The following is a 226,064-nucleotide window of genomic DNA, read 5'->3' on the forward strand; positions in this document are numbered from 1 at the left end:
CCGATGCTCGCAAAAGGGGCACGAGGCGCGCGCGGGGATGCGCGCGCGAGACACATACGGAAGCTCGTATCCGTCCGTCTCGAAAGGCCACGCCATGCCCTCCGTCTCCGCTCACGTCGCCGCCACCCTCGCCAGCCACGTCCAGCACGTCTTCGGGGTGATGGGCAACGGCAACGCCTACGTGCTCGACGCGCTCGAGCGGCAGGCGGTGGTCCCGTACACGGCCATGCGCCACGAGGGTGGAGCCGTGGTCGCGGCCGACGCCTTCCATCGCGCCTCGGGCGGGCTCGCCGCTGCGACGGCCACCTACGGCGCCGGTTTCACGAACACATTGACGGCGCTGGCCGAGGCGGTGCAGGCGCGCATCCCCCTCATCCTGCTCGTGGGCGACGAGCCCACGTCGGGGCCGCGGCCGTGGGGCGTCGACCAGATCGCGCTGGCGTCCGCCGTGGGGGCGCGCACGTACACGGTGGGCAGGACGGACGCGGCGGCCACGACGATGATCGCCGTCGAACACGCCCTCACCTATCGTGTGCCGACCGTGCTGGCGATCCCCTACGATATCGCCACGCGCGAGGCCGGACCCATCCCGCCCGCCCCGCAGCCCGTCCTCCCCTCGGCCCTCCGCCCGACCGGCCCGTTCGCGGCCGCGACGGTTTCGGCGGTCGCGGCCGCACTCGCACAGGCGCAGCGCCCCGTGCTCCTCGCCGGACGCGGCGCGTGGATCGCCGGGGCCGGCGACGCCCTCGGCGACCTGGCCGAGGCGACCGGCGCTGCCACGGCGACCACCGCGCTCGGCCGCGGTGTGTTCCCCGACGAGCGATACGACCTCGGGGTGACGGGAGGATTCGGCGCGGAGGGCGCCATGGCGGCGATCAGGGAGGCCGACACGGCCGTCGTCTTCGGGGCCTCCCTCAACCAGTTCACGATGCGGTTCGGCGACCTGTTCGCACCGGGCACGCACGTCGTGCAGGTGGACGTCGCGGCAGCCGCCACCCACCCGCACGTGGGCGTCTACGTCCGCGGCGACGCGCGCATCGTGGCGGAGGCGCTGGTCGCCGAGCTCCGCGACCGCGGCGCCCGCGCCTCGGGCTGGCGGGAGACCCTCGACCTGCCCGCTCTCCGCGAGCGCGAGCACGGATCCGCCGACGGCCTCGCCCCCGACGGCCTCCTCGACCCCCGGGCGGCCGCTGCCCGCATCGGCGAGCTGCTGCCGGAGGACCGTGTCGTGGTCTCCGACGGCGGCCACTTCATCGGCTGGGCGAACATGTACTGGCCGGTCGCCTCCCCCGACCGGATGATGATGGTCGGCACGGCGTACCAGTCGATCGGCCTGGGCTTCCCGAGCGTGGCCGGCGCGGCGGTCGCGCACCCCGCGTCGACGGTCGTGCTGACCACCGGCGACGGCGGCGGCCTGATGGCGCTGGCCGATCTGGAGTCGGCCGTTCGCGTCGCAGGCGGGCACGCCGTCGCCGTGGTGTGGAACGACGCGGCTTACGGTGCTGAAGTGCACGTGTATGGCCGCAAAGGCCTCGCGGAGGCTCCCATGCTCATCCCCACCGTCGACTTCGCCGGTCTCGCCCGTGCCGTCGGCGCCGAGGCGGCGGTCGTCCGCTCGCTCGACGACCTCGCCGTCCTCGCCGACTGGGTCGCACGGCCCGCGGACGAGCGGCCCTTCCTGCTCCTCGACCTGCGCGTCTCCCCCACCGTGGTCGCTCCCTACCAGGAGGAGATCGTCCGCATCAACGGCTAGCGGGCGCCGTAGATCGCGGAGCGCGCCTGCTCTGCCTCGTGGTCGGGACCCAGCGGGATGCCTGTGCGGTCGCGCAGCAGGAGGGTCGCGATCAGCCCGATGACCGTCATCCCGGCCAGGTACAGCGTCACCGAGAACGTCGACCCGGTCGCCTGCACGAGAGCGGTGGCGATGGTGGGCGCGAATGCTCCGCCGAGGATGGCTCCGATCGCGTACGAGATCGACACCCCGGAGAAGCGCACCGACGCGGGGAAGAGCTCCGCGTAGTACGCCGCCTGCGGCCCGTAGGTGAAGCCGAGGCCGACGGTCAGCACGGCGACGCCGAGGAACAGCAGCCAGATGTTGCCGGTGTTCACCAGCGGGAACAGCGAGAAGACGCCGACGAGCTGCAGGATCCACCCGGCGATGTAGGTCGTGCGGCGGCCGATCGCGTCGCTCAGCCGACCCGCGTACCAGGTCGACAGCAGCCAGGTGACCGCCGAACCGGCGACCGCCCAGAGCACGGGGCCGCGGTCGAGCGCCAGCGGGCCGTCCGGGTTCGTGGCGTAGTTCTGGATGTAGCCGCCCGTGGTCATGTACCCGACCGCGTTGTTGCCCGCGAAGATCAGCGCAGCGATCACGACGAGGAGCGCGTGCCTGCGGAACAGCTGCACGATCGGGGTGCGGGTCCGCTCCTTGCGCTCCGCGATCTCGAGGAAGACGGGGCTCTCCTCGACGCGGCGGCGCACGTAGTAGCCGATCAGGATGAGCACGATCGACAGCAGGAACGGCACCCGCCAGCCCCAGACGAGGAAGGCGTCCCCGGGGGCGATCACCGCTATCAGGGCCATCGTGCCCGACGCCAGGAGCAGCCCCAGCGGCACTCCGATCTGCGGCGAGGCGCCGAACAGGCCGCGGCGGGCGGTCGGCGCGTGCTCCACGGCCATCAGCACCGCGCCTCCCCACTCGCCGCCGGCCGAGATGCCCTGCACGATGCGCAGCAGCACGAGCAGGATCGGCGCGGCGATGCCGATGGCCGCGTAAGTGGGAAGGAGCCCGACGAGCGCCGTCGCCGCACCCATGAGGATGAGCGTGACCATGAGCACGAGCCGACGGCCGTACTTGTCGCCCAGGTGCCCGGCGACGAACGCCCCGAGCGGCCGGAAGAGGAAGCTGACGCCCACGGTGAGGAACGACAGGATGGTCGCGAACTGCGGGCCGGCCGGTTCGAAGAACAGCTGGCCGAACACCAGGGCCGCCGCCGACGCGTAGATGAAGAAGTCGTACCACTCGACGGTCGTGCCCACAACGGTCGCGAACACCACCCTCCGCCGGTCCGTTCTGGCCGCGAAGCTCCCGGTCGGCGTGAACGCGGCGGACGGGGGCGGGGCCGGCTGGTTCGAGGACGGCTGTGTGCTCATTCGGGGTTACTCCTTCGATCGACGTCGTCGTCAGTGCCGAGCAGCGGGGCTCGGGAGGGATGCGGATAGTATATGATACGATTTCGGATATTTCGACCCCTCGCCTGAGCCGGATATGATCGCCTTTCGATGGCGACCGACGAACGAACGCAGAGCAAGTCCCGCGCCGCCTACGACTGGGTCAAGGCGAGGATCGCGCGGCGCGAGTACACGCCCGGCTACCGGCTCGTCCTCGGCGCGATCGCGGCGGAGCTCGACATGAGCGTGGTCCCGGTGCGCGAAGCACTGCGCCAGCTGGAGGCGGAGGGCCTCGTCACCTTCGAGCGCAACGTCGGCGCGCGGGTCGCGATGGTCGACGAGTCGCAGTACGCGTTCAGCATGCAGACGCTCGCCGTCCTCGAGGGCGTGGCGACCGCCCTCGCTTCCCGGTCGCTGACCTCCGGCGACCTGCGTCGTGCCCGCGACATCAACGACCGCATGGTCGCAAGCCTCGACCACTTCGACCCGGGCGCGTTCACCGCCCTCAACCACGAGTTCCACGCGACCCTGTACGCCCCGTGCCCGAACGGCCGGCTTCTCGATCTCGTGGAGGCCGAGTGGGGACGACTGGGCAACCTCCGCAACTCCACGTTCGCCTTCGTCCCGGGGCGCGCACAGGAGTCGGTGCGCGAGCACGAGACCATCGTCGCACTCATCGAGGCCGGGGCGCCGGTCGACGAGATCGAATCCGCCGCACGCCGCCACCGCGCGACCACCCTCGACGCGTACCTCGCCCACGAGCACGCCGCGCGCTGACGCGCCGCGCCGCCCGGCGGCGCCCCGCCCAGACGGCCCGAAGTACGCACGAAAGCGTCGAGGCGGCCGATTCTCGGCCGCCTCGACGCCCGCGACGGATCAGTCCCAGCCAGCGGCCGCGCCGCGCATGCCGCTCGGGCCGGCGTCGAGACCGGCGCCATGACCGGCGCCGGTCTCGCCGTTCATCACCGCCCACGTTCCGAACGCGACGAGCGCCAGACCGACGAGCACGAGGATGACGACGATCAGGGCGGTGGCACGCCTGTGACTCACGGACCCTCCCCCGGGTGGACGACTCAGTCCACCATACGGGGATAACGGTACGTTTCAGAATCGAGGGGTCGTCAGACGGCCGCCGACTGCCGGACCGCCAGGATCGGCGCGAAGAATGCGGCGAGCTCGTCGACGCCCGTCAGGGGCAGCACGTGTGCCACGTACTGATCCGGGCGCACGACGACGATCGCGCCGCCTCGGTCGATCCCGCGCTCCTCGAACACGTCGGCGGCGGGGTCGGCCGCGTACACCTTCTCCTGGTCGATCAGGCCGAACGGCCCCACGCGCGGCCGGAACATCGCGGGCACGGCATTCAGATCGACCTCGGTGTGCGGCTGCTGATAGACGACCTTCACGTCGAAATGGGCGTCCCGATCGGCGCCATCGGGCGTCGAGACGACGACCGGTGAGGCGGGGTCGCCCTCGAGCCAGGCGGCGAGGTCGGCGACGGGCGACGGCTCCCCCGCACGGGCCGCGTCCGCGAACACGTAGATGCGCCAGCGCCCGTCCGCCTTCGCGTGGTGCCCGAGGTGGACCGGGTTTCCGTCGCAGACGCGCGTCGCGATGGGCGACTTGAACCGCTTGCCCAGCGGGAATCCGGAGGCCAGCTCCTGGTGGGCGGCCTCCCCGATGAGAAGGCTCGGCGGGTACTGCGTCATGAACCCGGCCGGGAACTCGGCCGTGCGCACGTAGAAGTCCTCGAGCTCGGTGGGGTCGCCGAGCTCCTCGGGCTTCGCCGCCATGAGGGACGACCATTCGCGGTCGAAGTCGATGAGGTTCTGGGCGATCACCTGCCGCTCGGCCGAGTAGGTCGCGAGCAGACTCTCCGGACTGCGGCCGTCGAGGACGTGCCCGAGCTTCCAGCCGAGGTTGAAGCCGTCCTGCATCGAGACGTTCATCCCCTGGCCCGCCTTCGCGCTGTGGGTGTGGCAGGCGTCCCCGGCGATGAACACCCGGGGGACGCGCGAGCCGCGCTGCGCGGGAAGCACGTCGTCGAACCGGTCGGTGAGGCGGTGGCCGACCTCGTAGACGCTGTGCCAGGCGACGTTCTTCACGTCGAGCACGTACGGGTGGAGGATCTCGTTCGCGCGCGCGATGATCTGGTCGATCGTCGTCGCCCGCACGGCACCGTTGTCCCCCTCCTGCACCTCCCCCAGATCCACGTACATCCGGAACAAATGGCCGCCCTCACGCGGGATTAGGAGGATATTGCCGCCCTCCGACTGGATGGAGCACTTCGTGCGGATGTCCGGGAAATCGGTGACCGCGAGCACATCCATGACGCCCCAGGCGTGGTTCGCCTGGTCGCCCGCGAGCGTGCACCCGATGGACTCGCGCACCCTGCTCCGCGCACCGTCCGCACCCAGGACGTATTTGGCCCGAACGATCCGCTCCGCACCCGCCTGCTCGCCCGCCATGTGCACGAGGCGCACGGTCACGGGATGCTCGCCCTCCTCGGCCACCGTGAGCCCCACGAACTCGTAGCCGTAGTCGGGGCGCATGCGCGTGGGGGCGTCGGCCATGAACTCGGCGAAGTAGTCGAGCACGCGCGCCTGGTTGACGATCAGGTGCGGCCATTCGCTGATGCCTGTCGGGTCGTCGACGGCACGGGCGGCGCGATGGATGCGCGAGGGGTCCTCCGGGTCCGGCTTCCAGAACGCCATCTCGGTGATCCGGTACGCCTCGCCGATGATGCGCTCCGCGAAGCCGAAGGCGTCGAAGGTCTCCACGCTGCGTGCCTGGATGCCGTCGGCCTGACCGATCGCCAGCCGTCCCGGCCGCCGTTCGACGATGCGCGTCGTGACACTCGGGAACTGCGACAGCTGCGCAGCGGCGATCATGCCGGCGGGTCCGGACCCGACGATGAGCACGTCGACTTCGTCGGGCAGTTCGTCGGGACGATCGATGCCGGCGCCTGCGACGGGCTGCACACGGGGATCTCCGGACACGTAGCCGTGGTGGTGGAACTGCACGGGCATTCCTCACTTCGCTGTGGGGCTTGTTCGATTATCGAACAGCGGGTTCTGATATCGCACACCGATCATAGGCATGCGACAGCAGCGCGACAAGAGCGCCGCACGAACCCGAGGAGGCGGGGAGGGAGGGAGGGAGGAGACGAACGGAGCCGGCTGCGGGACTCGAACCCGCGACCGCTCGCTTACAAGGCGAGTGCTCTACCAACTGAGCTAAGCCGGCGACGACGGCTGGCCCGTCGCCCACCATCCTACGGGATGGGGTGGAACCGTTCCGAGAGGATCAGCCCGCGGCCGGTGTCGTCGTCGGCGTCGGCGTGGCGGTCGAGGAGTACTCGTCGCCCTGGGCCTGCAGGATGAACGCCTTGAAGTCGTCCGCGTCGGTGAGGGAGCCGGTGTACGGCTTGCCGTTGACGAGGACGAGGAGCGCGTTCGTCATCTTCTTGACATCGGAGTCGGGCAGCGGTCCGCTGAGGGCACGGTCGCTCGCCGACGTGACCCAGGACTTGAACCGGCCGTCGTCGATGCAGGAGTCGATGCTCGAGATGCTCGTGGCGCCCGCCGCGGCGACGCGCTTCTTGAGCTCCTGGTCGCTGAGACCGGGGCTGCCCTCCTTGGGCTGCTTCTCGAACAGCGACGCGTTGAACTTCCAGTATGCCGCCGGCGAATAGTTGGCCACGCAGGCGGCGGCGTTCGCGGCCCGGAGCGAGTACTTCGTCCCGGCGGAGTGGCTGGTGTAGATGGCGACCGGGTGCATCTCGACGATCACCGCACCGTCCTTCACGAGCGGCTCGAGCTGCTCGAGGTTGGTGCGCTGGAAGTCTCCGCAGAGGTCGCAGAGATAGTCGGCGTAGATACGGATGTCGACGGCGGCGGCATTGGGGTCCGGCGTGGTCGCGATGGGCTTCGAGTCGGCCGCGAGGGCCGGAGTCGTGGCGACCTTCAGGCCTGCGCCGATCACGACGCCGTCGCTGGCCATGTTCTTCGGGCCGGGGACCGTCGGGCGGATGGCGCCGACGATGACGACGGCGACGATGGCGACGACGGCCAGAACGCCGACCGCGATCCCACCGCCGATCAGCGCGCGGTTGCGGCGGTCCTTGCGCTGCTGAGATGTGCGGAGCTGGCGGGCTTTCTCCCGCGCGACTGCACGGACGTCGCCGTTCTCGTCGGGGTCGGTCATGGGGGAATCACACTCTCGGGGTCGATCGGGGCTGCGCAGGGGGACGCAGCGGCGGCGTCGCGCACCGGGGAACGCACGCAACCGGTCGATCGTATTCACCCAGTCTGGGAATAGACCAGACGGTCGCTGGACGCGCGGAGCACGACGGCGGCGCCTCGAACCGGGAGCGGTCGTCGACACCCTCGCCGATGCCATATTATGGGGGATTGCGGCGCTGATGCCCTACGGACGTCGACGCCACGTTCATCCATCACAACGGATCGTCCGGCACGTACCTGCCGGTGAAGGAGAAGAAGAGAAAATGGCGACTGTCACCTATGACAAGGCGACCCGGCTCTACCCGGGTTCCAACCGTCCCGCCGTGGACGCGCTCGACCTCGACATCGCGGACGGCGAGTTCCTCGTCCTCGTCGGCCCCTCGGGTTGCGGCAAGTCGACCTCCCTCCGCATGCTCGCGGGTCTGGAAGAGGTCAACGACGGCAACATCTTCATCGGCGAGCGCAACGTCACCGACGTCCCGCCGAAGGACCGCGACATCGCGATGGTGTTCCAGAACTACGCGCTCTACCCGCACATGACGGTCGCCGAGAACATGGGCTTCGCGCTCAAGATCGCCGGTGTCGGCAAGGAGGAGCGCGCCAGCCGGGTCCTCGAAGCCGCCAAGCTGCTCGACCTGGAGCCGTACCTCGGCCGCAAGCCGAAGGCGCTCTCCGGTGGTCAGCGTCAGCGCGTCGCCATGGGCCGCGCGATCGTCCGCTCCCCCCAGGTGTTCCTCATGGACGAGCCGCTGTCGAACCTCGACGCCAAGCTCCGCGTCCAGACCCGCACGCAGATCGCGTCGCTGACCCGCCGCCTGGGTGTCACGACCGTCTACGTCACCCACGACCAGACCGAGGCCCTGACCATGGGCGACCGCATCGCGGTCCTCAAGGACGGCGTCCTGCAGCAGGTCGGCACCCCGCGCGACCTGTACGCGCAGCCGAAGAACGTCTTCGTCGCCGGCTTCATCGGCAGCCCGGCCATGAACCTGTTCTCGGCCGACGTGACCGACGGCGGCATCAAGTTCGGCAACGCGATCGTCCCGGTCGAGCGGGACATCCTCGCGGCAGCCGGCTCCGCCGTCACCATCGGCGTCCGCCCGGAGGACGTCGTCGTGTCGTCCACCGAGGGCAGCGGCCTCAAGGTGACGGTCGACCTCGTCGAGGAGCTCGGCGCCGACGGCTACCTGTACGGCCACTCGGAGGTCGACGGCAAGCGCACCGACATCGTCGGTCGCGTCGACGGCCGCGTTCACCCGAACGCCGGCGACACCGTGTACATCACCCCGAAGCCGGGTCACGTGCACGCGTTCCACGCCGAGTCGGGCGAGCGCCTCGGCGGCGCCGTCGTCGACTGAGGTCGCGCACTAGGCTCCTCAGAAGGAATCACACTCTGCCGCAGTCCGGTTCCCGGGCTGCGGCAGAGTGCTTTCCCCGTCAGCACCGAACCCGGAAGGCATCCTCATGGCCGGCTCCGTCAACATCACCGCGGCGACCGTCGACCCCGCGCTGCTCGACCTCCCCTGGAACGTCCCGCTCGACCAGTGGTCCGCCGAGCACATCGCGCTCCTGCCGAAAGGCATCAGCCGGCACCTGGTCCGATTCGCGAACCTCTCCGGGTACGTCATCGCCATCAAGGAGACGACGGCCGAGATGGCACAGCGCGAATACGACATGCTGCGCACGCTGCAGCGCCTCGACGTGCCCTGCGTCGACCCGGTCGCCGTCATCAAGAACCGCACGGACGACGACGGCAACGAGCTGAACGCCGCCCTGGTCACCCGCCACCTCAAGTTCTCGCTCCCCTACCGCGCGCTGTTCTCGCAGACTCTGCGGCCCGACACAGCGACCCGTCTTGTCGACGCGCTCGCGGTGCTCCTGGTCCGGCTGCACATCGTCGGCTTCTTCTGGGGCGATGTCTCGCTCTCCAACACGCTCTTCCGCCGCGATGCCGGCGCGTTCGCCGCCTACCTGGTGGATGCCGAGACGGGGCAGCTCTACGACGGGCTCTCCAACGGCCAGCGCGAGAACGACCTGGAGATCGCGCGCGTGAACATCGCCGGCGAGCTGATGGACCTCGAGGCCGGCGGCCGGATCGACGAGGACCTCGACCCGATCAAGGTGTCCAACGGCATCGTCGCCGCGTACCGTTCGCTCTGGAAGGAGCTGACGGGCAGCGAGTCCTTCTCGTCGTCCGAGCGCTGGCGCATCAGCCAGCGCGTCGAGCGCCTCAACGAGCTGGGCTTCGACATCGAGGAGCTGGCGATCAAGACCTCCGACGAGGGCACGACCGTCCGCATCCAGCCGAAGGTCGTCGACGCCGGGCACCACCAGCGGCGCCTGTTGCGGCTCACCGGTCTCGACACCGGCGAGAACCAGGCGCGCCGCCTGCTCAACGACCTCGACTCCTATGCCGCGACACTCGGCAAGGAGGGGCTGGACGAGGAAGCCATGGCCCACGAGTGGCTCATGCGTGTGTTCGAGCCCGTGATCCGCGCCATCCCGGCCGACCTCAAGGGCAAGCTCGAGCCGGCGGAGGTGTTCCACCAGTTGCTGGAGCACCGCTGGTTCATGTCGCAGCACGAGGGTCGCGACGTGCCGCTCGCCGAGGCCCTCACCTCGTACATCAACGACGTGCTCCGCCATCGCCGGGACGAGGCCACGGTGATCGCCCCAGCGACCGACACGATGAGCATCCCGACCATCCGTCGCGCCGCCGGCCTGGACGATGACGACGACGACGCGGACGACTGGCGCTCGAAGGTCTGAGGCTCGGTGACGGAGGAGATTCGTCACGAAACGTCGCCCGCGTCCTCCGCTACCCGCGGTCCGGGCCCTCATCCCGACTCGCGCACCCGCAGCACGGCGTCGAGTCCGCGCCGGACGGTCTCGGCCGGGCGGTCGTCGTCCATCAGCTCGAGCAGCAGTTCGCCGCACGCTCGGCCGAAGGCGCGCGGCTGGAGGTCGACCGAGGTGATGGGCGGGGTGTGGAACTCCATGATCAGGCTGTCCACGCCCGAGACCAGCTTGATGTCGGCTCCCGGGCGCAGCCCGAGTGTGCGCAGGAGACCGGCGACGCGCACCGCCACCCCGTCGGCGCCGACCAGGACGGCGTCGACGCCCTCCGGGCCGGTCCACTCGGCGAGGCGACGCGCCAGGGTCGCGTTCTCCTCGTGGATGGTGGTCAGCAGCACCCGCGGCTCCAGGCGGCGCTCGGCGCACCACGCGCGATAGGCGCCCTCGAGCTCCTGCGCCCAGGCGGAGACCTGCTCGACCAGCAGCAGGCCAGGCCGGGCCGCGCCGTGGGCGACGAACCGATCGAGCACGTCGCGGGTCGTGCGGGTGTTGGGCGACTCGACGATGCCCCACGGGTCGGGGAAGCCGGGAGGGGGCGCGTCCCCCGTGACGACGGGGAGCTCCTGCCCGAGGATCATCGCGGCGCCCTCGTCGTCGGAGTGCGGTTCGATCAGGATGAAGCCGTCCACGGGAGGGAAGGACTCGATACGGGGGCTCGTCGGGGTGCTCGGGACGATGAGGAGGGACAGGTCGGCCTCGTGCAGGCGCTCGGTCAGGCCGAGGGTCGTCTCCGTGTAGTAGCCGAAGTGCACGGCCGACTCCGGCAGGTAGAGGCCGACGGCTCCGGCACGCGACTGCCGCAGCGCGCGGCCCAGCCGGTTGATGCGGTAGCCGGACTCCTTCGCGATGGCGAGGACGCGCGCCCTGGTCTCCTCCGAGACGCCCTTCTTTCCGTTCAGAGCGAGCGAGACGGCGGCTGCTGAGATGCCGGCGCGCTCGGCGATGTCGGCCAGCGTCGTGCTCGCCATCGAACGCTCCTCTCCGCACCGGACGGCCCGCCGCGACGGGCTCGGGAGCCTCGATTGCATCGCGGCTCCCTCGCATTGTATAGTCCCAGATTAATCGATCAAGTTCTTAATCGATTCAGTTCGGATTTCCCGGACGTTTCCTCCTTCGCCGCGCGGGTGCGGCGACGAAGAGATGGGTGGCACGTGGCAGTGGAGCTCGACCTCGCGTTCGTCGACGGCATGGTCTTCGACGGCGTCTCGGACGCACCCCGGCGCCTCGACGTCGGTGTGGTCGGCGGACGCATCGCCGTGCTCGGGGACGACGTCGCCGCGGGCATCGCCGCGGGCACGCGGGTCGTCGACCTCACCGGACGCCTCCTGCTCCCCGGCCTCATCGACTCCCACGTGCACCCGGTCGAGGCGGGTGTCGAGCGTCTCCACTGCGACCTCTCCTCCGGCTGGACGCGAGAGGACTACCTGCGCATCATCGCCGAGTACGCGGCGGCGAACCCCGAGCGCGGCTGGATCGTCGGCGGAGGCTGGCAGCAGGCCGCCTTCGCGGGCGGAGCGCCGCTCGCCGCCGACCTCGACGCGCTGGGCACGGGACGGCCGATGGTCATCTCCAACCGGGACCACCACAGCGCGTGGGTCAACTCGGAGGCCCTCCGTCGCGCCGGGATCGACCGCCACACCCCCGACCCCGTCGACGGGCGCATCGAGCGCGACGCCGCCGGCGAGCCGACCGGAACGCTCCACGAGGGCGCACGGATGCTCGTGCTGCGTCTCGCGCCCGCTGCCACCTCCGACGAGCAGTACGACGGGCTCCTGGAAGCCCAGCGCTACCTGCACTCGTTCGGGATCACCGGCTGGCAGGACGCACTCATCGGCGACTACGGCAACCACTCCGCGGGCATCGTGGACGCGTACCAGCGTGCGATGGACGAGGACCGGCTGAAGGCGCGCGTGAACGGCGCCATCTGGTGGGAACGCGAGCGCGGCCCGGAGCAGATCGCCCGCATCCTGGGCCTGCGGGAGCGCTTCCAGGACGAGCGGTTCCGCGTCACGACGGTGAAGGTCATGCAGGACGGCATCGTGGAGAACCGGACAGCCGCGATGATCGAGCCCTACGTGCACCAGTGCGGCCCCGGCGAGACCCACGACGACGGCCTCTCGTTCGTGGACCCGGCGCTGCTGGCCGACTACGTCTCGCGCCTCGACGCGCTCGGCCTGCAGGTGCACTTCCATGCCATCGGCGACCGCGGCGTTCGCGAGTCCCTGGATGCCGTGGCCGCCGCCCGCGCCGCGAACGGCGACAGCGGCCTCCTGCACCACATCGCACACCTGCAGGTCGTCCATCCGGACGACCACGCACGGTTCGCCTCCCTCGGCGTCGCCGCCAACATCCAGCCGCTGTGGGCCTGCTACGACCCGCAGATGGTCGAGCTGAACGTCCCGTTGCTCGGAGCCGAGCGCACCACCACCCAGTACCCGTTCGGCTCCCTGCTCGGGGCCGGCGCGCACCTCTGCGCCGGCTCGGACTGGCCGGTCACGAGTCCGGACCCCTGGCTCGGCATCCATGTGGCGGTCAACCGCCGTCTGCCGGCCTGGCACCCCGATCACAACGCCGAGGCGTTCCTCCCGAGCGAGAGCCTGCCTCTGGCCGACGCCCTGCGCGCCTACACCAGCGGCGCCGCACGCATCAACGGCCGCGACGACTCCACCGGGTCGATCGCGGTGGGCTACTGGGCCGACCTGGCCGTCGTCGACCGCGATCCGTTCGCCCACCCCGCGGATACGATCGCCGACACCCGCACCATCGAGACCTTCGTCGCCGGGGAGTCCGTGTACGCGGCCCTCCCTGTCGCGAGCTGACGGTCCCGCCCCGCACAGCACACCCCCAAGGAGACAGCACCATGAGAAATCGCACCCTCACCGTCCTCGCCATGGCCGCCGTCGCCGCCGTGCTCACCGGCTGCTCCAGCGGCGCCGCGGGCAGCGCGGACCGGCAGACCGCACTGAAGGACCTCACGATCGAGAAGCTCGACGCGGCCGCCGCGCTGCTCCCGGCCGACATCCAGAAGGCCGGGAAGCTCGTCGTCGGCGTCGACCCGACCTACGCCCCCAATGAGTTCAAAGACAAGGACGGCGCACCCATCGGCTGGGAGATCGACCTCATCGACGCCGTCGCGGCGAAGCTCGGAGTGAAGACCGACTACCGCGTCGCGAAGTTCGACAACATCGTCCCGAGCATCCTCGGTGAGAAGTACGACATGGGCCTCGGCGGCTACTACGACACCAAGAAGCGCGAGGAGACGCTCGACATGGTGGACTTCTTCACCGCGGGAAACCAGTTCGCCTCCCCCGCGGACAAGCCCATCACGGACGAGCTCGACGTGTGCGGCCTGAAGGTCGCCGTGCAGAACGGCGGATCGGCTCCGCTGGTCTACCTGCCCGAGATCGACAAGAAGTGCGAAGCCGCCGGCAAGGAGAAGGTCACACAGCTCGGGTACGACACGCAGGACGACGCCACCGCCGCGGTGACGTTGGGCCGCGCGGACGCCATGGTCGCCGACTCCCCCGTGATCGGCTACGCGGCCAAGCTCAGCAAGGGCAAGCTCGTCACCTCGCCGATCTACGACTCCCTCCTCTCCGGCACGCCGGTCAAGAAGGACCGCGGGCAGTTCGCGGACGCCATCCTCGCCGCGCTGCAGGACCTCCAGAAGGACGGCAGCTACACGAAGATCCTCACCTTCTGGGGCGTCGAGAACGGCGCGCTCGACACGATGCAGATCAATGGCGCGACCGAATAGCGCCCCGGAGGTCGGCACCGCCCCGCGCGGTGCCGGCCGTCGGCGCTCCACCGAACCGGGCCTCCACCCGGTGACCGGCGCCCCGGCCATCCGCTCGACACCCGTCCGGCACCCGTGGCGTGCCGTGGCCGCGGTCGTCATCCTCCTCGCGATCGTGCTGTTCGTGATCGACGCCGGCCGTCGCGAGGCCTACGACTGGCCGGCCTTCGCCGAGTACCTGTTCGACCCGCGCATCGTGCAGGCCGCGGGCGTGACCCTGCTGCTCACGGTGCTCTCCATGGTGATCGCGGTGCTGCTCGGTGTGCTGCTTGCCGTGATGCGGCAGAGTCCGAACTACATCGTGCGCTGGGCGTCCGGCATCTTCATCTGGATCTTCCGCGGCACGCCGGTGTACGTCCAGCTGGTCTTCTGGGGCCTCCTCTCGACCATCTACAAGACCATCGAGATCGGCATCCCGTTCCAGCAGCCGTGGCTCGTGTTCGAGAGCATCGACCTGTTCGACGTGTTCTGGATCGCCGTCTTCGGACTCGCCCTCAACGAGGCGGCCTACATGGCCGAGATCGTGCGCGCCGGCCTGCTGTCGGTCGACACCGGGCAGAAGGAGGCGTCGACCGCGCTCGGCCTCACGCGGGCGCAGACGATGCGGAAGATCGTCCTCCCCCAGGCGATGCGCGTCATCATCCCGCCGACCGGCAACGAGGTCATCTCGATGCTGAAGACCACGTCGCTCGTCACGGCCGTTCCCTTCAGCCTCGACCTCTACACCCGCTCGCGCGACATCTCGGCCGAGACGCTCAACCCCATCCCCCTGCTGCTGGTCGCTTCGGTCTGGTACCTCGCGTTCACATCGATCATGATGGTCGGCCAGCTCTTCCTCGAACGGCGATTCGCGCGCGGCTTCGACCAGCGCGGCGGCGGCCACGTGCCGGAGCCGATGCCCGATACCGAGGCCGTCAGTGCGACGGCGCCGGGAGGCACGGCGGCGATCGACACCGCCCCGGCCGACCCGACCCACACGGAAGGAGCGGGCAGATGAGCGGCACCGCGACCGGCGCGCTCCCGATGGTGCGCGCAGAGGAGGTCCACAAGGCCTACGGCGACCACCATGTCCTCCGCGGCGTCTCTCTGGACGTGCATCAGGGCGAGGTCGTGTGCGTGATCGGCCCGTCCGGCTCCGGCAAGTCCACCTTCCTGCGCTGCATCAACCACCTCGAGGGCATCGACGGCGGGCGCATCCTCGTCGACGGCTCGCTCATCGGGTACCGGCAGGTGGGCGACCGCCTGCACGATCTCACGCCCACCCAGGCGGCGGCGCAGCGCCGGGACATCGGGATGGTGTTCCAGCGGTTCAACCTGTTCCCGCATCTCTCGGTGCTGGAGAACATCACGACCGCTCCGATCATGGTCGGCGGCCAGAAGCCCGCGCAGGCCGCCGCGCGCGCCCGCGAGCTCCTCGACCGCGTCGGGCTCGGTGCCAAAGCCAACGCCTACCCCGGCCAGCTGTCGGGCGGTCAGCAGCAGCGCGTGGCCATCGCTCGCGCCCTGGCGATGGACCCGAAGCTGATGCTCTTCGACGAGCCCACCTCGGCGCTCGACCCCGAGCTCGTCGGCGAGGTGCTCGACGTGATGAAGGGCCTGGCGCAGTCCGGCATGACGATGGTCGTCGTCACCCACGAGATCGGCTTCGCGCGCGAGGTCGGCGACACCCTCGTCTTCATGGACGGCGGCGTGGTCGTCGAGTCGGGCGACCCCCGCGCCATGATCGCCGACCCCCGACACCAGCGCACCCGCACGTTCCTCTCCCACGTGCTCTGACCGCCCGCGACACGAAACCGCCGCGGCCGCAGGTTCCCTGCGGCCGCGGCGGTTCTCGGCGTCGTCGTCGCGGACGCGGCTACGCGGTGGAGCCGGAGGACTCGGCGCGGAGCTTGGCGATCTCGTACAGGGTGACGCTGACGGCGATGCCGGCGTTCAGCGACTCGGTCGCCGCGCTGATCGGGATGGAGACGACCGCATCGCAGGTCTCGGTGACGAGACGCGAGAGTCCCTTGCCTTCGCTGCCGACCACGATCACGACGGGACGGTCGGCGAACGTGAGCCCGGGGAGCGACACATCGCCGCCGCCATCGAGTCCGAGGACGAACACGCCCGCCTGCTTGAACGCCTTGAGCGTCTGAGTCAGGTTGGCCGCCATCGCGACCGGGGTGCGCGCCGCGGCACCGGCCGAGGTCTTCCACGCCGAGGCCGTCATGCCGACCGAGCGGCGCTGCGGGATGATGACGCCCTGGCCGCCGAACGCGGCGGTCGAGCGGATGATCGCGCCCAGGTTGCGCGGGTCGGTGATGCCGTCGAGCGCGACGAAGAGCGGGGTCTCGTTCTTGCGGATCGTGAGATCGAGCAGCTCCCCCGGGTGTGCGTACTCGTACGGCGGAACCTTGAGCGCCACGCCCTGGTGCACGGCGTCACGGCCCGCGAGCCGGTCCAGCTCGGGGCGCATGATCTCGAGCACCGGGATGGCGCGGCCGGTGGCGATCGAGAGGATCTCCTTCATCCGGTCGTCCATCTCCACGCGCGCGGCGATGTAGAGCGTCGTGGCCGGGATGCGCGCGCGCAGTGCCTCGAGGACCGAGTTGCGGCCGGTCACGATCTCGCTCTCGTCTCCGCTCTTCGCCCGGCGGGAGGCTCCCGAAGCGCCACGCGGGGCGGCGTCGCGCCCGCCGCGGCCCGCCTGCTTCGCGGCCGCGCGCTCGCGCAGCACCTTGTTCTTGTGCGCGACGTGGTACTCGCGGTCCTCGGCCTTCGGCGTCGGCCCCTTGCCTTCGAGCGCGCGGCGCCCGTTGCCGCCGCTGCCGACCTGGGCGCCCTTGCGCCCCTTCCTCACGGCGCCGCCGCGCGGCTTGCCACCCGAACTCTTCATGCTTCGATGCTCCAATGCGACCCCGTCGGGGTGTCTTCGATGGTGATGCCCGCGCCGATCAGTTCGTCGCGGATGCGGTCGGCGGCCGTGAAGTCGCGGGCCTGCCGGGCGGCCTGTCGGTCGTCGAGCAGTCGGGAGACCAGCTGGCCGAGCGCCGCGTCGGCGGCGGACGATCCGGCACGGCTCCACTGCGGGGACAGCGGGTTGATGCCCAGCACCTCGGTCATCGCGAGGGCCTGGCCGCGCGCGATGGCGGCGGCCTCCAAGTCTTCCGCATCCAGCGCCGCGTTTCCTGAACGCACGGTGTCGTGCAGCACGGCGAGCGCCTGCGGCACGGCGAGGTCGTCGTCCATCGCCTCCGCGAAGGCGTCGGGGACGACCTCCGCGCCCGTGCCGGCGAAACGGGTGCCGGTGAGCCGTCGGTCGACGCGCTCGAAGAACCCGGCGATGCGATCGAGGGCCGCCTCCGCCTCGGCGAGGGAGCCGTCGTGGAAGTCGATGGTCGAGCGGTAGTGCGCCGAGCCGAGGTAGTAGCGGACGACGAGCGGACGCGCGGCGGCGAGCAGGTCGGCCGCGTAGACCGAGTTGCCGAGCGATTTGCTCATCTTCTGTCCGTTGACGTGCACGAGCCCGTTGTGCACCCAGTAGTTCGCGAAGGCATCCCCGGCCGCCGTCGACTGCGCGAGCTCGTTCTCGTGATGCGGGAAGCGGAGGTCGAGGCCGCCGCCGTGGATGTCGAACTGCGGCCCGAGATAGCGGCGCGACATCGCGGAGCACTCGATGTGCCAGCCGGGCCTTCCCTCTCCCCAGGGGGACGGGAACGACGCGGACTCGGGCTCGTCGGCCTTGCGGCCCTTCCAGAGGGCGAAGTCGCGCGGGTCGCGCTTGTCGCGCGGGTCGGCGTCGGCCGCCGCCTCCATGTTGTCGATGCTCTGCCGTGTCAGCTCGCCGTAGGCGGGCCAGCTCTTCACGTCGAAGTACACGTCGCCCGAGCCGTCTGCGGCCGGGTAGGCGTGCCCGTTGTCGATCAGGCGCTCGATGATCCGCTGCATCTGCGGGATGCTGGCCGTCGCCCGCGGCTCGTAGGTCGGCGGCTGCACGCCGAGCGCGGTGTACCCCGCGGTGAACTCCAGCTCGAACCGGTAGGCGAGCGCCCACCACTCCTCGCTGCTGCCCTCGGCGCGGGCGGCCTCCGCGTTCAGGAGGATCTTGTCGTCGATGTCGGTGACGTTGCGCACCAGCGTGACGTCGAGCCCGCGGTAGGTGAACCAGCGACGGAGCTGGTCGTAGACGAGGGCGGAGCGCAGGTGTCCGATGTGCGGCGACGACTGGACGGTCGGTCCGCACACGTACATCCCCACGGCGCCGGGGCGGAGGGGGACGAAGTCGCGCAGGGCGCCGGCCTTCGTGTCGTAGAGTCGCAGAGTCACGGCATACAGCCTACGGGCCGCGCGCTGCCGGCGCTCAGCGCGGCAGCAACAACGCCGTGGCGAGCGCGGCGACGCCCTCCCCTCGGCCGGTGAAGCCGAGGCCGTCCGTGGTGGTCGCCGAGAGCGAGACCGGGGCGCCGAGCACGGCGGCCAGGGCCTCCTGGGCCTCCGCCCGACGGGGTGAGAACGTCGGCCTGTTGCCGACGATCTGAGCGGTCACGTTGCCGATCCGGTAGCCCGCCTCTTCGACCAGGCGGCGCGCTTCGGCGAGGAAGACGACGCCGCGGGCGTCCGCGAGCCGGGGGTCGTCGGTGCCGAAGACGGTGCCGATGTCGCCGAGCGCGGCCGCCGAGAGCAGGGCGTCGACGATGGCGTGCGCGACCGCGTCCCCGTCGCTGTGCCCGGCGAGCCCGTCCTCCCCCGGCCAGTGCAGGCCTGCAAGCCAGAGCTCGGCGGCGGGATCGAACCCGTGCGTGTCGCTTCCGAAGCCGATCCGCGGCGTGGGGGGCTCGGCCCGGCCTCCGTTCAGGAGTTCCTCGGCCCGCCGCAGGTCCCACGGCGTCGTGATCTTGAAGGCGTGCGCGTCGCCGGGGACGACCGACACGGGATGCCCTCCTGCGGCGACCAGGCCGGCGTCATCGGTCTCGTCGCTCGTCGCCGCAGCGTAGGCGGCGAGCAGCTGGTCGCGCGGGAACCCCTGCGGGGTCTGGATGGCGGAGAGCGCCGACCGGTCGACCGTCTCGTGCACCTCCCCGTCGGGAGAAACGCGCTTGATCGTGTCGCTCACCGGCAGGCCCGGGATGATGCCGTGACCGGCGTGCCGGACAGCGGCGACCACGGCGTCGAACAGCGAGGGCGGGGTCAACGCGCGGGCGGCGTCGTGCACGAGCACGACCTCGACGTCGGGGGCCAGCGCCGCCAGCCCGGCGGCCACCGACCGCTGGCGCGTCTCCCCTCCGGCGACCACCGCCGACGGGGCGAGGGAGCCGAGCGCGCCGGCGACGATCGTCCGCGCCTCCTCCAGCCGCTCGGACGGGGCGACGACGATCGTCTGCGCCGGCTCGGCCATCCCGCGTACGGAGCCCAGCGAGCGCTCGAGCAGGGTACGGCCGCCGAGGGCGACGAACGCCTTCGGAAGTCCGGCGCCCAGACGGGTGCCGCTCCCGGCGGCGACGACGACGACGGCCACGCGCGGGGCCGGGATGCTGCTGTCCACCCCACGAGACTAGTCCGCCCCCGCCGCCCGGCGCGGAGGCCGGGCGGCAGGGGCGGCGGTCAGACCTCCCGACGCCGGCGTGCGCGCAGCAGCAGTGCGGCGGCGCCTCCCACGATCAGCAGGAGGGCGAGCGCGCCACCCGCGAGCGGGAGGCCGCTGCCGGTGTCGGCCAGGCCGGAGACCGGGCCGGCGCCCGCTCCCCCGGGCGCTCCGCCGACCGCCGCGACCGTGACGCCGATGCTCCAGAGCTCGCCGGCCGGGGTGCGTACGACGAGGCGGTGGGCCCCGGCGGTCGCGTCGACGGGGACGGTCCCCTGCAGTGTGATCGCCGACCCGTCGCCGATCGCCTGGGCGATCGTGACCGGCGTCGAGTGGAACTCGAGCGCGTAGTCCGTGCCGACGACGGTCGGGGCGACCGTGACGGTCACCGCGTCTCCCGGCGTCAGCACGGCACCCTCCGCGATCGGTCGTCCCGCGGCGTCGACCACGCCTGTGACGGCCGGAGCCGGTTCGGGGGCCTTCGCGCCGACCACGACCGTGTTGGAGACCGCCGCGGCAGAGGTGTAGCCCTCCGCCGTGGCGCTCACCGACACGCTGAGCGGCAGCCCTTCGTCGGCGGCCTGCGGCGTGTAGGAGGCGTCGGCTGCGTCCGTCACGACGGCGACGCCGTCGACGAGCCAGGTGTACCGCAGGGCCGCGTCCGCCGGGTCCACCGTGGCCGATGCCGCCACCGGCTCGGCGACGCGAGCACCGCCCAGGTCGGCGACCGTGAGGGCGATTTCGCGGGCGAGGGCGACCGTGTAGGTCTCCGTCGCCGTGCCGTCCTCGCTCGTCACGACCACGGTTCCGACGTGACCGTTTCCGGCCGAGGGCTGAGTGATGGCGACCCCGGCCTTCCCGTCCACCGCGACCGCCGCGAGCTCCGGCACGGCCGCGCCACGGGTCGGGACGGAGTACTCGGTGGTCCCGGTCGCGAAGCCGGCCACCGGCTCACCGCCGACGGTGAGCGCCGCGAGGCTCGCGACCGCTCCCGCACCGGCGGTGCGCGCGTAGATCTGCACTTCGGCGATCGTCAGGTGCGTGTTCGCGTACGCGGTCATGACCACGCGCACCTTCGAGGTGCTGACCCCGCCGATGGGCACATCGACGATCGGCGCGCTGCCGTCCGTCGGGACGGCGACGACAGTGGGCGAATCGGGCGCGTCGATCCACGTGCCGGACGCGTCCGCGTACTGCACGGTCAGCCGACTCGGCCAGCTGGTGGTCGAGCCGTCTTTGTAGGCGTAGATCGTCACGTGGTTCACCGTCTGCGTGCCGCCGAGGTCGTAGGTCAGCGTGCTGGAGGTCGGCTTGTTCGTCGACACCCAGTTCGACCACCCCTTGTCGGTCGTGACGCCGTTCCGGGTGTTGTCGGCGGAGTAGCCGCTCTCGGTCGAGGTCGCCGTGGCCTTCACCGCCGTGTCCGTCGCGACGTTCCGCTCCGACGGGGTGGTGACGATCAGGGACAGCGTCGCCGGGAGGGAGGCCGCGGCCGGATCGTTCGACACGGCGGTGCCGCGCACCGTGACCACGCCGGGGTTCGCCAGCGCGGCGTCGGTGACGGCGGTCCAGTCCCAGGTCACGGCGGCGTCGTGGGTCGCACCGCTCGTGCCCACGTGGGCGGGGACGGTGGCGGGGGCCGCGGCGCGCACCGAGGCGGCGGAGACGCCCGCGAAGGTCGTCAGCGAGACCGGATCGGTGCGGCTGTAGCCTCCGACGTCCACCGTCGCGACGGCGGAGTCGAAGGCGTGCCCGAACAGATCCGTGCCGGAGCCGCGGAGGGTGACCGTTCCCGGCACGCTCCAGTCGGCACCCGCGGTGTCCCAGGTCACCGCCACCGGCGAGCCCGCGCCGGACCGGTAGACCGGCACGACGGTGGCGGGCAGCGAGGGAGCGCTTCCGGCGAGGGTCGCGATCGCGACGGGCTGGATCGACACGAGCTGCGTGTCCTGGATGGTCCACAGCTGGTTGGCGCCGGTGTTCGAGCCGTACACGCCGACCGACGCGTTCTCGGCCGTCGACTGGCCGCCCACGTCGAGCACCGAGCCGGCGGCCACGCTCAGGAGGCTGTAGCGGGCGCCGTCGACCGTCGAGAGCATCCATTGCGCCGACGGGTCGGAGGCGGCGGCCCCGTCCGCGAGGGACCGCACCGCTGTGCCTGCGGAGGTCGCCGTCAGGTAGCGGCCGGAGCCGTCCTGCAGCGTGTAGCGCTCGATGTTCGCAGCGCCCGAGGTGAGCTTGCGGACCGTCCAGGCCTGCGTGGAGGCCGCAGCCGTGGTCGTCGCCGACGAGGTGATCGTCGCCGCGCCGGTCGCGCTCCCGGTCAGGTTCTTGCCGCTCTGCACGCCGCGCAGCTGGTACGTGTGGCCGTCCTGGAGCGGGACGGCGGTCTCGGCGACACCGTGCACGCCGGTCACGACGAGCGTCGTGACCGACTTCGCCGGTACGGTCACGCGCGCGGTCTTGGCCGCCGCATCCACGGGGAGGGCGGCCTTCTGCACCAGGGCGTTGGCCGTCGGGTCGCTCGCGGGCGACTCGGTGGTGACGATCGGGGTGACCGTCGCTCCGGCGTCGATCGCCCCGAACTTCGACAGGTCGATGGTGAGGTCCTCCGGCGCGGTGCCCGCGTTCGTGTGCACCAGCGTGACCGTGCCGCCGTCGGCGGCGAGGGCCGCGGTGGTCGCCGCGTTCGTCGACGGGATGATGTGGTCGCCCGGGCGGATGTAGTGCGTGAAGTTGCGCACCGTGTTGTACTTCGCGTTGGTCACGACCCTGCACGACGGGTCGGCGTCACCGTCCGCCAGGCGCCGCACGGAATTCCCGTCGGCGTTGCAGTCGAAGTCGATGTCGATGCTGCCCCAGTTGAGCTTCTCGACCTTCTGCATGTTGTAGTAGTCCTCGACCGGCTGCCAGAAGATCCACGCGCTCGGCTCGAGCTCGCGCAGGTCGTCCGTGATGCGCGTGGCCATGCCGATGCCGTTGTTGATGTTCGTCTGGTTGTTGACGCCCGTGCCGTCCCAGTCGCCCTCGACCTCGCTCATCCAGAGGTCCTTGCCGTTGGCCTTCGCGACGTCGCGCACCTGGGTGCGACCGCTCGTGCCGTAGGTGTGCACGTTGAGCTGGTCGACGGCGGCCTTCGCCTGCTGCGACCAGCCGTTCCAGTCGGTCATGAAGATCGACGGGTTGGTCTCGTCCATCGCGGAGATGTGCGCGCCGGTCGTGGTTCCGGGCTGCGCGAGCTCGCTCTGCAGCGCCTTGATCACCGTGTCCTGCAACGCGGGACCCATGTGCGCGCCCTCCTGACCGCCCTTCTTGGGCCAGCCGGTGCTGGAGTCGATGTTCGTTCCCCAGTAGTTCGTGTTGGGCTCGTTGAACGGGTCGATGCTGTCGAAGGTGATCCCGCTGGTCTGCTCGATGTGCTGGACGACGGTCTTCAGGTAGGTGACGTAGTCCGCGATGCTCGAGGTCTTCAGCTGGTCGCTGGAGGCGGTGAAGTTGCCTGAGACGTACCCGCTGTTGGTCATGAAGTAGGGCGGGGAGTTGCTGAACGCCTCCCACTTCGTGATCTTCTCCTTCAGCGCGTCGACCCACCAGCGCTGGGTGGCGTCCGCCGAGAAGTCGTAGGAGGCCGGGTCGTCCGCATCCCACGCCGCCGCGAGCCGGTCGCGGTCCGCGTAGGTGCTCGTGATCGCGCCTTGGGCGTCGGTCGCCGTGATGTCGGGATTCCACCAGCCGTCGACGGCGCCGCCGGCCCGCAGGTACGGCGGCACGTCGGTGGCGTTGCCGCCGCCGATGTTGTAGCGGGCGATGTTGAGGTTGAGGCCGTCGCTGCCGAAGACCTTGTCGAACAGGTCCTGGCGCACTGCCTCGGGGTATCCGCCGGTCGCGTTCGCGAACCAGGCGAGGCTCGTGCCCCATCCTTCGAACGCGGCGTTCTGGTAGGCGGGGTTCGGGGTGATGGTGACCGCGGAAGCGGTGGCTGCTGCGGCGGTTTCCTGGCTGCCGGGGATGCTCGTGATGCTTCCGGCCGCGGCGAGGGAGCCGACGGCGAAAGAGGCGAGCAGCAGCCGTCGAAGACGTGACGACACTGTCAGGTGACCTTTCGATTCTGGTGATGTTGACGTCAACATGTTTACGTCAACATTGCAGAGTCTGGCCTAACCCTCCCGCGGAAGTCAACGGCTGCCCGCCTCGTGTTACGGCCGGGCCGCCCTCGAACGCGAAGTGGATCCGAGCCCGCCGCCGCGCATACCGGGGAACGTATACGGCCCCGTGACCGGAGGGTCACGGGGCCGTAGCGGAATGCAGAGTGGGCTGCTAAGAGGCGAGCACCTCGTCGAGGAGGCTCGACGCCTTCTCGTCGTCGGTCTTCTCCGCCAGCGCCAGTTCGGAGATGAGGATCTGCCGCGCCTTGGCGAGCATGCGCTTCTCGCCCGCGGACAGCCCGCGATCCTGATCGCGACGCCACAGGTCGCGGACGACCTCGGAGACCTTGATGACGTCGCCGGACGCCAGCTTCTCCAGGTTGGCCTTGTACCGGCGCGACCAGTTGGTGGGCTCCTCCGTGAACGGGGCTCGGAGCACCTCGAAGACGCGGTCCAGACCCTCCTTGCCGATGACGTCGCGCACTCCCACGAGGTCGACGTTCTCGGCGGGGACCTCGATGGTCAGGTCGCCCTGCGTCACGTTGAGCTTGAGGTACAGCTTCTCTTCACCCTTGATGATTCTTTTCTTGACCTCGGTGATCGTTGCAGCACCGTGATGGGGGTAAACGACGGTTTCGCCAACCTCGAAAAGCATAGATATGTTGTCCCTTCAGCAAAGAATAGGATACCACACGAGGCACATGCTAAGGTTCGCCCTCGCACCTGCGGACGGCCCCGAGAGGCCCTCGCGCATAGGCTAAACTCGACTCGAATCTCCGCTTCCTGACAGGGCTGCACCGCGCCGTCGAGCGGAACGATCGGGAGGGTCATCCAGTGAAAGCTCGAGTCGCGGCGTCCGTCGTCCTCGCCCTGACGGTTGCGTTCGGCACCGCGGGATGCGGGCTCATCGCCCCGCAGGCCACCACGAAGCACTACGACGCGAGCGACGGCGTCAGCGGCAACGTCGGCACCGTCGACGTGCGCAACGCGATCATCGTCACGGACGCCTCCGGCGGCACCGTGGGCAGCCTCGTGGTGACGCTCGTCAACACCGGCTCGACCGCCCAGCGCGTGGCCGTCACGGCCGGCGACAAGAGCAGCGACCCCGCCTACGTCACGGTCGACGCCGGCCAGACCAAGAAGATCGGCACCGACCCGGAGTCCACGTCGGGCAACGTCTTCTTCACCCCGTTCTCCGCGCTGCCGGGCAGCCTCTACCCCGTCTACTTCCAGTACGGCGACCAGACCGGCGTGCAGCTGCAGGTCCCCGTGCTCGACGGCGGCCTGGCCGAGTACAAGGACCTCGTGCCGCCGACGGCGCTCCCGACCCCGACGCACACCGCGACGGCGACGAGCACCCCGGAGCCGACGGAGACCGCCGCTCCGTAATCCGCGCGCCGCATACGACGAAGCCGCCCCTCGAGAACGAGGAGCGGCTTCGTCGTATGCGGTCGAACGCGGGTCAGGCGTTGAAGCGGTAGCCGAGTCCCCGCACGGTCACCAGCATCTGCGGCTCGGACGGGCTCTCCTCGATCCGCGAGCGGATGCGCTTGATGTGCACATCGAGCGTCTTCGTGTCGCCGAAGTAGTCGCTCCCCCACACCCGGTCGATCAGCTGGCCGCGCGTGAGCACGCGGCCGGCGTTGCGCAGCAGCAGTTCGAGCAGCTCGAATTCCTTCAGCGGCATGGAGATCTCCGAGCCGTTCACGGCCACGGTGTGGCGGTCCACGTCCATCCGCACCGTGCCGGCTTCGAGGATGCCGTCGTCCTCGACCTCCTCGGCCTCGACCCGCCGGCGCAGCACGGCGCGGATCCGCGCCAGAAGCTCCCGGGAGGAGTACGGCTTGGTCACGTAGTCGTCCGCGCCGAGTTCGAGGCCGACCACGATGTCCACCTCGGAGTCCTTGGCGGTCAGCATGATGATCGGCACGGTCGAACGCGACCGGATCTCGCGGCACACCTCGGTGCCGGGGATGCCCGGCAGCATGAGGTCGAGCAGCACCAGATCGGCGCCCTCCTTGTCGAACTCGGCGAGCGCGGTCGGGCCGTCCTCGGCCACGGTCACCTCATAGCCCTCGCGGCCGAGCAGGTACGCGAGCGGCTCGCTGAGCGCGCCCTCATCCTCGACGAGCAGGATGGATGTCACAGGTTCTCTCCTATCGGGGGACGGACGGTGGAGGCTTCGGGCAGCCGGATCGTGAAGGTGGAGCCGCGCCCCGGCTGCGACCAGACGCGCACCTCGCCGCCGTGGTTCTGCACGGCGTGCTTGACGATGGACAGCCCGAGCCCCGTCCCGCCGGTGTTGCGCGAGCGCGCCTGATCGACGCGGAAGAAGCGTTCGAAGACGCGATCCAGGTCTTCCTCGGGGATTCCCTCGCCCTGGTCGGTGACCGCGATCTCGACGACGCCGTCGAGCGTGCGGACGCCGATCCCGATGCGGGAGTCGTCCGGCGAGTACTGGATGGCGTTCGAGATGAGGTTGTCGACGGCGGTGACCAGGAGGCTCTCGTTGCCGAGCACCTCCGCCGTCTTCTCACCGCGCATGGCGATCTCGATGCCGCGGGCCTCGGCGGCCACCCGGTTCTGGTCGATGGCGGCCTTCACGATCTTCGCGGCCGACAGCGTGCGCGCGTCTCCGAGCGCATCGGTGGCCTGGAGGCGGCTGAGCTCGATGATGTCGCGGGTGATCCGGGCGAGACGCTCGGCCTCGTCGCTCAGCCGCGCCGCGAACCGGCGCACCTGCACCGGGTCGTCCGACGCGTCGTCGAGCGCCTCGGCGAGCAGGCCCACCGCCCCGATCGGCGTCTTCAGCTCGTGACTGATGTTCGCCACGAAGTCCCGTCGGACCGAGTCCAGGCGGTACGACTCCGTGCGGTCCTCCGCCAGCAGCAGGATGTACCGCGAGCCCAGACGGGCCACGCGGACGCTCAGGTGGATGTTCGCGTCGCCGAACGGTCCACGTGCGAGTTCGCAGTCCTCGGTCACCGGCTCGCCCGACCGGCGGACCCGGTTCACGAGTTCGACCAGGTGCGGGTGGACGAGCGCGCCGCCCCAGACCAGACCGATCGCGTGCGCGCCCGGCGAGGCCTTGATCACGTTGTTCGACGGGTCGAGCACGACACCGGCGGACTCCATCGCGTCGAGCACCTGATCGACGCCGTCGGGGACCGCCGGGTTGACGACGGCCGCGGCGTGATCGCCGCGCCGCGCCGCGATGTGCAGGATCCACACGAATCCGGCGCCGACGGCGAGGCCCAGGCCCAGCGAGAGCAGCACCAACCAGGCGGAGTCCATGCCGCAAGCGTATGGGATCGTGGAACGCGCCGGAGGTCGCTCGCCCCGTTCCGCCGCGTGTTTTCGCGGGTATGTTGGACGATGTTCAGCCTCAGGGCACCGATTGTTAACCTGATGCGGCGAACATGCTGAACGGGGTCAGACGACCCCGACATCCCGCGTGCCCGCGCACGCCAGGAAGGATCCCACCCCATGCGCGAAGTGTTCCAGCAGGAGCTGGCCGAAGTCCAGGACCGACTGGTCGAGATCGCCGAACTCGTCGTCCGCTCCATCCAGCACGCGACGCGGGCGTTCAACGAGTCGGACGTGTCGCTGGCGGAGGACGTCATCGAGAACGACCACCGCATCGACGAGCTCACCGTCATCCTCGACGAGCTCTCCATCCAGATCCTCGCCCGCCAGCAGCCGGTAGCCCGCGACCTGCGCATCGTGGTGAGCGCGCTGCGCATCAGCGCCTCCCTGGAGCGGATGGGCGACATGGCCGAGCACATCGCCCAGCTCGCCCGCTACCGCTTCCCGGACAAGGTGGTGCCGAAGGGCCTCCGCTCGACCTTCGCCGAGATGGGCCGTCTCGACGTCGCCATCGCCGAGAAGCTCGCCGAACTGCTCCGCACCCAGGACATCCGCCTCGCGGACGAGATCCGCAACGACGACGACGATGTCGACGAGCTGCACGCCAGCGTGTTCGACAAGGTCCTCGGCGAGACCTGGAAGGGCCAGGCCGTCGACACCGTCGACGCCACCCTCGCCTCGCGCTACCACGAGCGGTTCGCCGACCACGCGGTGTCGATCGCCAAGAAGGTGCAGTACCTCGCGACCGGCGACTGGGCCCCGGAGCTCGCCTCCTGAGCCCCGCTCGCACGCAAAAGAAAACCGCCGAGCGGGCGAATACTCTGCCCGCTCGGCGGTTTTTCGCGTACTTCGTGCCGTCTCGCGGCTACTTCTTGCCCTGGGCGGCGACGGCGGCGGCACCGGCGGCGGCGGCCTCGGGGTCGAGGTAGTACGCGGGCTCCGTCGGGCGGAAGTCGGCGTCGAGCGTGTAGACGAGCGGGATGCCGGTCGGGATGTTGAGCTCCGCGATGTCGTCGTCCGAGATGCCGTCGAGGTGCTTCACCAGCGCGCGCAGCGAGTTGCCGTGCGCCGTGACGAGCACCGTCTTCCCCTCGGCCAGGCTGACCGTGATGTCGGACTCCCAGTAAGGCAGCATGCGGTCGATGACGTCCTTGAGGCACTCGGTGCGCGGCAGGTCGTCGCCGAGGCCGGCGTAACGCGGATCGTGCGCCTGAGAGAACTCGCTGTCGTCGTCCAGCGGCGGCGGCGGCACGTCGAACGAACGGCGCCAGAGCTGGAACTGCTCCGGACCGAATTTCTCGAGCGTCTCCGCCTTGTCGAGGCCCTGCAGGGCGCCGTAGTGTCGCTCGTTCAGACGCCACGTGCGCTTCACGTCGATCCACAGCCGGTCGGAGACGTCGAGCGCGTAGTTCGCGGTCTGGATCGCGCGCGTGAGGACGGACGTGTAGAGGATGTCGGGCTGGAGGCCGGACTCGGCGAGCAGCTCGCCGGCGCGCTTGGCCTCGGTGACGCCCTGCTCGCTGAGCCGGACGTCGACCCAGCCGGTGAACAGATTCTTCTGGTTCCACTCGCTGTTGCCGTGGCGGAGGAGGATCAAAGTGTAGGGGGCGGACATGGTCCTAATCTACCGTCCGGGAGCCCGGCGCCGCAGGCCCGGTCGCCCGGGCGGCCGACCATGCCCGGCTGCGGCAGACTGTGCCCGGCTGCGGCAGACTGGGGTGATGGCTTCCGGTGCGATCGGCACGGTGACCCGTGGCACGACCAACACCAACCGGCTCCGTCGCGTCGACCGTTGGGTCACCGCCCAGCCGGTGCTCCGCCGCACCCGCGACCCGCTCGTGGTCGACCTCGGCTACGGCGCCAGCGGGGTCACCGCGCTCGAGCTGCACCAGCGCCTCGCGAAGGCGCGGCCGGACGTCGAGGTCGTCGGCCTCGAGATCGAGCCAGGGAGAGTGCGGACCGCCGACGAGCAGCTGGCGGCCGTGCGCGCGGGGCGCACCGGCTTCGATCCGGCCGCGCGCATCCGGTTCGCGCTGGGCGGCTTCGAGGTGCCGCTGCCGGAAGGCCGGAAGGCGGCCGTGATCCGCGCGTTCAACGTCCTGCGGCAGTACGACGAGTCCGAGGTCGCGGGCGCGTGGGAGCGCATGCTCGCCCGCCTCCAGCCCGGCGGCCTCCTCGTCGAGGGGACCTGCGACGAGATCGGCCGCATCGCGAGCTGGGTCGCGCTCGACCCGACCGGACCGCTGTCGCTCACGGTGTCACTGCGGCTGCATGGGCTCGATGCCCCCTCGATCGTCGCCGAGCGCCTGCCGAAGGCGCTCATCCACCGCAACGTGCCGGGCGAGCGCGTGCACACGTTCCTCACGGAGCTCGACCGGCTGTGGCGCATCCACTCGCCTCTCGCGGCCTACGGCCCCTCGCAGCGCTGGATCGCCGTGGCGCAGGGGATGCGCGACGCCGGCTGGCCCGTGCTCGGCGGTCGCACCCGCTGGCGCCTCGGCGAGCTCACTGTCGCCTGGCCCGCTGTCTCCCCCGCCTGAGCCGTGCCCACATTCGTGACGAATGCGGCGAAAGCGCGCGCTCGTCGCGACATTCGTGACGAATGTCGGACGCGTCAGGTGCGCGGGCGGCGGGTGACGGCGCCGAGGCGCGGGAGGTGCGGGACCTGCGCTTCCGCGCCGGCCCCGGGCGGGACGACGACCTCCTGCGAGGCGGCGAGCGAGGTGCCGTCCGCGTCGACCGTGAGCGTTCCAGCGGAGTCCGTGCCGCGCTTGACCACGGCGAGCGCGATCGGCCCGAGTTCGTAGTGGAGGGCGGCGGAGGTGACGGTGCCGACCTCCTTGTCGCCGAACGACACGGCCGCGCCGCGTGCGGCGTGGACGCCCTCGGACCCGTCGAGGTGCAGCATCACGAGACGGCGCGGAGGATGCCCCAGGTTGTGGACCTTGGCCACCGTCTCCTGCCCGCGGTAGCAGCCCTTGTCGAGATGGACGGCGCTGCGCAGCCAGTCGAGCTCGTGCGGGATGGTGCGCTCGTCGACCTCGGTCGCGAATCGCGGCCGCCACGCGGCGATGCGGAGCGCGTCGGCGGCGGAGGCGCCCGCCACGGTGAGCTCCCCGTTCTCGACGCGCGACACGATGGAGCCGAGGGCGTCCCTCGGGACGAGCCGCTCGCTCCACGTCCACCCTGCGCCCGGGTGCTCGCCCTGCGCGTACTGGTGACCTCCGACGGCGACAGCGCGCCACGGGTCGTGCCAGATCAGCGGGACGCCGTTCGGTGCGGCGACCGGGAGGGGCGGGTCGCCGAGGGTCCCGATGGTCGCGAAATCGTCGCTGCGGTCCGCGAGCTCCACGCGCAGCATGAAGCGCATGCGGTCGAGCCAGGACAGCAGACCGTCCGCCTCGGGGCGGTCGACCAGCAGCCACAGCGTCTCGCCGTCCTCGACGAGGCGTACGGCGTGCTCCACACGTCCTGTGACGTCGAGCAGCAGGGTCTCGGACGACTCGCCGGGCTGCAGCCGGGTGAGCGCCTGGCTGGTCAGGGAGTTCAGCCAGCTCAGCCGGTCGGGACCGGTGATCGTGAGCACGGCGCGGTCGGAGAGGTCGACGATGGCGCGGCCCTCGGCCAGCGCGCGCTGCTCCCTCAGCGGGTTGCCATAGTGCGCGGCGACGCCGGGCTCGGCGGGAGCACCCGCGACGGACCCCGCATCGACGGCGCCGGGGAGCCGCAGGAACGGCGAGACCGTCATCACTCCACCTTGGCGAGGCGGGCGGAGGCATGCGTGCGCAGCTCCTGCCCGAGGGCGGCGATGTCCCACGCCCAGAGGAGGTGGTTTTCGACCAGGCCGTAGAGGCGGGTCGCCGCGGTGTACTCCTTGGCGCCGGCGGTGCGCAGGACGGCGTCGGTCGCCAAATCGATGCGCGGGCCGTTCACCTGCCCGAGGTACAGCTCGCTCACACCGTCCGGGTGGATGACGGAGACGTCGATGTCGAAGGCCCCGTTGGAGTTGCGGAGGGTCTCGACGGACTGCGCGGTGTTGAACGGCCGTGGACCGCTGCCCGGCAGCATCGCCGGCCCCTGGTCGCCCTCGATCAGCTTGCGGCTGAGACGCCAGTATCCGGTCTCGGCCGCAAGCGGGGTCTTCTCCTCGTCGAGGATCCATGTGGTCGAGGAGTAGTTGAGATAGGCCTGGTCGTCGTGACTGAAGCTGACGCGCTGGCCGAACTCGAGCTCGGTGTGCTCGTCCTCGATGGCGTAGTCGAGCACTCCGGTGCCCTCCCAGACGCCGATGAGCCACGAGAGCGGGACGAGCTCGGAGGGGAGGTCGGTCGGGATCTCGATCATGGCGTGACCGCTCCCCCGTCTAGCGCTGGCCGCGGAAGAGGTTGTAGACGACGACCCCGGACACGCCGAGGATCGCGAGGGTGGCCAGGCCCAGCAGGCCGACGAAGAAGAGTTCGAGAGCGACGAGCATGAGAAGAGTCTATGTCAGCTCGCGGCGGGAAGGAGGGCCAGGATCGCCCCCGTGACGCCCAGGATGAGGAAGCTGCCCGTCAAGGTGGCCGCGAGACGGTTCACGAAGCCGTCTTTCCGCTGCGTCGCGAGCTGGGCTGCGAAGGCCAGGAGCACGCTCACGCCCAGCGCTAGCGACAGCCAGGAGCCGTACCCGGAGCGCGGGGAGAGGAAGCCGATGAGGAGCGCGAGCACGACCGAGACGGCCCACACCGCGCCGATGCTGCCGTAGAGCGCCGGCTTCGGCAGGGGCGGCACGGGATCGGCGGCGGCCGCCGGACCCTGCGGATGCGGCCCGGGACCGGGCAGATCGGGGCCGGGTGCGCCGTGCGCGATGTCGCTCATGCTCCCATTGTGCCCCGGCGGCGGCGCCCGCGGACGGCCAACGCACGCATTTCGGGTAGCATTGCGGCACCGAGAGGGTGGAGGACCTGGGTGGCGCAGCTGTTGATCCTCACCTCTGCGCCCGACGCGGAGGTGCTCCCGTCGCTCGCCCTCCTCAGCCACCGCACCCGCCAGATCCCGGCCGAGCCGGCGGCGCTGGTGAACGCGCCGAGCTGCGATCTGATCTTCGTGGACGCCCGCCGCGACCTGGCCAGTGCTAAGTCGCTGTGCAAGATCCTGACGACGACCGGTGTGACCGTGCCGCTTCTGCTCGTCCTCACCGAAGGCGGCCTCACCGCCGTGAGCGCCGACTGGGGGGCGAGCGACGTCGTGCTCGACACCGCGGGGCCCGCCGAGATCGACGCGCGCATCCGGCTCGCGATCGGCCGGCAGACGCAGGAGCACTCCCAGAGCAAGATCCAGGCGTCCGGCATCACCATCGACGAGGCCAGCTACTCGGCCAAGGCGCACGGACGCCAGCTCGACCTCACGTTCAAGGAGTTCGAGCTCCTGCGCTTCTTCGCCACGCATCCCTCGCGCGTGTTCACCCGCGAGCAGCTTCTGAGCGAGGTGTGGGGCTACGACTACTTCGGCGGCACGCGCACGGTCGACGTCCACGTGCGGCGCCTGCGGGCGAAGCTCGGCGATCTGGAGTCGCTCATCGGCACGGTGCGCAATGTCGGTTACCGCTTCAACGTGTACGACGACGACAACGACCGCATCCCGTCCGGCACGCACAGCTGAGCTGTGGACGGCTCGTTCGTCCACCGTTAACGGCAGTCCGTCCCGCTCTCCGTGGTCGAGTGCCAAGATGGGGGGATGGACGCGGACGACATCCTTCTCGACAGCGGGCTGACCGGAAGCCTGGGCAGCGACTTCGACGACGACTTCGCGCCGTTCATCTACGAACCCGACCCCGACCTCCCGGGCGACCGCTACCTCGATCGAGAGCTCAGCTGGCTCGCCTTCAACCAGCGCGTGCTCGAACTCGCGGAGGACCCGCTGCTCCCGGTGCTCGAGCGCGCCAACTTCCTGGCGATCTTCGCGAGCAATCTCGACGAGTTCTTCATGGTGCGCGTCGCCGGCCTCAAGCGCCGGATCGCGACCGGTCTCGCGGTGCCGACCAACGTCGGCCGCGCGCCGCAGGACGTCCTGGCCGACATCTCCCTGAAGGCGCACGAACTGCAGGAGCGGCACGCGCGCGCCTACAACGAGCTCGTGGAGCCCGCGCTCGACGCGGCGGGCATCTCCGTCGCCACCTGGGACCAGCTCGACGAGGCCGACAAGGTGCAGATGAGGGAGGTGTTCTCGCAGCAGATCTTCCCCGTGCTGATGCCGCTCGCCGTGGACCCGGCGCATCCGTTCCCCTACATCTCCGGCCTCTCGCTCAACCTCTCGGTGCGCGTGCGCAACTCGCGCACGGGCAAGGAGCAGTTCGCCCGCCTCAAGGTGCCGCAGATGCTGCCGCGCTTCGTACGCATCGATCAGCGCGAGGGCCTCGGCGAGGTGCGCTTCATCCCGCTCGAAGACCTCATCGCCAACCACCTCGGCGACCTCTTCCCCGGCATGGAGATCCTCGACCACCACGTCTTCCGGGTCACCCGCAACGAGGACGTCGAGATCGACGAGGACGAGACGGAGAACCTCATCCAGGCGCTCGAGCGCGAACTGCTGCGCCGGCGGTTCGGGCCGCCGATCCGCCTCGAGGTCACGGACGACATGGACGACGTGACGCTCGGACTGCTCGTGCGCGAGCTCGACGTCACCGAGCAGGAGGTCTACCGCCTCCCCGCGCCGCTCGACCTCGGCGGCCTCTTCGACCTGGCCCGCATCGACCGGCCCGACCTGCACTACCCGAACCACGTGCCCACCACCGCGGCACAGCTCATGCCGAGCGAGCCGAACGCCAAGCCGAACATCTTCGCCGCGGTGTCGCGGCAGGACATCCTGCTGCACCACCCGTACGAGTCGTTCGCGACCAGCGTGCAGGCGTTCCTGGAGCAGGCCGCGGCGGACCCGCACGTGCTCGCCATCAAGCAGACCCTCTACCGCACGTCGGGCGACAGCCCGATCGTGGAGGCGCTCATCGACGCCGCTGAGGCCGGCAAGCAGGTGCTCGCACTCGTCGAGATCAAGGCCCGCTTCGACGAGCAGAACAACATCTCCTGGGCCCGCAAGCTCGAGAAGGCGGGGGTTCACGTCGTCTACGGCCTCGTCGGGCTCAAGACGCACTGCAAGCTCGCGCTCGTGATCCGTGAGGAGAAGGGCGTCCTCAAGCACTACAGCCACATCGGGACGGGCAACTACAACCCGAAGACCTCCCGCATCTACGAGGATCTCGGACTGCTGACGGCCGACGATCAGGTCGGCAAAGACCTGACCCGCCTCTTCAACGAGCTCTCGGGCTACGCGATCGAGAAGAAGTTCAAGCGCCTGCTGGTCGCCCCGCTGCACCTGCGCAAGGGGCTGCTCAAACGCATCGACACCGAGCGGGCGAACGCGGCCGCGGGCAAACCGTCCGGCATCCGCATCAAGCTCAACTCCATCGTCGACGAGGCCATCATCGACGCTCTCTACCGCGCCAGCCAGGCGGGCGTCCCGATCGACCTGTGGGTGCGCGGCATCTGCGGGCTCGTCCCCGGGCGCGAGGGGCTCTCCGAGAACATCCGTGTGCGCTCGGTGCTCGGCCGGTACCTGGAGCACTCGCGCGTCTTCTCGTTCGTCAACGGCGGCGACCCACAGGTCTACATCGGCAGCGCCGACATGATGCACCGCAACCTCGACCGCCGCGTCGAGGCCCTGGTGCGACTCACCTCCCCGGAGCACCTCGCCGAGCTCGACGAGCTGTTCGACCTCGCGTTCGACGACCGCACCGCGTCCTGGTCGCTCGCGGAGGACGGTGTCTGGACCCGCCATCACCTCGACCCGGAAGGCAAACCGCTCATCGACCTGCAGAACAAGCTCATGCAGCAGATCAGCCACCGGCCCCGCAGCCAGCGCACGGGAACCAGGCGGTGAGCCAGGCCATCTACGCCGCGGGCGCCCTCTGCTGGCGTGTCGTGGACGACAAGATCGTCGTGCTCGTCGTGCACCGCACCAAGTACGGTGACGTCACCATCCCCAAGGGCAAGGTCGATCCCGGAGAGACGCTCCCCCAGACGGCGGTGCGCGAGATCCATGAGGAGACCGGTCTGAAGGTCGCCCTCGGCCTGCCGCTGGGCGTCTCGTCGTACCCGCTCAGCAGCGGCCGCGAGAAGATCGTCCACTACTGGGCGGCGGAGGTCTCCCCCCGCGCGATCGAGCAGTCGACCTTCGTGCCGAACGGCGAGATCGCGGCCGTCGAGTGGGTGACCGTCAAGAAGGCCCGCGGCTACCTGACGTACGAGCGTGACGTCGAGATCCTGGATGCCTTCGAGGGCTTCGTCAAGCAGGGCATCACCTCGACGTTCTCGCTGATCGCGCTGCGCCACGGCAAAGCCGAGCCCCGCGGAGGCTGGGACGGCTCCGACGCCTCCCGGCCGCTCACCGACCGCGGCGTGAAGCAGGCCGCCGGCGACGTCCCCACCCTGCTCGCGTGGCGCCCCAAGCGCATCGTGACGAGCGACGCCGTGCGCTGCGTCGCCACCGTCGCGCCGCTCGCCGCCGCCACCGGCATCCAGCCGCAGCGCACCCACGCCATCAGCCAGGACGCCTACGAGGAGGGCCGCGGCGACGTCCGCGGCGTGATCGGCAAGCGCGTACGCGCCGGCAAGACCGCCGTGCTCTGCAGCCACGGTCCCGTGCTGCCCGAGATCCTGCGCGAGATCGCGCTGGCGACGGGGACCATGCCGGGCGGCTACCTCACCGACGCGGCCGACCTCGACACCGGCGGCTTCTCGGTCGTGCACCTCTCTGCGACCAACCCCGCCTCCGGGATCATCTCGATCGAGACCTACGCGCCCGCGGTGGCGTGACGGCGCTCCTCTCGGTGTCGCAGGTCCGTGAGAGCGTGACGCGGTGACCTCCCCCGATCCTGCTCCGCGCCCGGCTTGGCGGGAGGCGCTCGCCCACCTGTCGCGCCCGGTCACGGAGGATGCCGTGGGCACCGCGAGAGCCGCACTCCACTTCGAGGCGCGGCAGCTGGTCCGGCGCCCCACCGATCGCTGGCAGCGCCCGACCTCGCGCACGATCCCCGCCGAGCCGGGCACGGACGCTCCCGTCGTGCTGGCCGTGCGCCCCGCGGTGCTCGGGCCGTCCGGGCGCTGGAAGACCTCCGGGATCAGTTGGAGCACCGTCCAGCACCACGTGCACCGGCTGTCGCTCTCGCGCGCGCAGATCCGGTGGTTCCACCAGGTGTCGGCGCTGCAGCGCTCGACCCCCGTCGTGCTCGGCGACGACCCCGACCGCATCATCCTCGACGACTACGAGAGCCCCCTGCTGTGGGAACTGCTCGCCGGGGCGGGTGCCGCCGGTATCGAGCTCGTCACCGGCACGGCGGCCGGGACCGTGCACCTCGGCCGAGCGGCCGAGGTGCTGCTCGACGCCCGCACGGACTCCGACGGGTTGACGCTGGAGACCGTCGTGCTCTTCGACGGCGAGCGCCGCCCTCCGGAGTCGGTCGGCCGCATCGGCGACCACGGCCTGTACACGGTGCACTGGTCGCCGGCGCCCCGGATCCTGCTCGCCCCGACCGCCACGCCGCTGACGCCCGAACAGCGGTCGGTCCTGGAGCATCCACTCCCTCCCGTGCCCGCCGCCGATGTCCGCGAGTTCCTCCACGAGGCCTACCCCTCGCTGAGGCAGGCGATCTCCGTCGTGAGCGGCGACGAGAGCGTGGATTTCCCGCGGATCGCACCGCCCGTGCTGTCCCTCGTGGTCGAGCACCGGCCGAGCGCCTCCGTCGAGCTGCACTGGGAGTGGCTCTACCAGGTCGGCCCGACCCGCACGCGACGCGCGACGGACCTCGAGCCGAAACCGGGCGAGTTCAGCGACCAGGACGCCGAGGCGCAACGCCTGGCACTGCTCGGCCGAGACCCGCTCCCGGGCGGTCTCGTCGCCGGCGTGCCCACCGTGCTCCGCGGCGTGGACGCGCTGGAGTTCGTGGTGGAGACGCTCCCCCTGCTGGCGGGCCGCGGCGATCTCCGCATCCGAGAGGTGGGCACGCGCCCGGCCTTCCGGGCGATCACCGACACCCCGGAGCTGACGATCACCGCCGTGCCCGGCGACGGATCCGACTGGTTCGACCTGGGCGTCCTCGTGCGCGTCGACGGCCGCGACATCCCGTTCACCCCGCTCTTCGCCGCCCTGACGCGCGGGGCGAAGAAGCTGCTGCTCATCGATCGCACCTACCTGCCCCTCGACCAGCCGGTGTTCGACCGGCTGCGCGAGATCATCCAGGACGCCTCGACCTTCCCCGAATGGGAGGCCGGCGTCCTGCGGCTCAACCGTTACCAGGCCGCGGTCTGGGACGAGCTCGACGAACTCGCGGACCACACCGAGCTGGACGATGCCTGGCGCGAGACCGTCGGCGGCCTGCTCGCCCTGACCCGCGGCGGCGACCCGATGGGCGACGCGCCGCCGCACGCGGCCTCCACCACTGCCACGCTGCGGCCGTACCAGGAGCACGGCCGCCGCTGGCTGCACTTCCTCTGGCGGCACGGCCTGGGCGGCGTGCTCGCCGACGACATGGGCCTGGGCAAGACCGTGCAGACGTTGAGCCTCATCGCTGACGCGAAGGCGGCCCGCGACGACTCCGACTCCGCTCTTCCCTTCCTCGTGGTGGCGCCCGCCTCCGTGGTGTCGAACTGGGCCGCCGAAGCCGCGCGGTTCACCCCCGGGCTGACGGTCGTGGTGCTCGACGCGGGGGTCCGGAGCGCGGCCCGCTTGCGGGACGCCGTCGCCGGCGCCGACCTCGTCGTCACCTCCTACGCCCTCTTCCGCCTCGACGCCGACCACTTCGCGACGCTGGACTGGGCGGGCCTGGTGCTCGACGAGGCACAGGTCGTCAAGAACAGGCAGTCGCAGGTGCACCGCCGCGCGCGCGACTTCCCCGCACCCTTCAAGCTGGCCATCACCGGCACTCCGCTCGAGAACGATCTCCTGGAACTGTGGGCGCTCTTCGCGATCGTCGCTCCGGGGCTGCTGCCGCCCGCCCACCGGTTCACGCAGCACTTCGCACGGCCGATCGCCGCCGGGGAGGATGTCGCGGGCGTCCGGCTCGAGACGTTGCGCCGCCGCATCCGCCCGCTGCTCCTCCGCCGGACGAAGGAGCAGGTCGCCCCCGAGCTGCCCCCGCGCCAGGATCAGGTCCTGACCGTCGAGCTCTCGCCCAGCCACCGGCGCGTGTACGACGCCTATCTGCAGCGCGAGCGTCAGAAGGTCCTGGCCCTGGTCGACGACCTCGACCGCCAACGGTTCAACGTGCTCCGGTCACTGACCCTGCTGCGGCGGCTCAGCCTCGACGCCGCGCTGATCGACACCTCCGACGACCCGCACGGCGAGTTCGACGGCATCCCGTCGAGCAAACTGGACGCGTTGCTGGAGCAGCTCGCCGACGTGATCGCCGAGGGGCATCGCGCCCTGGTCTTCAGCCAGTTCACCGGCTACCTCGCCAAAGCGGCCGCCCGGCTGACCGCCGCCGGCATCCCCCACGCGATGCTCGACGGGACGACGCGCCGGCGAGCCGAGGTCATCGACGGCTTCCGCACCGGATCCGTCCCCGTCTTCCTCATCAGCCTCCGCGCGGGAGGCGTCGGCCTCAACCTGACCGAGGCCGACTACGTCTTCCTCCTCGATCCGTGGTGGAACCCCGCGGTCGAGCAGCAGGCCGTCGACCGCGCCCACCGCATCGGCCAGACCGCGCCGGTGATGGTCTACCGGCTCGTCTCCGCCGGCACTATCGAGGAGAAGGTGATGGCGCTCAAAGCCGAGAAGGCACGGCTGTTCGACGCGGTGCTCGACGGCGGGGCCGGTTTCGACGCGGCCCTGACCGCGGACGACATCCGCGGACTCCTCGCCTGACCGTCGCGCGCACGACCCAAGACAACACCCCTCGTTCACCTTCCGTTTACCACTGCGGGGGACGCTGGTCAGACACCGGCGTTAGCGTCTCACGCGGGTCGCACCGGCCCCGTCCTGTTGTTACTGATCCCCGGAAGGGACAACTGTGAAACTGAAGCGTCTTGGCGCTCCTCTGGCCGTCCTGGCCGCTGCCGCCATCTCTCTGACCGCGTGCGCGTCGAACGAGGGCAGCACCCCGTCGACCACGTCGGCCGCTCCGTCGAACCTCTCCGGCACGCTGAACGGCATCGGTTCGTCCGCCCAGGGCGCTGCTCAGACCGTCTGGGCCGCCGGCTTCCAGCAGGCCAACCCCAAGGTCACCGTCAACTACGACCCGCAGGGCTCCGGCGCGGGCCGCAAGTCCTTCATCTCGGGCGCCGCCGACTTCGCCGGCTCCGACGCCGCGCTGAAGGCCGAGGAGCTCTCCGGCACCTTCGCCGGCTGCGCCGCGGGCACCAAGGGCATCGACCTCCCCGTCTACATCTCTCCGATCGCGATCGCGTACAACGTCGACGGCGTGAAGGACCTCAAGCTGGACGCCGACACCATCGCCGGCATCTTCTCGGGCAAGATCACCACCTGGGACGACGCGAAGATCAAGGACCAGAACTCGGGCGCCTCGCTCCCGTCCGCTCCGATCACCGTCGTGCACCGCTCCGACGACTCGGGCACCACGCAGAACTTCACCGAGTACCTCGCGGCGAACGCGGCCGACGTCTGGACCGCTCCGGCGTCGCAGACGTTCCCCTTCCAGGTCGGTGACGCCGCCAAGGGCACCTCCGGTGTCGCGGACGCCACCAAGAACGCCAAGAACTCGATCACCTACATCGACGAGTCGGGCTCGGCCGGTCTCTCCATCGCGCAGCTGAAGGTCGGCGACACCTACACGAAGCTCAGCGCCGACGGTGCTGCCGCTGTCGTGGCCGCCTCCCCGATCGCCGACGGCCGCGAGGCCAACGACCTGGCCATCGCGATCGACCGCAAGGCCGACAAGAAGGGCGACTGGCCCCTCGTGCTCGTCTCCTACATCATCGCGTGCCAGCAGTACAGCGACTCCGCCAAGGCGGACCTCGTCAAGGGCTACGTCGACTACATCGTCAGCGACGCCGCCCAGAAGGCCGCTGCCGAGCAGGCCGGCTCCGCCCCGCTCGCGTCCGACCTCGCCGCCAAGGTGAGCAAGGCCGTCGCGACCATCAAGTAACACACCGGCCGCTCGGCCCGGGCCGCACACGCGGCCCGGGTCGAGCGGTACGTCTCCCTCACCCGCAGCCCCGCGGGACCCCCGATGAGAGAAAGCCAGGAATGACCGCCGGAACCGCAGGAGCAATCAGGCCCAAGGCAAAGGTCCGCCTCGGCGACCGCGTCTTCTCCACGAGCACCATCGTCGCGGGATCGCTCATCCTCGCCACGCTCGCCGCTGTGGCGCTCTTCCTCGTCATCCAGAGCATCCCGGCCCTCTTCGCCGGCGCCGGCGAGCTCCCCAACAACGCCTCGAACTTCTGGGCGTGGGTCTGGCCGCTCGTCTTCGGCACCATCTGGGCCGCCGTGATCGCGCTGCTCATCGCCACGCCGCTGTCGATCGGCATCGCCCTCTTCATCTCGCACTACGCGCCCCGCCGCGTCGCGCAGACCCTGGGCTACATCATCGACTTGCTCGCCGCGGTGCCGTCTGTCGTCTTCGGTCTCTGGGGCATCGCGACGCTGGCCTCCTTCGTCCAGCCCTTCTACGCCTGGCTGGGCGACAACCTCGGCTGGATCCCCTTCTTCGCCCCGCCGGTCTCCGGAACGGGCCGCACCATCCTCACAGCCGCCCTGGTGCTCGCCGTCATGGTCATCCCGATCATGACCGCCATCTGCCGCGAGATCTTCCTGCAGACCCCGCGCCTGCACGAGGAGGCGGCCCTCGCTCTCGGCGCGACCAAGTGGGAGATGGTCCGCATGGCCGTCCTGCCCTTCGCCCGCAGCGGCATCATCTCGGCGATCATGCTCGGGCTGGGACGCGCGCTCGGCGAGACCCTCGCGATCGCGATGGTGCTCTCGCCCGCCCTGGTCGTGAAGTTCGCGGTGCTGCAGGCGCAGAGCCCGAACACGATCGCCGCGAACATCGCGCTGCAGTTCCCCGAGGCCACCGGCGTCGGCGTGAACGCGCTCGTCGCGTCCGGTCTGGTCCTCTTCGTCGTGACGCTTCTGATCAACATGCTCGCCCGCTACATCGTCAACCGCCGCAAGGCCTTCTCGGGAGCGAACTGATGGCCGCCACCACCGTCACCGCCGCAGGTCCCCGCCCGCTGGCCAACAGCTACACGGCCGGCAAGCTGCCCGGCTGGGCCCCCTGGACGATGCTCGTCGGCTCCTGGGCCGTCTTCATCGCCGTCTTCGCCATCCTCGCCGCGAGCGGCGCGGCGAAGGACTTCAACATCGTCGGCGCCATCTTCTTCGGCACGGTGCTGTTCGACGTCGCGATCTACCTCACGTCGCTCTTGGTCGAAGGCAACCGCAAGGCGAAGGACCGCCTGGTCACCTCGCTCGTGGCCACGGCCTTCATCATCGCGCTGCTCCCCCTGATCTCGCTCGGCTGGACCGTGATCGCGCAGGGGCTCGCCCGGTTCGACATCCAGTTCTTCTCGGAGTCGATGCGCAACGTCATCGGCGCCGGGGGCGGCGCACTGCACGCGATCGTCGGCACGCTGCTCATCACGGCGATGGCCGCGCTCATCTCGGTGCCCATCGGCCTCCTCACCTCGATCTACCTGGTCGAGTACGGCCGGGGGATGCTCGCCCGCGGGATCACCTTCTTCGTCGACGTGATGACCGGCATCCCGTCGATCGTGGCCGGCCTGTTCGCGTACGCCCTCTTCGCGCTGATCTTCGGTCCGGCTGTGCGCAACGGCTTCATGGGGTCGATCGCCCTCTCGGTGCTGATGATCCCCGTGGTCGTCCGCTCGAGCGAGGAGATCCTGCGGATCGTGCCGAACGAGCTGCGCGAGGCCTCGCTCGCCCTGGGCGTGCCGAAGTGGCTCACCGTGCTCAAGGTGGTGCTGCCGACCTCCCTCGCCGGGCTGGTGACGGGCGTCATGCTCGCCATCGCCCGCGTCATCGGCGAGACGGCGCCGCTGCTGATCGTCGCCGGCTTCACGACCAGCATGAACTACGACCTCTTCAGCGACCGGATGATGACCCTTCCGGTGTTCGTCTACACCCAGTACACCCAGGCGGCGGGCCTGCACGCGCAGGACTCGATCGACCGGGCCTGGACGGGCGCCCTCGCCCTCATCATCATCGTGATGCTGCTGAACCTCGTCGGCCGCATCATCGCCAAGGTCTTCGCCCCCAAGTACGGCCGCTGATCCGGTCACCCGAGACAAGGAATCCACACGTGTCCAAGCGCATCGAAGTCAACGACCTCAACGTCTACTACGGCAAGTTCCACGCCGTGGAGGATGTCTCCCTCACGATCGAGCCCCGCACGGTGACGGCCTTCATCGGCCCGTCCGGCTGCGGCAAGTCGACCTTCCTCCGCACGCTCAACCGCATGCACGAGGTCATCCCCGGCGCGTACGTGGAAGGGGACGTGCTGATCGACGGCAACAACCTCTACGGCGCGGGCGTCGATCCCGTGCTGGTCCGCCGCCAGGTGGGCATGGTGTTCCAGCGTCCGAACCCGTTCCCGACCATGAGCATCCGCGAGAACGTGCTCGCCGGCGTCAAGCTGAACAACCGACGTATGTCGAAGTCGGAGGCGGACGACCTGGTGGAGAAGTCACTGCAGGGCGCGAACCTGTGGAACGAGGTCAAGGACCGCCTCAACCTCCCGGGCTCGGGCCTCTCGGGCGGTCAGCAGCAGCGTCTCTGCATCGCCCGCGCGATCGCGGTCTCTCCCGACGTGCTCCTGATGGACGAGCCCTGCTCGGCCCTCGACCCGATCTCGACGCTCGCCATCGAGGACCTCATCGAGGAGCTCAAGAACGAGTACACGATCGTGATCGTGACCCACAACATGCAGCAGGCCTCGCGCGTCTCCGACCGCACCGCGTTCTTCAACATCGCGGGCACCGGCAAGCCCGGCAAGCTCATCGAATACAACGACACCAACCAGATCTTCTCGAACCCCACCGTCCAGGCCACCGAGGACTACGTCTCCGGCCGGTTCGGTTGAGCTGAGCTTCGCGCGCCCCAACGGCCGCGAGTACGCAGAAAGTGCGCCGATTCACAACGAATCGGCGCACTTTCTGCATACTCGGCGGGTGCCCCGGTCAGGAGGGGATGGCGACGATGGGGGTGGTGGTGGGGCGCGGCGAGCCTCCGCTCGGCTCGACCGTGACTCCGACGGTGTCGCCGGCGCGCATCGTCCCGGCCAGGACCTTCCACGTCGAGCCCGCGGCGGCCGCGTCCATGGTGCCGGCCGGCGTCGCCTCGCCGTCGCGGATGTACCAGAGCTCGTAGGTCTTGTCCTTCGGCAGGCTCGGCAGGTCGTTCGCGATGAGGGCGGAGGTGCCGAGCTTCGCGGACCACACCAGGGTCGCCGTCCCTCCCCCGGTCACCGCAGCCGTCGCCCGCTGGGCGTCGGGAGCCGCGTTGATGGACGCGAGGGCGGAGGCCTGCTGCTGCTGGGTGGAGTCGGTGCCGGAGAGGACGCCGCCGACGACCGTTCCGCCGACGAACAGCACGACGGCGGCCGCTGCGGCGGCGGCGATGGCCATCGGCCGCGAGAACCAGCGGCGCTGGGCGGCACGCTCGGCGGGGCCGGGGATTGCGGGGGCAGCGGCTGCGGGAGACGCGGTGGCGACGGGCGCAGGTGCGACGGACGGGGGCGCAGGTGCGACGGACACGGGCGCGACGGGCGCCTGCGGCGCAGCCGTGGCATCGTTCGTCTCGGCGGGCAGCTGCGGCGTCGTCTGGAGGGCGGCGAACAGCGCCGTCTTCAATTCCGGTCGCGGAGTGACGGGCTCGGCAGCGAGGCCGAGCTGTGCCGCGACGTCTTCGAAGTCGCGGGCCTCCTGCTCGTTCTCGGCGCCCAGTTCGGTGCCGAGACGTGCGGGGGTGCGGCGGGTCTCGTCGGTCATCGTGTCACCCCCAGTTCCTCTCGCAGCCGTATCATCGCATCCCGTAGCCGTGTCTTCGCTGTGCCGAGAGGGATCCCCAGCTCGGCGGCGACCTCGCTCTGGCTGAGGCCCCCGTAGTAGGCGAGTGTGATCGCCGCGCGTTGCGCTTCGCTCAGCGTCGCCAAGGCCACCTCCACTCGTTCGTGCTCCACTCGGATCTCGACCGTCTCTGCCACCTGGTCGTACGCCGTGGGGAGGTCGCGGATACCCACGGCGGTGTCGCGGTCGCGGGACGCCTGGGACGCCCGGATCCGGTCGATCGCTCGACGATGGGCCATGGTCATGATCCACGTCATCGCTCGACCTTTGTTCGGATCGAAACGCGAAGCGGATTGCCACGCCTCGAGGAACACCTCCTGGGCGACCTCCTCCGACTGTGCGGCGTCGATCAGGACGCGGCGGATGAGGCCGAGTACGCGTGGAGCGGTCTGATCGTAGAAGGCGGAGAACGCCTGCTGATCGCCCGTCGCGGTCCGGACAACGAGCGCATCGAGGTCCGAGGCTACGGCGTCGTCCACGTCGTCTCCGCTCTGTCGCTGCCGGTCGGGGCATCACGCTTCATCGAGGCACAAAAAAACCGGGCCGCAGAACGCCTCTCGGCGCGAGGCCGCTCGGAGCGGCAAGTTTTGGAGCCCGGGGTTACTGCGGCCCGGCTCCATCAATAGTACACATCCCCCGCCGGACGTCGACGGCGTGCCGTTCGCCGCCCGAGAACGGGGAATCCGCTGAGAGCCCGATCCCGCGCGCGTCAGTCGAGGGAGTCCGACCGCCAGAGGCGCGCGCACGCCGTGAGCTCCTCCGCCGTCGTCGTGAAGCGGAGGGCGCGCGTGGTGAGCTCGGCGGCGCGTTCCGTGTCGAGGACGACATCCCGGTCGTCCGCGACCGCCGCGGCTCCGGCAGCGACCACCCGGCAGAACGCGGCGGCACGGTCGAGCGCGCCGGCGAAGTCGCCCTCGAACAGCCCGCGCAGGATGCGGTCGGCGAGGTCCGTGATCTCCGCCGGGCCTGCCGGCGTCGGCGCTCCCGCCACCACGGGGTCGATCGAGGTGAGCACCTCGGTGCCGCGCTGGTAGAGCAGGGCCGTCCCGTCCGCGTCCTGCCGGATCAGCAGCCGCAGCAGGTAGATTCGCCACAGCGCCCCCGGCAGGCTCTTCGCGTTCGACCGCGACCAGAGCTCGGCGAGCGCGTCGATCCCGTGCGCGTCGGTGTACGCGACCAACCGGTCGACGATCTCCGGATCCGGATTCTCGCGCACCCGCGCGAGCAGCGCCCGCGCCGTCTCGTGGGCGACCCGGCTGATCTGCGCCGGATCCTCCCCGCCCAGGAACGCCTCGAACATCCCACCGGGGAAGGTCACCGGCTTGTGGTGTCGTTCAGCCATTGCCCCATTCTCCCCCTGGTACGAGCCGAGAACGATCCACGGTAGATTAGTCAGCGATCGGGCCTGTAGCTCAGTTGGCAGAGCATCGGACTTTTAATCCGCGGGTCGTGGGTTCGAGCCCCACCGGGCCCACAGTTTCCGCGGGTCCCGCTCGCTCTGGTGCGCGAAATCCATCACAAACCCATCGGATTCAGTAGTCGTGTGCGGCAGCGATGACGTCGACCGCGCGCAGGTCGACCTCGCCCCCGCACACCTCGAGCGTCTCCGTCACGATCGCCCACAAACGAAGGGCGCCCGCATCCCCACCACGCGCGAGGTGGTAGACGATGCGGGCGTACGGTTCAGCCGGCGCCGACTCTTCGAGGAGTGGCATGGCGGCGTCCTGGAGGGCTCTACGACGCGACTTCCGCTCCTGGCTGCGCCGGTTGTAGGCCTGCTGCCGTTCACGCTTCTGCGCCTGTGTGAGCCTCGTCATCGTCCCCTCGCATGAACCTGTCGATCTCATCGCGAGAGTACCTCACACTGCGACCGATCCGGACGAACGCGGGGCCCTTACCGAGGACCCGCCAGTTGGCGAGCGTTTGAACGGCGAACCCTGTTTCGTTCGCAACTTTTGTTGCCGTCATCCATTCCATGATGGCCAGGCTAGAGTCCGCACCATGGACCGCGAACGCGTAGCGGTCAAGGAGGGGGTGGGTGGGCGAGGGGTTCCCCCTGGGGTGGTGCAGGATCGTCGCATGAGCTATTCGATTGAGCAGCTGCGTGCGTTGAGTGATGATGAGTTGGTGGCCGCCCACGACGAGCTGGCTGTGTTCACTCAGGTGGGCACGCAGTACTACGTGGACGAGTTGAATCGGCGTGAGCAGGAGCGGTCCATTGCGGCGTCTGAAGCGTTGGCGCGTTCGAGCCATCGGTTGTCTGTGACGAACACGTGGTTGGCTGGTCTCGCTTTGGTGGTGGCAGTCGTCGCGTTGTTCGTTCGTTAGCGGGGCATGCGGCTGCCGTCTGGTCCTGCGATGGGCTTGCCGTCGGTTCTCTCGAGGATAACGTGGCAGTGGGTGCAGTAGACCCATCCGCGGCTGTCGCGTTCGCTGGCGAGGTGGTGGCCCCGATGCTCGCACTCTGACTCGAGGCGATCGGCCCGCTCTCGCATGGCCATGAGGTGGCTGATCGTCTCCTCGTCCTTGATGAGGTAGCCACCGTCGCGTCGCTCCCAGAGCCCCACCGTCTCGAGCTCGACCGCCGAGATCGTTGTCTCGGCGGAGATGGCGTTCAGGTAGTCGTCGCTTATGAACCCGGGAGTGCCGTCCTCGAAGCTATTGATGATCGAGTGCGAGTGCAGCATGAAGGCAGCGGGACTGAGCACGCCGAGTCCCTCCACATCGATGAATCGTTCGCTGTCATCGTCGTCGCTCATGCGACCAAGATAGCGCCGACCTCTCCCAGTCCGGTGACGCTCAGCGCTTCTTGGTGGTGTTGAGCATGTAGTCCTCGGCGAGGTCGAGGGCATATCCGAGGTGGCGTGTGGCTTGCTCGAGCATCATGCCGAGAGCCGTGACGTTGACCGTCACCAAGACGTGATCTTCGTTCTCCGTGCGTTGTAGCGCCCCGGCTGCGAAGTTCGGGTTGGAGTGAGCGATCCCCGAACATGCTCGCCATGCGTCTACACCGCGGAGGTTTGAGCGCTTGCTTCCAGGGATCTTGTCGTCGACGGCGGAGATGATGTCGGTGAGGTGGGCGAACGGGGCTTCAAGGTCGAGACTCTTCAGGCCAGGCCGAGACTGGGTGATCTCCGTGAGGATGCGTCGCAGCTCTGCGGTGATCGCATCCGTGGGGGTGTCGTACCTTTTCGTGTAGACAGCCACCCGTTGGCGGTTGTCCCAGGTGAGTCGAATGGACTTGCGGACCCTCGCGTCGATCGTTCCGGGGATCATGATCCACGAGGCAAGCGCTGAGGCTTCAATCGCAACTCGGATCAGGGAGAACCCGGCGAGCGGACGGGGCCCGGTCGTCTCGATGGACTGAGCGAGCATCGTGAGGTGGTCGTGCGCGCTGTGAAGCAGGTGGGTGATCTGTTGCGAAGGCGGATCGATCCACTTCACCTTGTCATCGCCCTGTACTCGGCTATCCTCCATCGGCCGGAGCGTCCCTATGCGCGTCTCCACCTCCTGAACCCAGGACGGAAGTCGTGTGAGGAGACCAGTTGCGAAGGCTACGAGTACTGGGTCGTTGAGTATCGCGTCTTCGGGTGAAGTCTGCGTCATACCGTCAGGGTATCTGCGGCTCGGGCTCAGGAGGGCGCCGAGTGATCGACTGGTGCCAGGTCAATAAGACCGGGGTGTAGCGGTGCGTCTTCGTCGCGGCGTGCTCGGCGTGCAGCCGCAGATGCGGTGCCTCCCTCCGAGGAGGACTTCCGTTGGTGGTGCCACTCGCACAGTGCTCGGAGGTTCGACGGTCGAGTCAGCCTGCGGCCGAGCCTGCGAACATCTGCTTGGCGCCCCAGTAGATGCGCCCCGGCAAGCCGGCTGCCCCCGAGTTGTTCTGCACCTGAATCGTCATCTGCGTTGTGGATACCGCCGTGACGACACCCGTGAACCGGCCGCTCGACGTCGTGACGTCAGGGATGGGAGCTTGAGTGAACCGATTGGTGGGGAAGGTGACCGTTACATTCGCGGTAGCCTGTGGTGCAACTCCGGTGGTGGCGAGCGCGTCCGTGAATCCGGCCGCCTCCGCGAACGGGAATGCGACCTGCCAGCCAGTGCCGACGTACTTGTAGAAGTCGAGGCCGATCTGCGCCAGCTGCCCCAGAAGGGGCGGCGTCCAGTTGTTCATCTCCGTCGCGTTGTTGAAGGGCACCACCCCGCCGGCGGCGGCCGTGTACGGGGCAACCCACGTGACGCTCGGCGCACCGCTGCCGGACTTCGGTACGTTGATCTGGGCGATCACGAACGCGCGCGCGACCGGCGGAGTCGGAGCGACCCCGGAACCGGCCACACCCGCGAGGTACTTCCTGGTGACCGCGGGCGTGGTCGAACTGTCGCCCTCAGCCGGGTCGTCGATCTGCACGTAGAGGATGTCCGTTCGCGCACTCGATCCGTCCGCCGGGGTCATGGCACCCGTGGCGGCCGCGCTGAACGCGAACTCGTACCCTCCGGCCTCCGCAGCAGCCTCGACATCAGCCATGCCCGCGAAGGGCTGGCACGTCCACGTCGTCGACGATGCCGTGACGGTGGAGCTCGGGGTGCCCGGTCGCACACCTGTACGCACTCCGAGCGGCCGCGACGCCGCCCCCATGGCCTGATGCACGCCCCGCAGCTGCCGCTCCGCGCGCCCGTCATAAGTGGGTGAACCGCCAACTGCGTTCACCGGTCCAAAGAGATCAACCATGGTCAGTTCCTACCTTTCAGATTCACGGTCGTCGTCCGTATCGACGGCGACCTTTGATACTCAGTCGTCCGACATGCTTTCCAGCAGTGTCAGAAGCAACAGGAGCGCGCCGAGCGGGCCGAAGAACCCGAGCCCGGGGATCTTGATGCCACGGGCGATCGATATGCCCTTCCGCTTGACCGCCCGGCCGTCCTTCGCGGCCTTCTCGCCCGCTTTCGCGAGCCGCTCGAAATACACCTGCCGCTTCTGGTCCCACTTCAACAGCGGCCCGCTCCAGTTGTTCACTGCCCTACCTCGTTCACGTACCGGTGCGCGAGCCGCTGCAACGCCACCAGGGCCACCGCCAACTCGAGCGCGTCAGGCACCTCCGCTCGCTGCAGACGATCCGTCAGGAGCTGCAGCGCCCGCTTCGGCTTGCCCGCCACCGGCAACAGCTCTGCGAGCACCGCATCCGCCGACCTGACCAGCTCCACCGGATAGTGCAGCGCCGTCACCATCCTGCGCTCGTACTCCTCGTGCGGAGTCGGCCGTGTGATGCGATGCACGTGCGTCCGACCGGACTCGTCCGTCCAGCTGACATCACGGCCCGTCTCGTCGTCCATCGTCAGTCTTCCGTCTCGTTGTCGAGCTCGGTGAAGGCCTTGTGCTGCGCCAGCCGCTCGATCCAGTCGGGCCGGCCGCAAGCGCGCGGAAGCTCGAGCGTGGCCAGGTCCGCCACTAGATCCTCGTCCAATCGCGAATCCACACGCGCCACCGCGTCCGGGACGACTCGGATCGAAACGCGACCAACGCTATTGCCACCAGGGCACTTCGCCACGCGAACTTCCTTCGATCACGGTGGGGGTGGATCTCGCCCTTCGAGACCCCCACCAGGAGGACAGTTCGCGCTTTCGGGGAACGCAACTGATTGCTTCTATTCTCTCGCAGTTGCGGCCGATTGGGAGCCTGCGGCACCGGCGCGGCGACGCTCCGCCCACGCCTCCCGCCGACACTCGTCCGAGCAGTAGACCTGGCCGGCCCGCGAGGGCTCGAACGACCACGAGCAGCCTACGCAATCTCGCTCAGCACGGGGATCGGCGTCCACCGAGCCGTACCGGTCACGCAGGTAGCGGTGGCGGCCACAGAGCGCGCCGTGGCGGCCGTCAAGCTCGCCCCGGCATCCGTCGACCGAGCACGAGCGCTCCTGACTGGCGTCCATCAAATCGCCTCCAATAACGCGAACCTGGAGCACCAGATCCGCGGAAACACTGGGATCGAAGGGCATCACGCCCGCTGTGAAAAAACCCTGAGACTTGTGCGCACCGCGAGCAGCAGAACGCTAAGCGGTCCAGGAGGTGATGGGGGCGGGGGAGGTTCCCCCACCCCCATCGGGTGGTCATTCGCTGGTGATGCCGTGGAACGCTCGCGCGGCGGCGAGTTCTTCATCGGTGGCGAACTGAGGGTCGAGGGAGTCACGGGCACTTGGTGGTGCTGCCAGGACCTGGCGTGCTTCGGTGATTCGTGCTGCTCGCTCTTCCTCTTCGTGGATGAGGCGCTGGGCTTCGTGTCTGCCCATCATCGGTGGCTCCTGCTGAGCGCGTCGGCAACTGGGTCCGTCCCTGGCCTGTAGGTGTGGGTGCCTGATGGTGGGGCCGGCGGTGAAGCGATGGCCTCGGCGCGGAGGGCGTCGGCGCGTGCTTGCTGGCGCCGGGCCACGTCCTGCGGCGTGTCTCCGCGCTCTGCGTTGATGGGCTGGAGCCTGGCGACTGCGGCAGCTCGGAGCTGCGCAATGGTGCCGGTCATCAGCTCTGTCCCTTCATGCGGTCGTACGCACCAGCACCGAATGCCTGGTCGTATCGAGTGCGGTCGACGTTCGTCTGGATCTCCTCCGGAGTCTTGTCGTTCGCGCCGGGATCTGTTCCAGTCCAGGGCTTCTGAATGGTCTTCTTCGCCCGGGCCTGATTGCCCGAGATGCTATTGCTCTTCTTGCTCACCATCGTTGTTCACCTCCTCTTCCTCGTTGGGGTCAGTGAGGGCGGCGGCCGACATGCGGAGATGCCGGTCCTCGATCGCTTCCCGGAGCCGCTGTCGCTCCTCGCGCCAGTCCGCAGGGGCTGGACGGTTGAGACGTTCCTTCTGCTGTCGGTTGCGCTTCAGGATCTGGGCGCGGAGTTCGTTCGCGTTCGGAGAGTCAGCCACGGCTGCGTCCTCTCTGGGTGAGTCCCTGCACGACCGCCTCGTCTCGGCGCTGCTCCCACAGGTCGTCGATGCTCTTGCGATGGTCGCGGAGCTGGCTCTGGTTGAGGGGTATCCAGACCTCGACGTGATGGTCAGCGATCCAACGCAGGAGCTCGAGCGGTCGGTCCTCGATCGGTGCCAAGGGATTGTGCTGACCTTCCAGCGTGCCGAAGGTGTTACCCGAACGATCCTGGATCGTGAGGGACACCGACAGCCAGAACTTCGGCCACGCGGCCTCATACCCGCGGATGATGTGCGACAGCATCCACGGTTTCGGCAGGGACGGTCCGGTCTCTGCCAGCTGGTGCTGACCGACGAAGCTGGACCGCACGAGACTCTCGATCTCTGCGAAGGTGCGGGACAGCTCGGTAAGCCGAGTGAACGGCTGGAGGAGCTCCGGACGCACCACGATCTGGTCGACCGTCGCGCCGCCACGCAGCGGTCCATCGCACAACTGTCGGGCTTCGGCGACGACCGACTGGAGCCGTTCGTCGACCGCCTCGATGATCGCCGGAAGATGCTCGTTCAACCACACGCCCGCTCGTGACCGCGACCGCTCCAACGCCGTCTTCATCAGCCCATCCACGAGCTTCTGCAGCCGTGCTTCATCCTCCGCCTCGACAATCCTTCGAGCGACGTCCAAGACGCTCTCGCCGGCCAGCACCATCTCGACCCCCTGGTCGGAGTAGTAGCCGCCCACCTCGGACGTGGCGGGCGAGCTGAGCTGAGCCGATTCCTCGATGCGCTGCATCTCCGCCACCAGCGCGTCATACCCATCGAAAGTGGGTAGAAGGGGCGCGACCAATGGGTGGTCGGCGAGGCCTGCGTAGGTGCCCCCGAAGATCGGGGGCGTCGTTTCTGTAGTTGTGGTCATTCTGATTCCTTCCCGGGTGCGGGCTCTCCGCCACCCAAGGTCTTGTCGATCGACTCGAGCGAAGCGTCGAGGTCGTCAGCGACCCGGTTCAGCACGCGGCGGAAGAGCTTCCACTCACGTTCGTGCTTCCGGGCCAGGTCACGCCACTTCTGCACCTCGGCACGCAACTGGGCGTTCTCCTCGGCCAAGTCATCCCCCATGCCGGCGCTCCTCGCGCGTGTACTGGAGTCGCCTCGGGTGTCTCCACTCCATCCGTGGTTGCGTCACCCAGGAGACCGAGCCTCCATCTCGTCCACTCCCACTCCAGGGCCAGCGGCGCCGGGAGGCGGCGCAATAGCAACCACCCACCCAAAGCGAGGTCCGAACGCCCAACCGCCTCGAGAACTGCCAGCCTCGCTGCCGGCCGGCTGCCCTTGACCGTCGAGGATGATCACTCTCAGCGAGCGGAGCGAGCGGCCAGCGCCCGGGAGGGCGCGCATAGCCACGGAAGAGCGGCAAACGTGAGGTGCTTTTAACTTCGTGACCGGCTGGCGGGCAGGTTGGCTCCTCCCAACCTGCCCCGTGAAACGGGCAGGTTTCAAGCAACGAACCTGCCCGGCTCCCGGGCAGGTTGCTCGGGGATGTCGCACACCCGATACCGGGTCGAGCGACCGGGCCTACCCGGCTCGTGCTCGACGATGGCCCCGACCGCGAGGAGACGCGCGAGCGCCCCTTGGATCGTCGATCGGGCGATGCCGAGATCTCGGACAAGTAGCAGCTGCGACGGCCACGCGATCCCCGTGTGCTTGTCGGCTCGATCAATGAGCGCGATGAGCACGAGCCCCTCGTGTGCGGTGACTCCGAGAGCCTTGAAGCCACCTCGGACCAACCAGCGGGTCGTAATTCGAGCCACACCGTCTACTCCTCCGGGAGATGCTCGTAAATCCACTCGCAAGACACGCAGAGCTTCCGCGCCTTGCCGTCCCCGCCGTCGGCGGAGCCCGGGTCGACATCGTCGAGGGTCTCTCCACAGAGCGCGCGTGCCGAGGTGTGTCGAATCCTCGCCAGCTCGATGCGCGCCTTGAGGATGTAGTGGAGCTCATTGGGCTCCTCCTCGGGGTCGGTCCCGGTCACTTCCGTCACGGGTCGGTCCTCAACTAGGCTTTGCACGATGAAGTTCCTTCCCAGGGATCATTCGGCCGCCGGCTCAACCCCGGCGGCCTTCTTCTTTGCTTCGGCTGCCACCCACGCGATGTGACGCCGCAATTGCTGATCTGCGGCCGCCGTGAGCAGCGGAAGGGCGGCCAGTAAGCGCTCGGGCGCCGTCTCCGGCCCGATCGCGAGCGCACGGCTCGGGTAGATCTCTCCGTCAAGCTCGAGCGTCAAGCGCGCCTCTCCGGCTCCCGGACCCGCCATGCTCACTTGTCCTCCTGGACCGTGCCGTGCTCGTTCGCGGCCAGCCACTCCCGGATGCCCTCGCGGGGGTACCGAACCGCCGAGCCGCCGACGCGGACCCACGGTGGTCCCATCCGCTTCTGCCTCCATCGCGCGAGCGTCGCGACCGAGACGTCCAAGAACGCGGTCAGGACCGTGACGGTGGCGAGAGCCGGAAGGTCATCTACCGAGTCGTACTGCCGTACCGCAGTCTCCATAGCAACTCCTCTGTGTCTACGTAACACCAATCATTTGATTTCGTGTCTCCACGGACAGTATCAGGTGTTTCTTGGGAACACAAGAAGTGGCAGAATGTGTCAAGTGATCGAACTCGACTTCAACGGCATCGGCCAGCGCATCGCTTCATTTCGGAAGGAGCACGGAATGAGCGCCGAAAAATTGGCCGAGGTGTCCGGCGCTGGGCTGACGCGTTCCGTGGTGGCCAACATTGAGTCGGGGCGTCGCGGAGATATCCCCCTGAGCCAGCTCCTCGCAATCGCGTGGGCCTTGGGCGTGCCCCCGGCCGTTCTGATCTTCGACACAAGCCGGCCGCGCGACACGATCGAGACCACCGGCGGCGATCGGAGCATCGCGGAGTTGCTCGACTGGATGTCAGGATGGCCCGCACGAGGTCCGATGAACTCGCAGACGACCAAATCCACCGCCGCTTCATCGCGCCGGCTCCTGGGCATTCGCAACTACGACCGCACCGCGCGGATGCTGTCGGACCTCCTGCGAGCGAAGGAAGCCGTGACGAGCGACCCTTCCTTGGATACGGCAACGAAGGGCCAGCGCCTACACGAGCTCAACCTGCAGCTCGAGATGGTTGGCGATCAATTCGAGAGCGCCCGTCAGGCGATGTTGAGCGAGGGGGTGGACATCGATGGGTCGGCCTCCGCTTCCAATCAATAGCTACGGCGCGATCAGCACCACCGAGCTGGGGCCCGGGCGTTGGCGAGCTCGCACCCGCTACCGATTCGATGACGGCAAACTTCGGCTCGTGGAGCGAAGCGGGTCGACTCGCACGAAAGCGGAGAACACGCTCAAGGAAGCCCTGGTCAACATCCCAACGCCCACCTCCGCGAGCATCACCGGCGACACGCACCTGGAAGACTTGGCGAAGAAGTTCATCGACACCAAGCGGTCCGCGAACCTCGCACCCAGATCTCTCGACTCCTACCAATGGGCGATCACCGCCGCGATCGTCCCCGAAATCGGCGCTCTGCGCGTGCGAGAGGCCAGCACCGAACGTCTGGACCGGTTCCTCGTGAAAGTGGCTGAGGCCCGCGGCAAAGGGGCAGCGAAGACCTGCAGGAGCGTACTCAGCGGCATGATGGGGCTCGCCGTCCGCTCTGGCGCAGGGAAGATCAACCCCGTCCGCGAGGTCAGCTCGATCAGCCGGAAGAACGAGGGCGCCAAGCTGATCCCGATCAATGCGATGCCCGAGATCCTGGCAGCGGTCGCCGCCGATGAGGAGTTGCGGCGCCTCGACCTGGTGGACCTCGTGGAGCTCTGGGCGGGCACCGGCTTACGGATCTCCGAGTCACTTGCGCTCGAGTGGCCCGACGTCGACATCGAGGCAGGCACGCTCTCGGTGCGCGCGAATGTGGTCCGCGTGAAGGGCCAGGGACTTCTCCGCCAACCTCACACTAAGACGGACGCCGGCGAGCGCACGATCATCGTGCCGGCTCGTGTCGTCAACATGCTGCTCCAGCGGCGAGTCAGTTCGTCGACGGATCTGGTGTTCCCGTCGATGTTTGGCAAGCTCCGCGACCCCAACAACACGCTGGCCGACTGGCGCGAGCACCGCGACGCAGTGGGCGCCGCGGGCAGCACGCCGCACAGCTTCCGGAAGTACGTGGCGACCGTCCTTGACAAGGCCGGCCTCAGCGCGCGCGAGATCGCCGAGTATCTCGGCCACAAGCGGCCGTCGCTGACCCAGGACATTTACATGAGCCGGAAGGTGGGCGGTAGCGACGCTGCGGCGGCCCTGTCGATGGCGCTCGCCTGACCCATCACTTACCCATCACTTTCGCTGAGATTCGGGCAGATCGGGTGATATCAGGATCATCCCTACTTCCGCGCGAGGACAGCGATGTGAGGTCGGCTGCGCTCTGCCGATATCGACGTTCAGAAAATCCGCGGGTCGTGGGTTCGAGCCCCACCGGGCCCACCTCTCTTCCCCGCAATCCCTCGCGACGTTCGTGCCGAATCGTGAGTCCCGGGCGTTCTTTCGCGACATTCGTGCCGATTCCGCACTCACGCTCCCGGTGCTGAAGGCGGGATTCGTGGATGGACGGGGACGGTATGTTAAGGATAGGCTAACCTCACTTAGGTAACCCTAAGTTTCACCAGCCCGGCCGCTCGGCCGCCTCCCGAAGCGAGAGCCCTCTATCCTCATGTCACGATCCATCCGCCTGTGGAGCGCCGCCGTCGCGGCGTTCGGAATCGCTGCCGTCGGCACGTTCGCCGGCACCCCCAGCGCGGCGACGGCCGCCGCCGACCCCGGCGCCTACACCCTCGAGTCCACGGTGGCCGTCGGCGCCACGACGCGCAGTCTCGCGGTCGACGACGAGCGCGGCCGTGTGTATGTGCCCGTCTCGAGCGACCCGGGCGCCGTCACCTGGCTCGACACCGCGACGCGGACGCCCAGTCCCGACGCGTATCCGCTCGGCACCGCCGCGCCCGAGAACGTCGTGCTCAGCGCCGACCGCTCGACGCTCTTCGTCCTGCACTACGGGAAGGGCGTCCTCTCGGTGGTCGACACGGCGACGGGCACCGTCACCCGCACGGTCACGGGCCTGCCCACCTACGCGGGCGGGCTGGTGCAGGACACCGACAGCGGGATGCTCTATGTGCTCGACGACGGTCTCACGCCGGTCGACCCCGTCACCGGCACCGTCGGCTCGGAGATACCGATCTCCACGCAGGCCTACCCGCTGCTGAAGGACGCGGTGTACGACTCGACGAACCGCATGATCTGGATCGCGGAGGGCCGCGCGAAGGTCGTGACCGGCTTCAGCACGGTGTCGGGTCGCTGGATCGACAGTCTGAACATCCCGATCAGCTCGTTCGCCTACGACGGCACGGCGCTCGGCGGGCGCCCGGCGCGCCTCGCCGTGGACGAGCAGCTCGCGAAGCTCTACGTCGTCGTCCAGTCCACCCTCGCCGACAGCTGGGACGAGGACCGCGTCGTCGCGATCGACACCACCACCACGAAGCGACTCGGCTCGCCGATCGTCGTCGGCGAGACGGCCCGGGCGATCGAGGTGAATCCGGCCACCCACGAGGTCTACACGCTCAACGGGTTCTCGAACTCGCTCTCGGTGATCAGCCCGGATACCTGGTCCGTGTCGCACACGCTCGACTTCACCGCGCTCGGCGTCACCGCGGGCACCGGTGCCGGGAACGCGGACGTCTGGGCGCTGGGAGTGAGCGGCGACGGCGCGACGCTCTATGCCACCCACCCGTACGGACAGGCGCGGATGAGCGTGATCTCGCGCTCGGGCGCCGCCCCGGCGATCACCGCGCAGCCCGTGACGCCCGGACAGGACGACACGACACCGCCCGAGACCCCGGAGAACGAGCCGTGGGCGGGGCCCGCCGCCGGGTCGGCGTCGACCTCCCCGGCGGGAGCCGCGACCGTCGCGAACGCCCGCCTGAGCTGGTCGTTCAACGAGTATGCGAAGGCCTGGACGCGGGAGGCGCTCGGATCCGTCGAGCTGGCCGGCGACGACTTCGTGTTCACCGGAGGGACCGGGTGGACGGACCCCGCGACCGGAGCCACCTCGATCGCGTGGACCGACGGCTTCCGATTCCGCCACTACGCAGCGCTCGCCCCCGAGGTCGTCTCGACGCTCGGAAACCCGATCCTGACGGTCGCTGCCGACGGGTCCGGCAGCCTCAGCATGGACGTGGCGTGGTCGGTCGCTGCCGACACGACGAGCGACGGCTACCGCCGCGTGGTGGTGGCGACCTTCGGCGCAACCGCGGCGCAGCGCGCGGGAGACGACGTGACACTGACCGCGACGCCCGACTACGCGGGACGCACCTACGGCGCCAGCGCCTCGTCGTACCCGGCCGAGTTCATCGACTGGTTCGACCCCTCGATGCGATCGTGGTGGTACTCCACCGGAGCGAGCATGGACGCCAAGAAGGCGCCGAACCCGTTCGGCGTCTCCTTCACCGCGGCCGTGGCCAGCCAGCCGGGCACCGGAGGAGGCGACGACGGCAGCGCGCCGGGAACGGGAGACCCGACAGGATCGGGAACCTCCGGGAGCGGCACGACGGGCGCGTCGACCGTGTCGGGATCGGCGGACGCGCTCGCACGCACCGGGTCGGACCTGGCCCTGCCGTTCGTCGGCGCCGGTGCGCTCCTCCTGAGCGGAATCACCGTCACGACCGTCGGCCTGCTCCGCCGACGGCAGCGCACAGCGGCCTCGGACGGCTCGCGGACCAGCTGAGCGACACCTCAGCGCAGGAGGGGCGGCCCGGCATGCACCAGCACGCCGGGCCGCCCGTTCGTCATCGCTAGGCGACGCCGGTGACGCGCCCGCGCTCGACGAGGTAGCCCACCGCCACGGCTCCCGCGATGCAGAGCATGAGGGGCGCGAGGAGCTGGAGGCCCTGGTTCGTGAACTCCATCACGAGCACCAGCGCGGTGAACGGCGCCCGCATGGTCACCGCGAGGAAGGCCGCCGCGCCGATCAGGGCGAAACCCGCCAGGGGGGCGCCGGGCCACGCGAGATTCCAAACCGCTCCGATCGTGAGCCCCAGACCGGCCCCGATGGCGAGCGACGGCGTCAGCGTCCCGCCCGCCGCGCCGGCGCCGATCGTTCCGACGGTCGCCGCCGTCTTGACGACGGTGGTCGCGAAGATGAGCAGCACGGGAAGCGTCGCCGTGAAAGCCAGCTGGCCGAGCGAGCGCCCGTTGCCCAGGACGGCGGGCAGCCACAGCGAGACCACGCCGACCGCAGCGAACACGAGCGGCATCACGATCAGGATGCCCCAGGACGTCGGGCGGTGCCGCTGCGCGAACCCGGCGAGCTTCACGAAGCCGACCGCCGCGAAGCCGAGCACGGGACCGGCCAGCACCGACCAGGCCACGATCGTCGGCGTGAGCGGCACCTGTTCCACCGCGTAGAGCGGATTCGCCGGCACCACGACGCGCGCGACCAGCGCCGCGATCGCCGACGTCGCGAGCGCCGGCAGCACCGTGGCGAAGCTCACCTCGGCGAGGAGGATCTCGACGGCGAAGACGGCCCCGCCGAGCGGCACGTTGTAGACGGCGGCGAGGCCGGCGCCGGCGCCGCACGCCACGAGGATGCGGCGCTCCCGGGCCGAGACCCCCGCGCGCTCCGCGAGCCAGCCGGCCCAGAGCGCCGCCACCTCGCGCGGTGCCACCTCCCGGCCGATCGAGGCACCGAGCCCGACGATGACGATCTGCAGGCCCGCGTTGATCAGCGTCACGACGACGGGCATGCGCCGGCCCCCGACCGACGCCTCCACGGAGACGACCGCGTGGTCGGGGCGCCGGCTCCCCCACCGGCGCAGCAGCCACCAGCCGACACCGCCGATGACACCCGCCACGACCAGGGCGACGACGCGGCTGACCGGCGGCGCCTCGAGCAGCCCTTCCAGGAACGAGCCTTCCGAGTACCCGAAGGCGAGGTGCTGGATGCCGTGCAGCGCGAGGTAGACCAGGCCGCCGCCGATGCCCCCACCGACTCCGACGAGCGCGGTGACGACGACGAGGCGGATCAGCCAGGACGGGGTGCCGGGACGGCGCGCTGCTGCGGCGGGATGCACCGCACCAGCGTATCCGAGCGGGTCAGGCTCCCGGGACGAGGGCTCCCACGGTGAGCAGCGACATCGAGTTCGACTGGCAGGCCGTCACGTCGGCGTCCTTCACGAACAGCGATGCGGTGGATCCCGGCGGGTAGACGCGGAATCCATCGGCCTGCTTGGGGTTGCAGTCGGAAGCGGAGTAGTTGAGCGCCTGCACGATCTTGAGCGGCGCCTGCGCGGTTCCTCCCGGCTGCAGCGTCACGGTCGGGTGGGGCGTGCTCCGGTCGAAGTCCGCTGCGGCGCCGAGCTGGGTGCCGTTGCCGTCGCCCACGAAGGACACGCCGGGCCAGCCCTGCAGCGCGCACTCGGTGGCGCCGTTGTTGGTGAGCACGAGCGTCACCTCCACGCTGCCCGCCGCTCCTCCTCCCCCGGGCTGGATGCTGCCCGAGAGGGACGCCGTGTCGCACTGCCCGTCGACGGGTGCGGACGTGCTGGTGCCGGTGGGGCGCGGGGTGGAGGTACCCGTCGGCGTGGACGTCGACGTCGACGCCGCCGGTGTCGACGTGGGAGACGCCGCGGGCGAGCAGCCGGCGATCGTGAGGACGAGCGCTCCGGCGGCCAGCGCGGCGGCGGCCAGGCGGGAGGCGGGACGGGACGAGTCGATCCGGTAACGGGCCATGCGCCCATCCCACCAGCAGTGGCGGCGCTCGGCCGGACAGCACGCCGTGCAGGCCGGGATTCGCGGGTTCGATGCCTGCTCGCCCCTGCGCCGTGGAGGTGCACCCTGGCAGGATGGACCCATGAAAGCGACGATGTCCTGGCTCATCCGCTACTGGGCGGTCGTCGTCCCGATCATCGGCGTGGTGGTGCTCGCCCTGTTCTGGACCGTGGAGCTGCAGCCGTGGGCGGTCGTCCTCATCGCCTTCGTGCTGGGCGGCACGGTCCTCGCCGCGGTGCAGCACGCGGAGGTGGTGGCCCACCGCGTGGGCGAGCCGTTCGGCTCCTTGGTGCTGGCGGTCGCCGTGACCGTGATCGAGGTCGCGTTGATCGTCACCCTGATGACGACCGGCAAAGACTCGGAGTCCCTCGCCCGCGACACCGTCTTCTCGGCCGTGATGATCACGATGAACGGCATCGTGGGCCTCTCGCTGCTGCTCAGCTCGAGCCGCGGCACGATGTCCTCGTTCAACGCCAAGGGCAGCAGCGCGGCGCTCGCCACCGTCACCGCCATGGCGACGCTGACGATGGTGGTGCCGACCTTCACCGAGACCCCCGGTCCGCAGTTCTCACCCAGCCAGCTCGTGTTCGCGGCGCTCGCCTCCATCGCCCTCTACGGCATGTTCGTCTTCACCCAGACCTTCGCGCATCGCGACTTCTTCCTGCCGGTCACTCACACGGACGACGGGACCGACGACGAGGACAGCCACGCTGAGCCCCCTTCCACCCGGACCGCGCTGATCAGCGTCGCGCTGCTCCTGGTCGCCCTGGTCGCGGTGGTCGGGCTCGCCAAGCTCGAGTCGACGCCGATCGAACGCGCCGTGACCGGGATCGGCCTGCCGCAGTCGTTCGTGGGTGTCATCATCGCGCTCCTGGTGCTGCTCCCGGAGGGCATCGCCGCCGCCAAGGCCGCACAGCGCAACCGCATGCAGACCAGCCTCAACCTGGCGCTCGGCTCCGCCATCGCGAGCATCGGACTCACGATCCCCGCGATCGCAGTCGCTTCGATCTGGCTGCCCGGCGCGCTGCATCTCGGGCTCGGTGCCAGTCAGATCGTGCTGCTGGCTCTGACGGTCGCGGTGAGCATCCTCACACTCATGCCCGGCCGCGCGGTCCGGATGCAGGGCGGCATCCACCTGATCCTGTTCGCGGCCTTCATCTTCCTGTCGATCGCGCCGTAGCCCGACCGCGCGGGATCACGCGCGGGCCGTGCTCCCCACCGCGGCGTCGAAGAGCTGCTCCGCCGCCCGGCGGGCGGCGAGCGGGGTTCCACCGCAGAGTGCGGCGCTCGCGGAGGCGCCGTCGAAGAGCAGCGTGAGCTGGACGGCGAGCAGGTGCGGATCCGCGGCGCCCGCCGCCTCGGCCTGCCGCTGGAAGAAGTCCGTGAGCCGGCCCTTGAAGTGGCGCGCCACGTGGGCGGCCGGGTGCTCGCGATCGCGGAGCTCGGTGGCCACGTTGACGAACGGGCAGCCGTAGAAATCGCTGGAGCGCGCGGCTTCGTGCAGGGCGTCGAAGACGTGGAGGACGCGGTCGCGCGGGGAGCGCCTGTCGTCCTCCGTGAAGTAGCCGGCGACCACCCGCGGACCGTACTCCTGCAGCATCTCGGCGACGATCGCGTCCTTGCCGTCGAAGTGCTGGTAGATCGAGCGCTTGGAGACCGCGGCCTCCTGCGCGATGCGGTCCACTCCGACGGCGCCGACTCCCTCGCCGATGAACAGGCGGGCGGCGGCGGCGAGCACCCGCTCGCGCGGCTTGGGCCGGGGCGCGGGCGGCGTGACGGGCGCGGCATCGGCTGTGGAGGTCATCCAGCGATTCTAGAGGCCCGCTTGCGCAAAGTAAACCGATCTGTTTACATAGCCGAGTACACCGATCAGTTTACTTTTGGAGGACCGACTCATGACCGACCTGAACGGACGCATCGCCCTCGTCACGGGCGCCAACCGCGGACTCGGCGCCGCCTTCGTCACCGGTCTGCTCGACCGCGGGGCCGCGAAGGTCTACGCTGCCGCCCGCCGGCCCGAGACCGTGGCCGTCCGCGACCCGCGCGTCGTCCCGCTCGCCCTCGATGTGACCGACCCGGAGAGCATCCGCCGCGCCGCCGAAACCGCATCCGACATCAGCGTGCTCGTCAACAACGCCGGCATCGCCGTCAACCAGTCGCTCGTCTCGGGCGACCTGCAGGAGATCCGCCGCGAGTTCGACACGAACTTCTGGGGTCCGGTGCTCGTCACCCGCGCGCTCGCGCCGGCGATCGAGCGCAACGGCGGCGGCGCGATCGTGAACATGCACTCCGCGCTCAGCTGGCTGGCGCTCGGCTCCTACAGCGCGACCAAGGCGGCCCTGTGGTCCGCCAGCAACTCGGCGCGCGTCGAGCTGGCACCCGCGGGCATCCAGGTCGTCGGGGTGCACGTCGGCTACGTCGACACCGAGATGGCGGCGGGGGCGGAGGGCGTGAAGGTACCGCCGACGCAGGTCGTCGACGAGGCGCTCGAGGCCGTGCTGGCCGGAGAGGCGGAGGCGATCGTCGGCGATGTCGCCCGGCACGTGAAGTCCAAGCTCCACGAGGACGTGCGCGCGCTCTACCCCCAGCTGGCCAGATAGGACGACCCGGCGAAGCCCTCCGGCCGGATCCCCCAGCGCACCGTCCACTCCTCGCCCGGCTCGAGCCAGCGCAGACCCTCTCCCGAGTTCAGCGCATTCGCGGGCGCGGTCATCGGCTCCACGGCGAGCGCCACGTCGCCCGGCTCCTTCGTGGCGAACGAACGGTGGGTGAAGACCTGCACGTAGGCGAACGCGGGATCGCTCCAGAGCACGACCCGGCGGCCGTCGTCGGCGGCGAGGGCGTGCTCCGGCCGCTCGGCGAGGCCGCCGAACCCGTCGTTGACGTCGAGGTCGCTCACGCGCACGCCGGCGGAGAGGTCGAAACGGGTTCCGGCCACCGGGGCCGTCCCCGTCACGTTCAGGCGGTCGTCGGTCTCGTAGCGTGTGGCGGCCGCGACGGTGATCGTGAGCTGGTCGGCGGGCACGTCTCCGATGCGCAGGTTGGGGGTGTGCGCCGATCGCGACCGGCGCACGCCGCTCACCGGCGTTCGCGATGGTGTGGGTGACGGTGAGGCCTTCCGTGTCGAGTTCGTGCTCGACCACGGTGTCGAGCAGGAACGGGTACCCGGCCTGCGGGTAGATCGTCGCCGCCTGCGTGACGGAGGAATCGGTGCGGGCGACCAGGGTGTAGGGCGAGAAGCGCAGGAGGCCGTGACTCGCGTTGCCGAGCGCGGGCTCCGTGAGCGCGAGCTGCTGAGCCGTTCCGTCGAGCTCCCAGCGGCCGTCCTTCACACGATTGGGCCACGGCACGAGGACGATCCCGTCGGCGGACGGCGGCGTCGCCCCCTCCGCGAACGGCTCCGTCAGGTCGACGCCCGCATAGCGGAGGGTGCGGATGCCCGCCGCGACCTGTGTGATGGTCGCGGTGAGATCGCCGAACTCGAGGTCGTACTGATCGCCGGTGGGTGCTCGCATGGGCTCAGCCTAGGCCCGCGGCGACGGTCACGGGCAGCCCGGCCCCGCGCAGGGCGGCGAGCTGAGGGGAGAACGCCGAGGCGCCGGTGATGAGGGCGGCGACCTCGTCGACCCCCGCGATGCGTCCGAGGTGCGTCCGGCCGAGCTTGGAGCCGTCCGCGACCACGACCGCCCGCTCTGCGGTGGTCACCATCGCCCGCTTGAGGTCGGCCTCCGGCAGGTTCACGTTGGTGATCCCGCCGCTCGGGTGGACTCCGGTGCAGCCGATGAACGCGAGGTCCGCGTGCACACGCTCGAGCAGGCTGGAGGCGAGCGGTTCGACGAGCGAGTGCTGCAGCGGCCGCAGGGTGCCGCCGGTGACGACGACCTGGAAGCGCGGGATGGCGCGCTCCAGCTCGAGCGCGATCGTCAGGCCGTTGGTGATCACGGTCACGTCGGTCAGTTCCTCCCGGTCGACGAGGGCGCGCGCGATGGCCGCGGTGGTCGTGCCGACGTCGAGGAGCACACTGCTGCCGGACGTCACGAGCGACGCCGCAGCGAGGCCGATCGCGCGCTTCTCGTCGGCGGAGGCTTCCAGAGCCTCCTCGAAGCTCGCTTCGCGCATCCCGGCGCCGCGCAGCACCGCGCCACCGTGGACTCGCCGGATGCTCTGCTGCTCGTCCAGAGCGTCGAGGTCGCTGCGCACCGTGACGTCGGAGACCTGGAACGCCTCGCTCAGCTCGCTGACCCTCACGAAGCCGGCACGTCCGATCAGGTCGAGCATCCGCTCACGGCGGAGGGCGGCGGGCAGCGGGTCGCGCGGCGATTCGCTCATACGCCTTATGCTGTTCTGCTTGCGTTTGGTTGTCAATACGAAAGCTAATCGGTACATTTGCTTTCGGAATCGAAAGGCTGGCATGGCTTCCATCACCAAGCGCCCGCACGTCCTCTCCGACGGCCGGGACCTCATCTACTACGACGACGCGGACTCGACACTGGCTCCCGACCGCGCGCCCGACCTGCGCGAGCCCGCACCCCGTCCCGCGACGGCGACGATGCGCCAGGATCCGCTCACCGGCGAGTGGGTGTCGATCGCGGCCGCCCGCCAGAACCGCGTCATGCTGCCGCCGGCCGAGCTCGACCCGCTCGCTCCGGCCACCCCGAGCAACCCGTCGGAGATCCCGAGCGTCTACGACGTCGCCGTCTTCGAGAACAAGTCGCCGTCCTTCGGTCCGCTGCTGGAGGACGCCGACGCCCCGCTCGGTCTCGACGACCTGGCCGAGGTCGGTCTCGGCCGCACGCGCACCTCCGTCGGCCGCTGCGAGGTCGTCTGCTTCAGCCCGGCGACCAGCGGCTCGTTCGGGAGTCTCACGCCGTCCCGCGCCCGCACCGTTATCGAGGCCTGGGCCGACCGCACCGCGGTGCTGTCCGCGCTGCCGGGCGTCCGCCAGGTGTTCCCCTTCGAGAACCGCGGGGAGGCGATCGGCGTCACCCTGCACCACCCGCACGGGCAGATCTACTCGTACCCGTACATCACCCCGCGGACGAGCGCGCTGATCCGCTCGCTCGACGCGTACGGCCCCACGCTCTTCGCCGACATCCTCGAACGCGAGCGCGCCTCCGAGCGGGTCGTGCTCGCCGGGGAGCACTGGACGGCGTTCGTGCCGTTCGCCGCCCGCTGGCCCGTCGAGATCCACGTGCTCCCCCACCGCCACGTCGCGGATTTCGCGGAGACGAACGACGCCGAGCGCGACGAACTGGCGACGCTCTACCTGCGCGTGCTGCGCGGCGTCGACGCTCTCTACGACTCCCCCACGCCGTACATCGCGGCCTGGCACCAGGCTCCGGTCGACGTGCGTCGCGACGAGATCCGTCTCATGCTGCAGATCACCTCGCCCCGCCGTGCCGCGGATAAGCTGAAGTTCCTGGCCGGCTCCGAAGCCGCGATGGGCGCCTGGATCGGCGACGTCCCGCCGGAGAAGGCCGCCGAGGCCCTCCGCGACGCCGTCGCGCGGGCCGACCGAGAGAACCCGGTCGGCGAGCTGCCCTCCGGCATCTCCGGCCTGGTCACCGTCACCCCCGCCACCACCTCCGACCGAAAGGCCGACCGATGACCGATCTGCGCTCCGGCGTCCGCGACGACTTCGCCGAGGTGTTCGGCCGTCGGCCCGACGGCGTGTGGTCCTCCCCCGGCCGGGTGAACCTCATCGGCGAGCACACCGACTACAACGACGGCTTCGTGCTCCCGTTCGCGATCAACCGGCGCACCGTCGCCGCGCTCGGACTCCGGGAGGACCGCACCGTGCGCGTCGGCAGCACCTTCGCCGACGAGCTGGTCGAGATCGACCTCGACGCGCTCACGCCCGACGCCCTCGCGGGCTGGTCCGCCTACCCGCTCGGCGTCACCTGGGCGCTCGGCGAGTTCGGCGCCGACCTGGCCGCCGTGCCCGGCTTCGACCTGCTGATCGACTCCAACGTCCCTGTCGGCGCCGGGCTGTCGTCGTCGGCCGCCATCGAGGGCGCCGTCGCACTCGCGCTCAACGACGTCTGGCGGCTCGGCCTCGACCGCAAGACCCTCGCCCGCGTCGGGCAGCGTTCCGAGAACGTGGCCGTGGGCGCCCCGACCGGGATCATGGACCAGTCCGCCTCCCTGCTCGGCGAGCCCGACTCGGCCGTGTTCCTCGATTGCCGCACCCTCCACTCGGAGATCGTCCCGCTGGGTCTTGCCGAGGCCGGACTCGAGATCGTCGTCATCGACACCCAGGTGGAGCACGCCCACGCGACCGGTGGCTACGCCGAGCGCCGGGCCTCCTGCGAGGCCGGTGCGGCCGCGCTCGGAGTCCCCTCGCTACGCGACGTCTCGGTCGCGGACCTCGATCGGGCGCGCGCGATCCTCGACGACGTGACCTTCCGCCGTGTCCGCCACGTCGTCACCGAGGACCAGCGGGTGCTCGACACCGTCCGGACCCTGCGCGAGCAGGGGCCCACCGCCATCGGCGACCTGCTCGACGCCTCCCACGCCTCGATGCGCGACGACTTCGAGATCTCCGTCCCCGAGCTCGACCTCGCGGTCGAGACGGCGCAGGCGAACGGCGCGATCGGCGCGCGCATGACAGGCGGCGGCTTCGGCGGCTCCGCCATCGCGCTGGTCCCGGCAGACACCGTCAGCCGGGTCCTGGTCGCGCTCGACGGTGCGTTCGCCGAGCACGGCTTCGGCCAGCCGAACCTCTTCACCGTCGTCCCGTCGGAGGGCTCGCGTCGCGAGAGCTGACGGCCGGCCTCACCCGGCGTTAACCTCCCGGCAACCGGCCGGGAGGAACATGGACCGGATGACGGATCCCGAGATCACCTGGCTCGACGCCGACACGGTGCAGCTGCGACAGCCCAAGTCGTCGCACTGGGAGGCGCCGTTCCTGTTCCTGCTGTTCGGGCGCCGTCGCGCGCTCCTGCTGGACACCGGCGCGACCGGCGACGAGACGGTGTTCCCGCTGCGCACGACGATCGACCGGCTCACCGACACCTGGCTGCGCCGCAACCCCGCCGTGTTCCTGCGGCCGTATCCGCTCGTCGTCGCCCACACGCACGCCCACCGGGATCACATCGCCGGAGACCTGCTGCTCGCCGCACGGCCCGCGACGACCGTCGTCGGCACGACGCCGGCGCAGGTCATCTCCTTCTTCGGCTTCCGCGCCTGGCCGGACGAGATCGTCGAATACGACCTCGGCCAGCGCCCGATCGACGTCATCGGCGGCCCCGGCCACGAACCGTCCGCCGTCGTGTTCTTCGACCGTCGGACCGGGATCCTGCTCACCGGCGACACGGTGCTTCCCGCGCACCTCTACATCCACGATCCCGGGCAGTACCGGGCCACCATCGACCGCCTGATCCGGTTCCGCGACGCGGCGCCGGTGCGCGTGCGCGAGCTGAGAGGCGCCCACATCGAGATGTCGCGCGAGCCGGGCGTCGTCTACCCGCCCGGGACCATCGATCAGCCCGACGAACCGCCCCTGGAGCTCCCGCCGCGCATCCTGAACCGGGTGCGGGATGCGCTCGACGAACTGCCGGGCTCCCCCGACGGGCGCGTCGTGCGCAAGCGCTTCATCGTGGTCGACGAGAGCAGGGAGCGGCCCGCCGAGGCTGGCTAAGCTGACGGGATGACCATCGTCACCCTGTCCGACGGCTCGACCCCCCGCGTCGCTGCGGACGCCTTCGTCGCCTCCGGCGCCGTCCTCGCGGGGCGCGTTCGACTGCTGTCCGGCTCGAGCGTCTGGTACAACGCCGTGCTGCGCGCCGAGGCGGAGGACATCACGCTCGGCGAACGCAGCAACATCCAGGACAACGTCTCCTGCCATGTGGACGCGGGCTTCCCGTTGACGATCGGCGCGGACGTCTCCGTCGGCCACAACGCGGTGCTGCACGGCTGCACGGTCGAGGACGGCGCCCTGATCGGGATGCACGCCACCGTGCTCAACGGCGCGGTGATCGGCGCCGGATCCCTCGTGGCGGCGGGCGCGGTGGTGCTGGAAGGCACGATCGTCCCGCCCGGATCGCTCGTCGCCGGCGTGCCCGGCAAGGTGCGCCGTGCGCTCACGGACGAGGAACGCGCCGGTCTCCGCGCGAACGCGTCGTCCTACCTGCGACTGCGGGACGCGCATCCCTCTCATCCCACCGCCGACCACTGATCGAGGTTCACGTCGTTGCGCCCATTCCGGCGTTTTGACCGCAACGACGTGAACTTCAGCGAGGGGTGGGGTCAGGAGGTGGGGGGCTCCACCGGGCCCGGGTCGCCGTTCGTGATGCGCACGAGCTCGGCGAACGTCGTCGGGAACACGGTGTGCGGGTGGCCTGCGGCCGCCCAGACCTCCTGGTAGCCCGCGAGCTCGGTATCCACGACCGTGCGCAGCGGCGCGGGATGCCCGACCGGCGCGACTCCACCGATCGTCTGGCCGGTCGCCGCCTTGACGGTCTCGGGGCCGGCGCGGCGGATGCGACCACCCAGCCGCTCGCCGAGGAATGCTGTGTCGACGCGGTGGGCGCCGGAGGTCATCACGAGCAACGGCTCGCCGTCGATCGTGAAGACCAGCGAGTTCGCGATCGCGCCGACCTCGACGCCCAGTTCCGCGGCCGCGGACACGGCTGTCGGCGTCGCCGCCTCGAACCAGCGCACCCGCGGCTCCACGCCGGCGGCGAGCAGCGCTGCCTCCACCTTCTCGACGGCCGGGTGCGTGCGGTCGGCGCCCTCCGCGCTCATGCCAGGGACCGCTCCGCCGACTCGACCACGTTCTGCAGCAGCAGCGCACGCGTCATCGGGCCGACCCCGCCGGGGTTCGGCGAGACCCACGCGGCGACCTCGGCCACATCGGCGGCCACGTCACCGGCGACGACGCTCTTGCCGGTGACCGGGTCCTCCACGCGGCTCACTCCGACGTCGAGGACGATCGCGCCGGGCTTGACGTTCTCCGCCGAGACCAGGCCGGCGACGCCCGCCGCGGCGACGATCACGTCGGCGCGCTTCAGGTGCTCGTCCAGGTCGACGGTCCCGGTGTGGGTGAGCGTCACCGTCGCGTTGTACTCGCGACGGGTCAGCAGCGAGCCGATGGGGCGCCCGACGGTGACACCGCGGCCCACGACGACGACGTGCTTGCCGCTCAGCTCGATGCCGTGGCGCTCCATCAGCTCGATGACGCCCCGCGGGGTGCACGGCAGGGGTGTGGTGATCGGCCGGTTGACGTTGAGCACCAGGCGGCCGAGATTGGTCGGGTGCAGGCCGTCCGCGTCCTTGGCGGGGTCGACCAGCTCGAGGATCGCATCGGTGTCGAGGTGCGCGGGCAGCGGAAGCTGGACGATGAACCCGGTGCAGTCGGGGTCGGCGTTCAGTTCTTCGATCACGGCCTCCAGCTCGGCCTGGGAGATGTCGGCCGGGAGGTCGCGGCGGATGGAGGCGATTCCCACCTCCGCGCAGTCGCGGTGCTTGCCCGCCACGTACCACTGCGAACCCGGGTCGTCGCCGACCAGGATGGTGCCGAGCCCGGGCACCACGCCCTGCTCGCGCAGCCGCGCCACGCGCTCCGTCAGCTCGCTCTTGATCGAGGCCGCCGTCGCCTTGCCGTCCAGAATCTTCGCGCTCATGTTCCCTGCTCCTTCACGATCGGCCGTCGAGTACGCGGATCGTCCGCGTACTCGACGGTCTCCCGCCGACTTTGTGTGTACTCGAGTGGTGGGGCCGGGTCAGATGGAGGACGGAAGCTCGACCGGGAAGGCGTCCTGTCCGGAGGGGGTCAGGCCCGGGTAGAGCGGGAAGGCCGCGGTGAGGGCGTCGACGCGCGAGCGCAGCGCCGCGGTGTCGGCACCCGGCACGAGCGCGGCGGCGATGATGTCGGCGACCTCGGTGAACTCGGTGTCGCCGAAGCCGCGGGTCGCGAGCGCCGGGGTGCCGATGCGGAGGCCGGAGGTGACCATCGGCGGGCGCGGGTCGAACGGGACCGCGTTCCGGTTCACCGTGATGCCGACCTCGTGCAGCACGTCCTCCGCCTGCTGGCCGTCGAGCTCCGAGGTGCGGAGGTCGGCGAGCACCAGGTGCACGTCGGTACCGCCCGTGAGCACGTCGACGCCGGCCGCGCGGGAGTCGTCGGCGGTGAGGCGGGAGGCGAGGATCTGGGCGCCGCGGATGGTGCGCGCCTGGCGGTCCTTGAACTCCTCGGTCGCGGCCAGCTTGAACGCCGTCGCCTTGGCGGCGATGACGTGCATGAGCGGGCCGCCCTGCTGGCCGGGGAACACGTTGGAGTTGAGCTTCTTGGCGAGCTCGGTGTCGCGGCTCACGATGAAACCGGAGCGCGGGCCGCCGATGGTCTTGTGCACCGTGGAGCTGACGACATCCGCATAGGGCACGGGCGACGGGTGCAGACCCGCGGCGACGAGTCCGGCGAAATGCGCCATGTCCACCCAGAGCTTGGCGCCCACCTCGTCGGCGATGTCACGGAAGGCCGCGAAGTCGAGGTGCCGGGGGTAGGCCGACCAGCCTGCGATGATGACCTGCGGCTTGTGCTCGCGCGCCTTGTCGCGCACGACGTCCATGTCGACCAGGAAGGACTCCGGGTCGACGCCGTACGAGACGGCGTTGTAGAGCTTGCCGGAGAAGTTGAGCTTCATGCCGTGCGTGAGGTGGCCGCCGTGCGACAGCTCGAGACCCAGGATGGTGTCGCCGGGGGTCGCGATCGCGGAGAGGACCGCGGCGTTGGCGGAGGCGCCGGAATGCGGCTGGACGTTCGCGTACTCGGCACCGAACAGGCTCTTCGCCCGGTCGATCGCCAGCTGCTCTGCGATGTCGACGTACTCGCAGCCGCCGTAGTAGCGGCGGCCCGGGTAGCCCTCGGCGTACTTGTTGGTCAGCACGGAGCCGACGGACTCGAGCACGGCGCGCGGGACGAAGTTCTCGGAGGCGATCATCTCGAGGTAGTCGCGCTGGCGGCCGAGCTCGAGCTGCAGCACCTCCGCGATCTCGGGGTCGACCTCCGCGAGGGGGGCGGTGAAGGTCGAGGGCAGGGTGTCGGTCACAACGGGCTCCTTCGGACAGGGATGGACATTCGTACGTATCGACCCAGGCGCGCGGCCGAATCCACCCATGCTTTCGAGGTACCGTCGTCGCTCCCCGATGGTGACCATCTGAGCGCCAGTCGCGACGTGGGCAAGCATAGCAAAGGCGGGTGCGTGCCGTGCCCTTGCCCCTGGGTCAGGAGGGCTGCGATACTCGCTGGTGGCCGCCCGGCGGGGTGGACGGAGGCGGCCGACACCCGAGCAGTCCCCAGCCGCGTTAGGAGCCTCCGTGGTCGTACCCCGCCCTGTCGAGCTCGAGAGCACGACCGATGCGCCTTTCGTCCTCGGGCCCACCGCCCGGATCAGCGTCGCCGGGGCGGGAGCGGAGAGCGTTGCCGCCCTGCTGCGCGACGCGCTCCGCAGCGACTGCCGCCGCGAACTCGTCGTCGTGATCGAGCCGCCGGAGTACGGCGACATCGCCATCGTCGTCGCCGACCACGAAGGTCCGGAGGGGCACCGCGAGGAAGGGTACTCGCTCGACGTCGCCGCCGAGGGCGTGCGCATCGGCGCAGCGACCGCGGCCGGCGCGTTCCACGGCGTGCAGACCCTGCGCCAGCTCGTTCCGGCGTCGTGCTCCGACGATCCCCTGACGATCGACGCTGTGCGGGTGCGGGACTACCCGCGCTACGCCTACCGCGGCGCGATGCTCGATGTGGCCAGGCACTTCTTCCCGGTGCGCGACGTCGAACGGTTCATCGACGCGATCGCCCTCCTGAAGGTCAACCACCTCCACCTGCACCTCACGGACGACCAGGGCTGGCGGCTGGAGATCCTGTCGCGTCCCGAGCTCACGCGCATCGGCGGGTCGACGGCGGTGGGCGGAGGCGCGGGCGGCTTCTACACGCAGGACGAGTACCGCGGCCTGGTCGCCTATGCCGCCGAGCGGCACATCGCGATCGTGCCCGAGATCGACATGCCCGGCCACACCAACGCGGCGCTGGCCTCGTATCCCGAGCTGAACCCGGACGGCGACGCGCCCGACCTCTACACCGGCACGACGGTCGGCTTCAGCACTCTGCTCACGGGTGACGAGGCGACCGAGCGGTTCCTCGCCGACGTCATCGGGGAGGTCGCCGCGCTCACACCCGGGCGGCTGCTCCACATCGGCGGCGACGAGTGCCTCAGCACCTCGCGGGGGGACTTCGTGCGCTTCATCGAGCACGCCGCGGCGCTCGTCGCGGCCGCGGGCAAGACGCCGGTCGGCTGGCACGAAATGGGCGCGTGCGACGCGCTGCCCGCGGGGACGGTCGGCCAGTACTGGGACTTCCGCACGCCCCGCGGGAACGCGGCGGAGGACATCCTGTCGTTCGTCCGACAGGGCGGCGCGGCGATCATGTCGCCGGCCGACGTCGCCTACCTCGACATCGTGTACGCGGAGGGTGATGCGATCGGTCAGGACTGGGCCGACGGTCCGACCAGCCTGTCCGCAGCGCTGCAGTGGGACCCGGCGCGTATCGTGCCGGGACTCGGGGACGCCCACATCCTGGGCGTCGAGGCGCCGCTGTGGACCGAGACGGTCGAGACGATCGAGCAGGCCGAGGAGATGACCTTCCCGCGGCTGGCCGCCGTCGCCGAGATCGGCTGGTCCCCGGCCCCCGCCGACACCGAGCAGGTGGAGGCCGCGCGCGACTTCCCCGCGTTCGCCCGGCGGCTCGCGGCGGTGGCGGAGCACTGGGATGCCTCCGGCACCTCGTACCGTCGCGTCGCCGAGGTGCCGTGGCCGGAGGGCGCTCGCCCCTGATCCCGCGCCGGGCTCCGCAGCAGCCGTCGCGGGCTCGGGACCGAGGAAGCCAGGGGTAGCCGCGGAGGATCAGGGATAGCCGAGGAACCAGAGCAGGATCAACGCCACCGGCTGCAGGGCCACGCCGACCGCGAGCGCGATCGTCCGCGCCCGGGGGCTGTGGGTCAGGCCGCGCGCCCCGCCGAGCGGAGCGAGCGGCAGCAGGAGCCGGAAGAGGCTCTGCTGCGGCAGGAACACCGCCACCAGGTAGAGGCCGTAGCTCGCGGCGTAGGCGACGACCTCTGTGCCGAGCGCGCGCACGCCGCGGCGGGTCAGCACCCACACGAACCCGGCGAGAGCGGCGATCACCAGCAGCACACCTGCCACGCCCGCGTACTTCCAGGTGAACAGGAACCACGGCGTCAAGGGCACGAAGGAGACGTGCCCGATGAATCCCGTCCACCAGGAGAGCTCGGTCGAGACGTACGCGTCGGGCGCCCCCGTCGCTGCGGACGCGATGAGGGGCCAGGCCAGCCCGGCCGACGCGGTGACGGCGCCGGCGACCAGCACGGCGATGCGTTCGCGCCGGGGGAACTCCTCCCGTCCCCGTCGGTCCGCGAGCAGACGCACCACGAACACGACGGCCAGCGCCAGCGGGATGGCCAGCGCGCCCGGCTTGGCGAAGGCCGCAGCGACCGTGAGCGGGACCACGAGCCAGTACCGGCGGCGGATCATGGCCAGGAGCCCACCGAACATGAGCAGGAAGAACATGCTCTCCGCGTAGGTGATCTGCAACACGAACGAGAGCGGCCCGAAGCAGAAGAAGATCGTCGCCCACAGCGCGGACACCGTGCCGCCGCGCGCCAGTACGACGCGATACAGCACGAGGGCGGCGCCGGCGCCGCAGAGCACCGCGATCAGCACGCCCGCCGGGGCGAACGACAGCCCGGTCATCGCCATGAGGGCGCGCACCACGAGCGGGTAGAGCGGGAGGAACGCCCACGCGTTCTGCTCGACCTCGCCCGATCCGTCGACAGGCAGGGTGGTGGGATAGCCGCCGGTCGCGATCCGCTGGTAGAACGAGCCGTCCCACGAGCTGGAGAAGGTGAAGAACGTCGGGTCGTGCCGCGAGCTGGCGAAATGCCAGCCGCCGACGGTCGCCGCGACGTAGAGGGAGAGCATGAAGACGGTGGTCAGCAGCCGCGACGACGCGTAGACGATGAGGATCGCGCCCCACCACGGCAGGTCGCGGCCGAACAGGCGCACCCGTCCCCCGCGTGTGCGCGTACCGGCTCCCGGCCCGGGCGCTGTGCTCGTGATTCCCGCTGACATGCTCAGGGGGATGGTACTCCGGCGCACCGTGAGTGGCGACCGGGATGGGATCCTGTACATGTGAACGTACTCACCGATCCGTCTCCGGCCTCGCGTCACCCCGCCCTCCTCGGCCCCGGCCTCCCCGTCCTCGCGATCGACGTGGGAGGGACGGACATGAAGGCCGCCCTCGTCGACGCGGACGGCCGGATCGTCGAGATCCTGCGTCGGCCCACGCCGCACGAGGGCGCACGCACCGGGGAGGCCGTGGTGGAGGCGGTCGTCGCGATCGCCGGCGAGCTCCGGCTCGCCCACCCCGGGCTCGCACCGGCGGCCCTCGGGCTGCTGGTGCCCGGGCACGTCGACGACGCGCGCGGCGTGGGCGTCTTCGCCGAGAATCTGGGCTGGACCGAGTTCCCCTTCCGCGCGGCGGCCTCGCAGGCCCTGGGCATCCCGGTGTCGTTCAGCCATGACGTGCGCGGCGCCGGCGAGGCCGAGCAGCGCCTCGGAGCGGCGGCCCCGTATCGCGATGTCGTGGTGATGGCCATCGGCACCGGCATCGCCGGCGCGCTCTTCCTCGACGGCCGGCTGATCACCGGCGGTGGGCTGGTCGGCGAGATGGGGCATTCGAAGGTCGCCGACGGCCCGGTCTGCGCCTGCGGCGGCATCGGCTGCCTGGAGGCGGTGGCGTCGGCGGCCGCGATCGCCCGCCGGTACAACGCGGCGACCGGTGCGTCCGTGCCCGGAGCCCGCGAGGTGCTGGAGCGCGCCCGTGCCGGCGACCAGCACGCCGTCGCCGTCTGGGAGAGCGCCCTCGACGCCCTCGCGCTCGACCTCTCGCACACCGTCGCCCTGCTCTCCCCGGAAGCGGTCGTCATCGGCGGAGGCCTCTCCCAGGCCGGCGATGCACTGTTCGGCCCGCTCGCCGACCGGCTCGACCGCATCCTCACCTTCCAGCGGCGCCCTGTGCTGCTGCGCGCCAGCATCGGCGAGAACGCCGGTGTGATCGGGGCTGCGCTGCGCGCACGCGACCTGCTCGACGGCCCGGTACCGCGCCCGGAACGGTGAGCGCAGGGCGAGCGACGGTATCGTCGGTGCAATGACCGCGCACGTGATCCATTCCGCCCGCCTCGTCAGCGAGGGCCGCGTCGTCCACAACGGGTGGGTGCGCTTCGCGGGCGGCACCATCGTCGCGACCGGCGCGGGCGACGACTGGCGCGCGGCCGTCGCGGGCGAGGAGGCGGTCGTCACGGACGCCGACGGGGCCTGGGTCACACCCGGGTTCGTCGACATCCACGGGCACGGCGGCGCCACCGCCAGCTTCGACGACGGCCCCGAGAGCATCCGCCGCGCGCTCGACCTGCACGAGCGCCACGGAACGACACGCGCCGTCGTCTCCCTCGTGACGGCGCCCGTCTCGAATCTCGCCCGGAGCCTCCGGGAGATCGCGGCGCTGACCCGGTCGGACGCGCGGGTGCTCGGCTCCCACCTCGAAGGCCCGTTCCTCGATGTCGGCCACAAGGGCGCGCACGAGCCGAGTCTGCTGCGGGCGGCGACATCGTCCGACATCGACCTGCTGCTCGACGCCGCCGATGGCACCCTGCGCCAGATCACCCTCGCCCCGGAGCTGCCGGGCGGGCTGGACGCGGTCCGGGCCTTCCGCGCCGCAGGCACGGCCGTCGCCGTCGGGCACACGGCCGCCGACTACGCGCAGACCCTCGCCGCCTTCGAGGCCGGCGCGAGCATCCTCACCCACGCGTACAACGGGATGGACGGCGTGCATCACCGGGCACCGGGCCCGGTGGCGGCCGCGACCCGCACACCCGGCGTGACCCTCGAGGTCATCAACGACGGCGTGCACGTGCACCCCGAGGTCGTCCGCATGCTGTTCGCCGCCGCTCCCGGGCGCGTGGCGCTCATCACGGATGCGATGGCGGCCGCGGGCGCGGACGACGGCGACTACCTGCTCGGCTCGCTGGCGGTCGAGGTGCGCGACGGCGTCGCCCGGCTGGCGGAGGGCGGATCCATCGCCGGGTCGACTCTGACGCTCGACGACGCGCTGCGCCGCGCCGTCCTGGAGGTCGGCATCCCGGTCGAGGAAGCGGTGCTCGCGCTGACGCAGACCCCGGCGACGGCGATCGGCCGCGGTGACGACATGGGCCGCCTCGCCCCCGGATACGCCGCGGACGCCGTGGTGCTCGACGACGACTTCCGGGTGCTGCAGGTCTTCGCGGAGGGCGCGCCGGTCGCGCGCTGACGGTGACCCGGGGCCGGACCCTGTTTCCGGGTCCGGCCCTCGAGGCTCCCCTTCGTCGAGGGCGATCGGCGTTCGGGTCGCCGGTCATCCTCGAGCTCGTGCCGGTTCGGGTCCGGCACGTGCGGTGGTCTTTCCGCCCCCTGTGCGGTGGCCACGTCTGAAGAGACCGGGTCTTCCGCATTCCATGACGCCGGTTCCCGAAGTTTTTTCCAGAGATCCCACGGTCTGGATCGCACAGCCACTTCGCGGCCAGGATGCGCGACAATCGTGGGATGCGCGCCGTCCACGATCTCTCCGACCTCGAGCTCGTCGAGGCGACCCGTGGCGGCGACCGTGAGGCGTTCGCCGAACTCTGGCGACGCCACGCGCGGGCGGGTCTCACCGTCGCGCGGGCGCACAGCGACCTCGACGCCGACGACCTGGTGGCCGAGGCGTACGCCAAGATCTACCAGGCCATCGCCAACGGCCACGGCCCGACCTCCGGCTTCCGGGCCTACCTGTTCACGACCGTGCGCAGTGTGGCCGCCACCTGGGGGCGCCGCGCGCGCGAGACGCCCATCGATGACGCCGAGACCATCGAGGACCCGGCGTCGACCGAGGCCGCCGGGCTCGAAGCCCTCGACCGCTCCCTCACGGCGACCGCCTTCCGCACCCTCCCCACGCGCTGGCAGGAGGTGCTCTGGTACGGCGAGGTCGAGGGCATGAAGCCCGCCGAGATCGCCCCGCTGCTCGGGATGTCGGCGAACGCCGTCGCCGCTCTCGCCTACCGTGCCCGCGAGGGTCTCCGGCAGGCCTGGATCCAGGCGCACATCGCCGCAGTGCCGGAGGGGTCGGAGTGCCGGTGGACGACCGAGCGGCTGGGCGCGTACGCCCGGCACGGTCTCGGCAAGCGGGAGACCGCCAAGGTCGAGGCGCACCTGATCGACTGCGCGCGCTGCACGATCGTCGCTGCGGAGGCCAAGGATGTCGGATCCCGGATCGCCCTCGTTCTGCTCCCGCTCGTAGCGGGCGTCGGGGGCGCGACCGCGTATACGGCGTGGATGCAGACAGGAGCGCACACCGCGTCGTACGCGCTCGGCGCCGCCGGGGCCGCGATGCCGGCGGCCGCCACGGGCGGGACAGGATCGGCTCTCGCGCGCGGGCGCAGGCGCAGCGGGAGGCTCGGCCGCGGGTGCCGCGGGCGGCTCGTCGACGTCGGCCGGGGTGCCGCCGGCGCCGGCGCCGTGACCATTACGTCGTTCGCCGTCGGCGGGGTGCTCGTAGCGGCCGCCGTGGCTGCGGCCGCCGTTCTCGGCCCGTCGCTCTTCGCCCCCACGCCCGCCCCCACCAGCGCCGCGGTCGCCGGGCCCGCACAGCCCACCGCCCCGGCGCCCGCCGACGGTTCTGCGACGGCCGCGCCGACCGATCCTGCACCGGCCGCCCCCGCGCCGACCAGCCCCGCGCCGGTCGCCCCGTCCCCCGCCCTTCCAGCCCCGATCGACGCGCCGTCCACCCCCGCCGCTCCGCCTGCGCCCGCGCTGCCGGGAGGCGCGACGCCGACCACCCCCACCACACCGACCACCCCGACCGATCCCTCGGGGACCCGGCCGCAACCCCCGGCCCTGTCGAGCGCCTTCCCCGCGGACGGCTTCACGACCAACGCGCTCGCCATGGACGCCACCGGCACCGCCTCTCCGGACGCCGCAGTGACGGCGACTGCGGCTCCCGGCGGTGGCACGGGCATCCGCTCGGCGGCGGCCGCGGCGGCCACGCTGGGCAGCACCACCGCGGGCGCCGACGGCTCCTGGGGGCTCGGTCTGGATCTGGCCGGACTCGCCGACGGCACGTGGACGCTGTCGTTCACCCAGACGACCGCGGCCGGCACCTCCGACGCCGTGGCGCGCTCGATCGTCATCGATCGCACCGCGCTGCCGCCGACGATCGCGACCGTCGACACCGGGACCGGGGCGATCGCCGGCTACGCCGCGCCCATCGTCTCCGGCACGGCCGAGCCCGGTGCTTCGGTCGAGGTCTCCGACGGCGGAACGGTGCTCACCACGGTGACCGCGGCGGCCGACGGCTCGTGGACGACCGGGGAGCTGACTCACGTCGGGCAGGAGTTCGCGATCACCGCCCGCCAGACCGACGTGCTGGGCAATGTCTCCGCGTGGTCTGGTCCTACCACGGGGAGCGTTCTGGCGCCGTCGATCACGGCCACCGTCACTCAGTTCGACGTCGCGATGACCGCGTACGGCCGCCCGGACACCGGGCTTCTGCTGTATGTGAACGGCTCCCCCGCCGGGCTGACCCTGCGGACGGCGGCGGACGGAACCGCGGCGCAGACCTACGAGTGGGTCGGCCCTCCCGGCACGTACCGGCTCGGGTTCGGCTACGACTTCGGCGACCGGCACGGGATCGTGATGGACGCCCCGGTCACGTTCCCGGGGCTGCCGTAGCCATCGACAGCCGGTGTCGGCTCAGCCGGCCGCACTCGCCCGAGCGCCCATCCGCCCCACGATCAGCACCAGCACGAGCGACACCGCCAGCAGCACGATGTAGAGCACGGGCAGGAGCAGAAGACCGCCCGCATCGAAGACGAGCGAGCCGAGCAGCGCTCCGCCGCCGATCCCGATGTTGAACGACGTCGTGTAGAGCGCGCTGGCCGTGTCGCGGAACGCGGCGGACGAGGTGTGGAGCAGGCGTGTCTGGAGCAGCGGCGGCAGAGCGCCGAACGCCAGGCCCCACGCGATGAACGAGGCGAGGCCGAGCACCGGCTGCGCGGCGAAGACGGCGAGACCGGCGACCGCCGCACCCGTCACGACGAGCGCGAGGACCAGCCCGAGCTGCGGACGCGGCCCGAGCACCGAGCCGGCCAGCACGAGCCCTACCGCGCCGGCGATGCCGTAGACGAACAGGAGGGCGCCGACATCACCGGCGGCCACTCCCATCGGCCCAGTCAGGAACGGGACGACGAAGGTGTAGAACGAGTAGTGACCGACCATCGTGGCCGCGACGATCAGGCACACCATGACGACCGCGGAGATGGTGCGGTCGCGGGGGCGCGGCACGCTTCGGTCGCGCCGTCCCGCGGGGCTGTCGTCGTCGCGCTCGACCGCCGGGAGGAGCCGCCAGACGAGCACGGCCCCGACGAACATCAGCCCCGCGAGGACCCCGAACGAGAGCCGCCAGCCGAACACATGCCCGGCGAAGGTGGCCAGCGGCACCCCGAACACGAACGCGAGGGTGCCTCCGCCGAGGGTGATGGAGACGGCGCGGCCGATCTGCTCCGTGGGGACCAGGTGCCCGGCGTACGCCCCGACGATCGACCAGAACATCCCGTGGGCGACGCCGCCGACGATGCGCGAGACGACGACCCAGGCGTAATCGGGCGACACAGCGGTGAGCAGGTTCGAGAGCCCGAGCACCACCAGGACGCCCACGATCATCCCGTGCCGCGGCCACCGTTTGGTGAGCGCGGTGAGCGGAGTGCTCGTGATGACGACGGTGAAGGCGAAGACCGTGACCAGGAGTCCGATCTGCGCCTCGCTCACCCCGAGCGCGGCGCTCATGTCGGGCAGGAGCCCGGTCGGGATCATCTCGCTCGTGATCGAGAGGAACACGGCGGCGGCGAGCGCGAGCAGGCCCACCCAGGGGAACTTCGGAACGGTTGCCAATGGCGACGTTGAAGAGGCAGTCATGACGGTGCTGTCCAACGAACGGCGTTCCCCGCCCATTCCGGCCGGTCAACTGGCGGGAGGAGTCCTCCGAGGAAGGAGGGGCGGGTCGACTACGCGCCCATGTGCGCGCCCAGGGCCGTGCGGGAACCGCCGACCAGGGACGAGTCTACCGGAGGCCGGCGAGGATGGCGGTGGTCGTCTCGATCTCGATGAGCGGTGCGTAGAGCGCCATCGCGTCGAGCGCGCGGCGGTGGTCGGCCTCGGTCAGGCCGGCGCACGCGTCGGCAGCGACGCGCACGTGCACGCCGGCGTCGGAGGCGGGAAGCGCGGTCGACAGCACGCAGCAGTCGGTGGAGACGCCGGCCAGGACGATCTCGTCCGCTCCCCGGAGCGCCTCCCGGAGGGAGGGACCCCACTTGCCGAAGGTCGTCTCGGTGACGACCGGATGCCCGGTGTCGCGGAAGGCGGGGACGAGGTCGTAGAGCGGGTCGTCGGGCGGCACGAGCGCGAACGGCCACTCCTCGTAGTAGCGCACCCATGCCCCGCGCGGCGCCCGGGGCGCGGTGAACCGGGTGAAGACGACACGATCGCCGAACGCCGGCAGGAGCCGCGCGACGCCGGTCTCGGCCTCGGCGAACCCCGGCGTGAACCAGCCGCTCGCCGGATCGCCGAACACCTGCTGCATATCGACGACGACCAGGACGGGCGCACTCACCGCTCCTCCTGGCGCCGGATCGAGGCGCGCGAGAAGAGCGCCGTGCCGACGAAGCCGATCACGAGCGCGACGAGCACGCCGAGGTTGGCGTAGGCCCAGTCGCCCTTCGTTCCTCCGAGCCCGAGCGGGCCGAGGAGGTAGCCCTGCCAGCCGAGCCAGGACGCCGCGGTGTTCGTCACAAGGCCCCAGCCGATCGCGGTGCCGACCACGATGAGCGCGATGGGCAGCCACCGCACCGACCCGTAGCGACCGCGCGGGTCGTAGAGCTCCGCCTCCGCGTAGTCCTTCCTGCGCAGGGCGATGTCGGCGACGAAGATGCCGCACCACGCGGCGATCGGCACCCCGAGGGTGATCAGGAAGCCCTGGAACGGTCCGAGGAAATCACCCGCGAAGAAGACCACGTAGATCGCACCGGCGGTCATGATGACGCCGTCGATCCCGGCCGCGATGTAACGCGGCACGCGCACACCCACGCTGAGGAGCGCCAGGCCGGACGAGTAGATGTCGAGGACCGCGCCGCCGACGAGCCCCAGCACGGCGACGATCACGAAGGGGACCAGGAACCAGGTCGGCAGCAGGGAGGCCAGTGCCCCGATCGGATCGGCCGCGATCTTCTCCGACAGCGACGGCGACGACCCTGCGAGCAGGATCCCGAACACCAGCAGGACGACGGGCGCCAGGGACGACCCGAACGTCGTCCAGCCGACGACGCCACCGCTGCGGGTGCCGCGTGGCAGGTACCGCGAGTAGTCCGCGGCCGCGTTCACCCAGCCGAGCCCGAAGCCGGTGAGCATGAAGACGAACCCGCCGATCACATGCGGCGCATCGCCCGCCGGGAGCGCACCGACCGCGCCGAGGTCGATGTGGCCGAGCACCAGGGCGATGTAGAGCAGGGTGAGCACACCGGTCACGACCGTGATGATCATCTGCATGCGCATGATCAGGTGGAAGCCGATCACGCCGCCGACCACGACGAGCGCGACCACGACGACGAGGGCCACGATCTTCGTGACGACCCCGCCCTCCCAGCCGAGCTGCTCGAACACGGTGGCCGTCGCCAGGACCGCCAGCGCGGTGAGGACCGTCTCCCACCCGACGGTCAGCAGCCAGGAGAGCAGGGAGGGGACGCGGTTGCCGTTCACGCCGAACACCGCGCGGCTGAGCACCATGGTCGGGGCCGAGCCGCGCTTGCCTGCGAGCGCGATCACGCCGCAGAGCAGGAACGACGCGACGATCCCCACCACGCCGACGAGGGTGGCCTGCCAGAACGAGATCCCGAAGCCGAGCAGGAACGAGCCGTAGCTGAGTCCGAAGACCGACACATTGGCGCCGAACCACGGCCAGAACAGGCTGCTCGCGCGCCCCTTCCGCTCGCTCTCGTCGATGGTGTTGAGGCCGTTGAGCTCGACGCCGAAGGCCGAGCCGGGCGCGGGCAGGGAGGCGGGCGCCCGGTCGGGCGCGTCCTCGCCGGTGCTGGTCATGCACCGATCCAAGTGCACGCGCCGTCGCCCGTCAACAGCCGAGGACGGCGCGGAACCTCCTCGACGGAGCGATATCCTGAGCCGATGACCGCGAGCGCGACCTCCCCCACCCCCGCTTCCCCCGGCCACGCCAACCACTGGGTGCTGACGTTCAGCTGCGCCGACCAGCCCGGGATCGTGCACGCGGTGAGCGGGGCCATCGTGGCCGCGCGCGGCAACATCACCGAGAGCCAGCAGTTCGCGAGCCTCGACACCGGGCGCTTCTTCATGCGCCTGCAGGTGGAGTCGGGCGCGAGCCGCGCGGAGTTCGAGAGCGCGCTCGCACCGGTCGTGGAGCGGTTCGGGATGACGCACCGCGTCGACTTCGTCGGTCGCCCGCTGCGCACCCTGGTGCTCGTGTCGACGGCCGCCCACTGCCTCAACGACCTCCTCTTCCGCCAGCGCGCCGGCCAGCTGCCTGTCGAGATCCCGCTCGTGCTGTCCAACCACGGCACGTTGCGCGACCTCGCCGGGTTCTACGGCGTGCCGTTCGAATCGCAGCCCGTGACGGACGCGGAGTCGAAGGCCGCCTTCGAGGAGCGCGTGCTGGCCGCGGTCGAGGAGCACGACATCGAGCTGGTCGTGCTCGCCCGCTACATGCAGATCCTGTCGCCGGAGCTGTGCGAGAAGCTCGCCGGACGCGCGATCAACATCCACCACTCCTTCCTCCCGGGGTTCAAGGGCGCCAATCCGTACCGGCAGGCGCACGCCCGCGGCGTGAAGCTGATCGGCGCGACGGCCCACTTCGTGACGAGCGACCTCGACGAGGGGCCGATCATCGAGCAGAACGTCGTTCGGGTGGATCACGCGCAGACGGTGCAGCAGCTCGTGGCGATCGGTCAGGACGAGGAGAGCCGCACCCTCACCCAGGCCGTGAAGTGGTTCGCGGAGGACCGCGTGCTGCTCGACGGCGCACGCACCATCATCTTCCGCTGACGCCCGCGCCCGCCCAGCAGGAGGCGGCCGGTAGACTGGGCCGGTGACTCCCGTGCAAGACCAGCAGGCCCGCCTCCGCATCGGACCGAACGACATCCTCCGGTTCGTGCTCGAGCTGTTCGCCGTGGTCTCGCTCGGAATCTGGGGATTCGTCGCCTGGCCCCTGCCGTGGAACGTCGTGTTCGGCATCGCGACGCCGGCCGTCGCCCTCCTGCTCTGGGCGCTGTTCCGCTCCCCCAAGGCCGTCCTGCACGTCGACGCCCTCGTGAAGGCCCTGGTCGAAGTGCTCGTCATGGGCGCCGCGGCGTTCGCGTGGTGGGATCTCGGACAGCCGATCGTCGCCCTCGTGTTCGCGGTGATCGCGACGGTCAGCGGCGTGATCAACGGGCGGCGCGAGTTCGCATGACCCGGCTCGTCGTCCACGACGCCCGCAAAGTGGATGCGGACGGGCTGGTCGACGAGTTCTGGCTGATCGCCGAGCGCGGCACGATCGTCGCCACCGGCTCCGGCACGGGCTGGCACGAGGCTGCCCGCTCGCCCGGCGCGACCGTGATCGACGCGGGCGGGCACTGGCTCACCCCCGGCTTCGTCGACCTGCACTGCCACGGCGGAGGCGGCCATCCGTATGACGACGGGCCGGAGGAGATGATCGCCGCTCTGGCGACGCATCGCGCGCACGGCACGACGCGCTCCCTCGTCTCGCACGTCGCGAATCCCCTCGCCTCTCTGCGCGAGAGCCTTGCCATCGTCGCCGACCTGGCGGCCTCCGACCCGCTCGTGCTCGGCTCGCACCTCGAAGGCCCGTTCCTGGCCGTCGAGCGGCGGGGCGCCCACGACGCGGACTTCCTGCGAGAGCCGGGGCCCGCCACGGTGGAGGAGCTGATCGGCGCCGCGCGCGGCACACTCCGCACGGCCACCATCGCCCCCGAGCTGCCCAATGCCCTGGAGGCGATCGGCGTGCTCATCGAGGCCGGCGTGGTCGTCGGCGTGGGGCACACCGCGGCCGACTACGACCAGGCGTCCCGCGCCTTCGAGGTCGGCGCGCGCCTCCTGACGCACGCCTTCAACGCCATGAACGGCATCCACCACCGCGCGCCCGGCCCGGTCATGGCGGCGATCGACAACCCCGAGGTCACGCTCGAGCTGATCCTCGACGGGCTCCACGTGCACCCATCGGTCGCGCGCTTGCTCTTCACGGCCGCGCCGGGGCGCGTCGCCCTGGTGACGGACGCCATGGCGGCCGCGGGCGCGAACGACGGCGACTACCGTCTCGGCGGTCTGAACGTCACCGTCAGGGACGGCCTCGCCGTGCTGTCGGGCACCTCGACGATCGCAGGCTCAACCCTCACCCAGGACGCCGCCCTGCGCGTCGCCGTCGGACCGGTCGGCCTCGACCCGGTGCACGCCGTCACGGCGCTGACGCTCACTCCCGCACGCCTCCTGGGGGAGGACCACCGTTTCGGCCGCCTCCACCCGGGCTACGCCGCGGACGCCGTGCTGCTCGACCACGAATGGCACGTGCGCTCGGTGGTCGCCGACGGGCGCGTCCTGCGCTGACGCGGCCGTCCCGCCCCGCAATCGGCCGGCGCGGCCCCGTAACTCCGGCGTTCGCTGATCCCGCGGCCGAAAACACCGTCCACACGGCGAGGCCACCCGCGTGTCGTGGCCGACTTCCGGAGTTGCCCGGCCACGCCCAAAACACCGGAACTCCGGAGGTCAGTCGCGACACGCTGGGCGATCCACCGTTCGAACGGAGGTTCGCCCCGTGCCGGGCCCGATCACCGGAGTTCCGGGGAGCGCGGACGCGTCCTACAGCTTCTGCCAGGCGGGCTTGTTCGCATAGGCGTAGCGGTAATAGTCGAGGTTTCGCAGCTGCGAGGCGGCGGCTTCGTCGACGAGCACCGTCACGTGCGGGTGGAGCTGGATGGCCGAGCCCGGATTGGCGGCCGACACCGGACCCTCCACCGCACCCGCGAGCGCCTCGGCCTTGCCCTCGCCGAACGCGAGCAGCAGCAGGTGGCGCGCCTTGAGGATGGTCGAGAGGCCCTGGGTGATGCAGTGCATGGGGACGTCGGCCTCGGAGTCGAAGAAGCGGGCGTTGTCCTTGCGGGTCTGCTCGGTCAAGGTCTTGACGCGGGTGATCGACGCGAACGACGAGCCGGGCTCGTTGAAGCCGATGTGACCGTCGGTTCCGATGCCGAGGATCTGCACGTCGACGCCGCCGGACTCGGCGATCGCCTTCTCGTAGTCGAGGCCCGCGTGCTCGATGGTCTCCCGTGCACCGTTGGGCACGTGGATGAGCGACGGGGTCAGCCCGAGGGGCTCGACGACCTCGCGGTGGATGACCGAACGGTACGACTCGGGGTGCCCGGCGGGCAGCCCGACGTACTCGTCGAGCGCGTACCCGCGCACGTGCGAGACGTCGACGCCGCGCTCGGCGACCAGGGATGCCAGCGCCCGGTACACGGGCAGCGGGGTCGACCCGGTCGCGAGCCCGAGCACCGCGTCCGGCTTGCCGGAGATCAGCTCCACGATGCTCTCCGCGGCCAGGGCGCCCGCGGCGGCCTGATCCTTCACGACGACGACTTCAGCCACTTGTTCCTCCTACGATCGCGGCCCCGAGGGCGGCGACTGGTGATCCTGCGGGAACGAGGCGCGCGCGCTGCGGCAGCGCCAGCGAGGCGAGGAACGGCGATGTCCGTCCCCAGCGCTCGAGCACCTCGTGGACATCGCCGAGCAGCGGGTCGCCCAGGTGACTCAGGCCGCCACCGATCACCACGGTGTCGACGTCGACGGTCAGCACCAGGACGCGCACTGCGGCAGCGATGCCCTCGGCCAGCCTATCCTTGATCGCCTGCGCCTCGCGGTCGCCGTCGGCCGCCGCGGCGAACAACGCGCGTGCGGGGATGGGGTCGTCGGTGCGCCACTGGCGTGCGATCGCGGATCCGCTCGCGACCGTCTCGAGGCAGCCGCGCTGCCCGCACGCGCACACGGCGCCGGCCGGGTCGACGGGCAGGTGACCGATCTCGCCGGCGATACCCGTCGCTCCCCGCCACAGGCGGCCGTCCACCACGATGCCCGCCGCCATCCCGGTGCCGAGGTTGAGGTAGGCCATGGTGCCGTCGAGACCGAGCACATCGTAGGCGCCGAGAGAGGCCGCCTTCACGTCGTTCTCGATCCGCACGCCGACGCCGAGCCGGTCGGCCAGGGCGCCGCCGAGGGGCAGACGGTCGACCCCGAGGTTGACAGCGTGCGCGACCTCGCCGGAGGCGGTGTCGACCAGTCCGGGGATGCCGATGCCGATGGAGGCGAAGCCCCGCACGTCGATGCCGGTCAACTCGCCGATGCGCGCGACCGCGGTCACAGCGGTCTCGACGACCGCGGCGTGCCCGAAGCCGGTCGCGAGGCGGATGCGCTGCGCGAGCGCGCCGCTCTCGTCGACGGCGACCGCGTCGGTCTTGGTGCCGCCGATGTCGATGCCCAGCCTCATGAGCCGGGTCCGAGCAGGTCGAGCAGCGCCCGGCCCAGCAGGCGGGACCCGCCGTAGGTGGCGATGTCGGCATAGCGGCGGTCATCCGCCGGCCAGCCCATGTCGACCACGAGCACGTCGGCGTCGGAGGCACGCAGGCGGTCGATCGCCGCGCGGGCGAAGGCGTGACGGTGGTTGTCCTTGCCGATCACGACGATCGCTCCGGCGGGCGGCATCGACGGGGCGGGATCGCCCTCCGCCAGCACGACGGTCGGACGGGAGGAGAACGCGACGGATGCGCTTGCGTCCGGTTCGGCCGCCGCTTCGGCGAACGGTCCCCACGGAGCCGTCCCGACCGCGATGTTGGCGACGGTCTCCAGCCTCACCACCGTGTAGTCGTAGTGTCCGGCTTCCCGCCACCGCCGAGCGCCGTCCGTCAGGTCGAACGCCGCGACGACCGCCGCGACCTCCGCGGAGTCGAGGTCGGCGGGGTCGACCACCGAGCCGGCGCCGGACACGGCCTCCCCGTCCTCCGCGCGCAGGTCGGTCGCGAGGCGGAGCACACGCCCCGCCGCCTGCGCGACGCGGTCGGCGGAGAGCCGGCCCTGGCCGATCGCGGCGGCGACGGCCCGCTCGATGGCGGCGAGCTGCTCGTCCGTGTTCTCCGTGCCCAGGCACAGGAGGTCGCAGCCCGCGGCGAGCGCCAGCACCGCCGCCTCCGGAATGCCCCGCTCTCCGCTCGCGCCGTGCATGTCGAGGGCGTCGGTCACGACCACACCGTCGAAGCCCAGCTCACCGCGCAGCAGCCCGTCGACGACAGGGGTGCTGAACGTCGCGGGCTGGGCCGCGTCGAGCTGCGGGAGGAGGATGTGGGACGTCATGACCGTGCGGGTCCCCGCCTCGACGGCCGCGCGGAACGGCACCAGCTCGCGGTCGCGGAGCTCGGCGGCGGAGCGGTCGACGACCGGCAGCTCGAGGTGCGAGTCCTGGTCCGTGTCCCCGTGTCCCGGGAAGTGCTTCGCGCACGCCGCGACGCCGGCGGCCTGGAGGCCGCGCACCCAGGCCGCGCCGTGCTCGGCGACCACCGTGGGGGATGTGCCGAAGCTGCGGACGCCGATGACGGGGTTGTCCGGGTTGGAGTTGATGTCGACGTCGGGGGCGAAGTCGAGGTTCACGCCGACGGCGCGCAGTTCGGCTCCGACCCGCCGGGCGACCTCCTCGGTGCGGCCGGTGTCGGCGAGGCGGCCGAGGACAGCGTTGCCCGGGTAGGGCGACCCGGTCGCGTAGTGCAGCCGGGTGACGTCTCCACCCTCCTCGTCGATCGCGACGATCGCGTCGGGATTGGCCGCGTAGATCGCATCCGTGAGGGCGCGCAGCTGGGCGGCCGAGACGATGTTCGGGCCGAAGAGGCACACGCCGCCGAGGCCGTCGCGCAGCCGCCGTTCCAGCCAGTCCGGCAGCGTCGTGCCGACGAATCCGGGGAGGAGGGTGGCGGCGATGCGGTGCGCGAGGGCGGGGTCGAGGAGGCGGGGTTCGGCGGCGGCCGTGCCGGTCACCCCTTCACCGCCCCGCTGACGAGCCCGCTGGTCATCCGGCCCTGCACGATCAGGAAGAAGATGATGACGGGGACCGCCACCAGGGTGGACGCGGCCATGACCTGGCCCCAGTCGGTCGCGCGCGAGGCGGACTGCTGGATGAAGCCGCGCAGCCACAGCGGGAGCGTCTGGCTGCTGTTCTCCTGCAGGATGACCAGCGCGACGGTGAACTCGTTCCAGGCCTGCAGGAACGCGTACACGCCCGAGGCGACGAGGCCCGGCGCCAGCAGCGGGAAGGTGATGCGCAGAAAGGCCTGCGTGCGGCTCAGGCCGTCCACCATCGCCGCTTCCTCCAGGTCGGCGGGGATGCCCGCGACGAAGCCGCGCAGCATCCAGATCGTGAACGGCACGACCGCCGCGATGTAGAGGATGCTGACGCCGATGACGGAGTTGAGCAGGCCGAGGCTGCCCATCAGCTTGTACTGCGCGATGAAGAGACCCTCCGCGGGGAGCATCTGGATCAGCAGCACGGCCAGCACGAACGACGTGCGCCCGCGGAACCGGAAGCGGCTGATCGCCAGCGCCGCGAGGAACGCGAACGCCAGGCACACCACCACCGTGATGAGCGCGATGGTCAGGCTCATCCCGAGGGCGGGGAAGAACGTGCCCCCGGCGATCACGGCGGTGAAGTTGTCGAACGAGCCGCCGAACGGCAGCCAGGTCGGCGTGGTGTTCTGCAGCACGACGTTCGGCAGCAGTGACGAGTTGACCATCCAGTAGACCGGGAAGACCCAGATCAGGGCGATCACGACGGCGACGACGCCGAGCACGACGCGGCCCGGCCGCACCTTCTGGCGCAGCCTGCGGGCGGGCGCCGTCTGGGCGGCGGTGGCGGATGCGGTGGATGCGGTCGACGCGGTGGTCACGACTCGTCCTCCTTGATCAGCGAGCGGACGTAGAACCAGCTCAGGGCGACGGTCAGGATGAGCACGAACACCGAGACGGCGCTCGCCATCGCGAAGTCGCTCGACCCGACGCCGAGCTGGTAGATGTAGGTGCCGAGCAGGTTGGTCTCGCTCGCGATGGAGCCCTTGTCCTGCAGCAGCTTGATCTGGGTGAAGACGCGCAGATCCCAGATGATCTGGAGCAGCAGCACGATGCCGAGCACCGGGCGGATCATCGGCAGGATGATGTAGCGCAGGCGCTGGAAGCCCTTCGCGCCGTCCATCTGGGCGGCCTCGAGCACCTCGCTCGAGACCTGAGTGAGTCCGGCGTAGACCGAGAAGGCGACGAACGGGACGCTCATCCACACCACGATGACCATCGCGACGAAGAAGAACGAGAGCGGGTTCTGCAGCCAGTTGTGGCCCTGGAAGTCCAGGCCCCACGAGCTGAGGACGGTGTTGATGAGGCCGCGACGCCAGTCGAACAGCCAGTTCCAGACGGTCATCGCGGCCACGACGGGCATCGCCCAGGCCAGCAGCAGCGCGATCTGGAGGATGACGCGGACGACCGCGTGCACGCCGGTCATGATCAGGGCAAGGCCGACCCCGATCACCACGGTGACCGCGGCGGTGACCAGGCAGAACGCGATCGACCGGGCGACCACGATCCACATGTACGGATCGGAGAACAGGGTCACGTAGTTGTCGAACCACACGAACGGCGCGGGCTGACCGAACTGCTGCGCGAGGCCGAAGTGCTGCATCGAGGTGATGAGCTGCCACACGATCGGGTAGCCGAGGGCGAGCAGCAGGATGGCGATGGCGGGCAGGATCAGCACGTACGGGGCGAGCTGCCGCTTGCGGGGGCGGGCGGCCGGCTTCGGCGAGTGCGCCGGGCGGGCCGGACGGCCGGTCGCCGCAGGGGCCTCCTGAGTGGTGGTCACGTCGGTCCTCCTTCCGAGAATTCTGGGGGCAGGAGCGAGGGCGCGGAAGAGGCTCTTCCGCGCCCTCGCCCTCCGGGTGTCGCTACATGGTGCGAGAGCGGACGATCAGCCGTTCTTCTCGTTGAGGAGAGCGTCGATCTTGGTGTCGTACTCCTGCGCCAGAGCCTTCAGATCGGACGCGTCGCGGATCTTGGAGAAGAACTCCTCCATCACGTTGGCCGCTTCGACCTTGGCCCAGCCCGGCGCCGCCGGGGTGAGCTTGGAGTTGGACGCGGACGCGATCAGCGCCTTCGCGAACTGGTCGTCGCCGAGCGAGGAGGTGTACTCCGAGTTCGCCGGGCCGAGGCCGTTCTTGCCGAGCATCTCCTGGTACTCCTTCGAGAAGATGATCTTGAGGAGCGTCTTGGACAGGCCCGGGTTCTTCGTCTTGGCCGAGATGCCGATGTTCGAGCCGCCCGCGAAGACCGGGGCGGGCTTGCCGTCGTTGCCCGGCAGGACGTAGGTGCCGAAGGTGTCGTCGTTCCAGGTGCGGACGGCCTTGCCGTCCTTCTGAGAGAGGTCGCCGATCGACCAGTGGGCCCATCCCGGCGCCATGATGGTCGCCGCGGCGAGCGACGTGTCGCCCGTCTTGTTGCCGTCCGCGTCGACCGTCTGGTCGCTGTCGTTGAGGTAGATGTACTGGTTCGAGTCCTTGGCATCGTTCGGCGCCTTGGACGCGTTCTTGTAGAGGTCCTGGAGCTGCTGCAGTCCCGTGAGGGAGTCGGCGGAGTCGAGGGTGGCCACCCACTTGTCGCCGTCCTTCTTGGCGATGTCCCCGCCGTTGGCGAAGATCCAGGAGATGCCGTCGCGCCAGTCCTGACCGCCGAGGAAGAAGCCGGAGACGTTCGGGATCCCCTTCGGGTTCTTCGCCGTGATGTCGGCGACCGTGGTGTTGAACTGGTCCAGCGTGGTCGGAACGGTGGCGCCCGCCGCCGCGTAGACGTCCTTGCGGTAGAACATGTAGCGCGAACCGAAGTAGTACGGCAGCGTGTAGTTCTTGCCGTCGACCTTTCCGGCGTCGACGAAGGACTGCAGCAGGTTGTCGCCGCCGAGGTCCTTGTACATGTCGGAGATGTCGAGGAACGCGCCCACATTGGTGAACGTCGGCGACTGGGTGTTGCCCATCTCGGTGACGTCCGGCGTGTTGTTGGCGTCGGGGAGGGCCGTGGTGAGCTTGGTGACGATGTCGCCCCAGTCCTGCTGCTCGATCTTGAGGGTCGCCCCGGTCTCCTTGTTGAACTCCGTCTTCAGGTAGTTCCGCAGCTCATCCGGGGTGTCGGAGCCGACGAGCCACAGGGTGACCGTCTTGCCCTTCCCGTCGGTGCTGGGAGCGGACGATCCGCCGGAGGCGCATCCCGCGAGCACGAGAGCGGAAGCCGTAGCCACTGCGGCGAGGCCGACGAGCTTTCTCTTCATTGCTGTTCCTTTCGTAATGATCGGGCTTTCTCTGGTGGTCGATGTGTGCGGTTGCCACACCGTGGTGCAGGGGTCGGTGGTTCCGAAGTGCTGTGTTACGAGACCCCGAGCCGTCCGGAGAGGACGAGTACGGCCGCGCCGCGCAGGACGATGTCCTGCCCCTGCGTGGTCATCCGGAGCGCGAGGTCGGCGTGGTTCTCGGCCATCGTCCGGCTCCGGAGCGTGTGGATGGTCGCCTCGGCGAGGGGGCCATCGAGAAGGTCGGTCGGGCCGCTGAGCACGATCTCCGACAGGTTGAGGGCGCCCACGACGGGGGCGAGGGCGATGCCGAGACGCTGCCCGGCTTCCCGGAGGGCGGGCGTGACGTCGGCGCCGGCGGCCCGCGCCTCGGCGATGCCTCGACGCAGCCGGGGCACGCTGAGCCAGTGCTCGAGCACCTGGTCGCGGTTGTAGGTCGCCTCGAGCCCGAGATCGGTGCCGACCATGACCTGCCCGATCTCGCCCGCTGCGAAGTGGCTGCCGTAGACGAGCGCGCCGGCGACGATCAGCCCGGCGCCGATGCCGTGCCCGACGCGGATGAGCATCAGGTCGCCCGCCGCTCCCCCGTAGCTGTGCTCGGCGAGCACGGCGGCGTTGGCGTCGTTGGCGACGATGACCGGCAGCCCGGTGGCGAGCTGCAGCTCGTCCTGGAGCCGCAGGCCGTGCCACCCCAGGTTGGGCGCGGTGAGGATGGTGCCGGCCAGGTCCACGACGCCGGGCGAGCCGACACCGATGCCGAGCACCGGCGCGGTCGCGAGGGCGACGAGGTCGGCGACGAGGCGGCGCACCTTGTCCGCGGCCGCCTCCCCTGTCGCGCCGTCGAGGGGGAGGTCGGCCGTGGCGAGGATGGCGCCGTCGAGGTCCATGACCGCGCCGCGGAAGCGGTCGTGGTCGCTCAGATCGACGCCGACGATCTGGTGGGCGGCGCGGTCGATGTCGAGCAGCACGGCCGGCTTTCCGGGGCGTGCCGACTCGCGCTGGCCGAGCTCGACGACCAGGCCCTCGGCGATCAGCTCGGCGACGAGGTCGGAGACCGTCACGCGGGTGAGACCGGTCTCGCGCGCGAGGTCGGCCCGGCTCTGCTCTCCCGACCGGTAGAGGGTCTGCAGGACGAGCGACCGGTTGTGGCTGCGCGCGTGCTCTGGAAGCACCTTGGCCCGGGGGCGGAGCGCCCGGCCGGGAGTGAGGCCGGCGAGACCCGCGAGCGCACTGTCGGCCGGCGCCGTGGCGGCGTCCGAACCCTGCGTCCTCGTCGTGGTCATGTTTGTTAGTAAAGCTTACGAACAAAAGAAACGCAAGCGTGGAGACGGGGAATCTCCGGCGGACGGAAGGCGAGGGGGGGTCGGCCGCCGCAGTGGACGGCCGACCCCCTCCGACACTCACCGGGGGGATCGGGATGTCAGAACGCCCAGTCCTCGTCTTCCGTCTCGACCGCCGTGCCGATCACGTACGACGACCCGGAGCCGGAGAAGAAGTCGTGGTTCTCGTCCGCGTTGGGCGACAGCGCCGACAGGATGGCGGGATTCACGGCGGTCGCCGCGGCCGGGAAGAGCGCCTCGTAGCCGAGGTTCATCAGGGCTTTGTTGGCGTTGTAGGCGAGGAACCGGGTCACGTCCTCCGTGAGGCCGACGCCGTCGTAGAGATCGGCGGTGTACTCCAGCTCGTTCTCGTAGAGGTCCTGCAGCAGCGCGTAGGTGTAGTCCTTCACCTCGTGCCGTCTGCGCTCCCCCGCCTGCTCCAGCCCCCGCTGGAACTTGTAGCCGATGTAGTAGCCGTGCACGGCCTCGTCGCGGATGATCAGCCGGATGAGGTCCGCCGTGTTCGTCAGAGTCGCCCGGCTCGACCAGTACATCGGCAGGTAGAAGCCGGAGTAGAACAGGAACGACTCCAGCAGCGTCGAGGCGACCTTGCGCTGCAGCGGGTCGTCGCCGGTGTAGTAGTCGAGCACGATGCGCGCCTTCTTCTGCAGGGCGGCGTTGCCGGTCGACCACTCGAACGCCGCGTCGATCTCCGGGGTGGAGGCCAGGGTCGAGAAGATCGACGAGTAGCTCTTGGCGTGCACCGACTCCATGAACGCGATGTTGGTGTACACCGCCTCCTCGTGCGGGGTCAGCGCGTCGGGGATCAGCGAGACCGCGCCGACCGTGCCCTGGATGGTGTCGAGCAGGGTCAGCCCGGTGAAGACGCGCATCGTGAGCGTCTGCTGCTCCGGCGTGAGCTTCGCCCAGGACTGCACGTCGCCCGAGAGCGGCACCTTCTCGGGCAGCCAGAAGTTCGCGGTGAGGCGGTTCCACACCTCGACGTCCTTCTCGTCCTCGATCCTGTTCCAGTTGATGGCATCGACGCGCCGGATCAGCGCGACCTTCTCTGACATGGCTCTCCTCAGTGGTTCGTGTGTGTGGTGCGGGGTGGGCCGGGCGTCACAGCATGCAGCTGACGCATCCCTCGACCTCGGTGCCCTCCAGCGCGAGCTGGCGGATGCGCACGTAGTAGATCGACTTCACACCCGACCGCCAGGCGTGGATCTGGGCGCGGTTGATGTCGCGCGTCGTGGCGGTGTCCGGGAAGAACAGGGTCAGCGAGAGCCCCTGGTCGACGTGCTGCGTGGCGGCGGCGTAGGTGTCGATGATCTTCTCCGGGCCGATCTCGTACGCGTCACGGTAGTACTCGAGGTTGTCGTTCGTGAGGAACGGCGCCGGGTAGTAGACGCGGCCGATCCTCCCCTCCTTGCGGATCTCGATCTTCGACGCGATGGGGTGGATGGACGAGGTCGCGTTGTTGATGTACGAGATGGACCCGGTCGGCGGCACGGCCTGGAGGTTCTGGTTGTAGAGCCCGTGCTCCCGCACCTCCGCGCGCAGGTTCTCCCAGTCGGCGGTGGTCGGGATGGCAATGCCCGCCTCGGCGAAGAGCGCGCGGACACGCTCGGTCGCGGGTTCCCACACGCGCTCGGTGTATTTCTCGAAGAACGCTCCCGACGCGTAGGCCGAGTCGGCGAACCCGCGGAACGTCTCGCCGCGTTCGATCGCGAGACGGTTCGAGGCGCGCAGGGCGTGGAACAGCACGGTCAGGAAGTACATGTTCGTGAAGTCGATGCCCTCCTCGCTGCCGTAGTGGATCCGCTCGCGCGCCAGATACCCGTGCAGGTTCATCTGCCCGAGGCCGATCGCGTGGGCGCCGGCGTTGCCGCGCTCGACCGACGGGACGGCCGACAGTCTGCTCTGGTCGGACACGGCGGAGAGGGCACGCACGGCCGTCTCGATCGTCCGCCCGAAGTCCGGCGAATCCATCGCCATCGCGATGTTGAGTGAGCCGAGGTTGCACGAGATGTCCGTGCCGACGTGCTCGTACGAGAGGTCGTCCGCGTAAGTGCTCGGGCTGTTGACCTGCAGGATCTCGGAGCACAGGTTCGACATGTTGATGCGTCCGGCGATCGGGTTGGCCCTGTTCACCGTGTCCTCGAACACGATGTACGGGTAGCCGGACTCGAACTGGATCTCGGCCAGCGTCTGGAAGAACGCCCGGGCATCGATCGTGGTCTTCCGGATGCGCGGGTCGGCGACCAGCTCGTCGTACTTCTCGCTGATCGCGATGTCGCCGAACGGCACCCCGAGGACGCGCTCGACATCGTAGGGACTGAACAGGTGCATCGGGCGGTTGTCGCGGGCGAGCTCGAACGTGATGTCGGGCACGACGACGCCGAGCGAGAGCGTCTTGATGCGGATCTTCTCGTCCGCGTTCTCGCGCTTGGTGTCCAGGAAGCGCAGGATGTCGGGATGGTGCGCACTGAGGTACACCGCTCCCGCGCCCTGGCGTGCACCGAGCTGATTGGCGTAGCTGAAGGAGTCTTCGAGGAGCTTCATCACCGGGATCACCCCGGACGACTGGTCCCTGACGTGCTTGATCGGTGCGCCGGCCTCCCGGAGGTTCGACAGCAGCAACGCCACCCCGCCCCCGCGCTTGGAGAGCTGCAGGGCGGACGTGATGCCGCGACCGATGGACTCCATGTTGTCCTCCATGCGCAGCAGGAAGCACGACACGAGTTCGCCGCGCTGCGCCTTGCCCGCGTTGAGGAAGGTGGGTGTCGCGGGCTGGAAACGGCCCGACATCAGTTCGTCGACGATGCGGCCGGCGAACCCTTCGTCGCCCTCGGCCAGAGTGAGGGCGACCATGACCACGCGATCCTCGAAGCGCTCCAGATAGGTCGAGCCGTCGAAGCTCGTGAGCGCGTAGGACGTGTGGAACTTGAACGCGCCGAGGAAGGTCGGGAACCGGAAGCCGTACGCCTCGGCCCGCGCGGTCAGCCGCTCGACCGCCGCCACCGGGTACCGGCCGAGCACCTCCCGGTCGTAGTAGTCGTTGTCGACGAGATAGGCCAGGCGCTCGGCGACCGAGCCGAAGCGCCGGCTGTTGGGCAGGACGTGCTGGCGGTAGTAGGCCCGCGCCGCGTCGTGGTCCCGCTCGAGCTGGATGCGCCCCTCCGCGTCGTAGAGGTTCAGCATGGCGTTGAGCGCGTGGTAGTCGAGCGCCGTCTCGGTGTCGAGGTCGGCGGGGCCGGCGGGGCCGGCGGTCAGTGTCGCCACAGGGATTCCAATCCGTTCTGCACCGCGGAGACGTCCTCGGGGGTGCCGAAGAGTTCGAAGCGGTAGTGATGGGGCACGCCGCACTTCGCCGCGACGATGTCGCCGGCGATCCCGTAGGCGGGGCCGAAGTTGGTGTTGCCGGCGCCGATCACGCCGCGCAGAAGGCTGCGGTTGCCGTCGTCGTTGAGGAAGCGGATGACCTGCTTCGGCACCGCCGCTCGGTCCTCCCCGCCTCCGTACGTGGGCAGCACGAGCACGTACGGCTCGGTCGCCCGCAGCGCCGGCTCGTGCGCCCGCAGCGGGATGCGCGCGGCCGCGATACCGAGCTTCTGCACGAACCGATGCGTGTTCCCGGACACGGACGAGAAATAGACGAGGCGGGTCACGGCCGCGGTCACTTCCCGAGTTTCGTCGCGACCCGTCCGATCAGGTCGGGCCGGAACCCCGACCAGTGCTCGCCGTCGGCGACGACGACCGGCGCCTGGGCGTAGCCGAGCGCGCGCACCGCCTCGAGGGCGGCGGCATCGGTGGTGACGTCGACCACCCGGTAGTCGAGTCCCTTCCGATCGAGGGCCGTGTACGTGGCCGTGCACTGCACGCACGCGGGCTTGCTGTAGACGACGATGCTCATGTCTCCTGCGCCTTTCATGTCGAGGGGATGCCGGAGCGTTAACACTACATATAGTGGCGACACGACACGCCGTACACTAGATGATGTGGTTATTTCCGGCGTTTCGGCGCGCGGAGCGCTGATGCGACCACGACGCGGCGACCGCCGAAGACGCAGAGAGGCCCGGCGGACCGAAGTCCGCCGGGCCTCTCCCGGTGCGCTGGCGAGCGCTACGCGCCCATGCGCGCCTGGAGGTTGTCGCTGATCGCCGCGAGGAACTCCTCCGTGGTCAGGTACGGCTGCTCCGGGCCGACCAGGAGCGCGAGGTCCTTGGTCATCTTGCCCTCCTCGACGGTCTTCACGACGACGTCCTCGACGGTGTGCGTGAAGTCGATGAGCTCCTGGTTGCCGTCGAGCTTGCCGCGGTGCGCGAGGCCGCGCGTCCAGGCGAAGATCGAGGCGATCGGGTTGGTGGAGGTCGGCTTGCCCTGCTGGTGCTGGCGGTAGTGGCGCGTCACGGTGCCGTGCGCGGCCTCCGCCTCGACGACCTTGCCGTCCGGCGTGGTCAGCACGGAGGTCATGAGTCCCAGCGAGCCGAAGCCCTGCGCGACGGTGTCGGACTGCACGTCGCCGTCGTAGTTCTTGCACGCCCAGACGTAGCCGCCCTCCCACTTGAGGCTGGAGGCGACCATGTCGTCGATGAGGCGGTGCTCGTAGGTGAGGCCGGCCGCGTCGAACTTCGCCTTGTACTCGGTGTCGAAGACCTCCTGGAACAGGTCCTTGAAGCGGCCGTCGTAGGCCTTCAGGATCGTGTTCTTGGTCGAGAGGTACACCGGGTAGTTGCGGTCGAGCCCGTAGTTGAACGACGCGCGCGCGAAGTCGCGGATGGACTCGTCCTGGTTGTACATCGCGAGCGCGACGCCGGCGCCCGGGGCCTGGTAGACCTCGAAGCTCTGGGCCTCGCCACCGTCGTTCGGCTGGAAGCTGAGGGTCAGCGTGCCCGGGCCGTCGAAGGTGAAGTCGGTGGCGCGGTACTGGTCGCCGAACGCGTGACGGCCGATGATGATCGGCTTGTTCCAGCCGGGCACGAGGCGGGGGATGTTCGAGATGATGATCGGCTCGCGGAAGACCACGCCGCCGAGGATGTTGCGGATGGTGCCGTTCGGGCTCCGCCACATCTTCTTGAGGCCGAACTCCTCGACGCGCGCCTCGTCGGGCGTGATCGTGGCGCACTTGACGCCGACGCCGTGCTTCTGGATGGCGTGCGCCGCGTCGATCGTGATCTGGTCGTCGGTCTCGTCGCGCTTCTGGATGCCGAGGTCGTAGTACTCGAGGTCCACGTCGAGGTACGGGTGGATGAGCGAGTCCTTGATCGCCTGCCAGATGATGCGGGTCATCTCGTCGCCGTCGAGTTCGACGACCGTTCCTTCAACCTTGATCTTGTCCACTGGTTCTCCTGCTTCTCTGCCGTTTTCAGCCGCAGACAGCTTACCTGAGCCGCGCAACTATCTTGACATCGAGACAAATTGCCGTCCGGCCTCCGGCGGCGGGACGCGACTATGCCAGTGTCGCCCGGGCACGTTACCCTTTCGTTATGGCTGAGTTGAGACTGGAAGAGTTGAGCGCGCGGACCGTGGTCGCGGCGAACGCGCTCACGTTGAAGCCGGGCCAGGAGCAGTTCATCGCTCCGGTCTCCTACTCGGCCGCGGCCGCCGTCGCCGACCCCACCACCTCCTGGCAGCGCGTCGTGCTCGACGGCGACGAGGTCGTCGGCTTCATCATGGGCGACTTCAATGCCGAGGCGGAGCACGAGGAGTTCAGGGCGATCCTCTGGCGCATCAACGTGGACGCCGACGACCAGGGCCGCGGCATCGGCACGTTCGCCGTCCGCGCCCTCGCCGACGAGGCGCGCCGCCGCGGCCACGACCGTCTCTACGTCATCTGGGAATCGGGCGAGCTCGGCCCGGAGCAGTTCTTCCTGCGCAGCGGCTTCTCCCCCGTCGGCGAGACGCAGTACGGCGAGACCATCGGTGCCCTCGACCTCTGACGGGGGCTCCGACTCGTTCGTCGAACGGGTCCTCACGGTGGTGGAGTCCATCCCGCCCGGGGAGGTCATGACCTACGGAGACGTCGCCGCGGTGCTCGGCTCGCGCGCGGCGCGCATGGTCGGCCAGATCATGGCGTATTACGGTTCGACGGTGCCGTGGTGGCGCGTCGTCCGCGCCAGCGGGCACCCGCCGGCGGACCACGAACAGCTCGCGCTGGAGCACTACCGCGCCGAGGGGACGCCGCTGATCGGGGGCCCGCGCGCGGACGGCACGGTCACGACCTACCGGGTCGATCTGCGCGTCGCACGCCACGAGCCGCGCTAACATCATCCTTCCGGCCGATGATGCGCCCAGCTTGATGGTGTTGACTGAGTCGGATCGCATGTCATCAGAGACCCAGGAGCGTCCCGTGCCCCGATACCGAGCCGTCGGCCTCGCCGTGGCGGCCTCCGCCGCTGCCCTCGCCCTGTCCGGATGCTCGGTGGTCGCCGCATTCACCCCGCACGTCGATGCGCAGATCTTCGACTCCGCCAAGGAGTTCAAGGCGGCGGACACGGCTGTCTTCGGCTCGCCGAAGTTCGTCCCCGACGACGCGACGATCATCCGGGTCGACTACGACACGCAGACCGGCGCCGCGATCATGACGTACACCTCGCCGACGCTCCTCGCCAAAGATGTGTGCAACGAGCAGACGACCGCGCCGAAGGCGGCGATCCAGGACAGCTGGTGGCCGATCGACGGCGTGCCGAAGACCGCGGCGAAGTGCCCCGGCGGCTGGTCCGCGTTCGCCATCGGTCAGCAGGTCTACGCCGCGCTGCCCGCGAAGAGCAAGTAGCGGGGCCACCTCCGCCTCGAGTCACTCGCTCCGTTTGCCGTCGTCGGGGGCTGCGGAGGTCGGCACCGGGATGGTCAGCTCCAGGATGGTCCCCAGGCCTGTCACCGACCGCAGCTCGGCGCGGCCGTTGACGGCCTCCACGCGGTCGCGGATGCCTTCCAGCCCGCCGCCGGGTTCGAAGCGCGCACCGCCTGCGCCGTCGTCTTTCACGACGACCGAGACGTTGTCGTCGCGTCGGGTGACGAGCACAGCGCAGTTGCGCGCCCCGGCATGCTTGGCGGCATTGGCCAGGCACTCCGAGACCGAGTAGTAGATGGTCTCCTCGATGACGTTCGCGAACCGGTCGGTCGTGTCGACCCGCACCTCGACCGGGAGGTGGCTGCGCTGCCCCAGCTCCTCCAGCGCCGAGCCGAGGTCGCCGTCCGTGAGCACCGTCGGGTGGATGCCCCTGGCCAGTTCGCGGAGCTCCTTCAGCGCGTCCGCCAGCTGCGCCGACGCCCGCTCGAGATCGCCGGCGACCTCCGTGTTCCCGGCCGCCTCCGCCTTCGCCGTCGCGATCCGCAGACTGATCGCCAGCGACACGAGCTGCTGCTGCGAGCCGTCGTGCAGATCGCGCTCGAGGCGACGTCGCGCGAGGTATCCTTCCTCCACGATGCGGAGGCGGGACTCCCGGAGCTCCTGGATGGTCCGCTCGAGCCTCCCGCGCAGCCGGTCGTTGTCGACCGAGAGAAGCAGCGCCGAGGAGACGGCGTCGAGCAGCCGGTCGTCCTGGCTGAGCGCGATGTCGTGCTCGATCAGCGCGATCGGGCCCTGGTCGGAGTCGATCGCCAGGGTGGAGCGCCCGCGTCGATCGCGGTCGCCGTCGTCCGGGACGTGCTCGCCGTCACTCGTGAGGAACGCCCGCTGCTGCTCGTCCCACCAGTACACCCGGAGCGAGGGGTCGTGCAGCGTGCGTGCCAGGCTCGACTCCCACAGCGCTCGGTCGACCTTGTCGCGCGCGACGATGACGAGGTCGGCGACGCGCGAGCGCAGTCCACGCGCGTAGAAGACCCCGCCCACGAACGCAGGCGGGATGAGCGCGATGGCGAACGGCGGGATGAACTGCAGCCACCCGCCGTCCCAGCCGAGGGTGAAGCTCAGCGAGTCCTGGACCGTGCCGTAGCACCAGAGCACGATGGCCAGCGGCATGACGAACGAGACGCGACGCGCGGGCAGGGAGCTGGTGAACCAGCGCACTGCGAGCCGGACGGCGATCGTGATCATCAGCGCCAGCCCCACGGCACGCCAGGCCACCCCCAGCCAGAAGTCCGCGTCGTCGTTGGGCAGCACCGCGTAGACGTTCTGGACGCAGCCGCACTCGGAGCCCGACGGCGAGCTGAAGAGCAGTGTCCCGATGAAGCGCACCAGGATCGCCCCGCTCCCGGCCAGCAGGAGGATGCGGTCCGTGCGCGAGAAGCGACCGGTCGGATAGCAGAGCACCAGGGCGCCGACGAAGATCGCCCACAGGTCGGTGACGCCGGCCACTGGGGGCCAGAGCCAGCCGATCCCGCGCGCGAGCGGATACCAGGCGCCCGCCGACCAGAGCAGCGCAGCGCCGATCATCAGCCAGCCCGGGACGGGACTGCGCACGGCCTTCCAGGCGATGATCGCGCACACGACGTAGACGAACGCCACCGCGACGAAGACGATCGCCCAGCCGAGACCCTGCGGTCGCGGGCCGTAGTTCCCCGTCACCGCGCTCGCCACCTGGGCCAGCACGTTCGACGCGATCGTGACGGTCACGGCGAGCGCGCGGAGCCAGCTGCGCGCGACGTTCACCGCCGTCAGCCGTCCTTGCCGAGGAAGCGCAGCACGGCGAGGACCCGCCGGTGTCCCTCGGCGGAGTCCTCGATACCGAGCTTGGCCATGATGTGCCCAATGTGCGACTCCACGGTGCGGAGGCTGAGGTGCAGCTCCGCCGCGATACCGACGTTGGACTTGCCCTCCGCCATGCGGCTGAGCACGTCGCGTTCCCGAGCGGAGAGCGCCTCCACCGTGCGCTCCGACGAGCGGGCCGTCACGAGCAGCTGCACGACCTCGGGGTCGACGACCGACCCACCTGCGGCGACGGTGCGTACGGCGTTGACGAGGGACTCCCCATCCGCGACGCGGTCTTTCAGCAGATAGCCCGTTCCGCTGCCCGCGCTCATCGCGCGGATCGCGTACGACGCCGTCGTGTACATCGACAGCAGCAGGACGCCGACGGTGGAGCCGCCGGCCCGGAGCGTCTCGAGAGCCCTCAGGCCTTCGTCCGTGTGGGACGGCGGCATCTTGATGTCGAGCACCACGGCATCGATCGCGTCGTCCGCAGCGACGACGGCGAGCACTTCCTCCGCCGTGTCGACGGAGGCGACGACCTCCACACCGCCCGCGCGCAGGATCTGACCGATGCCTTCGCGGAGCAGAACCGCGTCGTCGGCGACCGCGACCCGAAGCGCGCGGGGAACCGAATTCTCTCCCGCTACCACGCGCCTAACGTAGCAGACTGCGGATCGCCGGGCCGGTCAGGTCGCCTTTGGTGATGAATCCCTCTGCGCCGCTGTCGGCCACGCGGCGGCCGTAGTCGCGGAACGACCGGCTGGAGGTCAGAACGACCGCCGCGCCGGTGGCGTGCATGTCGGCCACGAGATCGAACCCGCTCGCGTCGGGCAGCCCGACATCGAGCAGGACGAGGTCGGGTGCCAGCCGTCGGCTCAACTCGACGCCGCCGGCGCCGGTGTCGGCGTCGCCCACGACCGCGAACTGCTCGATCTGCAGCAGTTCCGCCGCCTGCGCACGGAAGCGTGCGTGGTCGTCGACGATCACTACACGCAGATACATGCACCCATCCTCGCCCGGCGGCGCGTCCACTTCATCCGTGGATGCACGCAATCGGTTCAGGTGACCCCCCGGATGCGGGACGCGCGGCGGCGCGAGGATCATCTGAGACAAGCTCACCTAATCCCGAGGAGAACACCCGATGCCCGCCGTCACCCGAACCGCCGACCCGATCGGCGCCCCTGCGGCGCCGGCGGCGGTGACGGCGGGCGACCTCCGCGAGCCACCGCTCGTCGTCATCGACGTGGAGCGCGCGGCCGGCCGCTACCTCGAGCTGCGTGCCGCCTTCCCGTGGGTGGATGTGCACTACGACGTGAGCGCACTCTCGCACCCCGCCCTCCTCGACGCGATCGCGGCCGCGAGCGGGGCCTTCGAGGTCGCGACCCCCGCCTCCGTGAACGCCGTCATCGCTCGCGACGGCCGCCCGCGGTTCCTCCACACCGGCCTCCTCGCGCATCGCTCGGAGGTGGACGCGGCCTACGCCGCGGGCGTCCGCCGCTTCGTCGTGGACGCGCAGAACGACCTGGACGCGTTCGCCGGCGCACCGGACGACGTCCGCGTGCTGCTCCGCCTTCGCCCTCTGGCCGATCCGCGCTCCGCGCATCGTGCGTCGCGCGGGTTCGCGCCCGATCACATCGTCCGCGCCGTCCGCGCGGCCTCCGACCGGGATGTGTGCGTCGGTGGGCTCTCCCTCCAGCCCCCGGCGCACTCGTCTCCGTCCGGCTACGTCGCCGAGATCGCCCACGCCGCCGCCGTGGCCGCGGATGTGCGCGCCGCGGTGGGTCTCCGGTTCGAGACCCTCGACCTCGGCGACGGGTTCCCCGGTCGCGCGGCGACCCGTCCGGCCGAGCAGTCCGAGCTCGCCCGTGCCGTCCGCGCGATCGTCGCCCCCGCCACCTCGCACGTGTCGATCATCGCCTCCGCCTCCCGCGCCGTAACGGCCGGCTGCCTGAGCGTCGTCGACGGCGCGAGCGCGCGGGAGGCGGATCCGGCGTACGCGAGCGAGTGCATCGACGCGGGCGCCGACGTGCGGGTTCTCACGGGCGCCCTGCGCTCGGGCCTCCGCGAGCGCCTCTCCTTCTTCCGTGCCGACACCGAACGTGGGCATCGCGTCCTCCGTCCGCGCCGGGCACGCGCGACCTGGTCACCCGCGGGCTGACAACCCCTACCGCGGGGATCACGGCGGAGGGGCGACGCGTACCGCTACGCGCCGCCCCTCCGGAACCACGGCCTCCCGGCCCGGTCCCTCCCGTCACACCAGCGAGTCCCGCCACGCCGCGTGCAGCTGGGCGAAGCGGCCGGTGCCGGCGATCAGGTCGCCCGGAGTGCCGTCCTCGACCACGCGGCCGTGCTCCATGACCAGCACGCGGTCCGCGATCGCGACCGTCGACAGACGGTGCGCGATGATCACGGCGGTGCGGTCGGCGAGCAGCGTCTGCAGCGCCTCCTGCACCAGACGCTCGCTCGGGATGTCCAGCGAGCTGGTCGCCTCGTCCAGGATGAGCACCGCCGGATCGGCCAGGAAGGCACGGGCGAACGAGATCAGCTGACGCTGACCCGCGGACACCCGTCCGCCGCGCTTGTTCACGTCGGTGTCGTAGCCGTTCGGCAGTCCCTCGATGAACTCGTGGGCGCCGACCGCCTTAGCCGCCTCCACGACCTCGTCCCGCGTCGCGTCGGGCTTGCCCAGTGCGATGTTGTCGGCGACGGACCCGCTGAAGAGGTACGCCTCCTGCGTGACCATGACGATGGCGCGCCGGAGGTCCTTCGGGTGCAGGTCGCGCAGATCCACACCGTCCAGCGACACCTCACCGCGGCTCGGGTCGTAGAACCGCGAGATCAGCTTCGCCAGCGTGGACTTGCCCGCACCGGTCGAGCCGACCAGGGCGATCGTCTGCCCGGCCGGGATGTCCAGACTGAATTCCGGCAGGATGACGCGGTCCTCCTTGTAGGCGAAGGCGACGTCGTCGAACCGCACGTGCCCCTCCGCCGTCCAGAGGTCGACCGGCTTCACCGGATCGGGGACGCTCGGCTCCTCCTCCAGCACGCCGGAGATCTTCTCGAGCGCGGCCGCGGCCGACTGGTAGGAGTTGTAGAACATCGCCATCTCCTCCATCGGGTCGAAGAAGCGCCGGGTGTAGAGCAGGGCCGCCAGCAGCACGCCGATGGCGAGCTGGCCATCGGCGACGCGGAAGCCGCCCACCAGCAGGACGACGCCGACGGTCACGTTGCCGATCATCACGAGCCCGGGGTCGAAGATCCCGAACAGCTGGATGACGCGCGCGTTCACGTCGCGGTAGTCCTCGACGAGGTCGCCGAACTCCTTCTCGTTGCGCTTCTCCTTGCGGAACGCCTTGACCGCGCGGATCCCCGTCATGGTCTCGACGAACTGCACGATCAGCTTCGCCGACGCCACCCGCGAGATGCGGAACAGCACCTGCGAGCGCTTCTGGAACCAGCGCGTGAGCAGGTAGAGCGGCACGAGCGAGCACAGCAGCACCACGCCGCTCACCCAGTCCAGGGCGAACAGCGCGATCGCGATGAACAGCATGTACAGGAAGCCCTGCACCAGCTGGTTGATGCCGGAGTCGAGCAGTTCGCGGATCGAGTCCAGGTCGCTCGTCTGGCGCGAGATGATGCGACCAGACGTGTACGACTCGTGGAACTCGAGCGAGAGCTTCTGCGTGTGCAGGAACACCCGCTTGCGCAGGTCGATCAGGATGGCCTGGCTGATCCGAGCGCTCAAGATCGTGTACCAGGCGATCAGGACCGCTCCGACGATCCCGGTCAGCAGGTACGCGACGCCGGCGGCCGCGACGGGCAGCCAGTTCTGCGACTGCAGCGCCGTGATGCCGTTGTCGATGCCGAACGCGATGATCGCCGGTCCTGCCACCTGCCCGGCCGTGCTGATCACGACGACGACCGCCGTCAGGATCAACCGGACGCGCAGAGGCTGCAGGAGCGAGCCCAGCAGGCGCAGCGAGCGCCTGCGCACCTGCCTGCTCTCCTCCTTGCTGAGGTCGTGCCGCTCTTCGCCCTCGACACCCAGTACGGTCGTGCTGCTCACAAGTTCACCTCCTGCAGGATCTCCTCGTTCTCGTCGTCCTCCAGGCTGGAGATGACGAACCGGTAGTGCTCGCTCGAGGCGAGCAGGTCGTGGTGCGTGCCGACGGCGGTGATGCGGCCCTCCTCGAGGAGCGCCACCCGGTCGGCGAGCATCACGGTGGAGGGGCGATGCGCGACGATCAGGGCCGTCGTGGAGGCGAGCACCCGCCGCAGCGCGGCCTCGACGAGCGCCTCCGTGTCGACGTCGAGCGCCGAGAGCGGGTCGTCGAGCACCAGCACACTGGGGGCCGCGGCGACCGCACGCGCGAGCGCGAGCCGCTGCCGCTGTCCGCCGGAGAGGCTGAGTCCCTCCTCGCCGACCTTCGTCTCGAGCCCCTCGGGAAGCTCGTAGACGAATCCCGCCTGCGCGATCTCGAGCGCCTCGGTGAGGACGCGCTCGGCTTCCGGGGAGGCAGGGTCGAGGTCGTCGCGGCCGAGCAGGACGTTGTCACGCACGGAGGCCGAGAACAGCGTCGCATCCTCGAACGCCATCGCGATCGCCTTCCGCAGGTCGTAGCGGGTGAGATCGCGCACGTCGACGCCGTCGATGCGCACGGCCCCGCCCGTCACGTCGTAGAGCCGCGTGGTGAGCGCCGTCAGCGTGGACTTGCCGCTTCCGGTCAGGCCGACGAGCGCCATCGTCTCCCCCGGCTCCACCGTCAGGCGCACGCCGTCGAGCAGGTCGGGGAAGCGCTCCGGCGCGTCCTGGTACCGGAAGTGCACGTCGTCGAAGACGAGCTCGCCCTTCGGGTCCGCGATCCGCTTCGGCTCGGCCGGGTCGGTGATCGTGTTGACCTCGTCCATGACCTCGAAGAAGCGGTCGGCCGCGGTGCGCGTGTCGAACGTCATCGAGAGCAGGAAGCCGATCGACTCGATCGGGAAGCGCAGCACGGTCGCCGTCGCGAAGAACGCGACCAGCTCGCCGACGGACAGCTCGCCCTGTGCGGCCAGCCAGACGCCGACCACCAGGCTGATGCCGAAGGCGACGTCAGGGATGAGCAGGAGCCACAGCCAGATGCCGGCGATGGCCTTCGCCTTCTCGATCTCGGTGCCGCGCAGCTGCTCGGCCTGCGACTCGAAGTTCTTGAGGGCGTGCTTGCCCCGGCCGAACGCTTTGAGCACGCGGATGCCGTGCACCGACTCTTCGACGGCGGTCGCGAGGTCGCCCGCCTGGTCCTGGCTGCGGCGGGCGATGACCGAGTACTTCGCCTCGAACACGAACCCGTAGATCCACAGCGGGATGGAGCAGACCAAGAAGATCAGCCCCAGGATCCAGTTCCATCCGATGAGGATGGCGAAACCGACCACGATGGTGACCACGTTGACGACGAGCAGCACGATGCCGAACGACAGCCAGCGTCGGATCAGGCCGAGGTCGCTCACCGCGCGCGACAGCAGCTGCCCGCTCGGCCAGCGGTCGTGGAACGCCACGGGCAGGTCCTGCAGCTGGGCGTAGAGCCCGTTGCGCATGCGCGCCTCGACGTGCGTGCCCGGCGTGAGCACGAACCAGCGGCGCAGCGAGATGAACACGGCCTCCGCCGCGCCCAGCCCGACGACGATCAGTGCCGCCGGCCACACCGCGGTCGGATCGCCGGTCGACAGCGGGCCGTCGACCAGCCAGCGCAGCACCTGCGGGATGCTGAGCGCGACAAGGCTCGCCAGCAGCGCCGCCACCATGCCGAGCACGATGCGCGGAGCGGCCGACTTGGCAAACGGCAGGATGCGCAGCAGGGTGCGGACCGTGCCGGAGCGCTTCTTCTTCGTTTCTCTTTGAGGGGGATGCTGATGCGTTTCAGCGACAGACATGAGAGTTCCGTTTTCTTGTGATTTTCCGACTTCGTCGACGGGTCACCGAAGACCCGGTGAACAGTGCTGAGAGGTCGCCGTCTGGGGTCGCCGAAGGCGCACGAAAGCGCATTCGACGTCGGGGACGTTGCCCGAGGGGATGGCCGGCGACAGTCAGCCGGAGACGCAGCTCGTCCTGGGACCTACCAGGCGGGGGCCGGCTCCGAGGACGCGTGCGCGACAAGCCCGAACACCGTCACGATCCGTGCGTATCCAGTCTTTTCCATTGCGTCCTCCCGGCCTCGATGCGTTCACGTAGTTGCCGCGACAAGGCAGCCCTACAGCTTATTGCCGGGCTGTGCCAACACGCAAGCATCGATTCGAGCGCATGAAAACACGCCGGTGATGCACCGAGGGGCACGTCGTCGTGCTCATCCACGGGGAATGGCGGCGACGACGTGCCCCTCGGCACGCGATGCGGTCGGTCAGCGGATCCGGATGGACAGACAGGTGACGCAGCCCTCGAGCTTCTCGAACTCCGAGATGTCGACCGGGATGGTCGTGTATCCGAGATCGTTCAGCAGGGCGGCGGTCTGCGGTGCTGCGGAGGAGATGAGCAGCGTCTCGTCGTCGAGCACGACGACGGCGGTGCCGTGCGCCTCCGGGACGGGCAGGAAGCGCTCGAAGATCCGCGGCTCGTCGACGAGCGGCTCGTAGCCGATGACCGTGCCGTCGGGCAGGGCGGTGACGGCCGTCTTCAGGTGCAGGGCCTTCGTCACGGGCACGCCGACGACCGTGTAGCCCAGCGGTGCGACGAGGGCGCGCAGCTGCCGGATGCCTTCACCGTTGGTGCGACCGCCGCGGCCGACGTACACGGTCGAGCCGATCTTGAGGACATCGCCGCCCTCCAGGGTGCCGGGCTCCTCGATGCGCTCGAGGTGCAGGCCCTGGGCGCGCAGCGCGGCCTCGGTGCCGGCCGTCTCGGGCTTGCGGGAGTCCGCGCCCGGGCGCGTGATGACGGCGGTGTCGCCGAACACGACGGCGGTGTCCTCGACGAAGACCGAGTCGGCCAGGTCGTCGGCCGACGCGACCTCGACCGTCTGCCACCCGGCCTGCGAGAGAGCGTTCACGTACCCGTCCCACTGGGTGTCCGCGAGCTCGGCGTCGATCTCGGTGCGCTCGAGGTGGGTGACCAGTCCGTCCTGCAGGTTCTTGGCCGGGATGCGCACCAGCGCGACCTTGCGCTCGGTCTCGAACCGGCTCCGCACACCCTCCACCACGCGGAACAGCCAGCGGCCGAAGGTCGGGGTGAGCGCGGTGACGGCGACGCCGTAGAGGAGGTTGATGCCGAGCAGGGTGCCGAGCACCGCGACGATGAGCTCGCCGCTGAACGGCGATCCGCCCGACGTCGCGGTGAGGAGCGTTCCGAGGGCGGGCGACAGGAACCCGGCCACCAGGCCGGCGATCAGCGCCGTCCACCAGCGGTCGAACGCGCCCACCACGCCCGCGATGAAGAGCAGCACGAACCCGAAGACGCTCGTCAGCGAGAAGTAGTTGCTGACGGCGACGATCAACGCCCCCGACGGGGCCGACGACCCGGCGAGGCTCCCCACGTAGAACGCGGCGATCATCGCTGCGTGCACGGTGAGAGCCACCACGAAGGCGGCGACAAGGGATGCGATGAGCCGGCGGCCCCACGAAGTCGTCATGGGAACCAACCCTATCGGAGCGTTTCTATGCGTTCGCTGGTTCGCGGAGGCGGGCGAGGGCGAGCTCGTCGGCGGCCTCCAGCGTGGTGATCCCGCGCTGATAGGCGACCGCGAACACCTCCGACACGATGTCCCCGATCCGCTCCACGCGCGCGGCGGTGGCCGCGGCCGACGGCTGCTCCCCGCTCATCATCGCCAGGAAGATGACACCTCCGGCGTTGACCACGAAGTCGGGCGCCCAGAGGATGCCGCGCGCGGCGAGGCGCGCGGCTCCCGCACGCGTGGCGAGCTGGTTGTTCGCGGGGCCGACCACGGCCTTCACCCGTAACTCGTCGATGACCGTGTCGGTGAGCACTCCGCCCACTCCCGCGGGCACGAAGAGATCTCCCTCGACGCGGTGCGCCTCCGACGGCTCCACCCAGGTGGCGCCGATCGCGTCGGCGAGCGCGCGCTTCGCCGGGTTCACATCGGTGACGGTGAGCTCTGCGCCCTCGCTGGCCAGTCGCATGGCCAGGATGGAGCCCACGTGCCCCAGGCCGAGCACCGTCACACGGCGACCGGCGACGGAACGGGTCCCGACGGCGTGCTCGAGCGTGGCCAGGAGTCCGGCATAGACCCCGGCGGCCGTGGCGTCGCTGGGCTCGCCCACGCCGCCGTCGGCCGACGGAAGCCCGCAGACGTGCGCGGTGCGGGTGGCGACGACCGCCATGTCCTCCGCGCTCGTGCCGACGTCCTCCGCGGTCATGTAGCTGCCGCCGAGGCTCTCGATCGCGTCGCCGAGGTCGAGCATCGCGTCGTAGCGGAGCGTCGGTGTCAGCTCGACATCGCGCGGCACGTAGACGACGGTCTTGCCTCCGCCGCGGTTCAGCCCGGCGGCGGCGTTCTTCATCGTCATGCCCTCGGCGAGGCGCAGCGAATCGGCGACGGCCTCGAGCCACGAGTCGTACGTCCACACCCGGCAACCGCCGAGGGCGGGGCCCAGCACGGTGGAGTGGACCGCGATGCTGATGGTGAGACCGCTCCTCCTCCCCGTGACCACATGCAGTGTTTCGTGCGGCAGGTCGGTTCCGGTGGTTTCGACCAGGTCGGCGGGCAGGACGGACATCGGTGTCTCCTCGTGGGATCGCGGTGGTGATGGTGCGGTCTTGTGGACCGCCGTCCATTCTCCCGCGACCCCACGAGGGGCGCAACGTCAGTGGAAGAAGTGGCGCTCTCCGGTGAAGTACATCGTGACCCCGGCCGCCTTCGCCGCCGCGATCACGTCCTCGTCGCGGATGGAGCCGCCGGGCTGCACGATCGCTCGCACGCCGGCGGCGATGAGGATCTCTGGCCCGTCGGCGAAGGGGAAGAATGCGTCGGACGCGGCCACCGAGCCTGACGCACGCTCCCCGGCGCGGCTGACGGCGAGGTTGCAGGAGTCCACGCGATTGACCTGGCCCATGCCCACGCCGACGGACGCGCCGTCGTTCGCGAGCAGGATGGCGTTGGACTTCACCGCGCGGCAGGCCTTCCAGGCGAACTCGAGATCGGCACGGGTCGCCGCGTCCGCCTCCTGACCCGAGACGAGCGTCCACGAGGAGGAGTCGAACGTGTCGAAGCGGTCGGCGTCCTGCACGAGCACGCCGCCCGAGATCTGCCGGAACTCCGTGGTCGCCCGCGCATAGCCCTCGGGGAGCTGGAGGATGCGGAGGTTCTTCTTCGTCTGCAGCAGCTCCAGCGCCTCCGGCTCGTACCCGGGGGCGATGAGCACCTCGGTGAAGATGCCCTTGACGGTCTCTGCCATCGCGAGGCTGACGGTGCGGTTGGCCGCGATCACACCGCCGTACGCCGACACCGGGTCGCACTCGTGCGCCTTGCGGTGGGCATCCGCGATGTCGTCGGCGACTGCGATGCCGCACGGGTTCGCATGCTTGATGATCGCGACGGCAGGCTCGGCGAAATCGTAGGCGCTGCGGAGGGCCGCGTCGGCGTCCACGAAGTTGTTGTACGACATCTCCTTGCCGCCGAGCTGCGTCGCCTGCGCGATGCCACGGCCGGCGGGGTCGGTGTAGAGCGCCGCGGCCTGGTGTGCGTTCTCACCGTAGCGGAGCGTTCGGGACAGCTCGGCGCGCACCTCGAAGCGTTCGGGGAAGTCGTCCGTGCTCGGCGCCTCACCGGCGAACCAGGCGGCGACCGCGCCGTCGTAGGAGGCCGTGTGCGCGAAGGCCTGCGCGGCCAGTGCCCGGCGCTGCTCGAAGGTGGTCCCGCCCGCGGCGACCGCCTCGGCGATCCTCGGGTAGTCGGACGGGGAGACCACGATCGCGACGTTGGCGTGGTTCTTCGCCGACGCACGGACCATGGCCGGGCCGCCGATGTCGATCTGCTCGACGACGTCGTCGCCGACCGCACCCGAGGCGACGGTCTCGACGAACGGATAGAGGTTGACGACGACCAGCTCGAACGGCTCGATGCCGAGGTCCTTCAGCTGATCCTCGTGGGAGGCGAGACGCAGGTCGGCCAGGAGGCCGGAGTGGATCGCCGGGTGCAGGGTCTTCACGCGGCCGTCGAGCGATTCCGGGAAGCCGGTCACGCTGGCGACGTCCGTCACGGGGTGCCCCGCGTCACGGATGGTCTGCGCGGTCGACCCGGTCGAGACGATCTCGACGCCGGCCTCCGCGAGCGTCCTCGCGAGGTCGAGGAGTCCGGTCTTGTCGCTGACCGAGATCAGCGCGCGGCGGATCGGGACGACGTCCCGTTCGCGGTAGAGGCTGGCGTCGTGGCGGGGTCCGCTCATGCTCGGGAAAGCTCCTTGAGGTCGATGTGTCCGTTGGCGATGTCGAGGACGGCGTCGATGAGCAGCCGTCGCTCCACGGGTTTGATGCGCTCGTGCAGGGCGGCCTCGGTGTCGCCGGGCAGGATGGGGACGCGCTCCTGGCTGATGATCGGGCCCGCGTCCACGCCGTCGTCGACGACGATGAGGCTGGCGCCGGTCTGCGTCGCGCCGGCGGCCAGGGCGTCCCGCACGCCGTGCGCCCCGGGGAACTCCGGCAGATAGGCCGGGTGCGTGTTGATCAGGTACGGCGAGAAGGCCTCGACGACGCGCGGGGGCACCAGACGCATGAAGCCCGAGAGGATCACGAGGTCGGGCTCCCACTGCCGGATCTGCTCGGCGAGCTCGTCCCCCCACTCCTCACGGCTGTCGAACGACGAGAACGGGACGGTGAACGAGGGGATGCCGAACTCCTCGGCGTGGGCGAGCCCGTCCGCGTCGCGGTCGGCGCCCACGGCGACGACCCGGGCGGGGAACTCCGCGTCCTGCGACGCCTCGAGCAGCGCGCGGAGGTTCGAGCCTCCGCCGGAGATCAGCACGACAATCGAGAGCACGCGACCAGCCTACCGGCGCGCGGATGAGCAGACCGACCAGTTCTCTGGCCCAGGGCCGCGGACGGCGTCAGACCAGCCGCAGCTTCCAGCGAGCCGGCGCGATCGTGTAGATCTGGCGGAACAGCGCGGTCCCCACCAGCACCCCCAACGCGATCGACACGATCGAGCCGAGGAGGTTCGGCACGCTGCTGGCGTCGAAATCGACGCCGCTCGCGCTCTGCGTGAGCCGGATGAGTCCCGTCGCGCCCGGCACGAGCAACCAGAACGCGGGAAGGAAGCAGACGACGGCCGGGGGCGCGCCGGGCACCGACTGCACCAGGTAGGCGACCACGGTCAGTGCGAACGCGCCGAAGAAGCCGCTGAACACGGAGCCCATGAGCAGGGCGCCCGCCAGCTGCGCGCCGTAGGCCACGAGCAGCACCAGGGTCAGGAAGTACACCGAGCGCCGGGGTCCGCAGTAGTAGAGGAAGATCCCGACCGAGAACAGCAGCACCCCGGCCCACGGCTGGAACGCCCCGAGCGGAGGCTGCGTGCTCAGCAGCGCGGCGGAGGCCGGCACACCGGTGATGGTGAGCGCGGCCAGGATCCCGATGGCCAGGAAGCCGAGCTGGGCGATCCCCGAGACGAGACGGCTGGAGCCGGCCACCATGTCGCCTGCGGCCAGCTCCTGGATGCCCGTCGTCAGCAGGGCACCCGGCAGCAGGGTGACCAGCGGCGGTACGAGCACCTGCAGCGGTTCGCCGATGACGACGGTGTTGCCCAGCGCGAAGACCAGCAGGGCGAGGAGGAACGCGGTCGCGACCGGGAGCAGGATCGCGGCGTAGGTGCCCGGGCGCACGATCAGCTTGGCCGCGCCGACCAGCATCCCGAGCACGAGGGCGTAGAGCATGCTCGTCGTCTCGGCGCCGAGCAGCACGAGGGCCACGCCGGCCGAGGCGACGCCGTGCCCGGCCACCCGCACGAGCCGGTTGAACCGCGGCTTCGCGGCGATGACGGCCTTCACCTCGGCGATGCCGTCGGCCGCGGTGATGGTGCCCTCCAGCGCGCGGTCGACGATCCCGTAGATGCGCGCGGCACGGTCGAAACGCACCTCGCCGCCTGTCGGCATCGCGACCTCGAATCGTGTCTGCGTCTCGCCCGGCATCCCCACGAAGATCAGCGTCGGGAAGACGATGAGACTGGCCTTCGGCGAGCCGAGGGCCACCGCCACCCGGCCGAGAGTGTGCTGGATGTCCGTCGACGCCGTGCCGACCGCGAGCAGCGCACTGCCCAGCAGGACCAGGAACTCCTGGAGCTGCGCGGACGGGGTCTCGACGATCTGCCGCGCGTCCACGGACCGTCTGCGGAGCCTCAGCTTCGGCAGCTGCAGTGGCGTCAGCCACGGGCTCATCTGCGCGCCCGTCCTCCCGCCATGAGCCCGATGACCGCCGCGACAGCGACCTCCGCCGCCGCGATCCCACCGACCAGCCACGGGTTCGGTCCCACGTCGTGCAGGCGGCCGGGGCCGAGAGCACCGGAGGACCACCAGGCCAGCAGTCCGAGCTCGATGCCCGCAACGATACCGATCCCGAGAGCGGTCAGGAAGAGCGGCAGCGCTCCGCCCGGCAGACGCACCCACGGACGGGAGCGCAGTAGCACGGCCGCGAGGAAGCCCGCGAGAAGGGGCACCACCACCCCGACCAGGCCGAAGGAGTACCCGCCGGAGGGGATCACGCCGAAGAGCGGAAGGCCGGGGAGCGGTCCGAGCTCTGTCCCGAGCGGGCTCACCGATGAGCCGGTCCCGATCGCGAAGCCGGGCCCGACGAGCCAGGAGGCCAGCCAGATCACCACATTGGGCAGGAACGCGAGCTGTCCGAGGGTGAGGGCGATCCCACCGAGCGCCCCCGCCTGGAGCTGCTCGTACATGGTGATGATCGTGCCGTAGTTGCCGAAGATCAGCAGCGCGAGGATCAGCGCGGCGACGCCGATGACGGCAGCCGTCGCGGCCGAGCCGGCGCGCATCGCGGCGGCCGCTCCCATCCGCACGACCTCGGGGACGCCGCCGAGACGCTCCCGCAGAGCGATGACGACGGAGTTCAGGGCGGGCTCGGGGCCGTCCGCCGCTCCCGCCGCACGCTCGGCCCTCGACGTGCGCGACGCGGCGAAGCCGAATCCCGCCGCGATTCCGAGGGCGTAGACGAAGGGCGGCAGGACGATCCCCTGCCACAGGGAGGGAACGACCAGCGCGCTCCCCGCCGTGAGCGTCACGATGACGGCGACGGCCGCGAAAGCGGCGATGGCGCTGAGTGCACCGGTGAGCCGGAACGTCGTCTCGGCCGCGCGGGCACCGGTCCGCGCGCCCAGCCCGGCGGTGAGCACGGCGAAACCGAGCAGCGCGATGGTCACCTGGAACGGCTTCGCTGCTCCGGGCAGGCCCAGGGTCGCCACCGTCTGCGCGTCGAGCGTCACCGTCAGGTTGGCGCCGTGTCCGACGAGCCAGATGTCGGCCGCGGACCGCCACACCACCAGCCAATCCGCGCCGAGCTGGTACTGCGCCGCCCACAGGATCGTGAGCGGCACGAGGGCGATCCCGATCCCGATCGCGGCCACGATGACCGCCTCCAGTGCGGCGAGCAGGGCGACGGTTGTGCGATTCATGACCGGATGGAGCCTACCGGCCACGGGTCGCGGGCCGTCCGCGACACTTCGGCGGTCAGGAGACGGTCATCACGGGGGTGTCGTCGCCGGCGTTCTCCGGCACGGTGACCACCGGGCGCTGGACGAGTTCGAGGACGGCGACGACGAGGGCCGAGAGCACCAGTGTCCAGATGATCAGGGCCGGGGAGAGCGGCCGCACGAAGAGGACGATCGCCGCGGCGATCAACGCGACCAGGACGCGCAGCAGCACCCGCTGGGCGTAGATCCACTCCCCCGTGCGGCCCGTGCTGATACCGTGAGGCTCCGCGGCCTCCCGCACCCATGTCACGCCCGATCCGAAGAAGCCGCGCAGCTTGCGTGGCACGGTGAACGGACCCGAGTACCAGCCCACAACGGCCACCACGATCGCGAGCACGAGCACGGCGATGCCGGTGTCCTGCATCCGCGTCGTGACGGTCTGGTAGACGGTGTTCGCGACACCGGCCGGGAGCAGCGAGGGCGACACCGAGCCGACGAAGACCAGCCGGCCGATCCCGATCCCCGCCACCACCACAACCATCGCGAGCGCGAGGGCGACCGACGCCCAGACGAGCGCGAGTGCACGGCGCCGGGCGACGACCACCCCCAGCACCAGGAAGGCGAGGGCGATCCACGTGAGCCACGCCCCGGCCGCCACGGCGACTCCGTAGAACAGCTGGATGGTCGGGATCGACGAGTTCTGCGCGATCGTGATGGTCTGGTTGATCGTCGGGATCTGCGAGGCGAACGACAGCCCCTGGTCCACCAGCAGCTGCTTCACGCGCTCGATGACGGGGGCCAGCTGGATGCCGATCGAGCCGTCCGCGCCCACCGCGATCGCGGCTTTGGGATCGTTCTGCATCGTCGCGACGAGCTGCGTGTGCGTCGCGCGGAGCGCCTCCTGCCAGACCTGCGCGAACGCATCGGACGAGACGAAATTGCCCACCGTCGTGTGGATGAGCGAGACGATTCCCTGGGCGAGCGGTCCCTTCAACGCCTCGAGCGCCTTCGTCGCCACCGGGCCGGTCCCGAGCTCGGTGATGCCGTCGACGACCTGCGACGTCACCTGCGGGATGTCGAGGTTCTGCTGGACCACCTTCACGGCCTCGTCGGTGACGTACGCCTGAACGGACGGGTCCTTGGCCAGCGGTGCGTAGGTGTCGACGAAGCTCTGCGTGTCCGTCAGCTGCGCTTTCGCCCAGGAGGCGACGACGGCCACCGGGGCGAGCAGGGCACCGATGACGATGAGGGCCGTGGCGAGGAGCGTCCACGCCCAGCTGCGGGCGTGCGTGGACGGGGCCACGGGAGCGGCATCGCGCACGGAAACCGTCGCGGCGTCGCCGAGCTCGTCCCGCAAGGAGGCGTTCTCCGCCTCGAGTGCGGCGATGCGCCCGAGCAGCTCGGCATTGGTCGGTCGTGGCATGACGGCCCTCTCATGTCCCTGTCCCCGCCGGTCACCGCGGCGGATCCGGCAGATCGTGCCTCACTGTAGCGCCGCGCGGGCTCGCCGCGTCAGAGGGATTCTCCGAGGCCGCCCGCACACAACGAGGCCGGACCCCTCGGGGTCCGGCCTCGTGCCGTACGGGTGTCGCGCTCAGAGAGCGGCGTAGACCTCGCGCAGCAGCGCGGCGGTCTCGGACGGCGTCTTGCCGACCTTCACGCCCGCGGCCTCCAGGGCCTCCTTCTTGGCCTGGGCGGTGCCGGCCGAGCCGGAGACGATGGCGCCTGCGTGGCCCATCGTCTTGCCCTCGGGGGCGGTGAAGCCCGCCACGTAGCCGACGACCGGCTTGGTGACGTTCGCCTTGATGAAGTCGGCCGCGCGCTCCTCCGCGTCGCCGCCGATCTCGCCGATCATGACGATCGCCTTGGTCTCCGGGTCGGCCTCGAACGCGGCGAGCGCGTCGATGTGTGTCGTCCCGATGATCGGGTCGCCGCCGATGCCGATCGCCGTCGAGAAGCCGAGGTCGCGCAGCTCGTACATCATCTGGTAGGTGAGCGTGCCCGACTTCGACACGAGCCCGATCGGGCCCTTGCCCGTGATCGTCGCCGGGGTGATGCCGACCAGCGACTCGCCCGGAGTGATGATGCCGGGGCAGTTGGGACCGATGATCCGGGTCTTGTTGCCCTTCTCCTTGGCGTACGCCCACGCCTCGGCGGAGTCCTGCACCGGGATGCCCTCGGTGATGACGACCAGGAGCGGGATCTCGGCGTCGATGGCCTCGACCATCGCGTCCTTGGCGAACGCCGGGGGGACGAAGATGATCGACACGTCCGCGCCGGTCTTCTCGATCGCCTCGACGACGGTGCCGAAGACCGGCAGCTCGACATCCCCGTGCGTGACGGTGGTGCCGGCCTTGCGGGCGTTCACGCCACCGACGACGTTCGTGCCCGCCTTCAGCATCAGCGCGGTGTGCTTGGTGCCCTCACCGCCGGTGATGCCCTGGACGATGACCTTCGAGTCCTTGTTGAGGAAGATAGACATTCTGTATCGCGCCCTTACTTCGCAGCCAGCTCGGCGGCCTTGTCGGCGCCTTCGTCCATGGTGAGTGCGAGGGTCACCAGCGGGTGGTTCGCCTCGGTGAGGATGCGGCGGCCCTCGTCGACGTTGTTGCCGTCGAGGCGGACGACCAGCGGCTTGTTCGCCTCGGTTCCGAGGATCTCGAGCGCTTTGACGATGCCGTTCGCGACGGCGTCGCAGGCGGTGATGCCGCCGAAGACGTTCACGAACACGCTCTTGACCTGCGGGTCGCCCAGGATGACGTCCAGGCCGGCCGCCATGACCTCGGCCGACGCCCCGCCGCCGATGTCGAGGAAGTTGGCGGGCTTGACGCCCTTGTGGTTCTCACCGGCGTAGGCGACGACGTCGAGCGTCGACATGACGAGGCCTGCGCCGTTTCCGATGATGCCGACCTCGCCGTCGAGCTTGACGTAGTTGAGGTCGGACGCCTTGGCCTTGGCCTCGAGCGGGTCGGCGGCGTCCTTGTCCTCGAGCGCCTCGTGCTCGGGGTGGCGGAACGACGCATTCTCGTCGAGGGTGACCTTGCCGTCGAGGGCGATGATGTCGCCCTCCTCGGTCAGGACCAGCGGGTTCACCTCGACCAGGGTCGCGTCCTCGCCGGTGTAGACGGCGTAGAGCTTCACGAACACGTCGGCGACCTTCGCGACGAGCTCGTCCGGGAAGCCGGCGGCCTTCGCGATCTCGGTGGCCTTGGCAATGTCGAGGCCGGCGCCCGGGTCGACCTCGATGCGCGCGAGCGCCTCCGGCTTCTCGACGGCGAGCTGCTCGATCTCCATGCCGCCCTCGACGCTGGTCAGCGACAGGTAGGAGCGGTTGGCCCGGTCGAGGAGCACCGAGAAGTAGAACTCGCGGGCGATGCGGGCGCCACCGGCGACCATCACGCGGCGGACCACGTGCCCCTTGATGTCCAGACCCAGGATGGCCTTGGCGGCCTCCTCGGCCTCGTCCGGCGTCTTCGCGACCTTGACGCCGCCCGCCTTGCCGCGACCGCCGACCTTGACCTGCGCCTTCACCACGGTGACGCCGCCGAGCTTCTCGGCGGCCGCTCGCACGTCCTCCGGGGTGTCTGCGACGATGCCCGGCAGGACCGGGACACCGTACTTCTCAAACAGGTCTCTGGCCTGGTACTCGTATAGATCCACCGTTATCCAATCCGCTGCTGGGCCGGGCTCGCTGTGGCGTTCCCGGTTGTCATCTGCTGGGCGGTCGGCGCGAGAGAATAGCTCGACGCCGAGATAAATTCGCCAGTGAGAACCTTAGCGCGTCCGGCTGTGCGTCCCGTAAACGGGAGGCATCGCGTTCTCCCCAGCACGGGTGCTCGATCGTGTTCTCCACGGATCGCACGGAGGCGTCCTCGCGCCCGTCCCGCCCGGCGAGGGTGGAGGCCATGACTCAACGGATCACACGACTCATGACCGCGACGGCGCTGGCGGGGCTCGCCGTCTTCCTCGGCGTCCTGCAGGCCCTCGCACCCTCCTCCGCCGCACAGGCGCTCAGCGGTGCGGGGCACGGGCCGGGTTACCTCTCCTCAGACGGCTGGTGGCTCGGCACCTACCGGCTCGACGATGGCGCCCAGGGCTTCTGCCTCCACGCCGGTCGCCTGAGCCCGACCGGTCACCCGCTGGAGTACGCCGACGGTGCGGCGCTGGGCTGGTTCAGCACGGAAGAGTCTGCGCGCTTGGCCTACATCTCCCGCACCTGGGCAGGCACGGACGACCGCCTCACCGCCGCCGCCGGGCAGATCGCGACCTGGATGGTCGCCGGCCTCGGCGGGCGCACGCCCGAGGCCTACGCCGCGCGAGCAGGAGCCGACGCCGGCTCGGTGCTGGCACTGGCCCACGCGATGGTCGAGGAATCCGCGCGTGAGGCGACGACCTCCGTCCGCGCCGAGGCCGTGGTCGAGCTCGCGGAGACCGGACCAGGACGGGTTCGGGTCGACGTCACCGCCGAGCGGCTGTCCGGCGCCGAGCTCCTCCCCGCCGCCGCCCATTCCGCTGTCGTGCAGCTCGTCGGCGCGCGCTTCGCCGACGGCGCCACGACGGCGACCGTCGAGACCGGCCGTGACGTCCCGATCGTCCCCGACGGGCAGGAGGCGAGCGTGTCCGTGACGGCGACGGCATCGCTGGACGGCCTGCCGTACGGCACCGGGTTGCGCGTCGCCGTATCGCCGAACGGCGAGGTGCAGTCCCTCCTCATGGCCGTCCCGGCGGCGACGTCGGCGAGCGCCGGAGCCAGCACCGCCGGGCCGTCGCCGCTGCCGTTCCAGCCCCGCGTCGAGACCACGACGAGCGCGGCCGTCGCGACGGTCGGGGACTCCATCACCGACATCATGAACGTGTCGGTCGACAGCGGCGACGGCCTGCTTCCGGCGTGGGGCGTGCGCGCATCGGACGACGGCTTCATCCCGATCGAGGTGACGATCGTCAGCAGCCTGCTCGGCCCCTTCTCCGAACCGATCGTCCGCGCGGAGCGCTCCCCCGCGGATGCCCCCGTCGTCTGCACCGTCGAGACCGCCGTCGACGGCACGGGAACCTACCAGACACCCGCGTGCGTCCTTCCCGCTCCCGGGTACTACGTCTGGGTGGAGAGGATCGATCCGGAGCGCACGGAGCCCGCACTCGGCGGAGCCCGTGTGCTGCCGTGGAGCTCGCCGTTCGGGGTGGCGAGCGAGATCACGCGGGCGGAGGCGCCGGCCGTGCCGTCCCCCGCCGCACCGGCCGCTGCTCCGACCGCGGCGGAGCTCGCCGACACCGGCGCCGCGCCGGGTGTCGTCCTCGGCGGGGGTCTCGCGGGAATCGCTGCGACCGCCGCGGGTGTGGTCGCGCTCGCGACGGGCGCACGGTCCAGGCGCAGCAGCTCTCGCCACCACGAGCTCGGACGGGTGCGGGGAGCATGATCGGCCGTTGCGCTCTCTCGCAGCCGGGCACGGCAGGATGGCCGCGTGAGGAACGACTTCCACCGCGGGCCGACCACGCGACCGCCGGTCGATCTGCGGACGATCGGCGCCGAGGCGCTGCCGCTGGTGGGCGGCGGCCGGGCGCTTCTGCTGCAGGTGGCGCATCCGGCGGTCGGCCGCGGCGTGCTGGAGCACAGCGACTTCGCGGAGAGGGCGATGGACCGCCTTCACGCCACGATGACCTTCATGTACGCGGCCACGTTCGCGACGCCGGAGGAGTTCGCCGTCGTGCGACGCCGGGTGAACAAGGCCCACGCCCCGGTGCGCGCCGAGGCCGCCGAGGGGGCGCCGGCCTACAACGCCTACGACCCGCAGCTCCAGCTGTGGGTGGCGGCCACGCTTTACGAGACCATGACGCAGCTCTACGAGCGCGTCTTCGGAAGGCTCGCGGACGACGAGCGGGAGAGGGTCTACCAGGAGTACACCCGGCTCGGCGCCAACCTCCAGGTCCCGCCGTCCAGTTGGCCACCGACACGCGCCGCCTTCGACGACTACTGGCAGGCGATGATCGAACGCCTCGCTGTGAGCGATGGCACGCGAGAGCTCGCGCGGCAGATCCTCTACCCGCGGAACGTCCCGTCGTGGATGCGTGTGTTTCTGCCCGACATCCGGCTCGTGACCGCGGGACTGCTGCCGGCCGAGGTGCGAGAGCAGTACCGGCTGCCGTGGGACGCGGACCGTGCGCACCGGTACGAGCGCTGGATGCACCGGCTGGCACGCTGGTACCCACGCGTCCCCCGCTTCCTCCGTACTGCGCCACGCGACGACTATCTGCGGCGGGTCCGCCGCCTGGTGAAGGAGGACCGGGCGGAGCGCGCCCGACGGTCAGGGACGTCCCCGGCCTAGGCCGCGAGGCCGCGAGCGCGCTCGACGCCGCGGGCGAGGAGCACGAGCACGATGCCGATCCCGGCGCCGAGCACCGTCTCGAGCACCCGGTCGCCGACCAGAGCCGCGAGCGGAGCGGGGCTCGCGAGATGCGACACGGCGAGCGCCATCGGTGTGATGAAGACCAGCGCGGAGCCGTAGTGGCGCCCGACGAGGATCTCGGCGAAGAACTGGCACACGACGATCGCCAGGATCACGACGAGAGCCGGCGGCGACCAGAACAGGAGCGCGGCCGCCACCACGACGCCGGCGACCGTCCCGACGATGCGGTGCAGCGAGCGCGAGATCGAATGGGCCGCGCGGGCGGGCGGGATCACCGCCACCAGGCTGACGACGGCCCAGTACGCATGCCCGAGACCGAAGGCCAGAGCGATCCCCCCGGCGATGAGCACGCCGACGACATTCTGGGCGACGGTCAACCACACGCGCGGGTCCCGGAGCACAGTGGCGTCCGCGCGCGGATGCCGGTTCAGCTCCTTCAGCAGGGTCCAGCGGCGGCCGCCCGCCAGGCGCCGGACCAGCCATCCGGACATCGTCAGGAGCCACGAGAACACGGCCACGATCACGGCGAGACCGATCCGCGGCCAGGCATCGGCCGCAGTGGTCGGGATGTTGGCGCAGACGAGCAGGGCGAAGACGAAGAACAGCGGCTGCGAGGGCAGCAGCTGGAGCGCGGTGACGAACAGGGTCCCCCCGCCGACGACCAGCACCAACGCCGCCGCAAGAAGGGGCAGAGGCTCGCCGAGGACGGCGATCAGGACCCCGAGTGCGATGCTGGCGACGAGCACGACCCCGGCGGCGGACACGCTCCGCAGGCGCAGCCGGTACTGCTCGTTCCGCCCGTACAGGGCGGTGAAGGCGCCGAACGTCGCGTACGCGGCGAGGTCCAGTCGCCCGACGGCCCACAGGACCAGCAGCGGAACGGCGACGGCCGTCGCGGCACGGAATCCGACTTCGATGCTCGTCGAGGCGAGCCCGGAAGCCTTCACAGCTTGTCGATAGGGGCGATCTTGATGAGGAGCTTCTTCGCGCCCACCTTCTCGAACTGGACGTGCGCGACGCGCTTGGCGCCCTCCCCCGTGACGGCGGTGACGCGGCCCTCACCGAAATCGGTGTGCGAGATGCGATCGCCGGGGGCGAGCTCGAGGTCGCCGTTGTCGCGCACCTTGCCCGTCACGCGATTCGGCCACTCGGCCTTGGGCCGCTCCGGCGCCGAGAAACCTCCCGACCCGAAGCTCTCGCTCCAGCGGGACCCCGAACCGGAGCCGAGACCGGGCTTGCGCGCATTGAGAGCCCGCGACTGCGTGCCGCCGCGGCCGTTCGCCGAGCCGGGAGACTGCCGCCACTCCACCAGATCGGCTGGGATCTCTTGCAGGTAGCGGCTCGGCATGGCGACGGCGGTCTCACCGAACTGCGCGCGGGTCATCGCGAGCGACAGGAACAGACGCTTCTTGGCGCGCGTGATGCCCACGTAGAAGAGCCGCCGCTCCTCGGCGGGGCCGCCCGGCTCGTTCGCCGACATCCGGTGCGGCAGGAGGTCCTCCTCCACCCCGGTGAGGAACACGGCGTCGTATTCGAGACCCTTCGCCGTGTGCAACGTCATCAGCGAGACGGAGCCGCTCGAGTCGTCGATCTCGTCCGCCGCCGCGACGAGCGACACCTCCGTGAGGAAGTCGACCAGGGTGCCGTCGGGATTGTTGCGCGCGAACTCGCGCGTCACCGCGACGAGCTCCTCCACGTTCTCCGCACGCGCTTCGTCCTGCGGGTCACGGCTGTTGCGCAGCACCTCGAGCAGGCCGCTGCCGTCGAGCAGGAAGAGGAGCACGTCCGCCACCGGCGAGACACCCGCCGGGTTCGCAGGGTCCGTCTTCGCCGACGCCTCGTCGAGCAGCGCCGAGAGCTGCAGGATCGCCGCGGTGACCTTGGGGCCGAGACCGAGCGAACCCGCATCGCGCATGGCCTCGCGGAACGTCATGCCGTTGTCCTCGGCGTAGCTCGCGAGCTGGGTCTCCGTCGCGGGGCCGATGCCGCGCTTGGGAGTGTTCAGGATGCGGCGCAGCGCGAGCGTGTCCTGCGGGTTGGCGACGGTGATCAGATACGCCATCGCGTCCTTGATCTCGGCCCGCTCGTAGAACTTCGTGCCGCCCATCACCTTGTACGGGAGGGCGGAGCGGATGAAGATCTCCTCCAGCGCACGGGTCTGGGCGTTCGTCCGGTAGAACACGGCGATGTCTTTGTACGCCATGCCCGCGCCGTGCAGCTTCTCGATCTCGTCCGCGACGAACTGCGCCTCGTCGTGCCCGGAGTAGCCCGTGTAGCCGACGATCTTCTCGCCGTCGCCCACCGCGGTCCACAGATTCTTGTCTTTGCGGTCGAAGTTGTTCGCGATGACGGCGTTGGCCGCGCTCAGGATGTTCTGCGTCGACCGGTAGTTCTGCTCGAGCAGCACGACCTTGGCCCCCGGGAAGTCGCGCTCGAACTCGACGATGTTGCGGATGTCGGCGCCGCGGAACGCGTAGATCGACTGGTCGGAGTCGCCGACCACCGTCAGCGAGGCGCCGGGGACGACACCGGCGGCGTCGCGCATGCGCTCGATGTGGTGCCCCTGCGCCTCCAGGTCGTCGGCGATGTCCGGTGCGATCGGCATCGTCAGCTCACGGATCAGCGAGTACTGCGCGTGGTTCGTGTCCTGGTACTCGTCGACCAGGATGTGCCGGAACCGGCGCTGGTAGAGGGCGGCCACCTTCGGGAACGCACGGAACAGGAACACCGTCTCGGCGATGAGGTCGTCGAAGTCGAAGGCGTTGGCGGTGCGCAGTGCGCGGGTGTACTGGCGGAAGATCTCGAGGAACATCACCTCCTGCGGGTCGCTCAGGTTCGCCGACCGCGCGAAGGCCTCGATGTCCGTGAGCTCGTTCTTGAGCTTCGAGATGCGGTTCGCGGCACCGGCGACCGTGAAGCCCAGAGCGTCGGCCGAGAGTTCCTTGATGATCCGTTTCAGGAGGGCACGCGAGTCACCGGAGTCGTAGATGGTGAAGCTCTGCGTCTTGCCGATGGTCTCGGCCTCGCGGCGGAGGATGCGCACGCACGCAGAATGGAAGGTGGAGATCCACATCCCCTGCGCCTTGCCGCCGAGCAGTCCCTCGACCCGCTCCCGCATCTCGTTCGCCGCCTTGTTCGTGAACGTGATGGCGAGGATCTGACTCGGCCACGCCTCCCGCGTCTCGATGAGGCCGGCGATGCGCCGCGTGAGCACACTCGTCTTGCCGGATCCGGCCCCGGCGAGGATCAGGAGCGCGGGGCCGCGGTACTCGGCGGCGATGCGCTGCTGCGGATTGAGGCCGGCGAACAGACGGTCGTTCGCGGCGGAGGCGCCACCGCGAGCGCCCGCGTGGTCGTCGCGGCCTCCGCCGGAGCGGTCGTCGCCCTCCCAGCCGTCGAGGATGATCGGCACGGAGGAGGTGGTGCCGGAGGGGGCGTCGGGGAGGCTCGTCATGTCGCCTCCGATTTTACCCGGCTCCACCGTCATCCGCGGCGGGAGCCCGCGCTCACCGGCCGTCGCGCACGGCGACCGCCAGATCCGGATGGTCGGCGAAGACGCCGTCGACGCCGGAGTGCAGCAGGATCGAGAACAGCCTGCGCCAGTCCCCCCACTCGTCCTCACGACCGGCGGTTCGGAACTCCGCGGGCAGCATCGCGTTCTCGGGCCGCAGCGTCCAGGTGTAGACCGAGAGGCCCGCCGAGTGCGCGAGATCGACGAGGTCGGACGTGACCGCCCCGATGTCGATGCTGCCATCGTCGTCCTCGAAGAGGGAGACGGAGACCGAGCCGGAGGCGAGCACGAGTGCCGTCTCCACGCTGATGCCGTCGACACGCGCGGACGGGTCGGCCGCACCGGAGCCGAGCGCATAGAGCCCGCGCAGGGTGAGATCGGTGGCGTAGGCGGCCGCGGCCGAGCCGTGCGCGGCGACCCGGTCGGCGGGCGCGCCGGCGTCCTCGAGCAGATAGACCCGCTTGCCGGGGAACCCGCGCTCGTGCAGCTGCCGCAGGACCGTCGGCTCGAAGCTCTCGACCACGAGACCGCGGTTGTCCGTCCAACCCGCGTCCGCGAGCTCGGCGACGAGGAGCTCGTCCAGTGGCAGACCGGCCGCCGCGAAATGGGTGGCGTGCTTGATCTCGGCGACGACCCCGAGCGGGCGGCCCGCGTCGTCGGACGCGGCGTCGACCAGGTCGAGCAGGTCGCGGAAGCGCAGGATCGGATAGCGGTCGTCGAACGTCGCGCTCGCCTGCCGCACGAGAGGAAGGCGCTCACGGGCACGAAGGGTCGCGAGCTCCGCCCAGGTGAAATCCTCGGTGAACCAGCCGGTGAGCGCCTCGCCGTCGACCTCGCGGGTCGTGCGCCGGTCGGCGAACTCGGGGCGGTCGGCGACATCCGTCGTGCCCGAGATCTCGTTCTCGTGGCGCAGGACCAGCACACCGTCCTTCGACGCGACCAGGTCCGGCTCCACGGCGTCGGCTCCGAGCGCGAACGCGAGTGCATAGGCCGCGGCGGTGTGCTCGGGACGGTAACCGGGCGCACCCCGATGACCGATGACGAGAGGAGCCGGCCGAGCGCGCATGGAGCGATCCTAGCCCGCGGTCGGGGGCTGACGACGACCCCGCTGCGGATGACAGAATCGACGGGTGCCCGTCGCCGAGAGCGCTCCCCCGACCGACCGCTGGCGGGAGCCCGCGTCGCTCCTCCCCCTGCGCTGGGGGTCGTACCGCCCCCGCCTGGCGGTCGCGCTGGCGATGCTCGTCGTCGGCAGCGCCTGCGTCCTCGCGACCACCGCGTACAGCCTCCCCCTCTTGCTCGTCGGATCGCTCCTGCAGCCGGCCGCATGGGCCGTCGTCCCGTCGACGATCGGCCGCCGGGTGGCGGTCGCACTCCCCGTGCTCGGTTTCACCTGGCTCATGCTCGGCGGGTCCAGCTTCGCCTGGTGCTACGCGGTGACACTCGCGGCCTGGCTGCTGGTCCGGCTCCGCCCGCTCGTCAGCTTCGCCGTCCTCCTGCTCCCGCTGGCATCGAGTCTCGTGCTCCCCCTCTTCGTCACGACCTACGAGCAGGGCTGGATCACGATCGTCACCAGCACGGTCGTGATCGTGGCGGCCGCGTGGGTCGCCCGGGGCATCGCGGTCCGATGGGATTCAAGGCGATCTGTCAGAACTCTCAGAAACTCCACCGACTAGATTGGTCTGACGAGACCATTCCCCACAGAACGAGGAACCCCATGGCACTCACCAACCCGGCCTTCTCGACCAATCCGGCGTTCAAGGAGAACGGACAGGCCCAGACGGCCGCGACTCTGAGCGCCGAGAACCTCCAGCAGATGTATGAGGCGCCCTCGGCGACCTCCGTCCAGACGGACCGGATGACGGTCGAAGACACGATCGTCAAGACCGCGATCTGCTTCGCCTTCCTGCTCGCGGGCGCCGTCGTCGGCTGGATCGTCCCCGCGCTGGCCCTCCCCGCAGCTCTCGTCGGATTCGTCCTCGCGCTCGTCAACATCTTCAAGAAGAAGCCCAGCGCACCCCTCATCCTCGCCTACTCGGCGGTGCAGGGCGTGTTCGTCGGCGGTATCTCCTTCGTCTTCGAGGCGCAGTGGCAGTCGATCGTCATCCAGGCGGTCATCGGCACGCTGGCGGTCGTGGGCGTGACGCTCGCACTCTTCGCGTCCGGCAAGATCCGCGCCTCCAAGAAGGCCACCAAGATCTTCCTCATCGCGATGTTCGGCTACCTGGCCTACTCCCTCGTCAACGTGATCCTGATGTGGACCGGGGTGACCGGCGGCACGTTCGGTCTCAGCAGCGACGTCCGCATCTTCGGCATCCCCCTCGGCGTCGTCATCGGCATCGTGGTCGTGCTCCTCGGCGCGTACTCCCTGGTGCTCGACTTCGACGCGATCAAGCAGGGCGTCGCCAACCGCGCCCCGCGTATCTACGGCTGGTCCGGCGCGTTCGGCATCATGGTCACCGTGATCTGGCTGTACCTCGAGATCCTGCGCCTCCTCGCGATCGCGCGCGACTAGCGCCACCCGCCCCGCACGACGAAGGGCCCGGATGCCATGGCGGATTCAAGGGGTCGTCGCAACACTAAGTGAACTAAACGAGTTGTATCAGACGCTCGGCTGGGGTATCCCAGCCGAGCGTTTTGCGTGGCCGGCTGTTGAGTTTCTGGGCAACGTGTTCGAGGTCCTCCGGGCCGTGAGCGGTCAGGTCGGTGCCCTTGGGGAAGTATTGGCGCAGCAGCCCGTTAGTGTTCTCGTTCGAGCCGCGTTGCCAGGGGGACGCGGGGTCGCAGAAGTAGACCGGGACGCCGGTGGCGACCCGGAAGGCCTTGTGAGCGGCCATTTCTGCTCCCTGGTCCCAGGTCAACGACCCGCGCAGGTGTTGTGGGAGCGTGCCGATCAGTTCGACGAGGACGTCGCGGACGGCTTCGGCGGTGTGCTCGCCGGGGAGGTGGCCGAGCATCACGTAGCGGGTGGTGCGCTCTACCAGTGTGAGGATCGCGGACTGGTTGTTCGCGCCGACGATCAGGTCACCTTCCCAGTGGCCGGGGACGGCGCGGTCTTCGACCTCCGGCGGACGCTCTGAGATCATCACCATCGGATCCACGAACCGGCTGGTGCGTTGCTCGGGTGACCGGTGGGGTTTGCGGCGGGCGCGGCCGGTGCGCAACGCGTCGGCGATCTCGCGTTTGAGCCCACCGCGGGCCTGGATGTAGATCGCTTGATAGATCGTCTCCGTGCTCACCTGCATGCTCTCGTCATCTGCGTAATCACGCGACAAGACGCCGCTGATCTGCTCCGGAGACCATTGTTCCCTCAGTCGCTGGGCGACATACTCACGCAACCGTCCGGGCTGTGCGAGCTTCGCAGGTTTCGGGCGAGCTCGCTTGGTGGCGGCATCCCGATGCGCGCCGTGCGGGAGATAGAGACCGCCCTTCGAACGCGCATCGAGTTCGCGTTTGATCGTCGATGCGGGCCTGTCTAGCGCCCGTCCAATCGCCCGCAGTGTGAGCCCGGCCCGTCTGAGATCGGCGATCGTCTCCCGCTCCATAAGCGACAGGAGACGGGAGCCAACCTGCTCCGGAACCTTCGGCGGTGGACTCGTCATGGACTCCATCGTGGTGCGCCCGGTCGTGTAATCAACACGTCGCCCGTCCGAGTAAAACCGCGAATTCCGCGACTTCCTCACGCCGTAATCCCAGTCGCGGCCGGTGCGCTCGTGGATCCCGACTCGCGCCGCTGCCTCCCGGCGTGACACGCCCTCCGCCCGCAATCGGGCGAACTCCTCTCGTCCCGGGTGCGGCCTGGCCGGATACGCCTTCGCCCGGAACCCGGCCTTCCGCGCCCAACCGAACGCGGTATTCGTGTTCAACCCCAACTCACGCGCGGCAAGAGTCACACTGCCCAACGACCCCAACAACGCTAGGAACTCAGCCCGACGCCGATCCTGCTCCTCCGAAAACGACACGGTGGTCGCAACCTCCCGAAAACCGGAGTGTTGCGACCACCATTAGAACCCGCCCTCGCGGCATCCGGGCCCTTCGCGGTTCGCTCGCCATCACGGCGGCGGGAGGTCACTCCCACTCGATCGTCCCCGGCGGCTTCGACGTGACGTCGAGCACGACGCGGTTCACGCCGTCCACCTCATTGGTGATGCGGTTGGAGATCTTGGAGAGCAGGTCGTACGGCAGACGGGTCCAGTCGGCCGTCATGGCGTCCTCACTGGAGACCGGGCGGAGCACGATCGGATGACCGTAGGTGCGCCCGTCGCCCTGCACGCCCACCGAGCGGACATCGGCGAGCAGCACCACGGGGCACTGCCAGATCTCCGCGTCGAGGCCGGCGGCGGTCAGCTCGGAGCGCACGATGGCATCGGCGTCGCGCAGCAGGTCGAGACGCTCCTGCGTGACCTCTCCGACGATGCGGATGCCGAGGCCGGGACCGGGGAACGGCTGGCGGCCGACGATGACCTCCGGCAGGCCGAGCTCACGGCCGATCGCCCGCACCTCGTCCTTGAACAGGGTGCGCAGCGGCTCGACGAGCTCGAACTGGAGGTCCTCGGGGAGGCCGCCCACATTGTGGTGACTCTTGATGTTCGCGGTGCCGGTGCCGCCGCCCGACTCGACCACGTCCGGGTAGAGCGTGCCCTGGACCAGGAAGCGGATGGGGTCGCCCTCGTCGGCAGCCTCGGCGATGAGGTCGGCCTGTGCCTGCTCGAACACGCGGATGAACTCGCGACCGATGATCTTTCGCTTCGTCTCCGGGTCGCTGACGCCCGCCAGCGCGTCGAGGAACTGCTTCTGCGCGTTCACCGTCACGAGGCGGACGCCCGTGGAGGCGACGTAGTCGACCTCGACCTGCTTGGCCTCGTCCTTGCGCAGGAGGCCGTGGTCGACGAACACGCAGACGAGCTGGTCGCCGACGGCCTTGTGGACGAGGGCTGCGGCGACCGCCGAGTCGACACCGCCGGAGAGCGCGCAGAGCACACGGCCGCTGCCGACCTGTGCGCGGATCGCGGCGACCTGGTCGGCGATCACGTTGCCGCTGTTCCAGTCGGCCGGGATGCCCGCGGCACGGTGCAGGAAGTTCTCGAGCACGGCCTGGCCGTACTGGGAGTGCTTGACCTCCGGATGCCATTGCACGCCGTAGAGCTTGCGCTCCTCGTTGGCGAACGCGGCGACGGGGGTGTCATCGGTCGACGCGAGCACCTCGAAACCCTCGGGGGCGCGTGCGACCGAGTCGCCGTGGCTCATCCACGCGGTCTGCTCGTCGGGCTGGCCGGAGAGCAGGCCGTTCTCCTGCTCCGCGGCGCCGTCGACGACGCGGACCGCCGTCGAGCCGTACTCGCGGCGGCCGGTCTTGGCGACTTCGCCGCCGAGCGCGGTGGCCATCACCTGGAAGCCGTAGCAGATGCCGAGAACGGGGATGCCGAGCCCGAGGATCTCCTCGTCGAGGCGGGGTGCCCCCTCCTCGTACACGCTGGACGGTCCGCCCGAGAGCACGATGCCGGCCGGGCGCTTCGCGGCGACCTCCGCGGCCGTGACCGTGTGGGGCACGATCTCGGAGTACACGTTCGCCTCGCGCACCCGCCGCGCGATCAGCTGCGCATACTGCGCGCCGAAGTCGACGACGAGGACGGGACCGGCGGGATCGGCCGAGTCGGCCCCTCCGAGGATGTCGCTGAAAACGGGGTCGGTGCTAATTTGTCGCCTCCACGAGGTTCGCGGCCTCGGCCTCACGGCCGGCCAGATAGGTCTTGACCTGCTTGCTGATACGGATCTCCACGAAGAACGAGAGGAACGGCACGACGCCGCCGAGGGCGACCATGACGAACTTCGTGAACGGCCAGCGCATCAGACTCCACAGGCGGAAGTCGGAGAAGAGGTACACGACGTAGAGCCAGCCGTGCGCGATCAGGATGCCCGTGCTCAGGTCGACACCCGTGGGCGGCACCGGCGCATCCACCGCCACGAACGTCAGTGCGCCGTAGTTGCTGAACGCGAACAGCTCGTAGCCGAAGCCGTACTTGACGATCATCTCCGCACAGAGCAGCAGGAGCATGATGCCCGTGACGTACGCGAACACCTGATAGAACCGGAGGGCCCCGCGGATCTTCGGGAAGTCTTCGAGCTTGGGAGCGAGGGGCATGGGGCTATTCTACTTTGCCCGCGGAGGCGCCCAGCCCGGCGAGCTCCTGCTCCCGCAGCTGCTCCTCGCGCAGCTCGTCCTCCCGCTGCTTGGCGTCCTTCACCAGTCGGTACCAGAGGAAGATCGCGAAGCCGGCGAAGATGATCCACTCCGCCGCGTAGAAGATGTTGAGCCAGTTGAGCTCCGTCTGCGCGATGGGCGGCGGGGAGTAGATGGCGTCCAGCCCGTCCGATCCGCCGCGCTGCACGACGTACGCCGAGTACACGTCCATCCCGTCGACGCCGGTCCACAGGTTGTAGAGCGCGCCGATGCCGACGGTCCGCATCTGCGTCGGGTTGCTCTTGTCCTGCGGCACCTCGGGCTGCTCGTCGGGCAGGATGCGCCCGACGACGGTGACGGTGTTCGCGGGTTCGGCCGCGAGGCGCGCCAGGGCCGACTTCGCCGACGCCTCGTCGGGCGCCCAGCCGCGCGCGACCGCGAGCGCGGCCTCGGTGCCGTCGGCCTGCCGGAGGTTGAGGTGGCCGACGACCCACCAACCCGACTTCCCCTCATTGAGCCGGCCGTCCAGGAGCTGGTAGTCGCCCGGGACGAAGCTGCCCGTGAACTCGACGAGCTGGCCCACCGCCTTGTCCGTGATCGGACCGTCCGGCTTCGCCACCTCGGCGAGCGGGAGCACCGTCTCGCTCGGCGCCTCGACCGCCTTGCCCGACTCGAGCGCGCGCTCGAGCTGCCACTGGCCGAGGGCGGCGAAACCGGCTGCCAAGGCGAGCGCGAAGACGAGTGCTCCGATCCACCGGGGGCGGAGCATCATCCGGAACAGCGTGGTCTCGCCCGTCGTCGCGGGGCGAGAGGGGGTCGTGTCGATGGGTCAGTCCCGCTTTCGGTCGCCGCTCGTGTCTTCTTGTCCTGCGGCCTGCTGCTGCATGGCCTGCTCGACGATCCGGTCGACAGCCGCGCGCGTGTGGTCGGCGCTCGTGTCGTCGCGGCGCGCATCGGAGTCGAGGTCGGCGGTGGCGGCCTCGACGAGGGCGATCTCCTCGTCGAGCATGGGATCGCGCTTCTTCTTCCGGTCGCGTCGCTTCGACTTCTTCCCGGTCCGTAGGATCATCGCACCGATCCGCTCGGAGTTCGCTGCGAGGATCGGCCCGAGGATCGCCATGATGAGCACGTAGAGACCGGCGAACGGCTGGATGCGCTCGTCGAGGCCCGCGCTGAGCGACAGCGTCGCGAGGATGAGCGCGAACTCCCCCCGGTTCTGCAGGATCACGGTCGTGTTGATGCCCGCCTGGGCCCCCATCCCGTTGAGGCGAGCCACGAACTGCCCGGCGAGGATGTTGAGCACGATCGTCATGGCGACGGCGATCAGCACCGGCCCCAGCACCGACGGGAACTTGGCCGGGTCGAGCTCGAGACCGAAGTTCAGGAAGAAGAAGGCCGCGAACACGTCGCGCAGCGGGATGGCGATGTGCTCGATCTTGTTGCGGTACTTGGTCGCGCCGAGGACGAGCCCGATCAGGAAGGCGCCGATCGCGTCGGTGACGCCGAGGATCTCCCCGACGCCGGCGAAGAGCACCGCAAGACCGAAGAAGAGGATCGTGAAGAGCTCGTCGTCCTTCGTCCGGAACAGCCGGGAGACGAATCTGCCGCCCCATCGCGCGAGCGTGAACATCACGACGAGGAACGTGAAGGCGATGACGAGTTTGAGGACCACGGGCCAGAAGTCGGTCTCCCCGCTCAACACGACGGAGACGATGGCGAGGTAGATCGCGATGAAGATGTCCTCGACGACGGTCACGCCGAGGATCATCGGCGTCTCGGTGTTGGGCAGTCGTCGCAGCTCGATGAGCAGTTTCGTCACGATGGCCGACGACGACGTCGCCGTGATCCCCGCGATGATCAGGGCCTCGCGGGTTCCCCAGCCGACCCAGAAGCCGAACGCGAGCCCGACGCCCATGTTGATGAGAATGTAGGAGCCGCCGGAGATGATCAGCTTGCCGAAGTTGCCGAAGAACTCGTCCTGGTCGAATTCGAGGCCCAGATTGAACAGCAGCAGGATCAGTCCGAAGACGGCGATCAGCTCGATGTAGTGGCTCTCGAAGTCGAGCGGGAACCATCCGGTGTGCGGGCTGGCCAGCAGCCCGACGATCATGTAGATGGGAATCGCGGGGAGACCCACCAGCTTGCCGAGGCGCCCGAGCACGTACGCGACGAGCAGCAGGAGGCCGAGAATGATGAGATCTTCTCCGAGATGCATCGGATCAGCCTCCCGGCGGAGCGTCGGCGGTCACGCGGGCGGGCATCTCGCCGGTGCGGAAGAAGGCGAACGCCTTCGCCACCTTCTCCGGGGTGCCCGCGACGACGAGGGTGTCGCCGGGGAAGACCTTGAAGTCGGGCGCGGGAGCCGGGTTCGCGGAGTCCCCGCGCACGACGGCGACGACCGTGAGGCCGACGAAGCCGCGGTCACCGGGGGCGCCGAGCTGCTGGCCGGCGATGTGGTCCTCGTAGTCGACCGTGAACCAGTCGATGCTGAGGCCGGGGATCTGGTCGAGCGCGGTGAGCGACTCGGTGATCTGGGTGCCGCCGAGCAGTTCCGCCAGCGTGTGCGCCTCGTCCTCGTTGAGACGGAGCGACACCTTGGTGACGTCGGCGCCGTCCTCGTGGTCCGAGAACGTGATGAGGTCGCTGTGCCCCGAGCGGTGCGCGATGACGCCGACCTTGCCGCCATCGTCGGTCACGAAGGTGTGGAGCACCCCGACCCCGGGTAGTTTGACCCGTCGAACGTCAACCATCGTCCGTCTCCGATCCGTCTGAGGCGATACCTCCAGCCTACCGGAGGCGTTCCCGGAGCACGGCCGGAGTCGCGGAGAGCGAACGCGGAGACGCGCGCCGCCCCCTCGGCGCGAGGGGGCGACGCATCGCCTCAGGCTTTCGCGGTGCCGCCTCTCGCCGCACCGGGCTTCGGCGCCCGGGTGCGGGACGGCTTGGCCGACGGCGCGGCCGCCACCGCCGCGGCCGCTGCTTTGTCGACATCCACGATGTCCGGAGCCTCGAGACGCACCCGGTCCGCCGACGCGTCGTCGGGCTGGAGCTGGCTCTCGCGCTCGGCGATGACGCGCTTGAGGTAGGTCTGCACCTCGCGCTCCTCGCGGGCGGCGTCCCAGCCGAGCACCTTCGCCATCAGCGACGCAGCGACCGGAGCGGCGGAGACACCGCGGTCCCAGGCCTCGATCGAGATGCGGGTGCGGCGGGCGAGCACGTCCTCCAGGTGGAGGGCGCCCTCGTGCGTTGCCGCGTAGACGACCTCCGCTCCCACGTAGTCGTCCGCACCGGGGAGCGGCTCGGCGAGGGAGCGGTCCGAGCGGATGAGCGCGAGGATGTCCTCCGTCAGTGTCCCGTACCGGTTGAGGAAGTGCTCGATCCGCGCAGGGTGGAGGTCGTTCTCCGCGGCGATCCGGCCGCGGCGGTTCCAGGCCGCCTGGTAGCCCTCGGCACCCACGAGCGCGATCTCGTCGGTGGTGCTCTGCGGGATCTTGCCGTCGAGCGCGTCGACGGCGGCGTCGATCGCATCCTTCGCCATGATGCGGTAGGTCGTCCATTTGCCGCCCGCGATGACGACGAGCCCCGGCACCGAGTGCGCCACGAGGTGCTCGCGCGACAGCTTCGACGTCTGCTCGGACTCGCCCGCGAGCAGCGGCCGGAGGCCGGCGTAGACACCCTCGACATCCTCGCGGGTCAGCGGGACGTTCAGCACCTCGTTGACGTGGGCGAGCAGGTAGTCGATGTCGGCCGCGGTCGCCGCGGGATGCGCCTTGTCGAGGTGCCAGTCGGTGTCGGTCGTGCCGATGAGCCAGTGGCGACCCCACGGGATGACGAAGAGCACGCTCTTCTCCGTGCGCAGCAGCAGCCCCATCTTCGACTGGAAGCGGTCGCGCGGCACGACGAGGTGGATGCCTTTGGACGCGCGCACCTTGAACTGACCGCGCTCCCCCACCATCGACTGCGTGTCATCGGTCCAGACGCCCGTCGCGTTGACGACCTGCTTGGCACGGATCTCGAACCGCTCGTCCGTCTCGAGGTCGCGCGCCTGCACGCCGACCACGCGCTCCCCCACTTTGAGGAATCCCTCGACCCGCACCCGGGGCGCGATGTGAGCGCCGTAGTGGGCGGCGGTGCGCGCGAGATTGGCGACGTAGCGGGCGTCGTCGACTTGCGCGTCGTAGTAGGTGATGCCGCCCACGAGTGCGTCGGGGGCCATGCTCGGGATCGCCTTCAGCACCTGACGGCGGCTGAGGTGACGGTGGTGCGGCACGCCCGGCGGGCGCAGACCCGTGTACGAGAAGATGTCGTACAGCATCATGCCGGCGCCGATGTAGAGGCGCTCGAACACGCGCTTGTGCAGCGGGTAGAGGAAGCGGACGGGCTTCACGAGGTGCGGCGCGATGCGCTGCAGCAGCAGGCCGCGCTCGATCAGGGCCTCCCGGACCAGACCGAAGTCGAGCTGTTCGAGGTAGCGGATGCCGCCGTGCACCAGCTTGGACGACCGGCTCGACGTGCCGGCGGCGAAATCGCGCGCCTCCACCAGACCGACCGAGAGACCGCGGGTGACGGCGTCGACGGCGCTGCCGGTGCCGACGATGCCGCCGCCGACCACGAGGATGTCGAGCTCGGTCTCCTTCAGCGCCGCGATCGCCGCGGCGCGCTCGGCCGGGCCGAGCCGTGACGGATACGCCACAGCAGGGTCGGACGTGGATCGTGATTCAACCATCGTTGCCTCCCTCTCCCGGCCGCCATCGGCCGCGGGTCTAGTGCGCTTGGTACGGTGCGACGACCACCTCGACGCGCTGGAACTCCTTCAGGTCCGAGTATCCCGTCGTCGCCATGCTCCGGCGCAAGGCTCCCACCAGATTCGCAGTCCCCTCGGCGACGGGCGCCGGGCCGTACAGGATCTCCTCGAGCGGGGCGACCTGACCGACCTGCACGCGGTTGCCGCGCGGGAGGTGGGGGTGGTGCGCCTCGGCGCCCCAGTGCCAGCCGCCGCCGGGGGCGTCGGTCGCTCGCGCCAGAGTGGAGCCGAGCATGACCGCGTCCGCGCCGCAGGCGATGGCCTTGACGATGTCTCCGGAGCTGCCGAGGCCGCCGTCGGCGATGACGTGGACGTAGCGGCCGCCCGACTCGTCCATGTAGTCGCGGCGCGCGCCGGCGACGTCGGCGACCGCGGTCGCCATCGGCGCGTGGATGCCGAGGGTGGAGCGCGTGGTGGAGGCCGCGCCGCCGCCGAAGCCGACCAGGACGCCCGCAGCGCCGGTGCGCATGAGGTGCAGGGCCGCCGTGTAGGTGGCCGCGCCGCCGACGATCACCGGGACGTCCAGTTCGTAGATGAACTTCTTGAGATTGAGCGGCTCGACGCTCTTCGAGACGTGCTCGGCCGAGACGGTGGTGCCGCGGATGACGAAGAGGTCGACGCCGGCGGCGACGACGGTCTCGTAGAGGTCCTGCGTGCGCTGCGGCGAGAGAGCGCCGGCGACAGTGACACCGGCCTCGCGGATCTCCGCCAGACGCTGGGTCACCAGCTCGGGCTTGATCGGCTCCGCGTAGATCTCCTGCATGCGCGAAGTGGCCTTCGCAGGGGGCAGCTCGCGGATCTCGGCGAGCAGCGGCTCCGGATCCTCGTAGCGCGTCCAGAGACCCTCGAGGTCGAGCACGCCGAGGCCGCCGAGCTGGCCCATCATGATCGCCGTGGTGGGCGACACCACCGAGTCCATCGGGGCCGCGAGGAACGGGATGGAGAACTGGTACGCGTCGATGCCCCAGGACACCGACACATCCTCCGGGTCGCGGGTGCGCCGGCTGGGCACCACCGCGATGTCGTCGAAGGCGTACACGCGGCGGGCGCGCTTGGCACGCCCGATCTCAATCTCCATGCTCACCTCCCCAGTCTATGGCCCACCCTCCCGCGGGCGGCCTGCCGCCTCCCCGCCGGGACTGGCAGAGTGGAGGGATGAAGGTCGACGCCGAGCCCCTGGACCGCCTCCGCCAGCGCACCAGCGAGAAGTGGCGCGCCTATCCCGACGACGTGCTTCCGCTGTTCGTGGCCGAAATGGACTACCCGCTCGCCGAACCGATCGCCGCCGCCCTGCACGCCGCGGTCGACCGCTCCGACACCGGGTACGTCGGACCGCAGCGCGGCATGGAGACGGCCTTCGCCGAGCACGCGCGCGAGCGCTGGGGCTGGGCCGTCGATCAGGCGCAGGTGCGCACGTCCACCGACATCGGCGTCGTCGTCGTGGAGGCGCTCCGCCGGCTGATAGCGCCCGGCGACCCGGTGATCATCACGCCGCCGGTGTATCCGCCGTTCTTCTCGTACGTCCCGGAGGCCGGCGGCGTGGTGGAGGAGGTCCCGCTCGTCGACGACGGCAGCACCTGGTCGCTCGACCTGGCCGGCATCGAGCGCGCCTTCGCGGGCGGCGCACGCGCCCTGCTGCTGTGCAACCCGCACAACCCGCTCGGACTGGTGCACCCGCCCGAGCAGCTGCGCGTGGTGGCGGAACTGGCGGAGCGCTACGGCGCGAGCGTCGTCAGCGACGAGGTGCACGCGTCGCTCACGCATCGCGATGCGGAATTCACCCCGTTCCTCCACGTCTCCGACGCCGCACGCCGCGTCGGCATCGCCGCCCACGCCGCGAGCAAGGCCTGGAACCTGGCCGGCCTCAAGTGCGCCTTCTTCGTGACCGCGGGTGAGGAGCAGGCCGCGCTCGTCCGCGGCCTGCCCGTCGAGATCGAGGAGCGCACGAGCCTGTTCGGCCGCATCGCGGCCGAAGCCGCCTACCGCGAGGGGATGCCGTGGCTCGAGGGTGCGCTCGATGCGGTCGAGGCCAACCGCGTGCTGCTCGCCGACCTCCTCGCCTCGCACGTCCCCGAGGCGCTCTACCGGCAGCCGCACGCCAGCTATCTGGCCTGGATCGACCTGCGCGCACTCGGCTGGGGCGACGACCCGGCCCAGCGCATCCTCGCCGAGACGAAGGTCGCGCTGGGCAACGGGCCGGCGTTCGGCCGCGAAGGCCGCGGCTTCGCGCGCGTCAACCTGGCCTGCTCGCCGGAGGTGCTGACCGAGGCGGTGACACGGATCGGGCAGATGCGACACTGACACCGCGATACCGAAGTAAAAATATCAGAATTGTTTAAATAGAGTTCTACAGCTAGCGTGTCACTGGGGCACTCATCGTCCCTCCTCGCCAGACAGAGCCGTCTGGACCACGAAAGGGAGAACGACATGCGACTGAAGAAATCACTCATCGCGACCGCGCTGGCCGCTGGAGCCTTGACCGGGGGCTCCCTGCTCTCGGCGGCTCCCGCCAATGCGTACGTCAGCTACCCGGAGGGAGGTACCTGGGACTACGGCAACTCGGGTTCGACGTGGTCGCACTACCACCACCCGAGCAAGGTTCACCGTTCGACGGCGTGCAACTCATACACCTGTTTGCGGTCTGCGGACGCGGGGCGCGGCTCGTGGTCACGGGCCACCGTCGCGTGGACCGTGACCGGAAACACTTGGTACTACTACAACTACTGAGCGGGCACGGGGTGGTGGGTCGTCGCGGATCCGCCACCCCTCGCGCCGCTCGAGAAGCCGACTGCTGCTGCACGATCGACCACCGGTGAACACATGACCTCCACGACACGTTCCACATCGCTCCTCGGGGCCGCCTTCCTCACCGTCGCGCTCAGCCTGTCCGGCTGTTCGCAGCCGCCCCCATCTGCACCACCCGCCTCCGGGCACGGCGGATCGGCCGGTCAGGATCTCGCGGGACCGTGGTCGGACGAGTTCGCCTCCGTATCCCGTCGAGCGACGACCGACTTCGAGCGCACGGCCCTGGCGGACGGCCGAATCTCCGACGCCGAATTCGCCGAGATGGAGAATCGCTTCACGACGTGTCTCACCGAACGCAACGTGACGTTCGGCGGCTTCAAGCCCGGAGGCGGCTACGAGTTCCGGCCCGGCGCGGCCATGTCCACGGAGAAGGCCAACACGATCGCAGATGACTGCTCTGCGAGCTCCGGCCTGAACACGATCGGCTACCTGTACTTCGCGATGCAACGGAATCCGCAGAACCTCGACGAAGCGCGACTCATGGCAGCGTGCCTGGTCGAGAAGAAGGCCGTGCCCGCCGGATACTCGGCCGCGGACTACGATTGCGACTCGCCTGACCTGACCTATCCGTTCATCAGCGATTCGGCGGGTGATCACGCGCTGGACGAGTGCAGCGCAGATCCGCTCGGAATCCTCGGCACGGGAGACGAATGAGCCGACGTCTGCTCTCGAGGATCACTCTGCTGTCCGTGATCGGGATCGTGCTCTTCGCGGGGGGAGCGTGCGCGGCGTGGCTCTGGTTCTCCCCGGCCGTTCCCGCTTCTCTCGCCGGACCGTCGGCGGCAGCCGAAGCTCCCATCGCCTACCGCGATTTCACGGATCCCCGCACGGTTTCGCTCGCTTTCACTTCTCACCCCGAGAGCCCGCTGGTGTCGGAAGCGTCGGGACGGCTCACGGCGTCGTCATGCTCCCCCGGAACGACCGTCGAGTCCGGTCTCCCTTTCGCGTCGATGAACGGCGAGCCCCTGATCGCTCTGGCGACCAGCGCGCCGTTGTGGAGGGACCTCGCAGCAGGCGACAGAGGCGACGACGTGCGCTCGCTTCAAGCCGAACTCACCAGGCTCGGTTTTCCTGTGACGAACGACGGCGCGGTCGGGACGCAGACCCTCGCGGCGGTCGCGAAACTCTTCGCCCGAGCGGGTGACGATGCCCTCCCGGCGACGACGATCTCCACCGCCCGATTCGTCTGGCTTCCGACCCCCGCGACGACGATCCTGGCCTGCGACGCCCACGTCGGTGAGTCGTTGGGAGTAGGCGGAACGCTCGCGACGGCGGTCGGCGGACTCGCCTCGGTCTCCATCGTCCCGTTGCCTCGAGACCTCGTCGACGGCGCACGGACTCTCACGGTCGATGAGGTGACCGTCCCGGTCGACCGCGCGGGGGACGTCACGGCCACCGAAGCCTTGTCGGCACTGGCCGGCACTCCGTCATACGCGTCCGCCACAGCCTCTTCGCGCGAGACGGGGTCCGCCAGCGAGGCGATCTCCGGTCAGCTCGCGCTGGAGGCTCCTGTAGAAATCGCCACGGTCCCGCCGACCGCTGTCCATTCGGTACGAGGGAACAGTGGATGCCTCTCCTCGCGCGGGACGGGATATCCGGTGACGATCGTCGGCTCCCAGCTCGGTCAGACGTTCGTGCGGTTCGCGGGGGAAGCACGCCCGACCTCAGCCGACCTCTCACCGACGGGCGACTCCGCGTGCTCGTGACCTTGGAGGGCGTCGGCCACCGTTTCGGCGAGGCCGGGTGGTTGTTCCGGGGCCTGGACTTCCAGTTTCATCCGGGCGAGACATATGCCCTCACCGGGCCCTCCAGCTCAGGCAAGAGCACACTCCTTTCGCTGTTGGCGCGACTCGCTCGGCCGTGCGAGGGACGCATCCGATTCGACGGTGTGCACCGGGTGAACTGGGTCTTCCAGAATCCGTTCGGGTCCGCACGTCGCACCGCCCTCGACCACGTCACGCTTCCACTGCTCACTCGCGGCGCGTCGATGCGGTCCGCCGAGCGTCAGGCCCACGACCTGCTTGCACGGTTCGAACTCGCGGAGGTCGCCCAGCGACCGTTCGGAGAGCTGTCGGGCGGCGAGGCGCAGCGGTTGATGCTCGCTCGGGGCCTGGCCTCGCAGCCGGACCTGCTCCTGATCGACGAGCCGACGGCGCAGCTGGATGCGTACAACGCGGAACGAGTGGACGCGGCCATCGCGGCGACGGCGGAGAGCGACGTGATCGTGATCGTGGCGACCCATGATCCGCGCACCACGGCGAGGTGCAGTGTCCGGCTCGACCTCCGGTCCCTTCCCGGCGGAAGGGCGCGATGAGGCTCGGTGCGATCCTCCGCGAAGCGGCCCGGGACATCGCGACCGGAACGACCCGCTTCGCAGGGTTCAGCATCCTTCTGGCGATCGCGATCTCCGGACTGGTCTCCGCCGACGGGATCGCGATCGCGCGACAGATCGCGGAGGCCGAGGACTTCCGCGAAGCGGGTGGGTCCACGCAGATCCTGACCGCCGAAGGACGCATCGATCCGGCGCAATGCGAGAGGCTTGGCGACCTCCCCGACGTGGTCGCGTCCGGTGCGCTTCGATCGGACGCCGACAAGGTGAGAGTCAGCGTCCTCCCGAATGCCCCGGTGCCGTCTTTCGAGGTTTCACCGGGGTTCGCCGACGTCCTGTCGGCGCGGTCCGGCAACCGATCGGGCACACTGATCTCGCGTGATCTGGCCTTGGACGTCGGAGCGCAGGTCGGAGAATCGATCGCGACGGACCGAGGCTCGATGACCGTCGCATCGACGTTCGCCTATCCCTCGGACGGACGGCGACCGGGTTTGGGATACGCCGTCCTCTCCATCACGGCCGACCCGGGCGGATTCGACGAATGCTGGGTCACGGCGTGGCCGCAGCTGACGAATGTTCGAGCGCTTCTCTTCGGCACCATGACTCCCGGGTCAGACCCCGCCTCGAAGCCGCAGATCTCGCAGCTGAACACGTCCCACGGCCTGTCCGTCGCCGGCGAGGCCGGATTCTTGGGACGACTGACACGCGCCGCCGTGCCGGTGGCAGCGATGGTCGGAGTCGGACTCGGGTTCGTCAGCGTTCGGCTGCGGCGCCTGCAGCTGGCATCGGCACTCCACGCGGGGGTACGGCGAGTCGACCTTATCTCGACCCAGCTGCTCCAAGCACTTGCCTGGGCTTCGTCCGCCGCGGTCATCGGTCTCGCGCTCGCCGGCGTCACCGCGTCATTCGTCCCGGGGGAGGATCAGGGCGCCGTCTTCGAAGCCGTCTCCGGTATCCCCCTCGCGGCCGCCGTCGGAGCCGTCGGCGGCGCCTTTGTCGCGACGCTGAGCGCACGGGAGAAGCAGCTCTACCGCTACTTCGCAGAGCGGTGACACGGATCGGGCGGATGCGCGGCTAGCGCGCCCGCGTCACCCGTCTCTCGTCCCACACGGGCTCATCCGTCTCGTAGACCTCGCCGTCCGCCCCGAAGACCAGGAACCGGTCGAAGCCGCGCGCGAACCACCTGTCGTGCGTCACCGCGATCACGGTTCCCTCGTAGTCGGCGAGTCCGTCTTCCAGCGCTTCCGCCGAGACGAGGTCGAGGTTGTCGGTGGGCTCGTCGAGCAGCAGCAGCGTCGCGCCCGACAGCTCCAGGAGCAGGATCTGCAGGCGGGCCTGCTGGCCGCCGGAGAGCGACTCGAAGGTCTGCTCCGCCGACGCGGCCAGGCCGTAGCGGTCCAGCACGCGGCTGGCGGCCTCACGGGGCATGCCTGCACGCCGGTCGTCGCCGCGGTGGAGGATGTCGAGCAGCGTGCGACCGACCAGCTCGGGGTGCTCGTGCGCTTGCGCGAACAGGCCGGGAGCCACGCGGGCCCCGAGCTTCGCGACGCCGGTGTGCGGCACCGGCGGGCCCGCGTGCTCCGCCGCGGCGAGATGGCCGGCGCCGGGGTCGGGATCCGTGCCGCCTGCCGCGAGCAGGCGCAGGAAGTGCGACTTGCCCGAGCCGTTCGACCCGAGCACCGCGACGCGCTCACCGAACCAGATCTCCCCGTCGAAGGGACGCATCAGCCCGGTCAACTCGAGTCGCTGCAGCTCGGCGACGCGGCGGCCCGTACGGGACCCGGTCAGCCGCATCCGGACGCTCTGCTCGCGCGGCCGCTCCTGGGGAGGACCGGCCGCCTCGAACTTCGCGAGGCGCGTCTGTGCGGCCTGGTACGCGTTCGCCAGGTCGGAGTTGTACTTGGCCTTCTCCTTGAACCGCAGCACGAGGGCCTTGAGCTTGGCGTGCTCCTCGTCCCAGCGCCGGCGCAGCTCCTCGAGCCGGGCCATCCGCTCGTCGCGGGCCTGGTGGTACCCGCCGAAGCCGCCCCCGTGCGTCCACGTGCTGTTGCCTGCCGCGCCGAGTTCCAGCGTCAGGATGCGGTCGGCCGCGTTCGCGAGCAGTTCGCGGTCGTGCGAGACCAGCAGGACGGTCTTGGGCGTCGCCCGCAGCTGCTCCTCCAGCCAGCGCTTCGCCGGCACGTCGAGGTAGTTGTCCGGCTCGTCGAGGAGCAGCACCTGCTCCGGTCCGCGCAGCAGCGCCTCCAGCACCAGGCGTTTCTGCTCTCCACCGGAGAGGGTCCGAACCAGGCGGTACTGCGCCCGCTCGAACGGGACGCCGAGCGCGGAGACGGTGCAGTTGTCCCACACGACCTCCTGGTCGTACCCTCCGGCGTCGGCGTACTCGGCGAGGGCGTTCGCGTAGCGCAGCTGCGTGTCGGTCTCGTCACGCTCGATGATCGCCTCCTCGGCCGCCGCGAGGGCCTCGGCCGCCCGGCGGACCTCTGCGGGAGCGACGCCGACGAGCAGATCGCGCACCGTGCGGTCGTCACGCACGTGGCCGACGAACTGGTCCATGACGCCGAGGCCGCCGTCGATCACGACGCCGCCCGAATCGGGCCGGACCTCCCCGCGGATGATGCGCAGCAGAGTGGACTTGCCGGCTCCGTTCGCGCCGATCAGTGCGGAGACCGTGCCGTCGCCGACACGGAAGGAGACGTCGTCGAGCAGCGGTCGCCCATCGGCGAGTGTGTACGAGACGCCGGAGACGTCGATATGGCCCACGGTGGAACTCCTGGAGGACGGGTGGTGAGATGCCTCGCCGGTGGGCAAAGCCTTCCAGGATAGCGCGGTGGAGCTATGGGCAGCGCGAAGCGGTGCCGCGACCCCAGCGCCGAGGGAGCCTGCGACCGAGGGGCCGCCGCCCGCGTCGAATGCGAGCGGCGGCTTCGTGAGACGGTCTAGCGGCGGTAGTTCGGAGCCTCGACGACCATCTGGATGTCGTGCGGGTGCGACTCCTTCAACCCGGCCGCGGTGATGCGGACGAACTTGCCGCGCTCCTTCAGCTCGGTGATGGTGCGCGCACCGACGTAGAACATCGACTGGCGCAGGCCGCCGACGAGCTGGTAGGCGACGGCGGCGAGAGGTCCGCGATAGGGGACCTGCCCCTCGATGCCTTCGGCGATGAGCTGCTCGTCACTCGGCACGTCCGCCTGGAAGTAGCGGTCGCGGGAGTACGAGGTCTTCTTGCCACGGGTCTGCAGCGCGCCGAGCGAGCCCATGCCGCGGTAATTCTTGAACTGCTTGCCGTTGACGAAGACGAGGTCGCCGGGCGACTCGGCCGTGCCCGCGAGCAGCGACCCGAGCATGACGCTGTCCGCGCCGGCGACGAGCGCCTTGGCGATGTCGCCCGAATACTGCAGACCGCCGTCCGCGATCAGCGGCACACCGGCGGGACGCGCGGCGAGCGAGGCCTCATAGACCGCCGTGACCTGGGGCACGCCGACACCCGCGACGACACGCGTCGTGCAGATGGAACCCGGTCCGACACCGACCTTGATCGCGTCAGCTCCCGCGTCCACGAGCGCCTGGGCGCCGGTGCGGGTCGCGACGTTGCCGCCGATCACGTCGACGTGCGAGGCCCGCGGCTCGTGCTTGAGGCGGCTGACGATGTCGAGCACGCCGCGGCTGTCGCCGTTCGCGGTGTCGACGACGATGACGTCCACACCCGCGTCGACCAGCGTCATCGCGCGCTCCCACGCGTCGCCGAAGAAGCCGATCGCGGCGCCGACGCGCAGACGGCCCTCGTCGTCCTTGGTGGCGTCCGGGTACTTCTCGCTCTTGTCGAAGTCCTTCACGGTGATGAGACCGCGGAGCGTGCCGTCGGCGTCCACCAGGGGGAGCTTCTCGATCTTGTGCTCCGCGAAGATCGCGACCGCGGCGTCGGGGTCGATCCCGACCGGAGCGGTGATGAGCGGCTGGCGGGTCATGACGTCGCGCACCAGCGTCGTCGACCGCTCGAACGGGGAGACGAAACGCATGTCGCGGTTGGTGATGATGCCGACGAGCCGGCCGTCGCCCTCGACCACGGGGAGACCGCTGACGCGGAACTGGCCGCAGAGCGCGTCGACCTCCTCGACCGTCGCCTCGGGGGTCGTGGTCACCGGGTTGGTGATCATGCCGGACTCGGAGCGCTTCACCTTGTCGACGTGCGCCGCCTGGTCCTCGATGGAGAGGTTGCGGTGCAGGATGCCGATGCCGCCGTGGCGCGCCATCGCGACGGCCATGCGGGACTCGGTGACGGTGTCCATCGCGCTCGAGAGCAGCGGGGTCGCCATGGTGATGCGCTTGGTCAGGCGCGTCGAGGTGTCAGCCTCGCTCGGGATGACGTCGGTGTGCCCGGGGAGCAGCATGACGTCGTCGTAGGTCAAACCGATGAATCCGAACGGATCCGCCTGGTCCATTTCACCCCTATCAAGATGCGCGTATGTGGATGTCCCATGGTAACGGCTCCGGCCTGTGCTCTATTCCGAATCGGCTGGGCTTCGGCCGTCAGAGCACACGGGAGAGGAAGTCGCGCGTGCGCGCGTTGGCGGCGCCGTCGACCGTGAGGCGGTCGGAGGGGCCCGCCTCGACGATGCGCCCGTTCTCCATGAACACGAAACGGTCGCACACCTCCCGTGCGAATCCGATCTCGTGCGTGACGATCACCAGCGTCATGCCGGTCGTCGCGAGTCCCTTGATCACGTCCAGGACTTCGCTCACCAGTTCGGGGTCGAGCGCGCTCGTCGGCTCGTCGAAGAGCATGAGTTTCGGGTGCATGGCCAGGGCACGCGCGATGGCGACGCGCTGCTGCTGGCCGCCGGAGAGCTGCGCCGGGTAGGCGTCGGCCTTGTGGTCGAGGCCCACCTGGCGCAGGAGGTCGTGCGCCTCGGTGATCGCCTCCGCCTTCGGCCGCTTCAGCACGCCGACGGGCGCCTCGATCACGTTCTGCAGCACCGTCAGATGTGCGAACAGGTTGAAACTCTGGAACACCATCCCGATGTCCTGGCGCTGCCGCGCCTCGGCCCGGCCGGAGAGCTCGCGCATGACGCCTTTGCGAGGCTTCCAGCCGAGCTCCTCGCCGTCCAGGACGATGCGTCCGCGGTCGATGCGCTCGAGCATGTTCATGCACCGCAGGAGGGTGCTCTTCCCCGCGCCGGAGGGGCCGAGGAGGACGACGGTCTCGCCCCGCTCGACGTCGAGGCTCACGTCGTCGATGACGGTCACGTCGTCGTAACGCTTCGTGACGTCGGTCACCTGCAGGAAGGGGCTCATGCGCGGTTCTCCTTCGGCGCGGTGTCGGAGGCCGCCGCGTTCTCGGCGAGGGTGTCGTCCGGGGTGGCGGAGTCCGGGAGGATCGGGTCGGCGTCGATCGTCCGCCGGCCGACGCGCGACGGCGACGAGCGCAGAGCGCGCTCGATGAAGAACTGCCCGATCGACAGGATCGACACGACGATCATGTACCACAGGGTCGCGACGATCAGGAGCGGGACGATCCGGAAATTGGACGAGTAGATCTGCTGCACCGAGTACATGAGGTCGGGCACGGCGATGAAGGCGACGAGCGAGGTCGACTTCAACAGGTTGATGGTGTCGTTGGCGATCGGCGGGAGCGCGACCCGGAACGCCTGCGGGAAGACGATCTTCATCATGGTGCGCGTGCGCGTCATCCCCAGGGCGACGGCCGCCTCCCGCTGGCCGGTCGGCACGGATTGGATGGATGCGCGCAGGACCTCCGACGTGTAGGCCGCCTGCTGGAGTGAGAACGTCACGATCGCGGCGACCATCGGGTTGATGAGCTCCTGCGTGTTGATCGAGACGAACACCGGCCCGTAGGGGATTCCGAGGTCGATCGTCGGCCAGAGCAGCGACAGGTTGAAGGTCAGCACCAGCAGCACCAGCAGCGGGATCGACCGGAAGAACCAGACGTAGAGCCAGGCGAGCCCGCGCAGCACCGGGTTGTCGGAGAGCCGCATCGTGGCGAGCAGCGCTCCCAGGACGACGGCGACGACGATGGAGACCGCGGTGATGAGCAGCGTGCGGCCGAGACCGGCCAGCACGTCGTAGTTCAGGAAGTACTGCCCGATCGTCGGCCAGTCCAGGGCCTGGTTGAACGCCAGACCCTGGAGCCAGCCGAGCAGGAGGAGCACGAGCAGGGCGGCGACCACCCAGCGCGCGAGATGGCGGTTGGGGATGTGCGGCGCGAGGGCCGCCGATCCCTGTTCGTGTTCGGGCATGGGGGTGCTGCTACTCTCCGACGTTGGGGTTCGGGTTGACTTCTGCCTTGTCGATGGCGTCGCCCTCGACCCCGTACTTCTCGAGGATCTTGGTGTACTCGCCGTTCGCGATGAGCTCGTTGATGGAGTCGGCGAGCGCCTGCGCCATCCCGTTGCCCTTCTTGGTGGCGATACCGATGAGGACGAACTGGTACTTCGGGCCGCCGATGGTGAACTGACCCGACGACTGCTTCGAAATGTACCCGAGGTTCGTCAGCGTCGCCGTCGTGGCATCGACCTGCTTGCTGCTGACGGCGAGGGTCGCCGCCCCCTGGTCGGCGAAGGTCTGGACGTGGATCGCCTGCTTGCCGGCCGCGGTGCACTTCGTCGACTGCTCCTGGAGCACCGGGATGGCGCTGTCCGCCGCGACGACGGAGATCTTCAGGCCGCACAGGTCGTCCAGGCTCGACCCCAGGTCGGCGCCCTTCAGGCCCATGAACTGGTAATGGTCCTCGAGGAAGGAGACCTGGTCGAAGGTCTTCTCGCGCTCCGCTGTGACGTCGGCGCCGAACGCACCGAAGTACGTGCCGCTGTTGACGCCGAGGAGCGCGTTCTCGAACGAATCCTGCTTGAGGGTCACCTTCGTGCCCCAGGGGCCGCCGACGGCGGTGGCGAGGTCGGTGCTGATGCCGACGATCTTGCCGCCGTCGAGGTAGGCGTAGGGCGGGTACCCGGTGACGGCCGGCGCCACCAGGTCTTTGCCGGCGAACGCGTCGGGCAGCTTCACCGTCGCGGCCGAGGAGCCGGCGGAGGGGGTGCCCGACGAGGATGCCGTGCCGCTGCTGCAGCCGGTGAGCAGCGCGGCTGCTGCAGCCGCGATGCCGATGCCCGCGGCGAGGGGGCCGCGGAGCCGTGAACGTGTGATCGTCATTCGATTCTCCCGATGGTGAGTTTCTTCAGTCCGATGGTGCGGGTCTCCTGGCACGCCGCGGCGAACTCCTCGAGTCCGCTGGTGATCGACGCCCAGATGGTGCAGGGTGTCCAGCCGAGCGGGCCGAAGATCCGGCCGCCCTTGCCGTAGAAGATGCCGACCTCCCACAGCTCGAAGTCCAGCCCGGCCATGAGCTCCTTCGGCTGGAAGAACCAGACCAGGTCGCCCGCCGCGGGGATGACCTGCTGGTTCTCCGCCGGGAGGGCGGTCGGGTCGAACGTCTGCGCGCTCTGCGGCAGCCCGAACATGATCTCGGGTCCGGCGTACATCGCGTGCATGACATCGTCGCTCACGGGCGACTCCAGTGCGCTCCAGATCGCCTCGGCGGTCCGGGGCGCCGCGTCGAGCAGCAATGTCGCTTCCGCGCGCGGTCCCCCCTCGAACTCGAGGAAGATGCGCTTGGGGGTCGTGCTCACACGAACTCCTTTCTCTGTTGGATGGCAGCGGGGCGTCGGCGATAGGAATCGGCCGCCGCGATGAAGGGCGCGAGCAGGCGCGTCGCGTGCGCGCGCCCGTCCGGACCCGGCATCTTCTCCGGGTGCCACTGGACCGCGCGGAGGAAACGTGAGGCGTCCGTGCCGGCGACCGCCTCGACGGTCCCGTCGTCGGCACGGGCGGCGATGGACAGACCGGCGCCCAGACGATCGATCGCCTGGTGATGGATCGAGTTCACGATGCCGTCGTCGGGGAGGGAATCCGCGACCCAGCCGGCAGCGTCCACGATCCGGTGCCGGCTGAGCCGCTCCTCCCCGCGCCCGACAGCGGGGTGGTCCGGGGTGTGCGGGAGGTCGTCGACGAGCGTGCCGCCGCGGTGGACGTTGAGGACCTGGAGGCCGCGACAGATGCCGAAGACGGGCATCCCGAGCCGCTGGGCCTCCCCGAGGAGCGCCGACTCGGTGGCATCCCGCGGGCCGGACGCGACGTCCTGGCCTCCGGACAGCAGCAGGCCGTCGACGCGCTGGAGGAGCGCGACGGCGTCCGGCTCGACGACATCGGGAACGAGCACGGGGATGCCGCCGGCGGCCTGGACGCTGTCGGCGTACTCGCCGCCCAGCGTGTACAGGTCCGTCCGGGCGCCGAGGACGGTCGGCACGGCCCGGCGCCAGACCGTGACGGCGATGATCGGCCCGGTCATGCGCCCAGCTCGATCCACGTGCTCTTCACGTCCGTGTACTTGTCGACGGCGTGGGCGCCCTTGTCCCGGCCGAATCCGCTGTCCCCCACGCCGCCGAAGGGCATCGACATGTCGCCCTCCTCGTAGCAGTTGACCCAGACGGTCCCCGCGCGGAGACAACGGGACACGCGGTGGGCCGCGGAGAGGTCGCGGGTCCAGAGACCGGCTCCGAGGCCGAAGGGCGTGCCGTTGGCGACAGCGACCGCCTCGTCGACGCTGTCGACCGCGAGGACGGAGAGCACCGGTCCGAACACCTCCGCCTGGGCGATCTCCATCTCGGGCCGTACGCCGGTGAGCACGATCGGGGCGACGTAGCTGCCCTTCCCCGTGCCGATGTCGTAGCGGGAGGCGCTCCCGGCCGCGAGAACGGCGCCGTCGGCGAGCGCCCGGTCGACGAAGCCCAGGATGCGCTCGAGCTGCCGTTCGCTGACGACGGCCCCGCTCGGGGCGTCCCCCGCCAGCGGGTCGGCCGGCGCCATCGCGACCGCCTGGGCGATGGCCGCCTCCACGGCCGCGTCGTGCACGTCCCGCAGGACCACCATGCGCGACGACGCGCTGCACATCTGACCCTGGTTGTAGAACGCACCCCAGGCGCTGGTGCGGCCGGCCGCCTCCACGTCGGCGTCGCTCAGGACGACCGAGGCCGACTTGCCGCCGAGCTCGGGCCACACCCGCTTGCCGTTCGACTCCGCCGAGTAGAGGAGGAAGCGGCGTCCGACCCCGACGGAGCCGGTGAACGTCAGGACGTCGACGCCGGGATGACGACCGAGAGCCTCGCCGACCGTGTCCCCGCGGCCCGGTACCACGTTGAGCACGCCCGCGGGCAGTCCCGCCTCGAGCGCCAGCTCGGCGAGACGCAGGGCGGAGACGCTGGTCTGCTCGGCCGGCTTCAGCACGACACTGTTGCCCGCGACGAGCGCGGGGCCGAGCTTCCAGGCGGTCATCGTCAGTGGGAAGTTCCACGGCACGACGGCTCCGACCACCCCGGCCGGCTCGCGCGTCACCAGGGCGAGGGCGTCGGGGGTCGCTTGGGGGGCCTCGTCCGACAGCTTGTCGGCGAGCTGTCCGTACCACCGCAGGCACTGTGCCACCGCCCGCAGCTCGACTCCGAGGGCATCCTGGACGGGCTTCCCCATCTCGAGCGAGATGCGCAGGGCGAGCTCTCGGGCGTTGGCTTCGACGAGGTCGCCGAACCGGACCAGCGTGCGTCCGCGTTCGACGGCAGCGCAGCGGGACCATGCGCCACCGTCGAACGCGGCGCGCGCGGAACGCACCGCGGCATCCACGTCCGAGGCGACGCCGTCGGCGACGGTCGCGAGCACCGCTCCGTCGCGCGGGCTGACGAGGTCGAACCCGGCGGCGGCGTCGGAGAGGAGCCGGCGGCCGCCGATGAGCGGCGCGGTGTCCCACTCCAGGTTCTCCGCCTCATCCTGCCAGGTGTCGCGCATTGCCGCCCTCTCTCCAGTAGTTGAAGTGAGGTTATGCGTTAACGGCCACTATCGCAATCAAAAACTACGCTTTCGGCCACTTCTGCAACAAGATGTTTACAAATCAGCCACATCCACCGAATCGGAGACGAGCATCGGGCCGCGACGGACGGGCTGCAGCACCACCGAGGTCTGCGCCTGCGTCACGCCGAGCGCCGCGACATCCTCGGTGAGGAACCGGTAGAGCGCGTGCTCGTCCTCCACCACGCAGTCCACCAGCACCTGCGTCGCCCCGGTGCACGCCGCGCAGAAGCGGACGGACGGGTGCCGGCCGAGCGCGGCGCCGACCTCCTCGACCCGGTCCGGAGACACCTGGAGCCAGGTGAGCGCCTCGACACGCAGCCCGTGCAGAGCCGGACTGATCTCGGTGCGCACATGGAGGACTCCCGCCCCCAGCAGTGCGTCGAGTCGCCGCTTCACGGTCGGCGGCGTGACGCCGATGCGGTCGGCGACATCGCTCGCCGTCGCGCGGCCATCCTCTGCGAGCACGGCCACGAGTCGGTCGTCGTCGGCGGAGAGGACCATCCGTCCCCCGGCACGCGGCGTGTCGCTGACGCCGTTGCGCAGGTGCGCGAGCACAGCCGGCGGAAGAGGGATGGCGGTCCAGTCGAACCCGGACCGGAAGTACTTGAGCACTGTCCCGACGCGCACGGAGACCAGGTGATCGAGTTCGGGGAGGTCCTCCACGACCAGGCGCGCACTGTCCTCGGGGGTACGCGGCATCAGCTGGCAGATCACGTCGGCTCCGCTCTCCAGCACCGAGACGCTCGAGGCGTCGGTGCGGGTGGCGAGGGCGCGCGCGACGGCGACGGCGTGCCCGGGTCGAGTTCCGATCTGGATGACGAGCGGACGCGCGTCGCCGACCATCGTCGTGTCGAGGTAGGTGGAGACGCGCACGGCCCCCACGTCGAGCAGTCGCTGCCCGCGGCGCGCGACCGTGCGCACGGGGGCGTCGAGCACGGTCGCGATGAGCCCCCAGCTGGCACGGCCGTTCGCCTGCAGCGCCGCCGCGATACGGGAGTCGAGTTCGTCGAAGTCGGTCGAGATGGCCACGGCCCTACGCTAGCCGCGCATCCCGGCGCGTGGCGCGAGCGGAGAGGATCATGTCGGCGCTGAGGACGACGAGTGCGAGCCAGACGATCCCGAATCCGAGCCACCGCTCGGGCGGCATCGCCTCGTGCAGCACGAACACGCCGACGAGGAACTGGATGAGCGGGGTGATGTACTGCACGAAGCCCATGTACACCAGGGGGAGGCGACGCGACGCCGCCGCGAAGAACAGCAAAGGCACCGCTGTGACCACGCCCGCGCCGGCGAGTGCGACCGCGTGCCAGACGCCGTACGCCCCGAGGGTGATGCCCGCGGTCATGCCCACGACGACGAGCTGCACCACCGCGACAGGCGTGAGCCACATCGTCTCGAGAGTGAGACCGGAGACCGCGTCGACGGCGGGGCCGACGCGCTTCTTGATCAGCCCGTAGAGCCCGAACGACAAGGCGAGCACCAGCGCGATCCACGGGAACGCCCCGTAGCCGACCGCCAGCACGACCACCGCGACGGCGCTCAGACCGACCGCCACCCACTGAGCCGGGCGCAGCCCCTCCCGCTGCACGAGCACCCCGAGCAGGATGGTGACGATCGGGTTGATGAAGTATCCGAGAGCCGCCTCGACGACGTGGCCGGTCACGGTGGCGAGCACGTACGTCTGCCAGTTGACATAGATGAGGGCTCCAGCGAGCGCCATCGTGAACAGGATGCGCGGGGTGCGCAGCAGCCCGATGAACGGACGCCACGCCCGCGTGACGGTCAGCAGAAGTGCGCAGAAGACCAGCGAGAACACGACCCGCCAGGCGACGATCTCCCACGCGGTGGCCGGAGCCAGGGCGATGAAGTAGAGGGTCAGCACACCCCACAGCACATGTGCGGAGAGGGCGAAGATCAGTCCGGAGGTGCGGTGGTCGGCCGCGCGGGGAGAAGGTGGTGGCACCCGACCGACTCTAGCCACAGCGGCCGACGAACGACGACGGCCCGGATGCCAGAGGCATCCGGGCCGATCGTGGAGCGGGGTGCGTCAGCGGACGACGACCGCGAGCACGTCGCGGGCCGAGAGCACGAGGAAGTCCTCGCCGCCGAACTTGACCTCGGTGCCACCGTACTTGGAGTAGATGACCTTGTCGCCGACGGCGACGTCGAGGGGGATGCGGTTGCCGTTGTCGTCGATGCGGCCGGGGCCCACGGCGACGACCTCGCCCTCCTGCGGCTTCTCCTTGGCGGTGTCGGGGATGACCAGACCGGACGCAGTGGTCTGCTCAGCCTCGACCTGCTTGATGACGATGCGATCTTCGAGCGGCTTGATGGAGACCGACACGTTGACCCCTTTCCTATGACGAACGGTGTCTTGACAGAAGACGTGATTAGCAGCCTCGCACTGCGAGTGCTAACAGGAGTCTAGAGGGTGCGTTAGCAGTCACGCAACGTGAGTGCCAAGAGGTAGCGTGAGGATCATGGACCGGTCCGAATTCCTCGAACTGCTGAGCCCGGAGGGGCTCCGGCTGCTCGACTCCCTTCCGCCGTACCAGACGGAGAAGGACGTGGTCCGGCTCGTCTCGGATCTGCGCAAGCAGGGCCACGCCCCCGGCCTCGTGGCCGCTGTGCTGACGCAGTCGAAGCTGCGGCGGAAGGCCGTCGCGAAATTCGGCGACTTCGCCTCCCGGATGCTCTTCACGGAGGCCGGCCTCGAACAGGCGACGCGTCTCGCGGTGGCCGCCCGGCATGCGGGCCGCTTCCGCTCCGCGGGCCTCACCCGCGTCGCCGACCTCGGCTGCGGGATCGGCGGCGACGCCCTCGCCGTCGCGGCGATCGAGCTGGACGTGACGGCCGTCGAGGCCGACGAGGTCACGGCCGCGATCGCGGCGTACAACCTGGCTCCGTTCCCGAACGCGACGGTGGTGCACGGCCGCGCCGAGGACGCCGATCTGCGCAGCGTCGACGCCGTCTTCCTCGACCCCGCGCGTCGCACCGCCGGCCACACGCAGACCGAGCGGCTCACCGACCCCGACGACTACACCCCCTCGCTCGGCTTCGCCTACGAACTCGCGACCGGCCGGTCGGTCGGGCTCAAGCTGGGCCCCGGATTCGATCGCGACCTCATCCCGTCGAACGCCGAGGCGCAGTGGATCTCGTCCGACGGGCAGGTCGTCGAGCTCGGCCTCTGGTTCGGCGCGCTCGCGCGGCCGCACATCCGCCGCGCCGCGCTGGTGCTGCGCGGCGACGAGGCCCATGAGCTCACGGCGGAGAGCGACAGCGAGGACGCCGAGACCGGCGAACTCGGCGAATACGTCTACGAGCCCGACGGCTCCGTCATCCGCGCTCGATTGATCGGCGACCTCGCCCGGCAGCTGGACGGCCGGATGGTCGCCGACGGCATCGCCTACATCACGGCGGACCACGCGATGCCGACGCCGTTCGCCGCCGGATTCCGGGTGCTCGAGACGCTGCCGTACGGGGAGCGGGATCTGAGGCGGGCCCTGCGCGAGCGCGGCGTCGGCTCCCTGGAGATCAAGAAGCGCGGCGTGGATGTCGATCCCGCCGCGCTCCGCAGACGTCTGGCGCTCGCAGGCGACCGCTCGGCGACCCTGATCCTGACCCGGATCGCCGGGCGGCACACCGCCCTGCTGGCCGAGCGGCTCTGAGGCCGCCCGGCCAGCGCGAGCCGTGTCCGCTCAGTAGGTGTTGTAGGTGGCGCTGAAGCTGGCGAAGAGGACCGCCAGCCCGATCCACACGATGATCGCGATCGCGATGCTGACGAAGCCGAGGATGAGGCCGGTGAGCCAGAACCCCTTCGCCTGCGGCTCCTTGCTGCGACCGAGGAAGCCGAGGACGACCGCCGCGACTCCGAAGAGCACGCCGACGCCCCATGCGATGTTGAGCACGATGCCGACGATGCCGCCGACGAGGGACAGGATGCTCAGGATCGGCGACTTGGACGGCGCGGCGTAGGGCTGGGCGTAGCCGGGGGCCGGCTGTCCGTAGGCCGGCGCTCCGTAGCCAGGAGCCGGCTGCTGCTGGCCGTACGGCGCCTGCTGCTGGCCGTACGGCTGCTGCGGCTGCTGACCGTACGGCTGCTGCGGCTGCTGACCGTACGGCTGCTGCGGCTGCTGGCCGTAGGGCTGCTGCGGCGCCTGCGGCTGCTGGCCGTACGGCTGCTGCGGCGCCTGCGGCTGCTGGCCGTACGGCTGCTGCGGAGCCTGCGGCTGCGGAGGCGTGTACGCGGGTGCCGCGGGCGGAACCGGAGCGGCGGGTGCGGCCGGGGCGGGCTCTGCGGCGGCGGGCGTGGGCTCAGGGGCAGCCGGGGCGACGGGCTCCGCGGGCGGGACCACTCCGTTCTGGGCGTCGGGGTCCGTGGGGCCGGCGGGCGCGTTCGGATCGGTCATGTTCCGCATCTCCTTCAGGTGGGAGTTTCTGGGAACTCCCTGTATCGATTCCATCGTCCCAGCGCTGTCGGAACGTGTCAACGACTCAGCGTGCCACCTGGATCTCGGTGACGGGAAGCGTCGAGTCGGCGGCGAACGTCGGCTCGCTCGGCGCGTGTCCCGCCATCACGAGCTGGGCGCCGAGAGCCGCGATCATCGCGCCGTTGTCGGTGCAGAGCGAGAGCGCGGGGATGCGGAGCGCGATGCCCGCTTCGCGCGTGCGTTCGGCCGCGAGCTGACGCACCCGCGCGTTCGCGACGACCCCGCCGCCCAGCAGGAGCCGGGGCACGTCGTGGTCGCGGCAGGCCGCGACCGCCTTGCTGAGCAGCACGTCGACGACGGCCTCGCGGAAAGAGGCGGCGACATCGGGGACCGGCACCTCCTCGCCCGCGTCCTGGCGCTGCTCGACCCAGCGGGCGACTGCCGTCTTCAGCCCGGAGAACGAGAAGTCGTACCGATGGCGCTCGAGGTCTCTCGGCTTGGTCAGCCCGCGCGGGAACCGGATGGCGCGCGGGTCGCCGTCCGCCGCGACGCGGTCGATCTGCGGACCGCCGGGATACGGCAGGCCCAGCACGCGCGCCACCTTGTCGAAGGCCTCCCCCGCCGCGTCGTCGATGGTCTCGCCGAGGAGCTCGACGTCGGAGACCAGATCCCTGACGAGCAGGAGGGACGTGTGACCGCCGGAGACCAGCAACGCGATCGTCGGCAGCTCGACCGGGTGACCGGGGCCACCCGCTGCGTCGAGCAGGTCCGCCCCGACGTGACCGACGAGGTGATTGACCGCGTAGAGGGGCTTGTCGAGCGCAACGGCGAGCGCCTTCGCTGCGCCGACGCCGACCATGAGCGCGCCGGAGAGGCCGGGCCCGCTCGTGACGGCGATGGCGTCCACATCGGCCAGGTCGATGCCGGCATCGGCCACGGCGGTGCGGAGGGTCGGCGTGAGGGCCTCGAGGTGCGCCCGCGCCGCGACCTCGGGCACGACGCCGCCGTAGCGCGCGTGCTCCTCCATGGACGAGGCGATCGTGTTCGCGAGCAGGGTCGTTCCCCGCACGATCCCGACGCCCGTCTCGTCGCACGAGGTCTCGATGCCGAGGACCAGGGGTTCGTCGCGGTTCATGCGATCGTCGTCTCCGGGGTCGGGACGGCGAGACGCATCACGATCGCGTCCACACCGTCCGGCTGGTAGTACTGCGGGCGTACGCCGATCTCCTCGAAACCCAGCGAGACGTACAGCGCTTGCGCGCCCGGATTGTCGTCCCGCACCTCGAGGAAGATCTCCTGCGCGCCGCGCGACCGGGCCTCCCCGATCAGGGCGTTCATGAGCGCGCGGGCGAGTCCGCGTCGTCGTGCGCGCGGAGCCACGGCGATGGTCTGGATGTCGCCCTCGCCGGCGCCGCGCGGCGCGAGCAGACCGGCGTACGCATCGATGCGGCTCTTCTCCCCGGGCTCGAAAGCCACCAGGTAGTAGCCGTGCTCGCCCGCCACCTCCGACCGCATGGTCCGCTCGGACCACGCGTCGGTGACGAACGTCGAGCGCTCCAGCTCCATGATCGCCGGCACGTCGGCCGCCGTCGCGCGGCGCAGCTCCCAGGCCGTCACGCGCTCACCCGCTTGGGACCGGCGGACAGGGTCACGTCCGGCGAACGCAGGTACAGCGGCTCGTCGGGGTCGAAGGGGCGCTTGTTCGCGAAGCGGACCTCGGCGATCATCCCGAGACGGCCGGCGCTCACGACGTCGGCGTCGACACGGACGAACTCGGCGTGCGGGAGCTGATCCGGCTTGGCCAGCCCGGGGCCGTCCAGACGCACAGGGAGCCCCAGCTCGTCGGGGCCGCTGTACGCGGTCCAGTACCGTTCGCGGCGCCGCGCGTCCGTCACCACGAGCAGCGGTCCGGAACCGCCGGAGCCGAAGTGCTCGGCGGCGATGGCGTCGTGGCTGACCACGGGAACGAGGGGGCGGCCCGCCCCGACCGCGAAGGCCTTGGCCGCGGCGATCCCGACCCGCAGGCCGGTGAACGGCCCGGGCCCCATCCCGGCGACCACGCCCGAGAGGGCGGACACCGGGACCCCGGCGATGTCCAGCGCTTCGCGGATGAGGGTCCCGACCACCTCGGCATGGCGCATCGTGTCGGCCTCGACGACCTCGGAGAGCACTCCGGCGTCGCGGTCGACCACGGCGACGCTCGTCCCGGAGGAGGTGTCGATGGCGAGGAGCATGCCTCCAGCCTAGGCGGGTCCGCGCGTGCCGCGCTGCCTCAGCTCCAGCGCGCGGTCACCGTCGCCTCGGCCCGGGCGAGCCGGGCACCGGCGGCGTCGGCCGCTCGGGCGGCGTCCATCAGGGCCCGGTGCAGTTCGGCCAGCGCGGCCGTCCACTCCCGGTGCGCCGTGTCGTACGCCCGCTGCGCCTCCCCCGACCAGCTCGCGCGAAGGAGGGCGGCCTCGCGGTCGAGCGTGTCCAGTTCGGCCTGGATCTGGTCCGCCGCCCGCCCCAGCGCGGCCAGCATCGATTCGTGCCGCTCGGGATGGAACGCGATGGGCATCAGTCGCCGGCCTGCTCGTCGATCAGCGTGTCCACATCGCCGGGCACGCAGAGCGAGGTGCCCGAGATCGCGTAGTCCCCCGGGGCCGTCTGGAAGCTGATGGTCTGGACGGGACCGCCGGTGCCGTACACCGCGGTGTCCGGCGCGGTGACCGTGCGGACGCTGATCCCGAGCGACGTCCAGTAGTCCGCGACGGTCTTGGCGTCGCCGGCGAAGTCCGTGCCCGGCGACGCACGGTAGAAGTACCCGTACTTGGCACCCGCCGCGCCGTTCGCATCGCAGTCCGTCACGCTGGGGGCTCCGCTGTCGGTCCACCCGCTGACCGGCAGCCGTGCCGCGGTGTCCGTGATGGTCTTCACCAGGGTGTCGCGCGCCTCATGCGGTGTCATGGTCGCCTCCTTGCTCGTCGGGGTGCAGCCGGTCAGCGCTGCCAGGATCGCCGCGGCGATAACGACGCCGGCCCGCCGCTCAGTAATACGGACCACTCGTCGCTCCATCCACCAGGCCCTGCTGGAGAGGTGTCAGTCCCTTCGGCACGTAGGCCGAGACATGGTCGCCCTGCCCGGTCGTGGCGAGGGCGACGTTGTTGAGCGACTCGGTTCCGGGATCGAGATAGCCCGAGCCGCCATCGGTGTGGGTCCCGTGATCGGTCACAGCCGTCCCCCCGGTTCCGGAGTCGGTGCCGAACGTGTGCGCACCGAACGACGGATCCACGGGATTCACCGGGTGATTGCCGAAGTCGCGGCCGGTCCAGGCCCACTGATCGCCCTGTCCGTCCTCGAGGCCCGGGATCACGTTGCGCGCCTGGCCCGCGTAGACCGCGTCCGCGTGGATGTCGGATGCGCTGTCGATCGAGGACGGCAGACCGGCCGATCCGACGCTGACGAACGAGTCGACGTGCGTTCCCGCGGCCGTCAGGGCGATCGAGGCCGTGGTCGTCCCGTAGGAATGGGCCACGACGTTGAGCGACGCGGGACTCGACCCCCGTGAGGCGGTGAAACCGCCCAGGGCGGCTTCGAGTTTGACGGCCCCGGCCTCGGCCTTCTTCGTGTCGAGCACATCGAGGCCGCCCTGCCCAGGGATCGGTGGGGTCTCGTAGCCGATCCAGGCGACGACGGCGTGCGAGTGCCCGGGATCCACGGCGCTCTGCTGTGCCTGGATGGCGGCGGCGGCATCCGTCCACCCCCGCATGCCCGCCGTGGTCGTTCCCATTCCCGGTACGGCATATGTGACGCTGTCCGCAGTGTCGAGGTCGCCGACCGCGACCGCGGCGAGCGGAGGGCGGTCGTCCGTCAACGAGATGAGGTAATGCCCTTCGCCGCCCTTCGGCGTCTTCGCCGCACCCAGGATGTTCTTCAGGGCATCCACCTGCGCCTGGGCGTCCGCCACGTCCTGGTTGTGCGCGTCGACGACACCCGCGCCGCCGAACAGCGCCCACCACGGCAGCGGCTCCTGCGCCTTCGTCAGAGCCGCCTCGGCAGCGGCGAGCTGGTTCGCGAGGTCGATGCGGTTGGCCGTGTCGCGATCCCCGTACGCCACGCCCTCGAGGTTCCCGATCACCGCGGGCGCGGCGTGGATGAGGGCGTCCCGTTGCGGGGCGTCGAGGCTCTTCCACCAGGGGGCCACGTCGTGCGGGTCGGCCTGCTGGAGCAGTCCGGCGAGGTCGGGGCGCGCCTTCAGGAGCCTCGCGAGCTCGTCGCCCGAGACGCCGGCGAGCGCATCGAGCGCCTCCCGCGGTGTCAGGCTCGCATCGGAGAGCACGTCCCACGCTTTCGCGCTGAGATCGGGCTCGTCCGCCGCAGCGCGGATCGCCGCAGCGGCGGACGACGCCGTGCGGGAGACCGAGGAACGGGCGTCCGCCAGCACCTGCTTCGCCTGCGTGCGGAGGGCCGCGCCGGGGTCCGCCGTGACGATCGGGGCGATCGTGCCCGAACGCGGGGCGAGCGCGGCCGCCGTCTCCTGCCGGGCCTCCTCCCACAGGTCGATCGCCCGGCCGGCTCGCTTCTGCGCGGCGCGCAGCGCGGTGCGGTACTCGTCGAGCGCGGATGCCGCCGACGTGAACGCGTGCGAGAGTCTCTCCCAGCGTGCGGCGGCGTTCTTCCGATGCCTCGCGAACCCGTCGGCGCCCGCGCCGCTCCAGCCGACGGGAGCCGGGAGGGCGTTCAACGATGTCGAGGCCTGGTCGGCCGTCGCGGCCCGCTTCTTCCATTGCGCGATCGCGGAGTCGATGCTGTCGAGCGATCCGGGCACGAGTGCCGTCGGGTCCGACGTCTGTCCGAGCTCGGCCATCAGTACGCCCGCGCCGCCGACCGGACGTCGTCCCGGCCGTCGCCGTCAGCCGACTCGTACTCGACGGCCGACGCACGCAGGCCATCGGCGAGGGCCGTGGTCGCAGCCAGGCGCTCGGCCCAGCTGCGCTGCGTCTTCGCGGCGAAGGACGCGATGGCGTCGGACAGGCCCTCGTCCCCCACCGTCGACGGATGCGCGACGTCTCCGGATGGCGTCGCCGCGTCCGCGATATCGTCCACCGATCTCGCGGCGGTGCGCAGCCCGCCGACCTCCACAGCGAATTCCCCCATGTACGCAGCCTAGCCGTCGGCTGCGAGCCCGCTCCAGCGCGGCCCGAAACCCGTGACCGCGACCGTACGCGGTTCGTCGGCGTCCAGCTCCCGTTCGTCGTCGTGTGCGCTCGAGGCGCCCGCGCCCGTCGGCCGCTCGATCGCGACCTCCAGCCAGGACTCGGCGACTCCCTCGAGCATGCCCCTCCCCCACTCGACGACGACGACCGAGCGCGCGTAGTCGATGTCGAGGTCGTCGAGTTCGAGTGCGCTCGACAGCCGGTAGGCGTCCACGTGCACCAGCGGCGGGCCGCCGACGAGACTCGGGTGGGTGCGCGCCAGGACGAACGTCGGGCTGGTCACGGGACCGCGGACCCCCAGACCGTCGCCGATGCCGCGGGTTAGCGTGGTCTTGCCCGCGCCGAGCGGGCCGGAGAGCACGAGGAGGTCCCCGGGCCGGAGCATGCCCGCCAGCTCGATCCCGAGCGCGTGCATCCCCTCGCTGGTCTCGACGATCCGCTCCACCGGCGGATGGAATCCCCTGTCTTCGCTCATCGCCCGCCCCGGAACGTCCGCTCCACTCGCCCGTCGAGCCGGGTCACGATCTCCCAGCTGATCGTCCCGCATGCCTCCGCCCAGTCGTAGGCCGACGGCACCCCCGCCGCAGCATCGCCGAACAGCACGACCTCGTCTCCGACGGCGACGGGATGGTCGCCCACGTCGACGACGAACTGGTCCATCGCCACGCGCCCCGCGATCCGGAACGTGCGGCCGCCGATCGAGACCGGTGCCGCATTGGACGCGCTGCGCGGGATCCCCTCCGCGTAGCCGAGCGGCACGAGCGCCAAGGTCGTCTCCTGCCCGGTGCGGTACGTGTAGTCGTACGAGACGCCCTTGCCCGCGGGCACACGGCGAACCGCCGCGATCCGCCCGCGCACGGTCATCGCCGGGCGCAGGCCGAGCTCGCGCGCGGAGGCGGCGCCGTAGGGCGAGAGGCCGTAGACCGAGAGCCCGAGGCGCACCAGGTCGTAACGCGATTCCGGGAGCGCGATCGCCGCGGCACTGGCCGCGATGTGACGCAGCTCGGGGACGACCCCCTCCGCTGCGGCGACCGCCAGCCCCCGCTCGAACACGGCGATCGCCGCGCGGTCGTCGTCGTCGGACGCGTTGGAGAGGTGGCTGAAGATGCCGCGCACCGTGATCGCACCGGCGTCCTCGAGCACGCGCGCCCGGCCGAACAGCGCCGCCCACTCCTCCTCGGCGACCCCGTTGCGGCTCAGCCCGGTCTCCACCTTGACGTGGACCGCGATCGGCGCACCGGGGCGCGCCGCCTGCGCCGCGGCCTCGAGCTGCGCGATCGACGAGATGCCGACATCCACCCCGGCCGCCGCAGCCAGCCGGAAGTCCTCGTCGGGCGAGTGGAGCCAGGCGAGCACGGGTGCCTCGATACCCGCCTCCCGCAGCTGCAGCGCCTCGTCCAGGTCTGCGACGCCCAGCCAGTCCGCGCCGCCGTCGAGAGCGGCCCGCGCGGCGGAGACGGCGCCGTGTCCGTAGGCGTTCGCCTTGACGACGGCCATGACGTGCGGCGTCCCCACGTGCGCACGCATCCGCCGCACATTCGAGGCGATGGCGTCCAGGTCGACCTCGAGCTCGCGGAAGGCGCTCACTGCGCGGTCTCCGCGATCACGAAGGCGGTCGCGATGCCCGCGTCATGCGACATCGACACGTGGATGTGCGCGATCCCGCGCTCACGCACCTGTCGCTCGACCACGTTGTGCAGCACGAAACCCGGGTTCCTCTCCTCGTCGGGGACGATCTCCATGTCGTGCCAGCGCACGCCCTCGGAGCCGCCCAGCGCTTTGATCAGCGCCTCCTTGGCGGCGAAGCGGGCGGCCAGGGAGTGCACCGGCAGCGCGCGCTCCGCTTCGGTGAACAGCCGTTCGCGCAGCTTCGGCGTCCGCTCGAGCGACCGGGCGAAGCGCGCCAGGTCCACCACGTCGATGCCGATGCCGGCGATCACGTTCCGACCGCCTCCCGCTACTCGACGGTGACGGACTTGGCGAGGTTGCGCGGCTGGTCGACGTCCAGCCCCTTCGCCGCCGACAGCTCCATCGCGAAGATCTGCAGGGGGACCACGGCCAGCAGCGGCTCGAAGAGCGGTGCCGCCAGCGGGATACGGATGACCTCGTCGGCGAACGGGAGCACCGCGGCATCGCCGGCCTCGGCGATCGCGATGACGCGGGCGCCGCGGGCGCGGATCTCCTGGATGTTCGAGACGACCTTCTTGTGCAGTTCGTCCGACCAGCGCGGGCTCGGCACGACGACGAAGACGGGCTGCCCCGGTTCGATCAGGGCGATCGGCCCGTGCTTGAGCTCGCCCGCAGCGAATCCCTCGGCGTGGATGTACGCGAGCTCCTTGAGCTTGAGCGCGCCCTCCAGCGCGATCGGGTAGCCGACGTGCCGGCCGAGGAAGAGCACCGAGCGGGTGTCGGACATCCAGCGCGCGAGCTGCGCGATGGCCTCGTGCGACTCGAGCACGGCGGCGATCTTCTCGGGGACCTCGGAGAGCTCCTGCACCGCGTCGCGCTGCATCGCGCTGCTCAGCGTGCCGCGCACGCGGGCGAGGTGCAGGCCGAAGAGGTAGAGGGCGGTGATCTGGGCCACGAACGCCTTGGTCGACGCGACGGCCACCTCGGGTCCGGCGTGCGTGTAGAGGGCTGCGTCGGACTCGCGCGGGATGGTGGCGCCCTGCGTGTTGCAGACCGAGATGGCCTTCGCCCCGGCCTCGCGGGCGTACTTGACGGCCATGAGGGTGTCCATCGTCTCGCCGGACTGGCTGATGGAGATCACGAGAGTGCCGTCGGTGATGACGGGTTCGCGGTAGCGGAACTCGTGGCTGAGCTCGACGGTCACGGGGACGCGCGCCCACTTCTCGATCGCATAGCTGCCGACGAGGCCCGCGTACGCCGCCGTGCCGCAGGCGACGATCGTGATGCGGTCGACCCCCGTGAAGAACGCGTCGCCGAGCGCCTCGAGCTCGGGGATGTGCACCTCGCCGTCGACGACCCGCCCGCGCAGGGTGTTGGCCACGGCGTCGGGCTCCTCGGCGATCTCCTTCGCCATGAACGACGACCAGCCGCCCTTCTCCGCTGCGGAGGCGTCCCAGGCGACCTCGAAGGGCTCGACCTCGACGGGGGCGCCGGAGAAGTCGGTCACGGTCACGGCGTCCGGGGTGATGGTGACGATCTGGTCCTGGCCGATGGCCATCGCGCGGCGGGTGTGCTCGACGAACGCGGCGACATCAGAGCCGAGGAAGTTCTCGCCCTCGCCCAGCCCGATCACCAGCGGCGAGTTGCGACGGGCGCCGACGACGACGTGCGGCTGATCCTGGTGCAGGGCGAGGAGGGTGAATGCGCCCTCGAGGCGCGAGACGACGCGCTGGAACGCCTCGCCCAGGTCACCGGTGGTGCGGTACTCGCGGCCGAGGAGCACGGCGGCGACCTCGGTGTCGGTCTCGGACTCGAAGGTGAAGCCGTCGGCGAGCAGCTCGTCCTTGAGCGTCGCGAAGTTCTCGATGATCCCGTTGTGGATGACGGCGAGCTTGCCGTCGTCACCCAGGTGCGGGTGGGCGTTGCGGTCGGTCGGTCCACCGTGGGTCGCCCACCGGGTGTGGCCGATGCCGGTGGCGCCGTCGGGGATGGGGTGCGCGTCGAGGTCGCCGGCCAGGACGGCGAGCTTGCCGGCCTTCTTCGCCGTGCCGAGGCGGCCGTCGGGGCCGATGACGGCGATGCCGGCCGAGTCGTAGCCGCGGTACTCCAGGCGCTTCAGACCGCCGAGGAGGACCTCGAGGCTCTTGTCGGTACCGACGTACCCCACGATTCCACACATGGACCCGATTCTAACCTGGGGCACGGCCTAGACTTGTCGCCTATGCGTGACAACGGCGCCGGTCGCGGCGAACCCACAGGCGGCGACGCCAGCACCCCGTTCGTGGAGCTGGACAGGGCCGATTGGTCGGAGCTCGCACAGAGCACGCAGCTGCCCCTCAAGGAGACGGAGATCGTCCAGCTCCGCGGCCTCGGCGACCCCCTCGACATGCGCGAGGTCGAGGAGGTCTACCTCCCGCTGAGCCGCCTCCTCAACCTCTACGCGGGCGGCGCCCGGCAGCTGCACCGGGTCACCAGCGACTTCCTCGGCGAGCGCTCCCAGCGCACGCCGTTCGTCATCGGCGTGGCCGGCTCCGTCGCGGTCGGCAAGTCCACCATCGCCCGCCTTCTGCGCGAGCTCCTGTCCCGATGGGAGGACACCCCGCGCGTCGAGCTCGTCACCACCGACGGCTTCCTCCTCCCGAACGCCGAGCTGGAGCGCCGCGGGCTCATGGAGCGTAAGGGCTTCCCCGAGTCGTACGACCGCCGCTCGCTGCTGCGGTTCGTGACCGCGATCAAGAGCGGTGCGCCCGAGGTGCGCGCTCCCTTCTACTCGCATCTCAGCTACGACATCGTCCCGGATGCCGAGATCGTCGTCCGGCGCCCGGACGTGCTGATCGTCGAGGGGCTCAACGTGCTCCAGCCGGCCGGCGGCGGCAACCGTCTCGCCGTCAGCGACCTCTTCGACTTCAGCGTCTACGTCGACGCCCGCACGCGGGACATCGCGCGCTGGTACCAAGAGCGCTTCCTCAAGCTGCAGCGCGGCGCGTTCGCGAACCCCCAGTCGTACTTCCACCGCTTCGCGGACCTCACCGAGGAGGAGGCGCGCGCACGGGCGGCGTCCATCTGGTCGCGGATCAACGAGCCGAACCTCCTGCAGAACATCCGGCCGACGCGCTCGCGCGCCAAGCTCGTGCTCCGCAAGGACGCCGACCACACCGTCAGCTCCGTCCTGCTCCGCAAACTCTGAGGTGTGAGGGCCTGAGGCGCAGAGAATGCGCGTGCGGGGACTCTGGTCTCGGAGGCGCGGGACGCGTAGGCCTGGAGTATGCCAACTCCTCGATCACACGCCGCACGCCTGTTCGGCGAGCGCGTCCGCGCCGTGCGTCTCGCCCTCGGGATGAGCCAGGAGGAGATCGCCGACCTCGCCGAGATGCACGTCACGAACTACGGGCGGGTCGAGCGCGGCGAGGCCAACTCCGAGCTGCACACGATCGTGCGACTCGCGACAGCGCTCGACACCGACCCCGCAGAGCTGCTGGTCGGCCTCTACGGCGAAGGGATGCTTCCCGACCGCGACCGCGCGTTCTCCGTCGCCGACTTCATCGCGGCGCGCAAGGCCCAGGAGTGAGTAGCCGATATTGCTTGTAGACCTCAGGCCCCCGCGCCTCCGGTGCGCATCCTCTGGTGCGTTAGGTCCGGGGCCCGAAGGCTGAGAGCATGCCTCGCACGCGCTCAGAAGCCTCTCGCCTGTTCGGCGCGCGACTGCGCGCACGACGACTGGAGCTCGGCTGCTCCCAGTACGACATCGCCCACCTGAGCGGCGTCGACCTGGCGAACTACGGCCGCCTGGAGCGCGGCGGCGGCAACCCGACCCTCACGACCATCGTCCAGTTGGCCATCACACTGTCGATGGATCCCGCCGAACTGGTCACCGGCCTGGCCGAGGACGGCATGCTTCCTGAAGTGGACCGCCCGTACTCCGCCCTGGACTACATCGCCGCACGGAGACAGCAGGAGGGTCGTTAGCCACAATGACGACTAAAATACCCACTAAGCCGATTAAGGGCGAGTATAGTATTCCCTAATCGTCGAGAGGGGAATGGTGGTCAGTCAGCAACCCGCCAAGGTCATGCGCGCGGCGAAGGAGATCGGCGACGATTTCGCCGGCTGGCGCAAGATCCTCGGCCTGACCGCACAGCAAGTGGCGGAACGTGCCGACATCACACGGGACACTCTGCGCAAGCTCGAGCACGGCGACCCGACCGTCGGCTTCCACGTCGTGCTCCGCGTCGCTCGGGCTCTCGGGATCCTCGACACCTTGACCGAAGCTGTGGATCCGCTCGGCACCGATCTGGGTCGCGCCCGCGCAGGCCTCCTCGATCGACAGCGCGTGCGATGACGCACTACGAGGTACTACAGGTGCACGTGGAACTCGCCGGGGCGACGGTCCTCGTCGGACGGGCGCAATTCCATCGCGGTCGCGGCGCGCTCGCATCGACGACATTCCAATACGACCCGGACTTCCTCTCCAAGCCGCACTCGTACCCGATCGATCCGGCGTTCCCCCTGGCCTCTGGGACGCACTACGTGCAAGGCCTGCCCGGAGCGTTCACCGACTCCGCGCCGGACCGCTGGGGACGCACCCTCCTCGCGAAGCGAGAACGTGCCCTCGCTCGGAAGGATTCGCGCCGCGCACAGGAACTCGACGATGTCGACTACCTGAGCGGCGTCGGTGACATCACGCGCCAGGGCGCGTTGAGGTTCCGTGTCGACGACGAATCGGCATTCCTCGACCCGGACCACACCGTGCCGCGGCTCTTGCAATTGCCGACGCTTCTCCATTCTGCGGATCTCGCCGCACAGGACGGTGACGATCTCGCAGCGGTGAAAACTCTGCTCGATGCGGGGACAGGATCGCTTGGCGGCGCGCGCCCCAAGGCCGCCGTCCTTGGTGAGGACGGCCGACAGCTCATCGCGAAGTTTCCGCACCATGAAGACGACTGGGATGTGATGGCCTGGGAGGCGACCGCCCTCGACCTCGCCGCAGCCGCAGGCGTCGCCGTCCCCATCCATCGACTCGTTCGCATCGATGGCCGTCATCTTCTGCTGCTCGACCGGTTCGACCGCACCTTGGGGATCTCGGTCGACCGTCCCGGGCGGATCGGGTACATCAGCGCGATGACGCTGTTGGGGCGCCGCGCCGGTGACGGCGGCGACTACATCGACATCGCCGAGAGCGTGGAGGAGGTCAGCGACGGCCCGACCGACGACGCCCTTCAGCTCTTCCGTCGCGCCGCCGTCAACGTCGGGCTCAACAACACGGACGATCACCTGCGCAACCACGGGCTGCTTCGCCGACGAGCGGGATGGTCGCTCTCGCCGGCCTTCGATATCAATCCGAATCCCACCACCCGTGCCCGGCAGACATCCATCGCCGGCGCCGACCGCCCATCGGACGAGGCGGCCGGGATGCTCGAACTCGCACGTGCGTGTCGGCTCCAGCCGGACGACGTGCGGCGGGAACTGGGTCGGATCATGGACGCAGTGTCGGACTGGCGCGCCACCGCCTCCCGTAATGCCGTTCCGCCGTCCGAACTGATGCGGTTCGAGGACAGCTTCACTACGGGTCTCGCCGTGCTGACGGACGCTCGGTCGCTGGCCCGCTAGCTCAGACCGTCAGCCGCTCGCGGACGACGTCGGCGAGCTCGTTGGCGAGGCGCTCGGCCGTGGACTGGTCCGCGGCCTCGACCATGACACGGACCAGGGGTTCGGTGCCCGAGGGGCGCAGGAGCACGCGTCCGGAGTCGCCGAGCGACTGCTCGGCAGAGGCGACCGCCGCCTTGAGCTTCTCGTCGGTGTGCACGGCGTGGTGGTCCACGCCCTTCACGTTCACCATCACCTGCGGGTAGACGGTCATGGCCTTCGCCAGCTCGGACAGCGGCTTGCGCTGGCGAGCCATCTCGCTGAGGATGTGGAGCCCGGTGAGGATGCCGTCGCCGGTGGTCGCGAACTCGCTCATGATGACGTGGCCCGACTGCTCGCCGCCGAGGGAGTAGCCGTTCTTGTTCATCTCCTCGAGCACGTAGCGATCGCCGACCGCGGTCTCGACGACGCGGATGCCGGCGTCGCGCATCGCGAGCTTCAGTCCGAGGTTGCTCATGACGGTGGCGACGAGGGTGTTGTCCGTGAGCTTGCCGCGCTCCTTCATGCCGAGCGCGAGGATCGCCATGATCTGGTCTCCGTCGACCACATTGCCGTCGGCGTCGATGGCGAGGCAGCGGTCGGCGTCCCCGTCGTGGGCGATGCCGACATCGGCGCCTGCGGCGAGGACCGCTTCCGCGAGCTTGTCGAGGTGCGTGGAGCCGACACCGTCGTTGATGTTCATACCGTCCGGCGCGTCGCCGATGACGGTGACGCGGGCGCCCGCGTCGGTGAAGACCTCGGGCGAGATGCCCGCGGCCGCGCCGTGGGCGCAGTCGAGCACGACGTGGATGCCGTCGAGCCGGTGCGGGAGACTCGCCAGGAGGTGGAGGACGTAGCGGTCCTCCGCGTCCGCGAAGCGGCGGATACGGCCGACATCGGCGCCGGTCGGGGTGAGCTTCTCGAGATCGAGGTGCTCCTCGATCCGGTTCTCGACCACGTCCGGCAGCTTGGTGCCGCCCCGGGCGAAGATCTTGATGCCGTTGTCGGGCGCGGGGTTGTGCGAGGCGGACACCATCACACCGAAGTCGGCGTCGAAGTCGGCGATGAGGAAGGCGGTGGCGGGGGTCGGGATGACGCCCGCGTCCAGCACGTCGATGCCCGAGCTGGCGAGGCCCGCGGCGACCGCCGCAGACAGGAATTCGCCCGAGACGCGAGGGTCGCGGGCGACGATCGCCGTCGGCCGTTTGCCGGCGGCACGCCGTGCCTCCGCGCTGCGGCCTCGCGTCAGGACAGCAGCAGCTGCCTGAGCGAGGCCGAGCGCGAGGTCGGCGGTGAGGCTACCGTTGGCGAGTCCGCGGACTCCATCGGTTCCGAAGAGACGTGGCATGACGGCAGCCTAGACGCTCGGTGTCGCTTAGCGCTTGGAGAACTGCGACGCCTTGCGGGCCTTCTTGAGACCGGCCTTCTTGCGCTCGGTGACGCGCGCGTCACGGGTGAGGAAGCCGGCCTTCTTCAGGGTCGGACGGTTGTTGTCGCGGTCGATCTCGTTGAGCGCACGCGCGATGGCCAGACGCAGCGCGCCGGCCTGACCCGAGGGGCCGCCGCCGGTGATGCGGGCGACGACATCGTAGGAGCCGAGCAGGTCGAGGACCTTGAACGGGTCGTTGATGAGCTGCTGGTGCAGCTTGTTCGGGAAGTAGTCGGCGAACTCACGGCCGTTGACCGTGATGGTGCCGGAGCCGGGGACCAGGCGCGCACGCGCGATGGCCTCCTTGCGGCGGCCGACGGCGCCGCCGGAAACGGAGAGGACGGCGCGCGGAGCGGCCGGGGCCTCGGTGGCCGGGGTCTCGGTCGAGTAGGACTCGACGTTCTCGGCCTGGACGTTCTCGGCCTGGGCCGAGTCGATGCTGTCTGCGATCTTCGCCACGGTGGTGATAATCCTTTGTCTCTGTCAGTCGTGAAGGTCTGGGATCGCCTACTGGGCGACCTGGCCGAGCGTGTACGGCTTCGGCTGCTGGGCGGCGTGCGGGTGCTCGCTTCCGGTGTAGACCTTCAGCTTGCGGAGCTGGGCGCGACCGATGGAGTTCTTCGGGAGCATGCCACGGACGGCCTTCTCGACGGCGCGGATCGGGTTCTTCTCCAGGAGCTCGGAGTAGGTGGTGGCCTTGAGGCCGCCCGGGTAGCCCGAGTGGCGGTAAGCCTTCTTCTGCTCGGCCTTCTGGCCGGTCAGCGCGACCTTGTCCGCGTTGATGATGATGACGAAGTCGCCCGAGTCGAGGTGCGGGACGAACGTCGCCTTGTGCTTGCCGCGGAGGAGGGCGGCGGTGTGGCTGGCGAGACGGCCGAGCACGACGTCGGTCGCGTCGATGACGACCCAGTCGCGCTGGATCTCGTCTGCCTTCGGGGAGTAAGTGCGCGTCACAGTAGTGGCTGCTTTCTGTATCGAACGGAGGAGTTCGTGAATCCCACTCCGTGGGGGTTCTCGTCTCGACGAGACGGGAACCGTGCCGGTGGAGGGCTCACGTTCGCGTGCCGCACCGCAGGAGGCGCGGACACCAAGGGTCAATACTACGCGACACGCCCGGAGGCGGTCAAACCGATGCGCCCCGCGGTGGGCCGGACAAGTCGCCGTCCGGCGACCCCAGCGCCTCAGAGGGAGCGGAGCGCCCGTGTCTGCTCCGCCCGGAGCGCCAGCTCCGCCGGGTTCGGGTAGCCGACCTCCAGCAAGGTGAGACCGCGCGCGGGCATGACCTTGAACGCGCTGGTGCGCAGGTGCTCATCGCGGAGCGCGACGAGGTCTGCGGGCTCGAGCTTGCCCTCGCCGACCTCGACGCAGGCGCCGACGAGGGCGCGCACCATGCTGTGACAGAACGCGTCTGCGACGACCTCGCCCACGAGCACGCCGTCCGCGTCGCGGCGCCAGGAGAACGCCTGGAGCGTGCGGATCGTCGTCGCGCCTTCACGCGCCTTGCAGTAGCTGGCGAAGTCGTGGAGCCCCAGGAGCCCGTGCGCCGCCGTGTCCATCCGGGTCGCGTCCAGCTCGGACGACACCCAGGCGATGCGGTGCCGCTGCAGCGGGTCACGCACGGCCGCGCGGTCGGCGACGCGGTACTCGTACCGTCGCCACACCGCCGAGAAGCGGGCGTCGAATCCGACGGGGGCCTCGCTCGCCGCGCGGACGACCACGTCCGGGACCGGCCCGAGGATGCCGTTGATCCTCCGCGCGAGTGCCTCGTGCGCCGGGAGCGGCGGCCGCTTGCCGTGCGGCTTGCGCAGCACGGCGACCTGCTCGGGCGCGAGATCGACGTGAGCGACCTGCCCGAGGGCGTGCACCCCCGCGTCCGTGCGGCCCGCGACCGTCAGGGTGGGGGCCTCCCCCGCACGCCGGAAGATGGTCGCGAGCGCCTCCTCCAGCACCCCCTGGACGGTGCGGAGCCCCGGTTGCCTGCCCCACCCGTTGAAGTCCGTGCCCTGATAGGCGATGTCGAGCCGGAAGCGCGTCGCCAGTTCGGTCATCCCTCGATTCTAGGGAGCGCGCGGAGTCGGCGGCACGCCTTCCGGCGTGAGCCGGCTGTCAGCGGCGATTGCTATCGTGGGCGCTTCCGTGCCGCAGCGGCACGGCCGTATCCGCCCCGCCCGCCGACCGCCCCGAGAGTGCTGTGCCCCTCCTGACCGTCCATCCCGTCGTGACCGACCGGCGGCCGTCGCCGCCCGCGTCCGGGCCCGCCGCCGGACCGATCCGGTACGCGGGACTGGACGGGCTGCGCGCCTTCGCGGTCGCCGTCGTGCTCGTGTACCACCTCTTCCCCGGCGTGCTGCCGGGCGGATTCATCGGCGTCGACGTGTTCTTCGTCATCAGCGGCTTCCTCATCACGAGCCTGCTCGTGCGGGAGCGGAGCGCGACAGGCCGGATCGACCTGCGGCGGTTCTGGATCCGGCGGGCGCGCCGCCTCCTGCCGGCGATCGCCCTTCTGGTCGTCGTCTGCTCCCCCGTCGCACTCGCGATCGGCGGCGACGTGCTGGTGGGGCTCCCCCGGCAGATCCTCGGCGCCCTCACGTTCAGCGCCAACTGGCTGTCGATCGCGGCGGACGCCAGCTACTTCGCCCAGGGGGCGCCGGAGCTGTTCCGCAATCTCTGGTCCCTCGCCGTCGAGGAGCAGTTCTATCTGGTGTGGCCGCTCGTCCTGCTCGCACTGGCGCTCCTGCGGCCGTGGTGGGCGCGGCTCTCGCTCATCCTCGCCGCCGCGGTCGCGTCCGCCGTGTGGATGGGCGTGCTCTATACGCCCGGAGACGACCCGACCCGCGTCTACTTCGGCTCGGACACCCACAGCTTCGGGCTCGCCCTCGGTGCCGCCCTCGCGATCCTGGTCGCGCGGATGCGGCCGGTCGACCTCGACGCGGGAGAGACCGCCCTGCAGGCGTTCGCCCGTCGCTGGCTGCCGCCGCTCGGCGCCCTCTCGGTGCTCGGTCTGGTCGTGTGCGCCTACGCGATGACCTCCGACGCGGCGTTCACGTACCGCGGAGGGCTGCCCATCGTCAGCCTCCTCAGCGCGATCGCGCTCTGGGCGGCGATCGTCCCCCGCTCCTCCCTCGGTCGCACACTCGACCTCGCCCCGCTGCGATTCGTCGGGGCCCGTTCGTATGGTCTCTACCTCTGGCACTGGCCGGTTTTCGTGCTCGCGTGCGCCTTCGTGCCCGACGAGCACGAGCCCGTCGCTGCGCTGCTCGTCGGCACCGGCTCCCTCGCCGTCTCCGCCGCTGCAGCCCTCCTGTCGTACCGGTACCTGGAGCAGCCCATCCGCCGGCACGGCCTGGCGGGCGCGCTCCGCCGCGCCCGGGCGCGGATGCGCGCGTCCCGCGCGGGGACGACGGCGGGGTTCGCCGGCCTGGCCGTGGCCGGGCTCCTCGTCGCCGGAACGGTGGCCGCGATGGTCGTCGCCCCGGCGGCGACGGACGCCCAGCGGATGATCGAGGACGGCGCCGCGTCGTTGAACGGCTCGCCGAGCGCGGGAGCCGCGACGCCCGTTCCCTCCGCCCCGACCCTCCGGGTGCCGCCGGACCCGCACCCGATCGCGCAGGGACCCGACATCTCCGCCTTCGGGGACTCGGTCATGCTCGCCTCCGCCCCGGCACTGCAGGAGACCTACCCGGGTATCGCCGTCGACGCCGTGGTCTCGCGCCAGATGAGCAAGGCTCCGGAGGTGGTCGCCGCCGCCGCGTCTGCAGGCACTCTGCGGAAGGTCGTCGTGATCGGGCTCGGGACGAACGGCCCGATCTCCGGTGGCACGCTGGAGGGCGTGCTCGACGCGATCGGCCCCACGCGCTCGCTCGTGCTGGTCAACGTGCAGGCGCCCCGCTCGTGGACGGACGGGGTCGACGCCGCACTCGACGCGTTCGCGGCCGCGCATCCGGCACGGGTCGTCATCGCGGACTGGAAGGGCACGATCGCGGGGCACCTCGATCTGCTGGCCGACGACCAGATCCACCCGGGACATCGCGGCGGCCTGCTCTACGCGCAGGCGCTCGGCGACGCCCTCCACACGCTCGCCGAGCGATCGACCATCCGCCCGGCGAACCCGTGGGACAAGGCCGGCCCCCGACCGCAGTGACGACCGCGGGTCAGTACACTCGCACCAGACCGGTCTCGCGTGTCGTGGTCACGAAACCGAGACGCGTGTAGAGGCCGAGTGCGCCCGTGGGGTTCTCGGCGTCCACGTCGAGCGTGACCCTCTCCCAGCCGCGGTCGGCGCACGCCTGGAGCGTCGCGGACAGCAGTGCCGGAGCGATCCGGCGTCCGCGGTGCGCCCTCGTCGTTCCGAGCGCGGCGACGTACGCGCCCGTGAAGCCCTGCGCGGTCCAGTCCTCCTCATTGACCTGGCTCAGCACGACGCCGGCCACCTCGTCGCCGTCCGCGCCCGCAGCGAGCGCCACGAACGACAGATCGGCGCGGAAACTGCCGCCGATGAACGCCTTCCATTGCTCGTCGCTCATCGGCTGGCTGCCCCAATGGTCGCCGAAGGCGTCGTCGCGCGCGCGGTGGGCGGCCTCCGAGAGCTCGGGAGCGAAGGGGACGATCCGCACCTCGCCGGAGGGAATCACCGCCGGAATCGGCTCCGAGAGGTCGCGCTCGAGGGCGAGGAAGTAGCGAACGGGCTCGAGTCCGCCCGCGCGCAGAAGCCGTTCGCGCCGCGGCGCACGCTCGTCCGCATAGCCCACGATCCAGCCGGGCAGCCGTTCGTCCGACGCGGCCAGCTTCTGCTCCGCCCGCGCGAGCTGCCAGGCGAGCAGCTCCCGGCCGATCCCGCGTCCGGCGAAGTCGGGATGCAGACCGCCTCTGAGGAACTCACGGACGAGCGTCTCCTTGCGCGGAGGCTCGACCACGAGCACCGCTGCGATCACGCGTCCGTCCGCCGTCTCGGCGAGCAGGCTGTCACGCTCGAGGTCGACGAAGCTGTACCCGAGCTCCTCCGCCACCTCCTCGCGCGTGGCGATGTAGTTCGGGTGTTCCGCGGCGTCGGTCGCCTTCGCGATCTCCCACACCGCGTCGATGTCGTCGACGGACGCCGGTCGCCAGCGCGCGACGAGTGGATGACGCGGAGTGTAGTCGGGCGGAGCGGTCAGCCGCTCTCTCAGCGGAAGCAGGATCTCGTCGTTCTGGTGCATCCTGCCAGCCTACAAAGCGGAAGACCCCGCCTCCCAGAGGGGTGCGGGGTCTTCCGTACAGGATGCGAGAGACTTACGCCTTCTCGGCCTCCGCTTCGGCGGTGGTCTCCTCGGCGCTGACCTCGGCGTCGCCGGTCGCCTCCTCGACGACCTCGGCCTCGGCGACGGCGGTCTCCTCGGCGGCTGCGTCCTCGGCCGGGGCCTCCTCGACCGGAGCGGCCTTCGGAGCGGCGGACGTGGCGGCCTTGGCCGGCTTCGCCTTCGGGGTGACGGGCTCGAGGACGAGCTCGATCTGCGCCATGGGCGCGTTGTCACCCTTGCGGTAGCCGAGCTTGGTGATGCGGGTGTAGCCGCCCTCACGCTCGGCGACCAGCGGCGCGATCTCCGTGAAGAGCTCGTGGACCACGGACTTGTCGCCGATCACAGCGAGCACGCGACGGCGCGCGTGCAGGTCGCCGCGCTTCGCGAACGTGATGAGACGCTCGGCGTAGGGACGAAGGCGCTTGGCCTTGGTCTCGGTGGTCTTGATGCTCTTGTGCGTGAACAGCGCGGCAGCCAGGTTGGCGAGCAGCAGACGCTCGTGCGCGGGACCGCCTCCGAGGCGGGGGCCCTTGGTGGGCTTAGGCATGATCGGTTATCTCCAGTTGTGAAAAAGTCGAAAGGCTTGTCGGTGAGACGAGGCCTCAGATGGTGGACTCGTCCTCTTCGTACCCGCTGTAGAAGTGGGCGCCGTCGAACCCGGGGACCGAGTCCTTCAGCGACAGCCCCATCTCCGTCAGCTTGTCCTTGACCTCATCCACCGACTTCTGACCGAAGTTGCGGATGTTCATGAGCTGCGTCTCCGACAGCGAGACGAGCTCGCTCACGGTGTTGATGCCCTCGCGCTTGAGGCAGTTGTACGAGCGGACCGACAGGTCGAGGTCCTCGATCGGCATCGAGAGCTCGGAGCTGAGGACCTGGTCGACCGGCGCGGGGCCGATCTCGATGCCCTCGGCGGCGCTGTTGAGCTCGCGTGCCAGACCGAACAGCTCGACCAGCGTGCGACCGGCGGACGCGATCGCGTCGCGCGGGCTGATCGCCGGCTTGGTCTCGACGTCGACGACCAGACGGTCGAAGTCGGTGCGCTCACCGGCACGGGTGGCCTCGACGCGGTAGGTGACCTTGAGCACCGGCGAGTAGATCGAGTCGATCGGGATCTGGCCCGCCTCGCTGTACTCGTTGCGGTTCTGCTGGGCCGACACGTAGCCGCGGCCGCGCTCGATGGTGAGCTCGACCTCGAACTTCGCCTTGTCGTTGAGGGTCGCGATGACCAGCTCGGGGTTGTGGATCTCCACGCCGGCCGGAGCCGAGATGTCGGCCGCGGTGACCTGGCCGGCGCCGGTCTTGCGCAGGTAGGCCGTGATCGGCTCGTCGTGCTCGCTCGACACCACGAGACCCTTGATGTTCAGGATGATCTCGGTGACGTCTTCCTTCACACCCGGGACGGTGCTGAACTCGTGCAGCACGCCGTCGATGCGGATGCTGGTGACAGCGGCACCGGGGATGGAGGAGAGCAGGGTGCGACGGAGCGAGTTGCCGAGGGTGTAGCCGAAGCCGGGCTCCAGCGGCTCGATGACGAACCGGGAACGGAACTCGGAGATGTTCTCTTCGGTGAGCGTAGGACGCTGTGCAATGAGCACTGTTGATTCCTTTCGGCTAAGTGTCCGCTATATGACACTTGCGTTGAGTGAGGTGGTGTTCGTCACGCCGTCAGGCGGCGGCCCGGATGGACCGCCGCCTGACGGGCGACGTGAAGAGAACTAGACGCGGCGACGCTTCGGCGGGCGGCAGCCGTTGTGCGCCTGCGGGGTGACGTCGTTGATCGAGCCCACCTCGAGGCCGGCGGCCTGGAGCGAGCGGATCGCCGTCTCGCGACCCGAACCCGGGCCCTTGACGAAGACGTCGACCTTCTTCATCCCGTGCTCCTGCGCCTGGCGGGCGGCCGACTCGGCGGCCAGCTGCGCGGCGAACGGGGTCGACTTGCGGGAGCCCTTGAAGCCCACGCCACCGGACGACGCCCAGCTGATGACCGCACCGGTGGTGTCGGTGATCGAGACGATCGTGTTGTTGAACGTGCTCTTGATGTGGGCCTGGCCCACAGCGATGTTCTTCTTTTCCTTCTTGCGCGGCTTGCGAGCGGCCGACTTGGGTGCTGCCATTTCTTCTCCTGAATCCTAAGAGCTTGGGCCGCGGGCCTTAGCGCGCCTTCTTCTTGCCGGCCACGGTGCGCTTCGGACCCTTGCGGGTGCGAGCGTTGGTCTTGGTGCGCTGGCCGCGGACCGGGAGGCCCTTGCGGTGGCGGATGCCCTCGTAGCTGCCGATCTCGACCTTGCGGCGGATGTCGGCGGCGACCTCACGGCGGAGGTCACCCTCGACCTTGAAGTTGCCCTCGATGTAGTCGCGGAGCGCGACGAGCTGCTCGTCGGTCAGGTCCTTGACGCGGATGTCGCCCGAGATCTCGGTCTCGGCGAGCGTCTTGAGCGCGCGCGTGCGCCCGACGCCGTAGATGTAGGTGAGTGCGACCTCCACGCGCTTCTCGCGCGGGATGTCGACGCCTGCTAGACGTGCCATGTGTTGGCTTCTCCTGTGATGAGTGGAGGTCTGCAGCGATCCCGGTGCCCCGGCCTCCTCCGAGGGTGTCCCCCGCGCCCGTCGGACGGACGCGGGATCTGGGATCGCCTGTGTTCTCGATATTCGGTTATGAGAGCTGCGAGCAGCTCGCGTTCATCAGCCCTGGCGCTGCTTGTGACGCGGGTTCTCGCAGATGACCATGACCCGTCCGTTGCGACGGATGACCTTGCACTTGTCGCAGATCTTCTTGACGGAAGGCTTGACCTTCATAGTGTTTCTTTACCTTTGTTCGCTGTCCTCGTACCTCACCCGGGGCTACCCGGTGGTGAGGCCGTTACTTACAGCAGACCTTTACTTGTAGCGGTAGACGATCCGGCCGCGGGTCAGATCGTAGGGGCTCAGCTCCACGATCACGCGGTCCTCGGGGAGGATGCGGATGTAGTGCTGACGCATCTTGCCGGAGATGTGGGCAAGAACCTTGTGACCGTTGGTGAGCTCCACGCGGAACATCGCGTTGGGGAGCGCCTCGATCACAGATCCTTCGATCTCGATGACACCGTCTTTTTTGGCCATAGCCTCACTGTCGCTAAAAGTAGTGGTTTGCTGGTCGTGCGTTGACTGATGTCGGGCATGCGGAAAACGTGCCCAAGACACCAAGGATCAATCTTATGGGATCAGCGCGCATTTCGCCAACCGAGGGTCTATGATCCCGCCCCGCTCACAGCGAACGCGGCGACGGAGGCGCAGCAGCGGTCTCTCACGCGAGGGGAGTCGGCGTGATCCCGAACGGCGCGAGGCCCTCGGCACCGCCGTCAGCGGCCGTCAGCACCCAGATCCCGCCCGCGTGGACGGCCACACTGTGCTCCCAGTGCGCGGCGGCCAGCCCGTCCTCCGTGGCGACCGTCCAGCCGTCGTCCTTCACGTAGGTGTCCTGGTCGCCGAGAACCACCATCGGCTCGATCGCGACGACGAGACCGGGCTTGACCTCCGGACCCTTCGCACGCACACGATAGTTGAACACCGGCGGATCCTCGTGCATGCGGCGCCCGATGCCGTGGCCGATGTAATCGGTCAGGATGCCGTAATCGCCCTGCGACAGGATGTGGTCCTCGATCGCCTCGCCGACCTCGTTGAGGTGGCGGGCGCTCGCCAGCCGCGCGATTCCGTGCCACAGCGACTGCTCGGTCACATCCGACAGCTTCTGCCGTTCGGCGACGAGCTCCGGGCGGGCCGGATCGGGCAGCACGAACGTGCGCGCGGCGTCGCCGTTCCAGCCGTCGAGGATCGCACCGCTGTCGACCGACACGATGTCGCCGGGCTGCAGCACACGGGCACCGGGGATGCCGTGCACGACCTCGTCGTTGACCGACGCGCAGATGGTGTGGTGGTAGCCCTGCTCCAGCTTGAAGTTCGGCCGGCCGCCGGCCTCCTCGATCGCGTGCTCCGCGATCGCATCGAGCTCGAGCGTCGTCATTCCCGCGGCCACCGCCGCGGCGACCGCATCCAGAGACGCCGATGTCGCCCGGCCCGGCGCCACCATGAGGCGGAGCTGGGCGGGCGACTTGTAGATCGACCGCTTGAAGACCATGGGACGGGCTACGCCACCGTCTCGGAGATCGGCTCGATGCCCCGCTCGGCGAGCGCCGACCGGACGCGGGCCGCGACCTCGTCGATCCCGCCGAGACCGTCGACCTCCACCAGAAGACCGCGCGTGCGGTAGACGTCGACGAGCGGCGAGGTCTCACGCAGGTAGACCTCCTGGCGGTGCCGGATCGCGTCCTCGGAGTCGTCGGCCCGGCCCTGCTCGAGTGCGCGCTTGGTCAGCCGTGCGACGATCTCGTCCTGATCCGCGACGAGCTGGATCACAGCGTCGAGCTTCTGCCCCTGTGCCGCCAGCATCTCGTCGAGGTAGTCGACCTGGGCCAACGTGCGGGGGTAGCCGTCCAGCAGGAACCCGTTCGCCGCGTCGTCCTCCCCCAGGCGGTCGGTGACCAGCTGGTTGGTGAGGCTGTCCGGGACATAGTCGCCCGCGTCGACGATCGCCTTGACCTGGAGGCCGAGCGGCGTCTCGTTCTTGATGTTGGCGCGGAAGATGTCGCCCGTCGAGATGTCGGGGATCCCGTAAGCGGTCGTGATGCGGGAGGCCTGAGTGCCCTTCCCCGCTCCGGGAGGTCCGACGATCAGTAGACGGGTCAACGCAGAAGCCCTTCGTAGTGTCGCTGCTGGAGCTGCGAGTCGATCTGCTTGACCGTCTCGAGTCCGACACCGACGATGATCAGGATGGACGTGCCGCCGAACATGAAGTTCTGACTCGCCCCGATCAGGGCGAACGCCGCCAGCGGAATCAGGGCGATGAGGCCGAGGTAGATCGAGCCGGGCAGCGTGACGCGGGTCAGGACGTAGTCGAGGTACTCGGCGGTCGGGCGCCCGGCGCGGATACCGGGGATGAAGCCGCCGTACTTCTTCATGTTGTCCGCGACCTCCTCCGGGTTGAACGTGATGGCCACGTAGAAGTACGTGAAACCGACGATCAGGAGGAAGTACAGGAGCATGTAGAGCGGGTGGTCGCCCTTGGTGAGGTAGTTCGTGATCCAGGTCACCCACGGCGCCGGAGCCTTACCGGCGGCCGGCTGGTTGAACTGCGCGATCAGGGCGGGGAGGTACAGCAGCGACGAGGCGAAGATCACGGGCACCACACCGGCCATGTTCACCTTGATCGGGATGTAGGTGTTGTTGCCGCCGTACGTGCGCCTGCCGACCATCCGCTTCGCGTACTGCACAGGGATGCGCCGCTGCGACTGCTCGACGAAGACGACGGCCGCCACGATCAGGAGTCCGATCGCGATGACGACGATGAGGATCTCGATGCCCTGCGACTGGGCGATGGCCCAGAGCGAGTTCGGGAACTGCGCGGCGATCGAGGTGAAGATGAGGAGGGACATGCCGTTGCCGATGCCGCGCTCGGTCACGAGCTCGCCCATCCACATGATGAGGCCGGTACCGGCGGTCATGGTGACGACCATGAGCATGATCGCGTACCACGAGTCGTCCGTGATGAGCTGCGTGCACTGAGAGACGGCGGTGGTGCCGAACAGCGCGCCGGAGCGGGCGACGGTGATGAGGGTCGTCGACTGGAGGACGCCCAGGGCGATGGTGAGGTAACGCGTGTACTGCGTCAGCTTGGCCTGACCGGCCTGACCCTCCTTGTAGAGGGTCTCGAAGCGCGGGATGACCACGCGCAGGAGCTGCACGATGATCGACGCCGTGATGTACGGCATGATGCCGAGCGCGAAGATCGACAGCTGGAGGAGTGCACCGCCGGAGAACAGGTTCACGAGCGAGTAGAGACCCGACGTGTCCTGGTTCGCGTTCAGACAGGTCTGCACGTTGCCGAAGTCGACGAACGGCGCGGGGATGAACGACCCCAGCCGGAACAGGGCGATGATGCCCAGGGTGAAGGCGATCTTCCGGCGGAGGTCCGGGGTGCGGAAGATCCGCGCGACGGCGCTAAACAAAGTGCGTCCTGCTTCCTGTAAGAGTCAGTCGGGTGGCCGGTCCTCCGGCCACCCGACTGCGCTGCTTTACGGGTGGTTACTTGATGGAGCCACCAGCGGCGACGATCTTCTGCTCAGCAGAGCCGGAGACCTTGTCGACCGCAACGTTCAGCTTAACCGCAATGTCCCCGTTACCGAGAACCTTGACCTTCTCGTTCTTGCGCACCGCACCCTTGGCGACCAGGTCGGCGACCGTGACGTCACCACCGGACGGGTACAGCTCGGCGAGCTTCTCCAGGTTCACGACCTGGTACTCGACGCGGAACGGGTTCTTGAAACCGCGCAGCTTCGGCGTCCGCATGTGGAACGGAAGCTGGCCGCCCTGGAACCCGGGACGGACCTGGTAGCGGGCCTTCGTACCCTTGGTACCGCGGCCGGCTGTCTTACCCTTGGAACCCTCACCGCGTCCGACGCGGGTCTTGTCCTTCTTGGCACCCGCGGCCGGGCGGAGGTGGTGCACCTTCAGGACCTGCTCGCGGGGCTCCGCGACGTCCTTCTTGGGAGCGGCCTTCTTCGCGGCCGGCTTGGCGGCGACGGTGTCGTCGCTCGTCGAGGCGGCGGCCTTGTCGGCAGCGGCCTTCGCCGGAGCCTTCTTCGCGGTGCTGGTCTTCTTCTCGGCAGCCGGCTTCTCGGCGGCCTTGGTGCTTGCCGCCTTGGTGGCGGGCTTCTTGGCGGCCGGCTTCTCGGCAGCCTCGTTGTTCGGCTTGTCGTCAGCCATTAGTCAATCTCCTCGACCTTCACCAGGTGAGCGACGGTCTTGACGTACCCGCGGTTCTGCGGGGTGTCCTCACGGACGGTCACGTCGCCGATGCGCTTCAGTCCCAGACTGCGCAGCGTGTCGCGCTGGTACTGCTTCTCGCTCACTTTCGACTTGATCTGCGTGATCTTCAGACGCGCAGCCATCAGGCACCTGCCTTCGCGGTAGCGGCGGCCTCAGCCGCACGGGCCTCGATCTGCAGCAGCTTCTCGGGCGCGACACGGTCGTAGTCCAGGCCGCGACGGGCGGCGACGGCACGCGGCTCTTCGAGCTGCTTGAGCGCCTCCACCGTCGCGTGGACGATGTTGATCGTGTTCGACGAGCCGAGCGACTTGCTGAGGACGTCGTGGATGCCGGCGCACTCCAGGACGGCGCGCACCGGACCACCGGCGATGACACCGGTACCGGCGGCGGCCGGACGGAGGAGGACCACACCGGCGGCCGCCTCACCCTGCACGGGGTGCGGGATGGTGCTGCCGACGCGCGGGACGCGGAAGAAGTTCTTCTTCGCCTCCTCGACACCCTTCGAGATCGCGAGGGGGACCTCGCGGGCCTTGCCGTAGCCGACGCCCACCAGCCCGTTGCCGTCGCCGACGACGACGAGCGCGGTGAAGCTGAAGCGACGACCGCCCTTGACGACCTTCGACACGCGGTTGATGGTCACGACGCGCTCGAGGAACTGGCTCTTGTCGGCGTCCCGGCTGCCGCGGTCGCGGTTGGGGTTGCGCTCCCGGCCACCTCGACGAGGCTCACGCTCGTTCGAGTTCTTGGTCGAGGCTGCGGTCTCGACCGGCTGCGCGGTCTCCACGGCCTGCTCTGCCACGGTCTGCTCCTTGTTGTTTTCGTCGCTCACAGGTTCAATCCACCCTCTCGAGCTCCCTCGGCGACAGCCGCGACGCGACCGGCGTACTTGCTGCCACCGCGGTCGAACACGACGGCCTCGACACCGGCGCTCTTCGCGCGCTCGGCGACGAGCTCGCCGACCTTGCGGGCCTTGGCGGTCTTGTCACCGTCGAAGCCGCGCAGGTCCGCCTCCATGGTCGACGCGGACGCGAGGGTGTGACCCTGCGCGTCGTCGACGACCTGGACGAAGACGTGGCGAGCGGAACGGGTCACGACCAGGCGGGGCCGGGACGCGGTACCCGCGATCTTCTTGCGAAGACGCGAGTGACGGCGATCGCGGGCGGCCGCCTTGCTCTTTCCTCTGGTACCCAGAGCCATGATTACTTACCAGCCTTTCCGGCCTTGCGACGGACGACCTCGCCGGCGTAGCGCACACCCTTGCCCTTGTACGGCTCGGGCTTGCGGATCTTGCGGATGTTGGCGGCGACCTCGCCGACGGCCTGCTTGGAGATGCCGCTGACGGTCAGCTTGTTGTTGCCCTCGACCGTGAACGTGATGCCCGCAGGCGGCTCGACCGTCACCGGGTGCGAGAAGCCGAGCGCGAACTCGACGGCCGCACCCTTCTGCGCGACGCGGTATCCGGTGCCGACGATCTCGAGGCCCTTGGAGTAGCCCTCGGTGACGCCGATGATGATGTTGTTGATCAGGGTGCGGGTCAGGCCGTGGAGCGAACGCGAAGCGCGCTCGTCGTCCGGACGGGTGACCAGGACCTGGCCCTCCTCGAGCTTGACCTCGATCGGGCTGGCGACGGTGAGGCTGAGCTCGCCCTTCGGGCCCTTGACGGTGACGGCCTGGCCGTCGATCTTCACATCAACGCCCGCGGGGACGTCGATGGGCAGTCTTCCAATACGCGACATGGCGGGTTACCACACGTAGGCGAGGACTTCCCCACCCACGCCCTTCTTCTCAGCCTCACGGTCCGTCAGAAGGCCGGAGGAGGTGGACAGGATGGCGACGCCGAGCCCGCCGAGCACCTTGGGGAGCTCCGTGGACTTCGCGTAGACGCGAAGGCCGGGCTTCGAGACGCGCTTGATACCGGCGATGGAACGCTCGCGGTTCGGACCGAACTTGAGCTGCAGGGTCAGCGTCTTGCCGACGCGGGCGTCGGCGACGTCCCAGCCCGAGATGTAGCCCTCGGTGGTGAGGATCTCGGCGATGTGGGCCTTGAGCTTCGAGTGCGGCATCGACACGGTGTCGTGGTGCGCCGAGTTCGCGTTGCGCAGTCTGGTCAGCATGTCTGCGACCGGATCTGTCATTGTCATTGCGGTTTTCCTTCGTACACCAGGTTTCGTTCAGCCGTTACACGACTGACGACCTGTGGTGGAAGTGGGCCGGCCGGGACGGCCGGCCCACAAAGAGAGAAGCCTACTAGCTTTAGTTGGCCGTCTCAGCCGAACGGAACGGGAAGCCGAGCTGCTTCAGGAGCGCGCGACCCTCCTCGTCGTTCTTGGCGGTGGTCACGACCGTGATGTCCATACCGCGGACGCGGTCGATCCGGTCCTGGTTGATCTCGTGGAACATCGACTGCTCCGTGAGACCGAACGTGTAGTTGCCGTTCCCGTCGAACTGCTTGTCCGACAGACCGCGGAAGTCGCGGATACGGGGCAGGGCGAGGGACAGCAGGCGGTCGAGGAACTCCCACATGCGGTCGCCGCGCAGCGTGACGTGCGCGCCGATCGGCTGGCCCTCGCGCAGCTTGAACTGCGCGATGGACTTGCGGGCCTTGGTGACCTGCGGCTTCTGGCCGGTGATGAGCGTGAGGTCTGCGACCGCGCCATCGATGACCTTGCCGTCGCGGGCCGCCTCGCCGACACCCATGTTGACGACGATCTTCACCAGACCGGGCACCTGGTGCACGTTGGTGAAGCCGAAGCCGCCCTGGAGCTGCTTGGCGATCTCGGTCTTGTACTTCTGCTTGAGGCGGGGCTGGATTTTGCCAGACTCCACTGCAGTGTCAGTCATTACAGGTCCTTACCAGACTTCTTGGCGTAACGAACGCGGACCGTCTTGGTGACGCCGTCCTTCGTAACGGTCTCGGTGCGGAAGCCGACGCGGGTCGGCTTCTTGGTCTCGGGGTCGACCAGGGCCACGTTGGAGACGTGGATCGAGGCCTCGTGGGTCTCGATGCCGCCGGTCTTCGTGCCACGCTGCGTCTGGCCGACGCGGACGTGCTTGGTGACGAAGTTGACGCCCTCGACGATCACGCGGTTCTTCTCGACCAGGACCTCGATGACACGACCCTGCTTGCCGCGGTCACCACCACGGGCCTGCGAGCGGCCCGTGATGACCTCGACGAGGTCGCCCTTCTTGATGTTCGCCATGGCTTACAGCACCTCCGGAGCGAGCGAGATGATCTTCATGAACTTCTTGTCGCGGAGCTCACGGCCGACCGGCCCGAAGATGCGGGTGCCACGGGGGTCACCGTCGTTCTTCAGGATGACGGCGGCGTTCTCGTCGAACTTGATGTACGAGCCGTCCTGGCGGCGGGTGTTCTTCCGCACGCGGACGACGACCGCCTTGACGACGTCGCCCTTCTTGACGTTGCCGCCGGGGATCGCGTCCTTGACCGTGGCGACGATGACGTCGCCGAGGCCGGCGTAGCGACGGCTCGAACCGCCGAGCACACGGATGGTCAGGAGCTCCTTCGCACCGGTGTTGTCGGCGACCTTGAGTCGGGATTCCTGCTGAATCACTTGGCCTTCTCCAGAATCTCAACCAGGCGCCACCGCTTGCTGGCGCTCAGGGGGCGGGTCTCGTTGATGAGGACGAGGTCGCCGATGCCGGCGGTGTTGTTCTCATCGTGCGCCTTCACCTTGGAGGTGCGGCGGATGACCTTGCCGTACAGGGGGTGCTTCACGCGGTCCTCGACCTCGACGACGATGGTCTTGTCCATCTTGTCGCTGACGACGTAGCCGCGGCGGGCCTTGCGGTACCCGCGGACGAGGGCCTCGTCGGCCGCCGACTCCGCGGCCGCGGCCTTGGTGGTCTCAGCCATTACTTGGCCTCCTCAGTCTCGTTCTCGGCGACCTCGGCGGCCGCGGGGGCCTCCTTCTTCGCCTTGCTGCTCTTCTTGGCGGCCTTCGCGTCAGCGACCTCGGCGGGAGCCGGGGTGGCGCGGATGCCGAGCTCGCGCTCGCGGATGACCGTGTAGATGCGAGCGATGTCGCGCTTCACGGCGCGCAGGCGGCCGTGGCTCTCGAGCTGGCCGGTGGCCGACTGGAAGCGCAGGTTGAACAGCTCCTCCTTGGCCTTCTTCAGCTCGTCGACCAGACGGTCGTCTTCGAAAGTGTCGAGCTCGCTCGGGGCGAGCTCCTTGGAACCGATCGCCATTACGCGTCGCCCTCCTCGCGCTTGATGATGCGTGCCTTGAGGGGCAGCTTGTGGATTGCACGGGTCATGGCCTCGCGGGCGAGGTCCTCGGAGACGCCCGAGACCTCGAAGAGAACGCGACCCGGCTTGACGTTGGCGACCCACCACTCGGGCGAACCCTTACCGGAACCCATTCGGGTCTCGGCCGGCTTCTTCGTGAGCGGACGGTCGGGGTAGATGTTGATCCACACCTTGCCGCCACGCTTGATGTGACGCGTCATGGCGATACGAGCGGACTCGATCTGACGGTTGGTCACATAAGCGGGCGTCAGGGCCTGGATGCCGAACTCGCCGAAGGAGACCTTCGTGCCGCCGGTCGCCTGGCCGCTACGGCCGGGGTGGTGCTGCTTGCGGTGCTTGACTCTGCGTGGGATCAACATGGTTATGCCTCAACTCCTGCTGCGGCCGGCGCGGTCTCCGCGGCGGGGGCGTTGCCCCGGCCACCGCGACGCGGGCGGTCGTTGCGCTCGCGCGACGGCTTGGCGTTCGCCTGCTCGCGAGCCAGTTCCTTGTTCGTGATGTCGCCCTTGTAGATCCACACCTTGACACCGATGCGACCGAAGGTGGTCTTGGCCTCGTAGAAGCCGTAGTCGATGTTGGCGCGGAGCGTGTGGAGCGGCACCCGGCCTTCGCGGTAGAACTCCGAGCGGCTCATCTCGGCGCCGCCGAGACGGCCGGACACCTGGATGCGGACACCCTTGGCGCCGGCGCGCTGGGCGCCCTGCAGGCCCTTGCGCATCGCGCGGCGGAACGCCACACGTGCGGCGAGCTGCTCGGCGATGCCCTGGGCGACGAGCTGAGCGTCGGCCTCGGGGTTCTTGACCTCGAGGATGTTCAGCTGGATCTGCTTGCCCGAGAGCTTCTCGAGGTCGGCGCGGATGCGCTCGGCCTCGGCGCCACGACGACCGATCACGATGCCCGGACGGGCCGTGTGGATGTCCACGCGGACGCGGTCACGGGTGCGCTCGATCTCGATGCGGGACACGCCCGCGCGGTCGAGCGACGTCTTGAGCAGCGTGCGGATCTTGACGTCCTCGGCGAGGTAGTCGCTGTAGCGCTGACCCTTCTTCGTGCTGTCCGAGAACCAGCGCGACACGTGGTCGGTGGTGATCCCGAGACGGAAGCCGTAGGGGTTTACTTTCTGGCCCATTAGTTGCTCCCCTTCTTCACGGCGTTTGCCTTGGTAGCGGGCTTGGCGTCCTCGACCTCATCCGGCGTCGCGAGGACGATCGTGATGTGGCTGGTGCGCTTGTTGATGCGGAAGGCCCGACCCTGTGCGCGCGGCTGGAACCGCTTGAGGGTGGTGCCCTCGTCCACGAAGGCGCGGCTCACGTAGAGGTCCTGCTCGTCCAGGTAGGTGTTGGACTGGTCCGCCTTGACGCGCGCGTTGGCGATGGCCGACGCGACCAGCTTGTACACCGGCTCGCTCGCGCTCTGCGGCGCGAACTTCAGGATGGCCAGGGCCTCCTGAGCCTGCTTGCCGCGGATCAGGTTGACGACGCGGCGGGCCTTCATGGGGGTGACGCGGATGTGTCGCACGCGTGCGATCGACTCCACCATTTCTCTCCTCCTTTTCGCCTCCGCGTTAGCGGCGGCGACCCTTCTTGTCGTCCTTCACGTGGCCGCGGAAGGTACGCGTCGGCGCGAACTCGCCGAGCTTGTGACCGACCATGGTCTCGGTGACGAACACCGGGATGTGCTTGCGACCGTCGTGCACCGCGATGGTGTGACCCAGCATGGCCGGGACGATCATCGAGCGGCGCGACCAGGTCTTGATCACGTTCTTGCTGTTGGCCTCGTTCGCGGCGACCACCTTGCGAAACAGGTGCTCGTCGACGAAGGGGCCCTTCTTGAGACTGCGTGGCATCTTCTCGAACTCCTACTTGCGCTTCTTGCCGGCGTTGCGGCGGCGAACGATGAGCTTGTCGCTCTCCTTGTTGGGGTGACGCGTGCGGCCTTCCTTCTGGCCCCACGGGCTGACCGGGTGGCGACCACCGGAGGTCTTGCCCTCACCACCACCGTGCGGGTGGTCGATCGGGTTCATCGCGACACCGCGGACGGTCGGGCGGACGCCCTTCCAGCGCATGCGGCCGGCCTTGCCCCAGTTGATGTTCGACTGCTCGGCGTTGCCGACCTCGCCGATGGTCGCGCGGCAGCGCGCATCGACGTTGCGGACCTCGCCCGAGGGGAGACGCAGCTGGGCGTAGGGGCCGTCCTTCGCGACGAGACGCACCGAGGCGCCCGCCGAACGTGCCATCTTCGCGCCGCCGCCCGGCTTGAGCTCGATCGCGTGGATGACCGTACCGGTGGGGATGTTGCGAAGGGGCATGTTGTTGCCCGGCTTGATGTCCGAGCCGGCGCCCGACTCGACGATGTCGCCCTGCTTGAGGCCCTGCGGCGCCAGGATGTAGCGCTTGGTGCCGTCCACGAAGTGGAGCAGCGCGATGCGAGCGGTGCGGTTGGGGTCGTACTCGATGTGCGCGACCTTGGCGTTCACGCCGTCCTTGTCATTGCGACGGAAGTCGATGACGCGGTACTGGCGCTTGTGGCCACCACCGATGTGACGGGTCGTGATGCGGCCCTGGTTGTTGCGGCCACCGGTCTTCGACAGCGGACGGAGAAGGGACTTCTCCGGGGTCGAGCGGGTGATCTCGGCGAAGTCGGCGACCGAGGAGCCGCGACGACCGGGGGTCGTGGGCTTGTAATTGCGAATAGCCATGTCTGTCTTCCTCTAGTCCTTCGCTCAGCCGACGGCCGTGAAGATGTCGATGGAACCGGACTTCAGCGTGACGATCGCGCGCTTGGTGTCCTTGCGCTTGCCGATGCCGAAGCGGGTGCGACGGGTCTTGCCCTGGCGGTTCAGGGTGTTGATCGACGCGACCTCGACCTTGAAGATCGACTCGATGGCGAGCTTGATCTCGGTCTTGTTCGAACGCGGGTCGACGAGGAAGGTGTACTTGCCCTCGTCGATCAGGCCGTAGCTCTTCTCAGAGACGACCGGGGCGATGATGACGTCGCGCGGGTCCTTGTTCAGGGCGGCCATTACGCGTTCACCTCTTCCTTGCTCGACGCCGTCTTCGCGGCGATCTGCGTCTTCGATGCGATGAAGGCCTCGAGCGCGGCCTGGGTGAAGACGATGTCGTCGCTCACCAGCACGTCGTAGGCGTTCAGCTGGTCGTAGGTCAGCACGTGCACGTTGCGCACGTTGCGGACGCTCTTGAAGCCGTTGGCGTCATCGCGTTCGAGCACGACGAGGACGTGCTTCGAGGTCGCGATGCCGTCGAGCAGCTCGACGACGGCCTTGGTCGAGGGGGCCTCGCCGGCCGTGAGCGCCTGGACGGCGTGGAGGCGGCTGCCGCGGGCGCGGTCCGAGAGAGCGCCGAGCAGAGCAGCGGCGATCATCTTCTTCGGGGTGCGCTGCGAGTAGTCGCGCGGGGTCGGTCCGTGGACGATGCCACCACCGGTCATCTGAGGGGCGCGGATCGAGCCCTGACGAGCGCGGCCGGTCCCCTTCTGCTTGAACGGCTTGCGGCCGGCGCCGGAGACCTCGCCACGACCCTTGACCTTGTGGGTGCCCTGACGCGCGGCGGCGAGCTGGGCGGTGACCACCTGGTGGATCAGCGGGATGTTGGTCTGGACGTCGAACAGGGCCTCGGGGAGCTCGATGGAGCCGGCCTTCTTGCCCTTGAGGTCGAGGACGTCAATCGAGGTAGCCATTTACCTTAGGCCCCCTTCACTGCGTTGCGGACGAAAACGATGCGGCCACGAGCACCGGGAACGGCGCCCTTGACCAGCAGCAGGCCCTTCTCGGCGTCGACGGCCTGGACCTTGAGGTTCAGGACGGTGACGCGCTCGCCGCCCATGCGACCGGCCATGCGCATGCCCTTGAAGACACGGCTCGGGGTCGAGGAGGCGCCGATGGAGCCTGGCTTGCGGTGGTTGCGGTGCGCACCGTGCGAAGCGGAGACGCCCTGGAAGTTGTGGCGCTTCATGACACCGGCGAAGCCCTTGCCCTTCGAGGTGCCGACGACGTCGACCAGCTGGCCGGCCTCGAACGTGCCCTCGACGGTGAGCTCCTGGCCGGCGCTGTAGTCGGCCGCGTCCGCGGTGCGGACCTCGGTGAGGTGACGACGCGGGGTGACGCCCGCCTTGTCGAAGTGGCCGGCGGCCGGCTTGGTCACCTTGCGCGGGTCGATCTGGCCGTAGGCGATCTGCACGGCGTTGTAGCCGTCCGCCTCGGGGGTGCGGACCTGGGTCACGACGTTCGGCGTGATCTCGATGACGGTCACGGGGATGAGCTTGTTGTTCTCGTCCCAGACCTGGGTCATGCCGAGCTTCTTGCCGAGGAGGCCGCGGGAGGTCTTGGTCTCGTTGTTGGACATAGCGACACTCCCCCTTAGAGCTTGATCTCGATGTTGACGTCCGCCGGCAGGTCGAGACGCATGAGCGAGTCGACGGCCTTCGGGGTCGGGTCGATGATGTCGATCAGCCGCTTGTGCGTGCGCATCTCGAAGTGCTCGCGGCTGTCCTTGTACTTGTGGGGCGAACGGATGACGCACACCACGTTCTTCTCGGTGGGAAGCGGCACCGGGCCGACGACGGTCGCGCCGGCACGGGTCACCGTGTCGACGATCTTGCGCGCCGAGGTGTCGATGACCTCGTGGTCATACGACTTAAGCCGAATGCGGATCTTCTGTCCCGCCATGTCTGACTCTCTCTCTTGTTATGGCGTCGTACGGTCGGCTCCTGGTGGATCCGATCCGCATTGGACGCGGTGCGACGAACGCAGGGGAACGCCACTATTCTTCTGTCAACTCCCCGACCCCCGCGCTCGGGCGTGTCGCCCGAATCGAGGACAGGGAAAACCCCTTGTCCCCGAGGGTGGTCGTTGTGAGCGTGTCCTGCTGCCTGCGGCCTAACCATCGTCCCGCCGGCCTCGAGAGGCCTCGCGGTGGGCTATGCACTGCCTGGCAGTGATCCGTTCGAAGCGCGCGTGAGCACACCCGTCCCGGAATGTTGAACTAGACAAGTTTGCCAGATGCGCGCCGATGCTGCAACCCGGGCGTGTCGCGGGCGCGCCCCGCCTCCGCCGCGGTTTGGGACGAGCGCTCTACCGCGCCGGACCGCGCTCGTCCCGGAGCGCAGCTCGCGCTGTCGGAACGCCGGCGGAGCCGAGCACCGCCTGCAGCGCACGCGGGTCGCACGCCGTCTCCCAGCGCCATCGCACCACGCGGAGGCCGAGAGCACGGAGCCGGTCTTCCCGGATCTTCTCGTCGAGCACCACCCGCTCGGCCGATCGTCCGTCGCGCAGCGCAGGATCGAGATATTTGGCGTCGCCGTCCGCCTCTCCCACGGCGTTCGACTCAGGCCAGGCGAAGTCGACGTGGCCGACGAGCCCCGCCGCGTCCCGGTACGCCATCTGGAGTCGGGGGACCGCCATCCCGGCGACGCGCATGCTCGCTCGGCTGACGGACTCCAGCGGTGACTCCGCCCGGCCATCGGCGAACTCGATCAGTTCGAGGGAGCGCCGATGCCCTCGCTGGGGCAGGGCGCGAAGCCAGGATGCGAGGAGGTCCGCCTTCCGCACCCCTCGCCGGAGCGCGGCATCGGCCGACGGAAGCGCGTCTCTCATCGAGGCGCTTGCACCGAGATCCACGACGGTGCGCTCGATGGACGTGCAGCGGAGCGAACCCAGTTCGACGACGTCGACGGCAGCGACCCCGGTGCAATGCGCGACGACGCCGGGCACTGAGCGCCCTCCGCTCGTGGGTGGGAGGATGACGTGTATCGAGGCGAGCGCCTGCCGGGACACAGGCAGTCCGTGCAGCAGCGCGGCGGACCAGTGGGAGAACACCGGTGGCCGCGACCTCGTCCGGGCGTGGGCGAGCACTCGCAGCTTCGCTTGCTCGAGGTCGTCCAACGCGTCCCACCGCTCGCGTTCGACGTATGCGCCGCGAGCGACGCGGACCTCCTTTCCGGCGGCCACAGCGCGGGCGTGCTGCCGCCGGGTCTCCCCGGTGAAGAGGAGATCGCGGACGAGGACGAGATCGGGGCTGCTGCTGTGATCGCTCATCCTCGACAGATACCCGGAGCCGACACCCCCGTGCCCCCGATCCGCCGACACGTGGATGACGCTCGATTCACCCAGACCTGTGAAGAACTACCAGCCGCTGCAGTTCGGGACGACCGCTGCGCGGCGCCGCGCAGCGGTCGTCCCGTAGAGCAGCGGTCACGCACATAAGGGAGCGGGGCTCGGCAGGTCTGCCGGCCCCGCTCGAGCAGCGCCTCGCGCCGCTGCTCAGTTGGTGTGAAGTCCGCTCACGCGGTGTCCGAACTCTCCGTCCGTGATCCGGTCAGCGGCTTCTCCTGGTTGGCGAGGTTCATGCTCTCCATAGGCGTCTCCCTTCATCGACGGACCCGTTCGGTTGAAACGGTGAATCCATACTGCGCTTCGCGGCGCCGAAGGTAAAGACCCCCCACACGACACGAAAGAGGGCCGGGCCCGAAGGCCCGACCCTCTCGCGAGTCAGTCGAAGACGACTTACTTGATGATCTTCGTCACCGTACCGGCGCCCACGGTGCGGCCACCCTCACGGATGGCGAAGCCGAGGCCCTCCTCCATGGCGATCGGCTGGATCAGCTCGACCGTCATGTCGGTGGTGTCGCCGGGCATGACCATCTCGGTGCCCTCGGGCAGCGAGATGACGCCGGTGACGTCGGTGGTACGGAAGTAGAACTGCGGGCGGTAGTTCGTGTAGAAGGGGTTGTGACGGCCACCCTCCTCCTTCGAGAGGATGTAGGCGGTGCCCTCGAAGTTGGTGTGCGGCGTGACCGAACCCGGCTTCACGACGACCTGACCGCGCTCGACGTCCTCGCGCTTGGTGCCACGGAGGAGCAGACCACAGTTCTCGCCGGCCCAGGCCTCGTCGAGCTGCTTGTGGAACATCTCGATACCCGTGACGGTGGTCTTCTGCGTCGGGCGGATGCCGACGATCTCGACCTCGGAGTTGATGGCCAGCGTGCCACGCTCGGCGCGGCCCGTGACGACGGTTCCACGACCGGTGATCGTGAAGACGTCCTCGATCGGCATCAGGAACGGCTTGTCCTTGTCGCGCACCGGGTCCGGGATGGACTCGTCGACGGCCTCCATGAGGTCGAGGACCGACTGGACCCACTTCTCGTCGCCCTCGAGAGCCTTGAGGCCCGAGACGCGGACGACCGGAGCGTCGTCACCCGGGAAGTCCTGGCTCGAGAGGAGCTCGCGGACCTCGAGCTCGACGAGCTCCAGGATCTCCTCGTCGTCGACCATGTCGGACTTGTTCAGCGCGACCAGCAGGTACGGCACGCCGACCTGCTTGGCGAGCAGAACGTGCTCACGGGTCTGAGCCATCGGGCCGTCGGTGGCGGCGACCACGAGGATCGCGCCGTCCATCTGAGCGGCACCGGTGATCATGTTCTTGATGTAGTCGGCGTGACCCGGGGCGTCAACGTGCGCGTAGTGGCGCTTCGGCGTCTCGTACTCGACGTGCGAGATGTTGATCGTGATACCACGCTGACGCTCTTCCGGAGCCGAGTCGATCGACGCGAAGTCGCGCTGAACGTTGGTCGCCGACGGGTACTTGTCAGCAAGCACCTTGGAGATCGCCGCGGTGAGCGTCGTCTTGCCGTGGTCGACGTGACCGATGGTTCCGATGTTGACGTGCGGCTTAGTCCGCTCGAACTTGGCCTTAGCCACTGGGTCCTCCTCAGGACTCTCATGTAGGTATCCCGGTCGATGGATTTCGACCGGCAGACCTACGGGATTGGTTTCTTATGTTACGGGATGTTCTTCAAAGGGAGCGACCGAGGTCACTCGCCCTTGCTCTTCTGAACGATCTCGTCGGCGACGGCCTTCGGGACCTCCGCGTAGCTGTCGAAGGTCATCGAGTACACCGCGCGGCCCGACGTCTTGGAACGCAGGTCGCCGATGTAGCCGAACATCTCCGACAGGGGGACGTTGGCGCGGATGACCTTGACGCCACTCGCCTCCTCCATCGACTGGATCTGACCACGACGGGAGTTGAGGTCACCGATCACATCGCCCATGTACTCCTCGGGCGTGCGCACCTCGACCGCCATGAGCGGCTCGAGGAGCACGGGGTTCGCCTTGCGAGCGGCCTCCTTGTAGGCCATCGATCCGGCGATCTTGAACGCCATCTCCGAGGAGTCGACGTCGTGCGACGCACCGTCGACGAGCGTCGCCTTGACGCCCACCGTCGGGAAGCCGGCGAGCACGCCGACCTGCATCGCGTCCTGGATGCCCGCGTCGACCGAGGGGATGTACTCGCGCGGGACGCGACCACCCGTGACGGCGTTGACGAACTCGTAGGACGTCTCGGGGGTGACCTCCATCGGCTCGAGGGAGATCTGCACCTTCGCGAACTGACCGGAACCACCGGTCTGCTTCTTGTGGGTGTAGTCGTACTTCTCGACCGGGCGACGGAGCGTCTCGCGGTAGGCCACCTGCGGCTTGCCGACGTTGGCCTCGACGTTGAACTCGCGCTTCATGCGGTCGACCAGGATGTCGAGGTGGAGCTCGCCCATGCCCTTGATGACCGTCTGACCGGTCTCCTGGTTCTGCTCGGTGCGGAACGTCGGGTCCTCTTCGGCGAGCTTCTGGATCGCGGTGCCCAGCTTCTCCTGGTCGGCCTTGGTCTTCGGCTCGATGGCGACCTCGATGACCGGCTCCGGGAACGTCATCGACTCGAGGACGACCTGGTTGTCCGGGTCGCACAGGGTGTCGCCGGTGGTGGTGTCCTTGAGGCCGATGACCGCGTAGATGTTGCCGGCGGTGACGAAGTCGACCGGGTTCTCCTTGTTCGCGTGCATCTGGAAGATCTTGCCGATGCGCTCCTTACGGCCCTTGGTCGAGTTCACGACCGCGGCACCGGAGTCGACGCGGCCCGAGTACACGCGCACGTAGGTCAGACGACCGAAGAACGGGTGCACCGCGACCTTGAACGCCAGGGCCGAGAACGGCTCGGTGGCGTCGGCGTGACGGAGGATGACCTTCTCCTCGTCGCGCGGGTCGTGCGCCTCGATGGCGGGCACGTCGAGCGGTGACGGGAGGTAGTCGATCACGGCGTCGAGCATGGGCTGCACACCGCGGTTCTTGAACGCGGAGCCGCAGAGCACCGGGTAGATCTCGTTGTTCACGGTGAGCTTGCGGATGGCCGCCTTGATCTCCGGAACGGTGATCTCCTCGCCGCCGAAGAACTTCTCGAGCAGCACGTCGTCGGACTCGGCGACGGTCTCGAGCAGCTTGGCGCGGTACTCCTCGGCCTTGGCCTGCAGGTCGGCGGGGATCTCCTGGACCTCGTACTTGGCGCCCATGGTGACATCACCCTTGGCGTCGCCCGGCCAGACCAGCGCGCGCATCTCGATCAGGTCGACGACGCCGACGAAGTCGGACTCGGAGCCGATCGGGAGCTGCATCACCAGCGGCTTCGCGCCGAGGCGGGAGACGATGGTGTCGACGGTGAAGTAGAAGTCGGCGCCCAGCTTGTCCATCTTGTTGACGAAGCAGATGCGGGGGACGACGTACTTGTCGGCCTGACGCCAGACGGTCTCCGACTGGGGCTCGACGCCCTCCTTCGCGTCGAACACGGCGACGGCGCCGTCGAGGACGCGGAGCGAACGCTCCACCTCGACGGTGAAGTCGACGTGACCCGGCGTGTCGATGATGTTGATCTGGTTCTTGTTCCAGAAACAGGTGACGGCCGCGGACGTGATGGTGATGCCGCGCTCCTTCTCCTGCTCCATCCAGTCGGTGGTCGAGGCGCCGTCGTGCGTCTCACCGATCTTGTGGTTGACGCCCGTGTAGAACAGGATGCGCTCGGTCGTAGTGGTCTTGCCGGCATCGATGTGGGCCATGATGCCGATGTTGCGGACCTTTGTCAGGTCGGTGAGCACGTCCTGTGCCACAGGGTTCCTCCGAAAAGTAGAGAGTGGAAGGGGCGCCGTCCGGGCGGCTCCCCGAAGGGTGCAACGCCCGGACGGCGAAGAGTGTTACCAGCGGTAGTGCGCGAAGGCCTTGTTCGACTCGGCCATCTTGTGGGTGTCCTCGCGACGCTTCACGGCGGCGCCGAGGCCGTTCGAGGCGTCCAGGATCTCGTTGGTGAGACGCTCGGTCATCGTCTTCTCGCGACGACCCTTGGCGTAGCTCGTGAGCCAGCGGAGCGCGAGAGTGTTCGCGCGGTGCGGCTTGACCTCGACCGGCACCTGGTAGGTCGAGCCGCCGACGCGGCGGCTGCGGACCTCGAGGGTCGGGCGGATGTTGTCGAGCGCCTTCTTGAGCGTGGTGACCGCGTCGTTGCCCGACTTGGAGGAGACGCCCTCGAGCGCGTCGTAGACGATGCGCTCGGCGAGGCCCTTCTTGCCGTCGAGGAGGATCTTGTTGACGAGCTGGCTGACGACAGGCGAGCCGTAGACCGGGTCGGCGACGACGGGGCGCTTCGGAGCGGGACCCTTGCGAGGCATTACTTCTTCTCCATCTTCGCGCCGTAGCGGCTGCGAGCCTGCTTGCGGTTCTTGACGGCCTGGGTGTCCAGGGCGCCGCGGACGATCTTGTAGCGGACGCCAGGGAGGTCCTTCACGCGACCGCCGCGGACGAGCACCATCGAGTGCTCCTGCAGGTTGTGGCCCTCACCGGGGATGTAGGCGGTGACCTCGGTGCCGTTGGAGAGCTTCACACGGGCGACCTTGCGGAGCGCGGAGTTCGGCTTCTTCGGGGTGGTGGTGTAGACGCGGGTGCAGACGCCGCGCTGCTGGGGGTTGGCCTTCAGGGCGGGGGCCTTGGTCTTGGTGACCTTCGGCGTCCGACCCTTCCGCACCAACTGCTGAATGGTAGGCACTACTTCTCCTTATATGGACTGCACGGTGACAGTTGTTGCTTGTCCCATGACCGACTCACCCGCCGGGCGGGTCATTCGGTCGTCTGGGGAATCGGCCGACGAATGAAGGCTCGCCGCCGATATGCCGTGGGGGCCGGGATCCCGTGCGGTCTCCCTGCCCATCGGATGAGTACGTGCCGGCCCGCCCGCTCCTCCATCGCTGGTCCCATTTCTGGGCACGGAACGAGCGCGCAGCAGAGCGCACACCCGATAAATGTTATCGTCCGCGCCCTTCCCGGTCAAATGAGAGCGGCTGTGGTAGGCCCTCGTCCGCGCAGGGCGAAACCGGTGCCTGCGCTCACTCGTCGCCGTCCCGCTCCCACGGCCAGCGTGGACGCCCCCGCTGGCTGAACCGGCCCACCAGGACGAGCTGGTAGAGCAGCGTGACGACGAACGAGACGATCCCGACCAGAACCGCGTACCAGCTGCCGAACTGGCCGGCGGCGAACAGGAGCGCACGCAGCGATTGCGAGGGATCCCCCGCGATGCCGGCCACCGCTCCCGCCACCACGAAGACCAGGTAGCAGACCAGCCCGACCAGGAGGGCCGTGCCGGGTGCGATGCGCTGGCGATCGGCGGGCACGCGCGTCCCGATCCCGATCAGCGCCAGCAGCAGAGCGACGACCGCCGCCCCCGTCATGGCAGGGCCCACGAGCGTCCCGACCGCCGGGTCGGCGACCACCTCGGTGTTGGTCGCGAGCGACAGGAGGCCGAAGCCCGCGACGATCAGCGCGAGGTCGAGGCCCGCGGCGAAGAGGGCCACGACACTCGCATAGGCGCGTTCGTCACGCATGACCGCCCGATCAGTACCCCTGCTGCGAGGCGTACGCGGCGACGGCCTGGTTCTGCGCATCGGCGACCTGCTGCTCGTAGTCCGCCTGGGCCTCCGCGTTGCGGGCCTTCAGCTTGCGACCGCGCCCGGCGAGCCAGGCACCGGTCCACACCGAGATCTCGCGGGCGATGACGCCGGCGAGCACGGCGAACGGGTTGAGCCACGCGCTGCGGAGGAGGATGGCGAACTCGGCCGGGGTGCGGTCGAGGAAGCGGGCATCCACGAGGTAGGCGCCGACGTAGCAGAAGTAGACGAAGACGGCGACGACGAGGCCGCCGAGGATGTACGCCCACCAGCGCGCCCGGTTCACGATCTGCACGAGCACGACCATGCCCACGAAGAAGGCGACGACCGGGACCCAGCCCGAGATCTGCTGCGTGTAGTACTGGAGCAGTGCCTGCAGGTACTCGTTGCTGGGCGTCAGAAGCGCGCCGACGACGACGACCGCTACGCTCCACAGCAGCGCGAACGCGACCGTCCCGACGAGCACGATCAGGATGCCCGTGCCCCGGTTGCTCTTGCGCTTCGGCGGCTCGGGCCGCTGCAGGAAGATCGGCGCGACGGGCTGCGGCTGCACCGGGACGGCCGTGCCGGTCGGCTCCGGCGCCCACGCTCCGGTCGCGGCCGGAGCGGTCCCGTATGCGGTGGTCACGGCTGGAGCGGTCTGCGCTTCCGCGGCGGCGGCAGCGGCGACCACGGGCGCGGCGGCCTCCGCCGGCGACGCGGTGTCGACGGTGGCGGTGCCGGCGGCCGTGGCCCCGGCCTCCCCCGGCTGTGCGGCCGTGCGCGCGACCGCGGCCGCGATGTCGTCGTCGGTGCTCACCACGGGTTCTGGCTCCGTCACGGCGGCCGGCGCGGGAGGAGCAGCGGCGGGAACGGGAGCCGCCTCCTCGGTCTTCGTGTCGCCGGCGGGACGGTTCACATGCCCGCGCGCGGAGACCGAGCTCGACGGCGGGTCCACGACCTCCGGATCGGAGTCGTGCGGCTCAGCAGCGGCGGACGCGGCCGCACCCGTTGCGGGCTCCGCGGGCGTCGCCTGCTGCTCCCCCGTGTCCGCGGATGCGGAGTCCGGTGTCGTGTCGCTCATCGTGGCACCTCCAGGGGCCCGGCGGGCCCGTCGTGGTGCCCACTGTAGCAACGGGCTGCGGGATGTGAAGGGAGGCGGACCGAGGGCGGTCAGGTCATGTCGAGCTATCGGTGGGCCACGCCGTCACGGGGCGAGAATCCGGCGGCGGCGAAGGGATGTCACCGTCTTCCCCGCCGTCGCAGGCGTGATCGCCTCGCTTACAGGTGCCCCGTGATGTCCCGTCGCGCCACGGATCAGCGGCGCTTGAAGTCCCCGCGACGGCTCGCGAGGTAGACGAGCACGCCCGCGAGGACGGCGCAGCCCATGGTGGTCAGCCAGAACGGGAGGGTCGCGGCGGCGTGGCCGGCGGTCGCCTGGACGATGCCGACGACGAAGCTGACCACGGCGACGACGAGCGCGACGGCCGAGAAACCGACCATCGCCCGGCCGGTCGTGTCCGTGTACTCGAGGAGATGGCGCCACATGGGTTCCATTCTCCCGCATGACCGGGGGGGGAACGACGACGGCCCCCGACGCGTTCGCGCCGGGGGCCGTCGTGGTACGGGACCTTAGTTGTAGGTGCCGGGGGTGTAGTCGTCCGAGCTGAAGCTGTCGAAGTCGACGAAGCTCAGGTCGTTCTCGCTGAAGGCGGAGTCGTCGGCGAAGATGCGGTTGGGGTACCGCTCGGCCTTGGCCTCCTCCGTCGCCTCGACGGTGACGTTCCGGTAGCGCTGCAGGCCGGTGCCGGCCGGGATGAGCTTACCGATGATGACGTTCTCCTTGAGGCCGATCAGCGGGTCGGACTTGCCCTCCATGGCCGCCTGCGTCAGGACGCGGGTGGTCTCCTGGAAGGATGCGGCCGACAGCCACGACTCGGTCGCCAGCGACGCCTTGGTGATACCCATGACCTCCTGACGCGCCGAGGCCGTCTTCTTGCCCTCCTGCAGCGCCGCGCGGTTGATCTCGTTGTACCGCGAGCGGTCGACGAGCTCACCCGGGAGCAGGTCGGTGTCGCCGTGGTCGACGACGGTGACCTTGCGGAGCATCTGGCGGACGATGACCTCGATGTGCTTGTCGTGGATCGGCACACCCTGCGAGCGGTAGACGCCCTGCACGCCACCGACGAGGTGCTTCTGCACCTCGCGGACACCCTTGACCCGGAGGACCTCCTTCGGGTCGACGGTGCCGACGATCAGCTGCTGGCCGAGCTCGACGTGCTGTCCGTCCTCCACCAGGAGGGTCGAACGGCGCAGCACCGGGTAGACGTGCGGCTCGTCGCCGTTGTCGGGGGTCAGGACGACCTTGCGGGACTTGTCCGTCTCCTCGATGACGATACGGCCGGCGGCCTCGGCGATCGGGGACGCACCCTTGGGGGTACGGGCCTCGAACAGCTCCTGGACACGCGGCAGACCCTGGGTGATGTCGTCCGCGGAGGCCGAACCACCGGTGTGGAAGGTACGCATGGTCAGCTGCGTGCCGGGCTCACCGATCGACTGGGCCGCGATGATGCCGACGGCCTCGCCGATGTCCACCAGCTTGCCGGTCGCGAGCGAACGGCCATAGCAGGCGGCGCAGACGCCGACCGCGGACTCGCAGGTGAGCACGGAGCGCACCTTGATGTCCTGGACACCGGCAGCGACCAGCTTGTCGATGAGCACGTCGCCCACGTCGTCACCGGCGGCGGCGACCACGGTGCCGTCGGGCGAGACCGCGTCGGCGGCCAGCGTCCGGGCGAACACCGAGTTCTCCACGTTCGGGTCACGGGTGAGGGTGCCGTCCTCGCCGACCGTCGCGATCGGGAGGTCGAGGCCCTTGGTCGTGCCGCAGTCGTCCTCACGGATGATGACATCCTGCGAGACGTCCACCAGACGACGGGTCAGGTAGCCCGAGTCCGCCGTACGGAGAGCCGTGTCGGCCAGACCCTTGCGGGCACCGTGCGTCGCGATGAAGTACTCCGCCACCGACAGACCCTCGCGGTACGAGGAGATGATCGGACGGGGGATGATCTCACCCTTCGGGTTGTTCACCAGACCACGCATACCGGCGATGTTGCGCACCTGCAGCCAGTTACCACGGGCGCCCGAGGTGACCATGCGGTTGATGGTGTTGTCGGCCGGGAAGTTGGCGCGCATGGCCTCGGCGACCTCGTTGGTCGCCTCCGTCCAGAGCTTCACCAGCTCCTGACGACGCTCGAGGTCGGTCGTGAGACCCTTCTCGAACTCCGCCGTGATCTTGGCGGCCTTCTTCTCGTAGCCCGCGACGATCTGCGGCTTGTTCGGCGGCGTGAGGATGTCGCTCAGCGCGACGGTCACACCGGAACGGGTGCCCCAGTAGAAGCCGGCGTCCTTGATCCGGTCGAGCGCCGCGGCGACCTCCACCTTCGGGTACCGCTCGGCAAGGGCGTTCACGATCGACGAGATCATGCCCTTGTCGGCGACGGCCTCCACGTAGGGGTAATCGGCCGGGAGCGCCTCGTTGAAGAGGGCGCGGCCCAGCGTGGTCTCCACGATCGCGGTGGTCGGCTGCGTTCCGGTGTCCGCCGCGTCGGACGGCACGTAGTTGTCGAGACGGATCTTGACGGTCGCATTCAGGTGCAGCGAGCCCTGGTCCTTGGCGAGGATCGCCTCCGAGACGGAGGAGAACGCACGGCCCTCGCCCACGGCGCCCTCGCGGACGGTGGTGAGGTGGTGCAGACCGATGATCATGTCCTGCGAGGGCAGGGTGACCGGGCGGCCGTCGGACGGCTTCAGGATGTTGTTCGAGGCGAGCATCAGGATGCGGGCCTCGGCCTGGGCCTCGACCGACAGCGGCAGGTGCACGGCCATCTGGTCGCCGTCGAAGTCCGCGTTGAACGCGGCGCAGACGAGCGGGTGCAGCTGGATGGCCTTGCCCTCGACGAGCTGGGGCTCGAACGCCTGGATGCCGAGACGGTGCAGCGTGGGCGCGCGGTTCAGGAGCACGGGGCGCTCGCGGATGATCTCCTCGAGCACGTCCCACACCTGTGGGCGCGAACGCTCCACCATGCGCTTGGCGGCCTTGATGTTCTGAGCGTGGCTCAGGTCGATCAGGCGCTTGATCACGAACGGCTTGAACAGCTCCAGCGCCATCTGCTTCGGCAGACCGCACTGGTGCAGCTTGAGCTGCGGGCCGACGATGATGACCGAACGGCCCGAGTAGTCGACGCGCTTTCCGAGCAGGTTCTGGCGGAAGCGTCCCTGCTTGCCCTTCAGCATGTCGCTGAGGGACTTGAGGGCGCGGTTGCCGGTACCCGTCACGGGGCGTCCGCGGCGGCCGTTGTCGAACAGGGCGTCGACGGCCTCCTGCAGCATGCGCTTCTCGTTGTTCACGATGATCTCGGGGGCCCCGAGGTCGAGCAGGCGGCGCAGACGGTTGTTGCGGTTGATCACGCGGCGGTACAGGTCGTTCAGGTCGCTGGTCGCGAAGCGGCCACCGTCGAGCTGCACCATCGGGCGCAGCTCCGGCGGGATGACCGGGACGACGTCGAGGACCATCGCGGCCGGCGAGTTGCCGGTCGCGAGGAACGACGAGACGACGCGCAGACGCTTGATCGCGCGGATCTTCTTCTGGCCCTTGCCCGTGGCGATCTGCTCGCGGAGCAGCTCGGCCTCGGCGTTCAGGTCGAAGGCCTGCAGACGGCGCTTGATCGACTCGGCGCCCATGTAGGCCTCGAAGTACAGACCGTAGCGGTCGACGAGCTCGTTGAAGTCCGCGTCCTCGGGCTTGAGGTCGCCGACCTTGAGGGTGCGGAACGACTCCCACACGCGCTCGAGACGGGCGATGTCCTCGTCGAAGGACTTGCGGAGCTGGCCCATCTCCTTCTCGGCGGTGTCCTTGACGCGACGCTTCTGGTCGGCCTTGGCACCCTCCTCCTCGAGCGCGGCGAGGTCGACCTCGAGGCGCTGGAGACGCTCGGCGACGCGGGAGTCGCGCTGGTCCGACAGCGTCTTGATCTCGAGGCGGAGCTCGTTCTCGAGGCCGGGCATGTCGGCGTGACGGCCCTCCTCGTCCACGTCGATCACCATGTAGGCAGCGAAGTAGATGACCTTCTCGAGGTCCTTCGGCGCCATGTCGAGCAGGTAGCCGAGACGGCTGGGCACGCCCTTGAAGTACCAGATGTGCGTGACCGGCGCGGCGAGCTCGATGTGGCCCATGCGCTCACGGCGGACGGAGGACTTGGTGACCTCCACGCCGCAGCGCTCGCAGACGATGCCCTTGAAGCGGACGCGCTTGTACTTGCCGCACGAGCACTCCCAGTCACGCGACGGTCCGAAGATCTGCTCTCCGAAGAGACCGTCCTTCTCCGGCTTCAGCGTGCGGTAGTTGATCGTCTCCGGCTTCTTGACCTCGCCGTAGGACCAACGACGGATGTCGTCGGCGGTCGCCAGGCCGATACGCAGCTCATCAAAAGTTGTTGCGTCGAGCAATGTTCACTCTCTCCTGTAAAGAATTCGTCAGGTGGGTCTGGCTGCGGGTCAGATCTCGTCGATCGACGAGGACTCGAAGCGGGAGGAGATGTTGATGCCGAGCTCTTCCGCAGCGCGGAAGGCCTCGTCGTCCGCGTCGCGCAGGCTGACCTGCTGGCCGTCGGCCGAGAGGACCTCGACGTTCAGGCAGAGCGACTGCATCTCCTTGATGAGCACCTTGAAGGACTCCGGGATGCCCGGCTCCTGGATGTTCTCACCCTTGACGATGGCCTCGTAGACCTTCACGCGGCCGAGGATGTCGTCCGACTTGATGGTCAGGAGCTCCTGCAGCGCGTATGCGGCGCCGTAGGCCTCGAGGGCCCACACCTCCATCTCACCGAAACGCTGTCCACCGAACTGCGCCTTACCACCGAGCGGCTGCTGGGTGATCATCGAGTACGGGCCGGTCGAACGGGCGTGGATCTTGTCGTCGACGAGGTGGTGCAGCTTCAGGATGTACATGTAGCCGACCGAGATCGGGTCCGGGTACGGCTCGCCGGAGCGGCCGTCGAAGAGCTGCGTCTTGCCGGACGAGCCGATGAGGCGGTCGCCGTCGCGGGTGGGGAGCGTCGAGTCGAGCAGACCGGCGATCTCCTCCTCCTTCGCGCCGTCGAACACCGGGGTCGCGACCTTGGTGCCGGGGGCCGCGCTGAACGCGGCCTCGGGCAGGTCGGCGGCCCACTTGGGCTTGCCCTTGACCTCCCAGCCGTTCTGGGCGATCCAGCCGAGGTGGATCTCGAGCACCTGGCCGAAGTTCATTCGACCGGGCACACCCAGCGGGTTGAGGATCACGTCGACCGGGGTGCCGTCCGCGAGGAACGGCATGTCCTCGACCGGCAGGATCTTCGAGATGACGCCCTTGTTGCCGTGACGACCGGCGAGCTTGTCGCCCGCGGTGATCTTGCGCTTCTGGGCGATGTAGACCACCACGCGCTGGTTGACGCCCGAGCCGAGCTCGTCGTCGCCGTCCTGCGCGTCGAAGACCTTGACACCGATGATGGTGCCCTCCTCGCCGTGGGGCACCTTGAGGGAGGTGTCGCGCACCTCGCGGCTCTTCTCGTTGAAGATCGCGCGGAGCAGGCGTTCCTCGGCCGAGAGCTCGGTCTCGCCCTTCGGGGTGACCTTGCCGACGAGGATGTCGCCGGGGCGAACCTCGGCGCCGATGCGGATGATGCCGCGCTCGTCGAGGTCGGCCAGGAGGTCCGGGCTGACGTTCGGGAGGTCGCGGGTGATCTCCTCCTTGCCGAGCTTGGTGTCGCGGGCGTCGACCTCGTACTCCTCGATGTGGATCGAGGAGAGGGTGTCGTCCTTCACCAGGTTCTGGCTGAGGATGATCGCGTCCTCGAAGTTGTGACCCTCCCAGGGCATGAACGCGATGAGCAGGTTCTTGCCGAGCGCGAGCTCGCCGTTCTCGGTGGCGGGGCCGTCGGCGACGACCTCTCCGACCTCGATGCGGTCGCCCTCGTCCACGACCACGCGGTGGTTGTACGACGTGCCCTGGTTGGAGCGGTCGAACTTGCGCAGGTAGTAGGTCTTGACCGTGCCGTCGTCCGCCTGGACGGTGACCGCGTCGGCCGAGACCTCGCTGACCACACCGGCCTTCTCGGCGGTGACGACGTCACCGGCGTCGATGGCCGCGAAGCCCTCCATGCCGGTTCCGACGACCGGGCTCTCCGAGCGGAGCAGCGGCACCGCCTGGCGCTGCATGTTCGCACCCATGAGGGCTCGGTTGGCGTCGTCGTGCTCGAGGAAGGGGATCAGGGAGGTACCCACCGACACCATCTGGCGCGGGGAGACGTCCATGTAGCCGATCTCGTCGGCGGGGACGAGGTCGACCTCGCCGCCCTTCTGCCGGGCGAGGACGCGCTCCTCGGTGAAGTGGCCGTTCGAGTCGAGCGGGGCGTTGGCCTGCGCGACGACGAAGTCGTCCTCCTCGGAGGCGGTCAGGTAGTCGATCTGCTCGGTGACCCGGCCATCGACGACCTTGCGGTACGGCGTCTCGATGAAGCCGAACGAGTTGATGCGCGCGAACGACGCGAGCGAGCCGATCAGGCCGATGTTCGGGCCTTCCGGGGTCTCGATCGGGCACATGCGGCCGTAGTGCGACGGGTGGACGTCGCGGACCTCGACGCCGGCGCGCTCGCGGCTCAGACCGCCGGGGCCGAGGGCCGAGAGGCGGCGCTTGTGCGTCAGACCCGCGAGCGGGTTGTTCTGGTCCATGAACTGCGACAGCTGGCTCGTTCCGAAGAACTCCTTGATCGCGGCGACGACGGGGCGCACGTTGATCAGGGTCTGCGGGGTGATCGCCTCGATGTCCTGCGTGGTCATGCGCTCGCGGACGACGCGCTCCATGCGGGAGAGACCGGTGCGGACCTGGTTCTGGATGAGCTCGCCGACGGCGCGGATGCGACGGTTGCCGAAGTGGTCGATGTCGTCGACGTCCAGGCGGATCTCGGCCGGCTCTCCGTTGCGGAGACCCGTGAACGTGGTCTGGCCGTCGTGCAGGGAGACCAGGTACTTGATCGTCGCGATGATGTCCTGGACGGTCAGCACCGAGTCCGTGAGCGGGGCCTCGAGGCCGAGCTTGCGGTTGATCTTGTAGCGGCCGACCTTGGCGAGGTCGTAGCGCTTCGGGTTGAAGTAGAAGTTGTCGAGGAGCGCACGCGCGGCCTCGGCGGCGACCTGCTCGCCCGGACGCAGCTTGCGGTAGATGTCCTTGAGCGCCTCCTCCTTCGTGAGGATGGCGTCCTTCTCGAGGGTCAGCTCGATCGACTGGAAGCCCGCGAACTCGGAGAGGATCTCCTCGCTGGTCAGGCCGAGCGCCTTGAGGAAGACGGTGACGGACTGCTTGCGCTTGCGGTCGATGCGCACGCCCACCTGGTCGCGCTTGTCGATCTCGAACTCGAGCCAGGCTCCGCGGCTCGGGATGATGCGCGCCGAGTAGATGTCCTTGTCCGAGGTCTTGTCGGCGGTCGACTCGAAGTAGACGCCCGGCGAGCGGACGAGCTGCGAGACGACGACACGCTCGGTGCCGTTGATGATGAAGGTGCCTCGCTCCGTCATGAGCGGGAAGTCGCCCATGAAGACCGTCTGCGTCTTGATCTCACCGGTGAGGTGGTTCATGAACTCGGCCTCGACGTAGAGCGGGGCCGCGTAGGTCTTGCCCTTCTCCTTGCACTCGTCGATCGAGTACTTCTTCTCTTCGAGGAAGGGGTTCGTGAACGAGAGCTGCATGGTCTCGCCGAGGTCCTCGATGGGGGAGATCTCCTCGAAGATCTCCTCGAGGCCGGTGCTCCCGGGCAGATCCTGGCGACCCTGGGCCTCGGCTTCGGCGACGCGGGCCTTCCACGCGTCGTTTCCGACCAGCCAGTCGAAGCTCTCGGTCTGCAGTGCGAGCAGATCGGGAACGGTCAGGGTGTCCGTGATCTTGGCGAACGAGAGACGAGATGCGGCTCGTCCGTTCTTGGGTGTCTTGTCGGTGTTGGTTGCGTTGCGCGCAGCAGCCAAGGAAATAACCTCCGTGGGCCCCGTCAGGCCAGTAACTGTCGGTCAGTGATGATGTCGGTGTGAGGACGAGCTGTTTTTCAACAGCGACTCCCAGCGGTGCGCCGCCGTATCTGACCCGAGGGATCGGGCCCAGGCGTGCGCGGGGAAAGACGAAGCCGACCGCAATATGAAGGCGAAAGATCTGACTGGGAGCGCAAAGAACAACTATATGTCAAAAGGGCGCGCCGTGTCCAGTCTTTTCTTGACCGGGAGTGCAGATGTGCGGTATAACCCCGCGCGGAGTGCCACTATTCCCTCAGAATCCGCGTGTTTCCGCGGTTGTCACCGCCGCAGCGGGAGGGTGTCGACGGTGGCGGCGAGTGCCGTCTCGCGCGTGCGCGGCTCCCAGCCGAGCATCGTCAGCGCCTTCTCTGCGGAGGCCCGCCGCTGCGCCCCGACCTCCGGGAGGGCGTCCCGGACCGTCCGGCTGAACGGCGCGACGGCGCGCAGCATCCACGCGGGCATGACCTTCGTCGGGACGCGTCTTCCGGCATCCTCGCCCAGCCGGCCACGGATGAACCGCGCGACCTGCGCGGCGCTCATCACCTCCCCCGCGATGGCCAGGAAACGTTCGCCGGCGGCCTCCGGCCGCGTCATCGCCAGGAGGTGGAGCGCGGCGACGTCGCGCACGTCCACGATCCCGAACCAGACGTCCGGGAGACGAGGGATCCGGCCGTCGCATACCAGCCGGATGAGCTCGACCGAGCTCGAGACGTCGGGTCCGAGCACCGGGCCGAGGATCCCGACCGGGTTCACGGTCGCGAGCTGCATGGCCCCGCCCGCCGACCGGTGCTCGTCGATGAAGCTCCACGCCGCTCGTTCGGCGATGGTCTTCGATCGCACGTAGGCGCTGACCGGCCGCCCGCTGTCGAGCTCGGTCCAGTCCTTCTCCGTGAACGCGCGCGCCGTCGGAGCGTGGCCGTAGCCGATCGCCGCGAAGGAGGAGGTCTGCACCACCCGCTCGACGCCGGCGTCCGCCGCCGCCCGCAGCACGCGCAGCGCCCCGTCCCTCGCCGGGACGATCAGCTCGTCCGGGTCCTTCGGCTGCCGTGCCGGGAACGGGGAGGCGACGTGGAGCACGAACCGGCAGCCGTCGACCGCCTGCGCCCAGCCGTCGTCGACGGTGAGGTCGGCCACGGCGAAGCCGAGGCGGTCACCCGGGTCGTCGAGGCCGGCGACGCCCAGCTGCGAGCGGACGTCGGCCGCCCGTGCCGGGGTCCTGATCGTCGCGCGGACGTCGTAGCCCGCCTCGAGGAGCGTCGCGACGCAGTGCGCGCCCACGAATCCCGAGCCTCCCGTCACCAGCACGCGGTCCGCCATGCGCCCATCCTCCTCCGCGGCACGACCCCGCGGTAGACGCGCGGCTCAGGACCGGACGAGCGCGATCGCCTGCGCGCGGTCGCGGACGGCGAGCTTGGCGAAGATCGCGTTGATGTGGGTCTTGACCGTCGCGACGCTCACGAACAGCCCGGCGGCGATCTCGGGGTTGCTCCGCCCCTCCCCGACGAGCGCGAGGACCTCCGCCTCCCGGCGGGTGAGGGCCGGGAACCGGGCGATCAGCGACTCGGCCGCCGTCGGAACGGTCCCCGCCACGACGGGGGCGGTGGTGAGGGAGCTGACGATCCGGGCGCCGACCTCCGGCGCGAACGTCGACTGCCCGCTGGCGACCGCGCGGACCGCCGCCGCGAGCTCCACCCGCCCGGCGTCCTTGGTGAGGTAGCCGCGGGCGCCCGCGCGCAGGGCGGAGAGGATGGACGCGTCGTCCGCGTACGTCGTGAGCACGAGCACCGCCGTCTCCGGCGCGTCGCGGGCGATCCGGGCCGTCGCCGCGACACCGTCGACGCCGGGCATGCGCAGATCCATGAGCGCGACGTCGGGATGCGCCGACACGGCGAGCGCGACCGCCTGCTCGCCGTCCGCGGCCTCCCCCACGACCTCGACGTCGGGCAGCAGGCCGAGCACGGTCACCAGCCCGTCGCGGATGATCGCCTGGTCGTCGGCGACGATCACGCGGATGGTGCGCTCCTGGGCGGTCATGCGAGCCTCGCCTCCGCCGTCACGGCGAACCGGTCGCCGTCCGCACCGGCCGTGGCGGTACCGCCGAGGGGCAGCGCGGCGAATCGCTCGCGCATCCCCTCCAGTCCGTGTCCGCCGCCGCTGCGGGCGAGCTCTCCGGGGACGGATGCGCCGGCGGGGAGCGGATTGCAGACGCGAAGGGTCACGCGGTCGTCCTTCCAGTCGAGGTCTGCGCGCACCGGCTGACCGGGCGCGTGCTTGCGGGCGTTGCTCAGCGCCTCCTGCAGCGCACGCTGGAGCGCGGCGGCCTGCGCGGCGGCGAGCGGGCACGGACGGCCGGTCACCGTCAGGTCGGCGGTGGCGCCGAGCGCGCGGTGGGCTCCGATCAGGTCGTCGAGCGATGCGGCGAGCGCCTCCTCTCCGACCGTTCCCGTCGTCGCGGACTCCGGATCGCGGAGCGCCGCCACCGCCCGCCGCGCGTCGGCCAGTCCATCGGCGGCGAGACCGCGCGCGGCGACGGCGCGGCGGCGTGCCTCCTCGGTGTCCCCGGCTTCCAGGAGAGCGTCGACCGCGTCCAGCTGCACCACCAGGCCGCCGAGGCTGTGGGCGAGCACGTCGTGGAGGTCCCGCGCCAGAGCGACCCTGGCCGCCTCCTCCCGCATCTCGGCCTCACGGTCGCGCAGCAGGGCGGACTGCTCCTCCGAGCGGCGGAACTGGCGGCGGCTGAGGCCGGCGAAGGTGGCGAGCAGGATCCCGGCCAGCTCACCCAGCACCGCCGCGACCGCGGTGTCGAACGGCAGCGCGCCGGCCACGATGAGGGCGACGCTGACGAAGGCCGTGCCGAGCCCGAGAGCAGCCGGCCACCGGATGTCGCCGACGAGCACCAGGATCGCGATGGCCGCCGGCACGACGGCGACCCCATCCGTCGCCGGTGTCACGAGGGATCCGGTGGCGGCCGAGACCACCGCGAACACGAGGACGAGCCGCCGCGCGCCCAGCAGCGCGCACAGGCTGCGCGCCGCCCACGTCACGACCGCGATCATCCCCACGACGAGCACCCACGGCGGGCGCTCCGCCACGTGCGATCCGGCGATCGAGTACGCAACGAAGCCGGCGCCCACGAGATTCAACGCGAACGCCAGCCAGCCGGGCCAGATCGAGGATGTCACAGCACCATCATGCTGCGAACGCCCGGTGACGATCGAGCCGCGCCGCGAAGACGGCCGTGCGTGCGGCCCGGTTCGCCGCGAACACCAGCAGGATGATCCCGGTCGAGGCCGCCAGATGCGACCCCGCCTGCGTGGCGACCACGTCCACCCCGACACGCACCGCGATCACGGCCACCCACAGAATCAGGCCGAGCACGCCGGTCCGCGACTCGTACTCGGCGATGTCGCGCCCGTCCTTGCCGGTCGCCATCGGCCGCGCGAGCGGACGGAACCGGGCGATCGCGCCCATCCAGGCCCCGGCCGCGAGCGAGAGGAGCAGCTCACCCACCACGATCGCGAGGTCGAGCGCGCTCAGCTCCGACGGCTTCACCTGCTGGACCAGCATCACCGCCCCCACCACGGCGAAGATCGCCGGCCCGCGCCACATGCGCGCGACCACCACCGGCCGCCACACCAGCTGCTTGTACCCCACCCAGCCGATGAGCAGCACGATGAGCACCGCGTTCCCGAGCATCTGAACCGACATGACAACCTCCCCGGCCGGAGCCTCCGACCTACCCCTCCAGCGTCGCGCGCACGGGTCGGCGGCGGCACCGCCCTGGGGTGGAGACGAGGGTGGAGGTTTCGGGGTGGAGGCGGCGGCCTAGAGGTGGGTGCCCGCGGCGCACACGATCCGTCCGGAGACGGTCGCGGCATCGGCGATCACCGAACCAGGGCTACCGTCCGCCCACTCGTTGATCTGTCCGGATACTCCGTCCATCTCGATCGAGCCGTCGCGCAACGTGAGCGATTCGATGGTCACGAATGCAGCATCGTCGAACCGTGCAATGAGGCCGTCGAGTGCGGCCGGGCTTCCTTGCGTTCTCACGGCAGCATCCAGGTCAGAGGTGGCGGCTTCGACGCGAACGCCGGTCGAACTCCTCGTGCATCGTGCCGGCTCGATGTCCAGTGTCACCCTGCGCCGGCCACCCTCTGCGGCGACGTAGTCGATTCTCACGCTCGACCGCGCGCTGGGAGTTGAGGGGCTCGGTTCGGAACTGGGTGAACTGCACCCCCCAAGCGCGAGGACCATCAGGCTCACCGCCGCGAGCGTCCGCATACGCCGACGTGGCAGCCACGAGGACGCCAGCAGCATCACGAGTCGCCCGGCAACGGGATCCGCACGGAGGAGAGAACGCCTCCGGAAGCACCGATCGCCTGCATCAGGTCAACAGCATATCTGACGGACGCGACGGTCTCCTGAGTGAGCTCGGTCGCCTTCTTGGCCGCCTGGAATGCGCGGGCGACAAGCAGCGCGTCAACGAAGGCGGCGAGCGCGGGACCCACGACCGTTTCGGCCGTCGCGCCACCGATCGCGGTGCTCGCCACTGCGGCGCCGATGCAGTCCACGACGGTCGTGAAACACCCTTCGAGCTCCTCGCACGAGCCGTACACGGCTTGCGCCACTTTGCCGAGCCGATCTTCGAGGGTGCGCGCGGCCGAACCCGCTGACCGCGTGGCTGTCACGAGGCGTCCGAGATAATCGAACGCTGCGTCCGCCGCATCGCCCGTCCAGACCTCGGCGCAGAGTTTGACCGATCGTGCCAGTTGGTCGGCGACCGACTCGAAGTACCATCCGATCGCACCGGCGGACACCGACGCGCTCCCCACCTGCGAAGCATCCCCACCGAACACTTTCGCCAGCATCGCGATCGGATCCTCGTGGAACACCAGCTGGATCCCCTGATGGAGGATTCCCGACACGCTGAAGTACGGGATCGATAGGATCTTCTCAACTCGATCTTCTCAACTCGCGACCGTTGGCTTGACGGGTCGGGCCACATCGGCGACTGGAGCATTTGCGCCATCGGGCTTCGCACACACTGTTGCTGGTAACCCTCGCCGCTACGCTGGCGAGCAGAAGACTTCACCCCGAACACAGCGACGAGGATGTCGTCCGCTGCGTCGCGTTGGATGGCGTCTGAGGATTCATAGGCGGAGGCGGTTGCACGCATTGCGGATGCAGCCTGCTCCAGGGCGAGTTGCGTCCGATCGAGATGAACCTTCAGATCAGCGGCCTGACCGGCGACGAACTCGGAGATGCTTCCGAGGAAGAGATTCAGACCAGACGCGTCCGGGGCGACCCGGAAGTAGGCGTCGAGGTAGTCTTGCGGCCGCAGGAGCGCCTTCGCGCCGCGTGGGCCAACGAACGATGCGGGATAAGTCACAGGAACGACCTCGCCGCGCAGGCTCTCCAGATCAATCGCGAGCGATCGCAACGCCTCGACGTCGACATCGATCACGGCCGCCACCTCAGAATGCACCCATCAGCTTCTGCAGCCCGGCGATGCCTCGTGTGGCACCGCCTTCGGTGGCGATCTGGTCACGTTCAGCGCCCAGCAGAGAGGATGCAAGGGCATCGAGCCCGCCTGCGAGCGAATTCATCTCCGCCATCCACTCGTCGACGAGGGCTCGCACGGCGTCCCCGGAGCTGGCCGCCCAACTGGCATGGGACTCGTCGACATCAGTCCGCAACCGGGCGACGAGCGCGCCGATATCGTCACGAGCCTGCTTTGCTGCGACCGCTCCGTCGTGCATCGCCCCCTCTGCCACACCGATCGACTGCATCATATTCCCCACAAAAATTCCACATGCAATGATTGAGCATGACTAAATCAATGTTGATTGATATTAATATCATTCAAGCACTGGTCGCGCGACTCGGTGCCGCCACTCAGGAGGCCAGTCGAATACATGCCACTCTCGAAGATCAGGTCGCCGCACTGCGCGGCCAGTGGTCGGGCGACGCGTCAGATGCTTTCGAATCGGCGCACGGCGAGTGGACCAAGCGACTCGATGCTGCCACCGCACTCCTCGCCCGCGCCTCCGAACACGTCTCCTCAGCCGCCGAGGCCTTCGCCGACGTCGAGAAGGCGAACGCTGCTCGGTGGTGACCCGGCTACGCTGGACCTCGTGCCTGAGAACCCGTCGGTCGTCCTGTCGGAGAGCGGATACACCGCGCGCGTGGAGCCGGACCGGTTCGTGCCCGGGGCATACCAGCTCGTGGTGGACGGGACGCCGCAGTCGCACGTGAACCTCGATGACCCGTCGCAACTGTTCTTCGAGTACGTGCAGCGGATGGGCAACGTGATCGACCTGATCGGCGAGCCGGGTGAGCCGATCACCGCCGTACACCTCGGTGCGGGAGCCCTGACGCTGCCGCGCTACGTCGCGTACACGCGGCCCGGGTCGCGCCAGCAGGTCGTCGAGCTGGAGAGCCGGCTCGTCGAGCTGGTGCGGAACGAGCTGCCGCTGCCGCGGTACGCGCAGATCCGGGTGCGGCACGGGGACGCCCGGGAGGTCGTGGGCAAGCTGCCGGCCGGATTGCGCGGAGCAGTCGACCTCCTCGTGATCGACATCTTCAGCGGGGCGCGGACTCCCGCGCACGTGACGAGCATCGAGTTCTACCGGTCGGCGGTCTCGCTGTTGAAGCCGGACGGGATCGTGCTGGTCAACGTCGCCGACGGGCCGCCCCTCGCGTTCGCGCGCAGCCAGGTCTCGACGCTGGGCGCCGCGGTCGGGAACGTCGCTGCGCTGGCGGAGACGCAGGTGCTGAAGGGGCGCCGATTCGGCAACGTGGTCCTGGTGGGATCGAATTCGCCCCTGCCGATGGAGTGGCTGCCGCGGCTGCTGGCGAGCGGACCGCATCCGGCCAAGGCGGTGGCCGGGGACGAGCTGCGGGCCTTCGCCGCGAACGCGCCCATCGTGACGGACGCGACGAGCGTGCCGTCCCCGCCTCCCGCACGGAGCATCTTCCAGACGGGCAACCGGCGCGACTGAACGCGACCCCCTCGGTCGCGTCGGCAGAGGGGTCGCATACTGCCGCTTCGCCGGCCGTATTCCGGCGGTTCGCGACCCCGAGATGGGGCAGAACGAGGTGGGCAGAACGGACGGAGATCAGGCGCGGCGGAAGGTCACGGGCTGGCCGGGGCGCGCCTGGGCCAGGAGGTCGAGGGAGGCGTCCGCCACGACCGCGATGACGGGGTAGCCGCCGGTGACGGGGTGGTCGGCGAGCAGCACGGTGGGGCGGCCGTCGGGCGACACCTGCACCGACCCGGCCACCATCGGCTCGCTCGGGAGCTCGGCGGCGATCCGGCGCTCGAGGAGCGGCGCGGAGTGGCGACCGGCGGCCGGCGGATCGAGGCGGGCCCCCACGCGGCTGCTCTCGGCGCTCAGGATCCACTGCGTGTCGTGGAAGGCGTCGACGGCTGCGGCGATGAACCAGTCGGAGCGGGGACCGCGATGGGCACGCAGCTCGATCGGGCCGGCGGTCGGCGCGGACAGCGGCACGAAGTCGAGCGCCGGGACGGCGCCCCGCGTGGCGCCGAACGGGAGGACATCCCCGGCGCGGAGCGGTTCCGGACCGAGTGCGGCGAGCGTGTCGCGCGATCGCGACCCCAGCACCGGATGCGCGTCGACCCCTCCCCGTACCGCGAGGTAGTGACGCATCCCGTGGCGGGGCGGCCCGATGCGCAGCGTCGCGCCCGCCGGGGCGCGCACGGCGAGGTGCGGGTCCACCGATCGGCCGTCGAGCTCGAGCTGACCGTCCGCCCCGGTCACGGCGAACCAGGTCTCCGTCTCGAAGCGTGCGGAGAACCCGCCGAGCAGCAGCTCCAGCCCGGCCGCACCCTCGTCATCGCCCAGCAGGCGGTTGCCGAGGCGGAGCGCCGCGCGGTCCAGCGCACCCGAAGGACTGACGCCGAGCGACGCCCAACCCGGGCGGCCGAGGTCCTGCACGAGCGCCAGCGCGCCGGGCTCCAGGATGCGCAGGCTCACGGCGCCTCCCGGAATCGCACGGTCGTCCCCGGGCGCAGCAGCGCGGGCGGGTCGGCCTCCGAATCCCAGAGCACCGCGTCAGTCGTGCCGATCAGCTGCCAGCCTCCCGGGCTCGACCGGGGGTAGACGCCGCTGAAGTCGTCCGCGAGGCCGACCGAGCCGGCGGGCACGGCGGTGCGCGGGGTCGAGCGACGCGGCACGCGGAGCCGATCGTGGTCGGTCACCAGGTAGCCGAACCCGGGCGCGAAGCCTCCGAACGCGACCCGCCAGACCGAGGAGACATGGAGGTGGATCACCTCGGCCGGGGTGACGGACAGGAGCGCCGCCACCTCCGCCAAGTCGGGGCCGTCGTAGCGCACCGGGATCTCGACGACGGCCTCCCGGTCCACGATGGCGCGGCGCGGCCGGGCGTGCTCGATCCAAGCACGGGCGACGCTCAACGGGAGGATGCGCGGGTCGACGACCACGCCGACCGTGCGAGCCGCCGGCACCAGGTCGACGAGACCGGGCGGCCGGTCCGCGTCGAGCGCGCCGAAGAGCGCGAGCACCTCGTCGAGGGTGTCGACCTCGGCGAGCAGAGCACGCTCGCCCGACGAGAGGATGCGCAGGCTCACACGAACGCCTCCACCGCGACCCCGGCCTCGTCGAGCCTGCGTCGCACCGCGCGGGCCATCGCGACCGCCCCCGGGGAGTCGCCGTGCACGCAGAGCGAGTCCACGGCGACGGGGATGTCGGTGCCGTCGGCCGCCACGACGCGACCGTCGGTGGCGAGCCGGAGGGCGCGCTCGGCGATACCCGCGTCGCCGTGCAGCACGGCGCCCGGCTGCCCGCGCGGGACCAGGGTGCCGTCGGCCCGATACGCGCGGTCGACGAACGCCTCGCGCACGAACCTCAGCCCGGCCTCCCCCGCCTCCCGCTCGATCGCGGAGGAGGCGAGGCCGAGGAGCGCGAGCGATGGGTCGAAAGCGGCGACGGCCTGCGCGATCGCCCGCGCCTGAGCGGCGTCGGTCACGATGCGGTTGTAGAGGGCGCCGTGCGGCTTGACATAGCCGAGGCGCGCACCGGCGACGTGCGCGATGCCGGCCAGTGCGGAGAGCTGATAGAGGGTCTCCGCCTGCAGCTCCGCAGGCGGCAGGTCCATCGCACGCCGGCCGAATCCGGCGAGATCGCGGTACGACACGTGAGCCCCGACGACGACTCCGCGCGCCGCTGCGGTCCGGCAGGTCGCGAGCATGGTCACGGCATCGCCCGCGTGGAAGCCGCACGCCACGTTCGCGCTCGTGACGACGCCGAGCAGGGCGTCGTCGTCGCCCATCGTCCAGGCGCCGAACGACTCGCCCAGATCGCTGTTGAGGTCGACAGTGCGTGCCATCCCCCTATTGTGGCGTGCCGGCCCGTGCTCGGCGCGAAGCCGCCGCGCCCTACTGCGCCGCGCGCGCTCCCGCCCTGGCGCGATGGGCGCGCACCTTCGCCCGGTTGCCGCAACGCTGCATCGAACACCAGCGACGGTTCCCGCTGCGGGAGGTGTCGAGGTAGACCAGGTCGCAGTCGTCGGCGGAGCATTCGCGGATCCGCCCCTCGGCCTGCGGTCCGAAGAGGCGGACGGCGTCGCGGGCGACCGTCCCGAGTGCCTGGTGCGGCCGGGCGTTGGTCCGGCCCGCCTGGCGACCACCGCCGGGGAGCACCGGCGGGATGTCCGGCGTGGCGGCGAAGAGGTTGACGACGTCGACGTCGTCGGGCGAGAACGTGGCGCCGGTGCTGGCCTGGCGCGCGAGCCGGCCGATGGCGGCACGGAGGGCGGTCGCGTCGCGGAACTCGCGATCCGCCGCCGTGGGCGCCACCTCGGGGAAGCGCTCGACGAGCCATTCGTTGAGGGCGGCAGGGTCGGCGACCGGCTGCGACTCTTCGGGGCGGTCGAGGCCGCCGGTGTACGCGAAGTCGAGCGCGAGCGATCCGGAGTCGAACCACCAGCGCGGTCCGTCGGGATCCTCCATCCACTGTCCGGTGCCGCGGGGGAGGATCGAGTCGGTCGCCATGTAACCAATATATTCGGTTAGGAGATCGACTCCCGGCCTCGCGAGCCGGCGGAGACCTCCAGCACCCTATCGCACCGCCCCGACTGCGATACTGGGCCGATGACCGCCACGCGCCCCGATCCCGCCGCCGTGCTCGAGGGAAGTACCGTCCGGCTCCGCCCGCTCGCGCTCGGCGACCTCCCGGACCTCTTCGACGCCATCGGGCACCCCGAGGTCTTCGCCGGCGGGTGGGGAGGCGGTCCCGCCGCGTACCGCGACACCTACGAGGAGTGGCGCGAGTTCCTGCTCGGATACCTCGCCTGGGAGACCGGCAACGTCACCGCGGTCACGCTGCGCGACGACGGCCGCATCGTCGGGACCACCACGCTGGGCGACTTCGACCTCGCGAACCGGTCCGCCCACATCGGCTGGACCGCGTACGCCCCCGAGGTGTGGGGCACCCGCGTCAACGCCGAGACCAAGCGGCTGTTGCTCGGCGCCGCCTTCGACAGCGGTTTCGAGCGGGTGAAACTGCAGGCGGACGTGCTCAACGAACGCTCCCGCGCGGCGATCCTGCGGCTCGGAGCGCAGTTCGAGGGCATCCTGCGACACACGCAGCTGCGGGCCGACGGCACCTGGCGCGACACGGCCGTCTACTCGGTCCTCCGCGAGGAGTGGCCCGCCGTGCGCGCGTCGCTCGACGAGCGGCTGGCGCCCGAAGCGGTGTAGCGGAGGGTCGGCGGTCAGCGCCCGGCGCCCTCCCGTGCCTGCGCGGCGGCCGTGCGCCGCTGCGTCGGCGTGACCTCGCGATGCTGCCACGCGATGAGGTTCGCGGCGTCGAATCGCCGGCTGCACGCGCCGCAGGCCAGCGCGCGGGCGGGTTTGCGGTACCGGTAGTGGATGTGGCCGTTGGGGCACGTCCCGATCCACGGGGCCAGCTCGTCGGCGATGGCGCCGCCGTGCAGGCGCTCGCCCTCGTAGCCGAGGTCGAGGGCGATGGCGCGCCAGCGCGGGCCATGCCCGGCGCGCGACCCGGCGAGCGCGTGCGCGACCTCGTGCAGCAGCACCTGGTGGATCTCGTCGTCCTCGTAGCGCGTCGCCAGATAGCGGGAGACGGTGATCTTCTTCGTCGTGTAGTTGCAGAGCCCCGCCCGCGTCTTCGCGTTGTCGAAGTCGAAGCTCCACACCGCCGGATCGAGGTGGAGGGCGATCAGAGCGTCCGCCCAGCGCCGCACGCGGTCGAGCTCGGCCATCAGTCCCGGGCCCTTCGCCGCGGCACGACCCGGCGTCGGCGGGCGGTGGCGGCGGGTCCGTACATGCGAGGAATCCTACGCCCGGGTGCCGACGGAGACGGCAGGAAAACGCGCGTCACTCCGCCGCGTCGGCGCCCGGCTCGTCGCGGTGCTCCTCGGAGAGCGCCTGCACGACGGCGACCGCCGTCAGGGCGCCCTCGATCTCGGCGGGGGAGGCCCCGAGCTTCTCGCGCAGGAAGACCGCCGCCGTCATGTCCGACAGGGCGTTGTCGTAATCCTTCATGTCGAAGTAGACCTTGCCGCGGCTCTGGATGGCGAAGGCCTCCAGAGCGGTCCATTCGCGCCCGCGCGCCTCGGTCACGCAGTCGCTCAGCTCGACGACGGCCTCGTCGAACTTGCCCAGGTACTGCAGCACCTGCGCCCGGCGGATGCGCGCACCGATGAGCTGTTCGCGGTCGCCGGTGAAGCGCGCCTGGCGCACCGCTTCTGTGCCGATGGTCAGCGCCTCGTCGAGACGGTCGAGGAGCCGGAGCAGGACGGTCTTCTCGTTGAGCGCGCTCATGCTGCGCAGGTTGCCGAGCTCGTCCAGACGGTCGCCGGCGGCACGCAAGTCGACGCGCTCGCGCAGGGTGGACGGATCGTATCCGAGGATGATGTTCAGGGTTCTGCTCCCGAATCGTGCGGTTCGGCATCCAGACTACCTGCGCGCGGCGCACCGCAGCCGCACGACGGGCGGGTCAGCCCGGGAGCCGCGCGGGATCGGCGGGCGTCAGCGCCACCTCGAGCAGCCGGTCGTCACCGGACCGCGGATCCCCGCGCCCGTCGGTGTTGTTGGTGAGCACCCAGAGCCGGTCGTCGCGGGACACGACGTCGCGCAACCTCCCGTGCGTTCCGTCGAAGAACGCCTCCGCGGTGACGGGCGCGCCCCCGGAGGTGGACCACACCGCCCACAACCGCTCGCCGCCCAGCCCGGCGACGAAGATCGTGTCGCCCACGACGGCGAGGCCGCTCGGGCTCGCCTCCGAGGTGCGCCACTGCTGCACCGGGTCGGTGTATGCGGGATCGCCGCCGATCCCCTCGACGATCGGCCAGCCGTAGTCCGCCCCCGGACGGATGATGTTCAGCTCGTCCCAGGTGTTCTGCCCGAACTCGCTCGCCCACATCGTCCCGCGCGAGTCCCAGCCGATGCCCTGCGGGTTCCGGTGGCCGGAGCTCCACACCGGCGAACCGGGGAACGGGTTGCCCGCCGGGACCTGTCCCTCGGGCGTCAGACGGAGGATCTTGCCGCCGAGCGATGTGAGGTCCTGCGCGCGATCCGGGACGCCCGCGTCGCCGACCGTGAGGTAGAGCATCCCGTCGGGACCGAACGCGATCCGGCCGCCGTCGTGGTTGGCGGCCTTGGGGAGGCCGGAGATCACGGTCTCCGCTGCGCCGATGCTGTAGCTGCCGGGCACACCGACCAGCGGCATCCGCACCACCCGGTTGTCGTCCGCCGTGGTCGCGTAGGCGTACAGGTGCGTCGGGGCCGATCCGGCGGGCACGGCGAGGCCGAGCAGACCGCCCTCGCCCGCGTGCACGACCCCCGGTACGGTCCCGACGTCGCGCAGGCCGCCCTGCGGGAGCCGCTCCCGCACGCGCCCCGAGTCGCGCTCGCTGAGGAGGGCGGAACCGCTGGGGAGCGGCACCACCGACCAGGGGGCGTCGAGCCCGGTCTCGAGCACCGTCGCGTCGCGCGCGGGCTGCAGGGGGACGGCGGCCACGGCGGCGGAGGTGCCGGTGGGGCGCGGCTCCGCGGATGGCGACGCGGTGCGAGCCGACGTGGGCGCGGGCGGCTCGGGCGAGCACGCGCTGAGCGCCGCCAGGGCGGCGACCGCGAGAGCGGCCGTCACTCCGGCTCGTGCGCTGCCCGCGGCACTCACGCCGTCGTCCACCCGTCCCGGCTCGGCACGCCGGTCACTCGACGACCTGTACGTCCTTCCAGAACGCCACGTAGCCGCTGAAGTCCTTGCCGACCCGGTCGAACGCGCTCGGGTAGGGCGTCGGATACGACCAGGCGCGGTCCTGCAGGAGGGAGTCGCCGTCCTTCACGGAGTAGTACTGGCACTCGCCCTTCCACGGGCAGGTGTACGGGGTCGGGCTCTCGACGAGGTACTCGGCGTTGACGCTCGCGGGTGGGAAGTACCAGTTGCCCTCGATGCGGATGAGCTCCTCTTCGGGAGCCTCGGCGATGACGGTGTCGTTCAGGACTGCTTTCATGGTTGACCTCCTGCAGGGCGGAACGCACGGCGCGGCCCGATCATTCCGGGAGGGTACTCCCCTCCGCCGCGAGCGACCCGGCAGTCGGCGATGGCCGCAGAGCGCTCACCCGGCGGGTCGCAGGACGACGACCTCGTCGACCGTCCCGACGCGCCCGGCCGGCGCGACCTCGGCCGGGGCGATCCCGGTCGCGACGAGTTCCTGGCCCGACACCGAGGCGGTGAGGAGGTGCGCGACGGCTCCGCGCAGCCCGGTGAAGGCGGCGCAGGCGGCGGCCGCCTCCGGCGAGCTGTAGTCGATGCCGAGGGAGGCGAGCGCATCCACGACGGCGCCCGCGGCGAGGAGGTCCTCCACCGCGAAACGCGTGGCGCCCGCGGGGGTCGACCCTCCGGCGGCGATGATCGAGATCAGGGCGCGACGGCCGAGCCGCACCTGTTCGGCGAGTGCCCACGCGGCGACGGCGGCAGGGTTGGTGAGGCCTGCGGCGATGACGGCGCCGGTTCCGGGGAGGTCGGCGATGGCGGGGGCCGACGGGACGATCGTCCCGTCCCCGAGCGCGTCGACCCAGACGACGACGTCCGCGTCCGCTGCCACGGAACGGGCGCCCTCCGCGGCCCAGTCGAACCGCACCTGGTATTTGGCCTGGCGGTGCGCGTCGGGAACGGTCGGTGCGGAGGGGACGGAGCGGTCGGTCACCGGGCCATCGTAGTGCGCGCTCGTGAGCCCGCCGGACGTGTTTCGCCCGGTGACGGGCGCATCTGGCGACGGATGAGCTCGAAGTCGTGCCGGGAGATCTCGATCACCCCGCGCCGCAGCTGATAGCCCCAGTCCCGGGTCTCCCTGGTGAAGTCGAGTGCCGGGAGCATCGGGCGGATCGGCGTGGCGACGGCGTCGTGGTCCCACTCGACCCGGCGGCGCCAGGGGAGGAAGTCAACCGCCGGTCCGCGCATCATCTGCCCCTGCGTGACCTGGAACGGCTCGCCCTCCGCCACGCGGCCGACCGCGGTGAACTCCTTGAGCGGCTCGCCGTCCGGGTACGCGGTCTTGGGCGAGTAGTACACGAACCCGTCGGCCGGGCCCATCCGTTCCAGCGGCGCCCGCGCGCCGTGGTTGACCTGTGCGAACCCGCCCGCGACGCCGCGGAGCACGTGGTCTCGCTGGACCACGCCGAGCCAGTACCGGATCGCCATGCTCCCGTTGTAGCGCATACCGGCGACACTGCTGGGACGCCACCTGACGCCATGCCGGGGAGGGTCGTGGGAAAGGGCCGTGAACCTGCGCGCCGGCCCCGGCGCCGGGACGAGACTGGGAAGATGCGCGTGCTGCTGAAGCTCATCCTGGATTGCGACCCCGACGCGGCCTGGCGTGCCCTGCAGAGTCCGACCGCGTTCCGCGAAGTGGCGCTCCCGTGGCTGGACTTCCGGCCCGACGGCCCGGACGCCTTCCCGACGGTGTGGGGCGGAGGCGAGCACCGCGTGCGCGTGCGCGCGCTGGGCGCGATCACGGTCGGGACCCAGGCGATCCGGCTCGACACTCTGCGCTCGTCCGACAACCGGGAGCGCGAGACGCGCATCCTGCGCGACAGCGGCGGAGGAACCGGTGGCGTGCTGTCCGCCCTGCCCCGCCTCGACCATCGCATGGCCATCGCACCCGACCCGGCCGGGCCCGGCCCCGACGGCCGCCTCCGGACCCTCTACCGAGATCGGCTGATCGTCCGCGCGGGAGTGCTCACCCCCGTCGCCTGGTACACGCTGTGGGCGTTCTGGCAGTGGCGCGGCCACCGGCTCCGCGCCCTCGCGCCGACGTGGGCCTACGATCCCGAGCTCGATCCGGAGCGCGCCGCCCTCGACGACGCGACCCTCCCCTCCACGCCGACAGCGCAGCCGGACGGTACCGTGACGGAATGGCCGAGCGCCGCCGGCCGGGAGGAGACACCATGAGCACCGTCGAGAGCGCCGGGGAACCGCGGGCTGCATCCCCCGCCGTGACCGCCCTGCAGACGGCGGACTGGCGGCGACGGGTGTTCGCCCTCTACGCCTCGGTGCGCAGGATGGCCGCATCCGATGCCGCCGCCGCCCACGCGCACTGGATCTCGTGCCGGGACGAGCTGTTCTCGTCCCACCCCGCGTCTCCGCTGCTCCCGGAGGACCGCGCCCGCTTCACGGGGCTGCCGGTGACCTCGTACGACCCCGAGTGGCGCTTCGAGCTGCCGATCCACGCGCCGTCCGAACCGCGTCGGATGGACGTGGAGACCGGGACGGACGGCGTCGTGCCGTTCGAGCTGCTCGGGACGGTGCGGGTCCCCCTCTCCGGAACCCTCGACGTCTGGCGTCTCTCGTCGTACGGCGGCGGCATCTTCGTGCCGGTCAAGGACGCGCTCGCCGGCCGGCCGGGCGGCACCTACGGCGGGGGCCGCTACCTCATCGACACCATCAAGGGCGCGGACCTCGGTCTCAACGCCGACGAGGACGAGGCGACCGTCGTACTCGACTTCAACTTCGCCTACAACCCGTCGTGCGCCTACGACCCGGCCTGGGCGTGCCCGCTGGCGCAGGCCGGCAACACGCTCGCGGTCGAGGTGCCCGTGGGCGAGCGGTACGCCGGGACGTACGCGTAGCGGCGGACGGGACCTGCGTGCAACCGGCGCGAGCACGCCCGACGTCAGTGCGTGACCAGGGTGAGCCGCTGGGTCGGGCGCGTCATCGCGACGTACAGCGTGGCCGCGCCGAGCGCCGAGTCGCCCGCGAGGGAGTCGGGGTCGGCGAGGACGACGGCGTCGAACTCCAGGCCCTTCGCCTCGTACCCGCTGAGGACCGCGATCGGGCGCGTCAGACCGGCCGCGCCACGACCCGCATCGTCCCCGAAGCGCTCCGCGACCGCGGCGGCCACGGCCTCCACCTCGTGCGGAGGCGCGATCACCGCGAGCGAGCCCTGGGCGTCGATCCCCCGGTCGTGCTCGACCGCGGCGACCACCGCCTCCGACAGCGGCGATCCGCCGGCGGACACCCGCCGGATAGGCCAGTCGCCCTCGCGCACGGAGCGCGTCGGCGTGATCGGGAGTCCGGCGGCCCGGGCCAGACGTTCCGCCTCCTCGGCGATCTGCGCGGGCGTCCGGTAGTTGACCGTGAGCTCCTCCAGCCGCCAGGCGTCCTTGAAGTACGGCTGGAGCGCACCGGCCCAGCTGGACGCCCCCGCGGGCGACGACACCTGGGCGATGTCGCCCACGATGGTGAACGACTTCATCGGACAGCGCCGCAGCAGCACGCGCCACTGCATCGGCGAGAGCTCCTGCGCCTCGTCGACCACCACGTGGCCGTAGGTCCACGTGCGGTCTGCGGAGGCGCGCTCGGCCGTGGTGCCGCGGTCGACCTGCTCGGCGAAGCCGTCGGCGAGCTGCTCGGCACTGACCAGACCCTCCACCCCCATGTTGCGGATGGCGGCCCGGGCGTTCTCGAGGTCGCGCTTGCGCTGCCGGCCGCGCTCTCGGGCGGCGGGATCCGGCTTTCCGGGGAAGTCGCCGAGCAGCTCGGCGGCCTCGTCGAGCAGCGGCACGTCGGAGACCGTGAACGCGGCGGATCGGTCGCGCAGCAGCGCCGCACGCTGCGCCTCCGACCAACGCGGCGTCAGCTCGCCGAGCCACACGGGACGCGCATACAGGTCCTGCAGCAGCTTCTGCGGGGTGAGCGGCAGCCAGGCCGTGTTCAGGAGGACCCGCACATCGTATGAGGTGCGGAGGTCCTCCCGCAGGACCTTCAGGTCGGCGTCGTCGATGGTCGAACCGGATGCGCGCAGCTGGGCGGCGAGCTGATCGGTCAGCTCGGCGAGCGCGTGCTTGACGAAGGTGACGCGGGCGACGTTGTGCGGCTTGCCCGAGCGCTGCGCCTTCGCGATGGCGCGCTGGATGAGGTCCGGTTGCACGACGAGCCGCTCGTTGTCGACGACGACGGTCTGCTCCTCTGCCGGGGCCTTCTGGCGGGAGCGCACGGCACGCGAGAGCAGGCGGGCCATCTGGGCGGAACCCTTCAGGCGCGCGGTTTCCGCACCGTCATCGGCCGTGGCCTCCACCCCCGGGAACAGCTCGCCGAGCGTCTGGAGCACGACCCCGGTCTCGCCGAGCGAGGGCAGCACCGCCTCGATGTAGCGCAGGAACGCCGTGGAGGGACCGACGACGAGCACGCCGGAGGAGCCGAGCCGCTGCCGGTTGGCGTAGAGCAGATACGCGGCGCGGTGCAACGCGACGGCCGTCTTGCCCGTACCGGGACCGCCCTGCACGACCAGGGCTCCGCGGAGATCGGAGCGGATGATGCGATCCTGCTCGGCCTGGATCGTCGCCACGATGTCGCTCATCCGGCCGGTCCGCTGCGCGGTCAGCGCGGCGAGCAGGGCACCCTCACCCTGCACCGTCTCCCCCGCCGACCGATCGCCGGCCAGCAGGGACTCGTCGAAGACCTCGTCATCGATCCGGACGACCTGGCGGCCGCTCATCGTGAGATGACGGCGGGCCCGGACGCCCATCCGCTCGCTCGCGGTCGCCTGGTAGAAGGCGCTCGCCTGCTGCGCCCGCCAGTCGACCAGGAGTGAGCGCTGCTCCTCGTCGCGCAGGCCGATGCGGCCGATGTACCGGTGGGCCGAGCCGTCGGCCGGCTCCTCGAGCAGGAGGCGGCCGAAGACGAGACGGGCGTCGACCTCGCGGAGCTGGGTGAGCTGATCCTCATAGAGCCGTGCGAACGCGTCGCGCTCGCTGCGCGCCTGATGGTTGCCGCCCACCGACTCACGGCGGACTCTGGTCAGACTGTCGGCGGTCTCGGCCCGCAGGGCGTCCAGGCGCTCGTACAGGCCCTCGACGACCGCCCGCTCGCGATCGAGCTCCGATTCGTGCACCCGATGACCGCCTCTCGTTTCCGGGCCGAAAGTCTACGACCTCCAACCCGGACGGCGCTCACAGGCGAGCACGCTAGTATGGGAGGACTGCGAACCATCCGAAGGCTCCTGCGTCGTAGAACGCACCGCGCGAGCGACGGGCCCCGCCCCGCTCACGCCACATTCTCACGGCGAACGAAACGTGCGACCCGCACCTTCGCCAGTTCCGTCCCGTGCGACCGAAACCCGTCGCGCCGGGACCCGATGCCTGAAAGGCACCAGTGACCACCACGACTTTCGCCGACCTCGGCGTGCCCGCTCCCCTTGTCGCGGCCCTCGCGGCCGACGGCAAGACCGAGCCGTTCCCCATCCAGGCCGACACCCTCCCCGACACGCTGTCGGGCCGCGACGTGCTCGGACGCGGCAAGACCGGCTCCGGCAAGACCATCGCGTTCAGCCTCCCGCTCGTCGCCCGGCTCGCCGACGGCGCCTCGCCGCGCGGCCGCAGCAGCCGTCCGCGCGGCCTGGTGCTCGCTCCGACCCGTGAGCTCGCCACCCAGATCGCCGCCACGCTCAAGCCGCTCGCCGACTCGGCCGGGCTCGCCATCACCACGATCTTCGGCGGTGTCTCGCAGAGCCGTCAGGTTGCCGCACTGCGCGCCGGCGTCGACATCGTCGTCGCCTGCCCTGGCCGCCTCGACGACCTCATGAAGCAGGGTGAGGTGTCCCTCGACCGGGTCGAGATCACCGTGCTCGACGAGGCCGACCACATGGCCGACCTGGGTTTCCTCCCCGTCGTCACGCGCATCCTCGACAAGACCCCGGCCGGCGGCCAGCGCCTGCTCTTCTCCGCCACGCTCGACAACGGTGTGGACAAGCTCGTCAAGCGGTTCCTGCGCAACGAAGCGATGCACTCCGTCGACGACGCGACCAGCCCGGTCGAGGCGATGACCCACCACGTCTTCGAGGTTCCGGACCCCGACGCGAAGAAGGACCTCGTGACCGCGCTCGCCTCGGGCCGCGGCCGCCGCATCCTCTTCACGCGCACCAAGCACCAGGCGAAGCGGCTCGCCAAGCAGCTCACGTCGTCGGGC

At 69.9% G+C, this 226,064-nt stretch carries 232 protein-coding genes, 2 tRNA genes, 1 pseudogene and 1 riboswitch (1 of these 236 running past the window's edge); of the genes and pseudogenes, 64 read left to right on the forward strand and 171 right to left on the reverse strand.

What is annotated here, in order from left to right; genetic code table 11:
- Positions 1-94: 94 nt before the first annotated feature.
- Positions 95-1,753, forward strand: coding sequence for a thiamine pyrophosphate-binding protein (locus IT072_RS15275; RefSeq protein WP_223357709.1), 1,659 nt, complete (start codon positions 95-97; stop codon positions 1,751-1,753).
- On the opposite strand, the gene IT072_RS15280 is transcribed toward IT072_RS15275, so the two are convergent.
- Positions 1,750-3,153, reverse strand: coding sequence for an MFS transporter (locus tag IT072_RS15280; protein WP_223357710.1), 1,404 nt, complete (start codon positions 3,151-3,153; stop codon positions 1,750-1,752). The genes IT072_RS15275 and IT072_RS15280 overlap by 4 nt on opposite strands.
- Before the next feature lie 129 nt (positions 3,154-3,282).
- Between IT072_RS15280 and IT072_RS15285 the strand changes: the two genes are divergently transcribed.
- On the forward strand, positions 3,283-3,948 hold the full coding sequence (locus IT072_RS15285; protein ID WP_223357711.1) for a GntR family transcriptional regulator: 666 nt from the start codon (positions 3,283-3,285) through the stop codon (positions 3,946-3,948).
- Positions 3,949-4,047: 99 nt separating this feature from the next.
- Here IT072_RS15285 and IT072_RS15290 read toward each other — a convergent pair whose 3' ends face one another.
- The 4 genes from IT072_RS15290 to IT072_RS15305 all read right to left on the reverse strand — a co-directional run bounded on the left by IT072_RS15290 (position 4,048) and on the right by IT072_RS15305 (position 7,377).
- The gene (locus IT072_RS15290) at positions 4,048-4,221 is read right to left on the reverse strand and encodes a hypothetical protein (RefSeq protein ID WP_223357712.1); all 174 of its coding nucleotides are present in this window, start codon (positions 4,219-4,221) and stop codon (positions 4,048-4,050) included.
- Positions 4,222-4,292: 71 nt separating this feature from the next.
- Positions 4,293-6,194: an FAD-binding monooxygenase gene (locus IT072_RS15295; RefSeq protein ID WP_223360996.1), complete on the reverse strand. Its 1,902-nt coding sequence runs from the start codon at positions 6,192-6,194 to the stop codon at positions 4,293-4,295.
- A 150-nt stretch (positions 6,195-6,344) separates the two neighbouring features.
- A tRNA-Thr gene (locus tag IT072_RS15300) sits at positions 6,345-6,417 on the reverse strand.
- Positions 6,418-6,477: 60 nt separating this feature from the next.
- Positions 6,478-7,377 (reverse strand): DsbA family protein, encoded by a 900-nt coding sequence (locus IT072_RS15305; RefSeq protein ID WP_223357713.1) that lies wholly within the window; start codon positions 7,375-7,377, stop codon positions 6,478-6,480.
- A 301-nt stretch (positions 7,378-7,678) separates the two neighbouring features.
- On the opposite strand from IT072_RS15305, the gene IT072_RS15310 reads away from it, so the two are divergent.
- Together IT072_RS15310 and IT072_RS15315 are read left to right on the forward strand one after the other, a co-directional pair.
- Positions 7,679-8,773, forward strand: a complete 1,095-nt coding sequence (locus IT072_RS15310; RefSeq protein WP_223357714.1) for an ABC transporter ATP-binding protein — start codon at positions 7,679-7,681, stop codon at positions 8,771-8,773.
- A 106-nt stretch (positions 8,774-8,879) separates the two neighbouring features.
- Positions 8,880-10,184, forward strand: a complete 1,305-nt coding sequence (locus IT072_RS15315; RefSeq protein ID WP_223357715.1) for a DUF4032 domain-containing protein — start codon at positions 8,880-8,882, stop codon at positions 10,182-10,184.
- A 68-nt stretch (positions 10,185-10,252) separates the two neighbouring features.
- Here the strand turns inward: IT072_RS15315 and IT072_RS15320 are convergent, their stop codons facing one another.
- Complete coding sequence (locus IT072_RS15320; RefSeq protein WP_223357716.1) at positions 10,253-11,239, reverse strand: LacI family DNA-binding transcriptional regulator; 987 nt, start codon at positions 11,237-11,239, stop codon at positions 10,253-10,255.
- Between the two features lie 183 nt (positions 11,240-11,422).
- Here IT072_RS15320 and IT072_RS15325 point away from each other — a divergent pair, with 183 nt between their 5' ends.
- The 4 genes from IT072_RS15325 to IT072_RS15340 are packed head-to-tail and all read left to right on the forward strand — an operon-like array spanning position 11,423 to position 15,843.
- The gene (locus IT072_RS15325; RefSeq protein WP_223357717.1) at positions 11,423-13,090 is read left to right on the forward strand and encodes an amidohydrolase; all 1,668 of its coding nucleotides are present in this window, start codon (positions 11,423-11,425) and stop codon (positions 13,088-13,090) included.
- Positions 13,091-13,131: 41 nt separating this feature from the next.
- Positions 13,132-14,028, forward strand: coding sequence for an ABC transporter substrate-binding protein (locus IT072_RS15330; RefSeq protein ID WP_223357718.1), 897 nt, complete (start codon positions 13,132-13,134; stop codon positions 14,026-14,028).
- Entirely contained in the window at positions 14,012-15,064 is a 1,053-nt protein-coding gene (locus IT072_RS15335) for an amino acid ABC transporter permease (RefSeq protein ID WP_223357719.1), read from the forward strand. Before IT072_RS15330 ends, IT072_RS15335 begins: the two co-directional genes overlap by 17 nt.
- The gene (locus IT072_RS15340) at positions 15,061-15,843 is read left to right on the forward strand and encodes an amino acid ABC transporter ATP-binding protein (RefSeq protein WP_308443826.1); all 783 of its coding nucleotides are present in this window, start codon (positions 15,061-15,063) and stop codon (positions 15,841-15,843) included. The genes IT072_RS15335 and IT072_RS15340 overlap by 4 nt, the downstream gene beginning before the upstream one ends.
- A 79-nt stretch (positions 15,844-15,922) precedes the next feature.
- On the opposite strand, the gene rlmB is transcribed toward IT072_RS15340, so the two are convergent.
- The 5 genes from rlmB to IT072_RS15365 all read right to left on the reverse strand — a co-directional run bounded on the left by rlmB (position 15,923) and on the right by IT072_RS15365 (position 24,430).
- Positions 15,923-16,945, reverse strand: coding sequence for a 23S rRNA (guanosine(2251)-2'-O)-methyltransferase RlmB (rlmB, locus tag IT072_RS15345; RefSeq protein WP_223357720.1), 1,023 nt, complete (start codon positions 16,943-16,945; stop codon positions 15,923-15,925).
- Positions 16,942-18,375: a cysteine--tRNA ligase gene (cysS, locus tag IT072_RS15350; protein WP_223357721.1), complete on the reverse strand. Its 1,434-nt coding sequence runs from the start codon at positions 18,373-18,375 to the stop codon at positions 16,942-16,944. Before cysS ends, rlmB begins: the two co-directional genes overlap by 4 nt.
- 34 nt (positions 18,376-18,409) lie before the next feature.
- A complete protein-coding gene (ispD, locus tag IT072_RS15355) occupies positions 18,410-19,591 on the reverse strand; it encodes a 2-C-methyl-D-erythritol 4-phosphate cytidylyltransferase (protein ID WP_223357722.1) in 1,182 nt (393 codons plus the stop codon).
- 59 nt (positions 19,592-19,650) lie between these two features.
- Complete coding sequence (locus IT072_RS15360) at positions 19,651-23,718, reverse strand: glycoside hydrolase (protein WP_223357723.1); 4,068 nt, start codon at positions 23,716-23,718, stop codon at positions 19,651-19,653.
- 229 nt (positions 23,719-23,947) lie between these two features.
- Complete coding sequence (locus tag IT072_RS15365; protein WP_021763858.1) at positions 23,948-24,430, reverse strand: CarD family transcriptional regulator; 483 nt, start codon at positions 24,428-24,430, stop codon at positions 23,948-23,950.
- A gap of 179 nt (positions 24,431-24,609) precedes the next feature.
- On the opposite strand from IT072_RS15365, the gene IT072_RS15370 reads away from it, so the two are divergent.
- Positions 24,610-25,164 carry a hypothetical protein gene (locus IT072_RS15370; RefSeq protein WP_223357724.1) on the forward strand — a complete coding sequence of 185 codons (555 nt, stop codon included), beginning with the start codon at positions 24,610-24,612 and terminating at the stop codon, positions 25,162-25,164.
- A gap of 73 nt (positions 25,165-25,237) precedes the next feature.
- On the opposite strand, the gene IT072_RS15375 is transcribed toward IT072_RS15370, so the two are convergent.
- Together IT072_RS15375 and IT072_RS15380 are read right to left on the reverse strand one after the other, a co-directional pair.
- The gene (locus tag IT072_RS15375; protein ID WP_223357725.1) at positions 25,238-25,921 is read right to left on the reverse strand and encodes a response regulator transcription factor; all 684 of its coding nucleotides are present in this window, start codon (positions 25,919-25,921) and stop codon (positions 25,238-25,240) included.
- Complete coding sequence (locus tag IT072_RS15380; RefSeq protein WP_223357726.1) at positions 25,918-27,069, reverse strand: sensor histidine kinase; 1,152 nt, start codon at positions 27,067-27,069, stop codon at positions 25,918-25,920. Before IT072_RS15380 ends, IT072_RS15375 begins: the two co-directional genes overlap by 4 nt.
- Before the next feature lie 192 nt (positions 27,070-27,261).
- Here IT072_RS15380 and phoU point away from each other — a divergent pair, with 192 nt between their 5' ends.
- Positions 27,262-27,918, forward strand: coding sequence for a phosphate signaling complex protein PhoU (gene phoU / locus IT072_RS15385; protein ID WP_223357727.1), 657 nt, complete (start codon positions 27,262-27,264; stop codon positions 27,916-27,918).
- A gap of 88 nt (positions 27,919-28,006) precedes the next feature.
- On the opposite strand, the gene IT072_RS15390 is transcribed toward phoU, so the two are convergent.
- The gene (locus IT072_RS15390; protein WP_223357728.1) at positions 28,007-28,756 is read right to left on the reverse strand and encodes a phosphoglyceromutase; all 750 of its coding nucleotides are present in this window, start codon (positions 28,754-28,756) and stop codon (positions 28,007-28,009) included.
- Positions 28,757-28,862: 106 nt separating this feature from the next.
- Here IT072_RS15390 and IT072_RS15395 point away from each other — a divergent pair, with 106 nt between their 5' ends.
- Entirely contained in the window at positions 28,863-29,681 is an 819-nt protein-coding gene (locus IT072_RS15395) for a class I SAM-dependent methyltransferase (protein WP_223357729.1), read from the forward strand.
- Positions 29,682-29,755: 74 nt separating this feature from the next.
- Here IT072_RS15395 and ygfZ read toward each other — a convergent pair whose 3' ends face one another.
- The 3 genes from ygfZ to IT072_RS15410 all read right to left on the reverse strand — a co-directional run bounded on the left by ygfZ (position 29,756) and on the right by IT072_RS15410 (position 31,998).
- Positions 29,756-30,889 (reverse strand): CAF17-like 4Fe-4S cluster assembly/insertion protein YgfZ, encoded by a 1,134-nt coding sequence (ygfZ, locus tag IT072_RS15400; protein WP_223357730.1) that lies wholly within the window; start codon positions 30,887-30,889, stop codon positions 29,756-29,758.
- A complete protein-coding gene (locus IT072_RS15405) occupies positions 30,889-31,485 on the reverse strand; it encodes an FABP family protein (RefSeq protein WP_223357731.1) in 597 nt (198 codons plus the stop codon). Before IT072_RS15405 ends, ygfZ begins: the two co-directional genes overlap by 1 nt.
- A 144-nt stretch (positions 31,486-31,629) precedes the next feature.
- Positions 31,630-31,998, reverse strand: coding sequence for a hypothetical protein (locus tag IT072_RS15410; protein ID WP_223357732.1), 369 nt, complete (start codon positions 31,996-31,998; stop codon positions 31,630-31,632).
- Between the two features lie 90 nt (positions 31,999-32,088).
- Between IT072_RS15410 and IT072_RS15415 the strand changes: the two genes are divergently transcribed.
- The 8 genes from IT072_RS15415 (at position 32,089) to pstB (ending at position 43,231) form a co-directional block, all read left to right on the forward strand.
- On the forward strand, positions 32,089-32,781 hold the full coding sequence (locus IT072_RS15415; protein ID WP_223357733.1) for a response regulator transcription factor: 693 nt from the start codon (positions 32,089-32,091) through the stop codon (positions 32,779-32,781).
- A gap of 75 nt (positions 32,782-32,856) precedes the next feature.
- On the forward strand, positions 32,857-35,055 hold the full coding sequence (locus IT072_RS15420) for an RNA degradosome polyphosphate kinase (RefSeq protein WP_223357734.1): 2,199 nt from the start codon (positions 32,857-32,859) through the stop codon (positions 35,053-35,055).
- Positions 35,052-35,990, forward strand: coding sequence for an NUDIX hydrolase (locus IT072_RS15425; protein WP_223357735.1), 939 nt, complete (start codon positions 35,052-35,054; stop codon positions 35,988-35,990). Before IT072_RS15420 ends, IT072_RS15425 begins: the two co-directional genes overlap by 4 nt.
- Positions 35,991-36,033: 43 nt before the next feature.
- Entirely contained in the window at positions 36,034-39,036 is a 3,003-nt protein-coding gene (locus tag IT072_RS15430) for a DEAD/DEAH box helicase (protein WP_223357736.1), read from the forward strand.
- Between the two features lie 145 nt (positions 39,037-39,181).
- Complete coding sequence (pstS, locus tag IT072_RS15435) at positions 39,182-40,276, forward strand: phosphate ABC transporter substrate-binding protein PstS (RefSeq protein WP_223357737.1); 1,095 nt, start codon at positions 39,182-39,184, stop codon at positions 40,274-40,276.
- A gap of 101 nt (positions 40,277-40,377) precedes the next feature.
- Positions 40,378-41,325 (forward strand): phosphate ABC transporter permease subunit PstC, encoded by a 948-nt coding sequence (gene pstC, locus IT072_RS15440; protein WP_223357738.1) that lies wholly within the window; start codon positions 40,378-40,380, stop codon positions 41,323-41,325.
- Positions 41,325-42,422: a phosphate ABC transporter permease PstA gene (gene pstA / locus IT072_RS15445; RefSeq protein WP_223357739.1), complete on the forward strand. Its 1,098-nt coding sequence runs from the start codon at positions 41,325-41,327 to the stop codon at positions 42,420-42,422. The genes pstC and pstA overlap by 1 nt, the downstream gene beginning before the upstream one ends.
- A gap of 29 nt (positions 42,423-42,451) precedes the next feature.
- Entirely contained in the window at positions 42,452-43,231 is a 780-nt protein-coding gene (gene pstB / locus IT072_RS15450) for a phosphate ABC transporter ATP-binding protein PstB (RefSeq protein ID WP_223357740.1), read from the forward strand.
- A gap of 97 nt (positions 43,232-43,328) precedes the next feature.
- On the opposite strand, the gene IT072_RS15455 is transcribed toward pstB, so the two are convergent.
- The 3 genes from IT072_RS15455 to IT072_RS15465 form a co-directional block, all read right to left on the reverse strand.
- Positions 43,329-44,138 carry an anti-sigma factor gene (locus IT072_RS15455; protein WP_223357741.1) on the reverse strand — a complete coding sequence of 270 codons (810 nt, stop codon included), beginning with the start codon at positions 44,136-44,138 and terminating at the stop codon, positions 43,329-43,331.
- Positions 44,135-44,695 carry an ECF RNA polymerase sigma factor SigK gene (sigK, locus tag IT072_RS15460; RefSeq protein ID WP_223357742.1) on the reverse strand — a complete coding sequence of 187 codons (561 nt, stop codon included), beginning with the start codon at positions 44,693-44,695 and terminating at the stop codon, positions 44,135-44,137. The genes IT072_RS15455 and sigK overlap by 4 nt, the downstream gene beginning before the upstream one ends.
- A 230-nt stretch (positions 44,696-44,925) precedes the next feature.
- Positions 44,926-45,558: a DNA-directed RNA polymerase subunit beta gene (locus tag IT072_RS15465; protein WP_223357743.1), complete on the reverse strand. Its 633-nt coding sequence runs from the start codon at positions 45,556-45,558 to the stop codon at positions 44,926-44,928.
- 59 nt (positions 45,559-45,617) lie between these two features.
- Between IT072_RS15465 and IT072_RS15470 the strand changes: the two genes are divergently transcribed.
- Positions 45,618-45,690 (forward strand) — tRNA-Lys (locus IT072_RS15470).
- A 58-nt stretch (positions 45,691-45,748) separates the two neighbouring features.
- Here IT072_RS15470 and IT072_RS15475 read toward each other — a convergent pair.
- Both IT072_RS15475 and IT072_RS21430 read right to left on the reverse strand, forming a co-directional pair.
- On the reverse strand, positions 45,749-46,033 hold the full coding sequence (locus IT072_RS15475; RefSeq protein WP_223357744.1) for a hypothetical protein: 285 nt from the start codon (positions 46,031-46,033) through the stop codon (positions 45,749-45,751).
- Entirely contained in the window at positions 46,002-46,193 is a 192-nt protein-coding gene (locus IT072_RS21430) for a helix-turn-helix transcriptional regulator (protein WP_223357745.1), read from the reverse strand. Before IT072_RS21430 ends, IT072_RS15475 begins: the two co-directional genes overlap by 32 nt.
- Positions 46,194-46,217: 24 nt before the next feature.
- On the opposite strand from IT072_RS21430, the gene IT072_RS15485 reads away from it, so the two are divergent.
- The gene (locus tag IT072_RS15485; protein ID WP_223357746.1) at positions 46,218-46,544 is read left to right on the forward strand and encodes a hypothetical protein; all 327 of its coding nucleotides are present in this window, start codon (positions 46,218-46,220) and stop codon (positions 46,542-46,544) included.
- Here the strand turns inward: IT072_RS15485 and IT072_RS15490 are convergent.
- The 14 genes from IT072_RS15490 to IT072_RS15550 form a co-directional block, all read right to left on the reverse strand.
- A complete protein-coding gene (locus tag IT072_RS15490; protein ID WP_223357747.1) occupies positions 46,541-46,975 on the reverse strand; it encodes a hypothetical protein in 435 nt (144 codons plus the stop codon). The two genes, IT072_RS15485 and IT072_RS15490, sit on opposite strands and share 4 nt — an antisense overlap.
- Before the next feature lie 40 nt (positions 46,976-47,015).
- The gene (locus IT072_RS15495; RefSeq protein WP_223357748.1) at positions 47,016-47,822 is read right to left on the reverse strand and encodes a hypothetical protein; all 807 of its coding nucleotides are present in this window, start codon (positions 47,820-47,822) and stop codon (positions 47,016-47,018) included.
- Between the two features lie 196 nt (positions 47,823-48,018).
- Positions 48,019-48,741, reverse strand: a complete 723-nt coding sequence (locus IT072_RS15500; RefSeq protein ID WP_223357749.1) for a hypothetical protein — start codon at positions 48,739-48,741, stop codon at positions 48,019-48,021.
- Positions 48,742-49,005: 264 nt separating this feature from the next.
- Positions 49,006-49,230, reverse strand: a complete 225-nt coding sequence (locus tag IT072_RS15505) for a hypothetical protein (RefSeq protein WP_223357750.1) — start codon at positions 49,228-49,230, stop codon at positions 49,006-49,008.
- A complete protein-coding gene (locus IT072_RS15510; protein WP_223357751.1) occupies positions 49,227-49,547 on the reverse strand; it encodes a hypothetical protein in 321 nt (106 codons plus the stop codon). The genes IT072_RS15505 and IT072_RS15510 overlap by 4 nt, the downstream gene beginning before the upstream one ends.
- A 773-nt stretch (positions 49,548-50,320) precedes the next feature.
- Positions 50,321-50,503, reverse strand: coding sequence for a hypothetical protein (locus tag IT072_RS15515; protein WP_223357752.1), 183 nt, complete (start codon positions 50,501-50,503; stop codon positions 50,321-50,323).
- 223 nt (positions 50,504-50,726) lie between these two features.
- The gene (locus tag IT072_RS15520; protein ID WP_223357753.1) at positions 50,727-50,921 is read right to left on the reverse strand and encodes a hypothetical protein; all 195 of its coding nucleotides are present in this window, start codon (positions 50,919-50,921) and stop codon (positions 50,727-50,729) included.
- A complete protein-coding gene (locus IT072_RS15525) occupies positions 50,899-51,123 on the reverse strand; it encodes a hypothetical protein (RefSeq protein ID WP_223357754.1) in 225 nt (74 codons plus the stop codon). Before IT072_RS15525 ends, IT072_RS15520 begins: the two co-directional genes overlap by 23 nt.
- Positions 51,116-52,036, reverse strand: coding sequence for a hypothetical protein (locus IT072_RS15530; protein ID WP_223357755.1), 921 nt, complete (start codon positions 52,034-52,036; stop codon positions 51,116-51,118). Before IT072_RS15530 ends, IT072_RS15525 begins: the two co-directional genes overlap by 8 nt.
- Positions 52,033-52,236 (reverse strand): hypothetical protein, encoded by a 204-nt coding sequence (locus tag IT072_RS15535; protein WP_223357756.1) that lies wholly within the window; start codon positions 52,234-52,236, stop codon positions 52,033-52,035. The genes IT072_RS15530 and IT072_RS15535 overlap by 4 nt, the downstream gene beginning before the upstream one ends.
- A gap of 377 nt (positions 52,237-52,613) precedes the next feature.
- A complete protein-coding gene (locus IT072_RS21435) occupies positions 52,614-52,964 on the reverse strand; it encodes a helix-turn-helix domain-containing protein (RefSeq protein ID WP_442786770.1) in 351 nt (116 codons plus the stop codon).
- Positions 52,934-53,158, reverse strand: a complete 225-nt coding sequence (locus tag IT072_RS15540) for a hypothetical protein (protein WP_223357757.1) — start codon at positions 53,156-53,158, stop codon at positions 52,934-52,936. The genes IT072_RS21435 and IT072_RS15540 overlap by 31 nt, the downstream gene beginning before the upstream one ends.
- A 48-nt stretch (positions 53,159-53,206) precedes the next feature.
- The gene (locus IT072_RS15545) at positions 53,207-53,401 is read right to left on the reverse strand and encodes a hypothetical protein (RefSeq protein ID WP_223357758.1); all 195 of its coding nucleotides are present in this window, start codon (positions 53,399-53,401) and stop codon (positions 53,207-53,209) included.
- A gap of 32 nt (positions 53,402-53,433) precedes the next feature.
- The gene (locus IT072_RS15550; RefSeq protein WP_223357759.1) at positions 53,434-53,667 is read right to left on the reverse strand and encodes a helix-turn-helix transcriptional regulator; all 234 of its coding nucleotides are present in this window, start codon (positions 53,665-53,667) and stop codon (positions 53,434-53,436) included.
- Between the two features lie 103 nt (positions 53,668-53,770).
- Between IT072_RS15550 and IT072_RS15555 the strand changes: the two genes are divergently transcribed.
- The 3 genes from IT072_RS15555 to IT072_RS15565 all read left to right on the forward strand — a co-directional run bounded on the left by IT072_RS15555 (position 53,771) and on the right by IT072_RS15565 (position 57,912).
- Positions 53,771-54,361, forward strand: a complete 591-nt coding sequence (locus IT072_RS15555; protein ID WP_223357760.1) for a helix-turn-helix domain-containing protein — start codon at positions 53,771-53,773, stop codon at positions 54,359-54,361.
- A gap of 88 nt (positions 54,362-54,449) precedes the next feature.
- A complete protein-coding gene (locus IT072_RS15560; RefSeq protein WP_223357761.1) occupies positions 54,450-55,460 on the forward strand; it encodes a site-specific integrase in 1,011 nt (336 codons plus the stop codon).
- Positions 55,461-55,848: 388 nt separating this feature from the next.
- A complete protein-coding gene (locus IT072_RS15565; protein ID WP_223357762.1) occupies positions 55,849-57,912 on the forward strand; it encodes an HtaA domain-containing protein in 2,064 nt (687 codons plus the stop codon).
- Between the two features lie 67 nt (positions 57,913-57,979).
- Here the strand turns inward: IT072_RS15565 and IT072_RS15570 are convergent, their stop codons facing one another.
- Positions 57,980-59,257 (reverse strand): chloride channel protein, encoded by a 1,278-nt coding sequence (locus IT072_RS15570; protein ID WP_223357763.1) that lies wholly within the window; start codon positions 59,255-59,257, stop codon positions 57,980-57,982.
- A gap of 22 nt (positions 59,258-59,279) precedes the next feature.
- Positions 59,280-59,915 (reverse strand): DUF4232 domain-containing protein, encoded by a 636-nt coding sequence (locus tag IT072_RS15575; protein ID WP_223357764.1) that lies wholly within the window; start codon positions 59,913-59,915, stop codon positions 59,280-59,282.
- Between the two features lie 121 nt (positions 59,916-60,036).
- Here IT072_RS15575 and IT072_RS15580 point away from each other — a divergent pair, with 121 nt between their 5' ends.
- Positions 60,037-61,134: a calcium:proton antiporter gene (locus IT072_RS15580; RefSeq protein ID WP_223357765.1), complete on the forward strand. Its 1,098-nt coding sequence runs from the start codon at positions 60,037-60,039 to the stop codon at positions 61,132-61,134.
- Between the two features lie 15 nt (positions 61,135-61,149).
- On the opposite strand, the gene IT072_RS15585 is transcribed toward IT072_RS15580, so the two are convergent.
- A complete protein-coding gene (locus IT072_RS15585; RefSeq protein ID WP_223357766.1) occupies positions 61,150-61,758 on the reverse strand; it encodes a TetR/AcrR family transcriptional regulator in 609 nt (202 codons plus the stop codon).
- A gap of 91 nt (positions 61,759-61,849) precedes the next feature.
- Here IT072_RS15585 and IT072_RS15590 point away from each other — a divergent pair, with 91 nt between their 5' ends.
- Complete coding sequence (locus IT072_RS15590) at positions 61,850-62,554, forward strand: SDR family oxidoreductase (protein ID WP_223357767.1); 705 nt, start codon at positions 61,850-61,852, stop codon at positions 62,552-62,554.
- Here the strand turns inward: IT072_RS15590 and IT072_RS21315 are convergent.
- The 3 genes and pseudogenes from IT072_RS21315 to IT072_RS15600 all read right to left on the reverse strand — a co-directional run bounded on the left by IT072_RS21315 (position 62,533) and on the right by IT072_RS15600 (position 64,283).
- Positions 62,533-63,036 carry a hypothetical protein gene (locus IT072_RS21315; protein ID WP_327058915.1) on the reverse strand — a complete coding sequence of 168 codons (504 nt, stop codon included), beginning with the start codon at positions 63,034-63,036 and terminating at the stop codon, positions 62,533-62,535. The genes IT072_RS15590 and IT072_RS21315 overlap by 22 nt on opposite strands.
- Before the next feature lie 22 nt (positions 63,037-63,058).
- Positions 63,059-63,469 (reverse strand): annotated as a pseudogene (locus tag IT072_RS21320) (aldose epimerase family protein); the annotation flags it as partial.
- Positions 63,470-63,473: 4 nt separating this feature from the next.
- Positions 63,474-64,283 (reverse strand): DeoR/GlpR family DNA-binding transcription regulator, encoded by an 810-nt coding sequence (locus IT072_RS15600; RefSeq protein WP_223357768.1) that lies wholly within the window; start codon positions 64,281-64,283, stop codon positions 63,474-63,476.
- Positions 64,284-64,365: 82 nt separating this feature from the next.
- On the opposite strand from IT072_RS15600, the gene galT reads away from it, so the two are divergent.
- Genes galT through IT072_RS15620 form a run of 4 tightly spaced genes read left to right on the forward strand, consistent with a single transcriptional unit; the run spans position 64,366 to position 68,130 of the window.
- A complete protein-coding gene (gene galT / locus IT072_RS15605) occupies positions 64,366-65,562 on the forward strand; it encodes a galactose-1-phosphate uridylyltransferase (protein ID WP_223357769.1) in 1,197 nt (398 codons plus the stop codon).
- A complete protein-coding gene (gene galK / locus IT072_RS15610) occupies positions 65,559-66,719 on the forward strand; it encodes a galactokinase (protein WP_223357770.1) in 1,161 nt (386 codons plus the stop codon). The genes galT and galK overlap by 4 nt, the downstream gene beginning before the upstream one ends.
- Positions 66,720-66,777: 58 nt before the next feature.
- Complete coding sequence (locus tag IT072_RS15615; protein ID WP_223357771.1) at positions 66,778-67,593, forward strand: MBL fold metallo-hydrolase; 816 nt, start codon at positions 66,778-66,780, stop codon at positions 67,591-67,593.
- 9 nt (positions 67,594-67,602) lie between these two features.
- Complete coding sequence (locus IT072_RS15620; protein ID WP_223357772.1) at positions 67,603-68,130, forward strand: gamma carbonic anhydrase family protein; 528 nt, start codon at positions 67,603-67,605, stop codon at positions 68,128-68,130.
- A 71-nt stretch (positions 68,131-68,201) separates the two neighbouring features.
- Here the strand turns inward: IT072_RS15620 and IT072_RS15625 are convergent, their stop codons facing one another.
- From IT072_RS15625 to glyA, 3 genes are all read right to left on the reverse strand, one after another.
- On the reverse strand, positions 68,202-68,699 hold the full coding sequence (locus IT072_RS15625) for a YbaK/EbsC family protein (RefSeq protein ID WP_223357773.1): 498 nt from the start codon (positions 68,697-68,699) through the stop codon (positions 68,202-68,204).
- Entirely contained in the window at positions 68,696-69,577 is an 882-nt protein-coding gene (locus IT072_RS15630) for a bifunctional methylenetetrahydrofolate dehydrogenase/methenyltetrahydrofolate cyclohydrolase (RefSeq protein WP_223357774.1), read from the reverse strand. The genes IT072_RS15625 and IT072_RS15630 overlap by 4 nt, the downstream gene beginning before the upstream one ends.
- A 99-nt stretch (positions 69,578-69,676) precedes the next feature.
- Positions 69,677-71,002, reverse strand: a complete 1,326-nt coding sequence (gene glyA / locus IT072_RS15635; protein WP_327058916.1) for a serine hydroxymethyltransferase — start codon at positions 71,000-71,002, stop codon at positions 69,677-69,679.
- Between the two features lie 34 nt (positions 71,003-71,036).
- A riboswitch (ZMP/ZTP riboswitch) is annotated at positions 71,037-71,135 on the reverse strand.
- 135 nt (positions 71,136-71,270) lie between these two features.
- Here glyA and IT072_RS15640 point away from each other — a divergent pair.
- Complete coding sequence (locus IT072_RS15640; protein WP_223357775.1) at positions 71,271-72,782, forward strand: beta-N-acetylhexosaminidase; 1,512 nt, start codon at positions 71,271-71,273, stop codon at positions 72,780-72,782.
- Positions 72,783-72,851: 69 nt separating this feature from the next.
- Here the strand turns inward: IT072_RS15640 and IT072_RS15645 are convergent, their stop codons facing one another.
- Entirely contained in the window at positions 72,852-74,093 is a 1,242-nt protein-coding gene (locus IT072_RS15645; RefSeq protein WP_223357776.1) for a mannosyltransferase family protein, read from the reverse strand.
- Positions 74,094-74,153: 60 nt separating this feature from the next.
- Here IT072_RS15645 and IT072_RS15650 point away from each other — a divergent pair, with 60 nt between their 5' ends.
- The 3 genes from IT072_RS15650 (at position 74,154) to IT072_RS15660 (ending at position 78,764) form a co-directional block, all read left to right on the forward strand.
- A complete protein-coding gene (locus IT072_RS15650; protein ID WP_223357777.1) occupies positions 74,154-75,140 on the forward strand; it encodes an ROK family protein in 987 nt (328 codons plus the stop codon).
- A 31-nt stretch (positions 75,141-75,171) separates the two neighbouring features.
- On the forward strand, positions 75,172-76,329 hold the full coding sequence (nagA, locus tag IT072_RS15655; protein WP_223357778.1) for an N-acetylglucosamine-6-phosphate deacetylase: 1,158 nt from the start codon (positions 75,172-75,174) through the stop codon (positions 76,327-76,329).
- 272 nt (positions 76,330-76,601) lie between these two features.
- Positions 76,602-78,764, forward strand: a complete 2,163-nt coding sequence (locus IT072_RS15660; protein ID WP_223357779.1) for a sigma-70 family RNA polymerase sigma factor — start codon at positions 76,602-76,604, stop codon at positions 78,762-78,764.
- Positions 78,765-78,785: 21 nt separating this feature from the next.
- On the opposite strand, the gene IT072_RS15665 is transcribed toward IT072_RS15660, so the two are convergent.
- From IT072_RS15665 to IT072_RS15675, 3 genes are all read right to left on the reverse strand, one after another.
- Positions 78,786-79,982: an MFS transporter gene (locus tag IT072_RS15665; protein WP_223357780.1), complete on the reverse strand. Its 1,197-nt coding sequence runs from the start codon at positions 79,980-79,982 to the stop codon at positions 78,786-78,788.
- Between the two features lie 169 nt (positions 79,983-80,151).
- Positions 80,152-80,700: a cysteine hydrolase family protein gene (locus tag IT072_RS15670; protein WP_223357781.1), complete on the reverse strand. Its 549-nt coding sequence runs from the start codon at positions 80,698-80,700 to the stop codon at positions 80,152-80,154.
- Entirely contained in the window at positions 80,697-82,181 is a 1,485-nt protein-coding gene (locus IT072_RS15675; protein ID WP_223357782.1) for a purine-cytosine permease family protein, read from the reverse strand. Before IT072_RS15675 ends, IT072_RS15670 begins: the two co-directional genes overlap by 4 nt.
- Before the next feature lie 84 nt (positions 82,182-82,265).
- On the opposite strand from IT072_RS15675, the gene purU reads away from it, so the two are divergent.
- Genes purU through nagA (IT072_RS15690) form a run of 3 tightly spaced genes read left to right on the forward strand, consistent with a single transcriptional unit; the run spans position 82,266 to position 84,713 of the window.
- Positions 82,266-83,156, forward strand: coding sequence for a formyltetrahydrofolate deformylase (gene purU, locus IT072_RS15680; RefSeq protein WP_223357783.1), 891 nt, complete (start codon positions 82,266-82,268; stop codon positions 83,154-83,156).
- A 43-nt stretch (positions 83,157-83,199) separates the two neighbouring features.
- Positions 83,200-83,562 carry a YrdB family protein gene (locus IT072_RS15685; protein ID WP_223357784.1) on the forward strand — a complete coding sequence of 121 codons (363 nt, stop codon included), beginning with the start codon at positions 83,200-83,202 and terminating at the stop codon, positions 83,560-83,562.
- Entirely contained in the window at positions 83,559-84,713 is a 1,155-nt protein-coding gene (gene nagA, locus IT072_RS15690; RefSeq protein ID WP_223357785.1) for an N-acetylglucosamine-6-phosphate deacetylase, read from the forward strand. The genes IT072_RS15685 and nagA (IT072_RS15690) overlap by 4 nt, the downstream gene beginning before the upstream one ends.
- A gap of 252 nt (positions 84,714-84,965) precedes the next feature.
- Here nagA (IT072_RS15690) and nagB read toward each other — a convergent pair whose 3' ends face one another.
- The 12 genes from nagB to IT072_RS15750 form a co-directional block, all read right to left on the reverse strand.
- Positions 84,966-85,751 carry a glucosamine-6-phosphate deaminase gene (nagB, locus tag IT072_RS15695; RefSeq protein WP_223357786.1) on the reverse strand — a complete coding sequence of 262 codons (786 nt, stop codon included), beginning with the start codon at positions 85,749-85,751 and terminating at the stop codon, positions 84,966-84,968.
- Entirely contained in the window at positions 85,744-86,646 is a 903-nt protein-coding gene (locus tag IT072_RS15700; RefSeq protein WP_223357787.1) for an ROK family protein, read from the reverse strand. Before IT072_RS15700 ends, nagB begins: the two co-directional genes overlap by 8 nt.
- Positions 86,643-88,181, reverse strand: a complete 1,539-nt coding sequence (gene nagZ / locus IT072_RS15705) for a beta-N-acetylhexosaminidase (RefSeq protein WP_223357788.1) — start codon at positions 88,179-88,181, stop codon at positions 86,643-86,645. Before nagZ ends, IT072_RS15700 begins: the two co-directional genes overlap by 4 nt.
- Positions 88,178-89,086 carry a carbohydrate ABC transporter permease gene (locus tag IT072_RS15710; RefSeq protein ID WP_223357789.1) on the reverse strand — a complete coding sequence of 303 codons (909 nt, stop codon included), beginning with the start codon at positions 89,084-89,086 and terminating at the stop codon, positions 88,178-88,180. The genes nagZ and IT072_RS15710 overlap by 4 nt, the downstream gene beginning before the upstream one ends.
- On the reverse strand, positions 89,083-90,048 hold the full coding sequence (locus IT072_RS15715; protein WP_442786771.1) for a carbohydrate ABC transporter permease: 966 nt from the start codon (positions 90,046-90,048) through the stop codon (positions 89,083-89,085). Before IT072_RS15715 ends, IT072_RS15710 begins: the two co-directional genes overlap by 4 nt.
- A 105-nt stretch (positions 90,049-90,153) precedes the next feature.
- On the reverse strand, positions 90,154-91,503 hold the full coding sequence (locus tag IT072_RS15720) for an extracellular solute-binding protein (RefSeq protein WP_223357790.1): 1,350 nt from the start codon (positions 91,501-91,503) through the stop codon (positions 90,154-90,156).
- 95 nt (positions 91,504-91,598) lie between these two features.
- Positions 91,599-92,804 carry an ROK family transcriptional regulator gene (locus IT072_RS15725; protein ID WP_223357791.1) on the reverse strand — a complete coding sequence of 402 codons (1,206 nt, stop codon included), beginning with the start codon at positions 92,802-92,804 and terminating at the stop codon, positions 91,599-91,601.
- Between the two features lie 137 nt (positions 92,805-92,941).
- Positions 92,942-93,916, reverse strand: a complete 975-nt coding sequence (gene nrdF / locus IT072_RS15730; protein ID WP_223357792.1) for a class 1b ribonucleoside-diphosphate reductase subunit beta — start codon at positions 93,914-93,916, stop codon at positions 92,942-92,944.
- A gap of 46 nt (positions 93,917-93,962) precedes the next feature.
- Positions 93,963-96,044: a class 1b ribonucleoside-diphosphate reductase subunit alpha gene (nrdE, locus tag IT072_RS15735; protein ID WP_442786812.1), complete on the reverse strand. Its 2,082-nt coding sequence runs from the start codon at positions 96,042-96,044 to the stop codon at positions 93,963-93,965.
- A gap of 68 nt (positions 96,045-96,112) precedes the next feature.
- A complete protein-coding gene (nrdI, locus tag IT072_RS15740; RefSeq protein WP_223361000.1) occupies positions 96,113-96,511 on the reverse strand; it encodes a class Ib ribonucleoside-diphosphate reductase assembly flavoprotein NrdI in 399 nt (132 codons plus the stop codon).
- Positions 96,512-96,519: 8 nt separating this feature from the next.
- On the reverse strand, positions 96,520-96,756 hold the full coding sequence (gene nrdH, locus IT072_RS15745; protein WP_223357794.1) for a glutaredoxin-like protein NrdH: 237 nt from the start codon (positions 96,754-96,756) through the stop codon (positions 96,520-96,522).
- A 209-nt stretch (positions 96,757-96,965) separates the two neighbouring features.
- The gene (locus IT072_RS15750; RefSeq protein ID WP_223357795.1) at positions 96,966-98,183 is read right to left on the reverse strand and encodes an NADP-dependent isocitrate dehydrogenase; all 1,218 of its coding nucleotides are present in this window, start codon (positions 98,181-98,183) and stop codon (positions 96,966-96,968) included.
- 146 nt (positions 98,184-98,329) lie between these two features.
- Between IT072_RS15750 and IT072_RS15755 the strand changes: the two genes are divergently transcribed.
- The 3 genes from IT072_RS15755 (at position 98,330) to IT072_RS15765 (ending at position 99,618) form a co-directional block, all read left to right on the forward strand.
- The gene (locus IT072_RS15755; RefSeq protein ID WP_223357796.1) at positions 98,330-98,782 is read left to right on the forward strand and encodes a GNAT family N-acetyltransferase; all 453 of its coding nucleotides are present in this window, start codon (positions 98,330-98,332) and stop codon (positions 98,780-98,782) included.
- Positions 98,766-99,107 carry an MGMT family protein gene (locus IT072_RS15760; protein WP_223357797.1) on the forward strand — a complete coding sequence of 114 codons (342 nt, stop codon included), beginning with the start codon at positions 98,766-98,768 and terminating at the stop codon, positions 99,105-99,107. Before IT072_RS15755 ends, IT072_RS15760 begins: the two co-directional genes overlap by 17 nt.
- A gap of 85 nt (positions 99,108-99,192) precedes the next feature.
- The gene (locus IT072_RS15765) at positions 99,193-99,618 is read left to right on the forward strand and encodes a hypothetical protein (protein ID WP_223357798.1); all 426 of its coding nucleotides are present in this window, start codon (positions 99,193-99,195) and stop codon (positions 99,616-99,618) included.
- A 21-nt stretch (positions 99,619-99,639) separates the two neighbouring features.
- On the opposite strand, the gene IT072_RS15770 is transcribed toward IT072_RS15765, so the two are convergent.
- From IT072_RS15770 to IT072_RS15780, 3 genes are read right to left on the reverse strand one after another with little or no spacing between them, the layout of a single operon-like run.
- The gene (locus IT072_RS15770; protein WP_223357799.1) at positions 99,640-101,436 is read right to left on the reverse strand and encodes a sensor histidine kinase; all 1,797 of its coding nucleotides are present in this window, start codon (positions 101,434-101,436) and stop codon (positions 99,640-99,642) included.
- Positions 101,437-101,441: 5 nt separating this feature from the next.
- A complete protein-coding gene (locus IT072_RS15775; protein WP_223357800.1) occupies positions 101,442-102,125 on the reverse strand; it encodes a LuxR C-terminal-related transcriptional regulator in 684 nt (227 codons plus the stop codon).
- Between the two features lie 4 nt (positions 102,126-102,129).
- The gene (locus IT072_RS15780; protein WP_223357801.1) at positions 102,130-102,477 is read right to left on the reverse strand and encodes a response regulator; all 348 of its coding nucleotides are present in this window, start codon (positions 102,475-102,477) and stop codon (positions 102,130-102,132) included.
- 139 nt (positions 102,478-102,616) lie between these two features.
- Here IT072_RS15780 and IT072_RS15785 point away from each other — a divergent pair, with 139 nt between their 5' ends.
- Complete coding sequence (locus IT072_RS15785; protein WP_223357802.1) at positions 102,617-103,633, forward strand: hypothetical protein; 1,017 nt, start codon at positions 102,617-102,619, stop codon at positions 103,631-103,633.
- Positions 103,634-103,726: 93 nt separating this feature from the next.
- Here the strand turns inward: IT072_RS15785 and IT072_RS15790 are convergent, their stop codons facing one another.
- The 11 genes from IT072_RS15790 to sucC all read right to left on the reverse strand — a co-directional run bounded on the left by IT072_RS15790 (position 103,727) and on the right by sucC (position 118,751).
- The gene (locus IT072_RS15790; protein ID WP_223357803.1) at positions 103,727-105,541 is read right to left on the reverse strand and encodes an ABC transporter ATP-binding protein; all 1,815 of its coding nucleotides are present in this window, start codon (positions 105,539-105,541) and stop codon (positions 103,727-103,729) included.
- On the reverse strand, positions 105,538-107,385 hold the full coding sequence (locus IT072_RS15795) for an ABC transporter ATP-binding protein (protein ID WP_223357804.1): 1,848 nt from the start codon (positions 107,383-107,385) through the stop codon (positions 105,538-105,540). Before IT072_RS15795 ends, IT072_RS15790 begins: the two co-directional genes overlap by 4 nt.
- Before the next feature lie 464 nt (positions 107,386-107,849).
- On the reverse strand, positions 107,850-109,073 hold the full coding sequence (gene ddaH, locus IT072_RS21325) for a dimethylargininase (RefSeq protein WP_308443802.1): 1,224 nt from the start codon (positions 109,071-109,073) through the stop codon (positions 107,850-107,852).
- Positions 109,074-109,098: 25 nt separating this feature from the next.
- Complete coding sequence (locus IT072_RS15805; RefSeq protein WP_223357805.1) at positions 109,099-110,178, reverse strand: Glu/Leu/Phe/Val dehydrogenase family protein; 1,080 nt, start codon at positions 110,176-110,178, stop codon at positions 109,099-109,101.
- Positions 110,179-110,265: 87 nt separating this feature from the next.
- Positions 110,266-111,846: a bifunctional phosphoribosylaminoimidazolecarboxamide formyltransferase/IMP cyclohydrolase gene (gene purH / locus IT072_RS15810; protein WP_223357806.1), complete on the reverse strand. Its 1,581-nt coding sequence runs from the start codon at positions 111,844-111,846 to the stop codon at positions 110,266-110,268.
- Positions 111,843-112,436: a phosphoribosylglycinamide formyltransferase gene (purN, locus tag IT072_RS15815; RefSeq protein ID WP_223357807.1), complete on the reverse strand. Its 594-nt coding sequence runs from the start codon at positions 112,434-112,436 to the stop codon at positions 111,843-111,845. The genes purH and purN overlap by 4 nt, the downstream gene beginning before the upstream one ends.
- A 67-nt stretch (positions 112,437-112,503) precedes the next feature.
- Positions 112,504-113,826 carry a threonine/serine ThrE exporter family protein gene (locus IT072_RS15820; protein WP_223357808.1) on the reverse strand — a complete coding sequence of 441 codons (1,323 nt, stop codon included), beginning with the start codon at positions 113,824-113,826 and terminating at the stop codon, positions 112,504-112,506.
- Positions 113,823-115,073 carry a cell division protein PerM gene (locus tag IT072_RS15825; protein ID WP_223357809.1) on the reverse strand — a complete coding sequence of 417 codons (1,251 nt, stop codon included), beginning with the start codon at positions 115,071-115,073 and terminating at the stop codon, positions 113,823-113,825. The genes IT072_RS15820 and IT072_RS15825 overlap by 4 nt, the downstream gene beginning before the upstream one ends.
- Before the next feature lie 55 nt (positions 115,074-115,128).
- Positions 115,129-116,514 (reverse strand): hypothetical protein, encoded by a 1,386-nt coding sequence (locus IT072_RS15830; RefSeq protein WP_223357810.1) that lies wholly within the window; start codon positions 116,512-116,514, stop codon positions 115,129-115,131.
- A gap of 171 nt (positions 116,515-116,685) precedes the next feature.
- Complete coding sequence (gene sucD / locus IT072_RS15835) at positions 116,686-117,573, reverse strand: succinate--CoA ligase subunit alpha (protein ID WP_025156668.1); 888 nt, start codon at positions 117,571-117,573, stop codon at positions 116,686-116,688.
- A gap of 14 nt (positions 117,574-117,587) precedes the next feature.
- The gene (gene sucC / locus IT072_RS15840; protein ID WP_223357811.1) at positions 117,588-118,751 is read right to left on the reverse strand and encodes an ADP-forming succinate--CoA ligase subunit beta; all 1,164 of its coding nucleotides are present in this window, start codon (positions 118,749-118,751) and stop codon (positions 117,588-117,590) included.
- Positions 118,752-118,996: 245 nt separating this feature from the next.
- Between sucC and IT072_RS15845 the strand changes: the two genes are divergently transcribed.
- Positions 118,997-120,505, forward strand: coding sequence for a hypothetical protein (locus tag IT072_RS15845; protein ID WP_223357812.1), 1,509 nt, complete (start codon positions 118,997-118,999; stop codon positions 120,503-120,505).
- Between the two features lie 45 nt (positions 120,506-120,550).
- Positions 120,551-121,411 (forward strand): oxygenase MpaB family protein, encoded by an 861-nt coding sequence (locus tag IT072_RS15850; protein WP_223357813.1) that lies wholly within the window; start codon positions 120,551-120,553, stop codon positions 121,409-121,411.
- On the opposite strand, the gene IT072_RS15855 is transcribed toward IT072_RS15850, so the two are convergent.
- From IT072_RS15855 to IT072_RS15865, 3 genes are read right to left on the reverse strand one after another with little or no spacing between them, the layout of a single operon-like run.
- Entirely contained in the window at positions 121,408-122,439 is a 1,032-nt protein-coding gene (locus tag IT072_RS15855) for an FUSC family protein (RefSeq protein WP_223357814.1), read from the reverse strand. The genes IT072_RS15850 and IT072_RS15855 overlap by 4 nt on opposite strands.
- Positions 122,436-124,946, reverse strand: coding sequence for an ATP-dependent helicase (locus IT072_RS15860; RefSeq protein ID WP_223357815.1), 2,511 nt, complete (start codon positions 124,944-124,946; stop codon positions 122,436-122,438). The genes IT072_RS15855 and IT072_RS15860 overlap by 4 nt, the downstream gene beginning before the upstream one ends.
- Before the next feature lie 52 nt (positions 124,947-124,998).
- A complete protein-coding gene (locus tag IT072_RS15865; RefSeq protein WP_223357816.1) occupies positions 124,999-126,069 on the reverse strand; it encodes a glycerophosphodiester phosphodiesterase family protein in 1,071 nt (356 codons plus the stop codon).
- A 64-nt stretch (positions 126,070-126,133) separates the two neighbouring features.
- Between IT072_RS15865 and IT072_RS15870 the strand changes: the two genes are divergently transcribed.
- Together IT072_RS15870 and IT072_RS15875 are read left to right on the forward strand one after the other, a co-directional pair.
- Positions 126,134-126,679, forward strand: coding sequence for a hypothetical protein (locus IT072_RS15870; RefSeq protein WP_223357817.1), 546 nt, complete (start codon positions 126,134-126,136; stop codon positions 126,677-126,679).
- Positions 126,680-126,720: 41 nt separating this feature from the next.
- Positions 126,721-127,518: a Bax inhibitor-1/YccA family protein gene (locus IT072_RS15875; RefSeq protein ID WP_223357818.1), complete on the forward strand. Its 798-nt coding sequence runs from the start codon at positions 126,721-126,723 to the stop codon at positions 127,516-127,518.
- Positions 127,519-127,591: 73 nt separating this feature from the next.
- On the opposite strand, the gene IT072_RS15880 is transcribed toward IT072_RS15875, so the two are convergent.
- The 8 genes from IT072_RS15880 to IT072_RS15915 all read right to left on the reverse strand — a co-directional run bounded on the left by IT072_RS15880 (position 127,592) and on the right by IT072_RS15915 (position 137,066).
- Positions 127,592-128,755 carry an IS30 family transposase gene (locus IT072_RS15880; RefSeq protein WP_223360928.1) on the reverse strand — a complete coding sequence of 388 codons (1,164 nt, stop codon included), beginning with the start codon at positions 128,753-128,755 and terminating at the stop codon, positions 127,592-127,594.
- 316 nt (positions 128,756-129,071) lie between these two features.
- Positions 129,072-130,673 (reverse strand): glutamine-hydrolyzing GMP synthase, encoded by a 1,602-nt coding sequence (gene guaA / locus IT072_RS15885; RefSeq protein ID WP_223361002.1) that lies wholly within the window; start codon positions 130,671-130,673, stop codon positions 129,072-129,074.
- Between the two features lie 22 nt (positions 130,674-130,695).
- Complete coding sequence (locus IT072_RS15890; protein ID WP_223357819.1) at positions 130,696-131,145, reverse strand: DUF3817 domain-containing protein; 450 nt, start codon at positions 131,143-131,145, stop codon at positions 130,696-130,698.
- A 4-nt stretch (positions 131,146-131,149) separates the two neighbouring features.
- Positions 131,150-131,956 carry an SURF1 family protein gene (locus IT072_RS15895; protein WP_223357820.1) on the reverse strand — a complete coding sequence of 269 codons (807 nt, stop codon included), beginning with the start codon at positions 131,954-131,956 and terminating at the stop codon, positions 131,150-131,152.
- A 57-nt stretch (positions 131,957-132,013) separates the two neighbouring features.
- Entirely contained in the window at positions 132,014-133,399 is a 1,386-nt protein-coding gene (locus tag IT072_RS15900) for a cation:proton antiporter (RefSeq protein WP_223357821.1), read from the reverse strand.
- 4 nt (positions 133,400-133,403) lie between these two features.
- Positions 133,404-133,934 (reverse strand): cation:proton antiporter regulatory subunit, encoded by a 531-nt coding sequence (locus tag IT072_RS15905; protein ID WP_223357822.1) that lies wholly within the window; start codon positions 133,932-133,934, stop codon positions 133,404-133,406.
- A 131-nt stretch (positions 133,935-134,065) separates the two neighbouring features.
- Positions 134,066-135,910 carry a glycerol-3-phosphate dehydrogenase/oxidase gene (locus IT072_RS15910; RefSeq protein WP_223357823.1) on the reverse strand — a complete coding sequence of 615 codons (1,845 nt, stop codon included), beginning with the start codon at positions 135,908-135,910 and terminating at the stop codon, positions 134,066-134,068.
- A gap of 37 nt (positions 135,911-135,947) precedes the next feature.
- Positions 135,948-137,066: a GuaB3 family IMP dehydrogenase-related protein gene (locus tag IT072_RS15915; protein ID WP_223361003.1), complete on the reverse strand. Its 1,119-nt coding sequence runs from the start codon at positions 137,064-137,066 to the stop codon at positions 135,948-135,950.
- Positions 137,067-137,143: 77 nt separating this feature from the next.
- Here IT072_RS15915 and IT072_RS15920 point away from each other — a divergent pair, with 77 nt between their 5' ends.
- The 6 genes from IT072_RS15920 (at position 137,144) to IT072_RS15945 (ending at position 142,174) form a co-directional block, all read left to right on the forward strand.
- Positions 137,144-138,289, forward strand: a complete 1,146-nt coding sequence (locus IT072_RS15920) for a MalY/PatB family protein (protein WP_223357824.1) — start codon at positions 137,144-137,146, stop codon at positions 138,287-138,289.
- 126 nt (positions 138,290-138,415) lie between these two features.
- Positions 138,416-138,715 (forward strand): lactococcin 972 family bacteriocin, encoded by a 300-nt coding sequence (locus IT072_RS15925; RefSeq protein WP_223357825.1) that lies wholly within the window; start codon positions 138,416-138,418, stop codon positions 138,713-138,715.
- Positions 138,716-138,808: 93 nt separating this feature from the next.
- A complete protein-coding gene (locus IT072_RS15930; RefSeq protein WP_223357826.1) occupies positions 138,809-139,447 on the forward strand; it encodes a hypothetical protein in 639 nt (212 codons plus the stop codon).
- Positions 139,444-140,499, forward strand: a complete 1,056-nt coding sequence (locus IT072_RS15935; protein ID WP_223357827.1) for a peptidoglycan-binding domain-containing protein — start codon at positions 139,444-139,446, stop codon at positions 140,497-140,499. The genes IT072_RS15930 and IT072_RS15935 overlap by 4 nt, the downstream gene beginning before the upstream one ends.
- Positions 140,496-141,107 carry an ATP-binding cassette domain-containing protein gene (locus IT072_RS15940; protein ID WP_223361004.1) on the forward strand — a complete coding sequence of 204 codons (612 nt, stop codon included), beginning with the start codon at positions 140,496-140,498 and terminating at the stop codon, positions 141,105-141,107. Before IT072_RS15935 ends, IT072_RS15940 begins: the two co-directional genes overlap by 4 nt.
- Entirely contained in the window at positions 141,104-142,174 is a 1,071-nt protein-coding gene (locus IT072_RS15945; RefSeq protein ID WP_223357828.1) for a hypothetical protein, read from the forward strand. The genes IT072_RS15940 and IT072_RS15945 overlap by 4 nt, the downstream gene beginning before the upstream one ends.
- A 22-nt stretch (positions 142,175-142,196) precedes the next feature.
- On the opposite strand, the gene IT072_RS15950 is transcribed toward IT072_RS15945, so the two are convergent.
- The 11 genes from IT072_RS15950 to groES form a co-directional block, all read right to left on the reverse strand.
- Positions 142,197-143,885, reverse strand: coding sequence for an ABC-F family ATP-binding cassette domain-containing protein (locus IT072_RS15950; RefSeq protein WP_223357829.1), 1,689 nt, complete (start codon positions 143,883-143,885; stop codon positions 142,197-142,199).
- A gap of 176 nt (positions 143,886-144,061) precedes the next feature.
- Positions 144,062-145,564 (reverse strand): IMP dehydrogenase, encoded by a 1,503-nt coding sequence (guaB, locus tag IT072_RS15955; RefSeq protein ID WP_223357830.1) that lies wholly within the window; start codon positions 145,562-145,564, stop codon positions 144,062-144,064.
- An 88-nt stretch (positions 145,565-145,652) separates the two neighbouring features.
- Positions 145,653-146,417: an amino acid ABC transporter ATP-binding protein gene (locus tag IT072_RS15960; protein ID WP_223357831.1), complete on the reverse strand. Its 765-nt coding sequence runs from the start codon at positions 146,415-146,417 to the stop codon at positions 145,653-145,655.
- Positions 146,414-147,379 (reverse strand): amino acid ABC transporter permease, encoded by a 966-nt coding sequence (locus IT072_RS15965; RefSeq protein ID WP_223357832.1) that lies wholly within the window; start codon positions 147,377-147,379, stop codon positions 146,414-146,416. The genes IT072_RS15960 and IT072_RS15965 overlap by 4 nt, the downstream gene beginning before the upstream one ends.
- Positions 147,380-147,389: 10 nt before the next feature.
- On the reverse strand, positions 147,390-148,289 hold the full coding sequence (locus tag IT072_RS15970) for a transporter substrate-binding domain-containing protein (RefSeq protein ID WP_223357833.1): 900 nt from the start codon (positions 148,287-148,289) through the stop codon (positions 147,390-147,392).
- Complete coding sequence (locus IT072_RS15975; RefSeq protein WP_223357834.1) at positions 148,286-148,765, reverse strand: DUF3830 family protein; 480 nt, start codon at positions 148,763-148,765, stop codon at positions 148,286-148,288. The genes IT072_RS15970 and IT072_RS15975 overlap by 4 nt, the downstream gene beginning before the upstream one ends.
- Positions 148,762-149,484: a gamma-glutamyl-gamma-aminobutyrate hydrolase family protein gene (locus IT072_RS15980; protein WP_223357835.1), complete on the reverse strand. Its 723-nt coding sequence runs from the start codon at positions 149,482-149,484 to the stop codon at positions 148,762-148,764. Before IT072_RS15980 ends, IT072_RS15975 begins: the two co-directional genes overlap by 4 nt.
- Positions 149,481-150,971 (reverse strand): aldehyde dehydrogenase family protein, encoded by a 1,491-nt coding sequence (locus IT072_RS15985; RefSeq protein ID WP_223357836.1) that lies wholly within the window; start codon positions 150,969-150,971, stop codon positions 149,481-149,483. The genes IT072_RS15980 and IT072_RS15985 overlap by 4 nt, the downstream gene beginning before the upstream one ends.
- A gap of 96 nt (positions 150,972-151,067) precedes the next feature.
- Complete coding sequence (locus IT072_RS15990; RefSeq protein ID WP_223357837.1) at positions 151,068-152,063, reverse strand: Lrp/AsnC family transcriptional regulator; 996 nt, start codon at positions 152,061-152,063, stop codon at positions 151,068-151,070.
- Positions 152,064-152,067: 4 nt separating this feature from the next.
- The gene (gene rarD / locus IT072_RS15995) at positions 152,068-152,997 is read right to left on the reverse strand and encodes an EamA family transporter RarD (RefSeq protein WP_223357838.1); all 930 of its coding nucleotides are present in this window, start codon (positions 152,995-152,997) and stop codon (positions 152,068-152,070) included.
- 84 nt (positions 152,998-153,081) lie between these two features.
- Positions 153,082-153,378, reverse strand: coding sequence for a co-chaperone GroES (gene groES / locus IT072_RS16000; protein ID WP_223357839.1), 297 nt, complete (start codon positions 153,376-153,378; stop codon positions 153,082-153,084).
- A gap of 136 nt (positions 153,379-153,514) precedes the next feature.
- On the opposite strand from groES, the gene IT072_RS16005 reads away from it, so the two are divergent.
- The gene (locus IT072_RS16005) at positions 153,515-154,702 is read left to right on the forward strand and encodes a class I SAM-dependent methyltransferase (protein WP_223357840.1); all 1,188 of its coding nucleotides are present in this window, start codon (positions 153,515-153,517) and stop codon (positions 154,700-154,702) included.
- A gap of 30 nt (positions 154,703-154,732) precedes the next feature.
- On the opposite strand, the gene IT072_RS16010 is transcribed toward IT072_RS16005, so the two are convergent.
- From IT072_RS16010 to glmS, 12 genes are all read right to left on the reverse strand, one after another.
- Positions 154,733-155,443: a DUF4190 domain-containing protein gene (locus tag IT072_RS16010; protein ID WP_223357841.1), complete on the reverse strand. Its 711-nt coding sequence runs from the start codon at positions 155,441-155,443 to the stop codon at positions 154,733-154,735.
- 85 nt (positions 155,444-155,528) lie between these two features.
- Complete coding sequence (tsaD, locus tag IT072_RS16015; protein ID WP_223357842.1) at positions 155,529-156,599, reverse strand: tRNA (adenosine(37)-N6)-threonylcarbamoyltransferase complex transferase subunit TsaD; 1,071 nt, start codon at positions 156,597-156,599, stop codon at positions 155,529-155,531.
- The gene (gene rimI / locus IT072_RS16020; protein WP_223357843.1) at positions 156,596-157,081 is read right to left on the reverse strand and encodes a ribosomal protein S18-alanine N-acetyltransferase; all 486 of its coding nucleotides are present in this window, start codon (positions 157,079-157,081) and stop codon (positions 156,596-156,598) included. The genes tsaD and rimI overlap by 4 nt, the downstream gene beginning before the upstream one ends.
- Positions 157,078-157,698, reverse strand: coding sequence for a tRNA (adenosine(37)-N6)-threonylcarbamoyltransferase complex dimerization subunit type 1 TsaB (tsaB, locus tag IT072_RS16025; protein ID WP_223357844.1), 621 nt, complete (start codon positions 157,696-157,698; stop codon positions 157,078-157,080). The genes rimI and tsaB overlap by 4 nt, the downstream gene beginning before the upstream one ends.
- A 38-nt stretch (positions 157,699-157,736) precedes the next feature.
- Positions 157,737-158,021 (reverse strand): WXG100 family type VII secretion target, encoded by a 285-nt coding sequence (locus tag IT072_RS16030; RefSeq protein ID WP_223357845.1) that lies wholly within the window; start codon positions 158,019-158,021, stop codon positions 157,737-157,739.
- Positions 158,021-158,506 (reverse strand): hypothetical protein, encoded by a 486-nt coding sequence (locus tag IT072_RS16035; RefSeq protein ID WP_223357846.1) that lies wholly within the window; start codon positions 158,504-158,506, stop codon positions 158,021-158,023. The genes IT072_RS16030 and IT072_RS16035 overlap by 1 nt, the downstream gene beginning before the upstream one ends.
- Positions 158,490-160,310: an alpha/beta hydrolase gene (locus IT072_RS16040; RefSeq protein ID WP_223357847.1), complete on the reverse strand. Its 1,821-nt coding sequence runs from the start codon at positions 160,308-160,310 to the stop codon at positions 158,490-158,492. The genes IT072_RS16035 and IT072_RS16040 overlap by 17 nt, the downstream gene beginning before the upstream one ends.
- The gene (locus tag IT072_RS16045; protein ID WP_223357848.1) at positions 160,310-160,600 is read right to left on the reverse strand and encodes a hypothetical protein; all 291 of its coding nucleotides are present in this window, start codon (positions 160,598-160,600) and stop codon (positions 160,310-160,312) included. Before IT072_RS16045 ends, IT072_RS16040 begins: the two co-directional genes overlap by 1 nt.
- A gap of 9 nt (positions 160,601-160,609) precedes the next feature.
- Complete coding sequence (tsaE, locus tag IT072_RS16050; protein WP_223357849.1) at positions 160,610-161,134, reverse strand: tRNA (adenosine(37)-N6)-threonylcarbamoyltransferase complex ATPase subunit type 1 TsaE; 525 nt, start codon at positions 161,132-161,134, stop codon at positions 160,610-160,612.
- Positions 161,131-162,246, reverse strand: a complete 1,116-nt coding sequence (gene alr / locus IT072_RS16055) for an alanine racemase (RefSeq protein ID WP_223357850.1) — start codon at positions 162,244-162,246, stop codon at positions 161,131-161,133. The genes tsaE and alr overlap by 4 nt, the downstream gene beginning before the upstream one ends.
- Positions 162,243-162,599: a holo-ACP synthase gene (locus IT072_RS16060; protein WP_223357851.1), complete on the reverse strand. Its 357-nt coding sequence runs from the start codon at positions 162,597-162,599 to the stop codon at positions 162,243-162,245. Before IT072_RS16060 ends, alr begins: the two co-directional genes overlap by 4 nt.
- A gap of 17 nt (positions 162,600-162,616) precedes the next feature.
- A complete protein-coding gene (gene glmS, locus IT072_RS16065) occupies positions 162,617-164,467 on the reverse strand; it encodes a glutamine--fructose-6-phosphate transaminase (isomerizing) (protein ID WP_223357852.1) in 1,851 nt (616 codons plus the stop codon).
- 42 nt (positions 164,468-164,509) lie between these two features.
- Between glmS and coaA the strand changes: the two genes are divergently transcribed.
- From coaA to IT072_RS16090, 5 genes are all read left to right on the forward strand, one after another.
- Positions 164,510-165,475, forward strand: coding sequence for a type I pantothenate kinase (gene coaA / locus IT072_RS16070; RefSeq protein ID WP_223357853.1), 966 nt, complete (start codon positions 164,510-164,512; stop codon positions 165,473-165,475).
- Between the two features lie 78 nt (positions 165,476-165,553).
- Positions 165,554-165,856, forward strand: a complete 303-nt coding sequence (locus tag IT072_RS16075) for a helix-turn-helix domain-containing protein (RefSeq protein ID WP_223357854.1) — start codon at positions 165,554-165,556, stop codon at positions 165,854-165,856.
- Between the two features lie 89 nt (positions 165,857-165,945).
- Positions 165,946-166,254, forward strand: coding sequence for a helix-turn-helix domain-containing protein (locus IT072_RS16080; protein WP_223357855.1), 309 nt, complete (start codon positions 165,946-165,948; stop codon positions 166,252-166,254).
- Between the two features lie 73 nt (positions 166,255-166,327).
- A complete protein-coding gene (locus IT072_RS16085; protein WP_442786772.1) occupies positions 166,328-166,627 on the forward strand; it encodes a helix-turn-helix domain-containing protein in 300 nt (99 codons plus the stop codon).
- A complete protein-coding gene (locus IT072_RS16090; RefSeq protein WP_223357856.1) occupies positions 166,624-167,895 on the forward strand; it encodes a type II toxin-antitoxin system HipA family toxin in 1,272 nt (423 codons plus the stop codon). Before IT072_RS16085 ends, IT072_RS16090 begins: the two co-directional genes overlap by 4 nt.
- A gap of 1 nt (position 167,896) precedes the next feature.
- Here the strand turns inward: IT072_RS16090 and glmM are convergent, their stop codons facing one another.
- The 4 genes from glmM to truA form a co-directional block, all read right to left on the reverse strand.
- On the reverse strand, positions 167,897-169,258 hold the full coding sequence (gene glmM, locus IT072_RS16095; protein ID WP_223357857.1) for a phosphoglucosamine mutase: 1,362 nt from the start codon (positions 169,256-169,258) through the stop codon (positions 167,897-167,899).
- A 27-nt stretch (positions 169,259-169,285) separates the two neighbouring features.
- On the reverse strand, positions 169,286-169,798 hold the full coding sequence (gene rpsI, locus IT072_RS16100; RefSeq protein ID WP_374758250.1) for a 30S ribosomal protein S9: 513 nt from the start codon (positions 169,796-169,798) through the stop codon (positions 169,286-169,288).
- A gap of 48 nt (positions 169,799-169,846) precedes the next feature.
- A complete protein-coding gene (gene rplM / locus IT072_RS16105) occupies positions 169,847-170,293 on the reverse strand; it encodes a 50S ribosomal protein L13 (RefSeq protein WP_223357858.1) in 447 nt (148 codons plus the stop codon).
- A gap of 227 nt (positions 170,294-170,520) precedes the next feature.
- Positions 170,521-171,387 (reverse strand): tRNA pseudouridine(38-40) synthase TruA, encoded by an 867-nt coding sequence (gene truA / locus IT072_RS16110; protein WP_223357859.1) that lies wholly within the window; start codon positions 171,385-171,387, stop codon positions 170,521-170,523.
- 143 nt (positions 171,388-171,530) lie between these two features.
- Here truA and IT072_RS16115 point away from each other — a divergent pair, with 143 nt between their 5' ends.
- Positions 171,531-173,480: an acyltransferase family protein gene (locus IT072_RS16115; RefSeq protein WP_223357860.1), complete on the forward strand. Its 1,950-nt coding sequence runs from the start codon at positions 171,531-171,533 to the stop codon at positions 173,478-173,480.
- Between the two features lie 10 nt (positions 173,481-173,490).
- Here the strand turns inward: IT072_RS16115 and IT072_RS16120 are convergent, their stop codons facing one another.
- The 47 genes from IT072_RS16120 to IT072_RS16350 all read right to left on the reverse strand — a co-directional run bounded on the left by IT072_RS16120 (position 173,491) and on the right by IT072_RS16350 (position 212,381).
- Entirely contained in the window at positions 173,491-174,534 is a 1,044-nt protein-coding gene (locus IT072_RS16120; RefSeq protein ID WP_223357861.1) for a GNAT family N-acetyltransferase, read from the reverse strand.
- Positions 174,535-174,607: 73 nt separating this feature from the next.
- Complete coding sequence (gene rplQ, locus IT072_RS16125) at positions 174,608-175,162, reverse strand: 50S ribosomal protein L17 (protein ID WP_223357862.1); 555 nt, start codon at positions 175,160-175,162, stop codon at positions 174,608-174,610.
- A gap of 55 nt (positions 175,163-175,217) precedes the next feature.
- A complete protein-coding gene (locus tag IT072_RS16130; protein ID WP_021755754.1) occupies positions 175,218-176,213 on the reverse strand; it encodes a DNA-directed RNA polymerase subunit alpha in 996 nt (331 codons plus the stop codon).
- Between the two features lie 120 nt (positions 176,214-176,333).
- Positions 176,334-176,732 carry a 30S ribosomal protein S11 gene (gene rpsK, locus IT072_RS16135; protein ID WP_018191944.1) on the reverse strand — a complete coding sequence of 133 codons (399 nt, stop codon included), beginning with the start codon at positions 176,730-176,732 and terminating at the stop codon, positions 176,334-176,336.
- A 37-nt stretch (positions 176,733-176,769) separates the two neighbouring features.
- Positions 176,770-177,144 (reverse strand): 30S ribosomal protein S13, encoded by a 375-nt coding sequence (rpsM, locus tag IT072_RS16140; RefSeq protein WP_025156616.1) that lies wholly within the window; start codon positions 177,142-177,144, stop codon positions 176,770-176,772.
- Between the two features lie 156 nt (positions 177,145-177,300).
- A complete protein-coding gene (rpmJ, locus tag IT072_RS16145) occupies positions 177,301-177,414 on the reverse strand; it encodes a 50S ribosomal protein L36 (RefSeq protein ID WP_021759549.1) in 114 nt (37 codons plus the stop codon).
- Between the two features lie 81 nt (positions 177,415-177,495).
- Positions 177,496-177,717, reverse strand: a complete 222-nt coding sequence (gene infA, locus IT072_RS16150; protein ID WP_011186713.1) for a translation initiation factor IF-1 — start codon at positions 177,715-177,717, stop codon at positions 177,496-177,498.
- Between the two features lie 184 nt (positions 177,718-177,901).
- Positions 177,902-178,732 carry a type I methionyl aminopeptidase gene (map, locus tag IT072_RS16155; RefSeq protein ID WP_223357863.1) on the reverse strand — a complete coding sequence of 277 codons (831 nt, stop codon included), beginning with the start codon at positions 178,730-178,732 and terminating at the stop codon, positions 177,902-177,904.
- Between the two features lie 8 nt (positions 178,733-178,740).
- Entirely contained in the window at positions 178,741-179,340 is a 600-nt protein-coding gene (locus IT072_RS16160) for an adenylate kinase (RefSeq protein ID WP_223357864.1), read from the reverse strand.
- Positions 179,337-180,659, reverse strand: a complete 1,323-nt coding sequence (secY, locus tag IT072_RS16165; RefSeq protein ID WP_223357865.1) for a preprotein translocase subunit SecY — start codon at positions 180,657-180,659, stop codon at positions 179,337-179,339. Before secY ends, IT072_RS16160 begins: the two co-directional genes overlap by 4 nt.
- Before the next feature lie 76 nt (positions 180,660-180,735).
- A complete protein-coding gene (rplO, locus tag IT072_RS16170; protein WP_223357866.1) occupies positions 180,736-181,416 on the reverse strand; it encodes a 50S ribosomal protein L15 in 681 nt (226 codons plus the stop codon).
- A complete protein-coding gene (rpmD, locus tag IT072_RS16175) occupies positions 181,416-181,601 on the reverse strand; it encodes a 50S ribosomal protein L30 (protein WP_025156611.1) in 186 nt (61 codons plus the stop codon). The genes rplO and rpmD overlap by 1 nt, the downstream gene beginning before the upstream one ends.
- Positions 181,601-182,308 carry a 30S ribosomal protein S5 gene (gene rpsE, locus IT072_RS16180; RefSeq protein WP_021759563.1) on the reverse strand — a complete coding sequence of 236 codons (708 nt, stop codon included), beginning with the start codon at positions 182,306-182,308 and terminating at the stop codon, positions 181,601-181,603. Before rpsE ends, rpmD begins: the two co-directional genes overlap by 1 nt.
- Positions 182,305-182,676 (reverse strand): 50S ribosomal protein L18, encoded by a 372-nt coding sequence (gene rplR, locus IT072_RS16185; protein ID WP_223357867.1) that lies wholly within the window; start codon positions 182,674-182,676, stop codon positions 182,305-182,307. The genes rpsE and rplR overlap by 4 nt, the downstream gene beginning before the upstream one ends.
- A gap of 2 nt (positions 182,677-182,678) precedes the next feature.
- The gene (gene rplF / locus IT072_RS16190; protein ID WP_223357868.1) at positions 182,679-183,215 is read right to left on the reverse strand and encodes a 50S ribosomal protein L6; all 537 of its coding nucleotides are present in this window, start codon (positions 183,213-183,215) and stop codon (positions 182,679-182,681) included.
- A gap of 6 nt (positions 183,216-183,221) precedes the next feature.
- On the reverse strand, positions 183,222-183,620 hold the full coding sequence (rpsH, locus tag IT072_RS16195; RefSeq protein ID WP_223357869.1) for a 30S ribosomal protein S8: 399 nt from the start codon (positions 183,618-183,620) through the stop codon (positions 183,222-183,224).
- 112 nt (positions 183,621-183,732) lie between these two features.
- On the reverse strand, positions 183,733-184,320 hold the full coding sequence (rplE, locus tag IT072_RS16200) for a 50S ribosomal protein L5 (RefSeq protein ID WP_223357870.1): 588 nt from the start codon (positions 184,318-184,320) through the stop codon (positions 183,733-183,735).
- A complete protein-coding gene (gene rplX, locus IT072_RS16205; protein ID WP_021755778.1) occupies positions 184,320-184,679 on the reverse strand; it encodes a 50S ribosomal protein L24 in 360 nt (119 codons plus the stop codon). Before rplX ends, rplE begins: the two co-directional genes overlap by 1 nt.
- A gap of 3 nt (positions 184,680-184,682) precedes the next feature.
- Positions 184,683-185,051 carry a 50S ribosomal protein L14 gene (rplN, locus tag IT072_RS16210; protein ID WP_223357871.1) on the reverse strand — a complete coding sequence of 123 codons (369 nt, stop codon included), beginning with the start codon at positions 185,049-185,051 and terminating at the stop codon, positions 184,683-184,685.
- The gene (rpsQ, locus tag IT072_RS16215) at positions 185,048-185,353 is read right to left on the reverse strand and encodes a 30S ribosomal protein S17 (protein ID WP_018191959.1); all 306 of its coding nucleotides are present in this window, start codon (positions 185,351-185,353) and stop codon (positions 185,048-185,050) included. Before rpsQ ends, rplN begins: the two co-directional genes overlap by 4 nt.
- Positions 185,353-185,688 (reverse strand): 50S ribosomal protein L29, encoded by a 336-nt coding sequence (rpmC, locus tag IT072_RS21330; protein ID WP_327058917.1) that lies wholly within the window; start codon positions 185,686-185,688, stop codon positions 185,353-185,355. The genes rpsQ and rpmC overlap by 1 nt, the downstream gene beginning before the upstream one ends.
- Complete coding sequence (gene rplP, locus IT072_RS16225; RefSeq protein WP_021755781.1) at positions 185,688-186,107, reverse strand: 50S ribosomal protein L16; 420 nt, start codon at positions 186,105-186,107, stop codon at positions 185,688-185,690. The genes rpmC and rplP overlap by 1 nt, the downstream gene beginning before the upstream one ends.
- 2 nt (positions 186,108-186,109) lie before the next feature.
- Complete coding sequence (gene rpsC, locus IT072_RS16230) at positions 186,110-186,877, reverse strand: 30S ribosomal protein S3 (RefSeq protein ID WP_021759580.1); 768 nt, start codon at positions 186,875-186,877, stop codon at positions 186,110-186,112.
- Positions 186,877-187,287 carry a 50S ribosomal protein L22 gene (gene rplV / locus IT072_RS16235; protein WP_223357872.1) on the reverse strand — a complete coding sequence of 137 codons (411 nt, stop codon included), beginning with the start codon at positions 187,285-187,287 and terminating at the stop codon, positions 186,877-186,879. The genes rpsC and rplV overlap by 1 nt, the downstream gene beginning before the upstream one ends.
- A 25-nt stretch (positions 187,288-187,312) precedes the next feature.
- On the reverse strand, positions 187,313-187,594 hold the full coding sequence (gene rpsS / locus IT072_RS16240; protein ID WP_018191964.1) for a 30S ribosomal protein S19: 282 nt from the start codon (positions 187,592-187,594) through the stop codon (positions 187,313-187,315).
- A 12-nt stretch (positions 187,595-187,606) separates the two neighbouring features.
- Positions 187,607-188,446: a 50S ribosomal protein L2 gene (gene rplB / locus IT072_RS16245; RefSeq protein WP_223357873.1), complete on the reverse strand. Its 840-nt coding sequence runs from the start codon at positions 188,444-188,446 to the stop codon at positions 187,607-187,609.
- Positions 188,447-188,470: 24 nt separating this feature from the next.
- Positions 188,471-188,770 (reverse strand): 50S ribosomal protein L23, encoded by a 300-nt coding sequence (rplW, locus tag IT072_RS16250; RefSeq protein WP_223357874.1) that lies wholly within the window; start codon positions 188,768-188,770, stop codon positions 188,471-188,473.
- On the reverse strand, positions 188,770-189,444 hold the full coding sequence (gene rplD, locus IT072_RS16255) for a 50S ribosomal protein L4 (protein ID WP_223357875.1): 675 nt from the start codon (positions 189,442-189,444) through the stop codon (positions 188,770-188,772). The genes rplW and rplD overlap by 1 nt, the downstream gene beginning before the upstream one ends.
- Before the next feature lie 5 nt (positions 189,445-189,449).
- Positions 189,450-190,109, reverse strand: a complete 660-nt coding sequence (rplC, locus tag IT072_RS16260) for a 50S ribosomal protein L3 (protein ID WP_223357876.1) — start codon at positions 190,107-190,109, stop codon at positions 189,450-189,452.
- A 14-nt stretch (positions 190,110-190,123) separates the two neighbouring features.
- Complete coding sequence (rpsJ, locus tag IT072_RS16265; RefSeq protein WP_005050520.1) at positions 190,124-190,432, reverse strand: 30S ribosomal protein S10; 309 nt, start codon at positions 190,430-190,432, stop codon at positions 190,124-190,126.
- A 405-nt stretch (positions 190,433-190,837) separates the two neighbouring features.
- Positions 190,838-191,800 (reverse strand): type IV toxin-antitoxin system AbiEi family antitoxin domain-containing protein, encoded by a 963-nt coding sequence (locus tag IT072_RS16270; protein ID WP_223357877.1) that lies wholly within the window; start codon positions 191,798-191,800, stop codon positions 190,838-190,840.
- 468 nt (positions 191,801-192,268) lie between these two features.
- A complete protein-coding gene (gene tuf, locus IT072_RS16275; RefSeq protein ID WP_223357878.1) occupies positions 192,269-193,462 on the reverse strand; it encodes an elongation factor Tu in 1,194 nt (397 codons plus the stop codon).
- A 113-nt stretch (positions 193,463-193,575) separates the two neighbouring features.
- Positions 193,576-195,690 (reverse strand): elongation factor G, encoded by a 2,115-nt coding sequence (gene fusA / locus IT072_RS16280; protein ID WP_263282051.1) that lies wholly within the window; start codon positions 195,688-195,690, stop codon positions 193,576-193,578.
- An 84-nt stretch (positions 195,691-195,774) separates the two neighbouring features.
- Entirely contained in the window at positions 195,775-196,245 is a 471-nt protein-coding gene (gene rpsG / locus IT072_RS16285; protein ID WP_021759597.1) for a 30S ribosomal protein S7, read from the reverse strand.
- Positions 196,245-196,619 carry a 30S ribosomal protein S12 gene (rpsL, locus tag IT072_RS16290; protein WP_011186743.1) on the reverse strand — a complete coding sequence of 125 codons (375 nt, stop codon included), beginning with the start codon at positions 196,617-196,619 and terminating at the stop codon, positions 196,245-196,247. Before rpsL ends, rpsG begins: the two co-directional genes overlap by 1 nt.
- 337 nt (positions 196,620-196,956) lie before the next feature.
- The gene (locus IT072_RS16295; RefSeq protein ID WP_223357879.1) at positions 196,957-197,451 is read right to left on the reverse strand and encodes a hypothetical protein; all 495 of its coding nucleotides are present in this window, start codon (positions 197,449-197,451) and stop codon (positions 196,957-196,959) included.
- Between the two features lie 10 nt (positions 197,452-197,461).
- A complete protein-coding gene (locus IT072_RS16300) occupies positions 197,462-198,577 on the reverse strand; it encodes a hypothetical protein (RefSeq protein ID WP_223357880.1) in 1,116 nt (371 codons plus the stop codon).
- Between the two features lie 233 nt (positions 198,578-198,810).
- Positions 198,811-199,041, reverse strand: a complete 231-nt coding sequence (locus IT072_RS16305; RefSeq protein WP_223357881.1) for a hypothetical protein — start codon at positions 199,039-199,041, stop codon at positions 198,811-198,813.
- An 84-nt stretch (positions 199,042-199,125) separates the two neighbouring features.
- The gene (rpoC, locus tag IT072_RS16310; protein ID WP_223357882.1) at positions 199,126-203,001 is read right to left on the reverse strand and encodes a DNA-directed RNA polymerase subunit beta'; all 3,876 of its coding nucleotides are present in this window, start codon (positions 202,999-203,001) and stop codon (positions 199,126-199,128) included.
- A 48-nt stretch (positions 203,002-203,049) separates the two neighbouring features.
- Entirely contained in the window at positions 203,050-206,547 is a 3,498-nt protein-coding gene (gene rpoB, locus IT072_RS16315) for a DNA-directed RNA polymerase subunit beta (protein ID WP_223357883.1), read from the reverse strand.
- Positions 206,548-206,868: 321 nt separating this feature from the next.
- Positions 206,869-207,906: an SDR family oxidoreductase gene (locus IT072_RS16320; protein ID WP_223357884.1), complete on the reverse strand. Its 1,038-nt coding sequence runs from the start codon at positions 207,904-207,906 to the stop codon at positions 206,869-206,871.
- A gap of 45 nt (positions 207,907-207,951) precedes the next feature.
- Positions 207,952-208,623, reverse strand: coding sequence for a response regulator transcription factor (locus tag IT072_RS16325; protein WP_223357885.1), 672 nt, complete (start codon positions 208,621-208,623; stop codon positions 207,952-207,954).
- On the reverse strand, positions 208,620-209,771 hold the full coding sequence (locus tag IT072_RS16330; protein WP_223357886.1) for a sensor histidine kinase: 1,152 nt from the start codon (positions 209,769-209,771) through the stop codon (positions 208,620-208,622). The genes IT072_RS16325 and IT072_RS16330 overlap by 4 nt, the downstream gene beginning before the upstream one ends.
- A gap of 7 nt (positions 209,772-209,778) precedes the next feature.
- The gene (locus tag IT072_RS16335) at positions 209,779-210,297 is read right to left on the reverse strand and encodes a hypothetical protein (protein ID WP_223357887.1); all 519 of its coding nucleotides are present in this window, start codon (positions 210,295-210,297) and stop codon (positions 209,779-209,781) included.
- Between the two features lie 117 nt (positions 210,298-210,414).
- A complete protein-coding gene (locus IT072_RS16340) occupies positions 210,415-210,726 on the reverse strand; it encodes a hypothetical protein (protein ID WP_223357888.1) in 312 nt (103 codons plus the stop codon).
- A gap of 179 nt (positions 210,727-210,905) precedes the next feature.
- On the reverse strand, positions 210,906-211,406 hold the full coding sequence (locus IT072_RS16345) for a hypothetical protein (RefSeq protein ID WP_223357889.1): 501 nt from the start codon (positions 211,404-211,406) through the stop codon (positions 210,906-210,908).
- A gap of 657 nt (positions 211,407-212,063) precedes the next feature.
- On the reverse strand, positions 212,064-212,381 hold the full coding sequence (locus tag IT072_RS16350) for a WXG100 family type VII secretion target (protein WP_223357890.1): 318 nt from the start codon (positions 212,379-212,381) through the stop codon (positions 212,064-212,066).
- 35 nt (positions 212,382-212,416) lie between these two features.
- On the opposite strand from IT072_RS16350, the gene IT072_RS16355 reads away from it, so the two are divergent.
- Entirely contained in the window at positions 212,417-212,704 is a 288-nt protein-coding gene (locus tag IT072_RS16355) for a WXG100 family type VII secretion target (protein ID WP_223357891.1), read from the forward strand.
- Positions 212,705-212,723: 19 nt separating this feature from the next.
- On the forward strand, positions 212,724-213,590 hold the full coding sequence (locus IT072_RS16360) for a spermidine synthase (RefSeq protein WP_223357892.1): 867 nt from the start codon (positions 212,724-212,726) through the stop codon (positions 213,588-213,590).
- A 117-nt stretch (positions 213,591-213,707) separates the two neighbouring features.
- On the opposite strand, the gene IT072_RS16365 is transcribed toward IT072_RS16360, so the two are convergent.
- The 4 genes from IT072_RS16365 to IT072_RS16380 are packed head-to-tail and all read right to left on the reverse strand — an operon-like array spanning position 213,708 to position 216,622.
- Positions 213,708-214,586 carry a biotin-dependent carboxyltransferase family protein gene (locus IT072_RS16365; RefSeq protein WP_223357893.1) on the reverse strand — a complete coding sequence of 293 codons (879 nt, stop codon included), beginning with the start codon at positions 214,584-214,586 and terminating at the stop codon, positions 213,708-213,710.
- Positions 214,583-215,200 carry a 5-oxoprolinase subunit PxpB gene (gene pxpB, locus IT072_RS16370; RefSeq protein WP_223357894.1) on the reverse strand — a complete coding sequence of 206 codons (618 nt, stop codon included), beginning with the start codon at positions 215,198-215,200 and terminating at the stop codon, positions 214,583-214,585. The genes IT072_RS16365 and pxpB overlap by 4 nt, the downstream gene beginning before the upstream one ends.
- The gene (locus tag IT072_RS16375; RefSeq protein WP_223357895.1) at positions 215,197-215,958 is read right to left on the reverse strand and encodes a LamB/YcsF family protein; all 762 of its coding nucleotides are present in this window, start codon (positions 215,956-215,958) and stop codon (positions 215,197-215,199) included. The genes pxpB and IT072_RS16375 overlap by 4 nt, the downstream gene beginning before the upstream one ends.
- Positions 215,959-216,007: 49 nt before the next feature.
- On the reverse strand, positions 216,008-216,622 hold the full coding sequence (locus tag IT072_RS16380) for a CGNR zinc finger domain-containing protein (protein WP_223357896.1): 615 nt from the start codon (positions 216,620-216,622) through the stop codon (positions 216,008-216,010).
- 99 nt (positions 216,623-216,721) lie between these two features.
- Between IT072_RS16380 and IT072_RS16385 the strand changes: the two genes are divergently transcribed.
- The gene (locus IT072_RS16385; protein ID WP_223357897.1) at positions 216,722-217,330 is read left to right on the forward strand and encodes a GNAT family N-acetyltransferase; all 609 of its coding nucleotides are present in this window, start codon (positions 216,722-216,724) and stop codon (positions 217,328-217,330) included.
- A gap of 14 nt (positions 217,331-217,344) precedes the next feature.
- On the opposite strand, the gene IT072_RS16390 is transcribed toward IT072_RS16385, so the two are convergent.
- The 6 genes from IT072_RS16390 to IT072_RS16415 all read right to left on the reverse strand — a co-directional run bounded on the left by IT072_RS16390 (position 217,345) and on the right by IT072_RS16415 (position 221,300).
- Positions 217,345-217,854 (reverse strand): SprT-like domain-containing protein, encoded by a 510-nt coding sequence (locus tag IT072_RS16390; RefSeq protein ID WP_223357898.1) that lies wholly within the window; start codon positions 217,852-217,854, stop codon positions 217,345-217,347.
- Positions 217,855-217,969: 115 nt separating this feature from the next.
- Positions 217,970-218,416, reverse strand: coding sequence for a hypothetical protein (locus tag IT072_RS16395; RefSeq protein WP_223357899.1), 447 nt, complete (start codon positions 218,414-218,416; stop codon positions 217,970-217,972).
- A gap of 175 nt (positions 218,417-218,591) precedes the next feature.
- A complete protein-coding gene (locus IT072_RS16400; RefSeq protein ID WP_223357900.1) occupies positions 218,592-219,743 on the reverse strand; it encodes a PQQ-dependent sugar dehydrogenase in 1,152 nt (383 codons plus the stop codon).
- Positions 219,744-219,807: 64 nt separating this feature from the next.
- Positions 219,808-220,110 (reverse strand): DUF427 domain-containing protein, encoded by a 303-nt coding sequence (locus IT072_RS16405; RefSeq protein WP_223357901.1) that lies wholly within the window; start codon positions 220,108-220,110, stop codon positions 219,808-219,810.
- 105 nt (positions 220,111-220,215) lie between these two features.
- A complete protein-coding gene (locus IT072_RS16410; protein WP_223357902.1) occupies positions 220,216-220,806 on the reverse strand; it encodes a 2-phosphosulfolactate phosphatase in 591 nt (196 codons plus the stop codon).
- The gene (locus IT072_RS16415) at positions 220,803-221,300 is read right to left on the reverse strand and encodes an EVE domain-containing protein (RefSeq protein WP_223357903.1); all 498 of its coding nucleotides are present in this window, start codon (positions 221,298-221,300) and stop codon (positions 220,803-220,805) included. The genes IT072_RS16410 and IT072_RS16415 overlap by 4 nt, the downstream gene beginning before the upstream one ends.
- Before the next feature lie 123 nt (positions 221,301-221,423).
- Between IT072_RS16415 and IT072_RS16420 the strand changes: the two genes are divergently transcribed.
- Positions 221,424-222,050 carry a hypothetical protein gene (locus tag IT072_RS16420; RefSeq protein ID WP_223357904.1) on the forward strand — a complete coding sequence of 209 codons (627 nt, stop codon included), beginning with the start codon at positions 221,424-221,426 and terminating at the stop codon, positions 222,048-222,050.
- A complete protein-coding gene (locus tag IT072_RS16425; protein WP_223357905.1) occupies positions 222,047-222,727 on the forward strand; it encodes a DUF1684 domain-containing protein in 681 nt (226 codons plus the stop codon). Before IT072_RS16420 ends, IT072_RS16425 begins: the two co-directional genes overlap by 4 nt.
- 44 nt (positions 222,728-222,771) lie before the next feature.
- Here the strand turns inward: IT072_RS16425 and IT072_RS16430 are convergent, their stop codons facing one another.
- Entirely contained in the window at positions 222,772-224,991 is a 2,220-nt protein-coding gene (locus IT072_RS16430) for a HelD family protein (protein WP_223357906.1), read from the reverse strand.
- Positions 224,992-225,251: 260 nt separating this feature from the next.
- Here IT072_RS16430 and IT072_RS16435 point away from each other — a divergent pair, with 260 nt between their 5' ends.
- Positions 225,252-226,064: the 5' end (the start) of a DEAD/DEAH box helicase gene (locus tag IT072_RS16435; protein ID WP_223357907.1), read on the forward strand. 921 nt of this gene lie beyond the right edge of the window; 813 of the gene's 1,734 nt are visible here — the first part of the coding sequence; its start codon is at positions 225,252-225,254; its stop codon lies beyond the right edge, outside the window.

The sequence above is a fragment of the Leifsonia sp. ZF2019 genome, assembly GCF_019924635.1.
Taxonomy (GTDB): Bacteria; Actinomycetota; Actinomycetes; order Actinomycetales; family Microbacteriaceae; genus Leifsonia.

Bases quoted from the DNA above. Each gene is read 5' to 3' on its own strand.
- IT072_RS15275 (WP_223357709.1), top strand. From the start codon at position 95: ATGCCCTCCGTCTCCGCTCACGTCGCCGCCACCCTCGCCAGCCACGTC.
- IT072_RS15280 (WP_223357710.1), bottom strand. From the start codon at position 3,153: ATGAGCACACAGCCGTCCTCGAACCAGCCGGCCCCGCCCCCGTCCGCC.
- IT072_RS15285 (WP_223357711.1), top strand. From the start codon at position 3,283: ATGGCGACCGACGAACGAACGCAGAGCAAGTCCCGCGCCGCCTACGAC.
- IT072_RS15305 (WP_223357713.1), bottom strand. From the start codon at position 7,377: ATGACCGACCCCGACGAGAACGGCGACGTCCGTGCAGTCGCGCGGGAG.
- IT072_RS15310 (WP_223357714.1), top strand. From the start codon at position 7,679: ATGGCGACTGTCACCTATGACAAGGCGACCCGGCTCTACCCGGGTTCC.
- IT072_RS15315 (WP_223357715.1), top strand. From the start codon at position 8,880: ATGGCCGGCTCCGTCAACATCACCGCGGCGACCGTCGACCCCGCGCTG.
- IT072_RS15320 (WP_223357716.1), bottom strand. From the start codon at position 11,239: ATGGCGAGCACGACGCTGGCCGACATCGCCGAGCGCGCCGGCATCTCA.
- IT072_RS15330 (WP_223357718.1), top strand. From the start codon at position 13,132: ATGAGAAATCGCACCCTCACCGTCCTCGCCATGGCCGCCGTCGCCGCC.
- IT072_RS15335 (WP_223357719.1), top strand. From the start codon at position 14,012: ATGGCGCGACCGAATAGCGCCCCGGAGGTCGGCACCGCCCCGCGCGGT.
- IT072_RS15340 (WP_308443826.1), top strand. From the start codon at position 15,061: ATGAGCGGCACCGCGACCGGCGCGCTCCCGATGGTGCGCGCAGAGGAG.
- rlmB (WP_223357720.1), bottom strand. From the start codon at position 16,945: ATGAAGAGTTCGGGTGGCAAGCCGCGCGGCGGCGCCGTGAGGAAGGGG.
- IT072_RS15365 (WP_021763858.1), bottom strand. From the start codon at position 24,430: ATGCTTTTCGAGGTTGGCGAAACCGTCGTTTACCCCCATCACGGTGCT.
- IT072_RS15380 (WP_223357726.1), bottom strand. From the start codon at position 27,069: ATGGACTCCGCCTGGTTGGTGCTGCTCTCGCTGGGCCTGGGCCTCGCC.
- phoU (WP_223357727.1), top strand. From the start codon at position 27,262: ATGCGCGAAGTGTTCCAGCAGGAGCTGGCCGAAGTCCAGGACCGACTG.
- IT072_RS15390 (WP_223357728.1), bottom strand. From the start codon at position 28,756: ATGTCCGCCCCCTACACTTTGATCCTCCTCCGCCACGGCAACAGCGAG.
- IT072_RS15395 (WP_223357729.1), top strand. From the start codon at position 28,863: ATGGCTTCCGGTGCGATCGGCACGGTGACCCGTGGCACGACCAACACC.
- ygfZ (WP_223357730.1), bottom strand. From the start codon at position 30,889: ATGACGGTCTCGCCGTTCCTGCGGCTCCCCGGCGCCGTCGATGCGGGG.
- IT072_RS15405 (WP_223357731.1), bottom strand. From the start codon at position 31,485: ATGATCGAGATCCCGACCGACCTCCCCTCCGAGCTCGTCCCGCTCTCG.
- IT072_RS15410 (WP_223357732.1), bottom strand. From the start codon at position 31,998: ATGAGCGACATCGCGCACGGCGCACCCGGCCCCGATCTGCCCGGTCCC.
- IT072_RS15420 (WP_223357734.1), top strand. From the start codon at position 32,857: ATGGACGCGGACGACATCCTTCTCGACAGCGGGCTGACCGGAAGCCTG.
- pstC (WP_223357738.1), top strand. From the start codon at position 40,378: ATGACCGCCGGAACCGCAGGAGCAATCAGGCCCAAGGCAAAGGTCCGC.
- pstA (WP_223357739.1), top strand. From the start codon at position 41,325: ATGGCCGCCACCACCGTCACCGCCGCAGGTCCCCGCCCGCTGGCCAAC.
- IT072_RS15455 (WP_223357741.1), bottom strand. From the start codon at position 44,138: ATGACCGACGAGACCCGCCGCACCCCCGCACGTCTCGGCACCGAACTG.
- IT072_RS15465 (WP_223357743.1), bottom strand. From the start codon at position 45,558: ATGGCTGAACGACACCACAAGCCGGTGACCTTCCCCGGTGGGATGTTC.
- IT072_RS15475 (WP_223357744.1), bottom strand. From the start codon at position 46,033: ATGACGAGGCTCACACAGGCGCAGAAGCGTGAACGGCAGCAGGCCTAC.
- IT072_RS21430 (WP_223357745.1), bottom strand. From the start codon at position 46,193: ATGGAATGGATGACGGCAACAAAAGTTGCGAACGAAACAGGGTTCGCC.
- IT072_RS15485 (WP_223357746.1), top strand. From the start codon at position 46,218: ATGGACCGCGAACGCGTAGCGGTCAAGGAGGGGGTGGGTGGGCGAGGG.
- IT072_RS15490 (WP_223357747.1), bottom strand. From the start codon at position 46,975: ATGAGCGACGACGATGACAGCGAACGATTCATCGATGTGGAGGGACTC.
- IT072_RS15495 (WP_223357748.1), bottom strand. From the start codon at position 47,822: ATGACGCAGACTTCACCCGAAGACGCGATACTCAACGACCCAGTACTC.
- IT072_RS15500 (WP_223357749.1), bottom strand. From the start codon at position 48,741: ATGGCTGATGTCGAGGCTGCTGCGGAGGCCGGAGGGTACGAGTTCGCG.
- IT072_RS15510 (WP_223357751.1), bottom strand. From the start codon at position 49,547: ATGGACGACGAGACGGGCCGTGATGTCAGCTGGACGGACGAGTCCGGT.
- IT072_RS15515 (WP_223357752.1), bottom strand. From the start codon at position 50,503: ATGATGGGCAGACACGAAGCCCAGCGCCTCATCCACGAAGAGGAAGAG.
- IT072_RS15520 (WP_223357753.1), bottom strand. From the start codon at position 50,921: ATGGTGAGCAAGAAGAGCAATAGCATCTCGGGCAATCAGGCCCGGGCG.
- IT072_RS15530 (WP_223357755.1), bottom strand. From the start codon at position 52,036: ATGACCACAACTACAGAAACGACGCCCCCGATCTTCGGGGGCACCTAC.
- IT072_RS15535 (WP_223357756.1), bottom strand. From the start codon at position 52,236: ATGGGGGATGACTTGGCCGAGGAGAACGCCCAGTTGCGTGCCGAGGTG.
- IT072_RS15550 (WP_223357759.1), bottom strand. From the start codon at position 53,667: ATGGAGACTGCGGTACGGCAGTACGACTCGGTAGATGACCTTCCGGCT.
- IT072_RS15565 (WP_223357762.1), top strand. From the start codon at position 55,849: ATGTCACGATCCATCCGCCTGTGGAGCGCCGCCGTCGCGGCGTTCGGA.
- IT072_RS15575 (WP_223357764.1), bottom strand. From the start codon at position 59,915: ATGGCCCGTTACCGGATCGACTCGTCCCGTCCCGCCTCCCGCCTGGCC.
- IT072_RS15580 (WP_223357765.1), top strand. From the start codon at position 60,037: ATGAAAGCGACGATGTCCTGGCTCATCCGCTACTGGGCGGTCGTCGTC.
- IT072_RS15585 (WP_223357766.1), bottom strand. From the start codon at position 61,758: ATGACCTCCACAGCCGATGCCGCGCCCGTCACGCCGCCCGCGCCCCGG.
- IT072_RS15590 (WP_223357767.1), top strand. From the start codon at position 61,850: ATGACCGACCTGAACGGACGCATCGCCCTCGTCACGGGCGCCAACCGC.
- IT072_RS15600 (WP_223357768.1), bottom strand. From the start codon at position 64,283: ATGAGCGAATCGCCGCGCGACCCGCTGCCCGCCGCCCTCCGCCGTGAG.
- galT (WP_223357769.1), top strand. From the start codon at position 64,366: ATGGCTTCCATCACCAAGCGCCCGCACGTCCTCTCCGACGGCCGGGAC.
- galK (WP_223357770.1), top strand. From the start codon at position 65,559: ATGACCGATCTGCGCTCCGGCGTCCGCGACGACTTCGCCGAGGTGTTC.
- IT072_RS15615 (WP_223357771.1), top strand. From the start codon at position 66,778: ATGACGGATCCCGAGATCACCTGGCTCGACGCCGACACGGTGCAGCTG.
- IT072_RS15620 (WP_223357772.1), top strand. From the start codon at position 67,603: ATGACCATCGTCACCCTGTCCGACGGCTCGACCCCCCGCGTCGCTGCG.
- IT072_RS15625 (WP_223357773.1), bottom strand. From the start codon at position 68,699: ATGAGCGCGGAGGGCGCCGACCGCACGCACCCGGCCGTCGAGAAGGTG.
- IT072_RS15630 (WP_223357774.1), bottom strand. From the start codon at position 69,577: ATGAGCGCGAAGATTCTGGACGGCAAGGCGACGGCGGCCTCGATCAAG.
- IT072_RS15645 (WP_223357776.1), bottom strand. From the start codon at position 74,093: ATGTCAGCGGGAATCACGAGCACAGCGCCCGGGCCGGGAGCCGGTACG.
- nagA (WP_223357778.1), top strand. From the start codon at position 75,172: ATGACCGCGCACGTGATCCATTCCGCCCGCCTCGTCAGCGAGGGCCGC.
- IT072_RS15660 (WP_223357779.1), top strand. From the start codon at position 76,602: ATGCGCGCCGTCCACGATCTCTCCGACCTCGAGCTCGTCGAGGCGACC.
- IT072_RS15675 (WP_223357782.1), bottom strand. From the start codon at position 82,181: ATGACCAGCACCGGCGAGGACGCGCCCGACCGGGCGCCCGCCTCCCTG.
- purU (WP_223357783.1), top strand. From the start codon at position 82,266: ATGACCGCGAGCGCGACCTCCCCCACCCCCGCTTCCCCCGGCCACGCC.
- nagA (WP_223357785.1), top strand. From the start codon at position 83,559: ATGACCCGGCTCGTCGTCCACGACGCCCGCAAAGTGGATGCGGACGGG.
- IT072_RS15700 (WP_223357787.1), bottom strand. From the start codon at position 86,646: ATGAGGCTGGGCATCGACATCGGCGGCACCAAGACCGACGCGGTCGCC.
- IT072_RS15720 (WP_223357790.1), bottom strand. From the start codon at position 91,503: ATGAAGAGAAAGCTCGTCGGCCTCGCCGCAGTGGCTACGGCTTCCGCT.
- IT072_RS15725 (WP_223357791.1), bottom strand. From the start codon at position 92,804: ATGACCACGACGAGGACGCAGGGTTCGGACGCCGCCACGGCGCCGGCC.
- nrdF (WP_223357792.1), bottom strand. From the start codon at position 93,916: ATGTCAGAGAAGGTCGCGCTGATCCGGCGCGTCGATGCCATCAACTGG.
- nrdE (WP_442786812.1), bottom strand. From the start codon at position 96,044: ATGCTGAACCTCTACGACGCGGAGGGGCGCATCCAGCTCGAGCGGGAC.
- nrdH (WP_223357794.1), bottom strand. From the start codon at position 96,756: ATGAGCATCGTCGTCTACAGCAAGCCCGCGTGCGTGCAGTGCACGGCC.
- IT072_RS15755 (WP_223357796.1), top strand. From the start codon at position 98,330: ATGGCTGAGTTGAGACTGGAAGAGTTGAGCGCGCGGACCGTGGTCGCG.
- IT072_RS15780 (WP_223357801.1), bottom strand. From the start codon at position 102,477: ATGTATCTGCGTGTAGTGATCGTCGACGACCACGCACGCTTCCGTGCG.
- IT072_RS15785 (WP_223357802.1), top strand. From the start codon at position 102,617: ATGCCCGCCGTCACCCGAACCGCCGACCCGATCGGCGCCCCTGCGGCG.
- IT072_RS15795 (WP_223357804.1), bottom strand. From the start codon at position 107,385: ATGTCTGTCGCTGAAACGCATCAGCATCCCCCTCAAAGAGAAACGAAG.
- ddaH (WP_308443802.1), bottom strand. From the start codon at position 109,073: ATGACGACTTCGTGGGGCCGCCGGCTCATCGCATCCCTTGTCGCCGCC.
- IT072_RS15805 (WP_223357805.1), bottom strand. From the start codon at position 110,178: ATGTCCGTCCTGCCCGCCGACCTGGTCGAAACCACCGGAACCGACCTG.
- purH (WP_223357806.1), bottom strand. From the start codon at position 111,846: ATGAGCGGACCCCGCCACGACGCCAGCCTCTACCGCGAACGGGACGTC.
- IT072_RS15820 (WP_223357808.1), bottom strand. From the start codon at position 113,826: ATGAGCCCGTGGCTGACGCCACTGCAGCTGCCGAAGCTGAGGCTCCGC.
- IT072_RS15825 (WP_223357809.1), bottom strand. From the start codon at position 115,073: ATGAATCGCACAACCGTCGCCCTGCTCGCCGCACTGGAGGCGGTCATC.
- IT072_RS15830 (WP_223357810.1), bottom strand. From the start codon at position 116,514: ATGCCACGACCGACCAATGCCGAGCTGCTCGGGCGCATCGCCGCACTC.
- sucD (WP_025156668.1), bottom strand. From the start codon at position 117,573: ATGTCTATCTTCCTCAACAAGGACTCGAAGGTCATCGTCCAGGGCATC.
- IT072_RS15845 (WP_223357812.1), top strand. From the start codon at position 118,997: ATGACTCAACGGATCACACGACTCATGACCGCGACGGCGCTGGCGGGG.
- IT072_RS15860 (WP_223357815.1), bottom strand. From the start codon at position 124,946: ATGACGAGCCTCCCCGACGCCCCCTCCGGCACCACCTCCTCCGTGCCG.
- IT072_RS15865 (WP_223357816.1), bottom strand. From the start codon at position 126,069: ATGCGCGCTCGGCCGGCTCCTCTCGTCATCGGTCATCGGGGTGCGCCC.
- IT072_RS15875 (WP_223357818.1), top strand. From the start codon at position 126,721: ATGGCACTCACCAACCCGGCCTTCTCGACCAATCCGGCGTTCAAGGAG.
- IT072_RS15890 (WP_223357819.1), bottom strand. From the start codon at position 131,145: ATGCCCCTCGCTCCCAAGCTCGAAGACTTCCCGAAGATCCGCGGGGCC.
- IT072_RS15895 (WP_223357820.1), bottom strand. From the start codon at position 131,956: ATGATGCTCCGCCCCCGGTGGATCGGAGCACTCGTCTTCGCGCTCGCC.
- IT072_RS15900 (WP_223357821.1), bottom strand. From the start codon at position 133,399: ATGCATCTCGGAGAAGATCTCATCATTCTCGGCCTCCTGCTGCTCGTC.
- IT072_RS15905 (WP_223357822.1), bottom strand. From the start codon at position 133,934: ATGGTTGACGTTCGACGGGTCAAACTACCCGGGGTCGGGGTGCTCCAC.
- IT072_RS15910 (WP_223357823.1), bottom strand. From the start codon at position 135,910: ATGGTTGAATCACGATCCACGTCCGACCCTGCTGTGGCGTATCCGTCA.
- IT072_RS15915 (WP_223361003.1), bottom strand. From the start codon at position 137,066: ATGGAGATTGAGATCGGGCGTGCCAAGCGCGCCCGCCGCGTGTACGCC.
- IT072_RS15920 (WP_223357824.1), top strand. From the start codon at position 137,144: ATGAAGGTCGACGCCGAGCCCCTGGACCGCCTCCGCCAGCGCACCAGC.
- IT072_RS15925 (WP_223357825.1), top strand. From the start codon at position 138,416: ATGCGACTGAAGAAATCACTCATCGCGACCGCGCTGGCCGCTGGAGCC.
- IT072_RS15930 (WP_223357826.1), top strand. From the start codon at position 138,809: ATGACCTCCACGACACGTTCCACATCGCTCCTCGGGGCCGCCTTCCTC.
- IT072_RS15935 (WP_223357827.1), top strand. From the start codon at position 139,444: ATGAGCCGACGTCTGCTCTCGAGGATCACTCTGCTGTCCGTGATCGGG.
- IT072_RS15945 (WP_223357828.1), top strand. From the start codon at position 141,104: ATGAGGCTCGGTGCGATCCTCCGCGAAGCGGCCCGGGACATCGCGACC.
- guaB (WP_223357830.1), bottom strand. From the start codon at position 145,564: ATGGACCAGGCGGATCCGTTCGGATTCATCGGTTTGACCTACGACGAC.
- IT072_RS15960 (WP_223357831.1), bottom strand. From the start codon at position 146,417: ATGAGCCCCTTCCTGCAGGTGACCGACGTCACGAAGCGTTACGACGAC.
- IT072_RS15965 (WP_223357832.1), bottom strand. From the start codon at position 147,379: ATGCCCGAACACGAACAGGGATCGGCGGCCCTCGCGCCGCACATCCCC.
- IT072_RS15970 (WP_223357833.1), bottom strand. From the start codon at position 148,289: ATGACGATCACACGTTCACGGCTCCGCGGCCCCCTCGCCGCGGGCATC.
- IT072_RS15980 (WP_223357835.1), bottom strand. From the start codon at position 149,484: ATGACCGGGCCGATCATCGCCGTCACGGTCTGGCGCCGGGCCGTGCCG.
- IT072_RS15985 (WP_223357836.1), bottom strand. From the start codon at position 150,971: ATGCGCGACACCTGGCAGGATGAGGCGGAGAACCTGGAGTGGGACACC.
- IT072_RS16005 (WP_223357840.1), top strand. From the start codon at position 153,515: ATGGACCGGTCCGAATTCCTCGAACTGCTGAGCCCGGAGGGGCTCCGG.
- IT072_RS16010 (WP_223357841.1), bottom strand. From the start codon at position 155,443: ATGACCGATCCGAACGCGCCCGCCGGCCCCACGGACCCCGACGCCCAG.
- tsaD (WP_223357842.1), bottom strand. From the start codon at position 156,599: ATGAACCGCGACGAACCCCTGGTCCTCGGCATCGAGACCTCGTGCGAC.
- tsaB (WP_223357844.1), bottom strand. From the start codon at position 157,698: ATGCTCCTCGCCATCGACACCTCCTCCGGGACGAGCGTCGCCGTGGTC.
- IT072_RS16030 (WP_223357845.1), bottom strand. From the start codon at position 158,021: ATGCCCATCGCGTTCCATCCCGAGCGGCACGAATCGATGCTGGCCGCG.
- IT072_RS16040 (WP_223357847.1), bottom strand. From the start codon at position 160,310: ATGGCCGAGCTCGGACAGACGTCGGACCCGACGGCACTCGTGCCCGGA.
- IT072_RS16045 (WP_223357848.1), bottom strand. From the start codon at position 160,600: ATGGGGGAATTCGCTGTGGAGGTCGGCGGGCTGCGCACCGCCGCGAGA.
- tsaE (WP_223357849.1), bottom strand. From the start codon at position 161,134: ATGAGCGAAGACAGGGGATTCCATCCGCCGGTGGAGCGGATCGTCGAG.
- glmS (WP_223357852.1), bottom strand. From the start codon at position 164,467: ATGTGTGGAATCGTGGGGTACGTCGGTACCGACAAGAGCCTCGAGGTC.
- coaA (WP_223357853.1), top strand. From the start codon at position 164,510: ATGCGTGACAACGGCGCCGGTCGCGGCGAACCCACAGGCGGCGACGCC.
- IT072_RS16075 (WP_223357854.1), top strand. From the start codon at position 165,554: ATGCCAACTCCTCGATCACACGCCGCACGCCTGTTCGGCGAGCGCGTC.
- IT072_RS16080 (WP_223357855.1), top strand. From the start codon at position 165,946: ATGCCTCGCACGCGCTCAGAAGCCTCTCGCCTGTTCGGCGCGCGACTG.
- IT072_RS16085 (WP_442786772.1), top strand. From the start codon at position 166,328: ATGGTGGTCAGTCAGCAACCCGCCAAGGTCATGCGCGCGGCGAAGGAG.
- IT072_RS16090 (WP_223357856.1), top strand. From the start codon at position 166,624: ATGACGCACTACGAGGTACTACAGGTGCACGTGGAACTCGCCGGGGCG.
- glmM (WP_223357857.1), bottom strand. From the start codon at position 169,258: ATGCCACGTCTCTTCGGAACCGATGGAGTCCGCGGACTCGCCAACGGT.
- truA (WP_223357859.1), bottom strand. From the start codon at position 171,387: ATGACCGAACTGGCGACGCGCTTCCGGCTCGACATCGCCTATCAGGGC.
- IT072_RS16120 (WP_223357861.1), bottom strand. From the start codon at position 174,534: ATGCACCAGAACGACGAGATCCTGCTTCCGCTGAGAGAGCGGCTGACC.
- rplQ (WP_223357862.1), bottom strand. From the start codon at position 175,162: ATGCCTAAGCCCACCAAGGGCCCCCGCCTCGGAGGCGGTCCCGCGCAC.
- rpsK (WP_018191944.1), bottom strand. From the start codon at position 176,732: ATGGCAGCACCCAAGTCGGCCGCTCGCAAGCCGCGCAAGAAGGAAAAG.
- rpsM (WP_025156616.1), bottom strand. From the start codon at position 177,144: ATGGCACGTCTAGCAGGCGTCGACATCCCGCGCGAGAAGCGCGTGGAG.
- rpmJ (WP_021759549.1), bottom strand. From the start codon at position 177,414: ATGAAGGTCAAGCCTTCCGTCAAGAAGATCTGCGACAAGTGCAAGGTC.
- infA (WP_011186713.1), bottom strand. From the start codon at position 177,717: ATGGCCAAAAAAGACGGTGTCATCGAGATCGAAGGATCTGTGATCGAG.
- map (WP_223357863.1), bottom strand. From the start codon at position 178,732: ATGGTCTTCAAGCGGTCGATCTACAAGTCGCCCGCCCAGCTCCGCCTC.
- rplO (WP_223357866.1), bottom strand. From the start codon at position 181,416: ATGGCTGACGACAAGCCGAACAACGAGGCTGCCGAGAAGCCGGCCGCC.
- rpmD (WP_025156611.1), bottom strand. From the start codon at position 181,601: ATGGCTGCGCGTCTGAAGATCACGCAGATCAAGTCGAAAGTGAGCGAG.
- rplR (WP_223357867.1), bottom strand. From the start codon at position 182,676: ATGGCTCTGGGTACCAGAGGAAAGAGCAAGGCGGCCGCCCGCGATCGC.
- rplF (WP_223357868.1), bottom strand. From the start codon at position 183,215: ATGTCGCGTATTGGAAGACTGCCCATCGACGTCCCCGCGGGCGTTGAT.
- rpsH (WP_223357869.1), bottom strand. From the start codon at position 183,620: ATGACAATGACAGATCCGGTCGCAGACATGCTGACCAGACTGCGCAAC.
- rplE (WP_223357870.1), bottom strand. From the start codon at position 184,320: ATGACTGACACTGCAGTGGAGTCTGGCAAAATCCAGCCCCGCCTCAAG.
- rplX (WP_021755778.1), bottom strand. From the start codon at position 184,679: ATGGCGAACATCAAGAAGGGCGACCTCGTCGAGGTCATCACGGGCCGC.
- rpsQ (WP_018191959.1), bottom strand. From the start codon at position 185,353: ATGGCTGAGACCACCAAGGCCGCGGCCGCGGAGTCGGCGGCCGACGAG.
- rpmC (WP_327058917.1), bottom strand. From the start codon at position 185,688: ATGGCGATCGGTTCCAAGGAGCTCGCCCCGAGCGAGCTCGACACTTTC.
- rplP (WP_021755781.1), bottom strand. From the start codon at position 186,107: ATGTTGATCCCACGCAGAGTCAAGCACCGCAAGCAGCACCACCCCGGC.
- rpsC (WP_021759580.1), bottom strand. From the start codon at position 186,877: ATGGGCCAGAAAGTAAACCCCTACGGCTTCCGTCTCGGGATCACCACC.
- rplV (WP_223357872.1), bottom strand. From the start codon at position 187,287: ATGGTGGAGTCGATCGCACGCGTGCGACACATCCGCGTCACCCCCATG.
- rpsS (WP_018191964.1), bottom strand. From the start codon at position 187,594: ATGCCACGCAGTCTCAAGAAGGGCCCCTTCGTCGACGAGCACCTGTTT.
- rplB (WP_223357873.1), bottom strand. From the start codon at position 188,446: ATGGCTATTCGCAATTACAAGCCCACGACCCCCGGTCGTCGCGGCTCC.
- rplW (WP_223357874.1), bottom strand. From the start codon at position 188,770: ATGGCCGCCCTGAACAAGGACCCGCGCGACGTCATCATCGCCCCGGTC.
- rplD (WP_223357875.1), bottom strand. From the start codon at position 189,444: ATGGCTACCTCGATTGACGTCCTCGACCTCAAGGGCAAGAAGGCCGGC.
- rplC (WP_223357876.1), bottom strand. From the start codon at position 190,109: ATGTCCAACAACGAGACCAAGACCTCCCGCGGCCTCCTCGGCAAGAAG.
- rpsJ (WP_005050520.1), bottom strand. From the start codon at position 190,432: ATGGCGGGACAGAAGATCCGCATTCGGCTTAAGTCGTATGACCACGAG.
- IT072_RS16270 (WP_223357877.1), bottom strand. From the start codon at position 191,800: ATGAGCGATCACAGCAGCAGCCCCGATCTCGTCCTCGTCCGCGATCTC.
- rpsG (WP_021759597.1), bottom strand. From the start codon at position 196,245: ATGCCTCGCAAGGGTCCCGCTCCGAAGCGCCCCGTCGTCGCCGACCCG.
- IT072_RS16295 (WP_223357879.1), bottom strand. From the start codon at position 197,451: ATGCGTGACGAACGCGCCTATGCGAGTGTCGTGGCCCTCTTCGCCGCG.
- IT072_RS16300 (WP_223357880.1), bottom strand. From the start codon at position 198,577: ATGAGCGACACGACACCGGACTCCGCATCCGCGGACACGGGGGAGCAG.
- IT072_RS16305 (WP_223357881.1), bottom strand. From the start codon at position 199,041: ATGTGGCGCCATCTCCTCGAGTACACGGACACGACCGGCCGGGCGATG.
- IT072_RS16320 (WP_223357884.1), bottom strand. From the start codon at position 207,906: ATGGCGGACCGCGTGCTGGTGACGGGAGGCTCGGGATTCGTGGGCGCG.
- IT072_RS16325 (WP_223357885.1), bottom strand. From the start codon at position 208,623: ATGACCGCCCAGGAGCGCACCATCCGCGTGATCGTCGCCGACGACCAG.
- IT072_RS16335 (WP_223357887.1), bottom strand. From the start codon at position 210,297: ATGTCGGTTCAGATGCTCGGGAACGCGGTGCTCATCGTGCTGCTCATC.
- IT072_RS16350 (WP_223357890.1), bottom strand. From the start codon at position 212,381: ATGATGCAGTCGATCGGTGTGGCAGAGGGGGCGATGCACGACGGAGCG.
- IT072_RS16355 (WP_223357891.1), top strand. From the start codon at position 212,417: ATGACTAAATCAATGTTGATTGATATTAATATCATTCAAGCACTGGTC.
- IT072_RS16375 (WP_223357895.1), bottom strand. From the start codon at position 215,958: ATGGCACGCACTGTCGACCTCAACAGCGATCTGGGCGAGTCGTTCGGC.
- IT072_RS16380 (WP_223357896.1), bottom strand. From the start codon at position 216,622: ATGGCGACCGACTCGATCCTCCCCCGCGGCACCGGACAGTGGATGGAG.
- IT072_RS16385 (WP_223357897.1), top strand. From the start codon at position 216,722: ATGACCGCCACGCGCCCCGATCCCGCCGCCGTGCTCGAGGGAAGTACC.
- IT072_RS16390 (WP_223357898.1), bottom strand. From the start codon at position 217,854: ATGGCCGAGCTCGACCGCGTGCGGCGCTGGGCGGACGCTCTGATCGCC.
- IT072_RS16395 (WP_223357899.1), bottom strand. From the start codon at position 218,416: ATGAGCGCGCTCAACGAGAAGACCGTCCTGCTCCGGCTCCTCGACCGT.
- IT072_RS16405 (WP_223357901.1), bottom strand. From the start codon at position 220,110: ATGAAAGCAGTCCTGAACGACACCGTCATCGCCGAGGCTCCCGAAGAG.
- IT072_RS16415 (WP_223357903.1), bottom strand. From the start codon at position 221,300: ATGGCGATCCGGTACTGGCTCGGCGTGGTCCAGCGAGACCACGTGCTC.
- IT072_RS16420 (WP_223357904.1), top strand. From the start codon at position 221,424: ATGCGCGTGCTGCTGAAGCTCATCCTGGATTGCGACCCCGACGCGGCC.
- IT072_RS16425 (WP_223357905.1), top strand. From the start codon at position 222,047: ATGAGCACCGTCGAGAGCGCCGGGGAACCGCGGGCTGCATCCCCCGCC.